The 230,686-nt window shown below is 40.9% G+C and carries 206 protein-coding genes, 2 tRNA genes, 3 pseudogenes and 1 riboswitch (1 of these 212 only partly in view); of the genes and pseudogenes, 136 read left to right on the plus strand and 75 right to left on the minus strand.

Annotated features, from left to right (window positions below):
* Nucleotides 1–52 carry the start of a serine/threonine-protein kinase gene (locus GSQ19_RS22380; RefSeq protein ID WP_011320035.1) on the minus strand. The gene continues 1,754 nt to the left of window position 1, outside the view, so the window shows 52 of its 1,806 coding nt (coding positions 1–52); its start codon is at nt 50–52; its stop codon lies off the left edge, out of view.
* Nucleotides 53–551: 499 nt separating this feature from the next.
* Between GSQ19_RS22380 and GSQ19_RS22385 the strand changes: the two genes are divergently transcribed.
* Nucleotides 552–1,091 (plus strand): DUF4097 family beta strand repeat-containing protein, encoded by a 540-nt coding sequence (locus GSQ19_RS22385; protein ID WP_236577842.1) that lies wholly within the window; start codon nt 552–554, stop codon nt 1,089–1,091.
* A gap of 142 nt (nt 1,092–1,233) precedes the next feature.
* Here GSQ19_RS22385 and GSQ19_RS22390 read toward each other — a convergent pair whose 3' ends face one another.
* Nucleotides 1,234–2,925, minus strand: coding sequence for a serine/threonine protein kinase (locus tag GSQ19_RS22390; RefSeq protein WP_011320037.1), 1,692 nt, complete (start codon nt 2,923–2,925; stop codon nt 1,234–1,236).
* 497 nt (nt 2,926–3,422) lie between these two features.
* Here GSQ19_RS22390 and GSQ19_RS22395 point away from each other — a divergent pair, with 497 nt between their 5' ends.
* The 12 genes and pseudogenes from GSQ19_RS22395 to GSQ19_RS22450 all read left to right on the plus strand — a co-directional run bounded on the left by GSQ19_RS22395 (nt 3,423) and on the right by GSQ19_RS22450 (nt 12,598).
* A complete protein-coding gene (locus GSQ19_RS22395) occupies nt 3,423–7,409 on the plus strand; it encodes a magnesium chelatase subunit H (protein ID WP_011320038.1) in 3,987 nt (1,328 codons plus the stop codon).
* 105 nt (nt 7,410–7,514) lie between these two features.
* A complete protein-coding gene (locus GSQ19_RS22400; protein WP_011320039.1) occupies nt 7,515–7,934 on the plus strand; it encodes an element excision factor XisH family protein in 420 nt (139 codons plus the stop codon).
* On the plus strand, nt 7,922–8,257 hold the full coding sequence (locus GSQ19_RS22405; RefSeq protein ID WP_011320040.1) for a XisI protein: 336 nt from the start codon (nt 7,922–7,924) through the stop codon (nt 8,255–8,257). Before GSQ19_RS22400 ends, GSQ19_RS22405 begins: the two co-directional genes overlap by 13 nt.
* 26 nt (nt 8,258–8,283) lie before the next feature.
* Nucleotides 8,284–8,439 (plus strand): hypothetical protein, encoded by a 156-nt coding sequence (locus GSQ19_RS22410; protein ID WP_153228514.1) that lies wholly within the window; start codon nt 8,284–8,286, stop codon nt 8,437–8,439.
* Nucleotides 8,440–8,745: 306 nt separating this feature from the next.
* Entirely contained in the window at nt 8,746–9,966 is a 1,221-nt protein-coding gene (locus GSQ19_RS22415; protein ID WP_011320041.1) for an AIPR family protein, read from the plus strand.
* A 182-nt stretch (nt 9,967–10,148) separates the two neighbouring features.
* Complete coding sequence (locus GSQ19_RS22420; protein ID WP_153228513.1) at nt 10,149–10,304, plus strand: hypothetical protein; 156 nt, start codon at nt 10,149–10,151, stop codon at nt 10,302–10,304.
* Nucleotides 10,305–10,337: 33 nt separating this feature from the next.
* Nucleotides 10,338–10,511: pseudogene (locus GSQ19_RS22425) on the plus strand (element excision factor XisH family protein); the annotation flags it as partial.
* Nucleotides 10,512–10,602: 91 nt separating this feature from the next.
* A protein-coding gene (locus tag GSQ19_RS22430) for an IS5-like element ISAva7 family transposase (protein ID WP_104009889.1) occupies nt 10,603–11,396 on the plus strand; the annotation gives its coding sequence in 2 pieces (ribosomal slippage) (nt 10,603–10,942 and nt 10,942–11,396; 795 coding nt in all).
* A 54-nt stretch (nt 11,397–11,450) separates the two neighbouring features.
* Entirely contained in the window at nt 11,451–11,666 is a 216-nt protein-coding gene (locus GSQ19_RS22435; RefSeq protein ID WP_011320043.1) for an element excision factor XisH family protein, read from the plus strand.
* On the plus strand, nt 11,654–11,995 hold the full coding sequence (locus GSQ19_RS22440) for a XisI protein (protein ID WP_011320044.1): 342 nt from the start codon (nt 11,654–11,656) through the stop codon (nt 11,993–11,995). The genes GSQ19_RS22435 and GSQ19_RS22440 overlap by 13 nt, the downstream gene beginning before the upstream one ends.
* Before the next feature lie 140 nt (nt 11,996–12,135).
* Entirely contained in the window at nt 12,136–12,402 is a 267-nt protein-coding gene (locus GSQ19_RS22445; protein ID WP_011320045.1) for a type II toxin-antitoxin system HicA family toxin, read from the plus strand.
* Nucleotides 12,386–12,598 carry a type II toxin-antitoxin system HicB family antitoxin gene (locus GSQ19_RS22450; protein WP_011320046.1) on the plus strand — a complete coding sequence of 71 codons (213 nt, stop codon included), beginning with the start codon at nt 12,386–12,388 and terminating at the stop codon, nt 12,596–12,598. Before GSQ19_RS22445 ends, GSQ19_RS22450 begins: the two co-directional genes overlap by 17 nt.
* 54 nt (nt 12,599–12,652) lie before the next feature.
* Here GSQ19_RS22450 and GSQ19_RS22455 read toward each other — a convergent pair whose 3' ends face one another.
* From GSQ19_RS22455 to GSQ19_RS30320, 4 genes are all read right to left on the minus strand, one after another.
* Complete coding sequence (locus tag GSQ19_RS22455; RefSeq protein ID WP_011320047.1) at nt 12,653–12,886, minus strand: hypothetical protein; 234 nt, start codon at nt 12,884–12,886, stop codon at nt 12,653–12,655.
* Nucleotides 12,887–13,092: 206 nt separating this feature from the next.
* Nucleotides 13,093–13,536 (minus strand): type II toxin-antitoxin system VapC family toxin, encoded by a 444-nt coding sequence (locus GSQ19_RS22460; protein ID WP_011320048.1) that lies wholly within the window; start codon nt 13,534–13,536, stop codon nt 13,093–13,095.
* A complete protein-coding gene (locus GSQ19_RS22465; RefSeq protein ID WP_011320049.1) occupies nt 13,524–13,745 on the minus strand; it encodes a hypothetical protein in 222 nt (73 codons plus the stop codon). Before GSQ19_RS22465 ends, GSQ19_RS22460 begins: the two co-directional genes overlap by 13 nt.
* 37 nt (nt 13,746–13,782) lie before the next feature.
* The gene (locus GSQ19_RS30320; protein ID WP_255449141.1) at nt 13,783–13,911 is read right to left on the minus strand and encodes a hypothetical protein; all 129 of its coding nucleotides are present in this window, start codon (nt 13,909–13,911) and stop codon (nt 13,783–13,785) included.
* 14 nt (nt 13,912–13,925) lie between these two features.
* Here GSQ19_RS30320 and GSQ19_RS22470 point away from each other — a divergent pair, with 14 nt between their 5' ends.
* Nucleotides 13,926–14,501: a Uma2 family endonuclease gene (locus GSQ19_RS22470; RefSeq protein ID WP_011320050.1), complete on the plus strand. Its 576-nt coding sequence runs from the start codon at nt 13,926–13,928 to the stop codon at nt 14,499–14,501.
* A 220-nt stretch (nt 14,502–14,721) separates the two neighbouring features.
* Here the strand turns inward: GSQ19_RS22470 and GSQ19_RS22475 are convergent, their stop codons facing one another.
* Nucleotides 14,722–15,210 (minus strand): GNAT family N-acetyltransferase, encoded by a 489-nt coding sequence (locus tag GSQ19_RS22475; RefSeq protein ID WP_011320051.1) that lies wholly within the window; start codon nt 15,208–15,210, stop codon nt 14,722–14,724.
* Between the two features lie 514 nt (nt 15,211–15,724).
* Here GSQ19_RS22475 and GSQ19_RS22480 point away from each other — a divergent pair.
* Nucleotides 15,725–16,648 carry a hypothetical protein gene (locus GSQ19_RS22480; RefSeq protein ID WP_011320052.1) on the plus strand — a complete coding sequence of 308 codons (924 nt, stop codon included), beginning with the start codon at nt 15,725–15,727 and terminating at the stop codon, nt 16,646–16,648.
* A gap of 21 nt (nt 16,649–16,669) precedes the next feature.
* Here GSQ19_RS22480 and GSQ19_RS22485 read toward each other — a convergent pair whose 3' ends face one another.
* Nucleotides 16,670–17,614 (minus strand): ATP adenylyltransferase family protein, encoded by a 945-nt coding sequence (locus GSQ19_RS22485; RefSeq protein ID WP_011320053.1) that lies wholly within the window; start codon nt 17,612–17,614, stop codon nt 16,670–16,672.
* A gap of 613 nt (nt 17,615–18,227) precedes the next feature.
* Here GSQ19_RS22485 and cysH point away from each other — a divergent pair.
* The 7 genes from cysH to GSQ19_RS22520 all read left to right on the plus strand — a co-directional run bounded on the left by cysH (nt 18,228) and on the right by GSQ19_RS22520 (nt 25,468).
* The gene (gene cysH / locus GSQ19_RS22490; RefSeq protein ID WP_011320054.1) at nt 18,228–18,953 is read left to right on the plus strand and encodes a phosphoadenosine phosphosulfate reductase; all 726 of its coding nucleotides are present in this window, start codon (nt 18,228–18,230) and stop codon (nt 18,951–18,953) included.
* 122 nt (nt 18,954–19,075) lie between these two features.
* Nucleotides 19,076–20,314, plus strand: coding sequence for an exonuclease subunit SbcD (gene sbcD, locus GSQ19_RS22495; RefSeq protein WP_011320055.1), 1,239 nt, complete (start codon nt 19,076–19,078; stop codon nt 20,312–20,314).
* Nucleotides 20,315–20,432: 118 nt separating this feature from the next.
* Nucleotides 20,433–21,878: a BCD family MFS transporter gene (locus GSQ19_RS22500; protein WP_011320056.1), complete on the plus strand. Its 1,446-nt coding sequence runs from the start codon at nt 20,433–20,435 to the stop codon at nt 21,876–21,878.
* A gap of 86 nt (nt 21,879–21,964) precedes the next feature.
* Nucleotides 21,965–22,771 carry an inositol monophosphatase family protein gene (locus GSQ19_RS22505; RefSeq protein WP_011320057.1) on the plus strand — a complete coding sequence of 269 codons (807 nt, stop codon included), beginning with the start codon at nt 21,965–21,967 and terminating at the stop codon, nt 22,769–22,771.
* A gap of 281 nt (nt 22,772–23,052) precedes the next feature.
* Nucleotides 23,053–23,604 (plus strand): hypothetical protein, encoded by a 552-nt coding sequence (locus GSQ19_RS22510; protein ID WP_011320058.1) that lies wholly within the window; start codon nt 23,053–23,055, stop codon nt 23,602–23,604.
* Between the two features lie 341 nt (nt 23,605–23,945).
* The gene (locus GSQ19_RS22515; protein WP_011320059.1) at nt 23,946–24,509 is read left to right on the plus strand and encodes a hypothetical protein; all 564 of its coding nucleotides are present in this window, start codon (nt 23,946–23,948) and stop codon (nt 24,507–24,509) included.
* A 2-nt stretch (nt 24,510–24,511) separates the two neighbouring features.
* Nucleotides 24,512–25,468: an MDR/zinc-dependent alcohol dehydrogenase-like family protein gene (locus GSQ19_RS22520; RefSeq protein ID WP_011320060.1), complete on the plus strand. Its 957-nt coding sequence runs from the start codon at nt 24,512–24,514 to the stop codon at nt 25,466–25,468.
* A gap of 18 nt (nt 25,469–25,486) precedes the next feature.
* On the opposite strand, the gene GSQ19_RS22525 is transcribed toward GSQ19_RS22520, so the two are convergent.
* From GSQ19_RS22525 to petP, 7 genes are all read right to left on the minus strand, one after another.
* Nucleotides 25,487–25,774 carry a hypothetical protein gene (locus GSQ19_RS22525; RefSeq protein WP_011320061.1) on the minus strand — a complete coding sequence of 96 codons (288 nt, stop codon included), beginning with the start codon at nt 25,772–25,774 and terminating at the stop codon, nt 25,487–25,489.
* 114 nt (nt 25,775–25,888) lie between these two features.
* Nucleotides 25,889–26,692: an SDR family oxidoreductase gene (locus GSQ19_RS22530; RefSeq protein ID WP_011320062.1), complete on the minus strand. Its 804-nt coding sequence runs from the start codon at nt 26,690–26,692 to the stop codon at nt 25,889–25,891.
* 273 nt (nt 26,693–26,965) lie between these two features.
* A complete protein-coding gene (locus tag GSQ19_RS22535) occupies nt 26,966–27,727 on the minus strand; it encodes an enoyl-CoA hydratase/isomerase family protein (RefSeq protein WP_011320063.1) in 762 nt (253 codons plus the stop codon).
* A 119-nt stretch (nt 27,728–27,846) separates the two neighbouring features.
* A complete protein-coding gene (locus tag GSQ19_RS22540; protein WP_224311738.1) occupies nt 27,847–28,458 on the minus strand; it encodes a Crp/Fnr family transcriptional regulator in 612 nt (203 codons plus the stop codon).
* 73 nt (nt 28,459–28,531) lie between these two features.
* Complete coding sequence (chlG, locus tag GSQ19_RS22545; protein ID WP_011320065.1) at nt 28,532–29,545, minus strand: chlorophyll synthase ChlG; 1,014 nt, start codon at nt 29,543–29,545, stop codon at nt 28,532–28,534.
* A 222-nt stretch (nt 29,546–29,767) separates the two neighbouring features.
* Nucleotides 29,768–30,868, minus strand: coding sequence for a Get3/ArsA fold putative tail anchor-mediating ATPase NosAFP (locus tag GSQ19_RS22550; protein WP_011320066.1), 1,101 nt, complete (start codon nt 30,866–30,868; stop codon nt 29,768–29,770).
* Between the two features lie 84 nt (nt 30,869–30,952).
* Nucleotides 30,953–31,147 carry a cytochrome b6f subunit PetP gene (gene petP, locus GSQ19_RS22555; protein WP_011320067.1) on the minus strand — a complete coding sequence of 65 codons (195 nt, stop codon included), beginning with the start codon at nt 31,145–31,147 and terminating at the stop codon, nt 30,953–30,955.
* Nucleotides 31,148–31,339: 192 nt separating this feature from the next.
* On the opposite strand from petP, the gene GSQ19_RS22560 reads away from it, so the two are divergent.
* From GSQ19_RS22560 to GSQ19_RS22640, 17 genes and pseudogenes are all read left to right on the plus strand, one after another.
* Nucleotides 31,340–32,110, plus strand: a complete 771-nt coding sequence (locus GSQ19_RS22560; protein ID WP_011320068.1) for a Uma2 family endonuclease — start codon at nt 31,340–31,342, stop codon at nt 32,108–32,110.
* A gap of 23 nt (nt 32,111–32,133) precedes the next feature.
* A pseudogene (locus GSQ19_RS22565) lies at nt 32,134–32,397 on the plus strand (hypothetical protein); the annotation flags it as partial.
* A gap of 248 nt (nt 32,398–32,645) precedes the next feature.
* Nucleotides 32,646–33,452: an ABC transporter permease gene (locus GSQ19_RS22570; protein WP_011320070.1), complete on the plus strand. Its 807-nt coding sequence runs from the start codon at nt 32,646–32,648 to the stop codon at nt 33,450–33,452.
* Nucleotides 33,453–34,193, plus strand: a complete 741-nt coding sequence (locus GSQ19_RS22575; protein ID WP_011320071.1) for an ABC transporter ATP-binding protein — start codon at nt 33,453–33,455, stop codon at nt 34,191–34,193.
* A 174-nt stretch (nt 34,194–34,367) separates the two neighbouring features.
* Nucleotides 34,368–37,592 (plus strand): glycosyltransferase, encoded by a 3,225-nt coding sequence (locus GSQ19_RS22580; protein WP_011320072.1) that lies wholly within the window; start codon nt 34,368–34,370, stop codon nt 37,590–37,592.
* Nucleotides 37,576–38,796, plus strand: a complete 1,221-nt coding sequence (locus GSQ19_RS22585) for a rhamnosyltransferase WsaF family glycosyltransferase (RefSeq protein WP_011320073.1) — start codon at nt 37,576–37,578, stop codon at nt 38,794–38,796. The genes GSQ19_RS22580 and GSQ19_RS22585 overlap by 17 nt, the downstream gene beginning before the upstream one ends.
* 109 nt (nt 38,797–38,905) lie before the next feature.
* Nucleotides 38,906–40,213, plus strand: coding sequence for a hypothetical protein (locus GSQ19_RS22590; RefSeq protein ID WP_011320074.1), 1,308 nt, complete (start codon nt 38,906–38,908; stop codon nt 40,211–40,213).
* 93 nt (nt 40,214–40,306) lie between these two features.
* Entirely contained in the window at nt 40,307–41,611 is a 1,305-nt protein-coding gene (locus tag GSQ19_RS22595) for a glycosyltransferase (protein WP_011320075.1), read from the plus strand.
* Nucleotides 41,604–42,671 carry an NAD-dependent epimerase/dehydratase family protein gene (locus GSQ19_RS22600; protein WP_011320076.1) on the plus strand — a complete coding sequence of 356 codons (1,068 nt, stop codon included), beginning with the start codon at nt 41,604–41,606 and terminating at the stop codon, nt 42,669–42,671. The genes GSQ19_RS22595 and GSQ19_RS22600 overlap by 8 nt, the downstream gene beginning before the upstream one ends.
* 35 nt (nt 42,672–42,706) lie before the next feature.
* Nucleotides 42,707–43,789 (plus strand): NAD-dependent epimerase/dehydratase family protein, encoded by a 1,083-nt coding sequence (locus GSQ19_RS22605; RefSeq protein WP_011320077.1) that lies wholly within the window; start codon nt 42,707–42,709, stop codon nt 43,787–43,789.
* 35 nt (nt 43,790–43,824) lie between these two features.
* Entirely contained in the window at nt 43,825–44,370 is a 546-nt protein-coding gene (rfbC, locus tag GSQ19_RS22610) for a dTDP-4-dehydrorhamnose 3,5-epimerase (RefSeq protein ID WP_011320078.1), read from the plus strand.
* Nucleotides 44,363–45,253: a dTDP-4-dehydrorhamnose reductase gene (gene rfbD / locus GSQ19_RS22615; RefSeq protein ID WP_011320079.1), complete on the plus strand. Its 891-nt coding sequence runs from the start codon at nt 44,363–44,365 to the stop codon at nt 45,251–45,253. The genes rfbC and rfbD overlap by 8 nt, the downstream gene beginning before the upstream one ends.
* Nucleotides 45,250–46,326 (plus strand): glucose-1-phosphate thymidylyltransferase, encoded by a 1,077-nt coding sequence (locus tag GSQ19_RS22620; protein WP_011320080.1) that lies wholly within the window; start codon nt 45,250–45,252, stop codon nt 46,324–46,326. Before rfbD ends, GSQ19_RS22620 begins: the two co-directional genes overlap by 4 nt.
* Before the next feature lie 171 nt (nt 46,327–46,497).
* Complete coding sequence (locus tag GSQ19_RS22625) at nt 46,498–47,526, plus strand: glycosyltransferase family 2 protein (RefSeq protein ID WP_011320081.1); 1,029 nt, start codon at nt 46,498–46,500, stop codon at nt 47,524–47,526.
* A 2-nt stretch (nt 47,527–47,528) separates the two neighbouring features.
* Nucleotides 47,529–48,413, plus strand: coding sequence for a glycosyltransferase family 2 protein (locus GSQ19_RS22630; protein ID WP_011320082.1), 885 nt, complete (start codon nt 47,529–47,531; stop codon nt 48,411–48,413).
* A gap of 64 nt (nt 48,414–48,477) precedes the next feature.
* Complete coding sequence (locus GSQ19_RS22635) at nt 48,478–49,173, plus strand: class I SAM-dependent methyltransferase (protein WP_041456882.1); 696 nt, start codon at nt 48,478–48,480, stop codon at nt 49,171–49,173.
* A gap of 203 nt (nt 49,174–49,376) precedes the next feature.
* Entirely contained in the window at nt 49,377–50,444 is a 1,068-nt protein-coding gene (locus GSQ19_RS22640; protein WP_011320084.1) for a glycosyltransferase family 4 protein, read from the plus strand.
* A gap of 136 nt (nt 50,445–50,580) precedes the next feature.
* On the opposite strand, the gene pcrA is transcribed toward GSQ19_RS22640, so the two are convergent.
* From pcrA to GSQ19_RS22655, 3 genes are all read right to left on the minus strand, one after another.
* On the minus strand, nt 50,581–52,899 hold the full coding sequence (gene pcrA, locus GSQ19_RS22645; RefSeq protein WP_011320085.1) for a DNA helicase PcrA: 2,319 nt from the start codon (nt 52,897–52,899) through the stop codon (nt 50,581–50,583).
* 90 nt (nt 52,900–52,989) lie between these two features.
* Nucleotides 52,990–54,717: a sensor histidine kinase gene (locus tag GSQ19_RS22650; protein WP_011320086.1), complete on the minus strand. Its 1,728-nt coding sequence runs from the start codon at nt 54,715–54,717 to the stop codon at nt 52,990–52,992.
* A 427-nt stretch (nt 54,718–55,144) separates the two neighbouring features.
* Entirely contained in the window at nt 55,145–55,747 is a 603-nt protein-coding gene (locus tag GSQ19_RS22655) for a DUF3318 domain-containing protein (protein ID WP_011320087.1), read from the minus strand.
* Nucleotides 55,748–55,985: 238 nt separating this feature from the next.
* Here GSQ19_RS22655 and GSQ19_RS22660 point away from each other — a divergent pair, with 238 nt between their 5' ends.
* Nucleotides 55,986–56,246: a hypothetical protein gene (locus tag GSQ19_RS22660; protein WP_011320088.1), complete on the plus strand. Its 261-nt coding sequence runs from the start codon at nt 55,986–55,988 to the stop codon at nt 56,244–56,246.
* A gap of 56 nt (nt 56,247–56,302) precedes the next feature.
* Here the strand turns inward: GSQ19_RS22660 and GSQ19_RS22665 are convergent, their stop codons facing one another.
* The 5 genes from GSQ19_RS22665 to GSQ19_RS22685 form a co-directional block, all read right to left on the minus strand.
* A complete protein-coding gene (locus GSQ19_RS22665) occupies nt 56,303–57,922 on the minus strand; it encodes an iron uptake porin (protein ID WP_011320089.1) in 1,620 nt (539 codons plus the stop codon).
* A gap of 130 nt (nt 57,923–58,052) precedes the next feature.
* A complete protein-coding gene (locus GSQ19_RS22670; RefSeq protein WP_011320090.1) occupies nt 58,053–58,679 on the minus strand; it encodes a Crp/Fnr family transcriptional regulator in 627 nt (208 codons plus the stop codon).
* A 742-nt stretch (nt 58,680–59,421) separates the two neighbouring features.
* Nucleotides 59,422–60,090: a phosphate signaling complex protein PhoU gene (gene phoU, locus GSQ19_RS22675; RefSeq protein ID WP_011320091.1), complete on the minus strand. Its 669-nt coding sequence runs from the start codon at nt 60,088–60,090 to the stop codon at nt 59,422–59,424.
* Nucleotides 60,091–60,139: 49 nt separating this feature from the next.
* Complete coding sequence (locus GSQ19_RS22680) at nt 60,140–61,444, minus strand: sensor histidine kinase (RefSeq protein WP_011320092.1); 1,305 nt, start codon at nt 61,442–61,444, stop codon at nt 60,140–60,142.
* 58 nt (nt 61,445–61,502) lie between these two features.
* Nucleotides 61,503–62,255 carry a winged helix-turn-helix domain-containing protein gene (locus GSQ19_RS22685; protein ID WP_011320093.1) on the minus strand — a complete coding sequence of 251 codons (753 nt, stop codon included), beginning with the start codon at nt 62,253–62,255 and terminating at the stop codon, nt 61,503–61,505.
* Between the two features lie 548 nt (nt 62,256–62,803).
* Here GSQ19_RS22685 and GSQ19_RS22690 point away from each other — a divergent pair.
* Both GSQ19_RS22690 and GSQ19_RS22695 read left to right on the plus strand, forming a co-directional pair.
* Complete coding sequence (locus GSQ19_RS22690; RefSeq protein ID WP_011320094.1) at nt 62,804–63,787, plus strand: coiled-coil domain-containing protein; 984 nt, start codon at nt 62,804–62,806, stop codon at nt 63,785–63,787.
* 52 nt (nt 63,788–63,839) lie between these two features.
* The gene (locus GSQ19_RS22695) at nt 63,840–64,919 is read left to right on the plus strand and encodes a hypothetical protein (protein WP_011320095.1); all 1,080 of its coding nucleotides are present in this window, start codon (nt 63,840–63,842) and stop codon (nt 64,917–64,919) included.
* A 622-nt stretch (nt 64,920–65,541) separates the two neighbouring features.
* On the opposite strand, the gene hisA is transcribed toward GSQ19_RS22695, so the two are convergent.
* From hisA to GSQ19_RS22710, 3 genes are all read right to left on the minus strand, one after another.
* Nucleotides 65,542–66,315 carry a 1-(5-phosphoribosyl)-5-[(5-phosphoribosylamino)methylideneamino]imidazole-4-carboxamide isomerase gene (hisA, locus tag GSQ19_RS22700; RefSeq protein WP_011320096.1) on the minus strand — a complete coding sequence of 258 codons (774 nt, stop codon included), beginning with the start codon at nt 66,313–66,315 and terminating at the stop codon, nt 65,542–65,544.
* Nucleotides 66,316–66,371: 56 nt separating this feature from the next.
* The gene (locus tag GSQ19_RS22705; RefSeq protein ID WP_011320097.1) at nt 66,372–66,662 is read right to left on the minus strand and encodes a DUF3593 domain-containing protein; all 291 of its coding nucleotides are present in this window, start codon (nt 66,660–66,662) and stop codon (nt 66,372–66,374) included.
* Between the two features lie 75 nt (nt 66,663–66,737).
* The gene (locus GSQ19_RS22710) at nt 66,738–67,046 is read right to left on the minus strand and encodes a DUF2499 domain-containing protein (RefSeq protein ID WP_011320098.1); all 309 of its coding nucleotides are present in this window, start codon (nt 67,044–67,046) and stop codon (nt 66,738–66,740) included.
* A 184-nt stretch (nt 67,047–67,230) separates the two neighbouring features.
* On the opposite strand from GSQ19_RS22710, the gene csaB reads away from it, so the two are divergent.
* Nucleotides 67,231–68,277: a polysaccharide pyruvyl transferase CsaB gene (csaB, locus tag GSQ19_RS22715; protein WP_011320099.1), complete on the plus strand. Its 1,047-nt coding sequence runs from the start codon at nt 67,231–67,233 to the stop codon at nt 68,275–68,277.
* Between the two features lie 118 nt (nt 68,278–68,395).
* On the opposite strand, the gene GSQ19_RS22720 is transcribed toward csaB, so the two are convergent.
* Together GSQ19_RS22720 and petC are read right to left on the minus strand one after the other, a co-directional pair.
* Nucleotides 68,396–69,394, minus strand: coding sequence for an NAD(P)/FAD-dependent oxidoreductase (locus GSQ19_RS22720; protein ID WP_011320100.1), 999 nt, complete (start codon nt 69,392–69,394; stop codon nt 68,396–68,398).
* An 86-nt stretch (nt 69,395–69,480) separates the two neighbouring features.
* Nucleotides 69,481–70,017: a cytochrome b6-f complex iron-sulfur subunit gene (gene petC, locus GSQ19_RS22725; RefSeq protein ID WP_011320101.1), complete on the minus strand. Its 537-nt coding sequence runs from the start codon at nt 70,015–70,017 to the stop codon at nt 69,481–69,483.
* Nucleotides 70,018–70,304: 287 nt separating this feature from the next.
* Here petC and GSQ19_RS22730 point away from each other — a divergent pair, with 287 nt between their 5' ends.
* The 6 genes from GSQ19_RS22730 (at nt 70,305) to GSQ19_RS22755 (ending at nt 75,833) form a co-directional block, all read left to right on the plus strand.
* Nucleotides 70,305–71,594 carry an NAD(P)/FAD-dependent oxidoreductase gene (locus GSQ19_RS22730; protein WP_011320102.1) on the plus strand — a complete coding sequence of 430 codons (1,290 nt, stop codon included), beginning with the start codon at nt 70,305–70,307 and terminating at the stop codon, nt 71,592–71,594.
* A gap of 23 nt (nt 71,595–71,617) precedes the next feature.
* Nucleotides 71,618–71,782 (plus strand): hypothetical protein, encoded by a 165-nt coding sequence (locus GSQ19_RS22735; protein WP_011320103.1) that lies wholly within the window; start codon nt 71,618–71,620, stop codon nt 71,780–71,782.
* 270 nt (nt 71,783–72,052) lie between these two features.
* Nucleotides 72,053–72,385 carry a DUF6825 family protein gene (locus tag GSQ19_RS22740; protein WP_011320104.1) on the plus strand — a complete coding sequence of 111 codons (333 nt, stop codon included), beginning with the start codon at nt 72,053–72,055 and terminating at the stop codon, nt 72,383–72,385.
* A gap of 261 nt (nt 72,386–72,646) precedes the next feature.
* Nucleotides 72,647–74,332 (plus strand): ABC1 kinase family protein, encoded by a 1,686-nt coding sequence (locus tag GSQ19_RS22745; protein WP_041456885.1) that lies wholly within the window; start codon nt 72,647–72,649, stop codon nt 74,330–74,332.
* Nucleotides 74,333–74,350: 18 nt separating this feature from the next.
* Entirely contained in the window at nt 74,351–75,073 is a 723-nt protein-coding gene (locus GSQ19_RS22750) for a Stp1/IreP family PP2C-type Ser/Thr phosphatase (protein WP_011320106.1), read from the plus strand.
* Nucleotides 75,074–75,635: 562 nt separating this feature from the next.
* The gene (locus GSQ19_RS22755) at nt 75,636–75,833 is read left to right on the plus strand and encodes an NblA/ycf18 family protein (protein ID WP_010998650.1); all 198 of its coding nucleotides are present in this window, start codon (nt 75,636–75,638) and stop codon (nt 75,831–75,833) included.
* Nucleotides 75,834–76,292: 459 nt separating this feature from the next.
* Here GSQ19_RS22755 and GSQ19_RS22760 read toward each other — a convergent pair whose 3' ends face one another.
* The 3 genes from GSQ19_RS22760 to GSQ19_RS22770 form a co-directional block, all read right to left on the minus strand.
* Nucleotides 76,293–77,855, minus strand: coding sequence for a serine/threonine-protein kinase (locus GSQ19_RS22760; protein ID WP_011320107.1), 1,563 nt, complete (start codon nt 77,853–77,855; stop codon nt 76,293–76,295).
* A gap of 439 nt (nt 77,856–78,294) precedes the next feature.
* A complete protein-coding gene (locus tag GSQ19_RS22765) occupies nt 78,295–78,738 on the minus strand; it encodes a hypothetical protein (protein WP_011320108.1) in 444 nt (147 codons plus the stop codon).
* A 157-nt stretch (nt 78,739–78,895) separates the two neighbouring features.
* Nucleotides 78,896–80,074: an anhydro-N-acetylmuramic acid kinase gene (locus GSQ19_RS22770; protein ID WP_011320109.1), complete on the minus strand. Its 1,179-nt coding sequence runs from the start codon at nt 80,072–80,074 to the stop codon at nt 78,896–78,898.
* Nucleotides 80,075–80,455: 381 nt separating this feature from the next.
* Between GSQ19_RS22770 and GSQ19_RS22775 the strand changes: the two genes are divergently transcribed.
* Nucleotides 80,456–81,217 carry an Npun_F0296 family exosortase-dependent surface protein gene (locus GSQ19_RS22775; RefSeq protein ID WP_011320110.1) on the plus strand — a complete coding sequence of 254 codons (762 nt, stop codon included), beginning with the start codon at nt 80,456–80,458 and terminating at the stop codon, nt 81,215–81,217.
* 247 nt (nt 81,218–81,464) lie between these two features.
* On the opposite strand, the gene GSQ19_RS22780 is transcribed toward GSQ19_RS22775, so the two are convergent.
* The gene (locus GSQ19_RS22780) at nt 81,465–83,792 is read right to left on the minus strand and encodes a putative PEP-binding protein (protein ID WP_011320111.1); all 2,328 of its coding nucleotides are present in this window, start codon (nt 83,790–83,792) and stop codon (nt 81,465–81,467) included.
* A gap of 687 nt (nt 83,793–84,479) precedes the next feature.
* On the opposite strand from GSQ19_RS22780, the gene GSQ19_RS22785 reads away from it, so the two are divergent.
* Nucleotides 84,480–84,935 (plus strand): MgtC/SapB family protein, encoded by a 456-nt coding sequence (locus GSQ19_RS22785; RefSeq protein ID WP_011320112.1) that lies wholly within the window; start codon nt 84,480–84,482, stop codon nt 84,933–84,935.
* Here the strand turns inward: GSQ19_RS22785 and GSQ19_RS22790 are convergent.
* The 3 genes from GSQ19_RS22790 to GSQ19_RS22800 all read right to left on the minus strand — a co-directional run bounded on the left by GSQ19_RS22790 (nt 84,932) and on the right by GSQ19_RS22800 (nt 89,578).
* Nucleotides 84,932–85,360 carry a hypothetical protein gene (locus GSQ19_RS22790; RefSeq protein ID WP_011320113.1) on the minus strand — a complete coding sequence of 143 codons (429 nt, stop codon included), beginning with the start codon at nt 85,358–85,360 and terminating at the stop codon, nt 84,932–84,934. The two genes, GSQ19_RS22785 and GSQ19_RS22790, sit on opposite strands and share 4 nt — an antisense overlap.
* 93 nt (nt 85,361–85,453) lie before the next feature.
* Nucleotides 85,454–86,584, minus strand: coding sequence for a DNA replication/repair protein RecF (gene recF, locus GSQ19_RS22795; protein ID WP_011320114.1), 1,131 nt, complete (start codon nt 86,582–86,584; stop codon nt 85,454–85,456).
* 132 nt (nt 86,585–86,716) lie between these two features.
* A complete protein-coding gene (locus GSQ19_RS22800) occupies nt 86,717–89,578 on the minus strand; it encodes a cation-translocating P-type ATPase (protein ID WP_011320115.1) in 2,862 nt (953 codons plus the stop codon).
* A 429-nt stretch (nt 89,579–90,007) separates the two neighbouring features.
* On the opposite strand from GSQ19_RS22800, the gene GSQ19_RS22805 reads away from it, so the two are divergent.
* Nucleotides 90,008–91,687 carry a transglutaminase domain-containing protein gene (locus tag GSQ19_RS22805; protein ID WP_011320116.1) on the plus strand — a complete coding sequence of 560 codons (1,680 nt, stop codon included), beginning with the start codon at nt 90,008–90,010 and terminating at the stop codon, nt 91,685–91,687.
* A 165-nt stretch (nt 91,688–91,852) separates the two neighbouring features.
* Nucleotides 91,853–92,500, plus strand: a complete 648-nt coding sequence (locus GSQ19_RS22810) for a PEP-CTERM sorting domain-containing protein (RefSeq protein ID WP_011320117.1) — start codon at nt 91,853–91,855, stop codon at nt 92,498–92,500.
* 125 nt (nt 92,501–92,625) lie between these two features.
* Here the strand turns inward: GSQ19_RS22810 and GSQ19_RS22815 are convergent, their stop codons facing one another.
* Entirely contained in the window at nt 92,626–93,564 is a 939-nt protein-coding gene (locus GSQ19_RS22815; protein ID WP_011320118.1) for a serine hydrolase, read from the minus strand.
* Between the two features lie 6 nt (nt 93,565–93,570).
* On the opposite strand from GSQ19_RS22815, the gene GSQ19_RS22820 reads away from it, so the two are divergent.
* The 3 genes from GSQ19_RS22820 (at nt 93,571) to GSQ19_RS22830 (ending at nt 96,618) form a co-directional block, all read left to right on the plus strand.
* Nucleotides 93,571–94,275: a C40 family peptidase gene (locus GSQ19_RS22820; protein ID WP_011320119.1), complete on the plus strand. Its 705-nt coding sequence runs from the start codon at nt 93,571–93,573 to the stop codon at nt 94,273–94,275.
* A gap of 14 nt (nt 94,276–94,289) precedes the next feature.
* Complete coding sequence (locus GSQ19_RS22825) at nt 94,290–95,303, plus strand: glycosyltransferase family 2 protein (protein WP_011320120.1); 1,014 nt, start codon at nt 94,290–94,292, stop codon at nt 95,301–95,303.
* Between the two features lie 79 nt (nt 95,304–95,382).
* Nucleotides 95,383–96,618, plus strand: coding sequence for an MFS transporter (locus GSQ19_RS22830; protein WP_011320121.1), 1,236 nt, complete (start codon nt 95,383–95,385; stop codon nt 96,616–96,618).
* Between the two features lie 51 nt (nt 96,619–96,669).
* Here the strand turns inward: GSQ19_RS22830 and GSQ19_RS22835 are convergent.
* Nucleotides 96,670–96,743, minus strand: a tRNA-Arg gene (locus tag GSQ19_RS22835).
* A 37-nt stretch (nt 96,744–96,780) separates the two neighbouring features.
* On the opposite strand from GSQ19_RS22835, the gene moaC reads away from it, so the two are divergent.
* A complete protein-coding gene (moaC, locus tag GSQ19_RS22840; RefSeq protein WP_011320122.1) occupies nt 96,781–97,287 on the plus strand; it encodes a cyclic pyranopterin monophosphate synthase MoaC in 507 nt (168 codons plus the stop codon).
* Nucleotide 97,288: 1 nt separating this feature from the next.
* On the opposite strand, the gene GSQ19_RS22845 is transcribed toward moaC, so the two are convergent.
* Nucleotides 97,289–97,486, minus strand: coding sequence for a DUF2795 domain-containing protein (locus tag GSQ19_RS22845; protein WP_011320123.1), 198 nt, complete (start codon nt 97,484–97,486; stop codon nt 97,289–97,291).
* Nucleotides 97,487–97,784: 298 nt separating this feature from the next.
* On the opposite strand from GSQ19_RS22845, the gene GSQ19_RS22850 reads away from it, so the two are divergent.
* The 5 genes from GSQ19_RS22850 (at nt 97,785) to GSQ19_RS22870 (ending at nt 100,902) form a co-directional block, all read left to right on the plus strand.
* The gene (locus GSQ19_RS22850; protein WP_011320124.1) at nt 97,785–98,972 is read left to right on the plus strand and encodes a GAF domain-containing protein; all 1,188 of its coding nucleotides are present in this window, start codon (nt 97,785–97,787) and stop codon (nt 98,970–98,972) included.
* A gap of 6 nt (nt 98,973–98,978) precedes the next feature.
* Nucleotides 98,979–99,362, plus strand: a complete 384-nt coding sequence (locus GSQ19_RS22855) for a response regulator (protein ID WP_011320125.1) — start codon at nt 98,979–98,981, stop codon at nt 99,360–99,362.
* 311 nt (nt 99,363–99,673) lie between these two features.
* Entirely contained in the window at nt 99,674–99,931 is a 258-nt protein-coding gene (locus GSQ19_RS22860) for a hypothetical protein (protein WP_011320126.1), read from the plus strand.
* A gap of 119 nt (nt 99,932–100,050) precedes the next feature.
* Nucleotides 100,051–100,359, plus strand: coding sequence for a DUF3181 family protein (locus GSQ19_RS22865; protein WP_011320127.1), 309 nt, complete (start codon nt 100,051–100,053; stop codon nt 100,357–100,359).
* A 324-nt stretch (nt 100,360–100,683) separates the two neighbouring features.
* A complete protein-coding gene (locus GSQ19_RS22870; RefSeq protein ID WP_011320128.1) occupies nt 100,684–100,902 on the plus strand; it encodes a hypothetical protein in 219 nt (72 codons plus the stop codon).
* A gap of 79 nt (nt 100,903–100,981) precedes the next feature.
* On the opposite strand, the gene GSQ19_RS22875 is transcribed toward GSQ19_RS22870, so the two are convergent.
* On the minus strand, nt 100,982–101,452 hold the full coding sequence (locus GSQ19_RS22875) for an ABA4-like family protein (RefSeq protein ID WP_011320129.1): 471 nt from the start codon (nt 101,450–101,452) through the stop codon (nt 100,982–100,984).
* 97 nt (nt 101,453–101,549) lie between these two features.
* Nucleotides 101,550–102,590: a cobalamin biosynthesis protein CobW gene (gene cobW / locus GSQ19_RS22880; RefSeq protein ID WP_011320130.1), complete on the minus strand. Its 1,041-nt coding sequence runs from the start codon at nt 102,588–102,590 to the stop codon at nt 101,550–101,552.
* A 222-nt stretch (nt 102,591–102,812) separates the two neighbouring features.
* Between cobW and GSQ19_RS22885 the strand changes: the two genes are divergently transcribed.
* The 3 genes from GSQ19_RS22885 to purB all read left to right on the plus strand — a co-directional run bounded on the left by GSQ19_RS22885 (nt 102,813) and on the right by purB (nt 105,682).
* Nucleotides 102,813–103,712: a YihY/virulence factor BrkB family protein gene (locus GSQ19_RS22885; protein WP_011320131.1), complete on the plus strand. Its 900-nt coding sequence runs from the start codon at nt 102,813–102,815 to the stop codon at nt 103,710–103,712.
* 53 nt (nt 103,713–103,765) lie between these two features.
* Nucleotides 103,766–104,284 carry a DUF421 domain-containing protein gene (locus tag GSQ19_RS22890; RefSeq protein WP_011320132.1) on the plus strand — a complete coding sequence of 173 codons (519 nt, stop codon included), beginning with the start codon at nt 103,766–103,768 and terminating at the stop codon, nt 104,282–104,284.
* Nucleotides 104,285–104,386: 102 nt separating this feature from the next.
* A complete protein-coding gene (gene purB, locus GSQ19_RS22895; protein WP_011320133.1) occupies nt 104,387–105,682 on the plus strand; it encodes an adenylosuccinate lyase in 1,296 nt (431 codons plus the stop codon).
* A 403-nt stretch (nt 105,683–106,085) separates the two neighbouring features.
* Here the strand turns inward: purB and GSQ19_RS22900 are convergent, their stop codons facing one another.
* Both GSQ19_RS22900 and GSQ19_RS22905 read right to left on the minus strand, forming a co-directional pair.
* The gene (locus GSQ19_RS22900) at nt 106,086–107,363 is read right to left on the minus strand and encodes a glycosyltransferase family 4 protein (protein ID WP_011320134.1); all 1,278 of its coding nucleotides are present in this window, start codon (nt 107,361–107,363) and stop codon (nt 106,086–106,088) included.
* A gap of 152 nt (nt 107,364–107,515) precedes the next feature.
* Nucleotides 107,516–107,664, minus strand: a riboswitch (cyclic di-AMP (ydaO/yuaA leader).
* 1,165 nt (nt 107,665–108,829) lie between these two features.
* Nucleotides 108,830–109,057, minus strand: coding sequence for a hypothetical protein (locus tag GSQ19_RS22905; RefSeq protein ID WP_011320135.1), 228 nt, complete (start codon nt 109,055–109,057; stop codon nt 108,830–108,832).
* A 391-nt stretch (nt 109,058–109,448) separates the two neighbouring features.
* Between GSQ19_RS22905 and GSQ19_RS22910 the strand changes: the two genes are divergently transcribed.
* Nucleotides 109,449–111,800 (plus strand): tetratricopeptide repeat protein, encoded by a 2,352-nt coding sequence (locus GSQ19_RS22910; RefSeq protein WP_011320136.1) that lies wholly within the window; start codon nt 109,449–109,451, stop codon nt 111,798–111,800.
* A 365-nt stretch (nt 111,801–112,165) separates the two neighbouring features.
* Here the strand turns inward: GSQ19_RS22910 and GSQ19_RS22915 are convergent, their stop codons facing one another.
* Both GSQ19_RS22915 and GSQ19_RS22920 read right to left on the minus strand, forming a co-directional pair.
* Entirely contained in the window at nt 112,166–112,558 is a 393-nt protein-coding gene (locus tag GSQ19_RS22915; protein ID WP_041456887.1) for a hypothetical protein, read from the minus strand.
* A gap of 182 nt (nt 112,559–112,740) precedes the next feature.
* Entirely contained in the window at nt 112,741–113,595 is an 855-nt protein-coding gene (locus GSQ19_RS22920; protein WP_011320138.1) for a hypothetical protein, read from the minus strand.
* Nucleotides 113,596–114,523: 928 nt separating this feature from the next.
* Here GSQ19_RS22920 and GSQ19_RS22925 point away from each other — a divergent pair.
* Together GSQ19_RS22925 and GSQ19_RS22930 are read left to right on the plus strand one after the other, a co-directional pair.
* Nucleotides 114,524–116,179: an IS5-like element ISAva5 family transposase gene (locus GSQ19_RS22925; RefSeq protein WP_041455935.1), complete on the plus strand. Its 1,656-nt coding sequence runs from the start codon at nt 114,524–114,526 to the stop codon at nt 116,177–116,179.
* A 722-nt stretch (nt 116,180–116,901) separates the two neighbouring features.
* Complete coding sequence (locus tag GSQ19_RS22930) at nt 116,902–117,330, plus strand: hypothetical protein (RefSeq protein WP_011320139.1); 429 nt, start codon at nt 116,902–116,904, stop codon at nt 117,328–117,330.
* Nucleotides 117,331–117,396: 66 nt separating this feature from the next.
* On the opposite strand, the gene GSQ19_RS22935 is transcribed toward GSQ19_RS22930, so the two are convergent.
* A complete protein-coding gene (locus GSQ19_RS22935) occupies nt 117,397–118,578 on the minus strand; it encodes an RtcB family protein (protein WP_011320140.1) in 1,182 nt (393 codons plus the stop codon).
* Between the two features lie 448 nt (nt 118,579–119,026).
* Here GSQ19_RS22935 and GSQ19_RS22940 point away from each other — a divergent pair, with 448 nt between their 5' ends.
* The 5 genes from GSQ19_RS22940 (at nt 119,027) to GSQ19_RS22960 (ending at nt 123,551) form a co-directional block, all read left to right on the plus strand.
* On the plus strand, nt 119,027–119,926 hold the full coding sequence (locus GSQ19_RS22940) for a class I SAM-dependent methyltransferase (RefSeq protein WP_011320141.1): 900 nt from the start codon (nt 119,027–119,029) through the stop codon (nt 119,924–119,926).
* Nucleotides 119,923–120,651: an HAD family hydrolase gene (locus tag GSQ19_RS22945; RefSeq protein WP_011320142.1), complete on the plus strand. Its 729-nt coding sequence runs from the start codon at nt 119,923–119,925 to the stop codon at nt 120,649–120,651. The genes GSQ19_RS22940 and GSQ19_RS22945 overlap by 4 nt, the downstream gene beginning before the upstream one ends.
* 67 nt (nt 120,652–120,718) lie before the next feature.
* Nucleotides 120,719–120,791 (plus strand) — tRNA-Ala (locus GSQ19_RS22950).
* 378 nt (nt 120,792–121,169) lie between these two features.
* A complete protein-coding gene (locus tag GSQ19_RS22955) occupies nt 121,170–121,994 on the plus strand; it encodes a segregation/condensation protein A (RefSeq protein ID WP_011320143.1) in 825 nt (274 codons plus the stop codon).
* 387 nt (nt 121,995–122,381) lie between these two features.
* Nucleotides 122,382–123,551 (plus strand): nucleotidyltransferase family protein, encoded by a 1,170-nt coding sequence (locus GSQ19_RS22960; RefSeq protein ID WP_011320144.1) that lies wholly within the window; start codon nt 122,382–122,384, stop codon nt 123,549–123,551.
* Between the two features lie 65 nt (nt 123,552–123,616).
* Here the strand turns inward: GSQ19_RS22960 and speA are convergent, their stop codons facing one another.
* Nucleotides 123,617–125,632: a biosynthetic arginine decarboxylase gene (gene speA, locus GSQ19_RS22965; protein WP_011320145.1), complete on the minus strand. Its 2,016-nt coding sequence runs from the start codon at nt 125,630–125,632 to the stop codon at nt 123,617–123,619.
* Nucleotides 125,633–125,863: 231 nt separating this feature from the next.
* Between speA and ndk the strand changes: the two genes are divergently transcribed.
* Nucleotides 125,864–126,313 (plus strand): nucleoside-diphosphate kinase, encoded by a 450-nt coding sequence (gene ndk, locus GSQ19_RS22970; RefSeq protein ID WP_011320146.1) that lies wholly within the window; start codon nt 125,864–125,866, stop codon nt 126,311–126,313.
* A 94-nt stretch (nt 126,314–126,407) separates the two neighbouring features.
* On the opposite strand, the gene GSQ19_RS22975 is transcribed toward ndk, so the two are convergent.
* Both GSQ19_RS22975 and GSQ19_RS22980 read right to left on the minus strand, forming a co-directional pair.
* Nucleotides 126,408–127,130, minus strand: coding sequence for a TerC family protein (locus GSQ19_RS22975; RefSeq protein ID WP_011320147.1), 723 nt, complete (start codon nt 127,128–127,130; stop codon nt 126,408–126,410).
* Nucleotides 127,131–127,531: 401 nt separating this feature from the next.
* A complete protein-coding gene (locus GSQ19_RS22980) occupies nt 127,532–128,467 on the minus strand; it encodes a DUF4351 domain-containing protein (RefSeq protein WP_011320148.1) in 936 nt (311 codons plus the stop codon).
* Nucleotides 128,468–128,704: 237 nt separating this feature from the next.
* Here GSQ19_RS22980 and GSQ19_RS22985 point away from each other — a divergent pair, with 237 nt between their 5' ends.
* Nucleotides 128,705–129,802, plus strand: coding sequence for a pentapeptide repeat-containing protein (locus GSQ19_RS22985; RefSeq protein ID WP_011320149.1), 1,098 nt, complete (start codon nt 128,705–128,707; stop codon nt 129,800–129,802).
* Nucleotides 129,803–129,884: 82 nt separating this feature from the next.
* Here the strand turns inward: GSQ19_RS22985 and GSQ19_RS22990 are convergent, their stop codons facing one another.
* The 3 genes from GSQ19_RS22990 to GSQ19_RS23000 all read right to left on the minus strand — a co-directional run bounded on the left by GSQ19_RS22990 (nt 129,885) and on the right by GSQ19_RS23000 (nt 132,817).
* Nucleotides 129,885–131,288: an NAD(P)(+) transhydrogenase (Re/Si-specific) subunit beta gene (locus GSQ19_RS22990; protein WP_011320150.1), complete on the minus strand. Its 1,404-nt coding sequence runs from the start codon at nt 131,286–131,288 to the stop codon at nt 129,885–129,887.
* Nucleotides 131,285–131,578: an NAD(P) transhydrogenase subunit alpha part 2 gene (locus tag GSQ19_RS22995; protein WP_011320151.1), complete on the minus strand. Its 294-nt coding sequence runs from the start codon at nt 131,576–131,578 to the stop codon at nt 131,285–131,287. The genes GSQ19_RS22990 and GSQ19_RS22995 overlap by 4 nt, the downstream gene beginning before the upstream one ends.
* 81 nt (nt 131,579–131,659) lie before the next feature.
* Nucleotides 131,660–132,817 carry a Re/Si-specific NAD(P)(+) transhydrogenase subunit alpha gene (locus GSQ19_RS23000; RefSeq protein ID WP_011320152.1) on the minus strand — a complete coding sequence of 386 codons (1,158 nt, stop codon included), beginning with the start codon at nt 132,815–132,817 and terminating at the stop codon, nt 131,660–131,662.
* Nucleotides 132,818–133,548: 731 nt separating this feature from the next.
* On the opposite strand from GSQ19_RS23000, the gene GSQ19_RS23005 reads away from it, so the two are divergent.
* From GSQ19_RS23005 to GSQ19_RS23035, 7 genes are all read left to right on the plus strand, one after another.
* Entirely contained in the window at nt 133,549–134,061 is a 513-nt protein-coding gene (locus GSQ19_RS23005; RefSeq protein ID WP_011320153.1) for a DUF2808 domain-containing protein, read from the plus strand.
* Nucleotides 134,062–134,206: 145 nt separating this feature from the next.
* Nucleotides 134,207–134,341 carry a 50S ribosomal protein L34 gene (gene rpmH / locus GSQ19_RS23010; protein WP_010997562.1) on the plus strand — a complete coding sequence of 45 codons (135 nt, stop codon included), beginning with the start codon at nt 134,207–134,209 and terminating at the stop codon, nt 134,339–134,341.
* Between the two features lie 25 nt (nt 134,342–134,366).
* A complete protein-coding gene (gene rnpA, locus GSQ19_RS23015; protein ID WP_011320154.1) occupies nt 134,367–134,789 on the plus strand; it encodes a ribonuclease P protein component in 423 nt (140 codons plus the stop codon).
* The gene (locus tag GSQ19_RS23020) at nt 134,776–135,159 is read left to right on the plus strand and encodes a PH domain-containing protein (RefSeq protein ID WP_011320155.1); all 384 of its coding nucleotides are present in this window, start codon (nt 134,776–134,778) and stop codon (nt 135,157–135,159) included. Before rnpA ends, GSQ19_RS23020 begins: the two co-directional genes overlap by 14 nt.
* A 206-nt stretch (nt 135,160–135,365) precedes the next feature.
* On the plus strand, nt 135,366–136,508 hold the full coding sequence (yidC, locus tag GSQ19_RS23025) for a membrane protein insertase YidC (protein ID WP_011320156.1): 1,143 nt from the start codon (nt 135,366–135,368) through the stop codon (nt 136,506–136,508).
* A gap of 3 nt (nt 136,509–136,511) precedes the next feature.
* Complete coding sequence (locus GSQ19_RS23030; RefSeq protein WP_011320157.1) at nt 136,512–137,030, plus strand: Jag family protein; 519 nt, start codon at nt 136,512–136,514, stop codon at nt 137,028–137,030.
* 163 nt (nt 137,031–137,193) lie between these two features.
* Complete coding sequence (locus tag GSQ19_RS23035) at nt 137,194–137,703, plus strand: YceD family protein (protein ID WP_011320158.1); 510 nt, start codon at nt 137,194–137,196, stop codon at nt 137,701–137,703.
* Nucleotides 137,704–137,949: 246 nt separating this feature from the next.
* Here GSQ19_RS23035 and GSQ19_RS23040 read toward each other — a convergent pair whose 3' ends face one another.
* Nucleotides 137,950–139,425: a site-2 protease family protein gene (locus GSQ19_RS23040; protein ID WP_011320159.1), complete on the minus strand. Its 1,476-nt coding sequence runs from the start codon at nt 139,423–139,425 to the stop codon at nt 137,950–137,952.
* 98 nt (nt 139,426–139,523) lie between these two features.
* Entirely contained in the window at nt 139,524–139,709 is a 186-nt protein-coding gene (locus GSQ19_RS23045; RefSeq protein ID WP_041456295.1) for a hypothetical protein, read from the minus strand.
* A gap of 86 nt (nt 139,710–139,795) precedes the next feature.
* Here GSQ19_RS23045 and GSQ19_RS23050 point away from each other — a divergent pair, with 86 nt between their 5' ends.
* Nucleotides 139,796–140,482 carry an MBL fold metallo-hydrolase gene (locus GSQ19_RS23050; RefSeq protein WP_011320160.1) on the plus strand — a complete coding sequence of 229 codons (687 nt, stop codon included), beginning with the start codon at nt 139,796–139,798 and terminating at the stop codon, nt 140,480–140,482.
* 42 nt (nt 140,483–140,524) lie between these two features.
* On the opposite strand, the gene ctpA is transcribed toward GSQ19_RS23050, so the two are convergent.
* A complete protein-coding gene (gene ctpA / locus GSQ19_RS23055; protein ID WP_011320161.1) occupies nt 140,525–141,778 on the minus strand; it encodes a carboxyl-terminal processing protease CtpA in 1,254 nt (417 codons plus the stop codon).
* A 368-nt stretch (nt 141,779–142,146) separates the two neighbouring features.
* Between ctpA and petB the strand changes: the two genes are divergently transcribed.
* The 11 genes from petB to GSQ19_RS23110 all read left to right on the plus strand — a co-directional run bounded on the left by petB (nt 142,147) and on the right by GSQ19_RS23110 (nt 151,584).
* A complete protein-coding gene (petB, locus tag GSQ19_RS23060; RefSeq protein WP_010997571.1) occupies nt 142,147–142,794 on the plus strand; it encodes a cytochrome b6 in 648 nt (215 codons plus the stop codon).
* 170 nt (nt 142,795–142,964) lie between these two features.
* A complete protein-coding gene (petD, locus tag GSQ19_RS23065; protein ID WP_011320162.1) occupies nt 142,965–143,447 on the plus strand; it encodes a cytochrome b6-f complex subunit IV in 483 nt (160 codons plus the stop codon).
* 323 nt (nt 143,448–143,770) lie between these two features.
* Entirely contained in the window at nt 143,771–144,214 is a 444-nt protein-coding gene (locus tag GSQ19_RS23070) for an ATP-binding protein (protein WP_011320163.1), read from the plus strand.
* A 443-nt stretch (nt 144,215–144,657) separates the two neighbouring features.
* Nucleotides 144,658–145,662, plus strand: coding sequence for a GDP-mannose 4,6-dehydratase (locus GSQ19_RS23075; RefSeq protein ID WP_011320164.1), 1,005 nt, complete (start codon nt 144,658–144,660; stop codon nt 145,660–145,662).
* Nucleotides 145,663–145,725: 63 nt separating this feature from the next.
* Complete coding sequence (locus GSQ19_RS23080) at nt 145,726–146,895, plus strand: glycosyltransferase family 4 protein (RefSeq protein ID WP_011320165.1); 1,170 nt, start codon at nt 145,726–145,728, stop codon at nt 146,893–146,895.
* 52 nt (nt 146,896–146,947) lie between these two features.
* On the plus strand, nt 146,948–147,319 hold the full coding sequence (locus GSQ19_RS23085) for a hypothetical protein (RefSeq protein WP_011320166.1): 372 nt from the start codon (nt 146,948–146,950) through the stop codon (nt 147,317–147,319).
* A gap of 83 nt (nt 147,320–147,402) precedes the next feature.
* The gene (gene rpmI, locus GSQ19_RS23090) at nt 147,403–147,600 is read left to right on the plus strand and encodes a 50S ribosomal protein L35 (protein ID WP_010997577.1); all 198 of its coding nucleotides are present in this window, start codon (nt 147,403–147,405) and stop codon (nt 147,598–147,600) included.
* Between the two features lie 26 nt (nt 147,601–147,626).
* Nucleotides 147,627–147,983, plus strand: a complete 357-nt coding sequence (rplT, locus tag GSQ19_RS23095) for a 50S ribosomal protein L20 (RefSeq protein WP_011320167.1) — start codon at nt 147,627–147,629, stop codon at nt 147,981–147,983.
* Between the two features lie 12 nt (nt 147,984–147,995).
* Complete coding sequence (locus GSQ19_RS23100; protein ID WP_011320168.1) at nt 147,996–148,811, plus strand: transporter substrate-binding domain-containing protein; 816 nt, start codon at nt 147,996–147,998, stop codon at nt 148,809–148,811.
* Between the two features lie 129 nt (nt 148,812–148,940).
* A complete protein-coding gene (locus GSQ19_RS23105) occupies nt 148,941–149,465 on the plus strand; it encodes a tetratricopeptide repeat protein (protein WP_011320169.1) in 525 nt (174 codons plus the stop codon).
* Between the two features lie 136 nt (nt 149,466–149,601).
* Nucleotides 149,602–151,584 (plus strand): primary-amine oxidase, encoded by a 1,983-nt coding sequence (locus GSQ19_RS23110; RefSeq protein WP_011320170.1) that lies wholly within the window; start codon nt 149,602–149,604, stop codon nt 151,582–151,584.
* A gap of 115 nt (nt 151,585–151,699) precedes the next feature.
* Here the strand turns inward: GSQ19_RS23110 and GSQ19_RS23115 are convergent, their stop codons facing one another.
* Both GSQ19_RS23115 and GSQ19_RS23120 read right to left on the minus strand, forming a co-directional pair.
* Entirely contained in the window at nt 151,700–153,172 is a 1,473-nt protein-coding gene (locus GSQ19_RS23115; RefSeq protein WP_011320171.1) for an ATP-binding protein, read from the minus strand.
* Nucleotides 153,169–153,843 carry a response regulator transcription factor gene (locus tag GSQ19_RS23120; RefSeq protein ID WP_011320172.1) on the minus strand — a complete coding sequence of 225 codons (675 nt, stop codon included), beginning with the start codon at nt 153,841–153,843 and terminating at the stop codon, nt 153,169–153,171. Before GSQ19_RS23120 ends, GSQ19_RS23115 begins: the two co-directional genes overlap by 4 nt.
* Before the next feature lie 146 nt (nt 153,844–153,989).
* On the opposite strand from GSQ19_RS23120, the gene GSQ19_RS23125 reads away from it, so the two are divergent.
* Complete coding sequence (locus GSQ19_RS23125; protein WP_011320173.1) at nt 153,990–154,568, plus strand: hypothetical protein; 579 nt, start codon at nt 153,990–153,992, stop codon at nt 154,566–154,568.
* Nucleotides 154,569–154,603: 35 nt separating this feature from the next.
* Here GSQ19_RS23125 and uppS read toward each other — a convergent pair whose 3' ends face one another.
* The 3 genes and pseudogenes from uppS to GSQ19_RS23140 form a co-directional block, all read right to left on the minus strand.
* Nucleotides 154,604–155,344: an undecaprenyl pyrophosphate synthase gene (gene uppS / locus GSQ19_RS23130; RefSeq protein ID WP_011320174.1), complete on the minus strand. Its 741-nt coding sequence runs from the start codon at nt 155,342–155,344 to the stop codon at nt 154,604–154,606.
* Nucleotides 155,345–155,464: 120 nt separating this feature from the next.
* Nucleotides 155,465–156,394, minus strand: a complete 930-nt coding sequence (locus GSQ19_RS23135; protein ID WP_011320175.1) for a hypothetical protein — start codon at nt 156,392–156,394, stop codon at nt 155,465–155,467.
* A gap of 319 nt (nt 156,395–156,713) precedes the next feature.
* Nucleotides 156,714–156,806: pseudogene (locus GSQ19_RS23140) on the minus strand (transposase); the annotation flags it as partial.
* Nucleotides 156,807–156,846: 40 nt separating this feature from the next.
* On the opposite strand from GSQ19_RS23140, the gene GSQ19_RS23145 reads away from it, so the two are divergent.
* The 4 genes from GSQ19_RS23145 (at nt 156,847) to GSQ19_RS23160 (ending at nt 160,865) form a co-directional block, all read left to right on the plus strand.
* Nucleotides 156,847–157,254: a hypothetical protein gene (locus GSQ19_RS23145; RefSeq protein ID WP_041456296.1), complete on the plus strand. Its 408-nt coding sequence runs from the start codon at nt 156,847–156,849 to the stop codon at nt 157,252–157,254.
* Between the two features lie 436 nt (nt 157,255–157,690).
* Complete coding sequence (locus GSQ19_RS23150) at nt 157,691–158,515, plus strand: alpha/beta fold hydrolase (protein ID WP_011320177.1); 825 nt, start codon at nt 157,691–157,693, stop codon at nt 158,513–158,515.
* A 115-nt stretch (nt 158,516–158,630) separates the two neighbouring features.
* Nucleotides 158,631–159,380 (plus strand): SDR family NAD(P)-dependent oxidoreductase, encoded by a 750-nt coding sequence (locus tag GSQ19_RS23155; protein WP_011320178.1) that lies wholly within the window; start codon nt 158,631–158,633, stop codon nt 159,378–159,380.
* A gap of 108 nt (nt 159,381–159,488) precedes the next feature.
* Nucleotides 159,489–160,865, plus strand: coding sequence for a dihydrolipoyl dehydrogenase family protein (locus tag GSQ19_RS23160; RefSeq protein WP_011320179.1), 1,377 nt, complete (start codon nt 159,489–159,491; stop codon nt 160,863–160,865).
* 244 nt (nt 160,866–161,109) lie between these two features.
* Here the strand turns inward: GSQ19_RS23160 and GSQ19_RS23165 are convergent, their stop codons facing one another.
* Complete coding sequence (locus tag GSQ19_RS23165) at nt 161,110–161,307, minus strand: hypothetical protein (RefSeq protein WP_041456297.1); 198 nt, start codon at nt 161,305–161,307, stop codon at nt 161,110–161,112.
* 113 nt (nt 161,308–161,420) lie between these two features.
* Entirely contained in the window at nt 161,421–161,750 is a 330-nt protein-coding gene (locus tag GSQ19_RS23170; protein WP_011320180.1) for a low molecular weight protein tyrosine phosphatase family protein, read from the minus strand.
* Between the two features lie 251 nt (nt 161,751–162,001).
* On the opposite strand from GSQ19_RS23170, the gene GSQ19_RS23175 reads away from it, so the two are divergent.
* Nucleotides 162,002–164,377 (plus strand): tetratricopeptide repeat protein, encoded by a 2,376-nt coding sequence (locus GSQ19_RS23175; protein WP_011320181.1) that lies wholly within the window; start codon nt 162,002–162,004, stop codon nt 164,375–164,377.
* Nucleotides 164,378–164,408: 31 nt separating this feature from the next.
* Here GSQ19_RS23175 and GSQ19_RS23180 read toward each other — a convergent pair whose 3' ends face one another.
* Together GSQ19_RS23180 and GSQ19_RS23185 are read right to left on the minus strand one after the other, a co-directional pair.
* Nucleotides 164,409–164,615, minus strand: coding sequence for a hypothetical protein (locus GSQ19_RS23180; RefSeq protein WP_011320182.1), 207 nt, complete (start codon nt 164,613–164,615; stop codon nt 164,409–164,411).
* Between the two features lie 4 nt (nt 164,616–164,619).
* Entirely contained in the window at nt 164,620–164,997 is a 378-nt protein-coding gene (locus tag GSQ19_RS23185) for a GIY-YIG nuclease family protein (RefSeq protein ID WP_011320183.1), read from the minus strand.
* Between the two features lie 335 nt (nt 164,998–165,332).
* On the opposite strand from GSQ19_RS23185, the gene bchB reads away from it, so the two are divergent.
* The 5 genes from bchB (at nt 165,333) to GSQ19_RS23210 (ending at nt 173,527) form a co-directional block, all read left to right on the plus strand.
* The gene (bchB, locus tag GSQ19_RS23190; RefSeq protein WP_011320185.1) at nt 165,333–166,859 is read left to right on the plus strand and encodes a ferredoxin:protochlorophyllide reductase (ATP-dependent) subunit B; all 1,527 of its coding nucleotides are present in this window, start codon (nt 165,333–165,335) and stop codon (nt 166,857–166,859) included.
* A 256-nt stretch (nt 166,860–167,115) separates the two neighbouring features.
* Nucleotides 167,116–169,713 (plus strand): PAS domain S-box protein, encoded by a 2,598-nt coding sequence (locus GSQ19_RS23195; protein WP_011320186.1) that lies wholly within the window; start codon nt 167,116–167,118, stop codon nt 169,711–169,713.
* A 36-nt stretch (nt 169,714–169,749) separates the two neighbouring features.
* Complete coding sequence (gene pabB / locus GSQ19_RS23200) at nt 169,750–171,894, plus strand: aminodeoxychorismate synthase component I (RefSeq protein WP_011320187.1); 2,145 nt, start codon at nt 169,750–169,752, stop codon at nt 171,892–171,894.
* Nucleotides 171,895–171,963: 69 nt separating this feature from the next.
* The gene (holA, locus tag GSQ19_RS23205) at nt 171,964–172,953 is read left to right on the plus strand and encodes a DNA polymerase III subunit delta (protein WP_011320188.1); all 990 of its coding nucleotides are present in this window, start codon (nt 171,964–171,966) and stop codon (nt 172,951–172,953) included.
* 100 nt (nt 172,954–173,053) lie between these two features.
* Complete coding sequence (locus GSQ19_RS23210) at nt 173,054–173,527, plus strand: DUF4168 domain-containing protein (protein ID WP_011320189.1); 474 nt, start codon at nt 173,054–173,056, stop codon at nt 173,525–173,527.
* Nucleotides 173,528–173,928: 401 nt separating this feature from the next.
* Here GSQ19_RS23210 and GSQ19_RS23215 read toward each other — a convergent pair whose 3' ends face one another.
* Nucleotides 173,929–174,516, minus strand: a complete 588-nt coding sequence (locus GSQ19_RS23215) for a helix-turn-helix transcriptional regulator (RefSeq protein WP_011320190.1) — start codon at nt 174,514–174,516, stop codon at nt 173,929–173,931.
* Nucleotides 174,517–175,083: 567 nt separating this feature from the next.
* Here GSQ19_RS23215 and GSQ19_RS23220 point away from each other — a divergent pair.
* The 8 genes from GSQ19_RS23220 to minE all read left to right on the plus strand — a co-directional run bounded on the left by GSQ19_RS23220 (nt 175,084) and on the right by minE (nt 182,720).
* On the plus strand, nt 175,084–176,040 hold the full coding sequence (locus GSQ19_RS23220; RefSeq protein ID WP_011320191.1) for a homogentisate phytyltransferase: 957 nt from the start codon (nt 175,084–175,086) through the stop codon (nt 176,038–176,040).
* Between the two features lie 4 nt (nt 176,041–176,044).
* Nucleotides 176,045–176,512 carry a tetratricopeptide repeat protein gene (locus GSQ19_RS23225; protein WP_011320192.1) on the plus strand — a complete coding sequence of 156 codons (468 nt, stop codon included), beginning with the start codon at nt 176,045–176,047 and terminating at the stop codon, nt 176,510–176,512.
* A 53-nt stretch (nt 176,513–176,565) separates the two neighbouring features.
* A complete protein-coding gene (gene cobA / locus GSQ19_RS23230; RefSeq protein ID WP_011320193.1) occupies nt 176,566–178,119 on the plus strand; it encodes a uroporphyrinogen-III C-methyltransferase in 1,554 nt (517 codons plus the stop codon).
* Nucleotides 178,120–178,260: 141 nt separating this feature from the next.
* The gene (locus GSQ19_RS23235; RefSeq protein WP_011320194.1) at nt 178,261–178,926 is read left to right on the plus strand and encodes a hypothetical protein; all 666 of its coding nucleotides are present in this window, start codon (nt 178,261–178,263) and stop codon (nt 178,924–178,926) included.
* A 108-nt stretch (nt 178,927–179,034) separates the two neighbouring features.
* Complete coding sequence (locus tag GSQ19_RS23240) at nt 179,035–180,360, plus strand: four-carbon acid sugar kinase family protein (protein WP_011320195.1); 1,326 nt, start codon at nt 179,035–179,037, stop codon at nt 180,358–180,360.
* A gap of 80 nt (nt 180,361–180,440) precedes the next feature.
* Nucleotides 180,441–181,541 (plus strand): septum site-determining protein MinC, encoded by a 1,101-nt coding sequence (gene minC, locus GSQ19_RS23245; RefSeq protein WP_185478767.1) that lies wholly within the window; start codon nt 180,441–180,443, stop codon nt 181,539–181,541.
* A gap of 45 nt (nt 181,542–181,586) precedes the next feature.
* Nucleotides 181,587–182,393 carry a septum site-determining protein MinD gene (minD, locus tag GSQ19_RS23250; protein WP_010997606.1) on the plus strand — a complete coding sequence of 269 codons (807 nt, stop codon included), beginning with the start codon at nt 181,587–181,589 and terminating at the stop codon, nt 182,391–182,393.
* Nucleotides 182,394–182,426: 33 nt separating this feature from the next.
* Nucleotides 182,427–182,720 (plus strand): cell division topological specificity factor MinE, encoded by a 294-nt coding sequence (gene minE / locus GSQ19_RS23255; protein ID WP_011320197.1) that lies wholly within the window; start codon nt 182,427–182,429, stop codon nt 182,718–182,720.
* Nucleotides 182,721–182,948: 228 nt separating this feature from the next.
* Here the strand turns inward: minE and GSQ19_RS23260 are convergent, their stop codons facing one another.
* A complete protein-coding gene (locus GSQ19_RS23260) occupies nt 182,949–184,223 on the minus strand; it encodes a hypothetical protein (RefSeq protein ID WP_011320198.1) in 1,275 nt (424 codons plus the stop codon).
* An 899-nt stretch (nt 184,224–185,122) separates the two neighbouring features.
* Between GSQ19_RS23260 and fmt the strand changes: the two genes are divergently transcribed.
* On the plus strand, nt 185,123–186,127 hold the full coding sequence (gene fmt / locus GSQ19_RS23265) for a methionyl-tRNA formyltransferase (protein WP_011320199.1): 1,005 nt from the start codon (nt 185,123–185,125) through the stop codon (nt 186,125–186,127).
* Here the strand turns inward: fmt and GSQ19_RS23270 are convergent.
* Nucleotides 186,110–186,478 carry a DUF6464 family protein gene (locus tag GSQ19_RS23270; RefSeq protein WP_011320200.1) on the minus strand — a complete coding sequence of 123 codons (369 nt, stop codon included), beginning with the start codon at nt 186,476–186,478 and terminating at the stop codon, nt 186,110–186,112. The genes fmt and GSQ19_RS23270 overlap by 18 nt on opposite strands.
* Before the next feature lie 188 nt (nt 186,479–186,666).
* Here GSQ19_RS23270 and GSQ19_RS23275 point away from each other — a divergent pair, with 188 nt between their 5' ends.
* The 12 genes from GSQ19_RS23275 to cas5 all read left to right on the plus strand — a co-directional run bounded on the left by GSQ19_RS23275 (nt 186,667) and on the right by cas5 (nt 203,295).
* Nucleotides 186,667–189,831 (plus strand): tetratricopeptide repeat protein, encoded by a 3,165-nt coding sequence (locus GSQ19_RS23275; RefSeq protein WP_011320201.1) that lies wholly within the window; start codon nt 186,667–186,669, stop codon nt 189,829–189,831.
* Nucleotides 189,832–190,388: 557 nt separating this feature from the next.
* Entirely contained in the window at nt 190,389–190,532 is a 144-nt protein-coding gene (locus GSQ19_RS23280; protein ID WP_153228390.1) for a hypothetical protein, read from the plus strand.
* 420 nt (nt 190,533–190,952) lie between these two features.
* Nucleotides 190,953–191,198 carry a photosystem I iron-sulfur center protein PsaC gene (gene psaC / locus GSQ19_RS23285; RefSeq protein WP_010997613.1) on the plus strand — a complete coding sequence of 82 codons (246 nt, stop codon included), beginning with the start codon at nt 190,953–190,955 and terminating at the stop codon, nt 191,196–191,198.
* Between the two features lie 302 nt (nt 191,199–191,500).
* Entirely contained in the window at nt 191,501–193,402 is a 1,902-nt protein-coding gene (gene glmS / locus GSQ19_RS23290; RefSeq protein WP_011320202.1) for a glutamine--fructose-6-phosphate transaminase (isomerizing), read from the plus strand.
* Between the two features lie 91 nt (nt 193,403–193,493).
* Complete coding sequence (locus GSQ19_RS23295) at nt 193,494–194,354, plus strand: TnsA endonuclease C-terminal domain-containing protein (protein WP_224311971.1); 861 nt, start codon at nt 193,494–193,496, stop codon at nt 194,352–194,354.
* 22 nt (nt 194,355–194,376) lie between these two features.
* The gene (locus GSQ19_RS23300; protein ID WP_011320204.1) at nt 194,377–196,605 is read left to right on the plus strand and encodes a DDE-type integrase/transposase/recombinase; all 2,229 of its coding nucleotides are present in this window, start codon (nt 194,377–194,379) and stop codon (nt 196,603–196,605) included.
* On the plus strand, nt 196,592–198,262 hold the full coding sequence (locus tag GSQ19_RS23305) for an ATP-binding protein (RefSeq protein WP_011320205.1): 1,671 nt from the start codon (nt 196,592–196,594) through the stop codon (nt 198,260–198,262). The genes GSQ19_RS23300 and GSQ19_RS23305 overlap by 14 nt, the downstream gene beginning before the upstream one ends.
* Nucleotides 198,263–198,269: 7 nt before the next feature.
* The gene (locus tag GSQ19_RS23310; RefSeq protein WP_011320206.1) at nt 198,270–199,220 is read left to right on the plus strand and encodes a TnsD family Tn7-like transposition protein; all 951 of its coding nucleotides are present in this window, start codon (nt 198,270–198,272) and stop codon (nt 199,218–199,220) included.
* A 237-nt stretch (nt 199,221–199,457) separates the two neighbouring features.
* Nucleotides 199,458–200,072: a type I-MYXAN CRISPR-associated protein Cas6/Cmx6 gene (cas6, locus tag GSQ19_RS23315; protein WP_104009955.1), complete on the plus strand. Its 615-nt coding sequence runs from the start codon at nt 199,458–199,460 to the stop codon at nt 200,070–200,072.
* Between the two features lie 71 nt (nt 200,073–200,143).
* A complete protein-coding gene (cas8a1, locus tag GSQ19_RS23320; RefSeq protein ID WP_158647771.1) occupies nt 200,144–201,628 on the plus strand; it encodes a type I-MYXAN CRISPR-associated Cas8a1/Cmx1 in 1,485 nt (494 codons plus the stop codon).
* 58 nt (nt 201,629–201,686) lie between these two features.
* Nucleotides 201,687–202,661: a DevR family CRISPR-associated autoregulator gene (locus GSQ19_RS23325; protein WP_011320209.1), complete on the plus strand. Its 975-nt coding sequence runs from the start codon at nt 201,687–201,689 to the stop codon at nt 202,659–202,661.
* A 1-nt stretch (nt 202,662) separates the two neighbouring features.
* Nucleotides 202,663–203,295, plus strand: coding sequence for a type I-MYXAN CRISPR-associated protein Cas5/Cmx5/DevS (gene cas5 / locus GSQ19_RS23330; RefSeq protein WP_011320210.1), 633 nt, complete (start codon nt 202,663–202,665; stop codon nt 203,293–203,295).
* A gap of 525 nt (nt 203,296–203,820) precedes the next feature.
* On the opposite strand, the gene GSQ19_RS23335 is transcribed toward cas5, so the two are convergent.
* Nucleotides 203,821–203,979 (minus strand): hypothetical protein, encoded by a 159-nt coding sequence (locus tag GSQ19_RS23335; RefSeq protein WP_011320211.1) that lies wholly within the window; start codon nt 203,977–203,979, stop codon nt 203,821–203,823.
* Between the two features lie 29 nt (nt 203,980–204,008).
* The gene (locus tag GSQ19_RS23340) at nt 204,009–204,239 is read right to left on the minus strand and encodes a hypothetical protein (RefSeq protein WP_041456300.1); all 231 of its coding nucleotides are present in this window, start codon (nt 204,237–204,239) and stop codon (nt 204,009–204,011) included.
* A gap of 187 nt (nt 204,240–204,426) precedes the next feature.
* Here GSQ19_RS23340 and GSQ19_RS23345 point away from each other — a divergent pair, with 187 nt between their 5' ends.
* Nucleotides 204,427–206,445, plus strand: a complete 2,019-nt coding sequence (locus GSQ19_RS23345; RefSeq protein ID WP_197992852.1) for a TnsD family Tn7-like transposition protein — start codon at nt 204,427–204,429, stop codon at nt 206,443–206,445.
* A gap of 42 nt (nt 206,446–206,487) precedes the next feature.
* Here the strand turns inward: GSQ19_RS23345 and GSQ19_RS23350 are convergent, their stop codons facing one another.
* Nucleotides 206,488–206,790 (minus strand): hypothetical protein, encoded by a 303-nt coding sequence (locus GSQ19_RS23350; protein ID WP_011320213.1) that lies wholly within the window; start codon nt 206,788–206,790, stop codon nt 206,488–206,490.
* Nucleotides 206,791–206,922: 132 nt separating this feature from the next.
* Nucleotides 206,923–207,216 carry a helix-turn-helix domain-containing protein gene (locus GSQ19_RS23355; RefSeq protein ID WP_011320214.1) on the minus strand — a complete coding sequence of 98 codons (294 nt, stop codon included), beginning with the start codon at nt 207,214–207,216 and terminating at the stop codon, nt 206,923–206,925.
* Between the two features lie 197 nt (nt 207,217–207,413).
* On the opposite strand from GSQ19_RS23355, the gene GSQ19_RS23360 reads away from it, so the two are divergent.
* From GSQ19_RS23360 to GSQ19_RS23395, 8 genes are all read left to right on the plus strand, one after another.
* Nucleotides 207,414–209,498, plus strand: a complete 2,085-nt coding sequence (locus GSQ19_RS23360) for a type I restriction-modification system subunit M (RefSeq protein ID WP_011320215.1) — start codon at nt 207,414–207,416, stop codon at nt 209,496–209,498.
* 6 nt (nt 209,499–209,504) lie between these two features.
* Entirely contained in the window at nt 209,505–210,722 is a 1,218-nt protein-coding gene (locus tag GSQ19_RS23365; protein WP_011320216.1) for a restriction endonuclease subunit S, read from the plus strand.
* Nucleotides 210,723–210,747: 25 nt separating this feature from the next.
* Nucleotides 210,748–210,993, plus strand: coding sequence for a UPF0175 family protein (locus tag GSQ19_RS23370; protein WP_011320217.1), 246 nt, complete (start codon nt 210,748–210,750; stop codon nt 210,991–210,993).
* Nucleotides 210,990–211,487 (plus strand): PIN domain-containing protein, encoded by a 498-nt coding sequence (locus GSQ19_RS23375; protein WP_011320218.1) that lies wholly within the window; start codon nt 210,990–210,992, stop codon nt 211,485–211,487. The genes GSQ19_RS23370 and GSQ19_RS23375 overlap by 4 nt, the downstream gene beginning before the upstream one ends.
* A 131-nt stretch (nt 211,488–211,618) precedes the next feature.
* Entirely contained in the window at nt 211,619–214,858 is a 3,240-nt protein-coding gene (locus GSQ19_RS23380) for a type I restriction endonuclease subunit R (RefSeq protein ID WP_011320219.1), read from the plus strand.
* Nucleotides 214,859–215,019: 161 nt separating this feature from the next.
* Nucleotides 215,020–215,160 carry a hypothetical protein gene (locus GSQ19_RS23385; RefSeq protein ID WP_153228339.1) on the plus strand — a complete coding sequence of 47 codons (141 nt, stop codon included), beginning with the start codon at nt 215,020–215,022 and terminating at the stop codon, nt 215,158–215,160.
* A 199-nt stretch (nt 215,161–215,359) separates the two neighbouring features.
* A complete protein-coding gene (locus tag GSQ19_RS23390) occupies nt 215,360–216,406 on the plus strand; it encodes an AAA family ATPase (protein WP_011320220.1) in 1,047 nt (348 codons plus the stop codon).
* Nucleotides 216,390–218,873 (plus strand): S8 family peptidase, encoded by a 2,484-nt coding sequence (locus GSQ19_RS23395; protein WP_011320221.1) that lies wholly within the window; start codon nt 216,390–216,392, stop codon nt 218,871–218,873. The genes GSQ19_RS23390 and GSQ19_RS23395 overlap by 17 nt, the downstream gene beginning before the upstream one ends.
* A gap of 665 nt (nt 218,874–219,538) precedes the next feature.
* Here GSQ19_RS23395 and GSQ19_RS23400 read toward each other — a convergent pair.
* The 4 genes from GSQ19_RS23400 to GSQ19_RS23415 form a co-directional block, all read right to left on the minus strand.
* Nucleotides 219,539–220,888 (minus strand): hypothetical protein, encoded by a 1,350-nt coding sequence (locus tag GSQ19_RS23400; RefSeq protein ID WP_011320222.1) that lies wholly within the window; start codon nt 220,886–220,888, stop codon nt 219,539–219,541.
* Nucleotides 220,889–220,955: 67 nt separating this feature from the next.
* On the minus strand, nt 220,956–221,378 hold the full coding sequence (locus GSQ19_RS23405; RefSeq protein ID WP_011320223.1) for a hypothetical protein: 423 nt from the start codon (nt 221,376–221,378) through the stop codon (nt 220,956–220,958).
* Entirely contained in the window at nt 221,375–224,398 is a 3,024-nt protein-coding gene (locus GSQ19_RS23410; protein WP_011320224.1) for a CHAT domain-containing protein, read from the minus strand. Before GSQ19_RS23410 ends, GSQ19_RS23405 begins: the two co-directional genes overlap by 4 nt.
* Before the next feature lie 507 nt (nt 224,399–224,905).
* The gene (locus GSQ19_RS23415) at nt 224,906–228,367 is read right to left on the minus strand and encodes a HEAT repeat domain-containing protein (RefSeq protein WP_104009957.1); all 3,462 of its coding nucleotides are present in this window, start codon (nt 228,365–228,367) and stop codon (nt 224,906–224,908) included.
* Nucleotides 228,368–228,753: 386 nt separating this feature from the next.
* Here GSQ19_RS23415 and GSQ19_RS23420 point away from each other — a divergent pair, with 386 nt between their 5' ends.
* Entirely contained in the window at nt 228,754–229,329 is a 576-nt protein-coding gene (locus tag GSQ19_RS23420; RefSeq protein WP_011320226.1) for a TIGR04376 family protein, read from the plus strand.
* Nucleotides 229,330–229,398: 69 nt separating this feature from the next.
* Here GSQ19_RS23420 and GSQ19_RS23425 read toward each other — a convergent pair whose 3' ends face one another.
* Nucleotides 229,399–230,658 (minus strand): GTPase family protein, encoded by a 1,260-nt coding sequence (locus GSQ19_RS23425; protein ID WP_011320227.1) that lies wholly within the window; start codon nt 230,656–230,658, stop codon nt 229,399–229,401.
* Nucleotides 230,659–230,686 lie beyond the last annotated feature (28 nt).

Raw genomic sequence — 230,686 nt, forward strand, 5'->3', positions numbered from 1 at the left:
CACCGAGTACTTGAATTACTTGATAGCGATTGTTCAGCAGAATAGATGTCATGGAAAGTTCAAAGTGTCCGCCCTTTCTCAATGTACATCACGATGTGGAGATAGGTTGTGTTCCCGCAAATATGCAAGATATCCCATTGCTATGGCAATTTTGTTGTAGCTATACCAATTCAATTAATGATTGCAACACATCATTGGGTGAAATGAAGACGCGATTAATCGCGTATCTACAGATGGTTTATTTGTCGCATTCTTTTTTCAGATTGGTATTACTTTGAGAATTCAAATAAGGTGATACGCACCTAGATCAAATATTCTTGCGTCAGGGCTGTCCATAGTCAAGAGTCCAGAGTTAGAGGCTAGCTTGGACTGTGGACTTTTGACAACCTGAGTGCGAAATATACGATTTAAATGCGTAACAGCTTAGCTGATTCATGAGTTTTTTCTCATCAATTATTTAAATATTTTTCATGCTTCTGTATGACATTAATAACTATCAACTTTTACCGCAACCTTAACCAGTTATGCTTAAATCAATTTCTAGTGTGGCAATGACATTGATCGGATTCAGCACTAGTCTAATGTTCCCTCACATTGCAGTTGCTGAAGAGATTTCCTGCCAAAGAAGTTTAGGTGCAATCACCGTTGATAATGTGAAAGTACCTCAAGGTAAAACCTGCACTCTCACTGGAACTACTGTCAAAGGAAATATAGTAGTCGAAGGCAGCGCAACTCTCAAGGCCATAGGTGCGAAAGTCAATGGTAGTATTCAGGCAGAGGGTGCAAGTCTAGTCGATGTAAATTCTAATACTACTGTTGGTGGAAGCATCCAAGTGAAACAGGGTCGTGCGGCTCGTGTGGTGAGTACACGCATCAATGGAGATGTGCAGTTAGAGTCGAACTCAAGACAAATAGTTGCTAATCAAAACCAAATTGGCGGCAATTTACAAGTCTTTCAAAATACTGGAGGGGTAATGATTCAGCGAAATCGCATTAACGGCAATTTGCAGTGTAAAGAAAATACTCCTCAGCCGATTGGTGGTGACAATATTGTCCAAGGTAGTAAAGAAGATCAGTGTGCAAGATTATAAGAAGTTAGTTACTGTAATTCCTGATTAGCAAACTTTGCTCCACTCTACTCTCATTCAAAAAAGGGAATAGATTCGTATGTAATACTCCATACCACGTATCCGTTCCCTTTCTTGGTCAAATATATCTAAGGAAACAATTAGCCTATCTAGCACCACTGACAACCCATCTAGTATTGTCTGCATCCCATACTAAAGAGAAGCGCACAGAACTGGATGATTGCCTGCCACTTTTCATAAAATATCTCAATTGAGCATTAACTGTGGCTGTGTCTGCATTCGCTTCTACCAAATTTACTTGTTGCACATCTACACTTTCCACTTGTCCACCCCACCAATCAAGATAGGAATCATAACCTCTGGGGTGTAATCGTCTATTATTTTGGAAGCTGGGAGCTAGCAGATTCCAAGCGGTACTATATTCACCCTCATTGATGGTTTCATAGTAATTTTGCACAGCTTCTTCTGGTGAAGGTCTATCTGTTTGTTCTGGCGGGGTTGTAATTTGGGGTTCTGGTGGTGTGGTTTCCTGTGGAACTGATGTATTAGGTTCTGTGTTATTTCTGGGTTGGGAATCTATAGGTGTGGTAAACGGTCTTGAGTTTGTGGGAAATCGGACAGATGCCTGTGGTGTGGTATTTTGAGTGACATTCTGATTGATCGGTGTTTCAGGGGTGGCTGTGGGTGATGGTTCCACTGTTGGGGTGGCATTGTTGCTGATGGTAGTTTCACTAGGTAAAGATGTTGTTTGTGTTACAGGTTGATTTGGTCTAGTGAGGGCAAAACCAATAACTACGGAAGCACCAATTAAACCGCCAGCAATTAAACTACCCATGAGGATACCTCTATTACTGTTGTTGTGATTTATCGGTTGTGGTGTGGGTGTAGTACCTGGACTAACGGCGACGGTGTTTGTTTGAGTTGCAAAAGGTGGTGTAGTTACTACTGGTGGTTGCTGATAAGGGATGGTGGGTGATGATTGTGGTTGTTGATAGGGAACTGTTGGAGGGGAAACTACACCTAATTGCAAAGCGTCGAGCATTTCTCTAGCGGTGATGAAACGTTCTCGTGGATGGTAGGCGATCGCTCGATCAATCACAGCTGCTAATGTAGGACTTATATTCAACGCGTATTTATGCCAAATAATTTCCCCACTGTGGGGGTCTGTTTCTAACTCCTGTGGCTGTTTCCCAGTGAGCAAATAAATCGCTGTTAGTCCTAAACTATATAAATCACTGGAATAAACTGGTCTTCCGGCTGCTTGCTCGCTGGGCATATATCCAGGTGTACCAATGACAATGGAACTGGTAGGATTACCTTGGGAATTGACTACTGTTCCCATTGATTCTCGCACTGCACCAAAATCAATCAATACGGGTTTACCGTCACGATGGCGCAAAATTATGTTGTCTGGTTTGATGTCGCGGTGAATGATGCGCTTAGAGTGGACATACTCCAGAACGGGTAATAAGTTGATTAAAATATCTCGAACAGCACTTTCACTCAATACGCCTTGCTGTTTAAGTTTGGCTGTGAGAGTATCTCCTTCTACCCATTCTTGGACTACGTAGAATTGGGTATTAGATTGAAAATAAGCATACAAGGTGGGTATTTGTCCTGAGTAGCTACCCAAATCTTCTAAAATCGCTGCTTCTCTTTGAAAACGTTCTTGTACTAGTTGATAAATCTGGGGATTATTGTGAATTGGTCTGAGCTGTTTTACTACACAACGGCGGTTCGAGGGCATTTGACTATCTTCAGCTAAGAATGTTTCCCCAAAGCCACCACTACCTAAGGTTTTAATCACCCGATAACGATTGTCAAGCAGCTGTTCCATAAGTTAATACCTAAGATTACGGTGATAATTGTTATATAATTTACATTTTTATTTTGTTGCGGGTGTAATTATTTAGAGACGCGATTAATCGCGTCTGTACATTTGTAAGAGACGTGATTAGTCGCGTCCTTACATTTGTCATTTGTTTTGGATCTGACCACTGACTAATGACCACTGACTGCTGACTACTGACCACTGACAAAAACTTAACCCACAAGGGGATGAGTCTGTCATTTTTTCCATTTTTTACCCATACTGTTACCAAAATATTAATTTTTCTTTACAAATACTGAGTGTTTACTCTTATTATTTATTAATGTTTGTTGATAAAGTTTGCGATTTTTATATCGATTTGTGTCAGATGAACGACAAAATGCCCATTGGGCAAGCTTTTTCTGATAAAAAACTGATATTGCCGAACAAAAAAATCTCTCTTGGGCGGCATGAGTCCCCAAGAAAATTTAGTAGAGAACACGCATCAAAGGAGCCGAGGAAGCATGTTCACCCACGTCAAGTCCACCATTAGACACATTGCGCCTGATAACCTGCGCGGACGTAATTTAATTAAGGTGGTCTATGTCGTGCTTGAGTCCCAGTACCAGAGCGCACTGTCGCAAGCGGTTCGCACGATTAACGCGAATAATCCCAACCTGGCGATTGAAATCAGTGGGTATTTGATTGAGGAACTGAGAGATCCAGAGAACTATGAAGAGTTCAAGCGGGAGATCGAGGGTGCCAATATTTTCATCGCTTCATTGATTTTCATCGAAGACTTAGCACAGAAAGTAGTTGCAGCAGTAGAACCACACCGCGATCGCTTAGACGTTGCCGTTGTCTTTCCCTCGATGCCAGAAGTTATGCGCCTGAACAAAATGGGCAGCTTTTCTCTGGCACAGTTGGGACAGTCGAAAAGTGCGATCGCCCAATTTATGCGGAAACGCAAAGAAAAATCCGGTGCGGGATTCCAAGATGGGATGCTGAAGTTATTGCGAACCTTGCCGCAAGTACTAAAGTATTTACCAGTGGAGAAGGCACAGGACGCTCGCAATTTTATGTTGAGCTTTCAATATTGGCTAGGAGGTTCCCCAGAAAATCTGGAAAACTTCTTGCTGATGCTAACTGATAAATACGTATTAAAAGCAGTAGAAAAACAGAATTCTGCATCCGTAGAATATGAAGCGCCAGTTGTCTATCCTGATTTAGGGATTTGGCATCCTTTAGCGCCGAGTATGTTTGAGGATGTCAGAGAATACCTCAACTGGTACACAGCCCGTAAGGATATATCCAGCGATTTAAAAGATCCCTTAGCGCCCTGTGTCGGTTTGGTATTACAACGCACTCACCTAGTGACCGGTGACGATGCCCATTATGTGGCGATGGTGCAGGAGTTGGAAGCCTTAGGGGCAAAGGTATTGCCAGTATTTGCTGGTGGTCTGGATTTCTCCAAGCCTGTGGATGCTTACTTTTACGAACCAACGACTAAAACCCCGTTAGTAGATGCAGTTATATCTCTGACTGGTTTTGCGTTGGTGGGTGGCCCGGCTAGACAAGACCATCCTAAAGCAATTGACGCACTTAAACGCCTGAATCGTCCTTACATGGTGGCGTTGCCTTTAGTCTTCCAAACGACTGAAGAGTGGTTAGATAGCGATTTAGGGTTACATCCGATTCAGGTGGCATTGCAGATTGCCATTCCCGAATTAGATGGGGCGATTGAACCGATTATATTATCGGGTAGAGATGGGGCAACAGGAAAAGCGATCGCCCTCCAAGACCGTATCGCTGCCGTCGCTCAACGTGCTTTAAAATGGGCTAACCTGCGCCGCAAACCCAAACTCAACAAAAAAGTTGCTATCACCGTTTTCAGCTTCCCACCGGATAAAGGGAACGTGGGAACTGCTGCTTACCTAGATGTATTTGGTTCCATCTACGAAGTGATGCAGGCGTTGAGAAACAATGGCTACGATGTGCAAGACTTGCCAGAAAACGCCAAAGAGTTGATGGAACAAGTCATCCACGACGCACAAGCACAGTACGCCAGCCCAGAACTCAACATTGCTTATAAGATGTCAGTCCCAGAATATGAGGAACTAACACCTTATTCCCAACGCCTGGAAGAAAACTGGGGGCCGCCACCAGGGAACCTCAACAGCGACGGACAAAACCTGTTGATTTATGGTAAGCAATTCGGTAACGTCTTCATTGGTGTACAACCCACCTTTGGTTACGAAGGCGACCCGATGCGGTTGTTATTCTCCCGTTCCGCCAGCCCGCACCACGGTTTTGCTGCTTACTACACTTACCTAGAAAGAATTTGGGGTGCTGATGCTGTACTACACTTCGGTACACACGGTTCCTTGGAATTTATGCCAGGTAAGCAAATGGGGATGTCTGGTGAATGTTACCCAGATAACTTAATTGGCACAATTCCCAACCTGTACTATTACGCAGCCAATAACCCCAGCGAAGCTACAATTGCGAAACGCCGCAGTTACGCCGAGACAATTTCTTACTTGACACCACCTGCGGAAAACGCTGGTTTATACAAAGGTTTGAAAGAACTCAGTGAGTTAATTGCTTCTTACCAAACCTTAAAAGATAGCGGTCGCGGTATCCCCATCGTCAACACGATCATGGATAAGTGCCGCATTGTCAACCTGGATAAAGATATTGACTTGCCCGAAACCGATGCCAAAGATATGACCCCCGAAGAACGGGATAATATAGTTGGTAGCGTCTACCGCAAGCTGATGGAAATCGAATCCCGGTTGTTACCTTGTGGTTTGCACGTCATTGGTAAACCCCCAACAGCAGAGGAAGCGATCGCCACCCTCGTAAATATCGCCAGCCTAGACCGTCAAGAAGAAGAAGTTCTCAGCTTACCCCGCATCATCGCCAACAGCATTGGGCGAGATATTGACGAAATTTACCAAAATAGCGACAGAGGTATCCTAGAAGATGTCCAACTACTACAAGACATCACCCTAGCCACTCGCGCCGCCGTCCGCGCCCTAGTAGAAGAACAAACCAACGCGGAAGGACGAGTTTCCCTCGTTTCCAAGTTGAATTTCTTCAACATGGGTAAAAAAGAACCTTGGGTAGAATCCCTGCATAAAGCCGGTTATCCCAAAGTTGACACCTCAGCCTTAAAACCCCTGTTCGAGTATTTAGAGTTCTGCTTACAACAAGTTTGTGCAGACAACGAACTCGGCGCATTACTCAAAGGCTTAGAAGGCGAATACATCCTCCCCGGCCCTGGTGGCGACCCCATCCGCAACCCAGATGTATTGCCCACAGGTAAGAACATCCACGCCCTAGACCCCCAATCCATCCCCACAGCAGCCGCCGTCCAATCAGCCAAAATCGTTGTAGATAGGCTATTGGCACGGAACAAAGCTGACAACAATGGTAATTGGCCAGAAACCATCGCCTGCGTCCTTTGGGGAACCGATAACATCAAAACCTACGGCGAATCCCTAGCCCAAATCATGTGGATGGTTGGTGTACGTCCGGTTCCCGATGCTTTGGGACGGGTGAACAAGTTGGAGTTAATACCCCTAGAAGAGTTGGGACGACCCAGAATTGACGTAGTCATCAACTGTTCTGGTGTATTCCGCGACTTGTTCATTAACCAGATGAACCTGTTAGACCAAGGGGTGAAGATGGCGGCGGAAGCAGATGAACCATTAGAAATGAACTTCGTCCGCAAACACGCACTGCAACAAGCCGAGGAAATGGGTATTAACCTCAGACAAGCAGCCACCCGCGTTTTCTCCAATGCTTCTGGTTCCTACTCCTCAAACATCAACTTGGCAGTAGAAAACAGCACATGGGACAGCGAAGCCGAGTTACAGGAAATGTACCTCAAGCGCAAATCCTTCTCCTTCAATTCCGATAACCCCGGAATCATGGACGAATCCCGCCAGCTTTTTGAAAGCACCTTAAAAACTGCTGACGCAACCTTCCAAAACCTGGATTCCTCGGAGATTAGCTTGACTGACGTTTCTCACTACTTCGACTCCGACCCCACCAAGTTGGTAGCAAGTCTGCGTGGTGATGGTAAGAAACCGTCATCCTACATTGCAGACACCACCACAGCTAACGCCCAAGTCCGCACATTATCCGAAACCGTCCGCCTAGATGCCCGTACCAAATTGTTAAATCCCAAGTGGTATGAAGGTATGCTATCTCACGGTTACGAAGGTGTCCGCGAACTTTCCAAGCGTTTGGTAAATACCACAGGTTGGAGTGCAACAGCCGGCGCTGTGGACAACTGGATTTACGAGGACACCAACGAAACCTTCATCAAAGATGAAGAAATGCAGAAACGGTTGATGAACCTCAACCCCCATTCTTTCCGCAAGATTGTCTCAACTTTGTTGGAAGTGAATGGTCGCGGTTATTGGGAAACTAGCGAGGAGAATTTAGACCGCCTCCGCGAGTTGTACCAAGAAGTTGAAGACCGTATTGAAGGTATAGAATAACCATCAAGATAGAGACGTTCTGTAGAACGTCTCTATTTTTTTATGCGTGTTTACGGATGGTAAATAATGTACCCGAATGAAAATTAGAAATATAATTATATATGTATGTCTGCTAGAGATGTTTTTCATGAAGTTGTCAAAACAGCTTTAAAGAAAGACGGTTGGCAAATTACTGATGATCCACTCACAATTAGCGTGGGAGGAGTTAATCTTTCTATTGACTTAGCCGCCCAAAAGCTGATTGCCGCAGAACGCCAAGGACAAAAAATTGCAGTTGAAGTCAAAAGTTTTTTAAAACAGTCGTCGGCGATTTCCGAATTTCATACAGCATTAGGACAATTTATTAATTATAGAGGTGCATTGAGAAAGGTAGAACCTGATCGTGTTTTATATTTAGCAGTACCTTTAACAACTTACAAAACATTTTTTCAACTTGATTTCCCCAAAGAGATCATAATAGAAAATCAAGTTAAGATGCTGGTTTATGATGTAGAGCAGGAGGTAATTTTCCAATGGATAAATTAACTCATTATCGGCAGCTTGTACAAAACATATTAAATGATTACGGTGAGCAAAAACCATCTCACTCAAATATAGAAGTTGAGACAATTTTCGATAAAGAACGCGACCATTATCAAATAGTTAATGTAGGCTGGGAAGGTCAAAATTGGGTACATAGTTGTATCATCCACATTGACATCAAATGCGAAAAGATTTGGCTGCAATGGAATAGTACAGAGGATGATATTGCTGCTAATTTGGTAGCTGCGGGAGTTCCCAAGAAAGATATTGTCTTAGGTTTTCAGTCTCCTTTTATGAGGCAGTTTACAGACTATGCAGTTAGTTAGCAGATATATTGAAAATCAACAAGTGCATGTTAATAAATCTTAACGCTTATTCTTTCCGCAAGATGGTATCTACTTTGTTGGAAGTGAATGGTCGCGGTTATTGGGAAACTAGCGAGGAGAATTTAGACCGCCTCCGCGAGTTATACCAAGAAGTTGAAGACCGCATTGAGGAGATTGAGTAAATATAAAACTTATAATATAGCCGTAGCTAGAAGCTATGGCTATATAAACAATGTGACCTAAAAATCAACTGAAGAAATTTAGCCTGCTTATGCAGGCTTTTTACGTGAAGTCTATGTCTGAAACTCAAATTTAATTACAAAACTCATTTATATCTATAAGTTTAGACTGCAAATTTTTACACAATTTTTGTTACAAATGATACCAAAATTTTTGAAATAAGCGGTTTACATTTACAAAATTTGTGATACCTTCTAATAAGGTTCCGTTGAACCTGTTGTGTTCTGTTGAACAAAAAAGATAAACTTATGCAAATTATAGAACTTTCCCTCAAGGCCAAGTCTGCTTGTCGTGCTTTAGTTGATGGTGAAGCACAGATTTGGAATCTAACCTTGCCAGTATCAGAGCTTCCGCAAGGGTTGCCATTTGGCCCAAATGCAAGAAATGCTAGTTTAGAATCGAAGCCTGCAAGGGCTATGTTAAAGACCCTCGCAAAAGAGCCAGAAAAGTTTGTTTTTTACAATAGCGGTATAATGCTTATCGCCGATAAAATAAAAGCTCCCAGAGGCGAAGGTGGAGATTTTATAGTTCAGTTGGATTTAAACATACCTAATACTGACGACGAGGGAGACTTCCTTGGTCATGGCGTAATCAACGGTGGCCATACTTATAAAGTTATAATGCACGCATTATATGGTCAGCATAAATTTAGGGAATCTTACCCAAATGCTTCAAATGCTAATGTGCAGGTTTGTGTAGCTGTTGGTATAGAAGAGGATGAAATATCAAAAATAAGTCATGCCCGTAATCTCAGCTTATCAGTACCTGTCTACGCTTTAAAAAATTTGGATCGGATTTGGAAGCCGATAGAAGAGGCTCTACCGAAAGAATATCGTCAAAATGTTGTTTTCAAACCTAATGAAGACGGCGAATTTGACGAAAGAGCCGACTATGATGTAACTGATTTAGTTCGTCGTCTTGCATTATTAAATAACAAATTGTTTGACTTTAGGGAAGACAAACACCCTATAAAAGCTTATCAATCTCGTGGTAGCCTCGTTCAAGAATGGGATGAACAAGACTACAAGCAGGTCATACCCTTACTGAAAGACATACTGTGGTTAGAAGAACAGATAATCAAACAGCATGAAGTTATCAATGGAAAAGCAACAATTAAAAAAGAAGCCGTAAATACGAAAGGAATAGGCAAAAAAATTGTCATATCTAAAGTTAGCGGTTGTAAACCGAAACCAATGAAGTTAATCACTGGTTATCAAACAACTCAGCTAACTGTTGGAGACATTTTTTATATGCCAGTTCTTGCAGCTTTCCGTGTATTTATTAAAGATGGAAAATGGATTAAACCTGTAGAGGAACTATGGGACGAGTGGGGAGTTAAGCTGGTTGACCGTCTCTGGGATACATACAGAAATGAAGGACGCAGTAGTGCTTCCACTTTTGCACGTTCAAAATCTACTTGGTCAACTCTAACAAGTATGGTTGCTTTACAATTTGTTCAGATAAAGTAGTAGAAAATTTAAGTTTCTACTGATACCATACATTAGACATCTCCAGAAATCAGGTCTTTATCTAGACCGCATAAGGGTTTGAGATTCTTTTTTCGGAGATGTCTATTTATTCTAATGAAATTGTTACCATATTGTTCATTTTAATGATACGGTCAATTTTTTCTATTCAGCGTAAATAACTGATGGCACTCTACACATTCATGAGTGTGGAGAGTGCGATCCCTTATCTCTCCATACAGGCGATCGCCTACTGTGGAATCATAGAATCAGCAATCGCTTATCTCTCCATACAAGCGATCGCCTTTGGCAATACGGAGTGCGATCGCTTGTACGATTAGTATAATCTATCTAGCCTATCTTACTATAACCAAATGCCAGCTAAGGACATTTACCATGATGCTGTTAAAAATGCCTTAATTAAAGATGGCTGGACAATTACGGCTGATCCTTATTTTTTGCAGTATGAAGATGCTGAACTTTATGCTGATTTATTTGTAGAAAAAGCTTTACTAGCTGAACAAGAAGGACGGAAAATAGTTGTTGAGAGGCTATTTATAAAGTAAATCTAAAAGTGAGTATAAAAGTAAGCTTGGAGGTATAGGATACATGAAATATAGTGTATTTACATAGCTACTCATGGGACGAAAGTCTTACCCCACAGACTTAACTGATATGGAGTGGGAAATTCTGGCTCCATTGATTCCACCAGCCAAAGAAGGAGGGCATCCACGCACAACGGATATGCGTGAGATATGCAATGCTATCTACTATCACTTGAAAACGGGATGCCAATGGAATATGCTTCCGGGGGACTTTCCACCCAGTTCAACTGTTTACAGTTACTACCGCAAATGGCAGCGCAAAGGAGTCTGGGAAAAATTAAACCATACACTGCGCGGACAAGTTCGCACAAAACTAGGCAAATCAACGCAACCCACAGCGATCGCCGCAGACAGTCAGTCGGTCAAAACTGACCAAAAAAAGGGGAAGTGTACGGTTTTGACGGGTGTAAAAAGGTAAAAGGAAGAAAGCGGCAGACTCTAGTTGATAGCCTGGGACTGTTGTTGAAAGTTGTTGTCAGTGAAGCCAATGCGCCGGAACGGGTACTTGCTGCCTACGCATTAATGGAACTTTTAGAGGAGCGTCCGGAATTACTGGAAAAAGTTCAAGTCATGTGGGTTGATTCCGGTTACGACGGCGATAAATTTGCTCTTTCAGTTTGGTTGATGATCCAAGCACATGTTGAAGTCATACGGCGTACTGAGCAAGAATTCCGGATTTTGCCCAAACGTTGGGTAGTCGAAAGAACATTTGGCTGGTTGAACCAATATCATCGTCTCAGTAAGGATTATGAGCATCTTCCAGAGATGAGCGAAGCAGCTATATATGCTGTAATGACTAGGATTATGCTACGTCGTCTTGTATCCTAAAGATTTACTTTATAAATAATCTCTGAAATCAAGAGCTTCATCAGCTCTTCTCTGATGAAAGATTTTCAAAATGCTTTGGGTCAATATATTTTGTACCGTGACATTTTACAATTAGCAGATAAAAACTATGAGATATATTTAGCAATTAGAGACACAATATTTGATACCTTCTTTCAAAGAAAATCTGTTCAAGCAGTTGTAGAACTTCATCAGATTAAACTTATTGTTTTTAACAATGAAAGAGAGGAAATAACTTTATGGACAACGTAGCAGAGTATCGGAAGTTAATTAAACAAGTGCTTACTGAATATGATAATTTATCTCGCCAATCACCTGAAACTAATTACGAAACTTGTTTAGTATTTGATGAAAATCATGATAATTATCTCTGGTTAGCCGTAGATTGGCAAGGCAGCAAACGAATTAAATATACTTATGTTCATATTCGGATTAAGAATGAAAAAATTTATATAGAGGAAGATTATACAGAGGAGGGAATAGCAACTGAATTAATGAGATTGGGTGTAACTAATAATGATATTGTGCTTGCTTTTCATCCTCCCGATGTAAGGAAATTTACAGATTTTGCCACAGCCTAATCAATTGCTCATCTTTCCATACAGACGATCGCCTATCTCTCCATACAGGCGTTAGCAAAGCTTACCAGACGTATAGCTAATCGTGCAATCATAGAATCAGCGTTAGCGCAGCTTACCGAAGGTATCGCTTATGGTAAATAATGAGTCAAACAGATAAACTACTGGCTAAGATATTATCAGGAACATCAGACAAAAATATTGCCTTTGAGCAGTTGTGTCAACTACTAATTAAACTGGGGTTTGACGAGCGCATTCGCGGTAGCTATCATATATATACAAAAGATGGTATGAAAGAAATCTTGAATCCTCAGCCCAAACAAGGAAAAGCTAAAGCTTATCAGGTCAAGCAAGTTCGTCAAGTAATCCTCAAATATGAACTAGGAGAAAAAGATGAATCTGCGTTATGAAATTAATCTCTACTGGAGTGAAGAAGACCAAGAATTTATAGCAGAAGTACCAGAATTACCTGGATGTGTTGCTGATGGTGAAACTTATCAAGAAGCACTACAAAATGTTGAAGTTATTATGCAGGAATGGATTGAAACTGCTCAAGAATTAGGTCGTCACATTCCTGAAACAAAACAGCGTTTGATGTCTGCTTAGGTGATTAAAAAAATAGCCCAAAGCATGAGTATCTATGACATATTTCATAACTACTCATGACCACTGTAAGCTATCATCTTTATCCCCACTAAATTCAGCAATCTGAAAATCTACTTCTGTTGATTGCTGGTTTCCAGAGAACATACCAAATTGCATTATTTGTTTTGAATGTTGAGTTTTTTTTGATTTTAAGAAAGTGACAATTACAAGACTTTCTGAAATATCAAGCGGCAATTCTGTAAGCTCTATATTACCGTTTTTGTAAACTCCTTCGATTGATTGCAACATAATTTTTACTTTGATAAAATTTGGCTGATATATTTTCTCACTTAAGTTAACTATACACAGATTATGATTCTGTGGTTTACTTGCCTAAAGAAATATATAGCGATCGCGCATCTTGAAAAACAGGCGTTAGCGCAGCTTACCGTAGGTATAGCCTACTGTGCAATCATAGAATCAGCGATCGCATTTGGGAATTTAGAGTGCGATCGCTACACTATCAATTGCTCTAACACTAACACTGGTAAGCCTGGTAAAGATGGTAAACGAGCATCATTCGTTAAGAAAAATGATGCTCCTCCACGAATAGCAGTAGCAATCTGAATTGCATCTGGGGTTCTTAAGTTATGATTTGCTCTTAATTGTGCAGCAGTTTCAGCTATATCTGGAAAAACTTCTATAGTTGTTAACCCTTGAGAGTTCAACAAAATATCACGATATTGTTGAGCTAATATTGTATTTCCTTGTCGCAAGGGATAGACTAACACTTCCGTAATAGTCAATACTGAAGTTACAACACTAAACTCACCACGAAACAGTGCTTCAAAGAAAGCATCTGCAACATTCAAATAATTAGGATTTTCTTCAATGAAATAAATTAAAGGTGCAGTATCCAATCCTACAATTTGACCCTGTAACTGGGCTAACCATTCCATGAATCACGTTCCTGATTAACATATTCTTGAGCATCAATCCCATTCCAGATTTCTTTACCTAACCCACGCAATTCTAAAATGCTACGTTTTGGCTGAGATATCATCGCCACTTGTTGACGAATTAAACTAGATAAGTCTGCAATTAAGCGTATTTGTTCTTCAGGGCTTAAACTTTTAGCTTGTTGTAAGACTTCTTGATAGCTAGACATAAAATTTACAGTTTTAATTTTCTGCTCTAAATTTAGCTTACCGTAGGCGATCGCCTTTGAGAATGTGGAGTGCGTTAGCGCAGCTTACCGCAGGTATCGCTGCCCAAGAGCTAATGGAATATAGAATAGTATCTAAGGTAGTTAAAGTTGCTGCTTTAATATTCAATCTGGAATATCACTATGAATGCTTTCACAGTCAATCTTAAACCAGTATTGGAACTCACAGATGAGCAATTTTTTAATCTATGTCAAGCAAATCGGGACTTGAAGTTTGAACGCAGCGCAAATGGAGAATTAATAATTATGCCACCTACGGGGGGAGAAACAGGGAATAAAAATGCAAGAATTACTCAACAATTAATGAATTGGGCTGATGCTGATGGTACTGGTATCGCTTTTGATTCTTCAACTTGCTTTAAGTTGCCTAATGGTGCAAACCGTTCTCCTGATGCTGCTTGGATAAAGTCAGAAAGATGGAATACTTTAACAGACGAACAAAAGGAAAAGTTCCCCCCTATTTGTCCTGATTTTGTCATTGAGTTACTTTCACCCAGTGATAGTTTGAAGGCTGCACAAGAAAAGATGAGGGAATATTTAGATAATGGTGTAAGTTTAGGTTTGTTAATTAATCGTAAATATCGTCAAGTTGAAATTCATCGACAAGAAAAAGAGGTTGAGGTTTTGGAATCTCCTGCGACTGTATCAGGCGAAGATATTTTAAAGGGTTTTGTATTGGACTTGGAAAGAATTTGGTAATTTATTTGGTCAGGTGTTAGTGCAGTTTACCAAAGGTATCGCCTGCCGTGTAATCCTGAACTAAGCGTTAGCGCAGCTTACCATATGAAGCTGCATAGAATAGTTGAACGCAGATGCACGCAGATATTGACGAAGTCTTCCCGCAGGGTACGCGGATAAATCAATGGATTTTATATTATCTTCAACCTCATATAAAGTTGGTATGAGAAGTTAAAGAATTTTAAATTCGCAACCCCATAATTACTAAATCGCGTTCCACGCCATCCAAGTCTGCAACTTGGGGTAAATATCCCCATTTTTGAAAGCCGAAAGTTTCAAACAGGTGTAAACTTGGCTGATTGTGAGCAAAAATAAACCCCAATAGGGTTTTTAAACCTAAATTGGGACTTTCCGCAATTGCTTTGGCTAACAATTGCTTACCTAAACCGCACCGATGAAAAGCTGGGGCGATGTAAATACTAAGTTCAGCCGTTGCAGAGTAGGCTGGCCGTCCGTAAAATGATTGGAAACTCAGCCACCCAGCAATTACTCCCTCTTGTTCGATTACCCATAGAGGACGAAAGTTAGGCGATCGCCCTTGGAACCAAGCAAGACGACTTTCTACTGAAACTGGTTCTAAATCAGCAGTTGCCATGCGGCTAGGAACAGCAGCATTATAAATGCCTATAATTGTAGGCAAATCAGTTGTAGTCGCATGACGGATGGTCATCACTACCAAATGGAAGATAATTTTTAGAAAATACTTACAAATAATACATCTTTAATAGTAATAATTCTATGGGATTATTACTTTATTTTTACAATGTCAGTAGGTCGGGTATTGTCTACAAAAATAATCATCCTGTAAGCGATTTCTAGCTTACTGATGCTGAGATTTTGTCAATAATCAAATCGGATTTCCGTAAAGATTCCTCAGCAATTGTCAGAGATCGCTTACAATATATTCATTGCTATTTAACTCTTAGAAATCAGGGATGATATTTTTTGAGAGCCAATGCTTTCAACTGTTGATTGTAAAACGACCTCATGAACTTGGTTAATCTTCTTGCAACTATCTGAAAAATTATCTTTAATAGCTCCTCTCTCTCTAGTTCTATTCTATTAAGACTATTTTGTCTAAAAATCAGAGTATTGAGACATCTATATTCCAGCTAGGGATAGAGTTCCACTTTGTTAAGTCTCATTAACATGAAGACAGTAGCTAATGTTTAATTTTAATCAGTATGGTTGATAATTTATCTAAAGAAACCCATCATATAGAAGATAAACAAGAGACTAGTAATTCTATTGAATTAGAACTTTATCAATTTATAAATAAACTGAAAACAGGAGTTTGGCTACTAGGGATTCCATCTTGGCTATTTGGACTAACAGATAGAAGTATGTCTGCCTTTGCCGATGGTTATATTTCCACAAGAGAAGTTTTTCAGCTTTTGACAACATCATTTTTCTTCATAAGTTGGTTGTATTTAAAGCCAGAAAATGGCTCTGATGAAGAGGTAGGCTTATTATGTCAAAATCCAGCAAGTCGATTTGCATTGAAAAAACGACACATGATTAGCCAGGAGTATATTCTCCCCTTTCCTTATCTTTGCCAAATTTATCATTTATTAAATCTTAAACATTTAGAGACTATTCACAAATTTAGTTTAAATAATTTAAGAATATTGAGTGTTAGCGACTTTCAACAAACCAATTTTGGAGGAATCATTAAATTCAATACACTTTTAGATTCGCCTATCAATGCTTTGAGAATTTGGAGACAACCAATAGTAGAAGTGGATTTAATTTTACATACTCCTTATACAATTGAACTGAGTATTCCAGTTTACGATGGCAAAAGAATAACGGTGATATTTTATGCTTTCCCTCTCACTGAGCGAGAACACCAGTTATTTATAGAAATCTATAGTGACCTAGATTGGCCAAAACCATTGTTACAAATATTATTACATTTTGCTTCTTGTTTAACTCTCTTTGAAGACTTACCTTATCTACGTAATTTGGCTGAAGTCAATATAGAACGTTTATTTAAATTAAGCAGATTTTCTAAACAAGCAAATATGCTGCTGTTTAAAAGATTTGTAGAATTATATGGCTCAAGTGGAGACAGAATTAAACTGCTGGAGGGAAGTAATGGAAATTAGGAACACTTGGAGCATAATTAACTAATAACTATTGATGGCGATGGGCTTTGTCTCTCCGTAGGCGATCGCTACTTCCTTGAGAATGTTCATTGGGCCGTGTTGCTTGAGGATTTGCATTTCCGACGCGTTTTTCACTAGCAAAGCACCCGCAAACCCCAAGGAATTTACCGAAATGGATTGGAAATGTTCTTGCGATCGCGGTACGATTAACATCCATTCTCTAGTTGCTAGTAAATTATAAGCACCCGATTGTCTATCATCACCAACCGCCCCTAAACCCACAGCACGCAATAATTTATGGTAGATTTCTAAAGTTGCGTCAGCCCCCATCAACGGGGAATCTACCCAAGCAGGCTGTAAACTAGCGAAAGCATGGACGAACGGTAGCCCTGGTATAGTTGCAATCGATTCCTCAAATTTTGCCGATGCTAATAGTGGCGCAATCGGTATCTGCGTTGCTGATGCTGTAAATGGTAACGGTACTAGTTGCAAGTGTTTATGTCGCTGGCTAGCACCTGCAAGTTTCCCTCCGTTGTAGAATGCTAAACCATCAATTCCCGCTAAACACGCCCACATTGCAGTAAAGTCCGCTAACGTTAGCAACTTTTCCTGCTCTTCAAAATCACGGGTGATAATCAATAAGTGATAGTCAACAACATTAAATTTATTAAATATACATACATGAGTGTCGGAAATATCCGCTACAAATAAATCCTGTTCGTAAGGAAGAAAGGGGTTAAACTCTTTACCAGCAGATTTCTTCTCTCGTTTTTTCTTGTCTGCATTTTTACGGTCAAGGTTAGATAAAATTCGTACCAAAAAATTAACCCCATCCTGCTCAACAAATTCAAATTCTGTGGGTATCGATAGCAACGCACCACAATTTAAAGCGTATTCCGTTTGTTTTTTTACCTGTTCCCACAATGTGTCTGGTTTTAACAAGATTTTTCCTTCAGTCCTAGTCACCTTGCTTTACTCCGAATTCAATTTATTGCTTTCTCCGAGGAATTAAACACAAAACTTAAAAACTCCACTCATAAACTGAGCGGAGTTTTGTAAATTTTATTTGCCTAAATTGTTAATGTTTTAATTTGAAAACCTTTAAAACACGCTCATGATCGTGATGATACTAGCACTGGTTAGAGCGATCAAACCACCCATCATTACATACTCACGTAATGGAGTCGGCAATTTGGTATTCTTCATTTTTGTAGAATCCCTTAATATAGCTGTTGTACTTAAAGATATCAGTTACCGTATAAATAACTATAAAAGCAGGTTAAAACTTAAAATAGCGTAAACCTTCTTAGTAAATGTGAGAGTAATTACTTAACAATTCATTGTTAAATAATTTTAGTTAGGCAAACTAAATGATTAGTAAATAATATTATTAATTTTTTATTAATAAAGTTTGGATATATAAAGGTGCAGCATTACACTGTTCTGGGAGCATATACCTTTAAAGTAGTGATTTCCGTACAATATAATTACTTATATTCCCTCATATCCGAGCGAGTTGTGTGCCTTTTTGGTCTAAAATTAAGTTTAATCAAGGTAACAACATTTAACGGAAACTCTCATGACAGCTTCTACGGCATTTAAAACCCAAACAAACGAATTTAATTTAGATGAATTAAATCAACAGTTTGAAACTGCCACTCCTAAAGAAATTCTGGCATGGTCTATAGAGCATATCCCCACAGGGTTGGTACAAACTAGCGCCTTTAATGTGGATGACTTAGTAATTACCCATATCCTTTATAGTGAACTCAAGCAACCAGTACCTGTAATCTTTCTCGATACTCTGTTCCACTTTCAACAAACTCTAGAACTCGTTGCAAAAGCGAAAGAAATATACAACCTAGATTTACAAACCTACAAAACTCCAGATGTAGACACCCGCGAAGCCTTTACTGCTAAATATGGCGAGGCGCTTTGGGATAAAGATATTACACAATTTCACCAAGTTACCAAAATTGAACCTCTACAACGGGGTTTAGATGAACTCAACACAGTTGCGTGGATTACTGGTCGTCGCCGTGATCAAGCAGTTACCCGCGCTAATATGCCTGTATTTGAATTAGATGGCAAAGGTCGTTTGAAAGTAAATCCCCTAGCTACTTGGACACGTCAAGATAGTTGGGCTTACGTAGCCGAACATGGTGTGATTTACAACCCACTCCACGACCAAGGTTATCCCAGCATTGGCGATGAACCCATCACCACCAAAGTGGGCGAAGGCGAAGACGAACGCGCCGGACGCTGGAGAGGAAGCAATAAAACTGAATGTGGGATTCACATTTAGTCAGTGGTCAGTAGTCCACAGTCCATAGTTCAACACAAAGATGTTAACTATTTAACAGTCAATGGTTCAACGCTGAAAACAACCATTAATATTGACTATTGACTATTGACTATTGACTAATCATGATTAAAATCCTCCATCTCTCCGACATCCACATGGGAAGCGGTTTTTCTCACGGACGCATTAATAGCGCCACGGGATTAAATACGCGATTGGAGGATTTTGTCAATACTTTATCTGTGTGTATTGATCGGGCATTGGGAGATGCTGTAGATTTGGTCATATTTGGTGGTGATGCGTTTCCTGATGCTACGCCGCCGCCCTATGTGCAAGAAGCTTTTGCTAGTCAATTTCGTCGTTTAGTCGATGCTGAAATTCCGACGGTGTTGTTAGTGGGGAACCATGACCAACATTCCCAAGGACAAGGAGGCGCTAGTTTAAATATTTACCGCACTTTGGGAGTGCCGGGGTTTGTGGTTGGTGATAGGTTAATGACTCATCATATCCAAACTCGTAACGGCAAAGTGCAGGTGATTACTTTACCTTGGCTAACTCGTTCGACACTGATGACGCGTCAAGAGACGGAAGGTTTGGGGTTGGCTGAAGTCAATCAACTATTAACAGAACGTCTGCAAGTGGTGATGGAAGGGGAAATTCGCCGTCTTGACCCTGATGTACCAACTGTGCTTTTAGCTCATTTGATGGCTGATAATGCGACGTTGGGGGCTGAACGCTATTTAGCTGTGGGTAAAGGTTTTACTCTACCTTTATCTTTGCTGACTCGTCCCTGTTTTGATTATGTGGCCTTGGGACACGTCCACCGTCATCAAAATTTGAATAAATCTAATAACCCGCCAGTGATTTATCCGGGGAGTATTGAACGGGTAGATTTTAGCGAGGAGAAAGAGGATAAGGGTTATGTAATGATTGAACTGGAACGGGGTAATGTGGAGTGGGAGTTTTGTTCCTTACCCGTCCGGACTTTTCGTACCATAGAAGTGGATGTGTCAAAGGCAGATGATCCACAAGCTGCTATTGTGAAGGCGATCGCTAAACATGATATTCAAGATGCTGTCGTACGCCTAATCTACAAACTCCGTTCCGAACAAATGGATGTAATTGATAGCGCCTCCCTACATAACGCCTTGAGTTCTGCTCATACTTACACCATTCAAGCAGAATTATTAAGTCAATTGGCTCGACCCCGCATCCCTGAATTGAGTGCGAGTAGCAGCATCGACCCAATGGAAGCATTAAAAACTTACTTGCAGAATCGTGAAGACCTAAAAGACATATCAGCATCCATGTTAGAAGCAGCTGAAAAGCTACTAACTGATGATTTGGTAATGGGTAATTGGTAATTGCTCAAAAGTTCTCTTTTTGTATTAAAGGGGTTGAAAAATAGCAGACTGGGGATGAGCAGGTTTATCTTTATTTAAAGAAAGGCTAAATCCTGTATTTTTTCTCATTCAAGTCATAATGGCGACTAGCAATTTTCTACCCGATCCCGAATCAGGTCAATCAATTAAGCCTGAGTCAGTTCAGAGAGTTAACTTGGTGACTGTGTTTCGACTCGGACTCTTTCAAATGGGTCTGAGTATGATGTCAATTTTGACTCTGGGTGTACTGAACAGAGTCATGATTCAAGAAATAGCGATTCCGGCGACGTTGGTGGCGTTGGTTTTAGCGTTACCGGCCTTTGTCTCTCCTTCTCGCATTTGGTTCGGTCAGATTTCTGATGCCAAACCTTTGTGGGGTTATCATCGCACAGCTTATGTTTGGGTGGGGGCGGCAATATTTGCGATCGCCTCTTTTTTAGCTGTGCAAGTAATTTGGCAGTTAAATAGTGTCGCCAATAGCTCTAGTGGTTGGGTGTGGACTACTGAAACTATCGGCTGGACATCACTTCTGGCTTTAATTTTTGCGGTATATGGTCTAGCGATTTGTGCTAGTGGTACGTCTTTTGCTGCTTTGTTGGTGGATATCTCCGAAGAAGATAACCGTTCTCAAGTGGTGGGGATTGTTTGGTCGATGTTGATGGTGGGAATTATTGTTGGGGCAATTATCAGTTCTAGTTTGCTCAAACAATTAACCCCAGAAGCAAATGCAGTAACTTTGCAAGCCGCAGTCAACAGGCTATTTATGATAGTCCCAGCAATTGTGTTTGGGTTGTCGATTGTGGCAACGGTGGGTGTAGAGAAAAAGTATTCTCTTTATAAGAGCCGTTCCACTTTAGTGAACCGAGAAGATAGTATTACTCTCGCCGCAGCCTGGAAAATTTTGACAGCTAGTCCTCAAACTGCTTTGTTCTTCACTTTTTTGGTGGTGATGAGCATCAGTTTATTTATGCAAGACCCAGTTGTCGAACCTTATGCAGGTCAAGTGTTTAAGATGCCTTTGGCAGAAAGTACTAGACTAAATGTATTTTATGGCATAGGTATTTTAATCGCCTATGGTGTGACCGGCTTTTTTGTTGTACCCCGTTTAGGTAAGCGGCGGACTGCCCGTTTGGGTTGTGTTCTGGTCGCATTCGCCGCCTTAATGTTGGGCGCATCAGGATTCTCAGCTAATCCCACCTTCTTGAAGTTTGGTTTGGTCATTTTTGGTTTAGCCACTGGTTTCTTAACAACGGCTGCAATTAGCTTGATGCTGGATTTAACAGTTGCAGAAACCGCCGGTACATTCATTGGGGCTTGGGGTTTGGCGCAATCCTTAGCTAGGGGATTAGCAGTAGTCATTGGTGGCGCAGTCCTGGACGTGAGTAAAAGACTGTTACCAACCTTAGAACTAGCCTACGCATCAGTATTTGTTTTGGAAGCGGTGGGTATGGTGCTGTCAATTTGGTTCCTGAACCGTGTGAATGTGACAGAATTTCAAACTACTACCAAGCAAGCGATCGCTTCTGTTTTAGAAAGTGATTTATAGCTGTTGTCAGTAGTGTTAAGACATCGATAGATTATACAACCCAATCCCCAATCCCCAGCCATAGATTAGAACGTGAGAATTTATTGATGAATGATTTTTGGACGACAATTCTCGATTTTGCCGAAACTACCACCACCAGAGTGGGCGCGCGATTAATGCAGGATTTTGGGCAAGTGCAGGCTTTACAAAAAGCTGACGGTAGCTTGGTAACCCAAGCTGATAAATGGGCAGATCAAGAAATTCGAGATGCGATCGCCTCTACTTTTTCTGGTTACGGAATTTTAACTGAAGAAAGCGAACGCACATTTCCTGGGACAGAGTGGTGCTGGGTCATCGATCCTTTAGATGGGACAACGAACTTTACACGGGGTATTCCCATCTGGTCGATTTCTCTGGCTTTGCTTTACCGAGGGACACCGATTTTTGGTTATGTTTATGCGCCACCCCTCAATCAAGCTTTTCATGGTTTCTGGCCAGGTACATCTGGTTTAAGCACACCCTCTGGGGCATTTCTCAATCATCACCCAATTCATACCAGTAGTGACGCTCCCAGCAGCAATCACTTTTTTAACCTTTGTTCCCGCAGTTTAGCTGTTGTTCAGAACGGATTTCCCTGCAAAATTCGGATGCTGGGTGTAGCTAGTTACAACTTCCTTACGGTGGCGGCTGGCGCAACATTAGGAGGAATAGAAGCAACACCAAAAGTTTGGGACATAGCAGGCGCTTGGGTAATTGTCCAAGCTGCTGGTGGTAGCTGGGTTTCCCTCGACTCAGAACCATTTCCCTTATCAAATGGGGAAGATTATAGCGATCGCTCTTTCCCTACTCTCGTTGTTAGTCGTTCAGACTTAGTTACATTTTTTACACCTCTAATTAAAGATGTAAAAATTTAACTCACTACATACTTTTTTATCAACCCAGGTTGCCTGTAATCACAAAAAATTTTACAGGCGACCTGGGTAATTTTTCTGGATATGAGATTTTTTCAACGTATATGTATTTATCAAGGTGATTGTATTTGACTAGTATCACAACTTAATCATGATGTTAATACACGATGCAGATACTTAAACTTTAAACAAATTAGGCACAGTCAAAGAAATATCAATCATCGACAGTGGTCATTGTTAAAGTCCTTGATACAAGTTTTTTCTAAATATTTTAATGAAGAGTTATGTTATCTAACTTAGCTTTAATCCGCGAATTTATTACTCAATCCATCGCCAAGAAAGAAGTTCTATTAGCTAATTCTGCTTTGCAGGCACAAATGGTTTACAAAAGTAACCAATTAATTGCGAAGAAAGAAGGCATAATTGCCACCACACAACTGAACAGTAACCCATCTGATTTTCTCATAGCTTCGCCTTCATCTTATTGGGATATTATGAACGAGACATTAGCTGATTACAGCTATATATATACAGGGGAAGTTGATAAACTAGGCTTTTATAAATATCAACAATGTTCTGTACCTCAAGGCTACCAACTTCGATGCACAACATCTGTTAATTTGTGGCAAAATTGGTGGAAGTATCGGAAAACAGCTTTCACTTCAGGAATCCCTTTAGATATTTTAATTCGGACAAGAGATTCCTGGTACGGCATCAAAGATTTATTTATTAGTGATGGTTTGATTTATATTAAAACCTTAGTCAGTGAAATGACAGTTCATTCTAATGACCTAGTAATTTGGTTGAGTAAAAATGAGCTAGAATCTCAAGCTTAAATCAATATATTTTTAGCTTTTTTGATGCAGATTAACACTGTAGACGCTTCGGCTTTACGCAGGGTGGTTAGCGCGGAGGTACGCAGAGATTTTCTCATAAGAATTCGCTATTTCTAAAATCATTCAGCGTATCTTCGTTTGGGATTTTAAATAGATTCATAGCTTAGATTAAAGCGTTGCGCGAATATATGTACAGCAGTCTATGAATATAGTTTAAGAAGTGATTGGAGTATCGTGAAAGTTTTACCAATTTTGTAATAACTCATGGTTTTTTGATAATTGCTCACTTACAATTAGGTTACATCTTACATAAAACATGGTGCATTCAATATAAATAAGCAATGTTATCTAATTTAGAGCTATTACAGCAGTTTGTTGCTCAATCTGTTCAAAAACAAGAAATTTTGTTAGCTAACAGCACTTTACAAGCTCAAACGGCTTATAAAATCAACCAAATTATAGCTAAAACCGAGGGGGTGATTGCTACCGCCCCACTCACTCATACACCCCTAGAATTCTCGGTTAAAGCAACTTCATCGTATTGGGAATTGATAAACGAGGTATTGGCTGAACATAACTACATTCTTACAGGAGAAATAGATAGTCGTAATTGTTATAGATATCAATATTGCCAAATCCCCAAAGGTTACCAGATGCACTGTATGAAATCAGTTCATCTGTGGCGTTCTTGGTGGAAATATCGCAAAAATACAATGCAATTAGGAATTCCCTTGGATTTGCTGATTCGTACCCGCAATTCTTGGTATCCTGTTAGGGATTTAACTATCAGTGACGGACTGCTATATATCAAAACTTTAGGAAGTGAGATTGCTGTTCACTCTGATGACTTAGTCATTTGGTTAAGCAAAATTGAGCAGAAGTTTCCCAGTACTACTGAGATATAAAGATGAAAGGACTCTGGCTAGAAAATAACCAGTTACAACTGCTTACAGATATTCCCATTCCAGAACCAGCGCCAGAAGAAGCGCTAGTTCGTGTTTTACGCGCAGGAATTTGTAACACTGACTTAGAATTGTTGAGAGGCTATTATCCCTACACAGGGATTCTAGGACATGAGTTTGTAGGAGTGGTAGAACAAGGGCCAGAAAACCTACTTAATCAAAGAGTAGTGGGGGAAATTAATGCTGTCTGCGGCTATTGTCGTTTTTGTCGGCGAGGACAACCAACTCACTGTGAAAATCGGACTGTTTTGGGTATTGTAAATCGTCATGGGGCTTTTGCTGAGTACCTCTGCTTACCAGTCAAAAATCTCCATCCTGTACCCGAAAACGTAGCAACAGAGGTTGCAACTTTTACCGAACCCTTGGCAGCAGCGCTAGAAATTCAACAACAGGTAATATTGAGTAAAGATGACCGTGTGCTAGTAGTCGGAGATGGCAAATTGGGACAATTAGTAGCCCAAACACTAGCTTTAACTGGTTGTGAATTATTGGTTGTTGGTCGTCACCAAGAAAAACTCGCTAATTTAAAGGTAAGGGGTATTCAAACGGGTTTAGTTGATGCTGTCCAAGATAGAGCTTTTGATATTGTAGTTGAGTGTACTGGTAATCCAGAAGGATTTGCGATCGCTCGTCGGGCTTTGCGTCCCCGTGGTACTCTAGTCCTAAAAAGTACCTATGCTGGTAATCTCAGTCTTGATGCTTCTTCTTTAGTTGTAGACGAAATTACTCTCATCGGTTCTCGTTGTGGCTCTTTTCCCCCTGCACTGGAACTATTAGCTACAGGAAAAGTTGACGTAGAACCTCTGATTCATGCTCACTACCCACTCAGCCAAGGGCTTTTGGCTTTTGAGGAAGCCCAACGCCGAGGCGTGCTAAAGGTATTATTAGAGATTGGTAATTAGTTGTTTCCCCTGCCTACACTAATATAAGTAAGGATTAGTCTTTGCTTGATAATCCATACAGTTGATGGCTTCTTCTGTGTTAGCACGGGATGGGTGTACAGTGCATTTCAGACGGTAGTCATCTGTAAAAAATTGGCAGCCAGAACAGGGTATTTGGTGCATTTGTTTGGCTGCGTGGATACTATCTCTGGTTGCAGACCAAAGACTCCAAGCGATGAGAATCATCAAACCCCATGCACCGACAAAACAAATTGGTACTAAAAACTTTTGAATCCCCAGAATGATCAATATAATTGCTTCCAACACGGCCAGTCCTGATAAAAGTGACGAGTTAGAAGTTATGTTATCGCAATACGGAGTGTAGAGTTCTGAGTCCTAAGTATTATTCAATCTATTTTAAGTTCTGGCAGTTAGCTCATTTTAAAAACCAAATGCCAGAAATCCTCCATCAACAGCAATACATTGTCCTGTAATATATGATGCGGTAGGCATACAGAGAAAAGCTGTAAGACTCGCTACTTCTTCGGGTTGACCCACGCGTTTCATTGGTGTACGTGAAAGAACTGCGCTTAAAGTTTCAGGATTGTTGAGTAGAGGCTCGGTCAGAGGAGTTTGGATAAACCAGGGTGCGATCGCATTAACGCGAATACCATCATCGGCCCATTCTACCGCCAGCGATCGCGTTAACTGCACGAGTGCGGCTTTAGTCATGCCATAGGGTGCGCCAGTCCGAACGGAAATTAACCCAGCAACAGAAGCGATGTTAACGATACTGCTGTTTTTACTTGTTTTGAGTAAGGGATAAAACAGTCGGGAAAGCTCAAATATAGAAGTTAGATTAATTTGAAATATCCCAGCAAATTCTTCTTCTGTGTAATCAGTCGCTTTCTTGCGAATATTTGTGCCAACGTTATTCACCAAAATGTCAAGTTCTCCAACGGTCTTGCTAACGTACTCATGTATTATCTGACGACCTTCAGAAGTGGAAACATCGGCGGTAACTCCGTGAACTTTCCCCGCAGAATCCCAAGCGTTGATCTGTTGCTCAATCGCTTCAGCATTGCGAGCAACAATGATGACTTCTGCACCTAAAGCCAAAAACTCTTGGGCGATGGCTAAACCAATTCCTTTGGTAGCTCCGGTAATCAAAGCTTTTCGTCCGGCTAATGTCCAGCGTTCCCGGACTTTTTCCCCAAAAGCTGGAGGGGTAACAAAATCTTCCATTGTCATATACCTCATTGTCTCTAGATGTTCCTTGACAGGTGAATTATCAATACCGTTCAGTTAAGGCTAAAAATAAAAACTAGTGTCGGTTGGGTAGAGGAACGTAGGCGCAGCCTTCTCGTAGAGTAACCCAACATCTACAGGCTTTTGTTGGGTTTCGCTATCGCTCCACCCAACCTACATTTCTTCTTAACTTCCATCGTCATATACCTCTGGATGTTTTTAGACAGGTGAATTATGACTGTTAAATTCACCTGTTAAGTATCAAAAATGTCAAGTATTGCGGAGATCGGTGGCGGTAATACCTTCTAATGCCAGACCATAGCCAATTCCTTCATTAACCAACCGCTTCAGCCTTTGGGTCAAGGCCACACGGGTGTATCGCAAGTTTAATGTGGGCTGTTTGGCCAGTGTCCTGGCAATTTCCCAAGCCCGTTCCATGAGTTTGCTTTGTGGTAATACTTCATGGACAACATTTAATTCATAAGCTTGTTGAGCCGTCAGCTTTTCTTGAGTAAGCAAGAAGTAGCGCCCGCGATAAAGACCAAGTGCTAATGGCCATAGTATATGCACTCCGTCACCTGGTACGATACCTGCATTGAAATGAGGCATATCTTGAAATACGGCGTTTTCAGATGCAAGAATAATGTCGGTCGTCAGAATGTATTCACTATGAAGTAATGCTGCACCATTGACAGCAGAGATGACTGGTACTTCAATATCCAAGAGGTTTTGCAGCACCTTTTTACCTTCCCAATAAGTTTTATCCCACTCACGAGGATTGGTGACATCTCCTAAACTAGCAAAATCGATTTCAGCCATCCAAGCATCACCAGTACCTGTGAGGATGACAACACGGTTATCTCTGTCTCGGCTAATGTCATAAAATGCGTCGGGAAACTCTCGATGAGTTTTACCGGTGAAAACGAGTGAACCATTGTTTGTGTGCATTCTCACTTCTAGAATGCCATTTTCATCTCGATGGAAATGCAAGTTCTCGTATTTAGTGAAATATTCAGGTTGATTCAAAGTCATGATTTTTTCTGTGTTGGCATAGCTTCAGATTTCCGTAGCTAAATCTATGCTTTCGGCACAGAGACTTCTTTGATTGAAATCAAGTTTGAGACTATTTTTAATATTCCGTAATTTTGCGATTAAGTCCGATATAGTTCTTGAACTAATATAATTTGTCGTTTTTTGCGGGTAATTGCCCCGTCTTTTTGCAGTTGGCTCAAAACGCGAGACAATGCTTCCTGGCTCAACCCCATATCTTCGGCTATTTCCTTCAGAGGTTTATCCAGATTGACGATATTTCCATGTGGATGGGCGGCAATTTCCAAATAACGCAGCACGCGATCGCGGGCAGAACGGATACTCCTCAGTTCTAGTAAAATTTTTACTTGATGAAATCTTCGCACCAGTTGTACTATGAGTGCTTCTGATAAATCTGGATGCTGGCGTAAAGTTGCCAGAAACGGCTGTTTAGGAAAAGTAGCGACACGGGAAGGAATATCAGCGATCGCCGTACAATCATAAAATTCATTGAACAATGCAGCTTCCGCAAAACTTTCTCCAGCTTTGACCTCATAGTGCTTGATAGATTGACCAGCATCGGTATAGTGCATGAGTCTGATCTGTCCAGATGTGACTACAAAAATGGCTCTGGTTAAATCACCTTGATGGAAAAGGGGCTGTCCAGCCGCTAAACTCTCATAGGTGATTGCCATCGCCATTTTGATATTTTCTGGCAGCTGGTCAATGTTCAAAAAATTGATCATGTACTTGACACAGAGGCTAATCTTTGCATACAAACGACTGACCTCACCTCACAAGCAATTTTTAAATTCCCGCATGACCCAATGCTAAACCAGCTACAAGCATCCCTAATACCAGGAATGGTTGGGCGCTGGCTTGGTATTTCACATCGTTTTTTAAGGGGTCGCGCAAGAAATACATATCTTGGAAGGTGATTTGCGGAATGATTAACAGTACCAAGATGGCGGCGTACAAATTCTCATGAATGGTCACAAGATAAGCCGCAATTAATCCTTGGAACACGTCAATCATGACAACACAAATCCAGGCCGCCGTGTTGATACCAAACATTACAGGTAGTGATTGTAATCCCAATTGGCGATCGCCTTCTACACTCTTAAAGTCGTTGACAATGGCAATTCCCAATCCTGCCAAACTATAAATCAAGGTGAGAATGGCAATTTTCCAGTTGAGTTCGCCAAATAAAGCATGACCAGCCCACCAAGGTAAGGCGATGTAACTAGCACCCAAAGCGTAGTTACCTAACCAGCCGTTCTGCTTTAACTTTAAGGGAGGCGCAGAGTAAATAAAAGCGATGAAGGAACCAAACAACGCCAATACTGTGACATTGGGAAACTCATGACCCGCCCATAAATCCAGGGTAAAGGCAACGGCAATCCCCGCGAGAAATAACGCCACAATTTGGGTCACAACCTGGGGTACAGAAATTGCGCCGGAAGGTATAGGACGATAAGGTTCGTTGATGGCATCAATTTCGCGATCGTAAAAATCGTTGAGGGTTTGAGTGTAACCCGTCAAAAGTGGCCCGGACAACAACATACAAGTTGCCGCCTTCAAAACATTTTCCAATGACCAAGTATAGTTACCAGAGGAAGCCGCACCACAAACCACACCCCAAATCAGAGGAATCCAAGTAATCGGCTTCATTAATTGCAGGCGGATTTTCCAAATGGAAGTTTCCCCTGGCGCTGCACCTTTCATACCTAACAACTGCCGGGTTTTGGCAGTGCGGTCAGCAGGATTCGCCACTGCTTCAGACTGATTAGGATCGGGGGTAATAGGAGATGATTCAGACATAATATTTATTTAATTAGGTATCGGTAATTGGTAATTGATAATTGGTTGGGACTTACGCATGAAAAAGAAATATCAAAGGTTTGGAGAAGGGTATAGGGGGTATAGGGGTTGCGAACATTTACACCCTTACACCCTTACACCCAGTCTGTGCATAAGTCCTGTTGGTAATTGGTAATCGTTACTGTACCCATTACCTATGAACCGTTACCCATTACCCATTACCTAAAAAGAAATGATCAAATAATTATTTTGGAACTTTGCCCCAGTGATAGGTTTACCACTGAGTGCGGGAGGTAAGAAAATATTCCTTCGTTGGTCACCAGCTTCTACTGTTACTTCCGGCCCGTACTGGGTGAGTTTGACTTGTTTTTTATCAAATCCCGGTAAGAAGAGGCGTACCTGACGATTATGGGTGTCGATAGTAATAGGATGGGGAGCTTTTACTGCTTGCTCAACAAAATTAGGGAGGGCATCTATCAAAGGTTGCCAGTCACCTTTGGCAACGTCGGGAACAACAGTCACAGGTAAGGGTGTAAATTCTGCTGATAGGTCGCCCTCTGTTTGTGAGGATAACTGGATCACACCACCAATCGTTAACCCGATTTGTTGAGCGCTACCCCATAGATAACGTACACTGACAACTTCTAGAGGGTCTGCTGTAGTGACCAAAAAAGCCGCAACTCGCTTGGGGTCAGCCAGTGCCTCTTTTCCCTTATCTAGGAAATTATTGACTTGATTGGTAGGTTGAGCAAAGTTATCTGCTGTCCAATTGACGTTGAAAAAGCTGCTAATTAACGGTTGAATCAAGGGTGATTCGGCAATAGTTTTACCTAAATCGGAGTTGACAAACAATTGCCGAAAGCGCCGTACGTACCAGCTTAGAGATTCCGGTAACCCCAACATCCGCAAAGTGAAAGCGTCACCTGTGCCATCGTAGACGATCGCATCATATTTACCACTGGCATCATATTCACGAATCGCATTTAAGGCTAAGGCGCTGTCCATCCCTGGTAATACTACCAGTTCTTGACCGTACACCTCTTTGATAATGGGCGTGCGGAGATATTGCGCCTCAAGTTTTTTCACTTCTTCCCAATTGCGTTCCAGCAACACAGAAGATTGAAACTGTACAATTTCTAGATTGGGGGCAATTTGCTGGGGGTCAGGGGTGAGGGTTTGCTCTAACAGGAGGGGCAATACTGGTTCTGCCAGTCCTGCTAGAAGTACCCGCTTGCCTTGACTTGCCAATGACTTGGCTGCGGCGATCGCTATTTTTGTTCGCGCTACGCCACTTTTGCCCAAAAATGTCAATATCAGGGCCATTATCTTGATTTCCAATTACCGCAGGTCTGTTCAATTCCAACTTAACACTAGGCAAATACTCTTAGCTTCTACCTAGAGTTTCTTCTATGACACTGGCTTGATTTCGTCCTCAAAAAACCAAGTGGAAGTATTGTCGTTAAACTTCACCACTACACCGATACCACGACCATCGGTAACCTTGTAACCCTCGATGATACCGACTTCTCCGAGCTTTTTGGCGATTGGGGCAGAAACGCGATCGCGCAAACGAAACACCTTAACCTTTTGTCCGATTTCCATGCCTACATAAAACGCAATAAACCAAGTTTCAGTTTAGCTGAATCCGGTACTCATCTGTGATCCGATTTGGGAAGAAGAAACCAGGGACAGAACTTTTGACTGTTGACCAATGACTAATGACTAATGACTAATGACCAATGACTATTGACCAAAAGCTTAAAATTAAAATAATCCGCAATCAGGTATAAAACCATGTTTGTCACAGCGCAACAGCTAGAACAACAAATGCCCGATGCAACTCGGTTGTTAAGTGATGAGCCGGAAATGGAAACTTCGTTGCATTATATGCAGCTATTACTGCTAGTAACTTGCCTAGAATGGCTGTGGCGTGATAGAAATGACTATTTTATTGGTGCCAATCTGACAATATACTTTAGCCGTCAGCAGTTGCGAAATCGAGATTTCCGCGGCCCGGACTTTTTTCTGGTGAAAGACACTGAAAAGCGCCCCCGCAATTCTTGGGTAGTTTGGGAAGAAGACGGTCGTTATCCAGATTTGATTATTGAGTTACTTTCTGACAGTACGGCTGATGTTGACCGAAATTTAAAGAAAAGCTTGTATGAGAATCGATTTCATACACCTGAGTATTTTTGGTTTTCCCCAGAAACTTTAGAATTTGTCGGTTTTGAATTGATAGGTAATAGATATCAAGAAATCCTACCTGATAGTCGTGGCTGGCGTTGGAGTGAGGTACTTGGTCTGTATCTAGGTATACAAGAAGGTAAACTTCGCTATTTTAATGCCGAGGGTAATTTAGTACCAACGCCAGAAGAAGCTGCTATGGCGATACAACAAGAGGCCATATCAGCCCAACAAAAGTTATCTGAGTCACAACAACAGTTATCTGAATCACAACAACAGTTATCTGAGGCTGAAATAAGATTGCAACAGGAACAGGAGCGATCGCAACTGTTGGCAGAATATTTACGTTCTCTAGGCGTTGACCCAGATAGTTTGAGTTAAGCCAGTTCACTGAGGTAAAAGTCATGTATCAAACTGATCCACCCCGCTCACCACAAGAAACGATGCCGACAATGTATGATTTACCGAGTGAATTAGTAGGGGAATCAGGCTTACCAGACGAATTTCATTGCATCCAGGCAGATTTACTCAGTGAAACTTGTCAGCTTCCCAATTATCCACCGGAGGAAATTTTGCTGGCCAGCGACTTAAACCTTTACTACGACCCTCGTCATACTTTATGGTACAAGCGCCCAGATTGGTACATGGTTTTGGGGGTAACTGGTGCTAAATTTTGGCGTAGCTTTACAAAGAAACGGTATGACAGAAAACTTTAGGAACTAACTGACAAATAAACTAGTCGTCAGGATGCAATATGTGTTGATTGCTTAGGCTGCACGCAAGCTTATAAATTTTACGGATGTTCAACAAATAATGAACAATATAAAATCTCAATACTCACCCTATGCAGAAAAATGCACTCTGATAGTATAAAATGCGCGAATAACTCGCTTGTGGTCTGTGGTGGTGTTTGAAGATGGCTCTTGTAATTAAAAATAATTCAAACTGGCTGCAAGTGCAGCGCTACTGGGAACTGCTGCGTGTTTTAGTGATGAGGAATCTCAAAGTACGCTACCGAGGTTCCTTGTTAGGCGTATATTGGTCGTTACTAAACCCGTTGATTATGACGGGACTGTACAGCGCCATTTTTGGCACAACATTCGCTTCTTATTATGGCAATTCCATCCTGAACTATATATTGGCAGCATTTACAGGGCTGGTGGTCATCAATTTTTTCTCTTCCTCCACATCCCAAGCCTTGTCCAGTGTAGTAGGCAACGGAGCATTGTTGAATAAAATTCGCTTGCCTGTTAGTGTGTTTCCTGTATCAATGGTTGCGGCAAATATATTTCAGTTCACAGTCGGAGCCTTCCCTTTGCTGGCAATAATTACATTCGTTAATTCTAAAAGTGTAATAAACGTTCTAGCACTATTGTTTCCCTGTCTGGCTTTAGCTTTAGTTTCTACCGGGGTGGGATTTTTAGTTAGCGCCTTGTATGTCTTTTTTAGAGATTTACCTTACTTCTACGAGTTAGTTGTATTTGTACTCTGGATTAGTAGCCCAGTATTTTACCCGGCCGCCATTGTGCCACCCCAAGTAAAACCATTTTTACTCTTAAATCCACTATCGCCTATTATTGAAAGTTTACGTCAAATTACACTATCAGGAAATTTACCGGATTTAAGTTTAATTTGGGGTGGTTTACTCGGTGGCATAATTATTTTGTCATTGGGATGGTTTTGTTTTCAGTTGTGGCGACATCAATTTATGGATCTGCTGTAGATGGAAGTAATTCGTCTGGATAAAGTTTCGCTATGGCGGCGAACCCAAGAAGAGTTTTCTTATGACCTCAAGAAAACTCTCCTGTCTTTGATAGAAGGTAAATATCGCAAGCCAGCGAAAAAATTGGTTTTAGACAACGTCGATTTAGTTGTTGAAAAAGGCGACAAAATTGGTATTATTGGCGCAAATGGATCTGGTAAATCAACTTTATTGAAGATCATTTCTGGTATACTTCAACCAACGACTGGCACAGTCAGAGTCCGAGGGCAAGTTGCACCTTTGATTGAACTGGGTGCTGGTTTTGATGCAGAAATATCTGTAATGGATAATATTCTGCTCTATGGTGTATTACTGGGATTTTCGAGGGCTGAAATGAAAGAAAGGGCGAACTCAATATTGGAGTTTGCAGAATTGCAGGACTATGCTTTAGTTCCTGTAAAAGGTCTTTCTTCTGGTATGGTTGCTCGTTTAGGGTTTTCCATTGCCACAGATGTACAACCAAATATCTTAATTTTAGATGAGGTTTTATCGGTAGGAGATGAAAATTTTAAAAACAAATGCAAGCAAAGAATTGATAATTTTTGGAATGGGGATGCAACAGTTCTAGTAGTTTCCCATGATTTACAGTTTGTTAAACAATATTGTAATCAATTGGTTTGGTTATCTCATGGAAAGATAGAGTTTATAGGCGATGCAGGAGAAGCAATTCAAAATTATTTAAGTACATTAACATCCACATGAATATAAATATTAGGAATAGTAAGTTTCCTTTTATTAAATGTAATTGAACAATGAATATGTCAAGCCTAATAATTATAACCAATAATTATAATCCTTTAATTTAGGAGGGATTGCTGAACAACCTGTATTATGATTTTTTAAATAGTTAAGAATTTTAATTAATTTAATGAATTCATGGGTATATCTAAAGTTTTATTAACAAATCATCACCTAAAAAGCTACGCAGGTTCAGAACTTGTCACTCTCGATTTAGCAATTGAATTTCAACAAAAAGGCTGGTCAGTAACTGTTGCAACTTTCTTGTTTGGTGGTGATCTAGCAAGGCATTTTTATGCACGGGGTATAGATGTAGTTAATGTTTTAGAGAAACCTTTGACAGAAAATGAATTTGATTTAGTATGGGGTCATCATTTCCCCGTTTTAATTAAATGCTTAATAGAAGACTCTGTTAAAACAAAATATTTAGTTTTAAGTAGTTTATCTCCATATGAACCTTTGGAAGCAATTCCTTTTTTCTATTCTAAGTCTGATTTAATACTGTGTAATTCAGAAGAGACTAAGAAAGAAATCATAGAACAGAATCATTTACAAGAAATTGATAAGAATAAATTGTTCGTATTTAATAATTCTGTTCCTGCAAATTGGTTTAATCTACCAGTAGATATCAAGGAGACAGAGTTAAGAAAGGTAGGAGTGATTTCTAACCATCCACCAACAGAAGTTTTAACTGCTATAGATATATTAAAATCTAAAAATATAGATGTTGATTTAATAGGGATATTAGAAAGCCCTCAACTAGTAAATATTGATATTCTTAATTCATACGATGCAATCATAACTATTGGGCGTACTGTCCAGCATTGTATGGCTTTAGGAAAACCCGTGTTCTGCTACGATCATTTTGGTGGGCCTGGTTGGTTAACTCCAGATAACTTCAAACTTGCTGAGTGGTTTAACTATTCAGGAAGATGCTGTTACCAAAAAATGTCGGGTGAACAAATAGTAGAAAACTTAATTAATGGTTTTCTTGCAAATAATCAACACATACATTTTTTTAAAAACTACTCTTTGGAGAATTATTCACTAACAAGAAATGTTGAGAATGTTTTAAGTTGCATCAATAACATTAATAAAGATTACGTTGACTTTAATTCTGAGCAAGTAATTGGAAAGGTAGGAGAAGCTTACCGACGTGTATTTACTGAAAATGGTTTCTTAAAGCTTGAACGGGAGCGATCGCAGTCTCAACTGCAACAAACCCAGACAGAATTGGAGCGATCGCAGTCGCAACTACAACAAACTCAGACAGAATTGGAGCGATCGCAGTCGCAACTACAACAAACTCAGACAGAATTGGAGCGATCGCAGTCGCAACTACAACAAACCCAGACAGAACTGGAGCGATCGCAGTCGCAACTGCAACAAACCCAGACTGAGTTGACTTTGTCTCAGTCCCAGCTATATATAACTCAGACAAAGTTAGAACATTGGAAAAACCTCGTCTCTTGGATGGAAGGGAGTAAGTTTTGGAAGTTACGAGCCTTATCTTTGAGTATAAAGAAAGGAATAATAAATTTACCTATCCTTAAGCTTGCCTTTAACAGGTTGCCTGTTTTTCAGAAAAAAAACTATCCCATATTTATCAAACGTATAGGTAAGTGGCTCAAGCATCAGATCATGAACTTTCGTACTAGAAATGAATTCGCTGATGCACTATTAGCAAAAGTTTTACAAAATTTCTCTGGCTTTCCCGAATATAGTCAATGGATTAAAGATTATGAAGCAAAAGATGAAGAACTGACGCAACAAAAAAAGAATTCTTTATTATTCCATTATCAACCTGTATTAAGTATAGTTTTTCCCGTTTATAAACTACCACTAACCGTCTTACAAGAGACAATCAATAGTGTTATTCAACAAACTTACTCCAATTGGGAGCTATGTATTGCTTTTGCAGATATAGATAATTATCAAACCATTGATTATTTAAAAACCTTGAGTTTACAGGAAAAACGCATAAAACTTAAGGTAATGGCGGAAAATAAGGGAATTTCTGGTAACTCTAATGTATCTCTAGATATGGCTTCGGGCGAATTTGTAGCTTTGCTAGATCATGATGACTTGTTGGCACCTTTTGCATTTTATGAAGTCATCAGTGAATTGAACAAGCAACCCGATTTAGACTTTATTTACTCTGATAAAGACTGTATTAGTGCCAACAGCATGGTAAGGTCAAGGCTCTTACTCAAACCAGAGTGGAGTCCAGAAATCCTATATTCTGCTAATTATTTAACCCATCTGTGTATTGCTCGTCGCACACTTTTGGAAAAGATTGGTGGCTTTCGTCCAGAAACAGATGGCGCGCAAGACTGGGATTTATTTTTACGTATCACAGAAAATACATCACGTATCGCTCGAATTAATTCTGTGCTTTACCATTGGCGGATTATACAAGGTTCAACCTCCTTGGGAATAGATTCTAAGCCATATGCACTTGAAGGACAACTGCGATCTATCCAAGATCATCTTACTAGAACAAAATTGCCGGCCACAGTTTCACCACACCCTGAATCTGGTTTTCGCTTAGAATGGCAAGCCTCGCCTGCAACAGTATCAATTTATATTGATGGTGATGTACCTTGGGATTCTCTATTAGCTTGCATTAATGCTGTTGCCCAATTTTCTGACCCCAAATTACACAAAGCAAAAATTACTTTACCCGAACACACATATACTTCCAAAGCTACTGAAAGAGAAAATCTGATAAAAGCAATCAGTTTACCTATTGATTGGCTACCAATTAAAGAAGGAAATTCTAAATTAGTTACTTTAGCTAACAATATAAAACAAGATAAGACTGATGTAGTTGTGTTTGTATCAGGTCTTGTTAAGAGGTTTACCGAAGGATGGATACAAGAACTAAGCGGATGGGTGCTTAACCATCCAGATATTGGATTTGTGTCCTCACTTATTTTAACCGATAACAATTTAGTCGTAGAAGCTGGATTAGTTGTTGACAAATATGATAACGGCTCTCCCTTAATGCGAGGAAATTTCTTATATTCCTGGGATATATTTGGTGGGGCTTTATGGTACAGAAATTGTAGCGCTAGTTCTCCTTGGGCTATAGCTTTTAGTTATAAAAATTACTTAGAAGTCGGAGGATTATCTTCTAACTCTCCTTCTTTATCACACGCCATGATTAAGCTTTGTCAAGCTATTCGCGCAAATAATAAAAGAGGCTTAGTTAACCCTCATGCTCGCGCATTTTTGCAGGATTTACCAAAAAATGATATTCCGGAATTTGACGATTCTCTAGGAAATGATCCTTATTTTCATCCCGCCTTTGCTTCAGTTGTTCCTTTAAAATTAAGAGTTAAAAATGGTAAAAAAAATTAAATTACCCAAATTTCTCAAAGACATAATTAAGAAAAACATTATCGTAGATAGATATATAAGAGATGCTACCGCACTTGCGGGTATCATGGATTTCTCCTGTGCAGATATTTCTGAAATTCAGCAGCATCCAGAGCGAGTCAATCAATCAGGCAGTCAAACGATAAATTGGTATGTACCACCGTTTGAAAATGCCTTTTATGGTGGTGTTATGACCATACTCCGCACTGCTGACTATTTACATCAGCATGGAAAAATCAAACAAAGATTTTTAATTTGTGGAGATAGTAATGCTGAAGTGATGCTTACTAAGATTACTAACGCTTTTCCTAATTTGAATAGTGCTGAAGTAATCATTCTCAACTCCATAGAAGCTATTCAGAACATACCAGCATCAGACTTCTCAATAGCTACTCTTTGGACAACAGCTTATGTCTTATTAAAAGTAAAAAATACTGGCTTAAAATTCTATTTTATACAAGACTTTGAACCACTATTTTATCCTGCTGGATCAACTTACGCTCAAGCTGAGGCAACTTACCGTTTTGGGTTCTATGGAATTGCTAACACTATCAGTTTAAGAAAAATATATGAAACTGAATATACTGGCATAGCGACTCATTTCACACCATGCGTAGATACAAAAGTCTTTTATCCTGACAGTAGCCTTAAGAAAAATTCTACTCCCAAGCGCGTATTCTTTTATGGAAGACCAGGACATCCGCGTAATGGATTTGAGTTAGCAGTTGAAGCAATGCGTAAGCTGAAAACCCGTTATGGTTCTCAGATAGAAATCTTATCTGCTGGTGCTGATTGGAAGCCTAAAGAATATGGTTTAGAAGGAGTTATAGAAAACCTGGGACTCTTAAGTTATGAAGAAACAGGCAATCTATATCGTTCTTGCCATGTTGGACTTTCAATGATGATGACCAAACACCCATCTTATTTACCTTTTGAGATGATGGCTTGTGGTGTATTGGTTGTATCGAATATTAATTCAAGTACTCAGTGGTTATTGAAAGACAGGGAAAATTGTTTATTATCCCATCCTAGCGCTAGTTGTATCGCTGAAACAATATCAGAAGCTATTGATAAGTATGATGAGTTTGATGTAATTAGAAACAATGCAATTAATTGTATTAAAGATAACCATGCTGACTGGTCTGTTGAGATTAAAAAAATCCACGATTTTATTCAAAGTCAATAAATCACCATCTGTGAGTAAAGATCAAATCTATCTAAATTAATTTAATTCCGTACTTGAAAAGTATGATAGTACTTAAATACGAATTAATAAACTAATTGATGTTTTTTTAATGGCAACCCATATTATAAAAAATCAAAGTAATCTGAACTGGCTATATCTTCATATAGCAATGTTTATCATTGGATTCATATTAATTATAACTAGGCGACCAGATGCAATTTTAAATCCTCAATTTTGGGCAGAAGACGGAACTATATTTTATGCCCAAGCTTACAATGATGGTATTTTGAAATCATTGTTTTCTCCCTATGCAGGATATCTACATACTGTTCCCAGGTTAACTGCTGCTTTCAGTATGTTTTTCTCTTTAAAAGCAGCACCCCTTGTGTTCAATGTAATTGCGATTACAATTCAAATTCTGCCAGTTAATTTTCTAATCTCATCGAGATTTTCTAAGTTAATCCCCAAGCTCAATCATAGAATCGCCTTATCATTACTTTATTTAGCTTTACCTGGATGCTATGAGATTAATGCAAATCTTACTAATGCACAATGGCATCTAGCACTTTTAGTATTTATGGCAATGATTGCTCAATCTTTGCAATTATTACTTAATTTATTCGATGTTATCCTAATTTTTGTTGGCGGATTAACAGGGCCATTTGCAATTATAATGATACCTGCTATTTTATTTTTTGGCATTTATAAAAAAAAGAACAATATTAGAATTAATAAATTATTTTACACAAAATTTTGGGTTTTAACAGCCACAGCAATAATTCAAATATTAATTATTTTTACTGATAAAAGAGGGCAAGAGAGGATCAACGGATTAGATGCAAGCTTTCTATCTTTAGATTCTGTATCTACAATTGCAAAAATTTTGATAAATCATCTGTTTTTAATATCAATTTTGGGAACTAAAATGACAGATCATCTAGTCAAGAATTTCCCATTATACCTATATATAATCGTCGGTATATTAGCATTAATTGTAGGGACTACTATTATAGTTTATGTATTAATGAGATCACCTCTAGAACTAAGATCATTTTTTGTATTTGCTGCTCTAATTCCTTTTACTGTTCTACTTTCAGAGTTTCCAAACATCAATGATTTTGCGCTGGTTGGTTTTGGTGGACGCTACTGGTTTAATTTAACACTGGCTTTTTGTGTAGGAATTTTATGGTTTTACTGCCACATAAGTAATAAAAATAAAAGTAATTATATTTTACAGATAGGCACACTAATTGTCTTGTTACTGATGTTACTTGGCATAGTGAGTGATTGGCAGCATCCTCCTTTTACTGATTTTAAGTTTGCTGAATATGCTGACAAATTTACGGAATTAGCACCTAGAGAAAAAATAACAATTCCCATAAATCCAAGTTGGTCTATGGAACTAATAAAACATTAGTTAATATTGAATGTTGATTAAGTTCATTGCAGAATATTATCCTTGATTAATTTTTGGGGAGTTTGAGTAAATTTAATATGCAAAAAAACTGATATGAAAATATTTAAATTTCTGCTTGGTGGTAGTTTAGCAGCAGCACTAAATCTATTACTGATTTTTTTACTGGTTGAAAAGCTCAACTTCAACACTCCCTTATTACGAAATATTGCCAATGTAATATCAATTGAAATTTCCTTAATATTTAGTTTTTTTGTATACAGAACTTGGGTATGGACTGGTGGTGTTTGGAATCTTAGAGAAGTATTCTTACGTCAACTACCTCTTTATCATGTTTCTGCTGGACTAGCAGTTTTTACGCGTGTTTTCTTGATTTTTCCGATTTTAGATTGGTTGCAGGTTAACTATGCAGTTAATACTGTAATAGGCGCACTTTTGAGCGCATCTATTAATTATTTTATTAGTGATAGTTTTGTATTTAAAACACCAAGAAAACAAAATCGAGATGATTTACAAGGAGAAATCCCTTTAGATACATATTATCCAGAAGCATTAGCTCCAGCTATATCAATCGGATCAAAATCAAAGCAATCTGAATCGAAAGTTGTAGATGTTTCTAAAACTATTACTACTTTATCAATAGTCATTCCAGCCTACAATGAAGAAGATTGCATAGTGCAAACAATACAAACTATTAGCAAAACCTTAGAAATTGAACAAATAGATTATGAAATTTTAGTTGTTAACGATAATAGTAGGGATAGAACTGAAGAATTATTGCAGCAAATTACTTCACATAATAGTAAACTACGTTATGTGAATAATTATTATCCTAATGGCTTTGGCTTTGCGGTTCGCTGTGGTTTGGAGAACTTCACAGGGGATGCTGTAGCTGTGGTTATGGCAGATAGTTCAGATGCACCAGAGGATATAGTATCCTACTTCCATAAGCTACAAGAGGGTTATGATTGCGTTTTTGGTTCTCGCTTTATTAAAGGTGGTAAAGTAATTGATTATCCTGGTCACAAACTAGTTGTGAATCGTTTAGCAAACTTATTTATTCAAATCTTATTTAGTTTGAAATTTAATGATATTACTAATGCCTTTAAAGTTTATCGAAAGGAAGTAATTGAAGGTATTTCTCCCTTAATATCTCATCACTTTAACTTAACGGTAGAATTGCCTCTTAAAGCTATAGTTAGAGGTTACTCCTTTACAACTATTCCTATAATTTGGAGAAATAGAACCACAGGTGTTTCTAAGCTCAAACTAAAAGAAATGGGTAGTCGATATTTGTTTATAGTTCTCTACATTTGGTTAGAAAAACACCTGTCCCGTGGAGATTACCATCTCAGTAAAAAAAGAACTGTCGTTAAATCAAAGGCTGAATCGAATGGCTGAACGTGTTTTAATTTTAGGAGGGGCTGGTTTTATTGGCAGTTCTTTAGCAATCAGTCTCAAACAACAGCATCCTTCATGGAAAATCAGTTGTTTTGATAATTTACGGAGACGAGGTTCAGAATTAAATCTGACTAGATTCAAAAAATCAGGAATTGAGTTTATTCACGGTGATATTCGCTCTTCTAGCGATTTAGAACCCGGAATGTTCAATATCGATACTATTATTGACTGTTCTGCTGAACCTTCTGTTCTTGCAGGATTTTCCTCTCCACAATACGTCCTGCAAACAAATTTATTAGGAACTATTAATGTTCTGGAACTAGCTAGACAAATCGATGCTCGTTTGCTTTTTCTCTCTACTAGTCGTGTTTATCCGATTGAAACACTGAAGTCCATTAATCTGATAGAATCACCAACCCGATTGACTATTGCTCCTGAGCAAACAATTTCCGGAGTATCTAATCTTGGTATTGCCGAAGACTTTCCTCTTCAAAGCTACCGTTCTCTATATGGTACTACTAAACTTGCATCAGAGATGCTAATTGAAGAGTATCGACAAGCTTACGGTATTCAAGCAATAGTTAATCGTTGTGGCGTAATTACAGGGCCTTGGCAAATGGGTAAAGTTGACCAAGGTGTTTTTGTTTTATGGTTAGCTGCACACTATTTTGAGAAATCTTTAAGTTATATCGGCTACGGTGGTACAGGTAAACAAGTGAGAGATTTATTACATATTGAAGATTTATTAAGACTAATTAGCTACCAATTAGAACATTTTTCGGAACTAGGTGGGGATGTATTAAATGTTGGTGGAGGTGCTGATAATAGTCTATCTCTATTAGAAACTACTAAGCTCTGTGAAGCAATTACGGGTAAGTCTATTCCTATTAAATCAGAAGTCACAGCTAGACAGGGTGATATACCCATTTACATTACAGATTCTTCCAAAATTATCTCTAAGACTGGATGGAAACCAACCATGAATCCAGAACAAACTCTGCGAGATATTTATAGTTGGATTCTTGAATATGAGGAATTTCTTCAGCCCATTTTATCCTAACCTGTTTACTATACTTTGATGTGAGAAATAATATCATGCCCACTGTTCTAATTACTGGTTCATCTGGTCTGATAGGTTCAGAATCCGTTCATTTTTTCGCCCAGAAAGGTTTTCGGATTTTGGGCATTGATAATAATATGCGTGCGGTGTTTTTTGGTGAATCTGCTTCGACAGACTGGAATCGTCAAATTTTAGAAGATAAATATGGTGAGAGGTATCGCCACTATGATATCGATATCCGCGATCGCACTGCTATAGAAAACCTCTTTCAAGAATATTCTACTGATATTTCTCTCATTATCCATACAGCAGCGCAACCATCCCATGATTGGGCTGCAAAAGACCCCCACACAGATTTTACAGTCAATGCCAACGGCACTTTAGTTCTATTAGAAGCAACTCGACAATACTGTCCGCAAGCAGTTTTTATATTTACTTCCACTAACAAAGTCTATGGCGATACCCCTAACTATCTACCTTTACAGGAGTTAGAGACTCGCTGGGAAATTGCGCCCAATCATCAATACAAAGAAGGTATTGATGAGTCAATGACAATTGACAACTCTAAGCATTCCCTCTTTGGGGCTTCCAAAGTTGCCGCAGATGTACTAGTTCAAGAATATGGCAGATATTTCGGCATGAAAACTGCCAGTTTTAGAGGTGGTTGTTTGACTGGGCCTAATCATTCTGGCGCTCAATTGCATGGCTTTCTCGCTTACTTAATGAAATGTACTATTTCGGGTGATACGTACACTATCTTTGGCTACAAAGGCAAACAGGTTAGAGATAATATCCACAGTTACGACTTAGTGAACGCCTTTTATCACTTCTATCAAAACCCCAGATGTGGAGAGATTTATAACATCGGTGGTTCTCGGCATAGTAATTGTTCTATGTTAGAAGCGATCGCAATTTGCGAAAATATCGTCGGTAAAAAGCTGCAATATACCTATACAGATGATAATCGATCTGGCGATCACATCTGGTATATTTCAGATGTGGGTAAGTTTCGCTCTCACTATCCCACATGGGAGTATAAATATAATCTTCAACAAATACTAGAGGAGATTTATTATGCTCAAACATCTAGACAAACTAATTACGCGAAAAGTCATTAAGTAATCCTGCCAAAATACCAGTTAAGTTAAAATCTGTGAAAGTTGTTACCACTGAAATCTCTGATATTTTACTCCTCGAACCGCAAGTATTTACTGACTCACGCGGCTTTTTCTTTGAATCTTATAATCAGCAAAATTTTACAGATAAACTTGGTATCACCGTAAACTTCGTTCAAGATAACCACTCATTTTCCCAACATAACGTCCTGCGTGGTCTGCACTATCAAATTATTCAACCCCAAGGTAAACTAGTTCGTGCTATTGTGGGGACTATTTTTGATGTTGCTGTAGATATCAGAAAAAGCTCTCCCACCTTCGGACAATGGGTAGGTTACGAACTCAGCGCCGAGAACAAACGCCAATTGTGGATACCTCCAGGCTTCGCTCATGGCTTTGTTGTACTTTCTGAAGTTGCCGAAGTTGTTTACAAAACTACAGATTACTATGCGCCTGGTGGCGATCGCACTATTCTATGGAATGATCCTGATTTAGCGATAAATTGGCCTCTCAAAGAACCACCAATTTTATCAGCTAAAGATAGCCAGGGTCAGCCATTGAAAAGCGCGGAAGTATATGAATGAATCGATCCTACTAATAGGTGGTAACGGTCAAGTAGGTCAAGAAATCCACCAAATCCTTGCACCTAAATACAAAGTTATCTCAGCCGCACGACCCAGGATAGACCTAACTCAAGCTGATAGTCTGCGTCAAATCATCCAAGAAGTCCAACCGCAGATAATCATTAACGCTGCCGCTTACACTGCTGTAGACAAAGCCGAAACTGAACCCGAAATAGCCACAGCTATCAACGCTACAGCACCCCAAATTATCGCCGAAGAAAGCCAAAAACTCGGCTCATTCTTAATTCATATCTCCACAGATTACGTTTTTGATGGACAGCAAAGTCACCCTTACCAAGAAACAGACCCTACTAATCCCTTAAGTGTTTACGGTAAAACCAAACTAGCCGGAGAAATAGCCATTCAACAAACCCACCCCCAGCACCTCATTCTCCGTACAGCTTGGGTTTATGGCAGTTTTGGTAAAAGTAACTTTGTCAAAACCATGCTACGGTTGGGTGCAGAACGCCAAGAAATTCGGGTAGTTAAAGATCAAATTGGCTCCCCTACTTGGGCGCAAGATATCGCTGACACCATAGCCCAGGTGATACCCCAAATACCGGAAATTTCTGGGACTTACCACTACACAAACACTGGGGTAATTAGCTGGTATGACTTTGCCGTGGCTATTTTTGCCGAATCCCAAAAGCTAGGCTTTCCGCTCACAGTCCAACAAATTATTCCTATCACCACCGCCGAATATCCGACTTTAGCTCCCCGCCCTGCCTATTCTGTCCTAGCTTGTGAGAAAATGTCACAAGTTTTGGGAACTGCTCCCCCCCATTGGCAAGAAAGACTGCGGTTGATGCTTCAAGACTGGCTCTCCAAATATTCTTCATTATGAAAGCACTAATTCTCTCTGGCGGTAGAGGTACACGTCTACGTCCACTCACCTATACTGGAGCAAAGCAACTTGTCCCAGTTGCGAACAAACCTATTCTATGGTATGGGATTGAAGAAATGGTTGCGGCTGGTATTACTGATATCGGTATAATTATCAGCCCAGAAACAGGGGCAGAAGTACAAAGTAAAACTGGAGATGGAAAACTTTTTGGAGCGAACATCACCTATATTTTACAAGAACAACCGGCCGGTCTAGCTCATGCCGTTACTGTTGCTCGTCCCTTCTTAAAAGATTCACCTTTTGTCATGTATCTGGGGGATAACCTAATTCAACAAGGAGACTTAAGCAACTTTTTACAACAGTTTATCCAAGAACAACCTGATGCTTTAATTCTCTTGCGTGAGGTTATCAACCCTAGCGCCTTTGGTGTAGCTAAGGTGGATGATACCGGGCGAGTACTACAATTAATCGAAAAACCCAAAGTTCCTCCATCCAATCTAGCTCTAGTAGGGGTTTATTTCTTTTCCCCGATTATTCATGATTCTATTGCTCGTATCCAGCCTTCAAACCGAGGAGAACTGGAAATTACTGATGCTATTCAACGCTTAATAGACGATAAAAGACAAGTATTAGCTTGTAATTTATATGGTTGGTGGTTAGACACTGGTAAAAAAGATGATTTATTAGAAGCTAACCGCTTAATTCTTGATACCTGTTTAACAACGTCTAACTTAGGGGAAGTGGATGCTAAAAGTCAAATCATTGGACGAGTTCAAATTGGAGTCAATTCCCAAATCATCAATTGTACAATACGTGGCCCCGTGGTTATTGGCGATAATTGTTATTTAGAAAATTGCTTTATTGGCCCTTATAGCAGCATCGCCAACAATACAACACTCATCGACTCAGATTTAGAACACAGCGTAATTTTAGAAGGTGCTAAAATATCCGGAATCGATCAGCGAATCATTGATAGTGTAATTGGACAACGCGCGCAACTAACAATTGCTCCCCGTCGCCCAAAAGCATTACGCTTTTTGATTGGTGATGATTGTCAAATAGAACTGACATAACCCCTAAAAACTTAGGGCAAAGATAAAGCTATGTTAAGCAAGACAAGGTTTTTACATCGGCTTGTAGTAGGGTTCAGCCTGCGATATTCTCCTACGCGACTGTAAACCCGATCCTGTTTATGTAGCAGATGATACCAACCCTCAATTATCTAGGTTGTCTTACTTAAGATAATGCAGTTTATAGAAAAAATCGGTATTGTTTTAGCCACATATAATCCCAATCTAGAATATTTTGAGAAACAAATACAGTCTATTAAGCAACAAAGTTGGCAAAACTGGGTTTGTCACATTGTAGATGACTGTTCTCACTCAGAATATCAGGTGGGTATCAAGAAGATTATTGATAACGATCCACGTTTTATTTGCCATTTTCACAGTCATAATCTCAACCACTATTATAACTTTGAACGCGGTCTAAAATATTGCGCCCAAGATAAATCTATTACTGCTATATCTCTTGCTGATCAAGATGATATTTGGCATGAAGACAAGTTGAAAATTTTATTAAAAAAACTACGTTCACAAAAAGCAGTCTTAATACATTCTGATTTAGAGTTAATTAATAGTTACGACCAGACTATTCACCCATCTGCTTGGGATTTTGAAGGACGTAAACCACACAAATTATCCCACGATTTATTGTTACTTCGCAACGTGGTAACAGGATGTTCCGTATTATTTTGTACTTCTCTGCTCACGGATGTACTGCCATTTCCACCACAAAATAAAATTAGCTGGTATCACGATTGGTGGATAGCATTAGTTGCATCACATAGAGGCAAAATTGTACATATCCATCAACCTTTAGTTTGGTATAGAATTCATAATGCTAATAATGTCGGTGTTCTCAAAGACTCAGGCAAAATACATTGTGAATTATTGATTTTATGCCGCAAGAAATTTAAAATCAATGGCAATAGTTATTTAGTTCACCGAGACTTTAGTAAAGCATTTTATCGTCGATTTAAACGGGAACTTAATGAGATAGGTTATACCAATCCTTTTGATGATAGAAAATTGGATTTTGGTTGGAATATTCTTAAATTATTGTATAAAAGTTTGCTCGTAGGCTATAATTCAGAAGGTGCGGCGTTAAGAATTGGGATATTGAAACTAATTTTTGATGTCCAAAGAAGTTATAGAATCATACTTTATCATTGTTTAAAAACCTTTAGAAGTTATTATAAAAACAGTCAATAAGTATGTCCGAAGCGTCAAATCTTCTAGTATCAATTATTTTAGTTAACTACAATGGTGCTGATGTTATACCAAATTGCTTGAATTCCATAGATAAATTTATTCCTAAGGATAACTGTGAGATTATTCTAGTTGATAATGCTTCTCAAGATAATAGTTATGAGTTGGTTGCCAAAGATTTTCCTGATGTCAAAATAGTTAAATTGCCGAAAAACTATGGTTTTGGATCAGGAAATAATGCTGGTGCAAAAATCGCTAAAGGTGAATTTTTACTATTATTAAATACTGATACTATCCTAACTACCAATATTTTACCACACCTGATTGATTTGATGAGAGAAAATCCAGAGGTGGGTGTTATTGGTACTAAATTACTTTTTCCAGATGAGACATTTCAGGTTTCTTTTGCATACACAATTAGTCTTAAAGGTGAATATAAATCTAGAAAACTCCATAAATACGCCGAGGATAAATCTAAGTTAAATAGTTTAGAGCAGGAATTTAACACGATTAAAGAGGTGGATATTGTTGTCGGAGCAGCCTTATTTATTCGTGCAGATTTATTTCATAGTTTAGGTGGTTTTGACGAAAAGTTTTTTATCTATTTTGAAGATGCAGACTTATGTAAACGAGTGCAAAACCAAGGATATAAAATTTTATATACGCCTCAAGTGTCTTTAATACACATAAGAGGCCACTCTATGAAAAAAAATGCCAACGCTACGGCGATGGAATATAGACGTAGCCAAATTTATTATTACAAAAAACATTGTCCTTTATGGGAAAGAATTATTTTAAGAATATATCTATTGGCTAAATTTGTACCTGAGTTTTTGGCAACAAGAAATCCTTACAGTTTAGAAATAATAAAATTATTAAGAAAATTTTGAGTCAGCAGAACTTTTATCTGTAAAATTTATCTGAAAGTTGATGAGAGTAGATGATAAACTGGCAATGAGCAATCAAATTCTGCAACAACAAATTGCCTACTATCGTGCTAGAGCCAACGAATACGATCAGTGGTTTTATCGCATTGGTCGTTACGATCGCGGTAATGAACTAAATCGGCGTTGGTTTAAAGAAGTTGGTATTGTCAAGCAGGGTCTGCAACAAATCGGCCAAGCTGATAAAATCTTAGAATTAGCCTGTGGAACCGGAATTTGGACACAAGAGCTTTTAAAAATTGGACAGAAAATTACTGCAATTGATGCCTCCGAAGAAGTAATTGAAATTAATCGCCGCAAATTAAATTCCCCCAAAGTAGAATATCACCAAATTGATTTATTTGCCTGGGAACCTCAAGCTGAATATGATTTAGTATTTTTCTCTTTCTGGTTATCTCATGTGCCACCAGAATTACTGAAACCGTTTCTGCTAAAAGTTTATAAATCTGTGCGTGTCGGTGGACGATTATTTATCGTTGACTCACGCTTTGAGCCAACATCTACAGCTAATAATCATATTTTGAATGATGATGGCAGTATATATAAAAACCGGAAGTTAAATGATGGGCAAGAATTTCAAATAGTGAAAGTTTTTTATCAGCAAGATGAACTGCAAAAGCATCTGACACAAGTTGGTTTTAAATCCGATGTAAAAGTGACAGACCATTATTTTATCTATGCAAATAATACGAAGTTTTATAATTGATTGATAATATTGGATGCTCATCTAATACCTGCTTAAGGGATAATACTTAAGCATCAAATATTAATCAATTTTATTTGTTCTAATGACTATATCTCTATCTTAAAAACGGCTTGTAGATCCTGGTTTATCGTTGTTTGTTATTAGACAGATAGAATATTCAAGATGATGTCGTAGTTTTTTCAAAAATCAAACATGATTTCTATATGTCTTTATTAATAAACTTATCTTTTGCCCCTCTTCAACCAACAGGCTGGTTAACTTATAGCCTGAATTTGTTGCCGCATATTAAATATTTAGGTGTTAATGTTCTCAGTCCCAGGGAAATTCCTGAAGTAAAAGTTTATCAATCTCCAACTAACATTACAACAGAATGTGGAATTAAAGGACATTTTCAACGTTTGATGTGGGTGCAGTTTAAATTACCCAGTTTTTATAAAAAACTAAAGTCTCAATTATTATTTTCACCTATTCCCGAAGTTCCTCTATTTTCCAGATGTCGCAGTATTGTTACTATTCATGATTTAATCCCTTTAAGATTTCCCCAGGAATTTTCTGCGGCGCAACTTTTTTATTGCCGTAATTATCTACCTGCTGTTATTAAGCAATCAGAACACATTATTTGTAATTCCTTGAGTACTGCCCATGATATCCAGAATTTTCTAGGTGTTCCAGAAAAGAAGATAACTATAACTTCCTTAGCCATTGACACAGAAAATTTTAAGTTTTTGGATTTACCGAAGAAGAATTATTTTTTATATTATGGGCGACATAATATTTATAAAAATTTAAATCGAATTATTGCCGCTTTTGCTGCGTTACCGAACAAGGATTATGAACTGTGGTTAGCAGGCCCAAATGATGCACGTTATACCCCGACGTTGCAAGCACAAGTTGAGGAACTAGGGATAACTCATCGTGTGAAGTTCCTTGATTATGTTTCTTATAGTGAATTACCTGTCATTATTAATCAAGCGATCGCACTTGTTTTCCCCAGTCTTTGGGAAGGCTTTGGTTTCCCAGTCTTAGAAGCCTTGGCCTGCGGTACTCCTGTCATTACCTCTAACCTCTCTTCCTTACCGGAAGTGGCGGGAGATGCAGCTATCCTCATCAACCCCTACAACACAGCAGAAATCACAGATGCGATGCAGAACATAGCGAATGATGTTAAATTGCAATCCCATTTGTCTACCCAAGGAATCGCCAGAGCCAATCAATTTAGTTGGGAAAGAACAGGTAAAGCAACGAGTGAAGTTTTATCTCGTTATCTTTGAATTAATTAATTAATTCTGGGTTTCAAGCCCCGCTAAATTTTAAATTTAGCAGTCTTCAATGAGTGGCGCTTTCTTACCCCCATTCATTGTCTTGAATTTTGAATTTTGAATTTTGAATTGGAGCAAAGCGACTTGACTAATCCACCTTTTGTAATTGCGCTACTCTGGGGTCAATAATTTTCTGACCCAAGCTCGTAAATTTAACCGCGACAGAAAGCTTGCTACCAGAACCAAAAACGTGGGTTATTTCCCCAATCCCAAAACTTTTGTGTAAAACTCTGTCCCCTACTTGCCAATCTTGATTTGCTGTTTGCTTACCATTGGTAGTTGATGGGGGTTTAGTATAGGTTTGTCGGACTTGGTATTGGGTGGTGATTAATTCGGCTGGTAGTTCGTCGAGAAATTGCGATCGCATGGCGGGTTCCCGTGAGCCATATAAGCGGCGTTCACGGGCGAAGGATAAATACAACCGTTCTTGGGCGCGAGTAATCCCTACATAACAGAGGCGGCGTTCTTCTTCTAAGGCTGCGGGGTCATTTAGTGAACGGTAGCCGGGGAATAATCCCTGTTCCAAACCTACCAAGAAGACTACAGGAAATTCCAAACCTTTGGAAGCGTGCAGAGTCATTAGAGAAACGGCTGTTTGACCTTCCTTGAGGTTATCTAAATCGGAACTAAGGGCTGTACTTTGTAGAAACGCTGTTAAAGAAACATCTTCATTCTCTTCTTGGAATTGTAAGACGGCGTTGTAAAGTTCCTGTACGTTTTGGATGCGGTCTTCAGATTCGTCTGTTCCTTGGTTTTGTAAATCTTGTACGTAACCAGAATCTTCTAAAATCCCCATAACTATTTCTGTAACTGGGGCTGTGGTTATTTGCTCTTGCCAACGGTTAATCATTTGGGCAAAGTGATTTACCCCTTTAGCCGATCGCCCAGCTAACGTGTTGACTGATGTTTCATCACTTAAAATTTCCCAGAGAGTTGTACCTAATTGCTGGGAAGCATTGATTAAGTTATCAATAGTCGCCTTACCGATACCACGCCGAGGGGTGTTAATCACTCGTAATAGACTAACTGTATCCGAGGGATTAGCGATCGCCCTTAAATAAGCTATGACATCTTTAATTTCTTTGCGGTCATAGAACTTCATTCCACCCACAACTGTGTAAGGAATCTGATTCCTGACTAACAATTCTTCAAAGGGACGAGATTGGGCATTTGTCCGATACAAAATCGCAAAGCTACCCCAATCTAACTCCGGGTTTTGATGCTCTAATGTGCGGATTTGACGAATTACAAAATCAGCTTCTTCTAATTCATTATCTGCCTTGTGGCAGTAAATTTCCTCACCTGCTCCCCGCGTCGCCTTCAGGACTTTATCAATTCTTTGAGTATTATTTTCAATCAGTTCGTTAGCAACTTGGAGAATGTTTTCACATGAGCGATAGTTCTCTTCTAACTTCACCATTGTGCGGGTATCTTCATCTGGCAAACCATCACCAAATTGATTCTGAAACTCCAGCAGGATGGTGAAATCTGCCATTCTAAAGCTGTAAATAGATTGGTCTGCATCACCGACAACAAAAACCGAGCGATTTTGCCATTCCCATGCACTTTTTCTCTCTTCGCCATTGGTTGTCAACAGGCGAATTAAATCGTATTGTGTGCGGTTAGTATCTTGATATTCGTCTACAAGAATGTGACAAAACTTGCGATGCCAGTAACCTAAAACTTGTTCATTCTGTTGAAATAATCTCGTAGGAATTAAGATTAAATCATCAAAATCAAGAGCGTTGTTTTCTGCTAGTTTATCTTGATAACGATTATAGACATCAGCAATTACTCTCCCACGATAATTTGGCTGGTCTTTTTCAAATTCCTGGGGTGAAAGTCCTTGATTTTTGGCATTACTAATGGCGTAGCGGACAGAACGCGGCTCAAACTTCTTATCATCTAGATTTAATTGTTTCGTGACGATTTCTTTGATGAGACCTTGTACATCAGATTCATCAAAAATGGAAAAATTACGATTCCATTGTCGCCCTTTTTCATCTTGGTATTTTTCGATATCAAAGCGGAGAATACGGGAAAATAAACTGTGGAAAGTACCACACCACAGTTCTTTAATAGTAGTTTTATAAACGCGCGATCGCAATTTAGTTTGTTCGTGTTCTGGTAATAAATCTAAACGCTTTCCGTGTTCTGTCAAGGCTAATTGTTCCGCAAACAGCCGTTGAATCCGTTCTTTCATCTCCCTGGCGGCTTTGTTGGTGAAAGTCACCGCCAAAATATTTTCGGGAGCAACGCGGTGCTTTAGTATTAAATTAGCAATCCGATAAGTTAGCGCTCGTGTTTTACCGGAACCAGCACCAGCAACAACTAACAAGGGGCCGCAATAGTGTTCCACGGCTTGACGTTGGCTGGGATTCAGATGACTGAGAAAGTCGGTAGTCATTAGTTATTAGTCAGTGGTCAGTAGTCAGTAGTCAGTAGTCAACAATTAATGTGAATTGTTCTCCTGACCTCCCCATCTATTACTCTACCTTCAACTTTGCTCCTGAAGTGGCAGATAGACGGTAAAAGTCGAACCCAGACCTGGTTGACTTTTGACGATAATTTCCCCTCCCATCATCTGGCAAAAGTGGCGGCTAATTGCTAAACCTAGTCCAGTACCGCCATATTTTTTCGTGGTTGAGGTGTCGCCTTGAGTAAAGGGTTGAAATAACTGTAGCTGCTGACTAGGGGACATCCCAATACCTGTATCACTCACCGTGAAGGATATCGCACCAAAGGGCATTTCTGCTAAAAAATCTTCTTTTTCTCGCCTAACTGTAAGTTTGATACTGCCGTTGGTGGTGAATTTAGCAGCATTACTGAGTAGATTTAATAATACTTGCCGCATCCTGGTTTGATCAGCATACATTGTACCCAGGTGTTCATCACAATATATTTCTAAAATGTTGTTATTTTTTTCTATAGTCGGTTTGACGGTTAAAACAACATTATTTATGAGTGTAACAACATCAAATATCTCTGGATAAAGGGTCATTTTACCCGCTTCAATTTTCGACAAATCCAGAATATCGTTAATTAGTTCCAGTAGGTGTCTACCCGCAGAATTGATGGTTTCTAGATCACTGGTGAATTCTCCCGACAAACTCAGGTCAGCCGCATCGTCTTTGAGGAGTTGGCTTAAGCCAATTACAGCGTTTAAAGGTGTACGCAACTCATGACTAACATTGGCAAGAAATATACTTTTTGCTTTGCTGGCTGCTTCAGCTAGTTCTTTAGCTTGTTCTAGTTCTTTGGTACGCTCAGATACACGCTCAATTAGACGATTGAGGGATTTAGCCAGTAAGCCGATTTCATCTTCTGTCGTGACAGGAGCGCGTAAATCAAAATTCGGTTTACGGGCTACTTGTTCTGCTACTTGGGTGACGGTAATGACTGGTTCAGCGATCGCTCGACTAGTCCGCCATGCTACGATGGCAGCGATCGCCACTGACACCAGCATACTCACCATCACAATTAATCTCTCAACGCTTTTGGCTTCTTCAACATCTCTTTGTCTCTGACGCTCTTTTGATTCAGCAGTTTGTAAGATATTGGATAACTTCCGTGAGAGTTGCTCTAGCTGCATGGCTGTTTCGCCGCGCATAATCTCCAATAACTTCGCTCTGACTTGAGCCGCCTGTTTTGGTGGTACAGGCTGCTGAATCTCTGCTACGACAGCATCTATTTGCTGCACATAAGCATCTAAATAAAACGCATAGTCTTGTAATAGAGCTTTTAAGTTGACACTAGTTGCAGCCAAGTCTTTAGGTCTACCCTCTATAAACTTGGCAATTTTTTGTTCACCAGCTTCGGCTTTTTTGACATCCCTCAAGAAATCGGCTTTTTTCATGGGTAAGCGCTGGGGATCTTCCAAAAATGCCACAATATTAGAGCTATGTAGTTGCGCTCCAATAACAGCATTCTTATAATCGGTTAATAATTGTCTTTGTTCTTGAGCTTGATTAAATTCCCTGATTTCTTTGCCTCGGTAGTAATTGGCAATTACCAATCCAGTGAGTGAGCCGAAAAAGCCAATTCCAATTGCCACAAAGTATCCATACCCAATTTTCTGATGGATACGCCAGGAACTTGCTTTGAGTTTCCCTCGTGAAGGAAATTCTATAGTTGGGAGTTCGTCTGTCGATGTTGATGGCTCTTCTAATGACACTTCTTTGCTGTCTGAACTGCTGTCAACAGGGATCGGCTGTTGAGTTTGCATCCCTCAAATCTCCTTACCCTCCCGCCAAAACCACTAAACCACCGTCATTTGTATAACTATTACAAATGTTGATAACCACCTGTATTATCTTGGCTGATAAAAAATATAAGTAATTCACCTTTTAGATAATTCGCATGACTTCACGGTGTTTGAGTAGTTTTGATATGAATGTTTACATGGTGACTTGTTAGTACAAAATACTTGTTATTTTGTCGATTTTTTAGTAGTTTCCCTGATTATTTGTCAGAATCTTGTTAGTCTAGCCGGTTCCTTCGTCGGTTCTGGATAAAAACACTAGTTAATAGCTTCTAACCTAATAATCCCTTTTTCATCGGGAATGTTGGAAGAGATAATCTTTAGCAATCGGTTTCTATTTTAGATGACAAACCAGCTTCATAACCAACAAGAAACTAAATATTGTAGTAAATTATAGAAATTTTGCTGGTATACCCACTGGTGAAAGACCGGCGATCGCTCGTAAATTTTGGCAACGAATCAAAGCGATAAAATCTAAGCTAGAACGCCCTTCTATCTTAGCTACTGACTCAATTGCTGATAGTAAATTTTGTGCTGCTTCGGCTTCGGAATAACCACGGCGTTGAGCAACTTTGATCGCTGCTGTGTCAGCATTTAACTCAGACTCTTGAGATTTGTTGCTACGCCAGATCCGCAACAAAGCGATCGCACTCAATCCCCCAGCGATCGCCACCCCCACCACATCAGATTGTGCAGATTCCACTAATCCGCCCAAAAGCCCTGCTAACACCACACCCTGATAAATATTTGGTGTAAACCACCTCACCCCTGTCAACCAAGCGACCTTTTGTAATATGAGCAAATCTCGTTGTGGTTTTGTCAAGCGCTCCCATAAACCAAAGTTTATATATATTAGCCTCTCTTGATTCCAGGGCAAAGGAAAAATCGGGTCAATTACCTGATTTTGTTCTGGTTTGCTGACAATTTTAATCGTCATCCTACCAGAAGCCGGCATTACCTCAAATAAACGACGTATTTCAACTTTTGGCTCCATAGAAATAATTCGTAATCCATGATTTGTAATTAAGATACAAACTTTTCTGTACCCCTGTAGCTGTTTCAAAAGTTATTTTTTCACCACAGAGCCACGGAGATCAGTCCATAGCTACTTCCCCAAGTAAAAATCTATTGCTAATCCCAACACAAAGCTTAACTCTATTATGATGAAATAGAGTGTATGAAAAAACACCGTAAAAGTTCTAAATTACGAATTACGAACTACGAATTATCACATGGATGCGTTTGCTCCCACCCCCCCCGAATGGACACAAAAGGCAGTTCATGCTTACGAGTTTTGCTGTCCAACCTGCCGCGCCAGTAGTTTAGAAGCTTCACAAGTTTGGATTAATCGGCGATCGCCCGTGCTAACAACAGACCATCGGCGTAAATGGCAGGAGTTCTACAATTGCCAATGTGGTTGTGTTTGGTGGGCATGGAGTAGCGATCGGCCTCCATCCAATTTGTCTAAACCACAAGATTCTGATTTGCAATAAAAAAAGCCCTCTTGTATAGAGAGCTTTGGTTAACATTAAGTAGTTAAATACTTAACTTAGAAAGTGAATGTAGTACGGAGTGTACCTACATAAATAGTATCGTTGTTGTTGTTGTTTTCTGGGTTGAAAATCACCAATAAACCGGGGGTCACGAGAATATTATCAGTTAGTTTCAGCTTGTAAAGACCTTCTAAATGATAAGAAGTGCCGCTTTCTGATGCAATATTGTTACCGCCAGTGATTTTAGGTGGCTGACCAAATATCAAACCCAATGTATTCCCTTCTCTACCAAAGTCTTTGATACCAAGGCTAGCAGCCCAGTAAAACGCATCTGCATCTCTGTTAGCACCAGTTACAGCCTCAGCAGTGGTGTAGCCCACCCAACCACCAAGGGTTAGGGTAGAACTGGGTTGGAATGTAGCTTGGAAACCGTAGTGGTTAGCTTCGGTTCTAGCACCAGCAAAGGGATTATTCGCAAAAGAACTTCCTGTGCTACCGAAGAGGTTGGGAGTTTGTTGATAAGTACGAGCGTAGGCGAAACCAAGGTTAAGAGCTTGGTTTGGTTTAAAAGAAACCTGACCAAAAATGGCATTGTTGCCATCAAATAAACCATTTCCATCAGCAGGGTTAGCAGCATTATTTCTGCCTGTTGCCACGTAAGCTGCTGTAAAAGTTAAAGGCCCGTTGGGATTAACATTTACTGTGATACCAGCACCGTCGTTGGCTTGACGATAAATAGGGCTAAAACGTCCGTAGCGGGAGAGAGCGCCAGAACCACTGCTTCTAAAGTCAGGATTAAACACATTGGCGTTTTCGTTCAACTCAGCGCCAGTTGCATCAATCTTGACCCGGATAGAATCGCTCAGATTGAACGCATAGTTGAGTTTATCGATGGTAACACTGTTATCAGTACCGCCGTCATAACCCAAGCGAGTCATGTTAGTGCCGGTGGAAGCATTACCTATGTTATTGGCATTATTAGCAATAATGTTTCCAGCATTTAACCGAGTTTGCAACTGGTCTGTGCCGGTGAAACTGCTGTTTAAGGTTAAACGTACCCGGTTAGCAAAAGCCAGGTTAGAATCTAAATCGCTTCGAGCAGCTTGAGAACCAGAAGGTAGCGCTCTAGTGTCACCAAAAGCTTGGGACACACTGAAGATTGCTTCTCCAGAAAGCTTGGTAGTAGTAGAGAATTGATTAGCTTCTAACTCCGCAGTACGAGCTTCTAAAGCATCGACACGACCGCGTAAAGTTGCTAATTCAGCAGAAAATTCCTCTTGTAAACGCTGTAAAGTAGCTAAATCTTGCTTGCTAACTAAATCAGCTGTTGCTGTAGCAATCAGTTCGTTAACTCTGTCTAAACAAGCATTCAAACCAGCAGCAAACTCATAACGGGTCAAAGCACGATTACCACGGTATGTGCCGTTGGGATAACCTGCAATACAACCATAACGCTCAACCAGAGATTGTAATGCTTGGAATGCCCAATCGGTAGGTTGCACATCTGAGAATTGTGATACAGATGTTACCTGACCAATATTTTGAGCTTTAGAAGCTTGTGTTAATTGGGAAACACTGGTTACTGCCTCACCAGCTAAGGCGCTATTACTAGCGAAAAATGTCGCAGCAAAAACAACTGGACTAAATTTTAAAGCGTTCCAGAACAGTTTTGTCATGGTTTATAACTTCACTCACACCAATTAGTTCATACTCACGGTGATATATTTAACCCTCTTTTACTTAAGGGTATATACACATGATTTATATAATGACTATACATCTTTAGCAGTACTAAAGACAAGATAGTTACCTATTTTTTAAGTTCATATTCATAATTGTTTTATTTGGTGAACATAGAATAATGCGACGTTTATAACGTACTAGCACGCCTTCATTTTCAAACTGCTGTAGTAACCTTGTTACAGTCACTCTTGTTGTGTTCAAGACCTCGGCAATTTCCTGATGGGTAATATATATCTCAATGAGTTGGCCGTTTTCTAAGTTACGCCCAAACTTTTGACTTAGCCAAATAAGAAATTGCCATAAACGTAGGGAAAGAGGCTTACGGTGAACGATGCTTAAAAGCTCCTCTGACCGTTGAATATGCGTCAGCAGATTATTAGTGTATTGATGCCAAAGATGCTGAGGTATAATAATAGCCTCTACACTTGTCAAGCATTCAATTTGATATGGGTTTACCTTGGATAAAGGATAACCAATCACATCTCCTACTCCCCAATAACCCAAAGTAATAAATGAGCCATCTTCACTCCAGGTGAGAGTCCGAACAGCCCCACTCTCAATGCGCCAGAGTATGTCTTTACCAGGTGGGATGACTTCTTTACGCGTAAATAGTCTTTGTGTTAAATGCTCATTTATCGTAGAGTCATTCAAGATAACAGCAGAAGTTTGAGGAAAAATTGTAGAAGACATTATATGAGCATTTTCTAAAGGAGAAATAATGAATCTTCAAATAATTTGGGGTCTTGGCAATTGTATCGATATCTAATAAGTATTGCGATTTATAAAAATTTAATAGGTTTAGTCTATTAAAATACAGCAGCAAATTTTTAAAGTTAAGATTTGAATTTTTGATTATCTTGTGATGGCTATCTTAAAACATGAGTATATCTTGCATTTTTCCCTGAAAAATAAACAATAAATAAAGTATTTTTAGTAAACATACTTTATTTTAATAGTCCATCTTTATAGTTTGTAAGTAATTTTTGAATTGCTATTTCAGAGTTAAATCATAGGGTCTTTATATATTGATATTTATCAAATAGCTGTATTTTAAACACCTAATGCCAGGACAGATATAATTACTGCTCATGAGTAACATAAGATTACTTAATGTTGTTTTTTCTTCCTTTCGCCTTAAACGCTCATATGACGAATCACGCAACAAGAGAGTGAAAATTTCTTTTCTCTCTACCTAAATAATCTCTAATTCCTACGTTGAGGTCAGAGTCTGGTGATGATAATCAACCAAAGCTTTACTTAAGACTCTTTGGTTAAATGTAATACTTTTTACTATGTGTTTTAGCTGTCGTTATAAGCTAATCTAGTTTTGTAAGTTTAAGAAAAGATAAACGATTGGTAAAATATCACCTTTAATAAAAAAAATCCCGCTCCTGGGAGGGATGGGATTCGCTAAAAAATACTCCAGCTACAATTAGGCACGTTGACCAGTTACGATATATGCCACTCGTTGACCGATGTTAGTTGCATGATCAGCCATACGTTCTAAACAACGAATTGCCAGTGCTAGCAGTATGATTGGCTCAACAACGCCTTGCACATCTCGTTGCTGGGATAAAGTTTGATAGAGGTGATCATAGGCATTATCTACAGCATCATCTAAATGCTTGATACTACGTCCACCGGCTTCATCTAAATCTGCCAAAGCCACTAAGCTAGTAGCTAGCATAGCTTGGGCGTGATGGGCCATGACAGCAATTTCCGGTAGAGATGGGTGAGTCGGATAAGGAAAGATTTTGACTGCTATTTGAGCTAAATCTTTGGCATAATCACCAATACGCTCTAAATCTCTGACTAATTGCATAAAAGCACTCAAACAGCGCAAATCTTGGGCTGTAGGTGCTTGTAATGTCATTATGGATGTACAATCTGATTCTATTTGTCTATAAAAACGGTCTATTTTTTTATCTAATCGGGGAAGTTCCTCAGCCGCTTTTAAGTCGCGGGAGAATAAGGCTTGGTGGCTGAGGCGGAATGATTGTTCTACCAAAGCTCCCATGCGTAATACATCCCGTTCTAAACGCCTAATGGCTCGTGCTAACTGGGGATTTTCAGGGTTGGGACTATAAACGACAGCTTTCACACTTGTAGTCTCAAACGTGAAGATATCTTTAACTATAGTCTTGGCGTTGTCAGTTTGCCACTACTTCAGGTATGTGAAGTTGTATCCATGCGCCACCGATTTCTGAATGGTTCATGGCTTTGATAGAGCCACCGTGAGCTAAAATAATTTGTCTGACGATCGCTAAACCTAACCCATTACCGACAATATTAGTATCCTGCAAAGCTGAGTGTGTCCGGGCTTTATCTCCTCGATAAAATCGCTCAAAAACATGGGGTAAATCTTCTTCTGCAAAACCTTTACCAGCATCAATTAAATTTATTTCGAGGATGGGAGGAGCAGAATTAGCTTCATGATTCTTCTTAAAAGATAAGATTTCGGCTTGAATTTGAATACTGGTATTGGGTGAGCTGTACTTAATACTGTTATCTAGCAAGTTGAGAAATACTTGATAAATCCGGGCTGAGTCGGCTTTAATCAAGAGTTTTTCTGGGCCAGAGTAGGAGAGAGAGAGATTTTGACGCTGTGCTAGAGGTTCTAGGGTTTCCCACACTGAAGTGATGAGCGATCGCAATTCTACCGTTTCCATCTGCAACTGCATGGTAGGATTTGCTTCCATTTGGGTCAGTTCTAGCCAACTTTGGACTAAGTTAACCAGTCTGTCCACTTCCTGCATCAAACGGTCAACCCAACGATTTAAGGGCGGTTCCAGGCGATTTTGCAGGGTTTCTGCAACCAAGCGAATGGAGGTTAGGGGTGTGCGTAATTCATGGGCTAAATCAGAAAAAGACCTTTCCCTTAGCTGATTCATGTCTAGGAGGGGCTGGCGATTTTCCAGAAAAACTCCTACTTGTTCATCGTGTAGTGGTAAGCTAAACGCCCTTAACATCATAGATTTGATGGTGGGCATTTCTGCGGCGTTATCACAAGAGGGATGAAATACCCACTCTTTCGTTTGGGGTTTTTGGCGATCGCGTGTTTGCTCGATTAACTGATCAAGTTCATAAGAACGCACCAATTCTAGCAACAAACGCACCTGTCCCGGTTGCCATCTTTGTAAATATAAGATTTCTCTGGCTTGCTGATTACACCACAGCAATTGATTTTCTTCATCTACCTGCAAATAGCCCACTGGCGCAAATTCCAGTAGGTCTTGGTAAGTTTGCAGCGACTGTTGCAAATCTAGTCGATGCTGTTTGAGAGTAGCGATTTCTCGTTGCAGACGAGGAAGCAACGGCAACGCCACTTTCAGCTTAGAAGTATGGGAGTGCAGAGGTTGGGTAACTCGCGTCAGGTAGCGGTTTAGTTGAATCTGTTGCCAAATCCATAACCCAATACCTACCGCCAAACCCAGAAAAAATCCCAATAAGAGCATTTGAGTTTAAGTTGTTAGTTGCGGGTGATTAATAAAAACTAACAACTATCTCAATAGCTTATCCGAATCGATATCCAAATCCTCTTACAGTCACAATATATTCTGGGTGACTGGGGTCTTGTTCCAATTTTTCTCGCAACCAACGAATGTGGACATCTACAGTTTTGCTATCGCCGACAAAATCCGGCCCCCAAACCTGGTCTAGCAATTGTTCCCGTGACCATACTCGACGAGCGTAACTCATGAACAGTTCCAACAAGCGGAACTCTTTGGGTGAAAGATTTACTTCTTGTCCTCGTACCAATACGCGACACTCTTGAGGATTTAAAGTCACATCTTTAAATTTCAGTACAGGTAGTTGGGGTAAAGTGATGAGGCGCTGACGACGGAGTAAAGCGCGACAACGTGCCACCAACTCCCGCATACTAAAGGGCTTAGTTAAATAGTCATCTGCCCCTACTTCTAAACCTAACACGCGATCGGTTTCACTACCTTTGGCACTGAGCATCAAAATTGGTACTGGGTTGCCTTGATGACGCAACAAACGGCAGATATCTAAGCCATTTATTTGGGGTAACATCAAATCGAGAATCACCAAATCAAAGGGAAAATCACCTCCGTTTGGTTCAAAACTTTTGAGATACTCCACAGCTGACCTACCATCAGCAGCAGTTACTACCCCATAACCTTCCTCTTCCAGTGCTACTGCTAGCATTTCTTGGATGAGTTCTTCGTCTTCCACTACCAGAATCCGACTGGTTTGTCCAATCTCTGTTCTAGCCGAATACTTAATCGATTCACTGGTGTACATTGATATCACAAAAGTTCAGGCCCTGTGGTTGTATCAATATGGTGGTTAGAGTTGATTATCTATTTTTCACTACATTCACACTTTGGCGATCGTGAATGATTCTGCAAGTAATATATGTAACACTGCCAAATATACCATAAATCGCTCTAGCTACACGCTCAGAGCAATTTCTGGAGTGCAATAGCTCTATACAAAATTTAAAATACACCACAGATAGCCCCAAGAGATCCAAAATTCCAAAATTCTACAGGATTTTAGATTGAGCCTGAATATAGATATTGATTGTCAACTAAAACCACAAACTGCTTGACAGGGGTCTATTGATTTAAGTATATTCTTTTTAGTACTTTTGTACTAAGAGCATACCAAACAACAATAAAACTCACGGCATAAATTTGATTTTATGCCAAGTAATATTTATTGCTTTATTACAGTATTTGCACTGCACCTTAAATGTATATTTAGGGGCTACCATCATGTGTGCATGGAGTAGTTACTGGTATTGCTGACTACTCAATTAATCATCATCTAATCAAGGGAGTTGAAATATGACGACAGTTGCCCTCAAAGATAGCAAGCAGCAACTAATGCAAGCATTTCAACAAATTTTAGCAGAACAGAAAAAACTAGAATCCAAAATAGCCACTAAACAAGAAGAAGCAGACAAGGCAAAAAATCAAGAAATTTTGGCAATTGCTTCTCAATATACAGTTGATAGTATTGTCAAATCTTTAGCAGATTTACAATTAGAATTTGGTAGTACTGTTAATGCACTCTCTACAAAATTGGCTAAAGAAAACTCTAAATTAGATGAATTGAACCAATCTATAGAAATTGAAACAAAGCATTTACAAGATTTACAAAAAATTAGAGTTGTTGCAGATGCTTTAGATATCTTGACCCAAGAACACCAGGAAAAATTAAAGACTCTAGAGCAAGATACAGCTAGTAAAAGAGAAGCTTTAGAAAAAGAAATATCAACTAGACGTAAAGAATGGCAAAAAGAGCAAGCTGAATATGTAGAATCTCTACAAGCTTACAATGATATTTTAGCCAAAGAACGTCAGCAAGAAGCAGAGGAATATCAATATAAATTAGAAACAACTCGTAAACTCAACACAGATGTATACGAGTCTAAAAAACGGAATCTAGAAAGAGATATTCAAGAAAGAACTCAACAGAAAGAGAAAGATTGGTCAGAAAGAGAAAAAATTAACACCGAACGTCAAACCATCTTTGCAGAATATCAACAAAAAGTAGCTGCATTCCCAGCAGAATTAGAAGAAGCAGTGAAAAAAGCTAGAGAAGAAGCAATTAAAGATACAAGTCAAAAAGCTAAAATTGAAGCAGATTTATTTGAAAAAGAGTGGGAAGCCAGTAAGCAGAGTTACGAATTAAAAATTAAATCACTGGAAGAAACTATTCAAAAACAAACAGAACAAATAGAAAGTATTTCGGCTCAATTGCAAACAACACTAAAACAATCACAAGATTTAGCAATGAGAGCTTTTGATAGTTCCACAACTAAATAAATATCAGTTTTTGGAAATTCGCAACCAATAGTGGCAGTAAATAGAGGTTTTTATGGCAGTCAAAAAGTTAACTGATAAGAACACCAAAGCAGAAATTTTACAGGCTTATGAAGATTTAACTAAAGAAACAGCATCTCTTAAGTCTCAACTTAGCCAAGCGCCTAAAGAAACACCAACTATCAAGAAAGAACAACCAAAATCAGAACAAACTCAGATAATGAATCAGCCTTATACCATCCAACAAAAAATGAATCATACAATTGAGAGTCTAGCAAAAATTCAGTTGGGATTTGGTAGTGCAGTAAATGAATTATCGGAAAAGCTGACTACACAAGCTTCAACACTATCTGGAATTAGCGAAGCGGTGGCAACAGAAGTTGAGCAATTAAAAACCCTACATAGCTTAGAAGTTTCTGAAAATACATTAGATACACTTATTACTACTTATGAAGAAAATGCAAAAGCCTATCAAGATGAATTTAATCAGCGCTATGAAGTACTTTCGCAAGAAATTCTTGAACAAAGAATAAATTGGCAAAAAGAACAAGAAGAATACCAAAGAAATATCAAAGAACGAAATGAAAATCAAAATAAAACTCGACAACGAGATAATGCAGAGTACAAATATGATTTAGAACTTGCTCGTCAATTGGCAACGGATGACTACGAACAACAGCAAAAAGCTTTGTATAACCAATTAGAAGCATTACAACAAGATGCAGAAAAACAGTGGAACGATCGGGAAAAAGTAATTGCCGAAAGAGAAAAGCAATTTGAAGATTTTAAAACGAAAGTAGAAGTATTTCCTAAAGAGAAAGAAGCTGCCGTTAAGAAAGCTACAGAAGAAGGTAAAGGGATTGCTTACTACCAAGCTAAGGTTAAAGCTGATTTATATGCTAAAGAAGTAGAAGGACAGAAACGCTTCTATGAACAGAGACTTCAGTCTTTGGAACAAACAATTAACAATCAAGAGACGCGACTACAAAACTTATCTAAACAGCTTGATTCTGCACTCAAGCAAGTTCAAGATTTAGCGGTAAAAGCTATTGAAGGTACTGCTAATGTCAATTCTTATCAAGCAATCAAGGAAATAGCTTTAGAACAGGCAAAAAGTCAAGTGAAAAATAAATAAAATACAAATAATAAAAATAAATAAAAAGACGTAATTTTCGTTACGTCTTTTTAAAATGTAAACACATTTAATTAAAAATATTATTGGTCTGTTTTATCTGGTTTTCCATTATTGAGTGGTTTTTTTCTATTCTTGTTGCTTGCCTTTAAATTTTTATTGGATGGTTGATTGGGATTAGGTTGTTGGCTAGCCATAGAATGCAATCTGCTAATGAGTAATAATTGTATCTTCATTTAGCATATTACTATTTCCAGAAATCAGTCAATAAATTTACATAGTAAAATAAAATAGAGACGTTATAATATTTACGTCTCTATGTCCAAGGAAACCCATTATTTGTAGTTGTTTTAAGAACTGAAAGATTTGTCAGAATAAATTATTCAGTATTTTAAGCTACTTTCTATAGATAGTTGCTCGGCAGGTTAATTTGATTACAACCAAATGTTTTAAACGAGTCAAAGGGAAACGCTAACTGCCGATGAACTTATATACCTAACTACAATCTGGTATTGAGGATTCCGGAAATTAAAAAATACTATGGCAGTTTACAGGTGATCTTTGTGTTCACATAGTATCTTGTAAAGACCCTACGCAAACACCACCAGCCTCAAGTTGAATTATCTTAAGCAAAGGAAGAGAAGTCTAAATTCGGTGGTATGTCTTGAATACGTCCTGGCCCGATCGCCTGCAATGCCTCTTTTAAGTTAATATCACCTGTATACAATGCACGTCCCACAATCACACCAGTCACGCCTTGGGGTTCCAACGCCAACAAACTCAACAAATCGGTGACAGAACTCACTCCACCAGATGCAATCACAGGGATGGAAATGGCGGCTGCTAGTTCTCGCAATGCGTCTAAATTTGGGCCTGCGAGAGTCCCGTCACGGTGGATATCTGTGTAAATGATGGCGGCTGCACCCATTTCCTGCATCTGTACAGCCAATTGAGTTGCTAAAACTTCAGATGTCTCTAACCAACCACGAGTAGCTACTAGTCCGTTACGAGCATCTATACCGATAATAATTTGTCCGGGGTATTGTTGACAGAGTTCTTGTACAAGCTGGGGTTGTTCTACGGCGACAGTACCGAGAATTGCCCACTGTACACCTAAATTAAATACTTGTTCCACACTGGAACGATCGCGCAATCCGCCACCAATTTCAATAGGTATAGAAATAGCTTGAGCGATCGCTTCAATTGCTCCTAGATTTACTACTTTACCTGCTTTCGCACCATCTAAATCTACTATGTGCAGACGTGTTGCACCCTCATCTACCCACTGTTTAGCAACATCAACCGGATTTTCACTAAACACTTGTGAGCGATCGTAGTCTCCTTGATAGAGTCGCACACAACGACCTTCTAGTAAATCAATTGCTGGAATAACATCCATCTCCATCCCCCTGTATTTAATGCCATGAAGAGTACTAATTTTGTGCAAATCCCGATTTAGTTTTTCACTTTTAGTTGTCTGACAGCTTGTGCGAAACCCACTACAATCAAGATATTAGAAAGAGTCAAAAATACTTCCGCACCACCGTGTAACCAGTCTACGTTTGCTAAGGCTTCACCATAATGAACTTTGGCATAAATGCCGGCGGGAATAGTCACACCTACAAAAACAAGAGTACCGTAAAATCCATATAGGGCTAAACGAGGCATCAGCTGACTGCGGTGGATAAACCACAAGAAACCCAAATAGGGAAATAGGGATAGGGCAAATAGGGTTTCTTTAGACATAATCACAATTTGGTAACTGGTAATTGGTAATTGGGGGGAGAGATTTGCACTCGTTTACCTTCTCTCCCTTATTCTCTAATCCCTAACCTCTATTTTCGCAGAACGCCAAATCAACCATGCTGCTGCCAACAGGGTAAAATTCCCTACTAAAGTCATGGTTGCTTGCAGTGTCACTATCCATTCTAGAGATTCGGAGTTATCGAAATAATGCCATGTACAAGCACACATAGCACTAACCAAGGCTGGTAACATTGCTAGGGACAATCCCCACCAACTGCGGTTAGCAGTGAGTTCGCCATAAGTCCAGATTAACCAAATAGCGGCAATCCACTCGATAACGCTAGAAACATGAATAATCCAGGTGGGAATTGAGAGAACGTTCATAAGATGGTCAATAGTCAGTAGTCAATTGTCAATAGTCAGTAGTCATTAGGCTTTGACTCAGCACTCGGCACTATGTTCATCTTCCCATAGGTAAATTCATATTTTTGGCGATATGACTGACATCTCGTCAACAATGAAGAAAATATTGATAATCTAAAATCCAACATCCACAATTTTAAATGGAATGCGGGCATTATTATCTGGGTATTACGGTAAGGGAAATGGTGGTGACGAAGCTTTATTGGCAACGCTTCTGCAAATGTTACCATCTCATGTTACGCCTGTGGTGCTGTCTGGAAATCCAGAAGAAACTAGCGATCGCTATGGTGTAGAATCTCACAATCGGATGTCTCTAACATCTGTGTTGCCAGCTTTACGTTCTTGTGATGCTTTTATTTGGGGTGGCGGGAGTCTAATTCAGGATGTCACCAGCAGTATCAGTCCTTTTTACTATGGGGGACTGATGGCGTTAGCGCAGAAAATGGGTTTAAAGACTGTAGCTTGGGCGCAAGGGATTGGCCCCCTAGTGCGTCCCCAGACTCGCTGGTTAGCACAACATAATTTTTCTGGTTGCACAACAGTTAGTGTACGCGATCGCGTGAGTGCTGCATTATTAGCTGATTGGCAGATTCCTTATATACTTGCACCAGACCCAGTTTGGGCGTTACAGGCAAAACCATTCCCAGAACTTGCCAATTTACCTACCCCTAGAATTGCCGTCACCTTAAGAAACCATCCCCAATTAACAGCGCCACGGTTAGCTAACTTAACTCAAGCCTTGGTGAGTCTGCAAAAATCTACCCAAGCTTTTATTTTATTACTGCCATTTCAAAAAAGCGAAGATTTAGCGATCGCTCAAGCAATACAACCTCAATTAAAAGATGTTAGCGAAATTGTGTGTATAGAAGACCCACAGATTTTAAAAGGTGTATTTCGTGGTGTTGAAATGGCGATCGGTATGAGGCTACACAGTCTAATTATGGCAGCAAGTGAAGGTTGTCGCTGTTTTGCCTTGAGTTATGACCCCAAAATCAATCGTTTAATGGAAGATTTGGCAATACCTGGATGGGATTTAGCCAATCTACCAGATAACGCCAATGTCATTAGTAAAACATGGATAGATTTCTACACTAACGCTCAACCTTTAGCATCTGAGAAAATCACAACCCTAGTAGAAGGTGCTTTTATGCACAGAGAATTATTGAGGAAAGCACTAGGGCGCATCAATTAGGCAAGCTGAGATTAAAACTGCGAAATCTAAGATAAACAACAGGAAAAAGATGACGGGTAGATACGCACTAAGAGATAAGCAGTGGGCAAGAGGGGTATGTGCAGGAGATTCGGTGTATCTAAATATTTGATATCAGATTCTCTTGCCAGCAACGTACACCAAAGGAACGACGGATATCACGCCAAATCTGTGTAGCAGCTAAAGCACCATCGCCAGCAGCAATCACGACTTGATTTAAACCAACTTTCAGATCACCAATGGCAAAAATACGTGGGTGGGAGGTGCGACACATCTTATCTGTGACGAGATTACCCCCTTTTAACTCTAAGTCGATTCTTTGCAAATAGGTATTGTGATAGCGAGAACCCATTGAGATTAAACCAGTTTCTAACTCAACTACCGTACCATCTACCAATTCCACACCTGACATATGATGATTCTGACCTAAAAACCGCTTAATTGGTGTTTCCACTAAGCGATAACCATACTGCTGTAATTTAGAACGCAATTCTGTACTTACAGTAAACAATCCATGAGTAAAGATAGTAATGTAAGGTGTAAACCAACTCAGATTAAACACCATTTCCTCAATACTAGCTTCACTACCTGCAAAAAAGCCGCACTGTTTATCTATCATTTCATAACCGTCACAAACCATACAAACGTGCAAATTATAGCCAGCGTATTCAAAAACATTCTGCATATTTTCTAAAGATGGTAGATGGTCAATAATGCCACTAGCCGCAATCAAATACTTAGAATGCAACACAAAGTAAGTACTATTTTGACGACCAACTTTCACTCGCACAGCAAAAGTATCACCTTCGTCCACAACCTCTTCAACGTAAGCAGTTAAAAAATCTCCAGCCAATGATTCATAATGTTTTTTCCCTTGTTGTAGCAACACACGACCGGGAGTGTCTGGAGGCAATCCTAGATAGTTATGTAATTCCTGCATCCAGAAAGAACGAGCCTTACCTTTATCAATAATTAGGCTAGAAAGACGGTATCTTTGTAAGTAGATTCCAGCAGATAAACCACCAGCACCACCACCAACAATAATTGCATCATAAACATGGTCAAGACGTTCCGAAATATTAATCTTTGATATTTGCATATTCTGGCTTTTTTCTATTTTTGTGGGGAATTAATGCAGTAAGCCATGTTTTCAAAAATTATCTTCTAGCAGCTTGCTTTTAAAAATTAAACCCACCAAGGTTTTTCACCAGTACGGGGGTCTGTTTCTTGCCAAGATGAAATCCAAATGTAATCATCTTTAACCTGGACGTGAACCAACTTCAGAGGACGGTTAGCAGGTCCACGTTCTACGGAACCTTGGGCATCATAGCGTGAACCGTGACAAGGACATTGAAACTGTTGATCAACAGGATTCCAAGGGAAGGTACAACCCAAATGAGTACAGTTATTAACAATACCCATCGGATCAAGAGTGCCATCTTCCCTAACAGTTAAATAGGTAGGCTCACCAGCTAGTCCAGCAATTAAAGCCCGTGTTCCTGATGCTTGGACTAAAATTTGGCTGGCTGGGATGGGATGACCGATTTTGTCTTTAGCGAGAACACCACCTTCTGCGTCCGTACTTTCGGCTGGAGGCATAAAAAACTTAGTCGCTGGATATATGGCCGCACTAGCCGTAGCTGCCACAATAGCCCCAGTGAAGAAATTCAGGAGTTGCCGCCTGGACATGGAAGGATTGAGCTGATTTAAGGTATCGTCCATAAACTTTCTCACCTTTTCATTAAATTATACTCATACTATACTACTATATAGTTATATGATGAGAGGTTCCAAAAGGATCTTATTTTCCTTACTTCGTGTTTTACAGTCTGTAGCTTTATTAAAAGTCATACAAGAGTTCTGATAGCTGACAAATAATAATTATCAGAATCAATCTATGCTATTGAATTTGAAAATTGAGTATAAAAAACACACACAACATCACAAACCCCAGTCTCTAAACCTTCATTTTTGCTAATCAACAATCAAATATTCGGAGATTTCCGGCAATGGCTCACATTGTTATCGTCGGTGCAGGGTTGGGTGGTTTACCCACCGCTTATGAATTACGGCATATCCTCCCCAAACAGCATCAAGTTACCGTCATTTCAGAAACCCCTGACTTTACATTTATTCCTTCATTGCCTTGGGTAGCAATGGGTTTAACTTCCCTAGAGTCCATTCAGGTGAGTCTGCAACCACGGCTAAAGCAAAAGGGTATTAATTGGATACTAGGGCGAGTAGATTACTTGAATCCTCAAGACCAAAAAATATCGTTTGGAGAGCAAAGTATTACTTATGATTACTTAATTATCGCCACAGGTGCGGAACTGGCATTAGATGCAGTAGCTGGTTTAGGCCCCGATGGATATACTCAATCAGTATGCAATCCGCATCATGCAATCAAGGCGTTTCAGGCTTGGCAAAACTTTCTCTTAGCACCAGGGCCATTAGTAGTAGGGGCATTACCAAAAACGAGTTGTTTAGGCCCTGCCTACGAGTTTACGCTATTAGCCGACTACGTACTGAGGAAAAAGGGATTAAGAGAGCAAGTATCGATTACTTTTGTAACTCCAGAACCTTATGCGGGACATTTGGGTATCGGTGGGATGGCTAATTCTGCCGAGTTAGTGACAAAATTCATGGCAGAACGAGGGGTAGAAGTTATTGAAAACGCAGCAGTTACAGCAATTGAGCCAAATCAGATTCATCTGGGGAATGGCAGAGTATTGCCATTTGCTTACTCAATGTTACTACCACCCTTCCGAGGGCCGCGCTTTGTCCGGCAAGTACCGGGATTAAGTAATCAGGATGGTTTTATTCCAGTATTGCCTACATACAGACATCCTGAATATGCCTCAATTTATGCGGTGGGAGTTGTAGTAGAGATTAAACCACCAGAGGTAACACATATCCCCTTGGGAGTACCCAAAACTGGACAAATGACAGAAGCAATGGGCATGGCAGTAGCCCATAATATCGCCATTGAATTGGGAGTATTTTCTGCCCCGCCTGTGACTCCAACACTTGATGCGATTTGCTTCGCTGATTTTGGTAATTCGGGAATTTTATTTCTCGCTAACCCTGTATTACCTGATGTAGCCACAGGAAAACGTCGGCGGGCTGTAGCGTTGAGCGGTACTTGGGTAACTTGGGCTAAAGCCTTATTTGAAAGGTATTTTCTAGCTAAAATGCGCTTTGGGACTGCTGTACCTTGGTTTGAAAAACTGGCGTTGAAATTATTGGGACTGTCTTTAGTTGCGCCTCTGGCAGTAAAGAGAATTATTAAAGAAGAGTAGAGATTAAGAATGAGGAATCAATTATGAATTGTCAAGGAAACCGCCGCCGACATCATCAAATATCTAGGTTAAATCATAGGGGTAAAAGTGGTATGTGTGGTGTAGCGATCGCCAATACTACCACTAGCCCAACTTCTGCTTCTAATCCTCATCTTCCTGCTTTCCAACGTTGCGTAGGTCGTTATTAGAGAGGCGATCGCCTACAATAAGCTACGCGATTCTCTTATTAGGTGAGCCAGAAAAAAAAGAGCAGCATCTATTTTCTCAGCAGTAAAAATTTTAGATTTTCTTAATATCTAATCTAGTATTCATCATTAGCTGATTACATATCTATATAGTTACAATTGCTAGATAGCAAAACGGCAAACTAAATAAACCTAACAGCACACTGTCAGAAGGAAGCCGCAAAGCATACGGGCAAGTTATAATTCTCTTGCGGATGAGCGTAACAAAAATTTATGAGTAACCCCCTTGTACAGGCCTTTTTTGTCGGTAGAGCTGTAGCCGAAGTCATTAATGAACGTCTAGAAGTCGCTTTTACTGATGCTTTGAGTGAAATCGGTAAATTTGATGCGGAAGCTAGAGAACAGCTACGCCAATTCACTGACGAAGTGATAGAACGAGCAAACCGAGCCTCGGCGGCGGCTGATGCAGGTCAAACAACTACAGGTAGTGGACGACAAACTGGGGCGGCTGACTCAGTTGACTTACAAGCCACCATTGATGAGTTACGGGCAGAAATTGCCCTGTTGCGTAACGAATTACAACGTTATCGCAGTAGTTCTGTATAGATTTAGTTAGTGGTCAGTTGTCAGTTGTGAAGCAGTGTGTTGGGGAGACAGCGCTGTGGGCGGCTTTGCCGACTTGAAGCGACTGTCGTCGAGTTCCCCGACTTGTAGCAACTGCTGTTAGCGTAGCGGTAGCGACATTAGGAGCGTCACCCCTAAGGGTCAGTCGTTCATTGGCAAATGGCAATTTAGGAAAACAATTTAGGGATCAGAGTGTCTTTTCTTCCAGGTGATTCAGTAATAACCCAACGGTACGCGCAAGATATGGAAACCAATTATTCAGATAAGGCTTACCGTTGGAATCGGGAAAACTACTCTAGCAAGCGGCGCTTTGTGGACATTTGGTCTTTTGTCTTGACCTTAATGTTCAAGCTTTGGCGCTACAACAAATCTTGGAGTTATCCTGGCGGTGTCACGGAAGCAAAACAGGCTGCAAGACGTAAAGCTCAAGCAGTCTGGATTCGTAATACTCTGCTGGATTTGGGGCCAACCTTCATTAAAGTCGGGCAGCTATTTTCTACCCGTGCAGATATATTCCCTGGCGAATATGTAGAAGAGTTGGCAAAGCTACAAGACAAAGTGCCAGCATTTGGCTATGAGCAAGTTGAAAAAATAGTTGAGCAAGAATTAGGTAAAAAAATTCCCGAACTCTTTCACAGTTTTGAGCCAATCCCTCTAGCCGCAGCTAGTTTGGGACAAGTACACAAGGCTGTATTGCATAGTGGGGAATCTGTCGTTGTTAAAGTACAGCGACCAGGATTAAAAAAGTTATTTGAGATAGATTTACGAATTCTTAAAGGCATTGCCCGTTACTTTCAAAGCCATCCCAAATGGGGACGAGGACGGGATTGGATGGGGATTTACGAAGAATGTTGCCGGATTCTTTGGGAAGAGATTGACTATCTCAACGAAGGTCGCAACGCCGACACTTTTCGGCGGAACTTTCGCGGCTATGAATGGGTAAAAGTCCCCAAGGTTTATTGGCGTTATGCTTCGCCACGGGTATTAACTTTGGAGTACCTACCAGGGATCAAAATCAGCCAATATGAAGCCATAGAAGCCGCAGGATTAGACCGGAAGGTCTTGGCTCGTCAAGGCGCTCAAGCCTACCTATTGCAACTGCTCAATAACGGATTTTTCCATGCCGATCCCCATCCAGGTAATATTGCGGTTAGTGCCGATGGAGCCTTAATCTTCTATGACTTCGGTATGATGGGGCAGATTAAATCAAATATCCGCGAAGGGCTAATGCAAACGTTGTTTGGTATCGCTCAAAAAGATGGCGATCGCGTAGTCCAGTCTCTCATAGATTTGGGAGCGATCGCACCCGTAGATGATATGGGGCCAGTGCGGCGTTCGGTGCAGTATATGCTCGACAACTTCATGGATAAACCCTTTGAAAATCAATCTGTAGCCGCGATTAGTGATGATTTATACGAAATAGCTTATAATCAACCATTTAGATTTCCTGCAACTTTCACTTTTGTGATGCGTGCTTTTTCCACCCTTGAAGGGGTAGGCAAAGGGTTAGATCCAGAGTTTAACTTTATGGAAGTTGCCCAACCATACGCAATGCAGCTTATGACCGATATGAATGGTTCAGATAGCAACAGCTTCCTCAACGAATTGAGCCGACAAGCAGTCCAAGTCAGTACCACGGCTTTTGGATTACCACGGAGATTGGAAGATACACTAGAAAAATTAGAGCGGGGAGATATGCGCTTGCGGGTACGTTCTATAGAATCAGAACGACTCCTCCGGCGACAAGGCAATATTCAGATAGGCATAGGTTATGCACTGATAATCAGTGGATTTACCCTTTCAGCAACTATTTTGTTAGTTAATCATTATGTATGGTTAGCACTGCTGGCTGGTTTAATTGCCGCAGCAGTGTCAGTAATGCTGATTCGACTGCTTCTCCGCCTAGATCGTTATGACCGTATGTATTAATTGTTGTGATAAAAAGTTATGAAACTCAACTTCACGGGTCACACTGATCCGGGGCTTATTCGTTCTAATAATCAGGATGATTACTATATCGACCCTGAGGGGCGATTTTTCATCGTCGCTGATGGTATGGGTGGTCATGCAGGAGGTGAAGAAGCAAGTCGCATCGCCACAAGGGAAATCAAGGCGTATTTGACCTCTAATTGGGATGTTTCTAAACCCTCGCCCGAATTACTAGAACAAGCTTTATGGCAGGCAAACGAAGCCATTCTACAGGATCAGCAGAATCATCCTGAACGGGCTGATATGGGTACAACAGCCGTAGTCGTGATTTTCCGTAATGAAGAGCAGTGGTGCGCTCATGTTGGTGACTCTCGTCTGTATCGTTTGCGAGAAACACAACTAGAACAGGTTACGGAAGATCACACCTGGGTAGCTAGAGCAATTAAAATTGGCGACATTACCGCCGAAGAAGCACGAGTTCATCCATTTCGCCACGTTTTATCCAGGTGTTTAGGTAGAGAAGACCTACACCAAGTAGATGTGCAACCACTGGATACGAAGATAGGCGATCGCCTATTGTTATGTAGTGATGGTCTAACAGAAGAACTTCCCGATCAGAAAATCGCTCATAACTTACAAATTAACTCTTTGTTGGATCAATCTGCTCTTTCCTTAGTGGAAGACGCGAAAGACCAAGGCGGACATGATAACATCACCGTCGTTATCATCGCTTTAGAATAATGTCCCCAACATAGCTAATTTCTAACTAGCAACTCACAACCAAAAACCGCATTTTTAGTAAATATACTCAGCAATTTGTTCAACCTGAGCATTTTTCCTATTTGCAACTTGATACAAATATTTTTAGCAGCAAATTTCCCCACTGCCAGCTTAGTTTACATAAATTTTGTCTGTTGACATCTTGCACATAATAAGGTATGACGCATATAATGCGATATTACTACCATTAATTTACTACCCAGTCATGAACATCTCCCGCCAGAGAAAAGTTTCGACTAGGTAGTCAATTTTAGGTATTGAACCTGCTGTAAATTTATTAAACCGATAAATTTGCCCGAAATCTGCTCTAGCAGACTTGGGTTATATACCAGTAGGCTCAGGTGCAAAACAACAAAGCACAAATTTTACCCATTAAGGATATGGGCAACCTGTCCAATAGTTGTTATCTTTCTTAATACAGAGGAATAATCAACAATATGGGGCAGGTACTAACTAAAGTCCTATGCCTGTGGGGCTTCTGTAACCGACATAACCTTTACGCATTGTCCTTTAGGAGTCTGTTATGAACCAACCAATCGAATTGTCATTGGAACAACAATTCAGCATTCGTTCATTTGCCACCCAAGTACAGAACATGAGTCATGATCAAGCCAAAGATTTTTTAGTCAAACTTTACGAGCAAATGGTTGTCCGTGAAGCCACATATCAAGAGCTACTCAAGCATCAGTGGGGCTTAGATTCTGGTTCCACTCCGGCATAGAGTCGCTATGTGTCGCAGTGGGCGACCTCCTTCTCTTGCTCAGTTCCAGGGAGGAAAAGAGCTGGGGATGCTGGGGCGTCAACTTTCGACCAGAACAAGTTTACATTGACTAAAAGTAAATAACTCAAAACTAAACATGGCATCTACTTCTGCTGTTAAGTACTGTCTTCCTTTAACTTGTTTAGCTTCTTGTTTACCAAGCTGATAGTATTAGTAAACTTTAACCTTCAAATGACTACTGGTTACATTACTCTGTACCATTGGCCTTTAAATCCCGTAAGTACTCTTAGACACCCTATTTTTGTAATTAACCAGGAGCGTATTTTTCACTAACACTGATGATCATTATATTTATTGCCAATAATAGTTACAACTACGTTATATATTTTATTTATAAAAATTTACATATTTAGACAAGGTGTTTCACGAATACAGATGTTACAGATAATCCAAACAGTCCTAACCAGATAGATCAATGGGAGAATCCGTATCAATAGCTGCCAATTTAGCGAGAATTTGGGGCTTAAGTTTTTCATATTCTCCTTTGAGGAGGTTTTTACTCATTTGGGGATCAACACAAGAGACAAAGGTTTTCGCGGTCATAATCCACTGTTGTAGGCGTTGACGTTGAGCTGAGGCCACACTAGCACTTAAGACATGAGAACAGCGATTTGGTGATTCTCGTGCGAAGAATAGTAAACGATAGCCACCTGTTTTTACTAACAAGCTGGCTATCTCTTGACCGATACCAGTTTTGAGATCGAGATAGTAAGGTAACCATTTAGCTCCATACTTACGGTTATGGATAACCGTAATCCATAGCAGCATGGGATGAGGTGCTGCGATGAACAGAAATTGATTGTAACGACTGCAAATGATACGTTTGAAAATTTCTTTTTCCGGCAGCATTACCCATAGTGCAGGTAAGACTTCTCCACTGACATTGATAGGCTGAGGAAAAACAATATCAGCAATAGGTTTATTTTGTGGCCAGGAAGTATTGTAAATAGTGTTATCCTGAGGTGCGGATAACAGCACATCGGGTTTTATCTTTTGTTCGGAGACAACATTAATTGTTAAAGTAGCGGTAGATTGACGGCTGTCATAATTTTCCTGCTTCAATAAACGTTTAGTACGTTGTTGTTCGACAGACTCTAAAACTTGCAGTATTACACTGATGCTGGATGGACGATCTTTTGCTGCCTTAGCTAAACAGTTCATTACTAAACTTTCTATTTCCTGAGGAATTGCTAAATCAGGCGCAACCTCAGAAAAAGTTCTTGGCGGTTGGTGGTGATGAGTTTTGTACCATGAGCCAAAAGAATGGGTAGGTGCAACTAATGGCATCTTACCGGTGAGCATTTCAAACATCATCACACCCAAACTATAAATATCGGAGCGATTATTTAATTCTTTACCCTCCATTTGTTCAGGAGATGAATAAGCCAGCGTCCCCAAATAAAATTTCGTCTGGTCACTATTTGACTGTAGTAATTTAGCAATACCAAAATCTAAGACCTTAACTAATTCTCCAAAACTGGGATCTTGAATCACTAGGATATTGCTAGGTTTAATGTCACGGTGAATAATGGGGTAGACTGTCCCATCGACGGGAATACCGTTGTGAGCGCACTGTAAACCCAAGCAAATTTGACGTGCCATACTCACAAAGCGAGGCAAAGATATATTTTGCTGGCGAATTATTTGGTTGAGGCTGTGTCCTTGCAGATATTCCATGACATAGAAGGGGATTTTATTTTCATCTACGCCGTAATCCATCACGCGCACAATATGAATACTTTTTTGCCCCAATAAAGCGCAGGTTTTTGCTTCTCGCTCAAAGCGTTCTTGCAAACGCATCTTTTCATTTTGCATTGATAAAGCCAGAAATTTCACCGCAACAGGTACACCTCCCAACAAAACATCCTTGGCACGGTAAACTCTACCCATTGCCCCAGTGCCAATTAATTCCTGAAGCTGGTAGCGTTTGCCAAGTAAACGACCTATGTTGGGGTCTGACATAGAAAATTGGACTCCAATATTCAACAATGGTGAATGACACCTGTACTGAAAAAGTGCAGAGTAGTATTAGCAGAACGATAAGCTGCTTGCTATTAGCGGGGTGTTTAGCCCGTAAAATTCGCCAGCCTCTCACCTTTAAACCTCTAGTCCCCTTTTCATTGATCGTGATGTACACAGTTCATTATGGATACTCAGGATATGAGTAATAAGTCTGTGGTTGAGGAGCGCAAACAAAAAACAATAGGTAGATATATCCTAATGTTCTGCACTGGGATTTTGATGTATTTTTAGTTTGCCCAATTTTTCTGTAGTAGATAACTTAGGGGATATCAAAAATTATGGGGATTGGGGATTTGGAAGAGGTAGGAAATAGGGAGTAGGGGAAAAGATCACTACTGACCACTGATAGCTAACACCTGACTATTGACTAATTACTTGATCAAGACTGACGCTCTAAGCTTGCTTCCATTGTGCTTGTTAAAAAATGACCTGACATAACACCGCTACTTAAATAATAGGCATCGTCAGAAATGCGGTGCATGGTTTCAAATCCACTACGACGTTGCCGATCGCTCATTGCCCAGTAACGTTGCACAATTGTATCTAGACCAATCCAACCCTCGCCTTCAACTTGTCCTAAAAGACTATGTTGGAGTAAAAAAGTATATTGGCGTTCTTCTTGATGTAAGCGCCCCTTATACTGTAGTGAAATTTCTGGGCGATCGCTACCTGGAAATATCAGCTTTGCTGCCATAGTAAACCAGTTATCTCGATTCCAAGCTACCAAGGTCATACCCTTGACGCTGATTGGCATACCATTGCGTTCTAGCCAACTGCCTTGTATTTTCCAGCGTCCTGGTTCCAACAGAAAAGTGTGAGCCACTTTGTATCTTCCTTGCCTTGATCGAGTAGTCCTCAGACTATAAACATATATTCTGCAAAGTCAAAATGTCATTAGTCGGTGGTCAGTGGTCAATAGAGACAATAGAGACGTTGCACTGCAACGTCTCTATATTGTCCCCAAATCCCAATTTCTATCTTCACCCTTGATGAATTTCTCCCAACAAAACTTCTTGTGGTGCGCCTGTGGCTGTTGGTAAGTTGCCTGGGATGCCTAATTGTCGCCAGTGAGCTAAAACAGCAAAAGCGATCGCTTCTTTAAAGTCGGCACTCACACCTGCTTCATCAGTGGTCAAGACGGGGATTGTTTCTAACGCTAACTGTAATCTTTGTTTTAAATACAAATTACGGCTACCACCGCCACATAAAAATACACGTTGTGGCATTTGTGGTAAAAAAGTACGGTAACTGTGAACAATGGAAGCTACAGTTAGTTCTGTGAGTGTTGCTAGCATATCAGCTGGACTAAGTTGGTATGGTTCCGCATCTTGGAAACATTGATTTAAGTAAGCTACGCCAAACAATTCTCGACCAGTCGATTTAGGGGGTGAGAGATGGAAATATTCATGGGTGAGCCATTTTTCTACTAAAGGATAGCAAGGAGTTCCACTGGCTGCCCATTGACCATCTTCATCATAGGTTTTGGCACCAGCCGTCAGACGTTCTACTGCTAAATCTAGTAAGCTATTACTTGGGCCTGTATCCCAACCACGAATTTGTGAAAGCCAGCCATCAGTACGCGCTGGGATATAAGCGAGGTTACCAATACCACCTAAATTTTGAATACAACGACTCTCATGGGGATGACTCAGTAAAAAGGCATCGACTCTGGGAACTAGGGGTGCGCCATGACCACCAACGGCGATATCAGCAACACGAAAATTACTGACAGTTGTAATTCCCGTTAAATAGGCAATCATCTCACCACGACCAAGCTGGAGAGTATAGCCAAGGGTTTTCTTCCCTACTCCTGCTTCTTTTGGTGGTCGATGATATACAGTTTGACCATGAGAACCTATTAAATTTACTGGCTGATAACCTATTTGAATATTTTGAGCAGCTTGGGCGAAAGCTAAGGCGATCGCATCATCCATATCTGCAAGTTCCAACATGGAAATAGCTTCGCCTGCACAAACTGCCAATATGCGTTCTCTTAACTCCGCAGGATAAGGATATGTTTTTCCTGCTAATAATTCAACTTTCAGATCCAATTCTGTGCCAGTAATCTCTACTAAGGCGGCATCTATACCATCTACAGATGTGCCACTGATTAAACCGATAACACGGCTAGGAAGGGCAGATGCTTGAGAAGAATACATGATTAAGTGTTGCTAATTGCCAGGGGTAGTCTAATTGATACTTGCCTTTTTGTCAAAAACTTAAATTTTCATATTGTCTTTATGAAAACAATATCGGTTCTGACCTATTTATTAACTGTCAAATTCATATTACCTTCAAGATTCCTCATCTTTAGACAGAATTTTATCTAATTACAATTTTATTTCACATTTCTTTTAAATTGCTGGGTAAAATTCTTCAAAATAGTCAATATTTTTACTTATTGATGTTATGCAGTAAAGTACTAATTTGTGCATATATGCTTTTCACGAAAGTCTAGTATTTATATCCTGTTTTTCAATCTTAATTACTCACAGAATTAAGTAGTGTTTACTAATGAGACAAAAGCAGAGTTCAAAATTATGATTCTTAAAAAACTTGTTTGTGCCACATTACTCTCGACATCAGCAATCACTTCATTCATCTATGCTGGCTCTGCTCATGCTATTGGCTTCAAGGTAGAAACAGGTGTTGCTGGTCCTAATGGTGTTACCAATCAAGGTGCTTATTCTCAGTTTTGGCAAGATTCAGGTGTAACAACTATTGATTTCAACAATGGTGTAGCACCAACCACAGGTTTTGCTAAATATTCATTTGAAAATGGCGGAAGTAGTAGTGTAAGAAAAGACCAATGGGCCCCAGCAGGGCCAAACGGAGAAGTAAATGATACAAGCTACTTGGCTGTTTTCAATGGTGATAAAGTGACCATTAACTTAGATAGCTATCTAAATTATTTTGGTATTGACTGGGGTGCGATCAGTAACAATAATACCTTCTCTTTTTATAATGGTGACACTCTGATAAAGTCTTTTACTACTCAAGATGTTAATACCGTAGCTCCTATTAGTGCTGCACAGCACGGTGGAGAACGTAATGGCTACCTTCATTTCTATGCTGAAAGCCGTAATGATCTTTTCAACAAGATTGTCATCTCTCAAGCTAGTACTGATGGTGGTGGGTTTGAAAGTGACAACCACTCTTTTAAGATTGGAAATGGCAGATTTAAAGGTTTTGATCCCCAATCTGTTCCTGAACCTGGTATGACTTTAGGGATGCTAGCTGTTGGTGGTTTGTTCTTACGTCAACACAAAAAGCAAAAATTGCAAAGTGCTAGCAAATCTTAATCTGATTTGAGTCCGAGAATTGGTAATTTTGAAGTAACTAAATAGAGATTATTTTTTCTCCATGATGCTTTTACAGTGTCTGGAGATAATTTTTATTTATAGTTAGTAGGGTGCGTCAGTATGAGTAATTTCCTGGTACAACTAGGTTTTCTCGCAAGTAGCGCGCCCTACGTTTTGGATATTTTTTATCTGGAAGTCCCTTACACCCTAAAACCAGTGTTTGAGAAAGCATAACTGTCTACACCTTTCAACCATGCTCTCTCATCTTTCGGCGTGCTGCTTCTAATAATAAGCGGTGTTCGGCACGAGCGATCGCCTGATATGTCCTCTCTACTGCTTCTGGTTCTACGGAAATCGATGTGATACCCCATTGCACCAATTGATCGATGATTTCTGGATATATTGCTGGCGCTTGTCCGCAGATAGAACAAGGGATGCCGGCTGTGTGGGACATTTGGATTAGTTGGGCAATAGCAGCCATCACGGCCGGGTGGCGTTCATTTAAAGCTTTGGTGATGCCGCTTTGTTCCCTGTCTGCGCCTAATAGCAGTTGTGTCAAGTCGTTTGTGCCAATGGATATACCTGCTACGCCAGCTTTGACATATTCTGGTAGCAAAAATAAGACACTGGGAACTTCTGCCATCATCCAGAGTTGAAACTGGGGAATTTGGGTAAGTCCGAATTGTTCTGCTTTTTGGCGACAGAAGGTAAATTCTGCTACGCTGCGAACGAAGGGTAATAAAAGGTGAATGTTATCGTAACCAGCTTTTTGAGCATTAGCGATCGCTGTGAGTTCTAATTCAAAAACACCAGAATTACGAACATAACTCAATGTACCGCGATCGCCCAAAATTGACTGAGGTGCAGATTGAGAATTATTTGCTGATAACTCATGCGATCGCCAATCCAAAGAGCGATAAAAAACGGGGCGTGGGGCAAAGGCACGGGCAAACTGGATAATCTGCTTAGATAATTGCTCTAATAATTCTGATTTTCGCCCATCCAAAAGCCAAAAATTTGGATGCTGACCTTTAAGTAAAGGTAGTAACATCAATTCTGAGCGCAATAATCCCACCCCATCTACAGGCAAGTTCTGCACCTGTTCAATTAGACTAGGTTGACTAAGGTTAACCAGCAGTTGGGTAGCAATCATTGGCATTTGCCTGCTAACAACAGGGTGAAATGGTGGAGTCGGAGGTTGCTGGTGTAGATTTTCTACCGTAGTGGCTTCGTCTGCTTTTAGTAAATATACCTCTCCACGATCGCCATCTATTAGCAATCGTTCACCATTGGGAATTACTAAGGTGGCATCTGCTACATTCACAACGGCTGGAATGCCCAATTCCCTGGACAAAATCGCTGCATGACTGGTTACTCCTCCTTGGGCTGTGACGATACCAACGGCTTGTTCTAGTAACGGCAACCAATCAGGTGTAATTGCTGGTACTACTAAAATTACGCCTTTAGGTAGTTGTTCTGGTTTCCGTTGGGAGTCGGTGACAACATAAGCATTGGCGGTGACACGTCCTCTAGCCGCCCCAGTACCCTTGATAAAACGTATACTGGGTATTGCAGATTGGGGAGTACTCACTTGCGTCATGTAGAGACAGGGGGTGGAGTTTTCCTCGGTAATTGTCCATTCGATAGTAAAACTGTTACCTAGTTCGCTTTTTAGTTGATGCCCCAAGGTAATTACTTGTTGTAGGTATTCTTCAGTTAAAGCATATTGTTGCTGGTGTGACTCTTCCACTGAATACGCGCCTACACGAAGGTTATCTAATTTGAATACCTCTTTTTTGGATAGTTCAGCACCATTCAATTCTGAACTACCTAGACGATAAGCGAACATTTTATTTCCCAGATGTCTTTCCAAAACAATACCTGTTTCCTGCTGAACGTGGTATGTATCTGGTATAACTTCGCCCTGAGACAAGGCTAATCCTAATCCCCATGTAGCTTGGATTTTATAGCCTGAAGAGTTAGCGATTAATAAACCACTGGCGATCGCATTTTCTACTGGCTGTACTAAGATGGCTAGATTAACTTCTTGGAGGTTAACTCCCATACGCTGCCAATATAGCAAGCTTCTGGCGCGAAAAAGTTGACTCCAGGTATGCTTGAGAGTGTGAGCTATCGCATCTTCATTACAGTAACAGAAAGCAGCATCCAATAATCCAGATGTGTTTCCTAACCTGTGGGTTTTCGTTGCTAGTGTTAAACTGGGACGAAAAATTAAAAAGTTAGTTTGCCATTCCCTCGCGGTAGTAAGAATTGTATTCACCCACTGTGATGGTACAGTTGCATGAATAATTTCCTGGCGTAAACGCCCAGCCACCTGCTGGAGTTGTCGCCAGTTGGCTACATCTAAATGCAAGGAAGAATTGGGTAAGTTAGCGACCAATGATTCTGAACTGTTGAGAGTTTCTAGAAATAATCGCAAAACTTCTTCAGACACTACAAACCCAGGAACAACGGGGTAGCCGCGCTGCTTGATTCTACTTAAATAGAACGCTTTGTCACCTACTTTAGCGCGGTCTTGTAATTTAATTTGGTCAAGCCAGTAGAGTTTATCCACTCAATTTTTTTGATTGTCAGTTTGCCAGGAGAAGCTTTTATATTTATGGTTAGTAGTTGCACTATCCCCTTTGTTAATTCCCTCCTTCATAAGTATTTTTTGATGATTAAGGGACTTGGAGATAAGAAAATATCCAAAGTGTGAGGTGCGTCAGTGGGATAGAACCTAACTATACTCAGAAATGATTCATACTGAAGCACCCTACCAAACCATCAATTTCGGATAATTTATTTTCTGGTGTTCCCTAACTTCAAATTATCTATAAAAAATCACTCAATAATCAAGTGTCGCCATAGGTTAGCTGAGATCATCAATATTGCCATAAATTATTACTAAAATTCTATAGGACTAGTATTTGATTTCTGAAATATACGTAGGGTGGGCATCGCCCACCAAAACCATGATACGGTGGGCGATGCCCACCCTACAGATACTTAAATATTTTCAAAAATCAAATATGATTCCTATATCTATCCCTCTAATAATTAGATTATCTAGAGATTAATAATAGCAAAATCACTATTTTTCACTATTGAGAAATTAATCTGGAGTGCCGTTATTATTGGATTAATGTAGAAATATAAACTTTTAAATAAAAAATATACAATATAAATAGAATGTTTTTCAAAATTTGCGGATATAAGTTATACATGACATAGAGTATGTTTTCTTATATCAGAGATAAAATTGCTAGATAACTACTACCTGGAACCAGACGATTTTTTCAAGCTGATCTTTCGGCTTTTCTTAGCTTTACTTATTGGAGCTATTATCGGCATAGAAAGAGAACGACGGCGTAAACCAGCAGGCTTAAGAACTCATATGTTGGTTAGCTTTGGGTCTGCCATATTTGTTGTTATACCTTTACAAATTATCTCCATACAATCACACCCAGAAGTGGTTAGCCGAGTAATTCAAGGTATTGCGGCTGGTGTGGGATTTCTCGGTGCTGGTGAAATTGTCCGCGAATCTTCACAAGTATCACAACGTCTGGAAGTTCATGGACTTACCTCAGCAGCAGCTATCTGGGTTTCCTCTGGGTTGGGAATTGCTGCTGGTTGTGGTTTATGGCAATTAAGTTTAGTTGGAGCTATCATAACTTTTGCGATTTTAAATATTTTTAAGAGATTAGAAAATAGTTAATCATTTAAGTTTTTATCAAATAAATTTAATGCCTTGGCAAATGCAGGTTCTTCTGCTTGAATTTGCATAATCGATTTAACTAAATAAATAAAATTCCAATCGAGTTGATTATCGTTTTCAATTGTTTTACTAGCCGCATAAAAGCTCGCATCATCAATGCTTAATTCATTTGTAGTGCCAGTTTGAAATCCTGAGAATTTTTTATCCCAAGATAGTGATTGACCACGCAAAGTCAATTGAAACCAGGAAATTTCGTCATCTTCAAACTCAAAAAAAACATCAAAATATGGTTCTTCACCTTGAAACCAAATTCTAATTTTCCCTTCATTTTGACTTTTCTTGAGTAGTTTATTTTCAATTTTTATTAATGATTTACCCAGTGATATAATTTCATTTTCACTTAATAGATTATCGGTATTTTTCATACTTAAAGATGAGAATTATTTTAATAATTCAAGATAATGAATGCCATATTTATGGGAATCCTGATGAGGCTTAAAGAAGCTGATTATTTAATTTTATCTAATAGAATTTGATGTAGATATTTTACCTTGCTCGACAAAAAGAATTTGCGATGAATTTAACCACTGGGCATCAAAAGAACTGAGGTGAGTAGTAGTAATTAATGTTTGAAATCTGTCTTGAATCGTATCCAGTAATTGATTTTGGCGGGATGGATCTAATTCAGCCAAAACATCATCAAGTAATAGTAAAGGTGGCTCTTTAACAACTTCCTCAATTAATTGCAGCTCTGCGAGTTTGAGAGCTAATACCAGCGTGCGTTGCTGACCCTGAGAACCGTATTGACGGGCTGGAGTTTGATTGATGGTTAATTCTACTTCGTCCCGATGGGGGCCGACAAGGGTGGTACCTCGGTACATTTCGGGAACGGCTCTTTGCTGTAACTGGCTTAAAAAAGCTTGCTGCACCTGTTCTGGTTGATTTTGCATCAACTGCACATTAGGCGTATAGCTGATTTGCAGAACCTCTGTACTGCCGCTAATACTGGTGTGCCAAGCGGTAGCTAGGGGGGCAAGTCGAGCTAATGCGCGATCACGTCTTCTAATTACCTTTGTTCCGGTAGTAACTAATTGCGCGTCCCAAATAGCTAGGGCTGAGTCCTGAGTAGTGAGTGCTGAGTCTTGCAACTTCTTTAGATAGGCATTGCGTTGCCGTAACACCTGATTATATTGCTGCAAAATATGAGCATAAACTGGCTCAAGTTGAATCAGGAGAGTATCCAGCCAGTTGCGCCGGACTTCAGGGCTACCACGCACCAGTTCTAAATCCAAGCTGGAGAACTGCACCGCATTTAACACACCTAAAAAATCCATTTGTCGCCGCAGTGATTCACCATTGAGGGCGACAGTGCGGCGACCATTACGCCGCAGAATCAGACTGAGGTCACTAACCCCCGTGTCTCGCTCTAACGTGGCGTTTATTTGGGCTAGTGGTTCTTCCTCCTGGACTAAATCGCGATCGCGTGCCATCCGGTGCGATCGCAATGTTGCCAATAACTCCACCGCCTCCAACAAATTCGACTTTCCCTGAGCGTTATTACCCACCAAAATAGTTTTGGCGGCCGTAAACTCAACCTTTTGGTCATAGTAGTTGCGAAAATGTCGGAGGTGCAGAGTCTTTAGGTACATAAAGGGGATTGAGGATTAGGGATTGGGGATTGGAGACTAGGGATTGGGGATTGGGGATTGGGGATGAAAATTTACCCCTGCTTCCCCTGCCTCCCCTGCCTCCCCTGCCTCCCCTGCCTTCTTCCTGCCTTCTCACACACTCCTTTTGCCCATAAAGCGGAAGAATAACTTCTCCATCTCCACCCAAACAAACATCAAGGCACTGAAGCCGACGCAAATCGCTAATTCGTCAAGTGGTAGCCAGTGAGTACCAAAGAAATCTCGTAGGGGTGGAACATAGACAAGCATGAGTTGCAAAATTGTTGTGACAACTACAGCCCCTAATACGTAAGGATTGGAGACAGGATTCATCTCTATTGTGAGTTGGTTATTGGAGCGAATGGCGATCGCATGACCCATTTGAGCAATACACAGAGATGTAAAGACCATTGTTTTCCAACGTTCAGGATCGAGTCCTGGCCCTGTCACTGCGTGGGAATGATCATAAGCCCATTTCATCAGAATAATGGTGATGATGGCAAAGATAATCCCGATACGCACCATGTAGGAACCCAAGCCTCTAGCAAAGATGCTTTCACGGGGGCTAAAGGGTGGGCGCTTCATCACATCAGGTTCGGGAGGTTCCACAGCTAAAGCTAAGGCTGGTAAACCGTCTGTCACCAAGTTCATCCAAAGGATTTGTAGGGGTGTTAAGGGTACTCCTCCCAAACCCAGGAGAGGCGCTGCGGCAATGGTGAGGACTTCACCGATGTTGCTGCCCAGGATGTATTTGATAAAGCGGCGGATGTTGGTGTAAACTACCCTACCTTCCTTCGTGGCGGTGACAATAGTAGCGAAGTTGTCATCGAGTAGCACCATATCACTGGCTTCTTTACTCACATCTGTGCCGGTAATACCCATAGCGATGCCAATATCAGCTTGTTTGAGGGCTGGGGCATCGTTCACACCGTCCCCTGTCATGGCGACGAATCTACCGCGACGTTGCAGGGCTTGGACAATCCGCAATTTGTGTTCTGGAGATACCCGTGCATAAATGCTTACTAGGTCTACTTGCTGTTCTAATTCCTGGTCATTCATCCGTTGTAATTCTTGACCAGTGAGAACTCTGTCACCTTCTTGGGCAATACCCAGGTCTGTGGCGATCGCTCGTGCTGTAAGTTGATGGTCGCCTGTAATCATAATGGGGCGAATACCAGCTTCTCGACACTCTTGGACTGCTGCCCGGACTTCGGGACGCGGGGCATCTAGCATCCCCACCAAGCCCAGCCAAACCATTCCTTGTTCTGATGTCTCATCCGACCCTTCCGGCGGCACTTCTGCCAGGGGTTTGTAGGCAAAACCTAATACCCGCAGACCTTTACTCGCCATTTGGTCATTTGCTGCCAAAATTTGTTGGCGTTGTTCGTCATTGAGGTGGTCTGAGTTTGCACCCAAGTGAATGGCTGTGCAGCGTGCCAAAATCAACTCTGGGGAACCCTTGGTAAACATGATGTAAGGTTCGCTGTTGACCAAACCCGCCAAGGTGGGGTCAACTGCTGTCATTGTCGGTTCACCTGTGGCTACTTTCTCCACCTGAGAAATGACACTCATGCGTTTACGTTCCGAGGAGAAGGGAAACTCGCTCACACGGGGTAACTTATAGTTCCACTGGTCTTTTTCAATGCCTGCTTTGCCTGCCAATGTTACTAATGCCCCTTCTGTGGGGTCACCTAAGATCATCCATTCCCCTGCTTCTTTTTGTAGTACTGAGTCGTTACAGACAGCACAAGCAACTAACAAAGCGGGAATTTCGGGATAATCTTCCGCCTGCACGTTTTGACCATCTAGGTGAAACTCACCCACTGGGGCATAACCTTCACCTGTAACGCGAAAAGTTTGATGGTTTGTGTAGATTGACTGCACTACCATTTTGTTTTGGGTGAGTGTCCCGGTTTTATCAGAACAAATGGTAGTGACAGAACCCAAAGTTTCTACGGCTGGTAGTTTACGAATTAAGGCATTGCGCCGCACCATGCGCTGGGTTCCCAATGCCAAGGTAACTGTAATTACGGCGGGTAAACCTTCGGGAACTACGGCTACTGCCATACTCAAGGAAACTTCTAATAAGTCTCTCAGGGGGCTAAAATTCCCTGCTTGAATGACACCACCCACAACGACAATCGCCACCAACACCAAGGAACCGCTTACTAGAACATTCCCTAGCTGAGTCATCCGTTGTTGTAAGGGGGTAGGTTCACTTTCCACCGACTGCAACATGGTGGCGATTTTGCCTAGTTCCGTGGTCATGCCAGTATTAGTTACTAGCACCTTGCCACGCCCTTGGACTACTTCCGTACCTTGGTAAACTACATTAATGCGATCGCCTAAAGATGTATCTTCTGGTAGTTGTAAAGATGCTTGTTTATTTACGGCTTCCGCTTCACCTGTTAAAGCCGATTCCCGCACCTGTAAATTAGCTTGTTCAATCAAGCGACCATCGGCGGAGATTTGCACCCCAGCCTCTAACAGCATCACATCTCCTGGGACTATATCTTTGGCTGCTACATCCACCAACTTGCTACCACGAATGACCCGCACAGAAGGAGAGGCAAGTTTTTTCAGTGCCGCTAGAGCTTGTTCAGCACGGCTTTCTTGAACATAACCGAGAATACCATTGAGGATGACAATCGCTAAGATGGCGATCGTATCTTTGAACGGTATTTCCCCAGGCTTGAGTTCACCTGCTTGCCAAGAGATAAAATCTAAAGACCCAGAAATAAAAGCAACTGCAATCAGCATCAACAACATAATGTTCTTGAACTGATCAAACAGAATCTCCCAAGCGCTACGGCCTCCATGTTCTTCTAGTTCGTTGGGGCCATATTTTTGCAACCGTTGTTCAACTTCTTCGGTTGTCAAGCCACTGTCTGCATTACTATTGAGCAGTCCTAGTGCTTTATCAACTTCCAAGCTGTGCCAAGTAGTGGAACTTTCAGGCAGAGAATTAGCAGACATTGTGTAAGTCACAGAAAATGGTTACAAAATTCGATCATAATTTAGTGATGGACGGAAAACCATCCACCAAAGTTACATTACATCTATTGTCTAGATGTAGGAGTAATAACGTAAGTCACTACTGATCTAGGGAAGAGATGGTATTTGGTTATGGATAATAGGTCATAGTTTTTTCCTAAGTTACCAATTACCCTCCGGTTTCGCCAGTCCCCTACGGCGGGAAACCCGCCTACAGGGCTGGACTCACCAATTACCAGTTACCCTCTAGACAAAAGTTAATCTATTTCCTTGTGGTGCATATGTATTATTTCTTCAGCCAGAGTTTTCTGGAAGACATTTTACTGATAATTGAGAATAACACCCAGTCTGATTTTGGATTACAAATGCCATGCCACAATTAATTTTAGGCGTGCTAACCGTTAAATAAATATGCTTAATATGAGTTTTGCACCCACCAGTTTGACAGTTAGCCAAATGTCAGGGACAAGGACAATTAGACCATTGACTGCTGCTACTTTATGTGGCATTGCTTTTATCCAAGATAGACTGATCGCCATTGACAGTATCAAGGGACATTTACTAGAAATTGACCCCAAAACCGATAACAGCAAGATTCTCAATCCTCACCAAGCCAAAGAGTTTACGGACGTAACCGGGTTAGCTGTTTGGGAGGACGAGCTGTGGGTAACTCGCGGTAACAGTGTGTATGTATCTAAGCTCTCATCTTTAGGCTTGGAACATTTTGTCACGTTACCTTATAGCGCGGACGGTGTTGCCGTTTGGCAATCAACAGTTTACGTTAGTTGCCATAGATTAGGCTACATCCTGATTTTTGACCGCGATACCCGTAAAGAGATTACCAGATTTTATGCTCCTGGGGTTGGGATCGAAAATTTAGCGGTGAATGGCAATACCCTGTGGGTATGCGATCGCACCGAACAAACAGTCTACTCTATGGATAGGGCAACTGGGGAGGTAAAATTCAGTGTTTTAACCCCCTTTGAATCACCTACAGGCATAGCATTAAACGTAGATGCCGAAACGGGTAAAGAAAATCTTTATGTTGCCTATGCCTCGGAGGAACCCTATATCCGGGATAATCCTAATGCTGATCCTAATCATGAATTAACGTACCGCGATCGCACTTTTATTCACCCCCTCTACTATCATCACGAGCCAGATAAACACTACGCCCTTTCTAACGGTTATCTCATCGAAATGTCCTATGCTGAGGAAATTTCGCCTTTAGAAGAGGTGTATATACCAGAAGTAGAATGGCGGATTGCTCTCCCCTCAGAAACTGAACGCCAAAAAATTCGACACATTGAACCCATCGGTATACCTTTCACAGAAGAAGTCATTGACGGACAACGTGTCGCCGTATTTAAATTTGATGCCCTAGTTCCTGGTGAACGCCATATCTTTGGCTGGAAAGCATTATTAGAAGTGCGAGGCATTAAGTATCGCATTACACCCAAAGAAGTAGAGAATATTCCTGAACTATCACCGGAATTTCAAGAGCGCTACTTAGTGGATGACGACGATTTAGCAATGGACACCAGTATAGTCCGCCGTGCGGCTGAAGAAGCTGTTGGCTCAGAAACGAATCTGTTGCGGAAAATGTACAGCATTCGTAATTATGTTTATGATGAGTTGTCCTATGGTATCAAGCCATACATAGACACGCCAGATATCGTTTTAGAGCGAGGCGTTGGTTCCTGTGGCGAATATGTGGGAGTGTTACTCGCTCTTTGCCGTTTGAATGGTATTCCTTGCCGCACAGTGGGTAGGTACAAATGCCCCCCACACGCCGAACAGCAAGGAGTTCCCCTGCAACCAGATTTTAATCATGTGTGGTTAGAATTTTACATTCCTGGCTTTGGCTGGTTGCCAATGGAATCAAACCCTGATGACTTGGGCCGTGGTAGTCAATATCCTACCCGCTTTTTTATGGGCTTATGCTGGTATCACATTGAAATCGGTAAAGGTGTTTCCTTTGAAACTATCAGTAGTCAAGGTAAGAGATTAACCAAGGATGATATCCCCATAGGTGATTTGGCAATTAATCACATTCGGTTTACGATTGTCAAGGAATTACCAGATTTTTGAAGCAGATTCTCAAACAATGAAAAATGAACAGAGGGAATGATGATATTTCCCCTCTGTCAAGAAATCTGTTAAGTAAATCGGGCATACACTGTCAGATAATTAAGGGTAATCGATTGTCGAAGTCTGCATCGATAACCTGATTTCCCTTAAAACAAAGTCAAATTTATGAAAAGCTTATTGTTAGGGTTAATAGCTGCATTGGCATTTGCTCCCAACGCATACGCAGCAAACATTGTATATAGCGAAAGCTCCCAGGGTGACTTCTCTGGCAATAACTTGAACCCGACAAAACTCAACCTCTCCCAGGGTTCCAATATCATCATTGGCTCTACAACAGGTAACCCCAATCTTGACCAAGATTTCTTTTCCATCACGATTCCCTCTGGTTATGCAATCAAAAAAATTATTTTGGCTGGCTATAAGGGACTAGATGACGACCTGATCAATCAAGGATTTTTAGCGGTACAAGCAGGTTCCCTGATTGAAAATGGCACCATTACTGGTAACAATCCTCAATTACTTGGTGCAGCCACGATTGGTGCAGAACCAGGAAAACAAGTTGGTGATAATATCTTAGACGATTTGGCTAAAGCGGATTCCATCCGGGGTTTTTCATTTGTCGGTTTCCCTAGTGGTGTACTCACACAGGGAAATTACACCTTTTGGATTCAGGAAACTAGGAACGGTATAGAAGAATATCAGTTAGATTTTGTACTTACCCAAACTCCCGAACCTTCCACTATGTTAGGTCTAGGTATGGTAATGGGTATTGGTATGTTGTTGAACCGGAAGCGACTACTCCACTACAGGTAACCCAGACAACGCCATTATGAATACCTGATGGAGAGGCTAACGCCAAAAAAATTCCTAATCAAGAAATCTAGATTATGTTCTGGTTTCTAGTTTTGCATCTGTTGTCCTTTTTTGGCGCATTGGTCTTATAGACTACTCACGGCTTGAGCCATTAGTTGGGATACAAAAGGCAAAATCTCCCGGCTGTTGGCTTGGGCTTTACCTTCTGTGAAGACTACTAATAAATAGGGGCGATGTTCCGGTAACTCAATATAGGCTGCGTCATGACGGACTTGACTTGTCCAACCGGCTTTTGACCAAATTTGTGCGTTTTGGGGTAACCCGCCACCTAAAAAACCTGTGATTTGGTCTTCTTCCACATCTTGAGGTAAATCATTGGGGTTGAGACTGCGTTTGAGTAAAGCCATCATGGCTTGCGATCGCCCACTAGAAACAGCCACACCACCCACGATACTATGTAGCAAACGCGCGATCGCATTTGTGGTCAGCATATTGCGATTTTCAAACATTTCCCCATAAAATGCCCTCTCCCGTCCATAGGGACCATCACCCCAGGTTTTTTGACAGACGTTAATTGTCTGCATATCTTCCCAACCCAAAGACTGGTAATAGCGATTAATAATATGACGCTGATATTTCCAAGTATCATAGGGGCCTGGTGGTAGTTCTGGCCCGGAAGTTGTGCCGGTCAAAATATCTACTACTAAGCTGGTAGCATCATTGCTAGAATCAACAATCATATCGCGCAAAGCCCTCTCCAACTCCTTAGCGGGTTGGGTCATGCCTTTCTCTAGCCATTCGTTGGCTGCTACCAAGTAGAACAATTTAACTACACTCGCTGGATAAATCCGTTCCACGCCACGATAGCTAAAACCCCGGACTGGATGATTCCAAAAAGCATCGGGAGTTAACGCGCCACCAGTATTTACTGGTACTGGCGGATCATAGACAATCCAAGTTACAGCAATTTGGTTACGGGCTAAAGTCGGAAATGCCGTCCAAGTAGCTTCTAAAATACCGTTACCCAGATTTTCTAGTTGTTCGTCTTTTTGAAAAAAAACCATTGCAGAATGCTCTCTAATTTAGAATCGTCCATCCAAAGCCCCAAATCGGGAGAATACCAATGTCTTGCTGCGTTGAATTTATATGATTCTCCTGAATGTACCAGCTTGGCAACTCAGGCCGCAGTTGGGCGACATTTGCAGGTAACATCAAATCAGCAAGGTGCGGCAGTTGAGGTGTGTTTATGTGAGGATGACTACCCAGGGTGGCTATCCCTTGGAGACTTGGGTTTATTAAAACCTGCTACTGTACTTTATCAGGCTAAATCATTTTCGGAATCGGAAATTAAAAAACTGCTACCAGGGGCGATCGCTTTTACCCAAAAAGCCATGCAGCAATCGAATTACTATCTTTGGGGCGGTACGGTCGGGCCGAATTATGATTGTTCTGGTTTAATGCAGGCGGCGTTTGTATCTGTGGGGATTTGGCTACCCAGAGACGCTTATCAACAAGAGGCTTTTACCCAAGCAATTACTATTGATGAATTAGCACCGGGTGACCTAGTATTTTTTGGCACTCCTGTAAAAGCTACTCATGTAGGGCTGTATTTAGGAGATGGTTGTTATATCCATAGTTCTGGTAAAGCACAAGGACGCGATGGTATTGGCATTGATATCCTCTCGGAACAGGGAGATGTGGTAAGTCGGTCATATTACCAGCAACTACGGGGTGCCGGCAGAGTTGTTAAGAGTTACAAACCACAAAGACACTAAGGAAACTGAGGAATATGAGGAATGGAGTAATTTTGGCCAGGGTGAACGAAGGAAATGAAAGTATTTCCGCCATTATTCCTAATGTTTCCGTGGTGGTTCCAGTGCATGACGAAGTGGAAAGTCTGCCTTTATTATTGGAAGCGATCGGATCTACTTTATCTACTAGTGGGTTAAGTTATGAAATTATTTGTGTGGATGATGGCTCAACCGATGGTTCAGACGCATTTCTCAAAGAACAAGCGCGCCTCCGTCCCGACTTAAAAGCAGTGATTTTGCGGCGCAATTACGGTCAAACTGCGGCAATGGCAGCTGGATTTAACTATGCTTTAGGTGAGGCGATCGTCACCTTAGATGCTGATTTGCAAAACGATCCAGAAGATATCCCGATTTTGTTGGCAAAGTTAGGGGAAGGTTATGACTTGGTTAGTGGTTGGCGACATCAACGCCAGGATGCAGCTATCTCCCGGTTACTTCCTTCTAAAATTGCTAACTGGTTGATTGGCAAAATCACCGGCGTAAAACTGCACGATTATGGCTGTTCTCTGAAAGCTTATCGCTCCGAAGTAGTGGCAGATATGAATCTGTATGGGGAACTGCACCGCTTCTTACCAGCTTTGGCTTACATCGAAGGGGCAAGAATTACAGAAATTCCTGTACGACATCATGCCCGACGCTTTGGCCGCAGTAAATACGGCATTTGGCGGACGTTTCGCGTCCTCATGGATTTGTTAACTATCTCTTTCATGAAGAAGTTCCTCACGCGCCCAATGCACGTTTTTGGCCTGTTAGGATTAATCTCCATGATTTTAGGTACAGGTATAGGCATCTACTTAACTTTCGTCAAGTTGGCTTTAGGTGAAATGATTGGCAATCGCCCTTTGTTGATTTTGGCGGTACTATTACTGGTAACGGGGGTACAGTTATTCTGCTTTGGTCTTTTGGCGGAGTTACTGATGCGTACATACCACGAATCCCAAGGCCGGCCAATTTATCGTGTGAGAGAAGTTGTAGCAAAAAATGGCAACTAAGGTAAAAATATTAATCAAGAAGAAATCAGAATTCTGATTTTTTTGTTAACAAAACATTTAGCATTAAATTGCATCTGCCTTGAAAGCTTTTAATACATTTGACGCAAGCTTGCGGCTTAACCTGCTGATTCTATTTACGGCAGGTTTATTGTTCTGGTCGAGTACTGCTACTTTCTTGCCCACTCTGCCCTTATATATTGAGGATGTGGGAGGAAGCAAGCAAGAAATTGGCATTGTGATGGGTGGTTTTGCTATTGGGTTGTTAGTATTTCGCCCAATGCTGGGACGAATGGCGGATCAAAACGGTCGGAAGTTACTGTTATTAATTGGGACAATAGTGGCAACAATTGCCCCCTTTGGCTATTTGGCATTTAAATCAATTCCTTTATTGATGCTGGTGCGCGTCTTTCATGGCATTAGCATTGCTGCTTTTACCACTGGTTACAGTGCTTTAATAGCAGATTTAGCCCCTATAGCCATTCGTGGTGAAATCATCAGTTACATGAGTCTCACTGCTCCCATTGGCTTGGCAATTGGCCCGGCTTTAGGGGGTTATCTACAAGCTTCAATTGGTTATCCAATTTTATTTTTAATAGCATCCGAATTGGCTTTTGTGGGGTTATTGGGAACGATTCAAGTTTCTAATCCACCTGTACCACAAGGTCGCCAAGCAACAGAAAAGGATAGTAATTTCTGGCAACTTTTAAGTAGCCCACGGGTGAGAGTGCCAACTTTGGTGATGTTGCTCATTGGTATAGCTATCGGTGCTGTGCATATTTTTTTACCACTGTTTATTAAATCAACAGGGGTGGAATTTAACGCCGGACTATTTTTTACGATCGCGGCCATTGGTAGTTTCAGTTTACGGGTATTTGCAGGGAAAGCTAGCGATCGCTTCGGTCGGGGTTTGTTTATTACTTTCGGTATCATGGCTTATATGTTGTCATCTTTCTTGTTATGGCAAGCCAACAGTGCCATTAGTTTCGCTATTGCAGCGATCGCTGAAGGTTGTGGCGGCGGAACAATGATTTCGATGATTACGACGATGATGGCAGACCGCTCGCTACCACAAGAGCGAGGACGAATTTTCTCTATTTGTATCGCTGGATTGGATTTAGGAATTGCGATCGCTGCCCCTATTTTAGGTTTTATTGCTGAAGCGACTGGCTATCGCAGTATGTTTGCCTATACAACTGCTTTAACTTTCCTAGCCTTACTAATTTTCCTGACCAGATCGAGTAAAAATTTGAGCAATTCCCTGCGGTTTGCTCTGGGTCGCGGTCAAGATGTCTATTCTCTGCATAATAGTAACTAGTCAGGCAAAAATAAAAGCAGAGAAAATGTTTCTCTGCTTTTATCTCTAAAACGGGCGAGGAGGGATTCGAACCCCCGACACCGTGGTCCGTAGCCACGTGCTCTAGTCCACTGAGCTACACGCCCTTACAAGAAATATATACTAGCACCCTTTTTCATAATTATGCAAGACCCTTTTCCCAAAAATTCTGCAAATCTGACTCATCTCGATGGCCAGGGACAAGCACAGATGGTAGATGTGTCTGATAAAGTACAAACGATTCGGCAAGCAGTGGCTGAGGCTCAAGTGCGGATGCTACCAGCGACTTTAGCCGCCATCCAAGCTGGTAACACACCTAAAGGTGATGTTTTAGCCACTGCTAGACTAGCCGGGATTATGGCTGCTAAACAAACAGCAAATTTGATTCCCCTGTGTCATCCTTTGCCATTACAAAAAGTTGCGGTCGAGATTACGCCAGACCCCCAACTTCCTGGTTATCAAATACGAGCCACAGTCAAAACTAAAGCCGAAACTGGTGTGGAAATGGAAGCTTTAACTGCCGTTTCTATTGCTGCTTTAACTTTGTATGATATGGCAAAAGCTCTAGAAAAATCGATGCAAATTGAATCAATTAGATTAGTTAGTAAAACTGGTGGAAAATCAGGAGATTATTTTCCACCAGCACCATAATTTAATCTATTTCACCTATAGCTTTGTTTACATCTGTGGGATTTTCATATTCCTCATCTTCTGGTAATTGATCTAACAGGGAAATTATTTTTTGATCGGCTCCCTGCTGTTGAGCGTGCTGAATTAGCTCTTGCTTACTAGCAGGATAGTCAATACCTTTTAAGTGTTTTTGAATTTGCACTGGGTTAGCTTTAGCCATCTTTATCCACCTCTAAAGATTATTACCATCTTCACCAGTGGTTTTGTTAGCTCCCTCTATCAAAAAGCTGAATCATTTTTCATCTACAATATCTTAAATGTCACTCAATTGGTTGATGTATAGTTAATTATATTTAGATATTTGCATTGATTTCTTTAACGAAAGATAACTCCTGCTTTCTCAAGAGAAATCATCTTTGTTACTTTATTTAATAAACTTTTTAGATCAGTAATATTTTATTTGTCAACTATAAAATAAAACGAGATTAACATAGGAATGCTCTAAAAATTTCAAAATCATGTTCATTTTAGAGAATGATCCACTAGAAGCAGGGCGTGTATATAAAAGTACAGGAGCGCTACCCAAGAATATATTACGCTCAACAGTTTATCGAGCGTGGGAAAGATCCCATCTGCAAGGAGCTAATCCTCACTCGTTACAAGCGGAAAAACTTTCAAGTTTGGAGACAGAACGTTTAGTAGAGCAGCAGAGTTATTTGCTCAATGTTGTGCGTCCTTATTTCCAAATTTTATCCCAGGCAGCTGGTAAAGAACCTCATGCAGTTATGTTAGGCGATCGCCAAGCTATTTTGCTGGGTTTAACAGGTGATGAACAAACTATCAACTCAGAATCTTTTCCTGCTGCTGGTTCTTTATTATCTGAAAGTGTAGCTGGCGCTAATGGCATCGGTACACCCCTAGCAGAAGAAGATTATGTAGAAATTATCGCCAGCGAGCATTTTATTGAAGGCTTCCATCCTTTTACCTGTCAGGGTATCCCTTTGCGTAATGAAAAACAGGAAATTGTCGGAGTATTGAGTATCTCCTCACAACGTCAGGATGCAGGACAACGACTCAAAGAAATTTTATTGTGTGCGTCTCGTGCTGTCGAGGCAGAATTCCTAATAGCAAACCTAAAAAAAGATATTCATCATGTACTAACCTCTAATCCTGAGGAATATCAACCATTAGAAGAATTGCGTCAAGATATTATCCAAGCACATCATGCTGCACGCTTAAAATTGGAAGTTAGCTCTCGGATGGTGGCGGTGAATCGTCTAGATTATGCCAAACATCTGCTGCAACAAGCAGAAAAATCGATTCGGATATTTCAACGCCATGCCGCAATTTGGCGTAGTTTAGCTTCTAGTGATGTTGGTTCAGTGGAAACTATCTCCTTAACTGACACCATCCAAGATTTTGTGGAGTTATTATCCACAGAAGCTAACATCCGCAAGATAGAGGTTGTGACGAACTGGCAAGAGCCAATTATAGTTATTACCGAACCAGCAACTCTGTTACGCCGTTTGTTACGTTATTTTTTGCAATCTTTCGAGAAAGCAGGTAAAGGGGGAACACTAGAGGTGGCTGCTCAGAGGGCGGCAAATTCCCAAGTTGTCCTAGTGAGTTTTCTGCCTATTGCAACCTTAAATACATATCCATTAGAACCAACTCCATTAATTTTTTCCATACCAATAAAAAATTAACAATTTATGAACAATCAAAGTTTAGCAAGAGGCAAAGTTTTAATAGCTGATGACGATGAAGATAGCCGAATGATGCTCTCTTTTGTATTACAGGAAGAAGGCTGGGAAGTTTACGAGGCTTGTAACGGCAAAGAAGCTCTAGAAAAAGTAATTGAAGAGAAACCGGATTTGTTGATCTTAGATAATAGAATGCCAGAGTTAAGTGGTGTTGAAGTGTATCAATATCTACAAGCAGAAGGTATTCACATAGCAGTTGTCTTAGCTACAGCATACGGTTATTTGGACGAATTAGCTTCATCCTTGGGGGTGGAGCATTTTATTCATAAACCCTATGAGATTCCCGCGTTACTGAAAATGGTGGAGTCTGCTTACGCTCACTCTCGTAACTAATACCAATTCAATTAATGATTGCAACACATTCTTGGGTGAAGACGCGATGAATCTACAGATGGTTTATTTGTCGGAGGGTGAAGACGCGATTCATCGCGTCTCTACAGATGGTTTATTTGTCGCATTCTTTTTTTAAATTGGTATAACTCAGTTACTTTCAGCTTTATGGGAGATTGTCGGGGTCAACGAGACTACGCAAATAAGCTGCTAACTGTTCTGCACATTGGCGTTGTTGTTCTCACAGTAATTCGGCTTGTTCTGTCCGTTGATTTAGTATAATCAGGTTGTGTTGAAATTTGTAACAAATATTTATGCCTCCTCGTTGGCCTCGCAAACCCGATCGCAAAGACCCAGAATTCCGCAAGCTAGATGACAGAATGAACTTTGCTGTCCATGTAGCTGTGGCGGCGACGATTAACTCTGGTTTATGGTTTTTTCAAAACATCACCTTAGCTAAATGGGAATGGCTACCGTTGTTAACGGCTGGTTGGGTGATTGTATTGTTAGCTCATCTAATTTATATTGCGGCGATCGCTAACTATTCACCTACACCGCCTAAATCCACCTGAAGACGGACTGCTAAAGCTAGGGCAATTGTAACCTGTGGCTGTACATTCACCCGTTAAATTGCGCGATAATGATTATTAGCCTGAGAGTTCGCGCTCTTTTTTTATATGGGGTGATTTTTATGGCTAAGACTAATACGACAGAATTGCTAGAAGCCCTAGCGGCGGAAATTGGCGAAAGTGTTTATATAGATATTGCCAAATGGCATCTATATTTAGGTGATGCCAAACTGCATACTGTTGTCGCTGAACAGTTATATCCCTTAATTACTTCTAACTCAGTCAATGAAGACAGAGTTATCAAAGTACTAGAATCTATTCCTGTAAAAATTGGTGGTGGTAGGCGAGAATTACCTTTATTTGATTTATTACCACTGCAATGTCAGGTAAGTCTGGTGGATATTTTAGAAAAATATCAACGCGAAATATAATTCTTTAATTCAGATTATCGCAGCATTTCATTTTTTACACCCCTTTATTGAGGAGGTGAAGATTATGGCTGCTGATAAATTTCACCATGAATATACTCTGGCAAAAACAGCAGAGAAATTGATTAAAAAAGCTTCATAGCTAAATTTAATACCCAGCTTTGTTGCGCGTTATTTTGTCGATATTAGACAATATTATATTCCTGATGAAATAAAATCTGAATCCCTAACACCAGAAGAAATGTATATGTTTTTTAGGAAATTATTAGAAGATTCTGGTAATTTAAGCTTTTCCCCCATTAAATAGTTAATAGTGAGGATACTTGTATGCTTTTACAAACGAAAGACACTAGCGATTTAGTGAAAGTTGTTGATATTCAAGAGTTAATCGATCCAAACATCGACATTGTTCATGGGCGGGATCAGGAAGGTCAAGAAGAACAAGATACGGATTCTTTCAAAAAAGAAAATCTCGTGTTTCCTTCCGGCGAAAGTCTTCCCCGTTGTTGGTTAGATGCCAATTACCGGACAGCTAAAGCTTCTTAGTTCTTTTGATAAAAAATATCCCCGATTTTTTAGAAAAATCGGGGATATTTGGCTATTAACAGGGTAATTAACGCTCTATTTAAGAAGCAGCTTGTTCTGGTGATTTAGCTATATCACTACTTGATAATTTGGGAGAAATTGCTTTAGTAATCCAGTAAGTAAAAATATGGGATAAAACGCCTAAGGGGCCTGCAAATAAACAAAGTGTTAAGGAATGAATTGTCCAAATCCCTGTTTTCTGCCCTTCCCAATATATCCAGCGACCGACAAATAAATCCATCACCAGAAAATGAATCCAACCAGTTGCGGCTGCTGTTTCGTCGGCAAAGAAACGAGCGATGTCTGCTAATTGGGGATTAGATAAAGCTTGGGCATTTTCTGGAGTAATGCTGGTGATAAATAAATACAGGTATGCTCCAGCTAAGGGCAAAAAGATTAGATATGATTCCATTACCCGCCGTGTGACTTTCCAGTTGGGGAGAAGAATCATTAATGCCCAAAATGGCAAGACGAAAACATTAGCGATGTTAAATAGTTGTGTGATGTTCATTAGGGGAATGGGGAATAGGTAATGGGGAATAGGTAATGAGTAATACTCGATCACCAATGACCAATGACCAGTTACCCATTACCAATTTGTTACTAAATTACAAAGCTACCAGTTGCGATTCTATTTCTGTTGAATTTAAATCACGACCGATAAAAACTAAACGAGTTTGTCTGGCTTCTTGTGGTTGCCAAGGGCGGTCGTAAAATTTGTCAAATCTGTTACCTACGCCTTGCATAACTAGGCGCATGGGTTTGTTGGGAACGGCGACAAAGCCTTTGATGCGGTAAATTTCTTGTTGGTTGGTCAGTGTTTGCAGTTGTTGTTGCAACTTTTCCGGGTCAAAATCCCGGTCTAAAATGAGGTGAGTTGAGGTGATATCGTCGTCGTGGTCGTGGTCTTCTTCGGTGTCGTGATGACTGGGGCGACTATCTAGGTTGTCTTCCACGGCAGCTTGGAATCCTAATAGTATAGATGGGTCGAGTTGACCGCGATCGCTCTCCACCATTTTCACCACTCTGGGGAGTTCTTGCTTGACTAATTCCTCGACTTGTGATTTTGTTTCGGCATCAACTAAATCAGTTTTGCTTAAAACTACCAAATCTGCACAAGCTAGCTGGTCTTCAAACAATTCTTGCAATGGTGTTTCATGTTCTAGACTATCATCGGCTTGGCGTTGGATGGCGATCGCTTCTAAATCACTGGCAAAGGTTCCTGATGCAACGGCCGCACAATCTACCACTGTTACCACTGCATCCACAGTTGCAGCGTTGCGGATTTCTTGCCAGCGAAAAGCTTTTACCAATGGTTTGGGTAAGGCTAAACCAGAGGTTTCAATCACAATACAGTCTATGCTATCTCTTCGTTTGAGTAATTCCTGCATCGTCGGTAAAAACTCTTCTTGGACGGTGCAGCATAAACAGCCATTAGTTAATTCAAAAATATTACTCCCGCCATCCTCATCTTCGGGACAAACTTGGCAGGATTTTAACAAGTCGCCATCTATACCAAGTTCGCCAAACTCGTTGACTAAAACTGCTATGCGTCGGCCTGCGTTATTTTGCAGTAGGTGGCGAATGAGGCTGGTTTTACCACTACCTAAAAAGCCTGTAATTACGGTGACTGGAATTTTTTGAGCCATTATTTCAGTAAATCAACAAAATTAAGAGAGTAATTCGTAATTAAGAAGTCTAGGTTGTATCTGTATTATCTGCCATTCGGGCAAGGCTTCTGAGTTAAATTTGTCAAATTCCTCCTGAAGATAAACTCATAAGTACCCAGGGAAAGATGTCATTACTAAGGAAATCAGTATCAAATATATCAGGAGATGAATCGGCATCTTCCTAGAAGGGAGAATGAGGAAATGAACTTAAAAGCGATTTGGCAACTTTTTCAAGAGGCGTTGCAAGAGTGGAATGATGATAAAGCCTCACGTTTGGCAGCTGCATTAGCTTACTATACGGTGTTTTCTATCGCACCTTTGTTGATTATTGTCATTGCGATCGCCGGTGCAGTATTTGGAGAAGAAGCTGCTAGGGGCGAAATTGTGCAGCAAATTCAAGGTTTAGTAGGTAGAGATGGGGCAGAGTTTATTGAAACTGCTATTCAAAACGTAGATAGGCCAAAGACGGGTACGATAGCTTCTCTTATTAGTATTGCTCTTTTATTATTGGGTGCGACTGGTGTTTTTATCGAGTTACAAGACTCCCTCAACACCATTTGGGAAGTACAACCAAAACCAGGACGCGGTGTCAAGGGTATTTTTCGCCAGCGTTTTTTATCTTTTGGCATGGTTTTAGGTATTGGCTTCTTGCTGTTAGTTTCTCTGGTAATTAGTACTGTATTATCAACGCTAGTTAATTATTTTGGTGGTTTACTACCGGGTGTAGATTTTCTTTGGCAATTGGTTAACTTTATTATTTCTTTTGCCATCACTACGTTGCTGTTTGCATTAATTTTCAAGGTTTTACCAGATGTCAGAATTACTTGGAATGATGTTTTAGTTGGTGCAATTCTTACCTCAATTTTATTTTCTATCGGTAGATTTTTATTAGGACAATATTTAGGTAATGCTGGTTTTGGTTCAGCCTATGGCGCAGCTGGTTCAGTCGTGTTGATTTTAGCTTGGGTTTACTATACTGCCCAAATTCTCTTTTTCGGTGCTGAGTTTACCCAGGTTTATGCCAGAAAATACGGCAGACGTATTGTTCCAACTCGTCACGCTATGCCTTTAAATGATACAAATTCGGGAAATCGGCATTAGAGACGGTAAGGCATAGAGAAGATAGGGGAATCAACAATTAAAAATTACGAATTATGATGAATTGGTTTTCTATAAATTGGCACGCTATTTTTGTGCCTAGTATCAGTATTTTAGAGCTTGTAATCCGGGGATCATTGGTTTATTTGGCTCTTTTTTCTGTGCTGCGCTTGCTGCCTAGTAGACAGATGGGAACTTTAGGAATTACGGATTTGCTCGTAGTTGTGCTATTTGCTGAAGCTGCTCAAAATGCGATGGCAAGTAACTATACATCGATTACTGAAGGAGCAATTCTTGTCGGAACTGTCATTTTTTGGAGCTATTTTCTTAACTGGTTAGGTTATAAACTTCCGATAGTTCAACGTTTCTTAAATCCACCACCATTACTGTTAGTAAAAAATGGTAAGACGATTGAACGGCATTTGCAACGAGAATTAATTACAGAAGATGAGTTGAAAAGCAAGTTACGTCAGCAAGGTGTAGAATTTTTAGCCGATGTCAAGTTGGCGTATATGGAAGCTGACGGTAGCATCAGTATTATTACATCGGAGTCAAAACTGGTGGCTAGGGAATAGGGAGTAACAATTGTTAACTGATGACTGTCAACTGACAACTATCAACTGACAACTATCAACCAAAGCGGGGTAAAATATGACAGTTGTATTCTGCCGCGAACGTTGATAGAGCGTTATACTCTGCCCGAAATGGGCAACCTGTGGACTGACTTTTATAAACTAAAAACCTGGCTTCAGGTGGAAATTGCAGTCTGTGAAGCCCAAGCGGAATTGGGTTATATTCCATCTGCTGCTGTTGAGGAAATCAAAGCTAAGGCAAATTTTGATCCGCAACGGGTACTGGAAATAGAGGCGGAAGTCCGTCACGATGTCATCGCCTTTTTGACTAATGTCAATGAGTATGTGGGTGATGCTGGACGTTACATTCACTTGGGCTTAACTAGCTCTGATGTATTAGATACAGCTTTAGCTTTACAACTGGTTGCTAGTTTGGATGTGTTGGCGCAACGCCTGGAAGGCTTGATTGGGGTGATTCGCCAAAAGGCACGGGAACACCGTTACACGGTAATGGCTGGCCGATCGCATGGTATTCACGCTGAACCAATTACTTTTGGGTTTAAATTGGCTGGTTGGTTGGCGGAAGTGTTACGCCACCAACAACGGCTGACAATTTTGCGGGAAACGATCGCCGTGGGTAAGATTTCTGGCGCGGTGGGAACCTACGCTAATATTGAACCACGGGTGGAGGCGATCGCTTGTCAAAAACTCGGACTCAAACCCGATACAGCTTCTACACAAGTCATTTCCCGCGATATTCATGCTGATTTTGTGCAGCAGTTAGCCTTGATTGCTGCCTCTATTGAACGCTTTGCTGTAGAAATTCGCAATCTACAAAAAACAGACGTTCTGGAAGTAGAGGAATTTTTCTCGAAGGGACAAAAAGGCTCTAGTGCGATGCCACATAAACGCAACCCCATCCGTTCGGAACGGCTGACGGGGATGGCGCGGCTAGTGAGGAGTCATGCCGGCGCAGTGTTAGAGGATGTTGCCCTGTGGCACGAACGGGACATTTCCCATAGTTCAGTGGAACGAGTAGTTCTGCCAGATGCCTGCATTTTGACCCACTTTATGCTGATAGAAATCACCAATTTGGTGGAAAATCTGTTAGTCTACCCAGAAAATATGGCGCGGAATCTCAACTGCTATGGTGGCGTTGTGTTCAGCCAAAAAGTTTTGCTGGCATTGGTAGATAAAGGACTCAGCCGAGAAGAAGCTTATGCGATCGTTCAGCAAAATGCTCATACTGCCTGGAATAAGCCGGAAGGCAATTTCCATGACTTGATCATTAACGACTCCCGTGTCACTCAACATTTGTCTCCAGCAGAAATTGCTGTGTGTTTTGACCCACAGCAACATCTCAAGCATTTGGATGAGGTTTATCGCCGGTTGGATATTTAGGAATGGGGATTGGGTACAGGGAAAAAGGGGAAGAAATCTTTCTCTAAGTTCCTCTCCCTGCTCCCTACTTCTTAAATACGCGCGAGTTTGATGGATTCGGAATAACCCCTCTCCACTAGACACCTACGGTGTACACACATCTTTGTGCTGGGTGCAAAATGTGGTTTGATCCCCCTAAATTCCCCTTCAAAAGGGGGACTTTAATTCTAATTCCCCCCTTTTTTAAGGGGGGTTAGGGGGGATCAAAACGTTATGGGACAAGATTGAGCAGACTTGTGTGTACACCGTAGCGGCAAGGAGAGACGCTTTAAAACCTGATTTTTCGTAGATGGTTCAGGCTATTTATATTTAAGCCCCTTCCCTTGTAGGGAAGGGGTTGGGGTTAGGTTCAACCAAACTCTAACTACGCTGCGACAGCCTCTTTTTCCTTCCTTGCTGGCGCATTTTGAGTTAATAAATGAGTGTATAGCTGACTCAATTGAGATGCTACACCGTCCCAGCTGAAAGTAGTTTCCACTCGCTGACGGGCGGCTGCACCTAGCTGATCTCGCCAAGTTGGGTTGGCTAAGATGCGGTCTATGGCTGTAGCAAAAGCTGATTCGTCTCGCGGTGGTGCAAGTAAACCTGTGACTTCTGGTACTACTGTAAATTGCAATCCACCTACATCACTGGCTACTACAGGAGTTTTGCTAGCCATCGCTTCAATAGCAACTAAACCGAAAGGTTCATAGTGGCTGGGGACAACGCAAACATCAGCCGCAGCGTAATAGAAGGGAAGGATTTCGTGGTCTAGGCGACCAGCAAAGGTGGTGCAATCGTTTAGTCCTAGTTCAGCCACAATATTAGCAATGCGATCGCGTTCTCTGCCATCGCTTTGACCAGGACGGCTACCACCACCAATTACTAACTGGAGATTAGCTTCACCTCTCAAGCTAGACTGAGCAACGGCTCTGACTAGGGTTTCTATGCCTTTACGGGGATCAAAACGTCCTACATAAAATACCATCTTGGCATCAGGCGCAATTCCCAGTTTTTCCCGTGCTGCTGACTTGTCAATGTTTCCAAAATTATTAATGTCAGTCCCGCAAGGAATCATCTCTATGCGTCCCTTCTTAGAAACTAGGGCGCGCATATGTTGCCGTTCTTGGGGGCTGGTGGCAACTACTGTGTCTACAGTCTCTAAACAAGCTTTTTCTATAGCTAATCGCTGATTAGCTACTGCGGGTATATCTGCGATTGTTTGATATTTAATTGCCCCTAATGAGTGATATGTATGCACCAACACCAACGGTTGTTGCTTTTTCAGTTGCATTCCTACCCAAGACGACAACCAGTAGTTTGTGTGAATGAGTTGATAATTATAACCTTGGCGTTTTTGGAAGCGTTGGAATTCAGCCACGAATTCCGGTAAATAATCAAATACGTAATCACGTCCGATAAACTCAACTGGCCCCGCTTGTAAGCGGATAGTACGGCAGTTAGGACTATGTTGGACAATCTCAGCCTGGTCGGGACTGATACGGCGAGTGAACATATCTACTTGCCAACCTTGTTCGGCTAGTGCATAGCCTACTTCTCGAACATATACATTCTGACCACCAGCTTCTTCTTGACCTATTTCAACGGCTGGGTCTCCAGAAACAGAAATAAGTGCAATCCGATGTTTTTTAGTTTGGAACATAGTGAGCTTCACCTCAAGGTAACTACTTCTTCCTCAGACACCAGAATTTAGGACATAAGTATCCATACCTCTGGTCGAGGGCGGGTAAAACGAAGCGTAAAGCTACCAGCCAAGGACACTGACGACAGACATTATAGAAAAATCTGTACGTTCAATCTCCTCTCAATGCCGACGAAGTTAGCTGACGGGCTAGGACTGAGAGATATCCTTTTTGGATAATCCAAAATACGCCCCAATTTTGGTTCCTCCGCTCTTTAATTGCCTCAATGTTTGGGGCAATTAAGATTAGGCTGACTGATTTACATTTGCTTAACACTTTACTGGCGATCGCCATTATAGTCAATAGCTTTTACGAAAAAAATGTCTTGAATTGCTTCCAGTTTGTTTACTCACGCCTCTAAAAAAGCGTTGTAACCTAGCTGGGAGAGGGCAATATTTTGTAAGAACAAGTATTTTCTATACTGAGAATATTAACTGCGATATATTTGATTATTCAACTTTCTAAAGAGATATTTCTTAGACTATATTTTTGAAAATTTTGGCTTATGCCTGCTGAAAACGACCTCAATCTTAGGATAGTTATACCGTTTCTTAATTGAAGATGTGCTTGATTCTGGACTGTAGAGACGTTGCATGCAACGTCTCTACATCATTTATTTGGTGCAACTTCATAGAGAATTGGTATTATGCCCGGAAAGTCTTGGCAATGCTCTGTTATGTCTACAATACTCATGAGCGCAAGCATTAACGGTATGAGCCTATGTTCTGACTGGCGTTTATCTGAAATCAGTAGATATCTCATAACAATAATTCGGGCAATATTGAGACAATTTTTCTAGTTAGTGTTATAAAAAGTATAATATTAAATAATTCACCAGTATAAATACTCCTTGCGGGTATTGACAAAAATCAAGAAGTATTTACTCAATGATCTGATCTGTGCAGAAAGTATATATCAAAAGACATAATTGCAGGATTTATGTCTAAAGTATTGTACTGCAATGCTTGATTTTCTAGACTAAATTGCTAACAATAAAGAAGGGATTTAAAAATCTCATAGTCAATTTCGATCATTTGACCCTTCTACGCTAGTCCGCTCAGGCGGACTTTTTTGTTGTCAATAGGATTCTTAGTTGATTTGTGAAATATATATGATGGGCAAGACAATTAAAATATGCAGTTTCTTCTAAAATAAAGCTGGAAAATATCGCAACTTATTCTATGGATCACGAATTATTAACTTTTTTTGCTGGTGTGGGCTTTCTTATCATCTATCTTATTTTTTCTGCATGGACGGAAATGGGTACTAAATTACCTTGGAAGAAATGAACAGTGATGAGTATTTCTTGAGGTTGTTTTAACCAATTTTGGGGGTTCAATTCTCCAGTTTTTATCAAGCGACGGGTTTTGTGACGGGGTCTCAATCCCGGTCACAAAACTTAATGGCCGATTGTTTTAATGGATCACTAACGAACAGATTCAAAAATTACCATGATCGTGATTAAACATAAGAGGATTACTCCCAGAGGAAAGAACACGGTTTGCAATACTGCAATCAGTATATCGATGATGTGTAAGGCACCTAAAGCTGTGGAAAGCACATAAGCGATCGCCACTCCAAACAGCATCAATAAAAAGTATTTCAAGAACTTAGCAACTAAACGAACTAGTATGGTGTCTTCATGCTTCAACATAATGGAACTCCTGTAGGGTGGAGAGGAACATAAATATTTACACGCTCTACAGAATCTAGTTAGTTAATGCTTACCGCTTATCTATAGGAATCTACTGAGATAAATCTTCTCTGGGAATGAAGACTTATTTAGTTATCTGTGTTAATGAGTACGCCAAAAATATCAGCTTGATCACTAACATCTATCCTCAACCGTGTATCTCCTGAGAATTAACTTAACTTTGCCTGTATTGATTACAAGAGTAATACAGTCTCCAAGAATTTGCAGTTGGATAAAGTAAGACATCTTATTTCCTACTGGGTAGGAAAAAGTAGTTTGTAGTATTGCGAGCAAAAGTGAAATCGTAAAAATATGGTTATAATTAAGCACAAATGATACATTCAGGCGATCGATGGGTGCAGAAGAAGCTCTAGAGCTTTTGGATAGCTTGGTTTATAGGAAAACAGGGGAACGTTTAGGCACTACTCAAAGAATAATTCTACGTAATTTATGGGAGGATAGAAAACAAACTTATCAAAATATTGCGGATATTTGTGGTTATACGGAAGCCCATTTAAAAGCAGTTGGCGCGGAATTGTGGCAAATACTGACGAACGTCTTAGGGGAAAAAGTCTCAAAGTCAAACTTTTCTTCAGTGGTGCAGAGACTTTGGCAATCTCAACGGCTACAAAAGATGTCGCCTATTGTAAATTCAGTCCTCAATAATGGCAAGTCACAAGAACTGGATTATAACTTTGTGGGGCGCGATCGCGAAATAGGCGAACTTGATAGCTATGTTGTCCGAGGTGCAAAAATTATCCTCATCCAAGGTGAAGGCGGTGTTGGCAAAACTACCTTAGCGCGGCGATATTTTAAGGCGCAAGGTTTTGATTTCCTAGAGTTGTGGATGGCTAAGGAAAGCCAACATATCGTTTCTGTGGAGAGTGTGGTTGAGGAATGGCTAAGGGTTGATTTTAATGAGGAACCAGGTAAAGAGTTTGGTATTAATCTAGATAGGCTACGGCGCAAGCTACGGGATGAAACGCGCAAGATAGGGGTTTTAATTGATAATCTTGAGTCTGCGTTGGATAGAAATGGTCAAATTATTGCTTCTCGTCGTTCCTATGTGGAACTGTTACGGGTATTAGCAGACCCTAGCATTCAATCTATCACTTTGATTACTAGTCGTGAGCGTCTGTATGAATCAGATGTAGATTTGACTTTCTATCCCCTGGGGGGTTTGGATGAGTGTACTTGGCAAAAGTTTTTTACTAGTTGTCAAATCAAATCTAATTCATCCGCACTGAGTGAAATGTATAAAGCTTTCGGTGGAAATGCCAAAGCCATGCAAATTATTAGTGGCGCAATTACTACAGATTTTGAAGGAAATGCAGATATTTATTGGCGAGAAAATAAGCATGATTTATTAATTGAACCAGAGTTAAAAAATTTAGTTGCTAGTCAATTTGACCGTTTAGAACAAATGGATAGCGAAGCATATCGGCTGCTTTGTCGTTTGGGATGCTATCGCTATCAAGATGTTACTCATGTGAGTGTTCAGGGATTACAATGTTTACTTTGGGATGTGCCGGAACAACAAGCTAGGCGAGTCGTTAGATATCTAACAGATCGTTTATTGATAGAGTTTCGTAAAGGAAAATATTGGTTACATCCGGTGATTTGTACAGAGGCGATCGCCAGATTAAAACAAAGCGGTGAATGGCAAATTGCTAATCAACAAGCGGCGGAATTTTGGAATCAAAGCGTTACTCAAGTAGAAAACCCTCAAGATGCTTTGATGGCGTTAGAAGCTTATCATCACTATATGGAAATTGGGGATTATGAACAAGCTGCTGATGTGATTATTCGTAGTAGACCCAAAAAGTGTGATCACAGTATATCTTTAGGAGTTTTATTTAATCGACTGGGTTTATTGGAAACCTTAATTTCTGTGATTAATCCCCTCATTTATAATTTACATTCCGACTATCATTTGAATATACTGTATAACCTATTGGGACGAGCTTATCACCAAATAGGTAATATCAACTTAGCTCTGGAATGCCACTACAAGTCTAATAAAATTGCTGAAAAAAATAACTTTCTGCAAGAGAGAATTTCCAGTAGTTTCAATTTGGGTCTTTGTTACACAGATTTATGGGAAATTGACAAAGCAAGTGAAATTTTTTACTACGTCAAGAATCTAGCAGCAACAGACAGAAATTATTATCAATATGTTGTTTATTCTCTGTGTTGTTTAGCTTATTTAGATTCTTCTGTCGGCAATAATGAAAACGTAACGTTGATGTTACGAGAAGCAGAAGCCGGATTATCTCACGACAGATTAACTTCCTGGGGTATAGGCACTAGTTTACTATTTCTCAGCTTGACTTATAAAAATTTAGGTTTAATAGATAAGGCTTTGTTAATGTGCCATCAAGCTATTAACCATTGTCGTCAAAATCAGTTTAGTTTTTTGGAAGCAAGGGCTACATCTTGTTTAGCATCATTATATCGAGAACAGGGACAGTTTACAGTGGCGATAGATAAACATTTAGAAGCGATCGCCAACATGAACAAGGTGTCTGATAAATGCAATCTCGCCAAAGCCTACTACCAATTAGGGTTGACCTATCAGAGAATGGGCGAAGTTAACCAAAGTAGAGAGACATTTCATCAGGCGATCGTTATTTTCAATGATCTACCTGCACCAAAGCAAGTAGAAAAAGTGCAAATAACAATGATGCGTTTAGAAAATAGTTAGTAGGAAAACAATGTAAGTTGGGTGGAGACTTTGCGTTAGTTAAGAGAATAGTAGGTTGGGTGTAGCGATAGCGGAACCCAACAAAGTCTTGAAAATGTTGGGTTCCGTTCCTCCACCCAACCTACATTAGTCTTTTTCGTGATAAATAATATCGAAATATAGGGGTTTGCAATTAAGTTAAATACAGACCTAACCCCCGACCCCTTCCCTACAAGGGAAGGGGAGTAGGAATTAAAGCCCCTCTCCGCGTCGGAGCGAAAAGTCTGTAGCTTGCTTCCCGCAGGGTGCGGAGGTTTCCTCCGAACAGAACTTTTCAAGAGAGAGGGGTTGGGGAGAGGTCATGAAACTTATGTTAAATCACTCGATTATCTAAATAACTTTTGCACCAAGCGCAGTGAAGAAACAATTAACTTTATCTTTTTTTGCGTTTTAGAAGCAGCTTTCACTTCATCTAATATCTTCCGCATCTCAGTTAAATTTTCTTGATTAATCCCAATTATCGTAGATTTAATAATTGCAGCCCTAACGCGATCAAGTGCATTGTTACACTCTTCGTATGCTTCCCTTAACTCATTAGCTTCTTCCCAATTACCATCCATTCTCGCGGCTGTCAGTTCAAACTGAAGTTGCGGTAAAATACTGTCTAAATCTGTTTCTATTTGTTTTAGCTGGGGTACATCTATTTGATTACTAGGGACAACCTGTAGTTGCAAAACTATGGTTTGTAGTTTATCGAGAATTTCATCATTGTCAGACATAGAAATCATTAGATTATTATTTATATCGTTATATATAGTATATTTCCTCACACAAACTAGATGAGAATTGTAATACCAATTAAAAAAATAATCCAACAAATAAACCATTTGTAGAGACGCGATGAATCGCGTCTTCTTCTTCACCCAAGGATGCGTTGCAATTATTAATTGAATTGGTATAATTAAAACCGTTGACATAAGGACGATGTTGAAATTTGTGACTGTGGTCTTTTGAAAGATACCTCTGTCATAAATTCTCTTAAGGTTTTGTCTTCTGTGATTAATCTTTCTATATTTTTTAGCTTAGTTCGTGTAGAGCTATAATTACGCTTGGTAATATCGGTTGTTAAACCCATAATTTGGGTAACTCTAGCAGCAATTACTTCAAAATTTACACGAGAATAATCATCAATTAATTTTGATAGTTGTCTTCCAGTATCCGCAGCGATTAAAAGTTTAGTTGTCGTGTCTTCAATAGCTGCTTGTTCAAACGCATTCACTTTTAGCCATTCATCTATTTGTTCCGCGACTTGGCGCTTAATCTCTTCTGCGGATAAAGATGAATTAGGATTCTTATATAACTTACGAAGTTGTTGTAGTCGAACGCTAATTAGTACCCGTTGGGGATTGTTTGGTTTTGGCGGTCTTTCTTGAATTTGCTTAGCTAACAGTAACATTTTTACTGTTAAACATCTTGCAGGTTGAGCCGATTGAGAAACTATTCGGGAACTGCCATAATCTATGTTTTCCAGATTTTGAAATATCTCTAAGGCTGTGTCATATTCAACCGTTAAATTATCTAACTCTCTGTCAAAATTTGATGGTTGTTTGTTTGTCTCTTCATCTTGGGTGATAATTTTATCTATTTCTGGAATATCTCTAAAGTTAATACTAGGGTCTGTCAGCAGTTGTTGAGTGATTAACTCACGAGATAGTTTTGGGTCTAATGGCACATTTTTTAGTGTATAGATTTCCTTAACTGAGGTAATGGCTTCAACTACCTGGTCGTGAAATCTCTCGGTAGTTATCCGCAACATCGTTCGTCTCTCAGGTGTGCAACTACTGAGAGTCAAGCTGATGGTTAAGGTGAATAGGCAGAGTTTTAACCTAGTCAATTTCGGGTTGATGGAGTATGGGTATTAAGTTGTCTTATTTATACATTTATACCTAAGTCTCGCCATCAAAATTACTTAATTCTTAACTTTTTTAGAGGTAATTTTTAAATTTAGGTCGTTTTTAATCTTTTTAAAAATCTTCAAGGCGCACAGTTATCTGTGTTTACTACTTTTGTTTTTTGTTTTAGCACAAACACTTTGCTTTCAGATGGCAGAATTCTGTTTATTGTTTCCATCCCCGTGAGGGGTAAAGGAATTAAAACCAGCATTCACGGTGTATATACACCAATGGACATTGTTTCCATCCCCGTGAGGGGTAAAGGAATTAAAACCCTACCCTTCCAGAAACCTTATCTAGAGAGGGTTAGAGATAGCCATTTTAGCGGGGGGTACATTTTACCTGTCAACAAGCGCAAATTATTGACAATAGAGGACTATTAGACCCTATTGAAACCCTTGTACAGTAAGCGATTAGCGGGGGTCAACGAAATAATAAGGGTTTCAGGGATCGGTCTACCCCCGCTAAAAACTTACGTATCGATAGTTAAAAGAAACACTTTTAGGTTTAATTGGAAACACAATATTAAGTTTTCAAGGTTCTGTGATTATAGGCAGTAGTATAACAAACTACTTCAAGCTGTAAAAGTCAGAAGTATTAATTTTTTTATCATGCAGTTACTAAGTAATTTGTATATATAGCGATTTGCAGTTGAATCAAATACAGACCTAACCCCCAACCCCTTCCCTACAAGGATACTGTTGGCGAATTATTGAAGGGTTAAGCCCCTCAAGAGTTTGGAACAGTGGAAAAAAGAGAATAAGTATATTGAGCGTAGCATCTACAAAGATTATGACCCTGCACCCGCGTGATATGTCGCAGATTCCTGAAACAACAGCGCAAGTAGCCCGGAATTCATTTCCCAAAGGGAACATATATATGAAGATGCGGGATGAAATAGGAGTGTTATATAAGGATGAGGATTTTGTCAAACTTTACCGCGCAGATTGTGGTCAAAGTGGAATATCAGCAGGACAACTGGCATTAGTGACAGTAATGCAATTTATCGAAGGTTTAACGGATAGACAAGCGGCGGATGCAGTGAGGGGTCATATTGATTGGAAATACGCACTATCGTTGGAATTAAATGACCCAGGGTTTGATTATTCAGTACTTTCAGAATTTCGTCAGCGATTAATCAAAGCAGGACGAGAGCGAGAGTTACTCAACCAAATGCTAGCTCGTTTCCAAGAACTAGGTTGGCTCAAAAATCGCGGCCGTGTCAGAACTGATTCAACTCACGTATTAGCCGCAGTACGACAGTTAAATCGTTTGGAATTAGTGGGAGAAACTTTACGTCATACCTTAAATGACTTGGCTTATTTTGCCCCTGATTGGCTCAAATCGAGAGTTGACGTTGATTGGTTTGAACGTTACTCCCTGAGATTTGAGCAATACCGCTTGCCCAAATCAAAAGCCGAACGTGAGAAATTGAGGCGAAAAATTGGTGAGGATGGTCATCATTTGCTATCCGCTTTGTATGCAGACTCAACTTGTAATTGGCTGTGGCAGATTCCATCAGTGGAAACATTACGTATAGTTTGGGTGCAACAATACTATATTCAATTGCAACAAGTCTATTGGCGAGAACAAGATAACTTACCACCAAATAGACTACAGATTGAATCTCCTTACGATGTTGATGCACGCAATTCCAGCAAGCGAGAAATCAACTGGACTGGTTATAATCTGCATCTGACAGAAATTTGTCACCCCATACTGCCAAACTTAATTATCAATGTGGAAACGTCCGTGGCCACAAGTGCGGATGTTGAGATGACACCAGTAATTCATTCTCGTTTAAACCAGAACAATCTTTTGCCACAAGAACATGTTGTCGATACTGGCTATGTCAATGCTCAAAACTTAGTCGATAGTCAATCCCATTTTCATGTTGATTTAGTAGGAAAAGTTCCCCCCGGAACTAGTTGGCAAGCAACAGCACAATCCGGCTTTGAGCAAAATTGCTTCACTATTCATTGGGATTTGATGCGTGTTGATTGCCCAATGGGTAAACAAAGTAAGTCCTGGCGTACAACTGTCGATAGCCATGACAATCCAGTAGTCAAAATACAATTTGACAAATCCGATTGTTCGCTTTGTTCAAGTCGCTCAAAATGCACTCGCTCCAAAAAACTACCGCGTCTTCTGACCCTCAAACCACAGGAACTACATCTTGCATTACATGATGCTCGCATTCGCCAAAAAACTGAATCTTTTCAACAAATTTATCACCAACGTGCTGGCGTTGAAGGCTTGATTTCCCAAGCTACTGGTCGCTACCAATTACGCCGTTGTCGCTACATTGGTCTTGCCAAAACTCTCTTGCAGCATGTCATTACTGCTGCTGCTATCAACTTCAGTCGGATGTGGGATTGGTGGCAACATGTCCCACGCAGTCAGACTCGCGTTTCTCACTTTGCTCGAATTGCTCCCACTGCCTCATAGTATTCCTGATTTTCTATTTTGTGATGATTGGTTTTGCCCTCTATCAATTCGCCAACAGTATCCTACAAGGGAAGGGGAGTAAGAATCAAAGCCTCTCTCCTTGTAGGCTGCGGTGTACACACATCTTTGTGCTGGGTGCAAAATGTTGTTTGATCCCCCTAAATCCCCCTTCAAAAGGGGGACTTTGATTCTTGTTCCCACTTTTTTAAGGGGGGTTAGGGGGGATCAAAACTTTATGGGGCTAGGTTATCAGACTTGTGTGTACACCGTAGAGAATAGTAGGTTAGGTGTAGCGATAGCGTAACCCAACAAAGTCTTGAGAATGTTGGGTTCCGTTCCTCCACCCAACCTACACTAAATTCAAAAGCGTAATAGCTTAATTTATTTACTGTGATCTTTCAAATGAGAAAGCATTTAAACCAAATGCTTTCTCATTTCAGTGTTTTCCGCAAACAATTACAGATATTGTTTTCTCATTTGCTGTAAATGCTTTCTCATTTCATTAGATTGCGTATTCATTTTGGTGTTTTCCGCAAGCAATTACAGATATTGCTTTCTCATTTGTTGTAAATGCTTTCTGTTTTCGGCAATTACGCATTTATGACAAACATTATCTTTGTAGCAAAAGCAATTATATATTTGCTGAAATTCTCTCAGGCTGATCTATACAGAAGTTTTTTAAGGTAAATAATATTACTACGCTACCTAACAAGGTGTATTTTATGGCTCGTAGAAAAAGAAGCTCTCAGGCGTTACAAAAAGCAGTGCGGCGTGCGGCTAGTGTTAACTCTATTGATCCAAACTTAGATTTAGGTAATGGACTCAGTTTACCAGCTTTCTTAAATCTTATTGAGACTATGCGAAATAAGGAAAATACATACAATAGCGCCCTTTCCAATCTTGATAAGCTATACAGAGAAATGCTGGAAACAGAACGCCAGTTAGCAGATATGACAGAACATATATTGTTAGGTGTGGCTACTCGATACGGCAAAAGCAGCGTAGAGTATGGTATGGCGGGAGGTGTGCCAAAAAACCAGCGCCGCAAAGGGTTACGAGGTGAATCATCAAATTATACTGACGATCGCTCATCATTTGTTGTTAGTGTCAATAACAATGGAAATGGAACAAAAGCCGCAGGGAAAATTTAGCTAGAAATTGGGGGGGGGTAGGAAGTGTTAGCACTTATTGATCCCCCCCAACTCCTTTAAAAAAGCTCACCCTTTCACACAAACAACTTGCTTGAGAGTAGCGACAACTTCAACCAAGTCTGCTTGATTTTCCATCACTTGATCAATGGGTTTATAAGCACCAGGAATTTCATCTAAAACACCAGTATCTTTACGGCATTCTACGCCCTTGGTTTGCTCAATCAAATCATCAAGAGTATAGACATTTTTGGCTTTACTTCTTGACAATAAACGACCAGCACCGTGAGAGCAAGAACAAAAACTATGGGCATTACCTTTACCTTTAACAATGAAAGATTTTGCTCCCATTGAACCAGGAATAATGCCATAATCTTCTGTTTGAGCGCGGACTGCACCTTTACGAGTTACGTACACATCTTCATCAAAATGTACTTCTTTTTCAGCATAGTTATGATGACAATTTACCTGTAACAAAGGTTTAGTTAATTTGCCACCAGCAAGATGTTTTTCAACAATGCGTTTAAAACGCGCCATCATCACATCACGGTTAACACGGGCATAATCTTGCGCCCATTGTAAATCGTTCCAGTATGCTTTAAATTCTGGTGTACCAGCGATGAAATAAGCCAAATCAGGATCAGGTAATCTATTACCTGCTAGTTTTGCTAATTCTTTCGCGGTACTAATATGACATTGAGCAAGTTGATTGCCAATATTCCGTGAACCAGAGTGCAACATTAACCAAACTTGGTTTTCTGTATCCAAACAAACTTCTAAAAAGTGATTCCCGCCGCCTAGAGAACCCATTTGTCTCATGGCTTTAGTTTGTAAGTCTTGGACACCAGAATGTAAGTCTGAAAAATCGCGCCAACGTTGCCAGTTAGCCACCGATTTTTCTACTTCTTTATTTTCATTAAACCCTGTGGGAATTGCGGCTTCAATATCTAGGCGAATTTTCTTGAGTTTTCCTTCTAAATGTTCACCTGTAAATGGTGTTTTAATTGCACTCATACCGCAACCAATATCTACCCCCACCGCCGCAGGAATGATTGCTTCTTTAGTGGCAATTACAGAACCAACTAAAGCACCTTTTCCTAAATGAACATCGGGCATTAATGCTATGTGTTTAAATACAAATGGTAGCGATGCCACGTTTTTTGCCATCTTGGTTTCTTCGGAACCTAGTTCATGATTTGCCCAAGATAATACAGGTGCTTGTGTTTTAATTTCTAACTTTTCGTAGGGCATAGTTTTTAATGGGTAATTGGTAATAGGAAGGAAAATTAAAAATTAGGATCTACTACATTTTTTTATTTGTAAAATACATATGTTACATTTGTAATACAATCGAATTTGAGTGTCAAGGGATGTTTGATAAAAAACCGCAATTTTTCTGCTATCAAAAGTTTGCTTCCCTAAAGGGGTACATCCAATAGGGAAAAACAGCTACAGTAACGCCGTTTGCGACTTTCTCTCAAACCTAACCCCCAACCCCTTCCCTGCAAGGGAATGGGGGTAAGATTCAAAGTAGAGACATTGTATGCAACATCTCTACAGTTTCAGGGGAGAGGTACCCTGCGGGTACTCCTGCGGAGAACTCGTAGAGTAGCAAGCTATGGAGAGGGGTTTCAAAAATAAGTCGCACATTGCGTACAGTAGAATTTAAAAGAATAATGACCGAGCCTAACTCAACTTTATGGCAACACGTCCAAAAACAATTTGGGAAAGCTTCTTATCGCCTGTAGTCCGGTTTTTGATTGATGAAGACAAGTGGCGGCGTTATGCTCAAAGTATCGATTGGGAAAAAGAAAGCGATCGCTTCCGCAGAACAGATGTGATAATCCCCTCGTACTACACTAGCCATAATTTTCACGGCATTGAGGGGGGATATCTCAATTCTAGTGCAGCCGTCACCTACGACCCAATTACGGAATACGTCCTACCACCAAATGAAACGCTGGTACGTCAAGCCTTAATTGATGCGGTAAAAGTCCAACCACGACGCATACTTGATTTAGGTTGTGGTACGGGTTCCACCACATTAATGTTAAAGCAGGCTTTTTCCCAAGCAGATGTGATCGGTTTGGATTTATCACCTTATATGTTGGTGAGGGCGGAAGATAAAGCCAGAATTGGGGGTTTAGATATTAGCTGGCGACATGGGAACGCCGAAAAAACTAGCTTTCCCGATGCTTCCTTTGATTTGGTGACGGCTGCTTTGTTATTCCATGAGACACCAGTTGAGGTATCCCAAGCAATATTACAAGAATGTTTCCGGCTGTTGGTAGCTGGTGGACAAGTTATAATTCTCGACGGAAATCAAAAAAGCCTACGTCAGTTAAATTGGCTCAATGATATTTTTGAGGAGCCTTACATCCGTGAGTATGCGGCTGATAGTGTAGATGCGCGGATGGGTGCGGCTGGGTTTGCCAAAGTGCGGACAGAAGATTTATGGCTGATACATCAAGTAACTAGCGGTATCAAACCCATCTTGGCAACAGATACTAACCAAGCAAAAGAAAGACAATATATGGCAGCAATAGATAATAATAATTTGGAGGGTCTAGAATCTCCAGCTTTTGGCATAGTGGCATGAGTTTAAAGGCAATTCTGTTTGATTTCAATGGCGTAATCATCAATGATGAGCGCATCCACCTACAATTGATCGATGAAATTCTCATTCAAGAAAATCTCCAACCCCAAAAAGTGCAAGAGCGTCAAGCTTCATTAGGAAGGAGCGATCGCGCTTGTTTTCAAGAATTGCTAGCAAATCGTGGTAGAGTCGTCAGCGATGATTCTTTAACTCAGTTACTCAACAGTAAAGCTCAAGCTTACGTGCTGGAAGTGGAGAAATTAGAAAAACTCCCCATATATCCAGGTCTAGAAGACTTGATATATCAAGCGCGTTCCCGTAATCTCCATTTAGGCATTGTTAGCGGTGCAGTTCGTCAAGAAATAGAGCTAGTACTTAACCGCGCTAAACTAGCCGAGTACTTCACAGTTATTGTTGCAGGCGACGACATCACCACCAGCAAACCCAAACCAGATGGTTATTTACTAGCAGTGGAACGCCTAAATCAAGAATATCCCGAATTAAATCTCTTACCCCAGGAATGCTTGGCTATTGAAGATACCCCAGCAGGTATCGCAGCCGCTAAACGAGCGCAAATGCAGGTGGTAGGCGTAGCGAATACATACCCCTTCCATATGTTACAACGCTGCTGTAACTGGACTGTCGATTACCTGAGTGACTTGGAACTAGAACGAGTCCAAAAAATATTTTCTGGCGGAGAATTTCAGGCGATCGTGAGTGAGTGTTAAAATATTGTCTAATAGCATGAAGTTAGTCTAGGTAAGCATAATTTTATCAACTTACCAAGCTCTCTAAGGGGAATTAGCTCAGTTGGTAGAGCGCTGCGATCGCACCGCAGAGGTCAGGGATTCGAGTTCCCTATTCTCCATTTGTATATTAAATAATTATTGTCAGTTTTAAAGAATTATTTAATGGACAGCATATAAAGAGATAAGCATGGTGTTTGAGAATTTTCAATTAGAGTTCTTAACTCATCAATAGATAGTAGAGTCATATAGTGAAATTCCTATCGTCGGTAATTAAAGCTCAACAATGTATATTTATTTCCAAGCCTTAAACCCAAAAATTCATCTTTCTTTTGATGAAAAATTAGCTATTATATACACCATTCTGTAGGCGTAGAAAAAACTTCTTCTCTGTACTTATATTTAAAAAGTACTTTTCACTACAGATACCCAGATGTACAAACAGGGAAATTTTCTTCTCTGTACACCTGAGAGCAAAAATTACACCATCGGAAATCAGAATGGATGCTTCCGAGCTATTAGAAACGATCACTCTCTTAATTGAGCAAGCAGAACAAGGAGAAATAGATCCTTGGGATGTCAAAGTTATTGAGGTGATTGACCGTTATTTAGAACTAATGACACCAAAGACCACTGCCAGAGGTTATGAATCTGACTTGTCTCAATCTGGACAGGCTTTTTTATCAGCCTCTATGCTGGTATTATTCAAGGCCAATACCTTGATGCAATTATCAACAGCAGAAGATTTAGAAGATATTGAGGATAGTCTATTAGCAGAGAATGGAGATAGCTTATTCCATCAAACCCATCGTTTACCCTTAGAGCGAGTTTTACGACGGCGACCCGCCGCCATGCCCCCACCAAAACGCCGTGTCACTTTGCAAGAGTTGATCGCCCAATTGCAAATCATGGCGAACCAACTCAAACTAGTACAAAAAGTTAGTAAACCGGAACGTCCCAAACGTCAACCTACTGTCAAAGCTATGCGGGAAGCGCTAGAGTTAGCGCACCAAGAAAATTTGACGGAGGTAGCTGGTGAATTGGAACAAGTATTGCATTTTTCGGCCCAAGAACTGTTGTTAGAACAAAATTATTTAAATTTAGAACAACTCGTACAATTGTGGACTCAGACAAAGCAATCACACCAATTATCAGCCCATGAATCGGTAAACAGTGACCTAGTTAGCGTGTTCTGGGCTTTATTGCTATTATCGGCACAATCTAAGGTAGAGCTAGTTCAGGAGGAATTTTATCAAGAGGTGAGAATCCGCTTGCTTTCAGATTCAGTAAACACCTACCAATCATTGGAGCAACCAATAAACTGAACCAATTGAGAACAGTTATATAGAAGCTTCTGTGAATTTACAGACTGTTGCATCAGTAAACCCAAAAATCCGATTAAATTAAAAAGATAACTGATTGCTTGTCATCTAACCGTACTAGGACTTACGTATGGAGAAGAAAAATCAAAGCTTTGGGCAAGAGGTGCAGGGGTTCAGGGGTTCAAAACCCTCACACCCTCACACCCCTACACCCTCACACCCTTCCAAGGTGAAAAGTCTAATTGCCTAAGTCCTAATATCTCTGGTTGCGATCACCAACAAATTCCTGTTATCCCTGTTGTCAGGGGTTACTTAGAGCAGAAATAAAAAACTGATGATTAAGTATCACACAATGAAAGTAAACTGGCTTGTGGTTGAGGAATAAACTTTATGAAAGCGATGATTCTCGCAGCAGGTAAGGGTACTCGCGTTCGTCCGATTACCTATACGATTCCCAAACCGATGATTCCCATCCTGCAAAAGCCAGTGATGGAATTTTTACTGGAACTTTTACGTCAACATGGTTTCGACCAGATTATGGTCAACGTCAGCCATTTGGCTGAGGAAATTGAAAACTATTTTCGTGATGGTCAACGGTTTGGTGTGCAGATTGCCTATTCTTTTGAAGGCAAAATTGATGATGAAGGTAAGTTGGTAGGGGAAGCAATAGGTTCTGCTGGAGGGATGCGTCGCATCCAAGATTTTTCACCATTTTTTGATGATACCTTTGTGGTGTTGTGTGGCGACGCTTTGATTGACTTAGATTTGACGGCAGCAGTAAAGTGGCATAAATCCAAAGGTTCCATCGCCACTATCATTACCAAAACTGTCCCCGAAGAAGAAGTTTCTAGTTATGGTGTGGTCGTCACTGATGAGAATAGTCGGGTTAAAGCCTTCCAAGAAAAACCATCGATAGAAGAAGCACTCAGTACTAATATCAACACAGGTATCTACATTTTTGAGCCAGAGGTGTTTAATTACATACCTTCTGGTGTGGAGTATGACATCGGTGGTCAACTATTCCCCAAACTGGTAGAAATTGGTGCGCCCTTCTATGCGATCGCAATGGATTTTGAATGGGTGGATATTGGTAAAGTACCAGACTACTGGCGGGCAATTCGCGGCGTGTTACAAGGGGAAATCAAGAATGTGCAGATTCCCGGTCATGAGGTTGCCCCTGGCATCTACACTGGCTTAAATGTGGCGGTGAATTGGGACAAAGTAGATATCACTGGCCCCGTTTACATTGGTGGCATGACTCGCATCGAAGATGGCGCGAAAATTGTCGGCCCGGCGATGATTGGCCCCAATTGCTGGATATGTGGTGAAGCTACTGTTGATAACAGTGTCATCTTTGAATGGTCACGATTAGGGCATGGAGCCAGGCTAGTAGATAAACTGGTGTTCGGGCGTTACTGTGTTGATAAAACAGGAGCTGCCATTGATGTGCAAGCTGCTGCCTTAGATTGGCTGATTACCGATGCGCGGCAAACACCGCCAGAACATACCCCAGTGGAACGGCAAGCGATCGCCGAATTGTTGGGAACAAACGCAATTTAGTCAATAGTCATTAGTCAGTTGTCAGTTGCAATTTCTACTGACAACTGACAACTAACCACTGACCACTAACTATTTAAGTATGTGTATCTTCTGAGACTTTGTTCGTAAGTCTGGAGTAAGCGTTGGGATTCGGCTAAGGTAATGCGTTTTTCTTCTAACGCCCGCTCGCAACGTTGGCGGATGTTTTCTACCATGTCCTCGGAGTCATATTGGACGTAGCTCACCACTTCACTCATGGTATCGCCTTTGACTACGTGTTCAATTTGGTAGCCTTTGGGTGTTAATTGGATATGAACGGCGTTGGTATCGCCGAATAAGTTGTGTAAGTTCCCCATAATTTCCTGATAAGCACCATTGAGGAACATTCCCATATAATAGGGTTCTCCCGGTTGGAAGGGGTGCAGTTCTAGCACAGATTTGACATCCCGTAAGTCGATAAAGCGATCAATTTTGCCATCACTATCGCAGGTGAGGTCTGCTAAAATTCCTCGCTGCGTTGGTTCTTCATCTAGGCGATGGATGGGCATAATTGGGAACAGTTGATCGATCGCCCAGCAATCTGGTGCTGATTGAAACACCGAAAGATTGATGTAGTAGATAGAAGCCATGATTTTTTCTAGGTCTTCCAACTCATCAGGTACGTAATCGTGCTGACGAATAATGTCTAAAATTTTCTGACAACAAGCCCAGTAAAGACGTTCAGCTTTGGCTCGTTCACGCAGGCGTAAAATGCCCAAGTTGAAGCGGCTAATGGCTTCTTCCTTGAATTGGGTAGCGTCGTGGTAGAACTCTTGATAGTTTTCTTTGTTGATGGATTGATAGGTTTCCCACAGGTAATTAATAACTGGGGATTCACCTTCTTTTGGTGGTTCTGGGTTATCGCGGGGGACATCACTGGTACTGAGAACATCGAAAATGAGTACCGATTGATGGGAGGCGATCGCTCTACCGCTTTCACTAATCAGTGTGGGTACGGGAATTTGTTTCTCTGCACAGGTATCTTTTAACTCTGCCACGATGTCGTTGGCATAGTTCTGCATATTGTAGTTCTTGGAGGCGTAGAAGTTCGTCTGGGAACCGTCATAATCCACACCCAAGCCGCCGCCAACATCCAGATATTTCATATTAGCCCCCAAGGATGCTAACTCCACGTAAATCCGGCTAGCTTCTTGGATGGCATCTTTAATGACATTGATGGCGGAGATTTGCGAACCAATATGGAAGTGCATTAATTGCAAAGAATCCAGCAAGTCAGCATCACGTAACTTATCAACTGCTTGGATGATTTCGGGAATTGTCAGGCCAAATTTAGCGCGATCGCCTGTGGATGTACCCCAGCGTCCCATCCCTTGGGTGCTTAATTTTGCCCGTACCCCCAAAATCGGCTTAATGCCTAATTGGTGACTAGCCGCAATCACTAAATCGACCTCTTCCACCTGTTCTAGGACGATGATTGGTGTTTGGCCTAGTCTTTGGGATAACATGGCCGTTTCCACATACTCCCGGTCTTTGTAGCCGTTGCAAACTAGCAAAGATCCAGGGGTATCCAATAACGCCAAAGCAATCATTAACTCCGGCTTGGAACCAGCTTCTAAACCAAACTGATGTGGCTTGCCAAATCTCACTAAATCTTCAATCAAATGCCGTTGCTGGTTGCACTTGACAGGAAACACGCCACGATATACACCAGGGTAATTGTAGCGAGCGATCGCCTTGGCAAAACAAGCGTTTAAGCGTTCAATGCGGTCTTCTAAAATATCCGAAAAGCGAATCAGTAAGGGTAAACCCAAACTGCGTTGTTTCAAAGCATTGACCAATTCAAACAAGTCCAAAGAACCGCCGCGATCGCCTTTGGGAGAAACAGTAACGTGACCAGCCGCATTAATCGAGAAATAAGGCTGTCCCCAACCTTCAATCCGGTATAAAGCTTCGCTGTCCTCAATCTTCCAAGCGCGAGATACATCTCCTGGCGCATTCGTTGGTAGCAGCTTTTTCTGCTTGTGATTTTTCCCCTCCAACTTGTTCCCGTTGGCTGGTACTTTTACCACCTCGTCAGATGTAGCAGTTGACTCAACACCCATTTCTTCCTGACCTCTGTGTTTCACCCACGAATAAACAATTTAACGCATTCGTATAAGAACTGATATGCACTCAGAGATAATTTCTGAGATAAACTCTGATTGGTCAGTATTTACTTAGTCATTAGTCATTGGTCATTGGTCATTAGCAGAAACGCTTAAACTGTGGACTATGGACTTTTGACTATGGACTCTTGACCAAATAAAAATTTTATTAAGCTTTGGGAGATAGTAATGGAACGCACATTCTTAGCAATTAAGCCTGATGGCGTACAGCGTGGACTGGTTGGAGAAATTATCCGTCGCTTTGAAACAAAAGGTTTTACCCTTGTGGGTTTGAAGTTCCTCCAAGTCAGTAAAGAATTGGCTGAACAACATTATGGCGTACACCGCGAAAGACCATTCTTTCCTAGCTTAGTGGAATTTATCACCTCTGGCCCGGTGGTAGCGATGGTTTGGGAAGGTGATGGCGTGATTGCTTCTGCGAGAAAAATTATTGGTGCGACCAATCCTCTGACAGCAGAACCCGGAACAATTCGGGGCGATTTTGGCATTAACATCGGTCGCAATCTCATCCACGGTTCTGATGCGCCAGAAACCGCACAAAAAGAAGTAAGCCTATGGTTTACAGATGCAGAATTAGTCAATTGGCAACCCCATTTAACACCTTGGTTGCACGAGTAATTAGTTAGGGAGTGGGGAGTTAGGGAGTACTGAATGAAATATTCTAGTCACTAGTTTTCATTTCCCAGTCCCCAATCCCCAATCACCAATCCCTTTACTTCGATACTTCACTTTTTTCCACTTCTACTTGTGGTGATTCAATGACAGTTCGCTTGGAAAAGCCCCAGGTAAATATTAGGGCGATCGCCGCAATCATTAACCATTCTGGTGGGACAAAATCATCGTTGACGACCTTCAATAACAGACGCAAACCTACTAACGCTACAGTGATATAACCTGCGTCTTCTAGATTTTCAAATTCATCTAACCAACGAATAAATAATCCTGCCATAAATCGCAGGGTGAAAATACCAATAGTTGTCCCAGTGATTACTAGCCAAGTTTCTTGAGATACGGCGATCGCTGTTGTCACGCTATCCAATGAAAAGGCTAAGTCGGTAAATGCAATCACGGGTATCGCTTGCCACAGGTTAGCAAAACGCGGGCCGTGGTGATGGTCGTCTTCAGTTTCTTCTGAGGTAAAGTGTTGAAATACCAGCCATAGTAGGTAAGCCGCACCCAGAAGTTCAAATTGCCAGAACTTTTGTACCTCAGTGGCAGTCAACAATAAGGTTATTCGCAGCACATAGGCAACAACCAAACCAATATTGAGGGCTTGGCGTTCCAACTTCTTGTCTTCTAACCCTTGGGCGATCGCAGCGAGGGCGATCGCGTTATCTGCTGATAGTACCGCCTCTAGAAATACTAATATCAGCAGGACTATAGGCGCTTCAACGCTGATATGAAAGTGCAGGTAGTCAAAAATTCGGTCTAGCATTCCAGATTTCTCAAGCAGTGAAAATTAAAAATTAGCAGTAATAGCCAATCTCATATAAGAAAGTGCAACAAATTGCTACTTTTATCCAGCTTAACCTGTAGGGGGTGAGTTCTGGTAAGTCCAGAATCTACGGGTTTGTGTGGTTTACCGCAAGTGTCACTTTTTTAGTTTACCCAGAGGCGCGGAAAACACGGAGAAATCATGAATCAATTCAAAATTCAAAATGAATTAAAATAAATTAAAAAAGCGTTATCAAAAATTAAATATTTTAAAAATTTTCTTTCTTAAACATTAGCAATTATTTTAAATCTGACTCACTCGTCAAATTAGCGATCACTTTTTCCACAAACTACAGAGGGTGCGAATGAACAAAGAGAGCGATCGCATGGTGAAATACAATCTTACTGCTGCTGTTGCAACCAAGTCACTAAATCAGCTTCAGTAGAAAAATCTAGTAAGGCTTCAGCTAAATCCTCTAACTGAGTTAACGATAATCCCCGTACACGCTCTTGTAATTCAGGGGTAATTGTACCAATTCGTCTTGTCAATAGACGTTGAATGACTTTCAATTCTCCTTGTTGCAGCCCTTGTTGCAGTCCTTGTTGCAGCCCTTGTTGTATTCCTTCCTCCATCCAACTAGTAACGATTTGCATAACTACCTCTTGTTGAGTTGGTTCAAATTGTGCAATTTCAGACTGAAAAATTTCTGTTTCTTGGGCATTTAGGCGTAAGTATGTATCAATAAACCCGGAAATTAACTGCATTCGCGCTGGATCTAACTGCAACGTAGCTAAAAGACGTAGGCACTCAGATTTTACCCTGGGGCGGTCTTGTGGTGCTATGTTCATTTTAGCCATCAGCGCACTAGCGACGGGATTTTGCTGTTGCAGGTATTCTCGCCAATTCAGCCGATTTAATTGAATAACATCATAGTTGAACTGCAAGACAACTTTATTGGGAAATGCTACCTGATGAAAATTTGGTTCGGCTTTTTTGGGGCGAGCGTAAGAAAATAGAGCAATAGGATAAACTGGCAGGGCGTATTTTTCGTACAATCTGGCAAAGTAGCGATACATCCGCAAATCAAAAGCCTCTTGATAATACGCTTGATGTTCTAGATGTACTAGGAAAAACGATTCTTGCTCTCTAAATCTGGCTTTTACTATTAAATCAGTTTCATATTTTTCGCCAGCAGTAACATCGGTAAATATTTCTTTATCAATGAAGGTGATTGTGTCACGTTCCAAATAAGCGGTTATTTCTGGGAAGAATAAATCGATGAACTCCCAGAAGAAGGTAGTTAATAGTTCTTTAAATAGGCGATCGTGGTCTATCATGATTAAATTTATATCATGTTACTGGTGGGACTAAGCACATCCCAAATAGCTGTTTAGGTTAAGTGTGATCTTTTTTTAGTGAACCTCATAGGAACAGAGAAAAAGGTAATATTAAAAGAAATAACTGCTGTAACTTTACTTACTTGAGTTTTCCCGCACAAAAAATCTTTCAAGCTGGAATTATGCCAAGATAGATAATACGTATTTCATTTCATATAAATAATTTTGCATATTTCTATGAATAAAACAAAAGGTAGTAATAAATTTCTATTTTTTCTGAAGCTAGAACTCATATTACCTCTATTAGGACTTTCTGGTCTTTTAACAGCGATATTTCTTCCTCGTTGGACAGTTGACAATGCAAAGCTTACCGGTACAAAGCGTCTTGAAGTCGCTAATGCTTATCGTGTCACCATAATCCAGGGTTTCGGAGGATTATTTTTCCTGAGTACAGCTTATTTTACGTGGCGGAACTTAAAAGTTGCCGAGGGTAACTTAACAACCGCACAAAATAAACAAATAGCAGATGCAAAAGTTGCTGAATTAAACCTAAAAGCTATACAAGATAAACAACTTACAGAACGTTTTGCCAAAGCCGTTGATATGTTGGGGCATCAAGATATTCATGTTCGCTTAGGTGCAATTTATTTACTAGAAAGAATTTCAAAAGATTCTGAGCAAGATTACTTGCAGATAATGGAAATTCTCACGGCTTATGTGCGAGAAAAGTCTCCTTATCAATACCCTCACAATACAGTAAACAACTTAGAAGACGAATCTTTTGTTCCACTACCAATAGATATTCAAGCAGTTCTGACTGTTATTGGTAGACGCAAAGATCCTGAAACAGAAGAATTAAATTCTTTAGATTTGAGTGGCAGTAATCTTAGGGGAGCTAAACTTGGTTCAGCTAACCTAAAAAAAGTGGATTTTAGCAGAGCTAACCTCAGCTATGCTTACCTTGTAGAAGCAGAACTTGAGAACTCTATCTTTGATAAAGCTGTTATTAAAAAAGCTGACTTAACAGAAGCCAAATTAAGCAATGCTAATCTTAAAGATGCCAACTTATTTGACAGTATCCTTAATGGAGCAAATCTCACGAGCGCTAAGTTAGGTCATACTAACCTCAGTTACACCAGTCTTGATGGAGTTAATTTCAAAGATGCTTACTTAGTAGTAGCAAACCTTTTAGAGGCTCACTTATACAAAGCAGAAAACCTTGATCCAAATCAAATTGTCAAAGCAATTAATTGCGAGAAAGCCCACTACGACCCTGAATTTCGCAAACAAATAGGTTTAAGAAACACAACTATAACTAGTACAAATAATTTATAGGCTCGAAATAGTCTCTGAAAAAACTTGCCTCAGAAGCATCACACCCCCAAGGCAAGTAAACCTAGAAATTATTTTTAATTCCCTAAAGTTGCTTCACTTCTGAAACTAACTTCGCCACCATATCTTTCGCACTACCAAACAGCATTGTGGTTTTATCTTTGTAGAACAACTCATTATCTACACCGGCAAAACCTGCGCTCATCCCGCGCTTAATTACAATAGTGTGCTTTGCCCTATCAACTTCCAAAATGGGCATCCCATAAATTGGGCTAGCGGTATCACTCCGCGCCGCCGGATTGACTACATCATTCGCCCCAATCACTAAAGCCACATCTGCTTGCTCAAATTGGGGGTTAATATCTTCCATGTCATACAACTGGGTGTATGGCACATTCGCCTCAGCTAACAACACATTCATGTGTCCGGGCATTCTGCCAGCAACGGGGTGGATGGCATACTTAACATCAACACCCATCCGTTCTAGTTGGTCTGCCAATTCTCTCACACTGTGCTGTGCTTGAGCTACAGCCATGCCATAACCAGGGACAATTACCACAGAACGGGCATAACCCAACATCATCGCCCCTTCTTCGGGATCGATGCTGTGGACCGTTTGATCTGTTGCACCAGTAGCCCCAACACCACCAGTAGCGCTTCCTGAACCAAAGGCGCTGAACAGCACGCTAAATAGGGAACGGTTCATGGCTTTACACATGATTTCCGTCAAGATTAAACCGGAAGCCCCCACCAATGCACCGGCGATGATTAACATATTGTTCATCACCACGAAACCAGCCGCCGCCGCCGCGATACCTGATAAGGAGTTCAATAGCGAAATTACCACCGGCATATCTCCCCCACCAATGGGGATGACGAACATCACGCCCAAAACTAGGGAGACTGCAACGACTGCTAAAAAGACGGGTAAGCTATCTGGTGTGACGATTAAATAGGCACTTCCTGCTAGATAAGCACCCAAAAGCAAGAGGTTAAATGGTTGTTGTAAAGGAAAGGTAATTGGCGAACCGCTAATTAATCCTTGCAATTTGGCGAAGGCGAGGAAACTACCTGTGAAGGTGACACCACCAATCAACACATCCAATAACATGGAAATGTTGACATCTAAGGGTACGGGTGCGCCAGCATCCAATAACCGCCAGAACTCAGCCACCGCTACTAATGCGGAAGCCGCACCGCCCAAACCGTTGAGTAAACCCACCATTTGGGGCATTTCTGTCATCTGGACTTTGTAGGCAGCGATCGCACCAATACCTGAACCAATCGCTAAACCTAACAAAATCATTTCATAATTGAGGACGTGCTGATCTAACATTGTGGCGACAATTGCCAACAACATCCCCACAGCCGCAATTACATTCCCGTTACGCGCTGTCGCCGGAGAACCTAATTTTTTCAAACCCAGAATAAATAAGGATGCAGCGACTAAGTACGTCAGCTGTATTCCAGTTGGTAAAAAGTCGCTCACGCCTTAATCTCCTTCTTCTTGAACATTTGCAACATTCTGTCGGTAACGAGAAACCCACCGACTACGTTGACTGTCGCCAAAATAACGGCAATCAAACCCAGAATTACGGATAAATTGGTGTTTCTTTCTCCGGCTGCTACTATCGCCCCAATCACAGCAATGCCAGAAATTGCATTTGAGCCTGACATTAAGGGTGTATGTAGAGTGGGTGGTATTTTGTTGATGACTTCAAAGCCGATAAAAGATGCCAACACAAATACAAACAAAGCTGCAATTAATGCCTCTGTCATTTAAAACTCCTTTTTGTAATTGGTAATTGGTAATTGGTAATTGGGTATTAGGGATTTATCTTTCCTATTACCTATTACCTATTAGCGAACTACCACAGCTTGCAACGCATCTTTGACACGTTGATTGCGAATTTCCCCAGCGTGAGTAATGCAAGCAGCATCAATGATGTCGTCGGTAAAATCTACTTGTAATGCTTTATCTTTAATGAGCAATTGCAGCAAAGATGTGAGGTTCTTGGAATACAATTGGCTGGCGTGGACTGGCATTGATGAAGGGAGATTAATCGGGCCGATGATTGTCACCCCATTCCAGACAATATCTTTACCGGGTTCGGTACAAGCACAGTTACCACCTTGTTCAGCCGCTAAATCTACAATCACTGAACCAGGTTTCATTTGTGCAACCATTTCGGCTGTAACTAGCACTGGTGCTTTTCTACCTGGTACTTGAGCAGTTGTAATGACTACATCAGAATTTTTAACGTGTTCGGCGACGACTTCTTGGGTGCGCTGTTTGCTGGCTTCAGAAATTTCTTTAGCATAGCCACCTTGGGCTGTGGTTTCTTCTTCGAGTTTGACTTCGACGAACTTTGCCCCTAAGCTTTGCACTTCTTCTTTCACCGCCGGACGAATATCAAAGGCTTCTACCACTGCGCCCAAACGTCTAGCTGTGGCGATCGCTTGCAATCCTGCAACACCAGCACCCATAATAAATACTTTAGCTGGGGCAATTGTCCCTGCGGCAGTTGTCAACATCGGGAAATATTTTGGTAACGCCGCCGCCGCAATTAATACCGCTTTATAACCCGCCAGTGACGCTTGTGAAGATAAAGCATCCATCGATTGCGCCCTGGTAGTTCTGGGGATCAGTTCCATACTCAAGGCTGTGACTTTACGATTCACTAGTTGCTGCGCCACTACCGGATTACCCAAGGGATTCAGAAAACTAATTAAAACAGCACCTTCCCGTAATAAATCAATCTCTAAGCGCCCATCTTCCCGTTCTTGTGGTGGGCTAACTTTCAACAAAACATCTGTTTCGCCCCATAATTTACCAGCATCACCAACAATTGTTGCTCCTGCTGCTACATAGGCAGCATCATCAAAAAATGATCGCTCTCCTGCGCCTGCTTCTACCCAAACCTCTAAACCTTGTTTTACCAATCGGGCAACCGTGTCAGGATTTAAGGCTACACGTCGTTCACAAACTTCAATTTCTTTAGCAACGGCTATTCTCATGAAATCTCCTGAAGATAAATACCTAATCTCTGCAAAATCTGCAACTTTGCTTATGAGGAATGTCATTTACTCATGGCTCTTTCTTTGAGCTATGAAAAATTGATTTTCCTTTTTGATTGAAACTTGAGCGTTCCCCTTGACTCTGGTGATGCAACAGACAAAGCTTTTCTGAGCATCTGGCAAAATTTCCAATTTGCTGATAGTTGCCAATCGCTTACATATTGCAAATTCTATTTTGATACCCCAAGTTTTATCCTTCTCTTTAGCTTATTTTCGGGATTGCAAAATTTTTATGTTTCTTTTCTATTACATACCGCAATATTCAGCAAACTTATATTTTTTTAGCTTGATTGTTTTCTAACAAATGTTTAGTTATTTTTTGAATGGTTATTGATATGATTTAAGCTGATTTTTACTAATCTATCTCAACTTAACAGGCGATCGCTAATTAGATAGCTCAATTTTTATAACAAACAACCTAAATTAAGATACACTTGTACATATTTAGAAACAAAATCACTTATTAAGTGTGTTTCTATTTACTTTAAGTACTAGTGTTTTTACCAACAGTTGTGATTCCAGAAAAAATGGCACTTTTTGCCTCCACTGAACGTCTAAAGTGTATCACATGAAGCAAAACTAACAGAAACCTTACGTAAAACCTGGATTGAGTGCTTTTATACGTAAGTCTCGTGATATCTATAAAATTACCTTGGTGGAGGAGCCTAACTATGAAACGTTTACTTTCAGCTTTAGCCGTTACTAGTTGTGTAATAGCCGGTTTACCAACTATTACCTCGGCACAAAGTCTACCTGGATTTACATTATTTAGTGGTGTTAAAAGCGAAAATCAGCTACCCTTTCGTTTAGATTTTGGTGGACAGAGCAATAGCTGGGATAGATATATATTAAGGATTCCTGCCCAGAAAATGAAATTGGCAGCTGCTCAATTTGCCATTACCTACCCGGATTACTATAAAGGAAGCTTTGATACCAAAGATATTGAAATCAGAGTTGGAGACAAAAAAGTTCCTGTCTCCGAAGTGAAATGGGATAAAGAAGGTCGTCTGTTGGAGATTTTCCCAGAAGAGCCAGTACCAGCAGGTAGCAGAGTAGAGTTAGTCCTTTCCAATGTACGTAACCCAGCATTTGGTGGAACTTTTTACTTCAACTGTCAAATTCTCTCACCGGGAGATGTCCCCTTACTACGATACTTGGGAACCTGGATTTTAAGTATCAATTAATTGAGAAGATAAAGGTAATTTAGGGAGAAATGCTGACTCAGCACCTACTACTCCCTAATTACCTCTTTATAGACTATTAACTATCCACAGTGATAAGATAATAGATTGTGATTTTTTATAAAAAATCGTCTAAGAGGACAAAAGTATGCAGAGAACGCTTGGTGGGACAAACCGTAAGAGAAAAAGAACTTCTGGGTTCCGTGCCAGAATGCGGACTCCCGATGGCAGAAACGTCATCAGAGCCAGAAGAAAGAGAGGTCGTCATCGTTTGAGCGTGTAGGGTATTTTAGGCGCAAAGAATAGCTGTGGCATTGCCCAAAGCAAACCGATTAAAATCCCGGCATGATTTTCAGGCAGTTTTCCGAGAAGGGCTGAGACGAAACAGCTCTCATTTCACATTGCGAGCATTAAAACCGTCATCTGCCAAAAAGTCTTCTTTGGATACTGCCGCCAAAACCCAACCAGCAGATGACGTACAAGATATACCTAGTACGCTTATTGGTGTTTCGATTAGTACCAAAGTTAGTAAGAGAGCGGTGGTGCGTAACCGCATAAAACGGCAAATTACGGCTGCCATGCAGCAATTATTGCCGAGATTAGCACCAGGGTGGAAATTAGTAGTAATTGTGAAGCCAACAGCCGCAGAAAGTAAGTGCGGAAGCCAGCAATTTCTGCAAGAATTAGAGCAGTTGTTGGCACAAACTGAGGTATTACATGGGCATTCGTGAAGAAGTTTATTATGAAGGCGGCCCCCACATTGGGGATCTAATTTTGAATATACTAGTTGGACTAACTGTTGTAGGTATTCCCTTAGCAGTTGGAGCAATTGTGAGAGCATTATGGTTACGCTACCGCATCACCGATCGCAGAATATCTGTAATGGGTGGTTGGATGGGACGCGATCGCTCAGACGTAATTTATTCAGAAATTACCAAGATAGTCAAAGTTCCCCGTGGTCTTGGGATTTGGGGAGATATGGTAGTTACTTTAAGAAACGGTAGTCGTTTAGAACTGCGGGCTGTTCCCAATTTCCGCGAAGTTTATGACTACATTAATGACAAAATTGCTGCCAGAAATCCTCAATATACTGCGAAGTAGGGAATAGGGAGTGGGGAGTAGGGAATAGAAGATTTGCTTATAAAAAATAAAAAATTCAGAAAATTCCCCATTACCAAACACTACTCACTACTCCCCATTTATCATCTTGTGCGGCTATCCGTAGCAGAAGATAGTCCCACAGTCATCCCGATTTAGATAAATTAGATTCAGTTCAGTTTACAGTACCTCAGGTTGAATTCAGAATAATGGATTTTGGTATCGGGTTTCTCTCGAACAACGTCATGTTGCCGATCATAGACTTTTTCTATAGCGTTGTGCCGAGCTATGGATTGGCGATCGTTGCCTTAACATTGATAATCCGCTTCGCGCTCTATCCCCTGAGTGCTGGTCAAATTCGCAATATGCGGAAAATGCGAATTGTGCAACCCCTCATGCAAAAGCGGATGGCAGAAATTAAAGAGCGCTATAAGGATGATCCGCAAAAGCAGCAAGAAGAAATGATGAACGTCCAAAAGGAGTTTGGCAACCCCTTAGCCGGATGTTTGCCGTTACTGCTGCAAATGCCAGTCCTGTTGGCTCTGTTTGCCACTTTGCGGGGTTCACCATTTGCTGGAGTTAATTACTCTGTTAACCTGCAAATCTTCCCCTCTGAGCAAATCGAACGTATCCAACCTCAAGCATTCGCCACTCCCCCCCAAAATATTTACATTGCCGATGGGGAGCATACCAAAGTTACAGCCATCCTCCCTGGTGGTAATAAGTTAGCGGTAGGCGAAAAAACTAAAATTCAATATCAGACCCTAGAGGGTAAACCATTCCCAGTTCTACTGGCCGAACACCCAGAGAGTAAACTGTCGCCTGAATGGAAAATTACCAAGGGTGAAGACCGAATTAAAATCGATGCCGAGGGCAATATAGAAGCCTTACAGCCAGGAGATGTCACCATTCAAGGTACAATTCCCGGACTAGCGGCAGATAAAGGATTTTTATTCATTGATGCTTTAGGTAGAGTAGGCGCAATCGACCCAGATAACACCATCCACTGGGATATCGTGGGAATGATCGTCTTCTTTGGTATCAGCCTGTACTTTAGCCAAATGCTTTCTGGGCAAAATTCTAGCGGTGGGAATCCTCAACAGGATACGGTCAACAAAATCACTCCCGTGATCTTTTCTGGGATGTTTTTGTTCTTCCCTCTGCCGGCTGGTGTACTCATGTACATGGTGATTGGTAACGTTTTCCAAACCTTACAAACCTATATCCTCTCCCGCGAACCTTTACCAGAGGAAATACAAAAAATTGTAGAAACTCAGGAAAAACAAGCGCAGGCTGAACAAAAGACATTACCTTTTGAGCCAAAAAGTTCCAAGAAAAAGACCACAGGTTAATAAATGAGCAATAATCCCATGCAGAGAGGTCAGCAGTGGTTACAATCACTGCTGGAACTCACTGGGGTATCAGCTGAGATTCACGGTAGTGTAGAAACTGCTCAATCTCACAATGAAGATTCCCAAGAAACAGATGGTTACTGGTTGACAATTGACGCAACTAATTTAAACCCACAGCAAATTCAAACTTTAATTGGTGCTGATGGCTCTGTATTAGATGCAATTCAGTATTTAGTTAATTCCACTCTCAATATCAATCAACCCCAGGAAGGACAAGCTTCCTACACCGTGGAATTGAACGGTTATAGGGTTAAACGACAAGCCGAAATTCAACAAATCGCAGAAACAGCCGCCGAGCAGGTACGTTCTACAGGTCAAGAAGTAGAGATTAAATCCCTCAGTTCTGCGGAACGGCGTTTAGTACACACTTTCCTAAAAGACTTTGGCGATTTAGAAACCTTTAGCCGTGGTAAAGAACCCCATCGTCATTTAGTTGTGCGTCCGGCTGTGAATGAATTATGAGAGGCTAGAATTTAGAGGCTAGAGGTTAGAAAACACATATTTTACCTAGTCCCCAATCCCCAGTCTGCATATTTATTCTTCCTAAAAGCTAAACTAAAAATGGATTATCAGCAGAATTGCTGATAATTGACATAAATTCTTGTAATGATGTTTTACAAATCCTATGGACGCAATCTTTATTCCGCAGCTAACTAAAGCCCCGGAGCGGACAGAGGAAGTTCAAGTTAAAGAGTTTCTGCCAGGGTTGGAGACTTTGACACCTGTACGTGGCCTTGTCCGCGTGCAGCATTATGGTAATTACCTGCAAGTCTCGGCTAAGGCAGAAGCAATTATTACTTGCACCTGCAATCGCTGCTTACAGCAGTACAATCAGCGTTTAGCTGTAGATACTCAAGAAGTTATTTGGTTGGATGAGGCTGTCGAGCAAGAGCAAAACTTACCCTTAGAACGGGAAGTAGCGATGGAAGATTTGCTAGAAACCTTATCGCCTAATGGTTATTTTTATCCCAGCGAATGGTTGTATGAACAAATGTGTTTAGCGTTGCCACAACGTCAATTATGTGACATTAATTGTCCGGGCATTTTAACTGATAATAGCGCTGAAAGTTCAGATCAAGGAATTGATAATCGTTGGTCTGGTTTGAAGGCACTGAAAAAACATTTACCTGGATAATAATATTTTGCCAATGTAATGGATAAGTGTTTGTAGTAAAGACTTTAGTACTGAAGAAAATTATAATTAAAGTTTTTACTACTAATACCAAATTAAGATGAAGCTGCGCCAAATAAATGATGTAGAGAAGTTGATGCAACGTCTCTACAGTACAGAATAAAGTGCATCTATGGCTACGCCAGGCAAGCTACATCAAGAAACGGTATAACCTGCTTTATATGCAAAATAAATTGTTCCTTGTGATATTTAGATTTGCAATAAATTAGCGATCGCCTCTGGCATGGGTAGCACAATGATCACCAGTAAAGCCATTGCCAACAAACCTAAAATATCGCGTTTGGTGTCCAATTCAGTCACATCATTTAAAGCTGGTTCATCGACTAAGGGAATAAACAATAAGATAATTGCCCATACGAAAAATTCAGATTGAACTAAAGACAGTAACAACAGCAACAGACGGGCAATTTGACCAATAAACATAGCAGTTCTTTGCCCAAACATCGCATGGACAATATGACCACCATCTAATTGCCCCACGGGCATAAGATTTAATGCTGTGACAATTAATCCCAAAAAACCAGCTACTGCGACTGGATGTAAATCAATCGCTAATTTTGCTGTTAAGGCGCTTCCTAAAGCTAATTTAGCCAGTAACGCCACAAGGATTGAATATTTAGGATTCAGTGCATCAGGGTTTAACAAACTAGTATTTTCAGTCAGGGGAACCAAATCTGAATGAGCCAAACCCCAAATAACTAGCGGTAATGTAGCGATAAACCCAGCTAGAGGTCCAGCAATACCAACATCAAATAAAGCCTTACGGTTGGGAATTGGACTCCGCATTTGAATAAATGCACCAAAAGTTCCCAAGAAAAAAGGTATGGGGATAAAGTAGGGCAGGGTCGAGCGAATTTTATAGAATCTAGCGGTGAAGTAATGACCCATCTCATGGATACCCAAGATAGTCATTAAAGCTAAAGCATAGGGTAATCCCTGTAAAAGTAATTTCGGGTCAGATTGCAGCCTTGTAGGGTCAATCCCGGCGATTTTTACACCTACCAGAGTGGTAGTTACCAAAGTAGCCACTAACAGTAATAAAGCCAATCCTGGGCGTGTTAATGGCTCGGATTGTCTAGCATTAGCTTTAGCAGCTTGGCTGTTGGGAACCAATACAAAGAACGGCTTACCATTAAATCCTTCTTGAAAGATGAGCAAGAAGCGATCGCCAAATTGAGCTTCAATGTTAGCTCTAATCTGCTGGTAAGCTTGAGTTGGTGTAGTTCGCAACTGCCCTCGGCAAATCACCGCCTGGGGTCTATACTCAATGTTTTGGACGTAGTAAATAGACCAGGGAAAACAGTTTCGCAGCTGGGTTTCTTCCGTGGGTTCAATGGGACGTACAGGCACTGGTTCTGCGGTAGGATGATTAGCCGATTGTGATTCTGTGGTTTGGGGTGCAGTTTGTGTATCCCTCGGCAATTGCCGTCCCCACTGAAACAAAAGCCAGTATAACAAAAGGCAGATAATTGACGGCCAAAATATCAGTGCTGGCGGTGGCGGTTGTTTTACCCCATAAACTAGTGTCCATCCAGTTAAAACCAACGCAGGTGTCATCAACACCAGCCATAACAGCCAGATGGGTGTTTTGGTGATGTTAGCAACACTGCGCTGCACCATCAGATAAGTAGCTATTCCCAATAGGAGGAGAAACCAGAATGTCATGTTTTCTACAGTAATTTTGAAAAATGCCGTGCAAGTAGTGTTAGCACCACAGCCACCGCTACAAAGCCGACCCGCGACCCCAGATTTTTAGATAAAGTTCAACAAGGTTGATTAACTCTTTGCGCCTCAGTTATTAGTTGTGAGCCAGTACGGTCTTGGGGGTTTCCCCCATGAGTAACTGGCGTTAGCGTAGCGGTAGCGACGTAAGGAGCGTCACCCGGAGGGTCAGTCGTTTTTGGATCTGGTTTAATACCTCGTCCCCTGATTGAATAGTCTTCACCCATCGAAAACTACTGACCACTGACCACTGACCACAACCAATTCAACTCTGTAACTATATTTTCACAACTCCTCAGGTTTGGTTTTTCTTATGTGTCCCTTACCTCAACAGCCTAGTCATATAACTAAGTCACCACGGGATGTCTTGGACGGTATTTTTGCTTTTCCACCAAATCGGGACACATTGGGGGGAACCTCTTATCTCATTGTAGGAAATGAAGGGAATATCCTCATAGATTGTCCCGCCTTAGACCAAACAAATTTAGATTTTTTGCGATCGCATGGTGGCGTAAAATGGCTATTCCTCACCCATCGTGGCGCTATTGGGAGAACAGCAGAAATTCAACAAAATTATGGCTGTGAAGTTATGATTCAAGAACAAGAAGCCTATTTGCTACCAGGCTTAACTGTTACTACCTTCACTCAAGAATTTGACCTCACCCCCACAGCCAAAGCTATCTGGACACCCGGACACTCTCCAGGCTCCTCTTGCTTGTACTATAACTACCAGGGTGGTGTACTATTTTCCGGTCGCCATTTACTTCCCAACCAACAAGGCGAACCCGTTCCGTTACGCACCGCTAAAACTTTTCATTGGCCCCGACAAATTAAGAGCTTACAAACAATCTTAGAAGCCTTTACCCCAGAAACCCTGCAATACATCTGTCCCGGTGCTAACACTGGTTTCCTCAGAGGTAAACGCTCCATAGACACAGCCTACCAACGCCTAGCCTCTTTGGATTTAAAAGCTTTACTCCAAACACAACCGCTAATTTAAGAGAGCGGGGAGTTACTGAGAACTTATGACTCCCCCAGCCTCCTAGCCTTTATTCCCAATCCCGGCTACTACAGAATTTTTACTCAACAGATCCAACGCTGCTTGATATTGCAAATCTGTTTCTGTGGCAATTTCATCGCGGGTGAGTATTTGCTGGGTAACAACTGTATCCGGTTTAATGCCTAACTTGTTAATATCTCTGTGATTAGGAGTTTCATACTTAGCAATTGTCACCGCCAAGCCAGAACCATCGGATAATTCAAATAAAGACTGGATTAAACCCTTGCCAAAGGTAGTTTCACCCACCAACTGAGCGCGACCGTTATCTTGGAGTGCGCCGGCGAGAATTTCGCTAGCACTGGCGGTTCCTTGGTTAACTAAAATTATTAATGGATCATCTGTCAAGGCAGGGCCAAAGGCTTCAAAGCTACCCTGAATACCTTGGCGATTGACAGTGTAGACAATTGTGCCGGAATCTAACCACTGACGGGCAATCTCAATGCCGGCTTGCAGTAAACCGCCTGGATTATTTCGCAAATCCAAAATGTAGGCAGCAGCACCTTTTTTCTCTAGACTAGAGATAGCGTGTGCTAATTCCATTGAGGCATTGGCATTGAATTGAGTGAGGCGAAGATAACCGAAAGACTTACCTTCGGGGGATGAGCGTAATTCTGCCACAACAGGATTAAGAGCAATGCGATCGCGCACTATTCTGATTTCTTTTTCCCCTTCTCCGTCACGTTCAATTACAAGGGTGACTAAACTACCTATGGGGCCGCGCATCCTGGTGGCTGCTTCGTCAAGAGTCAAATCTGTCGTGGAAATGCCTTCAATTTTCACAATGCGATCGCGCGGTTTAATACCCGCTTGATCTGCTGGCGAACCCGCAATCGGAGAAACCACCTCCAACTTTCCACTCTGTGGATTTAAGGCGATTTGTAAACCCACTCCGGTCAGTTCTCCAGAAGTACTAACCTGTAAGCTGCGGTATTGCTCAGGGTCTAAAAATCTCGTAAAAGGATCACCTAAAGTCTTGAGCATATTCTGAATCGCCCCATAAGCAGCTTTATGGTCTGTAAGGGGCTTTTCCAATGCCTTCTGTCTCACATTCGCCCAATTTTGATGGTTAAACGTCTCATCCAAATAAGAGCGATTGACAATTCGCCACACTTCCGAAACTAGTTTCTGTTCCTCCGTCAATGCTGTGGCTGGTTGAACTACTACTCCTACAGCCAAACTCAAAGCCACCAATAGCGAAAATCCTAGCCGAAAAAACTGTTTTTGCATGAACCCCATTTGCAGTTTTACCTCAACCGAAATTGCCTAGAATTGCCCAGTTGCATGATCAATAATGAAATCTATCTCTCGACTATGTTACTTTTTTTATAGAAGTGGTGCATTATTCTCATCAAGTTGTTAAGGCAGCTGATATTAGTGCATCCCCTTTACCAAAAGGATTATGATCTACTTTGTACCCACCAATCGGGTTGGCTTGCAAAGAGAACGCAATATATTCCATATTTACAGAGTGTTAAGTTTGTGAAAACTCTTGACATTCTGCAAGAGTGAAAAACAGACGAAAAACTCCTCTTAAAAGAAAATCCCAAAATTGCCAATTGGGAGATTGAATCAACCGCAACCGATTTTTAGGAACTTGAGATTGTATGGCCAACGTTTACGACTGGTTTGAGGAACGCTTAGAGATCCAAGCAATTGCTGAAGATGTCACAAGCAAATACGTCCCTCCCCACGTCAACATCTTCTACTGCTTGGGTGGTATTACCCTAGTTTGCTTTCTAATCCAGTTTGCCACTGGATTCGCTATGACGTTCTATTACAAGCCAACAGTTGCTGAAGCTTACTCCTCCGTTCAATACATTATGAACGAGGTGAACTTCGGTTGGTTAATTCGCTCCATTCATCGCTGGTCTGCCAGCATGATGGTGTTGATGATGATTCTGCACGTCTTCCGCGTCTACCTAACTGGTGGTTTCAAAAAGCCCCGTGAATTAACCTGGGTAAGTGGTGTGATCCTCGCTGTCATCACCGTTTCTTTCGGTGTTACAGGCTATTCTCTACCTTGGGATCAAGTAGGTTACTGGGCTGTGAAAATCGTTAGTGGTGTACCAGAAGCGATTCCTGTAGTCGGTGTACTCATCTCCGACCTACTGCGTGGTGGTTCCAGTGTTGGTCAAGCAACCCTGACCCGCTACTACAGCGCCCACACATTTGTACTACCTTGGTTGATTGCAGTATTTATGCTGTTCCACTTCTTGATGATCCGCAAGCAAGGTATTTCCGGGCCTTTGTAATCCAGCAACCAGTTCTCAGAGCCAGTAGTTTGTTTTAAACTGATGAAAAATCAGCAATTAAGACTCATAAGTCAAAAACACTAGTATCTGAAACTCAAAGCTGTTAAAAACCTCAATAAAGGTTTGACCAAGGCTTTAACTGAATTTTAAGCAGGAGAGCGCATTCAAAAATGGCTACACAAAAAAAACCCGATCTGAGCGATCCTACGTTAAGAGCTAAACTCGCCAAAGGCATGGGTCACAACTACTATGGTGAACCAGCTTGGCCCAACGACTTGCTGTATGTATTCCCAATTGTAATCATGGGTTCATTCGCTTGTATCGTGGCTCTAGCCGTACTAGACCCCGCTATGACAGGCGAACCAGCAAATCCTTTCGCTACACCACTGGAAATTTTACCAGAGTGGTATTTGTACCCAGTATTCCAAATTTTGCGATCGCTTCCTAACAAATTGTTGGGAGTATTAGCAATGGCTTCTGTACCTTTGGGACTAATCCTCGTTCCCTTCATTGAGAACGTCAACAAGTTCCAAAACCCCTTCCGTCGTCCAGTTGCAACCACAGTGTTCTTGTTTGGAACCTTGGTAACTCTGTGGTTGGGTATTGGTGCTGCCTTACCATTGGACAAATCTTTGACCTTAGGATTGTTCTAAGCTAGTCACCTAGAAGCTTCTTGACACCTGTAGGTTTCAGGAGCGTATATCTGGAAGTTATGATGTCTAATGACAAATCACCCTGAAGGTGTGTGTAGTCGAAAATGCCATTCATATCAAGGATATGCGCTCTTGAAAACACCACACAGGTGTCAATTTTAGTGATAGGGGTTGCTGAGATAAAGTTCCTAGTGTTGACCAATGACTAATGACCAAATTAAATTTTTAGCTTTGGATACAAAAAATCATCCAAAAACTAAAATAGACTGAAGACGATAGATTACATAAAATTCTTACTCATAATTACATGAAAGCTACGGTCAATGCTTGGCATAATGCAGCACGACCATTTAACAATTAAGAGCGAACTGAAGCTCCTTAACCAAGTACAACAATGGTTTGAGGACTTTTCCCTAAAATATCTGTCTCAACTCGGCTGGACAGAAGGTCAACTTTATCGCCTCAACTTAGCACTAGCGGAGGGTTTTACAAATGCAGTTCGTCATGCACATCGTACTTTACCGCCAGAAACGACCATAGAAATTGAGGTCAGTCTATGGATTAACAAAATAGAAATTAGAATTTGGGATCATGGCAATCCGTTTGATCCTGATGCGATCGCTGAACCAGCACCAGGTACTCTACAAGTGGGAGGCTATGGCTGGTTTCTCCTCCGGCGCTTGGCTGACCGTGTGGTCTACGAACGTAGCGAGGATGGTAGAAATTGTTTGGTCATAGTTAAGTATGCCAAGGAAGGGCAATATTAGGGGAGTGAGGGAAGATGAGTAAGAATTTTTACTTAGGCACTTCCAGATAAAAAATATGAAAAATATACAAGGGTGCGCTACCTGCGATAGAACCTAAATACACTCAGAAATTATTCCTACTGACGCACCCTACCAAACCATCAATTTCGGATGATTTATTTTTTGGTGTTCCCTTACCTTGTCTACCTGATCCTCTTTATCTCCTGACTTCTTCACTTATATCTAGTGAACGGCTTCCAGTAAAGAGAAATTTTGTATAAAAAATTATACCTATAGTAGTAGAGTTAGCATACGAGGTGCTGTTAATACTTTGTTAAAATTAGGCAAAATTATTGTGGGCGGGAAATTAAACTGAGATGTTTATCGAGAGAATAAACCCTCACTAATTCTTCCCTAGCCTGCTGTAGCTCTTTATTGGTCAAAGAGGAGATAGGGAAGAGAATATGACTAAAACAGCCCTAGTTACAGGTATTACTGGTCAAGATGGCTACTATCTCAGTCATTTGCTCCTCAATCAAGGTTATCGAGTAGTGGGATTAGTTTCACCACATCGCCAACCGAATTTGGCAAAGTTAGGGGATTTGGCAACCAAGGTAGAAATATATAATGTTGATTTGAGAGACCCTGTAGCATTGTTAAATGCGGTCGAGCAATTGCGTCCCCAAGAAATTTATAATTTAGCTGCACCTAGTTTTGTGCCTGATTCGTGGAAAGACCCACTAGGAACTTTAGATTTAATTACTGGGACTGCTACCAGACTGTTAGATGCAGTGCGACAAGTTGGTTTATCTACAAGATTCTATCAAGCTAGTAGTTCCGAAATGTTTGGGGATGTTTTGTCTTCTCCTCAAGATGAAGAAACTAGCTTTCGCCCCAAAAATCCCTACGCAGCGGCAAAGCTACACGCCCACTGGACAATGGTGCATCACCGACAGCGCTATGGTCTGTTTGCTTGTAGTGGCATTTTATACAACCATGAGTCACCTTTACGCCCGCCTCAATTTGTTACGCGTAAAGTATCTTTGGCTGCTGCATCTATTAAGTTGGGTTTAGCCCAGACTTTAGAAATGGGGAATTTAGATGCTAAACGCGATTGGGGATTTGCTGGCGATTACGTCAAAGCTATGTGGCTGATGTTGCAAGCAGAGGAACCGGAAGAGTACGTAATAGGTACGGGAAAACTGCACAGTGTCAAAGAATTAGTGTCTATCGCTTTTGATTCGGTTGGCTTAAACTGGCAAAATCATGTAGTGATTAATACAGATTTGCTCAGGCAAGATGAACATTTTCAGCTAGTAGCTAACCCTATCAAAGCGAAAAGGAACCTCGGTTGGGAAACGGAAGTTAGCTTTGAGGGACTTTTAGAGAAAATGGTGCAAACGGATGTAGAAAGATTACAAAGCGGTAATATAGCCCAAGCACCAGAAGGAAAATTACTGGTAGATTAGGATACCGTAGCGCATTTGCACTCATCACCGTACTATCTCTAAAAATCAATAAAAAGAATCTCAATGCCAATTGATACAGTGGGAGAACAAATAAGTTTAGGCAAAACTTCCAATGAACAAGCCAACCATATCTTCTTGTTCTTAGAGGTTTTTAAACAGGAAGGGGGAATTCAATCTTATGTCAAGGATATTTTTCGGGCATATTCAGGACTGAGTCAAGGTTATCAAGCAGAAGTATTGCTATTAAGGGATAGCCCTGAATGCTCAAACCCTTTTACATCTAATAATTTAAAATTTCATTACTTCCAAAATCCATCACCCCAAATAGGCAGAATCAAAATGGCTGGGGTGCTACTAAAATTTTTATTGCAGAGAAGACCACAGATGGTCTTTTGTGGACATATTAAGCTAGCAGTTTTAGTACAGACACTTTGCCAACCGTTAGGTATTCCCTACACTATCCTCACCTATGGCAAAGAATTTTGGGAACCGTTAAAAAATCAAGAACGCCGTGCTTTAGCAGCTGCCAAGGAAATTTGGACGATTAGTCGTTATAGCCGCGATCGCGCCTGTGCTGTTAATGGTATAGATCCTCATAAGGTGAAAATGTTGCCTTGTGCCATAGATGGTAATAAATTTACTCCCGGAGCAAAACAGCCAGAATTAATCGATAAATATGGCTTAACCGATGCCAAAGTATTAATGACCGTAGCACGATTGTGGTCAGGGGATATATACAAAGGCGTGGATGTCACAATCAGGGCATTGCCAAAAATTATCCAGTCCTTCCCAGAAGTAAAATATTTAGTGATTGGTCGTGGTGATGACCAACCGCGATTGGCACAATTAGCCCAAGATTTAGGTGTAAGCGATCGCGTGATTTTTGCAGGTTTTGTCCCTACTGAACAATTAATGGCACATTACCGCCTAGCCGATGCCTATATTATGCCTTCACAAGAAGGTTTTGGGATTGTTTATCTAGAAGCAATGGCTTGTGGTGTCCCGGTGCTGTCCGGTGATGATGACGGTTCTGCTGACCCCTTGCAGGATGGTAAACTAGGTTGGCGAGTTCCTCACCGCAACCCGGAAGCCGTAGCCGCAGCTTGTTTAGAAATTCTTCAAGGAGATGATCAACGTTGTGATGGAGAGTGGTTGCGCGAACAGGCGATCGCACTTTTCGGAATGGATGCTTTACAAAAGCAGCTTTTGTCTTTAGTCCACACTCAGAACTAATGACTAATGACCAAACTCGCTATCCTAGAAGGAGAGCCAGATAGTATTTAAAATGAGCCTTAACAATTCTCAATTGAATCTTTTAAACTTCCGCCCTTGGCTAACGCTGTTAGCAATTGCTTGGTTACTAGCTTCCTTGGGTTTGGGCTGGTTAGTAAATTCCTTACTGATTATAGTGGGATTGTTGTTTTTAGCGCCTGTTGTCGCGTTTTTTGGATTTCGCTGGTGGCTGGAACGCAATTTAGTATCTGATCAATGTCCCGTCTGTAGTTACGAATTTACAGGTTTAAATAATAGCCAGTTGCAATGTCCTAATTGCGGAGAAAACTTAACTGTACAAAAGGGACATTTTCAACGTTTTGCCCCAGAAGGCACAATTGATGTCACAGCAATTGAAGTTCCATCCCAACGATTGGAAGATTGAACAGTTGATATATTTGCTCGCCTCTCTAGCCATAGGGACTTAATAGTATATAATGAGGGATTGTGTCGAATTAGAGCCAATCCATGCCTAAACTAAAAACACGCAAAGCCGCAGCCAAAAGATTCCGTGCCACTGGTACTGGTAAAATCGTGCGCCGCAAAGCTTTCAAAAACCACCTTTTAGAACACAAAACCACCAACAAAAAGCGCCAATTCTCCAAGATGGCAATTGTTAACGAGCGCGACGAAGAAAACGTGCGTTTAATGCTGCCTTATTTGTAAATTTGTAATTTTTCCAGGAATAAAATATGACTCGCGTAAAACGCGGTAACGTTGCTCGTAAACGCCGCAATAAAATTCTCAAACTAGCTAAAGGTTTCCGTGGTTCTCACTCGACTTTGTTTAGAACCGCCAATCAACAGGTAATGAAGGCACTCCGCAGTGCTTACCGCGATCGCAAAAAGAAAAAGCGCGACTTCCGCCGCCTGTGGATTACCCGCATTAACGCTGCTGCCAGACAACATGGATTAAGCTACAGTCAGCTAATCGGTAACTTGAAAAAAGCTGACATTCAACTTAATCGGAAAATGTTGGCACAATTGGCAGTCCTCGATCCTGCTAGCTTCGGCAAAGTGGCAGAGTTGGCAATTCAAGCTAAAGGTTAAGGATGGTAACGGATGAATAACGGATGTAACAGATGGCAAATAATTAGTCGGTTACATCTGATATTATCCGCCATCATTATTTGCTGGATGATTTCGGCTACAGGACTCGCTGCATCTGCCGCCGAACTGCCAGAAATTCAGCGCCGAGGCTACATAACTGTAGCCGTGAAGGATAATTTGCCTTTGTTGGGTTTTAAAGACGCTCAGGGCAATTTACAAGGCTTAGAAATTGATTTAGCAAAGCGTTTAGCGGCTGATTTGTTAGGTAAAGCCGACGCTGTAAAATTGCAACCCGTAAATAATCGCGATCGCCTACCTGTAGTATTTAATCATCAAGTTGATTTAGCGATCGCCAGAGTCACCGCCACAGAATCACGCTCACGCTTGGTAAGTTTCAGTGTTCCTTACTACATGGATGGCACTTATTTAATTACCAAAGATGTGTCTGTACAGCAAATAAATGATTTAGCCACGCGCAAAATTGCTGTCCTGAATAATTCCAGCACCATCGCCGAAGTCCGTTACTACATCCCCAGCGCCGAGTTAGTGGGAGTGAATTCTTACCAAGAAGCGCAAGCAGCAATAGAAAATAATAGCGTCGCCGCTTTCGCCGCCGATGGTAGCCTCTTGAGTGGTTGGGTGCGAGACAATCCTCAATATCGCCTATTACCCACAAAACTATCCACAGCACCCTTATCTGTAGTCATGCCCAAAGGATTGCAGTACGATGAATTGAGAAGAGAAGTTAACGAAGCGATCGCCAGTTACATCGCTCAAGGTTGGTTAAAAGAACGGATTAGTCATTGGTCAATAGTCAATAGTCAATAGTCAGTTGTCATTAGTCCATAGTCATTACTTCCCCTGCTTCCGCTGCTCCCCTGCTCCCCCTCCTCTTAAGAGTCCCTCAAAGACCCATAATAGAGATAGAAGACACTTTAATAATTTGATTTGAAGACAATGGATAACAGTCTAGCGGTTGTTTATCTCTCCGTGTTGGTGGGTATACTAGGATTTGCGGTTGTGAGTGTTTTCCGCCAGCTGTTCAAAACTCGTAAGCGTGAAAGTGCTTTATCTCGATTGCGTAGTAAATTGAGTAAAGACAAGGGTACGGCTCAAGAATATTTTGAGTTAGCGTGTATTTATTCAGAGAAAAAAGTGTATACACAGGCTATACCTTTGTTTCAAAAGGCTCTGAAAGCAGCCGAAGAAGAAGGAGAAGAAAATACTGCACCTATTTATAATGGTTTGGGTTACACCTATTTTGCTCAAGAGCAGTATGATTTAGCGATTCGTCAGTATAAGGAAGCGCTAAAATTTAAACCCGATTATGTAGTAGCTTTGAATAATTTGGGTCATGCTTATGAGCGGAAAAAATTGACTGCTCAGGCTTTGCAAATGTATGAAGAAGCACTTAAATGTGACCCCAATAACGCTACTGCTAAACGTCGTGCGGAATCTTTGCGGCGTTTAGTAACTGCTTGATGCTTCTATATCCTAGATCCCCTAGATTCTAGATCCCCGACTTCTCAAAGAAGTCGGGGATCTGTCTTAACTATTCGGTTTTATATCTGAATTCTGGGAAATAACTAACTATAGATTTGTTTTTATATTCTCCAGAATGATGAAGCGGCTAAGACTATTTTTCTTGTTAGCTATTACTATTATTATCTGCTGTGGTACGTCACTTATATTAATAGAAACAGTGACCTCACAACAGCCAGTAATTTCCCATCCTTTGACAGCTTTAACCGAGGCAGAAATTAAAACGGCGGTTGCGGTGATTAGAAAGGAAAAGTCTTTAACTGACATGGCTGCTTTTCCCTTAATTACCTTGGCAGAACCAGATAAACAAGCAGTTAGAAATTTTACACAAGGTCAATCTTTTGAGCGCAAGGCTTTTCTGGTAGTATATGAACGCGAGCAAAACAAAACCTATGAGGGTATTGTTGACCTGAAAACGCAAAAAATAGCGTCCTGGCAAGAGAAACCCCATGTCCAACCGGCAATTTTGAACTCAGAATATGAACTAGCACGAAATGTAGTGAAATCTGATTCCCGATGGCAAGAAGCGATGAAAAAGCGGGGAATTACAGATTTTGACCAAGTTCAGGTTAGTTGCTGGGCGGCGGGAATTTTAAGTCAAGAGGAAGCAGAAAAAGGTAGCCGTTTGTGCCGGACTTTATTATTTTATCGGGGGGAACGCTGGAATTATTACGGCACTCCTATTGAGGGTGTAATAGCCACGGTTGATTTAAATAAAGGTACAGTCACCAATTTTATCGACCAGGGGATAGTTCCCATTTCCAAAGAAAACTGGAATTATGACTTAGAGTCTTTAGGTAAATTACTCCCACCGCCGAAACTCTTACAAATACTGCAACCAAAAGGAAAGAGTTTCCAAATACAGGGTAATGAAATTAGTTGGCAAGGTTGGAAGTTTCGGTATGTTATGCACCCCCGTGATGGGTTGGTACTGTATCAAGTAACTTACAAAGATGGTGAGAATATCCGACCAGTATTATATCGTGCCAGCTTGTCGGAGATGGTTGTACCTTATGGCGATCCTGATCCTACTTGGTCATTTAGAAACGCTTTTGATGTTGGTGAATATAACTTAGGGTTACTAGCCAGCACAATGGAGTTAGGGAAGGAAATTCCCCAAAATGGCGTTTTACTTGACGCTGTGTTTGCGAATGAAGAAGGGGAACCCTATATTATGCCTGGGGTTGTGGGTATCTACGAACGGGATAACGGCATACTTTGGAAGCATTATGAGTATAATACTCAACGCAACGATGTGCGACGCGATCGCCAATTAGTCATTACCATCACGGCGGCGGTTGATAACTATGATTACGGTATTAACTGGATTTTTCACCAAGACGGCACTTTAGAAGTAGAGAATGATTTAACCGGTATTGTTTTGGTGCAGGGAACAGAAGCGGAAACCCAGTCTAGAGATAATTCCTATGGAAGATTGCTGGCTAAAAATATTTTTGGTGTCAATCACCAGCACTTTTTTAACTATCGCTTAGATATGGATGTGGATGGTCAAGCTAATAATGTCATGGAAATGAACGTGGCAAACTTGCCGATAGGTAAGAACAATCCTTTAGGAAATGCCATCACAGTAGAAGACACGCCACTGACAACAGAAAAGGCTGCTGTCCGTGATTTAGATATCAAACACAGTCGAGAATGGATGATTGCCAGTGCAGAGAAAAAGAATGCTTTAGGGGTTGCCCCTGCATATATGTTAATGCCGGGAGGTAACACAGTGTTTTTCCCGGTGGAGGGGGCGAAAATTCGTCAGAAAGCTGAGTTTGCCACTCATCATGTTTGGGTGACTAAATATAAACCCCATGAGTTATATGCAGGTGGTGATTATCCTAATCAAGCGTCACCAGGAAAAGGTTTGCCTGAATACATTGCCGATGATGAATCTTTGATGAGTCAAGATATTGTTTTGTGGTACACAATGGGTATTACTCATGTACCTAAGCCAGAAGATTGGCCTGTGATGCCGGTTCACAAGCTTGGGTTTAAACTCTCTCCCAGAGCCTTTTTTAACCGTAATCCGGCGATTAATTTAGCGGAGTAGGGGACTTTTAAATCAAAAAATCTCCAAATGTAGGGTGCGTCAGTATGAATAATTTCTTGGTACGGTTAGGTTTTTTTGCACTGACGCACCCTACTAACTGAGGTGTGGGAGTATGTCACCGGAGTAAAGTCAGAGTCAACCTTGTTTGACCAGAATTTTCCGCATCTAAGGTTAAGTTACCACGATGGGCGCGGGCAATTTCACGGGACAGGCTGAGTCCTAGCCCGATGCCTTCTACTTTGCGTGTGCGGGCGGGATCACCACGATAGAAACGCTCAAATAAGCGATCGCGATCGCTTGGGGGAATGTCTGGGGATGAGTTGCTAATAGTGATGTGGATAGTGGTTGGGGTTTGATGAGCGTGAATTTTGATCCAACCTTGGGGGAGATTGTATTTGATGGCATTACTCAACAGGTTTTGCAACACTTGGATGAGGAGATCGCGATCGCCTTTAACCCGCAATTTCTCAGGAATTTCGATGTGTACACTCAAATGGGGCGCGAGTAATTCCACATCCTCAACCATCTCCATTAATAACTCAGACATATCTACTTCCACTAGATACAAACTCATTTGTCCTGCATCGGCTAAGGACAACAGCAAGAGTTTACGCATAATTCCACTCAAGCGGCGCACTTCATCTAATAAATTGCTTAAACGCTGTTGTACTTCCGAGCCTGGTTCCACCTGTTGCAGGGTGCGTTCCAGTTCACCTTGGAGAATTGTTAGGGGGGTTTTCAGTTCGTGGGCTGCATCTGCACTGAAGCGAGAGGCTTGGGTAAAACTGCTTTCCAGGCGTTCCAACATTTGATTAAACACCTGAATTAGTTCTACAAATTCAACATCCGTCGTACCGATGGGAATGCGCTGATCTAAACCTTTGGCGCTCACCTGTTGAATTACAGCCGTTAATTGCCGAATCGGACGCAATGCACTACCAGAAACTAACCAAGCTCCAGAGGTAACTAGTAGCAAGGCGATGGGAATGGAAACAAGATATATATTGCGAATGGCTGCCATCTCTTGATTGACGGTTTGCAGACTGACAGCGATCGCAACCTGAGAACGGGGAAATTTAGTTGCACCAATTCGCCAACTGCCGCTTGTTGTCTTTTGGGTGACAAATTGCGGTGGACGTGGGGGGCGCAAGGGAAGATTGGGTAAAGGCCGGGGGGGTTGTGGTTGAGGCGCTAACTGGAGATTCTGAAGCAACAGGCGACGTAAGTCAGAGTCAGGAGAAGTTTGTGGGGATTCATAAAGTTGGTTGCCTTCTGCATCCAGTACCAACAGTACAATAGGTGTTTTTGCATTTCCACCAAAGGCGGAAGATAATAATTCTTCGTAACGCTGCCAAGGCTCTGGCATAGGTGGACGAAAATTTTCCCTAGTGAAAAATGTAGGGGGTTCTCTGGGTGGAAGTAAGTTTGGTGCTGCCCGCATCAGTTGATTTAACAGTTCTGCATCCAGGCGACTGAGTTTAGCATCGTAAATTTGCAACCAAGAGACTGCACTAAATCCTACTAGTGTAGTGCCAGCCAAAGCGGCAGATAACAGAGCAATTCGCAGCCGAAAGGAAGGGAGTTTCATATTGGATGGCGGAAACGATAACCCACGCCGCGAATACTTTCAATCCAGCCTGCTTCATCAACAGGGTCAATTTTTTTGCGAATTCGCTGAATACAAACATCTACGACGTTGGTATTAGGGTTAAAGTCGTAGCCCCAAACGTGTTCTAGGATTTGGGTACGGGTAAAAACACGCCCAGGCGATCGCATTAAATACTCTAAAAGATTAAATTCCCGGCTGGTGAGTTCGATGACTCGTTGATTGCAAGTAACTTCTCTGGTGATGCGATCAAGCTTGAGTGTCCCTATCACCAACAAATTTTGGCGATCGCCTATACTCCGGCGCACCACAGCATGAATCCGCGCCACCAGTTCCTCGACAAAAAAAGGTTTGGCAATGTAGTCATCAGCACCCAAATTCAACCCCGCCAGGCGATCGTCTAACTCATTCCGAGCCGTCAACAAAATCACCGGTGCATTCCGTCCCTTCTGCCGCAGTTGTTTGAGAATCGATAGTCCATCTTTCCCCGGAACCATGATATCCAGGATGATGGCATCATATTCGTTGTCTAATGCCCGCAAATATCCTTCATCACCGTTGTCGCAATAGTCTACGACAAACCCCTGTTCCTTCAGTCCAGCTTGGACGAAGTTAGCAATTTTCGCTTCATCTTCGACAAAGAGAACGTTCACAAGCCTGCATCACTTACTTATTAGTTCATTCTAAATTCGTTATCGTGTCATGAAAATTACAAAACTGTAATTTAAAACCAGAGTGATCTGTAATTTTGGGTGGTTTAAATCAGAAATATCAACAGCCCATCATTTGGATATCAGTTATGAAAGTTCGTAATATCTTGGTTGCTACAACAATTCCTGTTTTAGTTGGTTTTATTTCCTTGCATCAAGTAAACGCTGCCCATCAAGTCCAACAAATCGCCCAAGCTTCAGAACCACCATCAGGACAACGCCCACCCCGCCCTGATTTCAAAGCGGCGGCGGCAAAGTTGGGGGTGACAGAACAACAGTTAAAAGATGCCTTGGGTGTACCTGCCAAGCCTCCTGGCGAAGGCCAGCGTCCACCCCGTCCTGACTTCAAAGCGGCGGCGGCGAAGTTGGGGGTGACAGAACAACAGTTAAAAGATGCCTTGGGTGTACCTGCCAAGCCTCCTGGCGAAGGCCAGCGTCCACCCCGTCCTGACTTCAAAGCGGCGGCGGCGAAGTTGGGGGTGACAGAACAGCAGTTAAAAGATGCTTTGGGTGTGCCTGCCAAGCCTCCTGGCGAAGGCCAGCGTCCACCCCGTCCTGACTTCAAAGCGGCGGCGGCGAAGTTGGGGGTGACAGAACAGCAGTTAAAAGATGCTTTGGGTGTGCCTGCTCATCCACCAGAAGGAAATCGTCCTGATACAACAAGATAGATCCAGTGGGTCTATGCCCTGCTGTGGGTGGTATATTAGGCTGGGATTAAAGCTTTAACTTGACCGAAACGGCGATCGCGTTTTTGATAACTCAACAAAGCCTGATGAAATGCTGCTCTGTCAAAATCAGGCCACAGAATATCTGTGAAATACATCTCTGTATATGCCATTTGCCATAACAGAAAGTTACTTAATCGCATTTCGCCGCTAGTCCGAATCAATAAATCTGGTGGTTGAGTATCTACAGTGTAGAGGTGTTGTTCTACAATGTCTTCATTAACTGCATCTGCGCTGAGTTTGCCTTGTTGCACCAGTTCCGCCACTTGACGACAGGCTCTAGTAATTTCGTTGCGACTGCCATAGTTAACTGCAACCGTAAAGTGAATTGCTTGATTATTTAATGTCTCTGTCATGGAGCGTTCCATTTCTGTTTGCAGAGACTTGGGTAATGCTGACAAATCGCCAATGAAGGATATTCTTACACCTTCTCGGTGCATCTGGGATAATTCCCGGCGCAGTAATCGCTCAAACAACAGCATCAGAAAATCTACTTCTTCGATGGGACGCTGCCAATTTTCCGTAGAGAAGGCGTAGGCGGTGAGGGCTTTGATTCCCCAATCTTTACAGCAGCGCAAGAGTTCTTTGAGAGTTCTTGCGCCTTGGCGATGTCCGGCTATGCGCGGTAATCCTTGGCTGGTTGCCCATCTGCCGTTACCATCCATGATGACGGCTATGTGTTGGGGGATTTTTTGGGGGTCTAAGTCTGGGGGGATCATGTTGGTTTTGATGAGGGGATTTGGGGGAAGTTCACGCAGAGGCGCAGCGAAAAGTCGGAGCGCCGGCTTCCGGCGATCTGAACTTTTCAAGACAGAGACGCGGAGGAGAGGGGAAGAGGTTTATTCAAAGAGATTTTGTAAGTATTTTGGGGTAAGGGTGTTGTGCCATGTCCACAGGCGGCGCATGGTTTGGGTGGATGTGTAGATGAGGGTGGCTTTGTTGGTGAGTGTCCAGGCGTTCCAGTTGAGTGTAGCCATCATGCGGCGTAGGGTACGCATGAGGTTGTTACGTTGATAGGTTTGGGAACGGGTTTTGATGAGGGTGCGCCCTACTCGGATTAGTCCTGTGTCGGGGAAAGCCCAGGCTCCAAAGCCCCAGAATTTGGTCATGTGGTTGATTTCGTCTTTTGTGAGTTCTTCGAGAACGTCTTGGAGTGCGCCTGTTGTGTGCGCCATCAGCCACAGGTAAAGGCAGGTTGCACCGTATTCTGTGGCTACGCGGTGTAAGCCGTGGCGATAGAGGTCTTCTTGGGGGTCATTTGTGGGGAGATAGCCTCTGACTATGCGATGTTTGGGGGTGATTTTCTCCCCTGTTAATTGGGTGTAAATTTTGATTAGTGCGGGTGTGTGTTGACGTTCTTCTTTTTCCCATAAACCAAGTTCTTGGAGTTCGCCACCTCCATCGACTGTTCCACCGACAAACCGCGCCATCTGGGGATGTAACTTCTCTAAATATTGCCGACTGGTTTGGGTGTAGCCTCGAATGGGAGATTCTGTGTCCATTGCACCTATCAATATAGATAAAAATACTTCTGGTTCTATGCCGATAATTTGTTTGCGGTTAATGGCTTGCCAGTCAATTGGTTTCCAAGGACGCGCTTGGGGATTGGCAAATTGTATCGGTAAATCTTGTAGGCGATCGTGTAGTATTTCGACTGCAATATATTTATCTATCAGGGAGCGAATACGGCGCTGTGTTTGCCAGTAGTGAGGATGAGCATAGCTTTGTGCCGCCGATGCTTCTAGCTGTGGGCTGGTGGTATCAAGCATAATTTTTATACTATGACTTCTATGCCCAATAGCCTAAGCGATCGCACTTTCTTTTGTCAGTCGGCTGAAGTCGGCAGTTTTATGACGAGATAGTAGGAATGGTCAGGAAAAAGCCGGATTTTGATTGTACTGATTTGATACTGAGAATAGGCTAGCCAAAAAAAACTCTTGACGAGTTGCGCTCTGCACTCTACTTTCAGATTGGTAATTTAACCACATCTATCATTGCATTCATTGCTAGGCGAAAGTATATTCTTGAGGCTTTATCTGTTGCCGGATTTTAGAGAATTGGTATTATGGCTTACGCCACGCTGCGCTATCGGAAATATGTGTACACTGTTTGCCAAGGAGGAAAATCCCCAGGTAGCGATCTCCATCTCACTCCTTCTAGCAGCAGGACATAGAAGATCGCTATATGCCATCCAAATCTACCAGAAAGGCTATTTATGTTCATGACATTGATTTCTGCATTTTTCCTTGGGTTAGTTGCGGGACTGCGAGCGTTGACAGCCCCTGCTGCTTTATTTCTGGCACGCGGCGGCATTATCGGGATCGTTCTGGCTGTACTGGCAGTGGCTGAGTTGATTGGCGATATGCTGCCGCAAATTCCCTCTCGCACCAGTCCCCCTGCGTTGATTGCTCGGATTCTCAGTGGTGGCATTGTGGGATGGCTAGTCACCGGAGCAAACAGCAGTTTTGCACCTGTTGGAGCACTCTTTGGCGTTGTAGGTGCAGTGGTCGGTGCGTATGGGGGTCGGGCGGTGCGGATAGCCGCTATTGAACGGATTGGTGCAGTTCCTGCTGCCCTTGCTGAGGATGTTGTCGCGATCGCTCTGGCTGCCTTTATCGTTACCCGTTGATATCACGAAGTTTGTAAGCTCTAAGTTAAATTGAAGAATGAACACAACTGATTAATATCAAGTCCGGCTAATTAGTTATAATTCCCGAATCTATACAGAAAGCCCGAAAAACCCTCCCCTCTGCACCTCTGCCCCTCGGTCACTGAGCGACTTGCCTTGAGCTTGTCCTGAGCGTAGTCGAAGGGCGAAGGCGAAAGAAGCCGAAGTGCTGCCCCTCTGCGCTCTCAATGATAAGTCTTTAACCGAACACGATATAAAAGGTAGATAAGCTACCTGAGCGAGCAATCAGGTCATCAAAAGAAAACTGCTGAAATCAGTTATGTATCAACTAATCTAGTAGCAATTGATCGATCAGTTACCGATCGCGGATACAGTTATCTTGACAGTCCAAACCAGATACAGATTGGGAAACTCTCACAATTTACTCAGAAGCCACATGAGCACAATCACGACTAAGGATGGTACGCAAATCTATTACAAGGACTGGGGCATAGGACAGCCCATTGTCTTCAGCCACGGCTGGCCACTGAGCGCGGATGCTTGGGAATCGCAGATGTTTTTTCTCGCCTCACACGGCTACCGCTGCATCGCCCACGATCGCCGAGGTCATGGCCGGTCGAGCCAACCGTGGCACGGCAATGACATGGATACCTACGCCGACGATCTGGCGGAGCTTTTTGAGGCGCTGGATATTCAGGATGCGGTCATGATCGGACACTCTACAGGCGGTGGTGAAGTGGCGCGCTTCATTGGACGGCATGGCACCAAGCGTGTTTCCAAAGCTGTGCTGATAGGTGCGGTGCCGCCGCTCATGCTCAAGACAGAGGTAAATCCAGGTGGGCTACCCATTGAGGTCTTTGACGGCTTTCGTGCGGCATTTTTGGCTGACCGCTCGCAATTCTTCCTAGATGTAGCCAGTGGCCCGTTCTTTGGCTTCAATCGACCCGATGCCAAAGTCTCCCAAGGGCTAATCTATTCATGGTGGATGCAGGGAATGATGGCTGGCCATAAAAACGCTTATGACTGTATTAAGGCGTTTTCAGAAACAGATTTCACCGAGGATTTGAAGAAGTTCGATGTGCCGACGTTGATCATTCATGGTGATGACGATCAGATCGTGCCAATTGGTGCTTCTGCCCTTTTGTCTGCGAAGCTCATCAAGAATTCGACTTTGAAGATATATCCCGGCGGATCGCATAGTCTGGGCGACACGAGTAAGGAACAGCTCAACGCCGACCTGCTGGAATTCGTCAAATCCTGATGCGGATACACGGATGTGAGATATCACTGTTAAAAATCTGAATGGGTACATTCTTGCAGGCTTGCACCTGTTTCGGATAGATATTTGAAACCCAACAACCACAAGAATCACAGCCATGACAAAACTAGATGGAAAAATCGCAGTCGTTACAGGTGCTTCTAAAGGCATCGGTGCCTCGATCGCCAAACATCTTGCAGCTGAAGGTGCAAGCGTTGTTGTCAACTACGCATCCAGCCAAGAAGGAGCCAATCGTGTGGTTGACGAGATTGTTAGCACGGGCGGCCAAGCGATCGCAGTCCAGGCAAATGTAGCCAAAAAGGCAGAGATCGAACATTTGTTTGCACAGACGCAGCAAGCATTCGGCAAGCTTGATATTTTGGTCAACAATGCGGGAATTTATGAATTTTCCCCACTTGAAGACATCACGGAAGAACACTTCCACAAGCAATTCGATCTGAATGTGCTGGGATTAATCCTCACTTCACAACAAGCCGTCAAGCACTTCGGCTCGGCGGGCGGCAGCATTATCAATATCAGTTCCATCGTTAGCACCCTCGCGCCCGCGAATGCCTCAATCTATAGCGCTACCAAAGCGGCTGTTGATGCCGTCACGAAGTCGCTAGCCAAAGAGTTGGGTTCACGTAACATCCGTGTTAACTCCATCAATCCTGGTATGGTGGACACGGAGGGGACACATACAGCAGGAATTACCGAGAGCGAAGGTCGCCAGCAGACTGAAGCGCAAACACCATTGGGTCGCATTGGACAGCCACAGGACATCGCCCCTGCCGTTGTCTTCCTTGCTTCCTCCGATTCGGGCTGGATCACTGGCGAAACGCTCTACATCACGGGTGGGCTTCGCTAGCTTTAGATGTCATAACTCAATCCAAACCCTACCTCAATGGCAGAGAATTTTTGACTTTGAGTGTGAGAGTTTTATGAAAGCAAACTATCCCCAAGGAGTTTAGCACTGATGGAAACAGCAGATGTCATTGTCATCGGCAGTGGTCAAGGAGGCATTCCACTGGCGGCTGATTTTGCCAATGAGGGACGTAAGGTTGTTTTGTTTGAGCGCGATGCTTTAGGCGGCAGTTGCATCAACTATGGCTGCACTCCCTCTAAAGCATTCTTAGCAGCAGCTCATACAGCAGGTCGAGCAAACCAGGGCAAGAAGTTAGGCATCCACACGGAGGTAGAAGTGGATTTTCCCGCCGTCATGGAACGAGTTCGGGAAATCCGCAGCAGCTTTAATCAGGGGATTCGCCAGCGATTGGAGAGTGCGGGTGTCAAAGTCATTTGTGCCGAAGCTTCTTTTGTGGGTGAACGGACGGTCAAAGGTGGGGATGTTACTCTTCAGGCTCCTCTGGTAATCATTAACACGGGCACATCATCGCTGATTCCTGACATTCCTGGACTTGCAGGAACTCCCTACCTGACCAACCGTAACTTCTTTGACTTGAACACCTTACCAGCCCGTTTATTGGTGATTGGAGGCGGCTATATTGGCTTGGAATTGGGGCAAGGACTAGCGCGTTTGGGCAGTCAGACCCACTTAATTGTCCGGGGCGATCGCGTTCTTGGACAGGAAGAGGCTGATGTTAGTGAGGTGTTAGCAGAAGCATTAAAGCAGGATGGAATTGGACTTCACTTTGGAGTCAATGTGAATCACGTCGCCCACGAGAATAATGTGTTTAAGCTGACCCTGAGCAGTGGCGAACAACTCCAGGGAGAAGCGTTGCTGGTTGTGATTGGACGGAAACCCAATACAGGTGCATTAAATGCAGCGAACAGTGGAATTGAGCTAGATGATAAGGGGTTTGTCAAAATTGATGACCAGTTCCATACCACCTGTTCTGGAGTCTATGCGATCGGGGATGCTGCCAAACAACCTGCCTTTACCCATGTGTCGTGGGAGGACTATCGCCGCTTAAAAGCAATTTTGTGTGGAGAAAACCGGACACGGAGCGATCGCGTCCTTGGGTATGCGGTTTACACAGAACCCCAGGTTGGGCGAGTGGGTATGACCTTAGAACAGGCTCAAAAACAAGGCATCAACGCATGTGCTGTGACGTTACCCATGAGCCAAATTGCGCGTGCGATCGAGTGGGGGCATGACCTCGGATTTTATCGTATGGTAATCGACAGCGACACAGACAAAATCCTGGGAGCAACCCTAGTGGGGTACGAAACTGCTGAACTGGTGCATGTATTTTTATCCCTGATAGAAGCAGGAGCAACCTGGCAGTTATTAGAGCGATCAGTTCACATCCATCCCACCTATGGGGAAGCTTTACCCAGTCTGGCACGGTTGCTGCTTGGAGATAATATGCCAGGGTGTCCGAATATGTGAGGAGGTTTTATTGATGCACAACGTCAGTTGGCATTGATAAGTAGGGTCTGCTCCCTGACTGTCTAATTGGTGTTGTTTACAGGTAAGCTGAAAAAACATCGGTGGTGCATCAGCAAAGTGTAGGATAGCTAATCAAGTTATGCCAACTCCAGGGAGCGATCGCTAACTGGATGCCTAAGCCAGAAAGTCACCTCCCTGACTCGGCTACAAAACCGTGCATGAAACGTTAATTTCACACGGCTCCTCAGTGATTTAGTGGGGTGGCCGCCGAGATATTGAACAAGTTTGGCAACCAGTCTTTACGGTTTGCCCAAATATATTCCAGTAAGAATAAGAGCAAGTTAGGAATAAAATTTTGGTCTTCGTTATCCACAGAAGTATCGTCTGAACAAGGAAGTTCAGCACTGCTAGGTAAAGAGAGGCGAGGGTCGGATTTCACCATAGATAATGATGGTGTTGAGATGACCTAATGATTTTTATTGTATTCGACAATAAGGCTTTATTGTTTGCACTTGTCAGTCAAGTGCAGAAAAGTCTAGGAGAAAATCGGATGTCTTAATATGTACCTAACAACGGCAGCACTTTTTTCTTTAATATCTCAATTAAAGCTGGTTCCATATACTCAAATTCATCTGGTATATCTAAACATATAACTCTTTTATTTTTGAGAAAAGGCTGGAAATTTTTGGCTAATTTCTGTTTATGTAGCTGCTCCATAACAAAAATAATATCAGCCCATTCGATAGCTTCTGAGGAAACTGGAACCTCTGCATAATGGTCTAAACCCGCCGAATCCGTTTCCAATCCTTTATATTCAGCAAATACAACCTCAGCAGTGGGACTACGCAATCTATTTTGACTACAAATAAATAAAATTTTTTTCATGATTATAAAGTCAGAAAAGTCTGGTAAAAAGTCGGATTCATCGAATCTTATCCGAAAGATGGGGCAGAAGAATTGTAGATTAACCTATAGTTCTCAAATTTAGAGGACTTACGGATGAAAACGAAAAATCAAGGGTTTGGACAAGGGTGTAGGGGTGTAAGGGTTTTATACCCCTATATCCTTACACCCAGTCTCAACAGACAACCTTGGTGCGTAAGTTCTAATTTAACTACCCTCGTCGTTGCATAATAATGGACGCTGAAGCAGCATTAGCATGGTTAGACACCATAATTCCTGCTCAGACCGGGGAACGGTTGAGCGATTTGCAAAAAGTTATTGTTGTGCAGGTTTGGTTGGGTAGGAAATATTTGGATATTGCCCGTGCTTATGGTTGTACGGAAGGACACGCTAAGGATGCTGGCTCACATTTATGGAAACTGCTTTCTCAAGTACTGCGGCAGAGGATTACCAAGAGTAATTGTCGCGCTACCTTGGAACGGGTGCTGAGAAAAACTACGGCTATATCTGGTCTAATTGATTACCCAAAAGTAACCCAACAACCTACACCTAAGTTAGAGGATAGCAATTTTTTGGGTAGGGAGGGAGCGATCGCTCACCTGAATACTCTGGTAAATCAAGGCTCGAAGGTGATTGTTATCCAAGGTGAGGGGGGTTTAGGGAAAACTACTCTCGCTCAACAATATCTGCAAACTCAGGGTTTTGAGTTGGTTTTAGAACTGCTGATGGCGAAGGAAACCCAAAATATCACGCCGGCGGAACGGGTAGTGGAGGAATGGCTAAAACAAGATTTTGGGGAAGAACCAGGGGTGGAGTTTGGGGTGACTTTAGGACGACTCAAGCGCCAACTGCACAATCGACGGATTGGGGTGTTAATTGATAATCTGGAACCTGCATTAGATCAACAAGGTGGGTTGATTCCCCTTCACGGCAATTATGTAGAATTGTTGCGGGTTTTGGCTGATGTTCGGGTGCAGTCGGTAACGTTGATTACTAGCCGCGATCGCCTGTGCGAACCTGGGTTAAATGTCCATCATTATCGGCTTCCTGGTTTGGATCAAAGCGCATGGCAAAAGTTTTTTAGTAGCTGTGGATTAACTATCAACTTGCCTACATTGCAACAGATACATCGTACATATGGCGGTAATGCCAAAGCAATGGGGATTCTCTGCGGGGCGATCCTGGAGGATTTCGGCGGTGATATGGCACTTTATTGGCAAGAACATCATGGTGATCCTTTAGCCGCAACTGACTTAAAGAATTTAGCGGTGAGTCAAATTAATCGTTTGCAAGCCCTTGATCCCCAAGCCTACCGCCTGCTTTGCCGTTTGGGATGTTATCGTTACCAAGATATACCCAGTATCCCCTCTCCAGGAGTATTTTGTTTACTTTGGGATGTCCCTGCATCTGAACATCGTCAACTTATTGCTTCCCTGAGAAATCGCTCTTTAGTGGAGTGTCATCAAGGAAAATATTGGCTACATCCAGTAATTCGTGCCGAGGCGATCGCTCGTTTACGCACTAGTGATGAGTGGGAAATAACCAATCACAAAGTTGCTGAATTTTGGACGGCTAGTGTTTCCAGAATCACCATATTTCAAGATGCTTTGCAAGCTCTAGAAGCATATTATCACTATATAGAAATTAATGAATTTGAGTCGGCAGGCAAGGTAATTCTCAAGAGTCGTAATAATCAATGGCAACAGTTTTTACCTTTGGGAAGTACGCTGTATCGGATGGGATTAATTCAGCCGATCATGACTGCTATTAATCAAGTCGTCAAGAATATTGGACATGACCAAGACTTAAGTGAACTATATAATATCTTGGGTGATTTATATTGGATTACAGGTGATATTATTCAGGCGATCGCCTGTCAAGAAAAAACTATCGATTTGACAACACAAGCGCTGAAATCACTCGTACCGCAACCAGGGAATAAACATAAAGTCTATTATTTGAGGATGTTAGAGGTAGATTCTCTCTTAAGTATTGGTCTTTATAAAATAGATTTGTGGGAACTAGAAGAGGCTGCCAAATTATTTCAACAAGTAATTTACCTAGCCCAAAATACAGACCATCATCGCTGGGCAGAAAAAGCGTCTGTATGTTTAGCCTTAGTCAATTCATACTTAGGCTTATATGATGCCGCTTATTTATTAGCAGATGTAGCTTACCAAAATATTAAAAACGAAGAAATTCTAGAAACAGGAAGATTCGCTTACTTCATGCAAATCTTGGGTCAAACTTATGTGAACTTAGGAGAATTTACCAAAGCAAAGGAAATGTTTCATCAAGCATTGACCTTTGCGGAAGAAAGCCATTATATGCAGGTAAAAGCAAAAACCCTGAATGGATTAGCAGAAATTCATCGCCAACAAGCAGATTATCCATTAGCCCTTGCATATCATACAGAAGCAATTGAACTTTTAGAGAAAATTGGTGCTAAATGTGACCTAGCCGAAACCTATTTTCAATTAGGTTTAACTTATCAAAAAATGGCAAAATCCGATGCCAGCCAAAAGTATTTTGCTCAAGCAACACATTTATTTACAGAAATCAAAGCCCCCAATCAAGTTGCCAAAATTTCCATAACTGCCAGTTTTTAGACCACCACTTCCCCTAAACCCGCCTTGCAAGCTAAAGTCCACGTCCTGGCTGGCAATCTGCGAAACCTAATGCTTCTGTGTCCAGAAAACTAGCGATCGCCATCTCAATGACTGCTTCAATAGGATACTCAATTTCCGTGGCACGAGCAATCAGAGCATCTCGAATTCGCTCAGGTAGACGCTCTAAAATGACTTCGGCATCAACGGCAGAAAGTTGCTCGTGAAGTTTGGTTGCCATAGCTTCACCTTTCGGTGGGAATTTGGACATTATAAGGCGGTTCAGTAGCTCTCAGGATGATGGCTTCTAACTCTAATAGTAACCCAGGGTTCTCCCAGTAAGAAATTTCTTGCCAGGCAATCCGCACATCTTTATCTTGATACTGATCAAGCCACGCCCAGAGAAAAGCCTTGTGTCCACCACTGAAACGTCCCCGCAAACTCTTTGTTTTACCGATGTAAAGCAACCCATCATTTTTGTGTCTGATTGCATAGATACCGGGACGAGGAGGAATATCGTTAAATTCACGGTTCAATGGCTGGCATTGTTCAAACGGAGTAAAGGCGATTACATCTAGGATTCTCCGAGCTTGAGCTTGCAGTTCAGAGTCTTTCGTTGCCATGAAAACAAAGAGGCTAATTACACAGGATTTATGTTCCCACAAATTTTGTCCCAGCCTAAATATTGAGCGCCATCATTTAATTGAACATGAACAAATATTGATAACAAAATTTGCTGAACTTTAAGATTCATGTAATTTGCCAAGCCTGGAGTTGTTTCCTTGACAACCTGAATCATAATCAGGAAGTAGTTTTGAGCGAATCGCCACATCTAAAGACCCGAAACACCCCACTTCATGGCGGCTACAAGTTTTGGGACAATCAGCATCAACAAACTAATCAAGCACTTATAGTCCCGTTTTCACTGTTATTTAACTTTACAAGGGAGTAAAACATAATGAAATTGGCTTACTGGATGTATGCAGGCCCAGCCCACATTGGCACTTTGCGAGTCGCAACTTCATTTAAAAACGTCCATGCTATTATGCACGCGCCTCTAGGCGATGACTACTTTAACGTTATGCGCTCAATGCTGTCGCGGGAGCGGGACTTCACACCAGTAACAACCAGCGTGGTTGACCGCCATGTTTTAGCCCGTGGTTCTCAAGAAAAGGTGGTAGAAAACATCACCCGCAAAGATGCAGAGGAACACCCAGATTTAATTGTCTTAACTCCCACCTGTACCTCCAGTATTTTGCAAGAAGACTTGGAAAACTTTGTCGAACGCGCCCAATTGGATGCGAAAGGGGACGTATTACTGGCGGATGTGAACCACTATCGGGTGAACGAACTGCAAGCAGGCGATCGCACTCTCCACCAAATTGTTCAATACTATATTGAAAAAGCCCGCAAAAAAGGCGAACTCCCAGAAGGGAAAACAGCCAAGCCCTCAGTTAACATTATCGGCATTTCTACCCTGGGGTTCCACAATAACCACGACTGCACCGAACTCAAAAGGCTAATGGCTGATTTGGGAATTGAGGTCAACGCGGTCATTCCTGAAGGCGCTTCCGTCCACGAGTTGAAGAATTTACCCAGAGCTTGGTTTAACCTCGTTCCTTACCGGGAATTGGGTTTAATGACAGCTAGTTACCTGGAAAAAGAATTTGGCACACCTTGTATAGATATTGTGCCAATGGGTGTAGTAGAAACTGCCCGATGTATCCGTAAAATTCAGGAAGTGATTAACGCTCAAGGTGCTGATGTTAATTACGAAGAGTATATCAACGAGCAAACCTTGTATGTATCCCAAGCTGCCTGGTTCTCCCGTTCCATCGACTGTCAAAACCTGACTGGGAAAAAAGCAGTGGTTTTTGGCGACAACACCCACGCCGCCGCCTTGACAAAGATTTTGTCCCGCGAAATGGGGATTCACGTTGTTTGGGCGGGAACCTACTGCAAGTATGATGCTGATTGGTTCCGCGAACAAGTAAGCGAGTATTGCGATGAAGTACTGATTACGGAAGATCATGGGGAAATTGGGGATGCGATCGCCCGTGTTGAACCCTCCGCCATCTTCGGTACACAAATGGAACGCCACGTTGGTAAGCGTTTAGATATTCCTTGTGGTGTGATTGCTGCACCCATTCACGTACAAAACTTCCCCATCGGTTACAAACCATTCTTGGGTTATGAAGGAACCAATCAAATCACAGATTTAATCTACAATTCCTTTACTTTAGGTATGGAAGACCACCTATTAGAAATATTTGGTGGACATGATACCAAGGAAGTAATTACTAAAGGTATTTCTGCTGAATCTGACCTGAGTTGGACAAAAGACGGCTTGGCAGAACTGAACAAAATCCCTGGTTTCGTGCGGGGAAAAGTCAAGCGGAATACAGAAAAATTTGCACGCGATCGCGGTTTTAAAGATATCTCAGCAGAGGTGTTATACGCAGCCAAGGAAGCAGTAGGAGCATAGTAGAAACTGGGTAATGGGTAATGGGTAATGGGTAATGCCGAATCAGAATTTCTTCTCCTGCCTCCTTCCTTTTACCTACTGCCCCTACCCATAGCTAGATGCAAACAACTAATATTTATCGTTAGTTATATTTTGTAGGTTAATATTTTCTGTATCTTGAGAGATATTGCATTGTTATTTGAGAAAACCCATACTCAATAAGACTTATGGAGTGCATACTACAAGATATATATATTAATTGTGAGTTGTTTGCCCGATGTCAAATGTGGATCAAGTCAACTATGAACTTGCTGATGAAGTAACAGCTTTACGACAACGTATAGCTGAATTAGAACAACTAGAAAAACAGTATCAGTATAAGCAAGTAGAACTTGAACGGCGTATAGAAGATTTGCAAGCAAAACTAAGAACACCAAATATAGCCAACGTTGACATCGAAAGGCATCCAGAACCTGTTACTTTGCAGCGACTCCAGCAAGAAATTTCTCAAAGACAACAGGTAGACGCAGCTTTAACAGAAAGTGAAGAAAGGTGGAGGCTGGCTTTAGATGCTGCTAATTTGGGTTTTTGGGATTGGAATGTCCTGACTGAAAAAGTGGTCTGGTCGGAAAATCACGAGCTGCTGTTTGGTCTAGTTCCGGGTAGTTTTGATGGCGCTTATGAGACTTTTTTATGCTGTGTTCATCCCGAAGATAGGGAATCTGTCATGCAGGTTATTAGTGCTTGCTTAAACAACAAGACTGATTACTATGATGAATTTCGTATTGTTTGGCCGGAAAAAAGCATACATTGGATTGCAGCTAAAGGTAGATTTTTCTATAACGAGCAAGGACAGCCAGTACGGATGATTGGGGTTTGCATGGATATTACCGAAAGCAAACGCTCAGAAGAAAATACTCGACAACTAGCAACCCAAGTTCAAGAACAAGCAAATATCTTAAATGCCATCCTCGCTACATCCGTTGATCATATTTATATCCTCAATCGCACCGGACACTATCAGTATGTAAGTTATGGTGGTGCTGCTGTTTTGGGTCTTCATCCACAGCAGATGATTGGTAAAACTGTACAAGAAATTGATTTACCTCAAGAATTAATAGACAAGATGAATGGTCAATTCCTAACGGTCATGAAAGTTGGGGAACCAATCAAAGACGAATGTGAATATGTAGCGGAAGATGGTAAACATTATTATGAATATATTTTGACACCGTTACGCAACGTTAACCACAGTATTGAAGGTGTGATTACAGTCTCGCGCGATATGACCGAACACAAACGCGCTGAACAATCTATCCGCAATAGTGAAGCCAGATTCCGCCGTTTGTTTGAGTCTAACTTGATTGGGGTAGCTTTTTGGAATGTGGATGGTTTTATTACCGATGCTAATGATGCTTATTTACAAATAGTTGGCTACACCCGTGAAGAATTTGACACCTTAGGCAAAATTAATTGGCGAGAACTCACCCCTCCAGATTGTGAACATTTGGACACTCGCGCGATCGCTGAAGTCAAAGCCAATGGAATTTCTCGCATTTACGAAAAGCAATACATTCAACGCAACGGTAGGCGGGTGTCCATTGTGCTGGGAATAGCTTTACTTGATGACTCTGATGAGCAAGGTGTGGCTTTTGTCCTAGATATTAGCGAACGCAAGTTGGCAGAACAACAACGCGATCGCCTATTATGTGCTGAGAGAATAGCCCGTAAAGATGCAGAAATCGCTAACCGTATCAAAGATGAGTTTTTGGCGGTTCTCTCCCATGAACTACGTACCCCCCTCAACCCCATTTTAGGCTGGTCAAAATTACTGCGCTCTCGTCAGTTTGATGCTGCAACTACAGACCGCGCTTTAGAAACTATTGAACGCAACGCTACACTACAAACGCAGTTAATTGAAGATTTATTAGATGTTTCCCGTATCCTTCAAGGAAAATTAAGCCTCAATGTTTGTCCTGTAAGTTTGCCAATTGTCATTGGAGCAGCAATTGATACTGTGCGGCTAGCAGCAGAAGCAAAAGAAATTAAAATTCAAAATGTCTTTGACCCTGAATTGGGTCAAGTTATGGGTGATGCCAATCGTCTACAACAAGTAGTCTGGAATCTTCTTTCTAACGCAGTTAAATTTACATCCCCTGGTGGTACAGTAGAAATCCATCTCAAAGCCGTTAATGATCAAGCACAAATTCAAGTAATTGATACGGGTAAAGGAATTACACCAGAGTTTTTACCTTATGTGTTCGATTACTTCCGTCAGGCTGATGGCACGACGACACGCAAATTTGGTGGCTTAGGTTTAGGACTAGCAATTGTGCGTCAAGTCGTAGAACTGCATGGTGGTACAGTTCAGGCCACAAGTCCAGGGGAAGGATTAGGGGCTACTTTTACGGTTAATTTACCACTCTCACCCAAACATGAAGCAATGAACCATGAGGATAAAAATCCTGTATCAGCTAACTTTCAACCCGCCACTCTTTCAGGCGTGAGAGTTTTGATTGTAGATGATGAACCAGACATCCGCGACTTAGTTACCTTTATTCTGGAAGATTATGATGTAGAAGTTATCGCTGTCTCATCGGCACAAGAAGCCCTAGAAGCCCTATCCCAATCTCTACCAGATATTATAGTTAGTGATATTGGAATGCCAGATGTAGACGGTTATATGCTGATGCGTCAACTCAGACAACGATCGCCTCAAGAGGGAGGGAATCTGCCGGCGATCGCCCTGACAGCTTACGCCGGAGAAATGAATCAGCAGCAAGCCCTAGCTGCCGGATTCCAACTACATATATCTAAGCCCGTAGATCCAGATGCTTTAATTGAGGCGATCGGTAATTTGGTCAATAATCAATAAGTGCGTGAATGCAACTTCTGGTTATCTATTATTCAAATGGGCGATATCAAAACACTAATTATTGACAACTACGACTCTTATACTTTTAATCTCTACCAGATGATTGCTGAAGTCAACGGAGAGTTGCCCCTTGTTATTCATAATGACAAATTAGACTGGTACGAATTAAAACAACTTGTTTTTGATAATATAGTTATTTCTCCTGGGCCTGGTCGTCCTGAAAACCTAAAAGATTTTGGTATTTGTCAACAGATACTACAAAACTATTTAGATGTTCCCTTACTTGGTGTTTGCCTTGGTCATCAAGGAATTGGTCATTATTATGGTGGTAAGGTAATCCACGCACCAGAACCTCAACATGGTCGATTGAGCGATGTTTATCACAGTGGTGGTGATTTATTCCAAGAAATTCCTACACCTTTCTCTGTTGTTCGTTATCATTCTTTGCTAGTTGCTGAAGAATTGCCCAGTTGTTTAGAAAAAGTAGCATGGACTGAAGACGGGTTGGTGATGGGGTTGCGTCATCGTCATTTGCCATTGTGGGGGGTGCAGTTTCATCCAGAATCTATCTGTAGCGAGTATGGATATAAACTTCTGGAAAACTTCCAAGGTATTACTGAAGAATTCATCCGCCAAAATGGTAGACATCGCCCCAAATTAGAAGGCAAAATTTTCTCTATTTCTCCTAACTCACCTACTCCAGCGCCACCCCAAGAATTTACTGTTTGTAGTCGAAAATTAGATTATTACCCCGATACAGAACAAGCATTTGTCCACCTTTTTGGTGAAGATCCTCATGCTTTTTGGCTTGATAGTAGCTTTGTAGAACCAGGATTATCCCGTTTCTCTTTTATGGGGGGAAGCGGGGGGAAAAACAGTTTACTCGTTTCTTACTGCACCCAATCTCAAGAACTGACGATTACACAATCGGGTGAGGTGACACGCACTCAAGAGAGTATTTTTGACTATCTCAAACGAGAAATTAATCGTCGCCGTTGCCCATCTGATGAGCTACCCTTTGATTTCAATTGTGGTTTTGTGGGCTACTTTGGTTATGAACTTAAGGCAGAATCCGGGTCTGGGTTAGAACATCCCTCATCATGTCCCGATGCTATCTTGCTTTTAAGCGATCGCCTGATTGCTTTTGACCACCAAGAGCAAACCACTTACTTAGTTTACCTCGCCCCTGTGGGTGAAACTGCACCAGCTAAAGATTGGTTTGAGATAACTGAGAAACGTCTGCGGACACTCCCACCTCTTCCTCCCCTCGTCCCTAGTACTACATCTCACCCCGTTACTTTCCGTTTAAGTCGGTCATACCAGACATACAAAGATGATATTTCCAGGTGTCTCAAAGAAATTCGTGAGGGGGAAACTTACCAAGTCTGCCTGACTAATCAATTACGCACAGACACAACTACTGATCCACTGACATTTTATCGCCGATTACGCCAAGTTAATCCGGCTCCCTACTCTGCTTTTCTACGCTTTGGGGAGATGGCGATCGCCTGTTCTTCCCCGGAGCGATTTCTGCAAATTGACCGTCAAGGCTGGGTAGAAACCAAGCCGATCAAAGGTACTGTACGCCGGGGAGAGACTCCCGAAGAAGATTTTTTACTCCGGGAGAGTTTGCGTAGCAGCGAAAAAGAACAAGCTGAAAACTTGATGATTGTTGATTTATTACGCAACGATTTAGGGCGAGTTTGTCAAGTCGGGAGTATCCATGTTCCCAAATTAATGGATGTAGAAAGTTACGCGACGGTGCATCAACTTGTCAGTACTATCCGTGGTTTCTTATCCCCCGACATGGACGCAACCGACTGCATCCGGATGGCATTTCCCGGCGGCTCTATGACAGGTGCGCCTAAACTGAGAACTATGGAGATTATTGATCAACTTGAGCAAGAGGCGCGGGGAGTTTATTCTGGGGCGATCGGTTTTTTGGGTGTAAACGGTGCAGCCGACTTGAATATTGTCATTCGTACCGCCGTGCTGACACCAAATCAAACTTCTATAGGGATTGGGGGTGGGATTGTCGCACTCTCTGAGGTGGAAATGGAATTTCAGGAAACTATCCTCAAAGCTGATGCTTTAATTCAGGCGATGCTCTTAACTGTTCACGGAGAATATCATCCCAGTCTCTACCGCATTTTAGGAATGCCAACAGAGGTTTTCTGTTGAGACTAGATATAAGGGTTTTCACTGATTTAAATTTCCAGACTTGCTGCTAAATTTCTTTGAGGTTTTCCTATGCCAATTTATGTTTACTGGGGTGAGGATGACTTTGCGATCGCCAAAGCAGTGACAACTTTACGCGATCGCGTCCTTGATCCTCTGTGGACTAGTTTTAATTACACTAGTTTTCCCCCAGAAGACAGCGAAGCACCTATCCAGGCGTTAAACCAAGTTATGACACCGGTTTTTGGCGCTGGGGGAAGGTTAGTGTGGCTGATGAATACTAACCTCTTACAAAATTGTCCTGAGAATGTATTGGCGGAACTGACGCGCACTTTATCAGTAATTCCCGAAAATTCTTTTTTATTGCTTACCTGTCGTAATAAACCAGATGAACGCTTAAAATCCACAAAATTACTGAAGCAATCCGCCACTGAATTTCGAGAATTTCCCCTCATTCCACCGTGGAAGACGGAGTTACTGATCCAAGCTGTGAATCAAGCTGCTCAAACTGTAGGAGTAAAACTTACACCAAAATCAGCCGAACTTTTAGCAGAAGCTGTAGGTAATGATACACGGCTGCTTTACAATGAGATGGAGAAATTACGCCTGTACGCTGAGGATAACAATCGGCCTATTGAAGAAAATACTGTTACTCGGTTAGTCAGAAATACAACCCAAAATAGCTTACAACTAGCCGCAGCAATTAGAGTGGGCGACACAGCTAAAGCTTTGACTATTTTGGCTGATCTCATCAATGCTGCTGAACCAGAATTGCGGATAATAGCCACCTTAATTGGTCAATTTCGCACTTGGTTATGGGTGAAACTGATGGTAGAAAGTGGAGAACGCAATCCCCAGGCGATCGCCCAAGCTGCTGAAATCGGTAACCCTAAACGTATCTACTTTCTCCAGCAAGAAGTCCAATCACTTTCTCTCAGGCAATTAATTTCTTGTCTACCATTATTACTAGAGTTGGAGGTTACTGTTAAACAAGGCCGGGCTGAGATATCAATACTTCAAATTAAAATCATAGAACTCTGTCAACTATGCCAACGCATCTAAAAAAATATTTTCATAGATGCTATGAGTTGCCGGAACTTATCACTCACAAAATAAATCAAAGTTACTAATATATCCTTGCTGTCTTTCTGTGTCAGACCTGATGAAGATGATAAATCAACCTTTTTACCGACGAACTAGTATGCAAAATTTACTTGTCAAAACTTTGTTTTTTGGCATTTTCACTAGTACTAGTTTGTTTATCAGTACTGTGAGCTTAAAAGCTAATGCTCAAAATCAATCCTTTAATAATACGGAAATTACTGGTTATGCTCAAGCTGTATTAGCAATGGAGCCAGCACGTCAACAAGCCTTTGGAGAAATTAAAAGAATTGTCGGTGATAGAGATGTTCCCAAGATTGTTTGTAATGAGCCAAATAGTATGAATGCTCTACCAGGTAAGGCTAGAGATATTGCTGTAAATTACTGTAATCATTCTCAAAAAATTGTTAGCGATTACGGTCTGACTATAGACCAATTTAATAGAATAACCCTGGAAATCCAAAGTAATAACAACTTAAAACGGCAGGTTTACAATACATTAATCCGCCTACAAAAAAATACTAACTCTCAATAGTTAAAACTATCATTTCACTTTGTCCTATTATCTTGGCGTAAATATTCTAAGTTACTATAAGGACGACAGTAAAACAATTTTATTCTAGTAGATGTTTTTGGCGGAAAATAAATTTTAAATTATAGTGGCATGACCGAGTTGAAATATTGCATTATAATTTGATTTGCTCATAGGCATCTTACTTCTTCTCGGCGGGCAAGATGCTCATCTCATAACAGTTTTATTGATGTACGTGATTTGTACTATATCAATATGCTGGAAGATATCTAACAAAAACATGATACTACTAAAATTTATTACTGAAATGAAGATTACTTGAATATTGACACTGCAAAAACCTTAATTCATAAGTAAAAAATTGGATAAAATAATTTTACTTATGAATTAAGATTTTCATTGATTCATTGGTGAACTGCTAGGAATGCCTGGCGTTTAGCGTGAATATTCTTCATGTGTTTCTTGACAGTATTGATAGTAATGTAAAGCTGGGTAGCAATTTCTTTATAGCTATTATGAGAGCGATAAAGTCGCCAGATTTCAGCTTCTCTAGGGGTGAGATCGTATTTCCTGATTTCGGCTAATGCTGCGCTTTTTAAAGATTCATACTGATTTTCAATAGTTACTAATAAACAAGATGTGATGAACTGTTCTAGCTTAATTAATCTGACGCGAACTCTCAATGTATTTGATTTGTCGAGCATAATCTCATCAGATAAAATAATATTTTTTTCAGGATATAAATTATGAGTATTGAGCAAGAGTTGGCACAATTTCCAAATCATCGGCGGAATAAGGTTAGAATCAAGACTACCTTGACTTAGCTGGCAACATAAATCATAAGCTGAAGCATTGGCATGAACTATTTCTCCGGCATTAGTGACAATAAGAATGCCATCTTCTAGTCTTTCCATGACTTCTTGTAAAAAGTTGGCTTTCGTTTCTTTTGATGAAACTTCTATTTGCTCCGATGTCTTTGCGAAAGTCATCATAGATTTTTCTCAATTTTCGTAAAGGAAAAGAGTTGATAGAGTCGGCAAGAATAAATTGAAAAGTGTGAACTAATGTAAAATTATTGTAATTAGGTTGATAGTAAGAATCTGCATCCTCAAATAAGGACTTATCACTCAGTTTTTCCATAGATTAACTTTGCTATAAACCTTTATTTTTCTATGCAGTCCTAGCTAAATTTGACAATGTTGTTAATAGTAAGTAGAACGACTTGAAAAACCAACCTATATTAGGTGATGTAAAAATACTAGACTTCAGTGCGTAGTAAGGACTTTATTCCTTGTTTGAGAACTAAATCCCTCACTACAAACATTTAATTATTTACCCTGTTCTACTTATCAATAAAATACAACTGTTCAATTCTCTATTTCGGATATATCTGCCAAAATCGGGTAGTAGGAACCGAGTAAAATTCTTCCTTATCTCCCCATTGTCATAGGGAAGCGACGATTTGTGTCTGTAAGTAACTGCTAAATGTTTGGATAATGGCAAAATTCTGTGACAATAGATGAACAGTAAGCCGGAATATCTACCTATCCAAGCTACTTATGAACCAAAGTTCCCAAAACAGACCATTGCGCCCTAAACCATTGCAATCATCTTTCCAGTGGCTTTATGCTTTTTGGAAATTTTCCCGCCCACACACAATTATTGGCACGAGTCTCAGTGTTTTGGGCTTATATTTAATTTCTATCGCTGTTAGTTCCACAGGTTTTGCCCTAACTCAGATAAACTCCGTTTTAGGAGCATGGCTGGCCTGTGTATGTGGCAATGTTTATATTGTGGGGTTAAATCAATTAGAAGATATTGAAATTGATAAAGTTAATAAACCTCATTTACCTCTAGCGTCAGGGGAATTTAGCCGTAAACAAGGACAGATAATTGTAATTCTGACGGGAATTCTCGCCCTAGCATTAGCTTGGTTAAATGGCCCTTATTTATTTGGTATGGTGGCGGTGAGTTTAGCTATTGGTACAGCCTATTCTTTACCACCAATTCGTTTAAAACAGTTTCCCTTTTGGGCGGCCCTGTGTATTTTTTCAGTACGGGGAACGATTGTCAATTTAGGATTATATCTGCACTTTAGTTGGCTACTACAAAATAAACAGTCAATTCCTCTACCTGTATGGATATTGACGGTTTTTATTTTAATATTTACCTTTGCGATCGCCATCTTTAAAGACATCCCTGATATGGAAGGCGATCGCCTCTACAATATTACCACTCTCACCATCCAACTAGGGCCGCAAGCCGTCTTTAATTTGGCAATGTGGGTATTAACAGTTTGTTACTTGGGTATGGTCATAGTTGGTGTGCTACGGCTAGGTACAATTAACTCAGTGTTTCTGGTCATAACTCATCTCATAATCCTCTGTTGGATGTGGATGCAGAGTTTAGCCGTAGATATACATGATAAAACGGCGATCGCTCAATTCTATCAATTCATTTGGAAGCTATTTTTCTTAGAATATTTAATGTTTCCCATTGCCTGTCTTTTAGCTTAAAACTATGCTCGAACACCTTCAATTAACTGACATTTTGGCAACTGTTGCCGTCCTTGTTAGTATCACATTCCTAATTTATTTCGCCGGGAAAACCTTAGTTACTTCCAACTTCTTTCAGAAAGGAGTTAATCTCTATCAACAAAAAGATTATCCAGGTGCAGAAGCAGCATTCCGCAAAGTTATAGCTATCAACTCTACTAATGATGTAGTCCGCTTGTTTTTGGGAGACGTTTTAAGGGAACAAGGTAAAGTCGCAGAAGCAACAGAATTATTTCAAGAAGTTATTAACCGTAGCCCAAAAAATCCTCAAGGTTACTTACGTTTAGCAACTATTCTTATGCAGCAAGAAAAACAAGCAGAAGCTAAAACCAACTTACAAAAAGCTCAAGAATTATTGCAAAAACAACGTCAACCAGAAACAGCTAAACGGGTTGCTAAATTATTAGAGCAAATGAATACTAAGACAATCTGATGAATGTGACTGATGTCTACGACGATGCTACACCTATGCACTAATCTAAAATCATGACTCAACAAAATGGCAAAGTCTACCTTGTGGGTGCGGGGCCGGGAGATGTGGCATACCTCACAGTGAAAGCTTATAATCTACTGGCTACGGCTCAAGTGTTGGTTTATGATGCCCTAGTTGATGAGCAATTGTTGCAGTGTGTATCACCCGATTGTCTTAAACTAGATGTAGGTAAGCGTGGCGGTAAACCCAGCACACCACAAGCCGATATCAATCATTTACTAGTCAAATACTGCCAAGAAGGTGCATTAGTCGTTAGGTTGAAATCAGGCGACCCGTTTATTTTTGGACGCTGTACCTCTGAAATTGAGGCTTTGAAAGCAGCAGGCTGTAAATTTGAGGTAGTACCAGGAATTTCCTCATCCATAGCCGCGCCTTTATTAGCAGGAATCCCTCTCACTGACCCGGTGATGAGTCGTTGCTTTGCAGTGTTGACAGCCCACGAACCAGAAGTTTTAGACTGGGAGGCGCTGTCAAGGTTAGACACCCTGGTCATACTAATGGGTGGGAAAAACTTAGCAGATATAATTAATGAACTTTTAAGAAGAGGCCAATCGCATCTCACACCCATAGCTATTATTCGCTGGGCAGGAACCCCCAGTCAACAAATCTGGACTGGTCAACTGGGCGATATCCTTGAACAAACAAGGGGTTTATCTCTTTCCCCAGCAGTCATCGTCATTGGTGAAGTTGTCGGACTACGCAAGTACCTACAACCTGAGAAAATATTTCCAGAGAACTCAACTACACCTATGTCCAGCAACCAACCTCTCACTGGAAAAACCATCCTCGTCACCCGTTCATCTGGTCAATCGAGTCAATTTAGCGATCGCCTAACTACACTTGGCGCTACAGTAATAGAAATGCCAGCATTAGAAATAGGCTCCCCTTCTAGTTGGGAGGAATTAGATCAGGCGATCGCTAATTTATCTCAATTCGAGTGGTTAATTCTCACTTCTACCAACGGTGTAGATTATTTCTTTGAAAGACTCAACCTCCAAGGTAAAGATACTCGTGCTTTAGCTGGGGTAAAAATTGCCGTTGTTGGGGAAAAAACCTCCCAAAGCCTCAAACAAAGAGGAATCCAAGCAGATTTTATCCCCCCTAACTTTGTAGCTGATTCTTTAGTAGAGCATTTCCCTGAATCACTACTAAATAAAAAGATTTTATTTCCCAGAGTTGAAAGCGGTGGTAGAGAAATTTTAGTCAAAGAACTATCAGCAAAAGGCGCAGAAGTAATTGAAGTAGCTGCTTATCAATCTTGTTGTCCTAGTAGTATTCCCCCAGCAGCAGAACTAGCCTTAAAAAATCACACAATAGATATCATCACCTTTGCCAGTTCTAAAACTGTGCAATTTTTCCATCAACTTGTAGACAACATATTTCCTCACAATATCCCCAACACTTTAGCAGGAATATGTATTGCTTCCATCGGCCCCCAAACCTCGAAAACTTGTCATACCCTATTAGGTCGAGTAGATGTAGAAGCTGAAGAATATACTTTAGATGGATTAACCCAATCCATCATAAATTGGGCATTAAAAGTTTAAAATCCTCACCAATGACCTAAATATCCTCCGCGTTACTCCGCGCCTACCTCCCATCCCTCCGCGTTTAAAAAAGTTACGAATTGTCACTCCAAACCACATTAAAATAATGGCACAACGCTCACCCCACAGGAGTATCCAGTTGTGCAACCGGACTTAATGGGTTTAGAAATTAGTAAAGGAGAACTGAGACGCTTAACTGGGGTGTCACCAGATAGAGTTCTTCGTCCTGGTATAATCGCTAACCATCAACAGCGCTTAAAATTTTGGCAGAATGAAATCTCGTTAGTATTTGTAATATCTGTAGTCATTGTTGGCTTAATTTACAGCTTGATTATTTTGCCAACAGTTGGTTCAGCAATTTCGTTAGGTATAATTTTATTCATTATAGTTGCAGTAGTGCTGTTACTTGGGCGATCGCTCTGGCAACGTCTCCAAACCCCAAAGGTACTTATAAAGTTTTTAGATGCAGTTGACCAATATCACGCCTTAATCGTAGCGGTGGATGTAAACGACCAGTTGGCAGTGTCTGGAGATTTAGATAATAGCCTGGATGATAGAGAACAAGTTATCACCACCCTGCAACTGTTACGAGAAGATTTAGTCCAAGCTTTGAAAACAGCGCGGCTTTTGCGGGATAATAAAAAACTGCTTGCTAATCAACAAGAGCTATTTGTCAATAATGTCACCAATATTCAAGCCATTAAAGAAAATACTCAGGCTAGCGAATATGGTCAAATTATCAATCAATTATTGCAGATTGATCTTGAGGTACAAGCAGAATTGAGAAAACTACAATCTCAGTGCTGAGTAATGAGCAAGTCAACAGTCATTCATTACTGATGTATTTGCTACAAGACCCTTATCACCTTGCTTTTAACTTAGCACTCTTAACTCCGCATCCACCCACTCTTCATTATGAGCAACAAACCAAAAATAATTGTCTTGGATGATGACCCTACAGGTTCTCAAACAGTCCATAGCTGTTTGCTGTTGATGCGTTGGGATGTGGAGACTTTACGCACAGGCTTGCGGGATGATGCACCGATTTTTTTTATCCTCACCAATACTAGAGCCTTACCGCCAGAATCAGCCGCATCGGTGACAAGAGAAGTTTGTCAAAACTTGAAGGTAGCGCTGGCTGCTGAAGCCGTGAATGACTTTCTCATTGTCAGCCGTTCTGATTCTACCTTGCGCGGACATTATCCCATTGAAACCGATGCGATCGCTCAAGAACTAGGATCATTTGATGCTCATTTTCTTGTCCCTGCTTTTTTTGAAGGGGGACGCATTACCCGTGACAGCATACATTACCTAACTATTGATGGTGTACCTACCCCAGTTCACGAAACTGAATTTGCTCGTGATTCTGTATTCGCCTACCATCACAGCTACTTACCTAAGTATGTGGAAGAAAAAACTCAAGGCGGTATTAATGCGGAGTCCGTAGAACGATTCTTACTAAGTGACATTCGTACTGGAAGCTTAGAACGCTTACTCAAGCTTACAGATAATCAGTGCGCTGTGGTGGATGGAGAAACTCAAGCGGATCTCAACCGTTTTGCTGTAGATGTATTAGCAGCAGCTAGTCAGGGGAAACGTTTTTTATTCCGCAGTGCTGCCAGTATTTTAACCGCCTTGGCTGCCTTACCACCCCAACCCATCGCTGCCGAAAATATGGCTGAGTATGTGCGAAAAGGTAAACCAGGAGCCGTAATAGTCGGTTCTCATGTCAAAAAGACAACGCAACAGCTAGAAGCGCTGTTACAAGTTGCGGGAACAGTGGGAATTGAAGTCAATGTGTCACGATTACTTGATGATCAGGTAGATGCAGCTGATATACTGTTATCTCAAATTAAAACAAGTGTCGAGGAAGTACACGAATCTGGTAAAACACCGGTAGTTTATACGAGTCGTCAAGAACTCACATTTAAGGATGTTAAAACCCGGTTGGATTTTGGCATCAAAGTATCAAGTTTATTAATGGATATTGTCCGCAATTTACCCCCTGACATTGGATTTCTCATCAGTAAGGGGGGAATTACTTCTAATGATGTATTAAGTACTGGATTAGCTTTAACTTCTGCTCGCTTACTTGGTCAAATTTTACCTGGTTGTTCGATGGTGCTAACATCGTCTAACCATCCTCAATTTCCCGATTTACCAGTAGTGTTATTTCCAGGGAACGTTGGTGATACTAACGCCTTGGGAAAAATTTATCAAAGATTAACTAAAAATACTTAAGTGAGGATGTTGTTGTAATTAGCAACTAGTTTAATATTGGTAATTACCGGGTCTGTCCCTCGTCTTTTGGCTGGTACTGCATGACTTCTGATTCTGCCATCCCCAATTTAGGGTCAAATTCTGCATTTTCGGATGCAGAGTCTAATTCTACCGTTGTCAATCCCAAGTCAAATTCTGTGTCTCCTGATGCAGAATCTAACTCGGTAATTCCTGATGCGGAACTAAATTCTGTTCTTCAGTACTTAAAGTTAAATGCTGAAGTTACTAATGTCGAGTCCGATGCGCCAATGGTGGATGAGCAGGTCAATTCTGCACCTGCTGAGATAAACTTACCCGACCTCGACTTAGATTTAGAACCAACTTCTCAGGCGACAGATGTAAACTCTGACTCTGGTTGGTTGAGTCTGAATGCTCCTGAGTCAGTGGTGGATAATACAGTTAAAAATAACATCCAAGTACAATTAAAAACAGAGGCTGGACGACTATTAGTAGTTTTACCTACTGAATTACAAGTACCTGCAACCGAATTTACTTGGTCTGATATTTGGCAACAATTAAAGTTCCGTTTAAATGCAGGCGATCGCCTCCGTACCCGGAACACAACGGTACATTTAGTAGCATACGATCGCCTATTAGATGGTAGGCAACTGCAACAACTCGCGGAAACCTTCAACGAAGTGCAACTGCAACTCAAATCTGTGGCTACCAGTAGGCGACAAACAGCGATCGCTGCGGTCACATCCGGTTATTCTGTAGAACAATTACAACCAGAAACCGTCCTCAGTTCGGAACCAAAAGCAACTTCCACACCCCAAGCCGACGCTCTGTATCTGGAAATGACCATCCGTTCTGGTGTGGAAATTCGTCACCCAGGTACAGTAATTTTATTGGGAGATATCAATCCAGGTGGTATCGTAGTGGCAGATGGCGACATTCTGGTGTGGGGTCGTCTGCGGGGAATCGCTCATGCTGGGGCTGCGGGTAATCGTGATTGTCTCATCATGTCCTTGCAAATGGAACCAACCCAATTGCGTATCGCTGATGCTGTAGCTAGAGCGCCAGAAAAATCACCGACGCAATTTTTCCCTGAAGTAGCACATATTACTTCTCAAGGAATACGCATCGTCAGAGCTACTGATTTTTCCAGAAACCAAATAAGTAAGATCAATCAGACACCATAAATATTTAAGATATTTGTCTAACCATAAATCCAGCACATAGTTATCATGACTCGCATTATTGTAATTACCTCCGGTAAAGGAGGGGTGGGTAAAACTACAGTTTCGGCAAACTTGGGGATGGCCTTAGCCAAAATGGGTCGTCAAGTCGCCCTAGTAGATGCGGATTTTGGTCTAAGGAATTTGGATTTGCTACTAGGGCTAGAAAATCGCATTGTCTATACGGCAGTGGAAGTTCTTTCTAGAGAATGTCGCTTAGAACAAGCATTAGTCAAAGATAAGCGCCAGCCTAACCTCGTCCTCTTACCAGCAGCCCAAAACCGGACAAAAGATGCAGTAACGCCCGAACAGATGAAGTTATTGGTGAACGCCCTGGCGCAAAAGTACCAGTATGTGATCATCGATAGCCCAGCTGGTATTGAAAACGGCTTTAAAAATGCGATCGCCCCAGCAAAAGAAGCTCTCATTGTCACCACCCCAGAAATTTCCGCCGTGCGTGATGCTGATAGGGTCGTTGGCTTACTCGAAGCCCAAGGCGTTAAGCGCGTTCACTTGATTATTAACCGGATCAGACCAGCAATGGTTCGGGCAAATGATATGATGTCTGTTCAAGATGTTCAGGAACTTCTGGCAATACCCTTGATTGGGGTACTTCCTGATGATGAGCGTGTTATTGTCTCCACCAATCGCGGCGAACCTCTGGTATTAGGAGATACTCCTTCCCTAGCCGCCGTAGCCGTTGAAAATATTGCTCGCAGATTGGAAGGAGATACAGTTGAATTTCTCGACCTTGACGCACCCCACGATAGCATCTTCGCTCGTTTGCGGAGGTTGTTATGGACTAAGATTGTGTAACCTACTTTCCAATCTCTGCATACTTAATTGGCAATGATCCTCGAATTATTAGACAAACTTTTTTTACGTACTCCCGACACCAGTCGTTCTCACGTCAAACGTCGTCTACAATTGGTGATCGCTCATGACCGCGCCGGCTTAGATCCCGAAACTCTAGAAAAAATGCGGAAAGAGATTTTAGATATCGTCTGCCGCTATGTAGAAGTAGAATCAGACGGTCTAGAGTTTGCCTTAGAAAGCAATCAAAGAACAACCGCCTTAATTGCTAATTTACCTATTCGTCGGGTGAAACCAGAGTTACCCGCCTTCGACGAAACATCACAGTAGATGTACTGTTTCTATGATTGATGAACGAGTTTGTCAATTGACAATATATCGTTAGATTATGCTGCTCAATAATTTATACCCAACAATGGTTTTAGGTGATTCCCCGAAAACCATAATATATACCTAAACTACATTTGGCATCACTAGGATTATTAACCATGCCCCTTGGCAAAAAAATTCCCGTCATCAACAGTAGTGACAACGGGAATTCGTTATATTTGCTGCCTACTAGCGAGAAGCCACTTGTGGCCCCGCCCAGACTTGTGTCAGCTTATCACCATAAGTAATTGGTTGGTCTGCATCCGTTGTAGCTGCTGTTTTACCATCAATAGCAACTTTTACTAAAGGCCATTCTTCCTCGCCCATTTCGCCAGCACGGAAGATTACATGATCTGGGTCGTTTTTACTCCAACCTAATAACACAGCGATTTTTTCATGGTCATTTACCTCTTGAGCAGGAGCAACTGTATTAGTTTGATTCTTTTGACGATCCCAAATTACAGCTTGATCTGTTGAATCCCCAGTGTTGAATATACCTTCAAACTTGCGCGCTAAAAAGCGATCGCTTTTTTCTGACCAACTCACAGGTACTAAAACCCCTATTTTGCCATCGCTGTCAGCTGGTTCTGCTGATACTTGCTGTGTGTCTAATAAAGGATCATTGGTAATAGTAGTGGCAGCCATCACCCGTAATTTCTTTGTTTGTCTATCTTCGACAAACAAAACACTATTCACTTTAGTGTTGTGCATTTCGGGTTTAACTTCAATTTGTACCCGGCTGTAAACAGCATACTTACCATCAGGAGAAACTACAGGCACACTACGGTAGTAACGCACTCCCGAACCACCTCTAGAACCTATGGCTTCTTGAGTTGACAAAATCCATTGCCAAGGAATTGGATGAGGGCTACCAATGGGATCTGCTTGTGCCTCTGCTCCCTCTTGGGGTTCATCTATTGATATATCTGGAGTGGAGGTTGGTGTTGATGGTTTCAGGCTGGATGCAACTTGACTCGCCACTAATGAATGAGCTTCCGACACTGCGTTCAAAATTGCTTGGTCTTGTTGTTTGAGGGATTGAACAGCTGATTTTTCACCCACAGGTAACTCTGTCGTTGGTGCGAGTTCAACTGCTGCTAGGAGTTTGTTTGTATGGGAGTATTTTTTCGCTACTAGAGACTCTAGGTTGTCGGCTGGTAATATTTGTGGTTTCTCGTCAACCACTATTTCCTGTGGAAAACCTGCAAGTCCTTCCATTCTGGAGTTGACTGGACTTGCTGTTAAGACTTCCGCCAAATTTTGTTCACTAATAACAGCCGCTTCCTGTGGTACCGCATCAGGTGTCTCTGTTTCCGTAGTGGTTTTAGCGATCGCCTTCGATGGCTTTGCTGAACTAGAATGACCTGATGCTACCACCAAGGGAGCAATCAACATGATAACAACAACATAATTAAGAAATGGTTGCACGCGGAACCATCCTGACAGCAAGAGGGGTTTAAGCATGGGTGGGACTCTCCAGAGGGGCGGTTGCTGTATGAGGCGCAAGTTTATTCGACTAAGGAAGCAGGCTGTTGATTACAGGTATAACAACAAACTCAAGGATTTAACTAGATTAAATGAAATTATTTTTTTAAATTTGCAGATTTTTACAAAAGTACAGTTTCATTCTTTACACCTTGTAATTCTAAACTATCGGTTATTACTGAAAATTGCCAACAAAAAACATCAGCAGATTTACTGCCGATTTATGACTTAGAATAGGGATTTTCTACTCCTCAGACGAAGAGCATTGAAGGGATAGTCTGAGCCACAGATTTCTGATAGCTCAAAATATAAACGATAGCTGGACTGTCCGGTTAGCGTGGTTAACAGCGAGGCATGAAAAATTGCTCTGTTGATATTCCGCTACAACAGTACAGACCCTGATAATGGTTTAAGTGAGGCGTTACTTTGAAAATTGGGAAAGCTGACGCACAAGATATATTACCCGAAAAACCACATTATCATCTACCCTTAGATAGAAATTAATCTGGGATTTTTGAGTAACTCCGCTACAATCTTAGCTAAATAGCTGAGAAAATAGCCACAGAAATTTGCTTGGTAGACGTAGCTAAATAGTTAAAGTTACTAACTGCATAGACAGTTATTAGCTGCCTAGATGCTGGTCAACTTAGTCACAAGTTTACCAAGAAAATCTTAGTTTTGCCACCGTATATTCAATTATTCATTGCCAATCAAAAGTGCTTAGTTGGGTTATGGGAAGTGTTGAGGACAAAAAGTAGGCGAGAAGGGGGAGAAGATATACTGACAACTGTACGGGAGGGTTTACAGATATCCTCGCTCTCGGACGATGATCTTTATAAACCCGCCCCTACTGACAACTGACTATTGACTAATAACTAATGAAAATTGTATTTTTTGGTACACCTGAATTTGCTGTTCCTACTTTAGAAAAACTGTTACTGAATCAAGAATTTGAGGTTTTAGCCGTAGTTACGCAACCGGATAAACGTCGAGAGAGAGGGAATAAATTAACGCCTTCGCCTGTCAAAAATATGGCGATCGCTCATGATTTACCAGTATGGCAACCGGAAAGGATAAAAAAAGATACTGAAACTCTCAACAAACTTAAGCAATTAGACGCAGATGCGTTTGTTGTAGTTGCCTATGGGCAAATTTTGTCACAAAAAATCCTCGATATGCCCAAATTAGGTTGCGTGAACGTACATGGCTCAATTTTGCCCCAGTACCGAGGTGCTGCACCTATTCAATGGTGTTTATATAACGGCGAAACAGAAACGGGGATCACGACAATGTTAATGGATGCCGGTATGGATACTGGGGCAATGCTACTGAAAGCAACCACACCCATAGGCTTGCTTGATAATGCTGATGATGTAGCCCAGAGGCTATCTGTGATTGGTGGAGATTTATTAATAGAAACCTTGTACAAGCTACAGCAACAGGAAATTCAACCAATCCCGCAAGATAATGCTGCTGCCACTTACGCCTCTTTAATTCAAAAACAAGATTATGGTTTAGATTGGTCAAGGAGCGCCTTGCAACTGCACAATCAAATTAGGGGATTTTACCCAAATTGTACAACTACCTTCCGGAACCAACCTCTGAAGATTACAGCCTCCTTTCCCCTTGGTGCTGCATACAATGACGAGCTACCACCAGAATTACAAAAAATGTTGCAAAAACTACCTGATTTATCACAGATATCGGGTAGCCCAGGAGAAGTAGTCAGCATAACCAAGGGAGTTGGTGCGATCGCTCAAACTGGTGAGGGACTTTTACTTTTACGGGAGGTTCAGCTACCTGGCAAACGCCCCCAGTCGGGCTGGGATTTTGTGAATGGTACGCGGCTGACGGTGGGAGAAGTGTTAGGAAATGGCAGCTAGTGAGGTTTCATAAGAACGGCAGGACTCACAAGGGCCGTGGGGATTGACTGCACAGCGAATGATTTCTGAGTGGGCATTAAATCTACAGGTGGCATCACCTACTACCCAACGCCCTGCTACTAAAGTTTTTTCTGATGGTCTTTGGGCAGACTGGACGTAAAGAGCTATATTATGCAAACGATAACGCCCTGATTTAAGTTGATATCTATGGCGGCGTTCTAGAACTGCGTAGGTGTTGCCTTCAAAATCGAGATAGTTTCCGGGTTGGGGTGTCCAGTCAAGTTGGACTTTACCGAGGGAGCGACGTGGATGCGTCAGAATCACCTCGGTTGGTAAAGAATCTGGCTCCATGAGTTTATGTGATGTGGTTTACATTATAAAAATAGTATCGCAGCAGCCTAACTTTGCTGATCTGACTTCGACTATAATTAATCATTCACTCTATTATTGAAAAATCTGTCCGTAGCGATCGCCTCACGCTTACAATCGCCGCAAAGCAAGCTAAATCGTTTAAATTAATACCATAAGCATATTCTCTGATGTCTGCTGGCATGGGTATTAATTCCAGAAAGCGATCGCTCGTTGATGGCAATCGGGCGTTAAATTTATTTACAGACCGTCATGAATTAACTCGTGTCTTTGCTGCGTATTTACATGACGAGCCAGCAGAGAAAATATTATCTTTTTCTGGCGATGGTGGTAACGGTAAATCTTTACTATTGAAGTTTTTACGCACCAAGTGTTGTAAGCGGTTTGGTGCTGATGCTTGGCAGAAATTAAAGACGAAAACGGCGGCGGAAATCGCAGATTATATAGAGTCTGCGGATAATGATCAGTGTGACCTAGTACCAGCGATTTTACAGGACTTTGGGCTACAACCGAATGGCGATGACCAACCCCAAGACCCATTTTATGGGTTGTTGATGCTTAGGCGATCGCTTTCACGGGCGGCGACAGAATTAGGATATCGACTGCGGTTTCCTTTGTATGACTTTGCCTGTGTTTGGTATCTCAAACAAAAAAATCGCCTCACACGGGAGAAATTAGCAGAACTGTTTCCCTCCGAAGAAATGGACTTGCTGATTGAAATCGTCAATGCAGTCAGCGACACCTCTTGGGGAACTATCGGTAAAGCTGTTTTCGGAATTTTTAATAAGCATTTGGGAGAAAACCTGCTTTTACATTGGCAGAAGCGAGGACTTAAGAAAGAGGATATAGAGGAAATTCGGGGGATGGATGCGGAAACCGAATTGATGAACGAACTACCGCGCTATCTGGCTCAAGATTTGAGTGCGGCGATGTCCCAAGAGAAAGCACCACCAAGAATTGTTTTGTTTTTTGATACTCATGAAGCTTTTTGGGGTGGGCAACGCCAACAAACGGGCATACTATACTTTCAACGGGATGAATGGCTGCGGTATTTTTTAGCAGAGTTGGACTTGAAAGCGGGGATAGTCGCCGTCATTGCGGGAAGAGAAACACCTCGTTGGGCGCAAGCTGATAATTTTCAGATTCCGCAAAAATATATTGATATTCAGTTAGTCAATCATCTTTCATCGGCTGATGCAGATGTGTATTTGCAACGTGCTGAAATTGGGGATCAGGCTTTGCGGCAAAGTGCGATCGCCTACTCTAGCGTCACAGCCAATCAAGTACATCCCTTGCTGTTGGGTTTGTCTGCGGATGTGATATTACAGGCGCAAGAACACCTCACACCAGAAGATTTTCCCAAGCAAGAGGCGACATTAAATAAAGCCAAATACCTCATGAACCTGCTGCTGAAATATACAGATAGAGAATTTGGTTATGCTGTTCATGCTTTAAGTGCTTGTCGCTCATTTAACTTTGAAATTTACCGTCTACTAGCAGAGGAATTGCATTTTTCTACCACCAAACCAGCCTTCGACATCCTCACAGAATTTTCCTTTGTTTGGGATGTGGAAAAGTTGGGTGAAAATTGGTATCGCATCCACGACTTGCTACGGCGCTTAAACTATGAAAACAGTAATGAAATTACTCAACAGGCTCATGTTGTTTTAGAAAAACACTACCGCCAACAGGGACAAGTCGCAGAAGCAATTTATCACGCTAACCGCTTAGACTGGCGGCGGGGTGTGGATGAATGGGAAGAAGTGTTTGAGCAAGCCTTGGAGTTGAGTCGTTATGCACAATGTCGTTCACTGTTGGAAGTTAGGAGTGAGTTGGTAATTAACAGCGATTTTCAAATCGGTAGAGTGTCCCAATCTGAAGGTGATTACTTTGCTCAATTAGCTAAATATCAAGAAGCGCAAACAGAATATTTAGAGGCTGTAGCTGCATACAACCGAGAATTAAGCATTACCCCCGATGATACCGCCACTCTCAACAACAAAGGGTTAGCGTTAGAAAGTTTAGGGAATTTGCAAACACAACTAGCCCAGCATACTCAAGCCATACAATCCTACACTAGTGCGATCGCTGCCTATGACCAAGCCCTCAATCTCGCTCCTAACTACACCCAAACTATCAACAACAAAGGGTTAGTCTTAAAAAATTTAGGGGATTTGCAAACAAAACTCGCCCAGCATCCCCAAGCCATACAATCCTACACTAGTGTGATCGCTGCCTACGACCAAGCCCTTAATCTCGCTCCTGACTATATCAATGCTCTCAATAACAAAGGGGTAGCGTTACAAAGTTTAGGGAATTTGCAAACAAAACTCGCCCAGCATCCCCAAGCCATACAATCCTACACTAGTGCGATCGCTGCCTATGACCAAGCCCTCAATCTCGCTCCTGACTATATCAATGCTCTCAATAACAAAGGGGTAGCGTTACAAAGTTTAGGGAATTTGCAAACAAAACTCACCCAGCATACCCAAGCCATACAATCCTACACTAGTGCGATCACCACCTACGACCAAGCTCTTAATCTCGCTCCTGACGACACTTATGCTCTCAACAACAAAGGGAATGCGTTACAAAGTTTAGGGAATTTGCAAACAAAACTCGCCCAGCATCCCCAAGCCATACAATCCTACACTAGTGCGATCGCCACCTACGATCAAGCTCTCAATCTCGCTCCTGACGACACTTATGCTCTCAACAACAAAGGGTCAGTCTTAAAAAATTTAGGGGATTTGCAAATAAAACTAACCCAGCATAGTGAAGCCATAGAATCTTACACTAGTGCGATCGCCGCCTACGACCAAGCCCTCAATCTTGCTCCTAATTACACCTATGCTCTCAACAACAAAGGGTTCGCGTTACAAAGTTTAGGGAATTTGCAAACAAAACTCGCCCAGCATAGTGAAGCCATAGAATCTTACACTAGTGCGATCGCCGCCTACGATCAAGCCCTCAATCTTGCTCCTAATTACACCTATGCTCTCAACAACAAAGGGAATGCGTTAGCAAAATTAGGGGATTTGCAAACAAAACTCGCCCAGCATACCCAAGCCATACAATCCTACACTAGTGCGATCGCTGCCTATGACCAAGCCCTCAATCTCGCTCCTCGCTACATCAATGCTCTCAACAACAAAGGGTTAGCGTTACAAGGTTGGGGTAAATTACTTTTACAGTTATCCCAAAAACCAGAAGCAGTCAATCATTTACAAGCAGCATTAGCCGTCTTTAATAGCTCCTTAGCAATAGTTTCCGGTGATGAGAGTGTTCGCAACTTAAGAGATGAACTACAAGAATTTCTGGATAATTTAACGTGACGTGAGTTCGATAAATTCGGAAGAACCCCTCTCCAAACCTCTCCCCGACGCGGGGAGAGGCTTAAAACCCTGATTATTTGGTACTCAGTTATAGATTTTCAGCCCCTTCCCTTGTAGGGAAGGGGTTGGGGTTAGGTTCCGTCGAACTCACGTTAATTTAGACTAAATTCACACGATGTCCGACTTAGTTCTTAGAAACCCTCTCCCTAGTGCGCCGCATAGTGTGTGCTTTGCAATCTTGCCCCCCTTCCCTGGTCTAGGTGTATACACAAGTCTAATAACCCTAGCCCTACCTACAACGTTTTTATCCCCCCTAACCCCCCTAAAAAAAGCGGGGAAGTAGAATCAAAGTCCACCTTATTAAGGGGAGACACTGCGTTGGACGAGTTTCCCGGCTTAAAGCAAGTGTTGTGGATTTAGGGGGATAAAACCACATTTTGCACCCAGCACAAAGATGTGTGTACGCCGTAGATGTAAATCTTAGTGAGCGAGTCTTTGATACTGGTGAACGAGTCTTTGATACTGGTGAACGAGTCTTTGATACTCGTGAATGAGTCTTGAATACTGGTGAACGAGTCTTTGATACTGGCGAGCGAGTCTTTGATACTGGCGAGCGAGTCTTGAATACTGGTGAACGAGTTTTTGATACTGGTGAGCGAGTCTTTGATACTGGCGAGCGAGTCTTGAATACTGGTGAGTGAGTCTTTGATACTGGCGAGCGAGTCTTTGAGACTACCTAAATAAACAATGAACAGAAAACAGTTATCACTGAATATTTAAAAATTCATTACAAATTTATATTTTTGTCCCAGTCATAGTAATTAAGTAATAAATACCATAGACAACTAACTCAAATCGCTTTTTTTAGTCTGACTTACACTTCATATATCTTTACACCAAGTATTGAGCATAGTTTAGTGAATGAGGTAAACACGCTGCTGTCATGTAGCTGATTTATAAGGAAAGAGAGAAATTCCGCAAATCGTAGTTTTTAAAAGTGTCTATTACATTGTTTAAAGTTATGTAGCCTTTTACTTACGGTGGATAAGCGACTGCGGTAAACTATGCCTTGATTATGATTCTTTCACAGAAAAGAACACTGGAAAGGAGCCGTTTTTTCAATGTCTCATACCGTAAAAATCTACGATACCTGCATTGGCTGCACTCAATGTGTCCGCGCCTGCCCTACTGACGTTCTGGAGATGGTTCCTTGGGATGGCTGTAAGGCTGCTCAAGTCGCTTCTTCACCCCGTACAGAAGACTGCGTAGGCTGCAAGCGTTGTGAAACAGCTTGCCCGACTGACTTCTTGAGCATTCGGGTTTATCTGGGTGCAGAAACAACTCGCAGCATGGGTCTAGCTTACTAAGGAATTCACTACCGATTCCTTTTTTGCTCACAATTAAGTGTCTCGATAGCAAGCCTCTTTAGCTTTGTAGGGTGGGTAGCAATGGCGTTCCGCTCGCCGTAAGCCATCGCCCATCCTACAACATCATGAGAAATTTATAAAAATACCTAGTGGTTAAAGGAGCAATCTGCTCCTTTTTTCTTGGGTGTGAAGTTATTAGTTAATTGTTGACTCTTGACTGCTGACAACCGACCACTGACAACTAACAACTGACAAATGACTATACTGGATTTAATTATCCTGAAAAAAGGGTGGTGTGAGCAATGTGTGGCATCGTTGGGTATATCGGAACTCAAGCAGCAACCGAGATTTTGTTGGCTGGGCTAGAAAAACTAGAGTATCGCGGTTACGATTCCGCAGGTATAGCTACGGTTTGGGAAGGAGATGTGAATTGTGTCAGGGCAAAGGGAAAACTCCATAACCTGCGTTCTAAACTAGAACAGTTGGCTACTCCATCTCAAATTGGTATTGGTCATACACGCTGGGCAACTCATGGTAAACCAGAGGAGTATAATGCCCATCCCCATTTAGATACAGCCATGCGAATCGCTGTTGTGCAGAATGGGATTATTGAAAATTACCGCGAGTTACGCGACGAACTGAAACAGAAAGGACATGAGTTTCGTTCGGAAACTGATACAGAAGTTATTCCTCACCTTATAGCCGAATTTTTAAAAAACCTCCCTTCCCCAGCGCTTCCTACCTCCTCCTCTTCCTTATTGGAAGCGATACGCCAAGCTGTTAACCACCTGCAAGGGGCATTTGCGATCGCTGTTATCTCTGCTGACTATCCTGACGAATTGATTGTTGTCCGCCAGCAAGCGCCCCTGGTGATAGGATTCGGGCAAGGGGAGTTCTTTTGCGCCTCCGACACGCCGGCGATCGTTTCCCATACTCGCGCAGTCTTACCCCTGGAGAATGGCGAAATTGCCCGTCTGACACCCCTGGGAGTGGAGATTTATAACTTTGCTGGGGACAGACTGAAAAAACAACCCCGCCTGCTCAACTTGAATCCCACAATGGTAGAGAAGCAGGGATTCAAACACTTCATGCTCAAGGAAATTTATGAGCAACCAGGAGTAGTCAGAGCGAGTTTAGAAGCATACTTTAATCCCGATACTAATACTGATGAATCCTTTACATCACCAGTTAATTTGGGTTTATCTGAAGAAATCTATGCAGATTTAGAACAAATTCATATTGTTGCCTGTGGTACGAGTTGGCACGCCGCCTTAGTAGGAAAGTATTTACTTGAACAATTAGCAGGAATTTCCACTCAAGTACATTATGCTTCTGAGTATCGCTATGCCCCATCACCATTAACAGCGAATACATTGATTATCGGTGTTACTCAGTCAGGGGAAACGGCTGATACCCTAGCCGCCTTAGCGATGGAAAAAGAACGCCGCCAAGGCAAAGAAGCCAAATATCAGGCGCGACTCTTGGGTATTACCAATCGTCCAGAAAGTAGCCTTGGTCATCTTGTACCCCATATTATTAATACCCTGGCAGGGATTGAAATTGGTGTAGCAGCGACTAAAACCTTTGTTGCTCAACTTATGGCGTTTTATGCCCTAGCCTTGGATTTAGCCTATCATCGCCAAACAGTAGCACCAGATAAACTCGCAGATATTATTCAAGGTTTACGTCAGATACCTAAGGAAATCGAAGCTACCTTAGAACGTCAGGAAAAATTAACAGAACATCTAGCCCATGAATTTGCAGAAACCCAAGACTTCATCTTTTTGGGCAGAGGAATTAACTTCCCTATTGCTTTAGAAGGAGCATTGAAATTAAAAGAAATCAGCTACATTCACGCAGAAGGTTATCCGGCTGGGGAAATGAAACACGGCCCCATTGCATTATTAGATGCCAAAGTGCCGGTAGTGGCGATCGCCTATCCTGGTAGTGTGTATGAAAAAGTGATTTCCAATTCTCAAGAAGCCAAAGCCAGAGATTCCCGGTTAATTGGTGTAACACCAGTCAATGATGGCGAAGCGGCGGAAATCTTTAACGATTTGCTTCCTGTATCATCAGTAGATGAATTACTATCGCCCATCCTCACAGTAGTGCCATTGCAACTATTGGCTTACCACATCGCCGCCCGTCGCGGTTTGGATGTCGATCAGCCTCGGAATTTAGCAAAATCAGTGACTGTGGAATAAATAAATGTGGAGGAATAATTCGGTTCAACAATATATAATTCGGTTCAACAATTAATAAAACGATTGAACAATAACCTCTAAAGGAGTACGATTGTACCAAGTAAAAGTGCGATCGCTTCCAGAGGTTATTTTTATGGTTAGGGGTAGAAGGGAATGGACTCAAGCTAAATATGAGCGATATATAAAAGAAGGTCGTGGCCGAGGAAGTGGTAAGCACTATAAACCTTGGCTTACAATCCAAGATGTTCCCTCTAAAGGACGTTCTTCTAGAACTCCTGGTTGGAAAACAAATCGAGTACATCATTTCTTCTCAGACCATGAAAAACGGCTATTTTATTTGTTTGAGTGGTCAGATATAGTCACAGATATAAGAGAGCAATTTCCTTTAGACAATCTCGATCTAGCCATGAGTATTGCTACAGACATAGGTATAAAGTACCCTGTAGATACACAAAGTGGCACTCCTCACGTTTTAACAAGCGACTTTATGCTTACAGTCAACCGCGATGGGAAGCAGATGCAGATTGCCCGGACTGTTAAGCCGTCAACAGAACTGGAGAAAAAGCAAGTTAATGAGAAATTCGAGATAGAAAGACAATATTACTTAGCAAAGGGTATTGACTGGGGAATTATCACAGAAAAAGAAATTCCCAGGCTTTTAGCTGAAAATGTTGAGTGGGTTCATTCTGCTTATAGGCTAGAAGCAAATTCTGAAATGGACACTGCACAACTGAGTGAATTGTCAACAATTTTAAAATCTAAGCTTCAGGAAGAAGATACAACTATAAATAGAGTAACTACTGCTTTAGACAAAGAAATGAATATAAATTCCGGTACATCACTTTATGTATTTAAACATTTAATTGCTAGGAAAGAAATCCTTGTGGATCTAGTAGCAATAAAATTATCTGCTTGTCCGTCAACTAAAGTTATTGAAAAAATAATATTTTAGACCCACATGATAGGTAAATAATATGGTTAAAGATTTATTTGTCAATGATTTAATAGAGTGGATTGTATACCAAAACACTCATATAGTCGAAAGAATTATTTGGATAGATGAAGGTTACATTATTGCATTTGTTATAGATATTAATGCTAAGAAAGGTCTACCTGAACCAAGGAAAATATCAGATATTTTAGAAGCTATAACTGAAGGTATTGCTTTTAAGCAGCAACAAGATCCTTGGGCAAGAATTATTCGGGATGAAAATTTGACAGATAAGGAAAAGGAATACAGAGATAAAGCTTGGGAGATAATTTCATCATTAATTATAGAAGAACCATCAATATATTATAGAAATTTTAGAGGATCGATGGTTAAAGAAGCGGTTGAAAAGTACAACGAAGAAAGGGATAAAGATAAATTAGTAGAAAAAACCGTCTATGGTTATTTGAGAAGATTTTGGCAGAGAGGAAAAACTATAAATGCTCTCATACCTGATTTTATCAATTCATCAGGTAAGGGCAAGATTCGAGGACAATCGGGCAAGAAGAGAGGAAGACCAAGAAAATATGCACATGACCCAGATATTGGTGAAGGTGTAAATGTTACAGAAGAAGATAGAAAGATTTTTAGAGTATCTATAAGCAAATTTTACAATAATCCAAAAGAAAACTACTTAACAACAGCCTATGAATTAATGGTGAAAGAATATTACAAGGAAGGAATTAGATATGACGAGAATGGTGTTCAAAAATCTATATTAACCCCAACTGATAAAATACCTACAATTACTCAATTCAAATACTGGTATCAACTTGAACAGGATGATGTTACCAAAACTTTAACATCTCGAAAAGGAGCCAAGCGAGTAGCTTTAGAGAATAGAGCAATTTTGGGAAACTCTAAGATGGAAACTATTGGCCCTGGTTCTAGATATCAAATTGATGCCACAGTTGCTGATGTATATTTAGTTTCAAAATATAACCGTGACTGGATAATTGGTAGACCAGTTATCTATGTAATTATTGATGTTTTTAGTAGAATGATTACAGGTGTTTATGTCGGTTTAGAAGGCCCATCTTGGATAGGAGCAATGATGGCACTAGCCAATGTAGCTACAGATAAAACCCTGTTTTGCCAGGAATATAACATTAATATTACTGAAAATGAATGGCCTTGCAATCAAATGCCAGATGCAATTTTAGGAGATAGGGGAGAATTAGCAGGTATGACAGTAGAAACATTAATCCCTAATCTTTATGTTCGTATTGAAAATGCAGCTTCCTATAGAGCAGATTGGAAAGGGTTAGTAGAAAGACACTTTCGTATAATTCATGAATATGTAAAACCTTTTTTACCTGGTTATGTGGATACGGATTTTAGGCAAAGAGGTGCAAGGGATTATAGGCTTGATGGCAAACTTGATATAGATCAATTTACTGAGATTATTATTCGTTTAATTGTTCACCATAACAATAAACCTCTTACTGAATATGAAAGAGATGAAGCAATGATTGCTGATGATACCCCTCCTATACCTAGAGAGTTGTGGAAGTGGGGTATCGCCAATCGTTCTGGCAGACTCAGAACTTTTTCTGAAGATATTGTCAAATTGAACTTGATGCCTACTGAGAAAGCAACTATTACTGCTAAAGGCATCAAAATGAGAGGTAAGGAGATGTACTATACCTGTGATAGTGCTAAAAATGAGCAATGGTTTGAAAAAGCTAGAAGTAATCTCCTTTCTAAGTCAGAAAAATCATTGATTGTATCTTATGACATCAGAAAGCCAAACTTCATTTATCTTCCATCTAGTGATGGTAGAGATTTTGAAAAATGTTTTCTTATTGACTTAGAAGGGCGGTATGCTAATAAAAACTTTCATGATATTGAATATCTGCTTGCTTATGAAGAATTGCAAAGACAGAAAAGCCAAGGTAAACAGCTACAAGAAAAGGTAGATTTAATAGCTGATATTGAAAGCATAGTAGATAGAGCAGAAAAAATGACTGATGCTTCTCAATATCATAATTTAAGTAAGAGCAAGAAAGTTTCTGGAATAAGAGATAATAGGGCTTTTGAAAAGGCTAAACGACGAGAGAATGAAGGATTTGAATTAGCAATTACAGATAATCAGAGCAGTTTTCAGGTTGCAGAGAGTACAGCAGAAACCTCCGAACAGCCAGAATCACTACAGCCAAACCATCTGAATCTTCTTAAGAAAAAGCGACAGGAGCGAAAACGTGGACAGAATTGAGAGTGAACTGGTTAAAATTCCTAATGGAGAACTAGCAGTTATTGCCAGATATATAGATCAAAAACTGCCAGAATACAACACTAATCCATTAATTCAGGCATTACCTCCTATCCTATCAGCAGCAGAATTTATAGATAAAGTAGCCAGAGAACCAAATTTTGATGAACAAGAGAGAGAGCTAGAACCACATTATAGATTTCATTGTATTGAGAGGTTATCTAGATATTTTGACCCTCAAAATAAAACTCTTGAATTACAAAAAGTTATTTGTACGCTTATCATGACAGGCTATCTGTCAAGGAACCTTTTAAAACCTGAATATGCAAATCGCTCTAGGCAAATTTATAATGCAATAGGTAATGGAGGAGGTAAAAATTTAGAAAACTATGTTAATCTTCCTACATCTGCGTCCGGCTTAACTCTAATTGGCCCATCAGGTATTGGAAAGACTACAAATTTCAAAAATATTCTTGAGCTTTATCCCCAAATAATTTTTCATCCTGATTATAGTGTTTACCAAATAGTTTGGCTGCGGGTAGATTGCCCTAAAACTTTAAAGGGGTTATGTATAGATACTTTTGCAGGTATCGATAAATTGTTAGGAACTAATTTATTAAAGAAATTTAACCCAGCACGCACATCTGAAGATTATCTATTGGCTCAACTTGCACAAACAGCACACACTCATCATCTAGGAGTTTTGGTGATTGATGAAATACAAAATTTAGCAACTGCAAAAAGAAATAGAGACGAAATATTAAATTTTTTAGTAAAGCTCGATAATACTATTGGAATTCCAGTTATTCGTGTAGGTACGAATGAAGCCATTAGTTTTCTTCAAGGTAATCTTAGAAATGCTAGAAGAAATACTGGAGAAGGAAGTAGAATGTGGGATAGAATGGTAAATAATGATGAATGGTGTTACTTTTTAGAAGGAATATGGGAATACCAATGGACAAAAACACCTGTTCATTTCTCGGATGAAATAAAAGAAGTTTTTTATGATGAAAGCCAGGGAATTATTGATATTGCTATAAAACTTTACAAAATGGTTCAATGGAGAGCGATTTCAATAGGTGACCAAGAAATTATTACGGTTGATCTGATTCGTCAAGTAGCTAAAGAAGGATTGTATTTAGTAAAGCCAATGCTAGATGCAATTAGGTTAGGGGACAGAGAGTGGATGATTAAATATAAGGATATTGCTCCTCTCGATATTACGGAATATCACAATAGATGTGTATCTGAGATTGATGCTAAAGATTTGACAGAGATTAAGAGATTAGCTAAAAAGCAGCAGAATCAGCAGAAAGTATCTCCGAAGCTCAATTATGTAATTAGTGAGCTGTTGAAATTGGAAGTAGAATCTGGTAAAGCAAAGGAATGTGCAGAACAAATTGTTTATAGTCATGAAGATCCAGACATTCCAATTCCATCTTTAGTTAATAAGGCATATGCTCTTGCTTTGCAAGGATGTCAAGTAAATGAGAGTCTTGCTAAAACAAGTACCAGGAAAGCTAAATTAAAGACAAAGTACCAAGAGAATGATATTCGGCGAATTGTCGAGAATGCCAAGAAAGACAAAAAATCTGCATACGAGGATTTGAAATTAGCAGGTATAATCAAAAATCCAGTTGAAGATTTTATCAATATTTAGCTTCTAAATGCTTAGTTTTTTCCCAACTCTGTATCCCGATGAACTTTTATATAGCACTTTAGCTAGATACCATATTCGGAGTGGAAATAAAAGTTTCAAGCAAACTGACTTAGAGCTATTCGGTTACAGTTCCCAACAAATATGCAAAATTACCTTAACTAATAATTTAAATTATTTAGTGAAAAACTTACCTTTACGCTCCCAGCAAAAAGTTGAGAATTTACTACAAAATCATACTTTATATTCCTTTTATGCAACTTTATTAATGCCGCAGGAGGCTTGGCTGCTGAAAAACTCAATGAGTAATAAATTCAGTGGGTCTATACTAGATTTTGCTAAAGTGGCTAATAATTCTAGTGATGATTCAAAAAAATTTTTAAAATTTTGCCCTGAATGTTTAGAGAAAGATACCCAAAAGTATGGTGAACCTTACTGGCATAGAATACATCAAGTCCCTGGCATTTTAGTTTGTCCAATTCATCGTGTTGTTTTACACAATAGCTGTATAGAAGTTGAATCGAAAGGCATACATTATCATGCTGCCAGCATAGATAATTGTTTATTAGCAAATAATGTGAAAAAATTGACAAATAAAACTGTAGAAACACTTTCAATACTGGCACATGATATTAATTGGCTAATTCATAGCAGTTTTGCCTTTCAAGGTTTGGCTTGGCTTCGCGCTCAGTACCAGCGTTACTTATTGGATAAAGGACTGCTAAAAACCTTTGCTGGTGGCAAGTTTAAGTTTAATGATTGTGGTTTTGCCCAGCTTATATTTGAGTTTTATGGTCAAGAATCCTTAGAAGCCCTCAATCCAAAGCTGACCCAAAATCAAGGTAAATATTTTTCTCACTGCTTGTTTGGATGCGACTTAAACCCAGCAATTGACCGCATAACTCATATCTTAATGATAAAATTTTTAGCAAATTCTATAGAAGAGTTCTTTCAGTCATAATCTTCATATACAAAATTTAACTAAATTAATAAAAAGCAATAATAACTAATCAAAATTATTTTTATTGATTATTATTTTAAGTATTTTCAGATTAGTGAATCAGGTAATCTAAGTAATAAGGTAGTTATTTCATACCTGGTTGTATCTGCTTAAATCTGCTATATAAAAATGATTATTGATAGTAACTTAGTTACGCAGCTTCCCTCAGAATCATCTTCAAAGCCAAGAGAGCTTTTAATGTCTCAGTTTCCATATATGGATTTAACTTTTAGCCTTACGGGTGAGACATTACCTTTCGACCACGGCTATGAATTATTTTCTGCGATCGCCCACTTTGAACCCAAACTACATACATTAGACACGTTGGGAATTCAGACCATTGCAGGTATTCCCAAGGATGGTGTAATTAATCTGACCCAAAATTCTAGGCTTCGTATTCGGATACCAGTAAATCAGGTACGTTTGGTTTATCCATTGGCGGGTAAGTCACTGAGAATTGGCAAGCATACAATTCGTTTGGGTATTCCTGACATCTGTTTGCTTCAACCTGCGGAGAAACTGCGATCGCGCATTGTGGTAATAAGAGGCTATGAAGAACCTGAAAGTTTTTTAGTCGTAGCGCAGCGTCAGCTAGAACAACTGGGTATCCAAGCAATTGCTAGCATTCCCACCAAAGCCAATGGCAAACCAATACGTAGGACTATCAAAATTAAGCGATTTACAGTCGTGGGTTTTGGATTAGAAGTTATAAATTTAAGCGATGAAGACTCACTGAGGTTGCAAATACATGGTGTAGGAGGAAAGCAAAAGATGGGTTGTGGACTCTTCATGCCTATTAAGGAAAGGCAATAGCAATTACTCGAAAGCAGATGATGAAGAGAGCAGATAACCCCAAAATTCAGCTTAATCTCGGCGATCCTAGTATGACTTTATTGCATCGTGCTGGGGTTGCAGGACTTTGGATGACGCTCAAAAAACTGGAAAAAATCTATCCAACACCTGCTGAACGTATTGGTAATTTAACTTGGTTGCTAACCCCTCACTATATCAATCTTGATTGGGAAGGACAGGATTTCACAGTTTTAGACTGGTTGCTGAAGCAATCATTTCAAATCAGCGATGAGGGTTTAATTTCCCTGACAGGGTTAGATTCTCAAAACATGGATATTCAAAATCAAATAATTATCCATCAAGGTATCACAGCCACTTTTACACAACATAATAAATTTTTTAAGTCTGCGGGTCAACAATCTAAGCAACTAATTATTGATGGTATTCAGGTTAGGGTTGATTATAAGAAAGCTGCTTCCTATGCTCATCAACATTTTGCTAAACATTTATGTGACCAGTACGGACAATTGCTAAAAGAGCCAATTGGTATCAGGGGATGGCTCTATCCAGGAGCAGTAGTTCGCCATTATGCTTTTAAAGAACAAACAGCATTTGAAGAAAAAGCAGAATATGCTCTAGCGTTGTTGTTCGCTCCTATGGCTTGTCAATATTTTGTGCTGCGATCGCACACCGAACCATCACATACAAACTATGTTTTGGTTATTCCTGAAGTAATTGATTTAGAACTTTATGCACATTTTTTGTGGTGTTTGGGTAACTTAGATTATAAACATTTTCACGTATCTAGCTTAGGAGATGCTGGATTAAAATTTCTTAATTATAAAACAACACAAATGCCTACTTCCAATTTTTTAAAACGATGTCAAATAATCTTTTTTAGTACAAAAGCTTGGTCAGAACAGCAAAAAACTCGTGCAGAAATAGCAATCATAGAATTAAATTCTTCAGTTAATTATCTTTATAAGCTTAGTTGTATTTGTTTTCCAGAATGTCAAATTGTTTTATATAAAAATCAACATTATTTGCTTCCAAGTTTAATAAAAGGAATAATCGCCAATAATCTAGCAATGGGTCGGTCTTGGTGGGCTAATTGGATTTCATTTATTAAAAATAAAAAATCATTTAAACAATTTACTGATGAGTATAAAGGAATTAATAAGATGATTCAGGACTCAGAATGGGATATAGAAGCTCAAAAGCTATTTATTCAAGCTTGTCATGAAGCATTAAGAAAAATATATGCCAAAATTTATAGCAGAACAAAAGAAGGTGAATACGCTCAAATAGAACGAGAAAATACACGCATTTTATCTCAGTTAAAACGCTGCACCAATACTGACAATTTCCGAAAATTTATTGCAGAGTTTTGGGGAAGGGCAGGGCAAATAGCAATTCTGGAAGAACATTGGATGGAATTACTTCCATTGACTACAGGGATAGGCAATTGGAAAGTGGCCAGGGACTTAACTTTTATTGCAATGGCTAGCTACCCAAAGAATAAAATAACAGAGGTAGAGGTAAAACCATCACAAATATCGGAGCTAAATACTGAATAAACTTCATATTTTTTGATTTGATTAAGAACAAAATATTAATTGTTTAGGTAATGGTGGAATGTTTCATCTGTTTGGTAATATTTTGACTAGTTATGGAACCGCCGCTAATAATCGTGGTGAAAATGAAGGTAATACCACTACGTTACAAAAATTAATTTGGAAAGGTGAAGTTCACTCTACTGTTTCATCTGAGGCAATTCGTTGGGCATTGCGATATTATTGGCAAAATGCTGGCTATCCTGTGAATAGACGTTGGGATGAAAATGCTCAACCAGTACCCGATCACATCTTGCAAGATCCTAATTTTGATGATATTCGCTTCATTGATGATGATGTCTTGGGATTTATGCAAGCGGAAGCAGCAAAAGTTGAAGCAGCAGTTGAATCCGAAGTTGAAATCCAGAACTCAACTCAAGATGAGGACAAAAAACTTTCTCAAGGTAAGGAGAAAGAAACTGCAAAACGTAAGCGTAAGGAAAAACCTAAAGGGAAAATAACTACTAGACGAGGTGTATTAGAAGTCACTCGTGCAGTTTCAACAATTCCTTATGCTGGTGATCTTACTTTCAATGCTATGAGTGGAAAGAAAGGACGAACATCTCTTTATTCTACAGAAGTTCATGCTACTCGATATCAATATGGCTTCGCATTAACACCCAATAGCCTCAAAGATAAATCTCGCATTAATGCTGTCCTCGATAGCTTAATTTCTATTGGAGAAGTGGCAGGAAATCACGCTCGTTTTCTCTATGATTTTTCTCCTGATAGCATCATATTACGGTGGACACACGATTTCTCACCTCGGTTACTTTACTGTTTTGAAGAAGATGAACTTAGAAATATATCAACACCGGATTTAGTAAGGCGGGTAGAATCTGGAGATATAGACCCTAAAGAATTATGGATAGGAGGGGCAATTTCTAGCACTCTGGAAGATTTAGGGGCAAATGTGTTTCCCGGAGTGAAGACAACAGTTGAAGCATTAAAACAGGTGATTATTGAAGATTTGCAGTTGTCGTTAAGGAGTTCATGATATGACGACAATTGCCTTAAAAGTAGAAGTTCCCATAGCTTGTTTTCGGCAGTCTCGTGCTAGGGAATATGGCGAAACTTACCCTGTACCACCACCATCGACAGTATATGGAATGTTACTATCTCTTGTTGGAGAAGTGGATAGATACAAACACTGCGGTGTGAAGCTGGCGATCGCACTTCTATCTGAACCAGAAAAGTCAACTGTTATTCGCACCTTTCACCGATTTAAGACGAAGAATATCCATGACTCTAAAAATAATAAACCTGATTATCAGGAGTTATTAACTAATATAGAATTTATAGTTTGGGTGGATGCTGGAGTAGATAAAGCTAAACCAAATTTAGTGGAACGTTTAGCAGAGGCATTGACTAACCCGGCTTCTATTAATAGGTTTGGTGGATTATGTTTAGGTGAAAGTCGGGATTTAGTGAATGATGTTACCCTTTTACCTAAAAATTACTATGCAGAATCAATGCGATGGTTAATTCGAGATGAATATGGGTTACTAACTTTACCTTACTGGGTAGACCATGTAGGTTCGCGGGGAACGCGATGGCTACGTTACGAGATTCAGAAATGTCCAGTCTTTCAACCACCTGAATTATCTTGGACTTCAGTTCAAAGTAATTAGAGGATATCTTTACTTTTGCAAGCACCTCTGCTTGGGAAATTTAAAAACTATAGAAAGTAGCCTTAATTCGTTATTCTACAAGCCTTTTAAGGATTTTATATGCTTCTAGAGTGCTTGCAATTTCCTGGAATGCTCTAAATACAAGAGTTAGGAGTGTTAAAAACTTTACTTTTGCTATGAATAGCTATTAATTTTTGCAACTTGGCTAACCTTAAAGAGTAGGTGCTTGTAAAATTGATGTAGAGCTTAGGCAAGTCAGCAAATGTGGCTATCGCTGTGCTTTAACATTAGATGTCGTTAGGCGTTGAGCAGGGGGCTGGGTCATCATATTGATCTCGCTCAGTCCGGGTGCTTTAACATTAGATGTCGTTAGGCGTTGAGCAACGATCGCAACCCTTGATTCATGAAATGCTTGGTAGCGTGCTTTAACATTAGATGTCGTTAGGCGTTGAGCAGGATTCCCAGAGGCGAATGTATTTACGGGTTATTGTCTTTGCTAGAAATATGTTGTCAGTGAAGCCAAGATTAGCCCTCTTGATTACCATCATTCCGAGAAATTTTACTGAGAATTTTTTCCCACTGCTGAATCTGGTTCTGTATTTGTAATTGGGGATGGGCTTCCCCCCGCCGTAGGCGATCGCTCAAATCTTGACTATCATCAACAGACAAATCCTGACCGCTCAATCGCTCACGGTAAAGAGCAATCAGTTCGGTTAGGGCTTTTTTATTGCTTGATTATCCTCCTGGGTCAGAGAACTCACATTGACTGGGATCAGCTTTCTGCCAATTCTCTCGACAAACTCAGACCGACTTAAATCCATGCTGTCAGCGATCGCATCTAATCCATCAATCCCGGTAGGAGTTAGGGCTAGGTTAACTCTCTTCTTTACCTCATCGTACAGTTCTGGTACGTCTTTTTGACCTTTTTGCCCTTTCTTACCCATTGCCGTCTACTTTTTACATTCCTCCCAATCATAGTAAACACATTCAGCACTTTAAGTTATACATTAAAACTTTTTCCAACAGGTTAGGTATTGTGTAATGCCTGAGTTGGTTGGATAATATAGGTATTGCGTAATGCCTAAATAGTCATTTTTTTAGGGATATGAGTAACTAATACCACCGTTTGGCTTGCCAACATCTAAACGGCTTACTTTTCATGGGCAATCATTAATTGCTGGTTATGTAATTCAAATTAATAAAAATCTGCTAAATGATTTGGTCATTTTTAACAACTATATGGTGAGTTTTTTCCCTCAACCTTATCCAGATGAAATTTTATATAGTGTTATTGCTCGTTATCACATTAGAAGTGGCAATACGAGTCCAAAAATTACATTACAAGATTTATTTAAGTCACAGACTACTGTGGCGACAGTAGATTTACCATCGAACCTTAGTAATTTAATTAAAAACCTACAATTTATCTCAAATTACCAAGTTGAAGAGTTGATATATAAACATACTCTCTACCCTTTATATAGCCCTTTTTTGCCAGCAAACAGGTCTAGTCAGGTACTGGAATCTATGAAAGGAGATTATGGGGGAGATATTCATACAAGAGCCGGAATTATGGCAAGCTCAATTACTATGCCGAAATATTTGCGGTTTTGTCCAACTTGCTGGGAAGAAGACTTAAAAAATTATGGCGAACCTTACTGGCATCGCATCCATCAAATACCAGGGATTTTAGTTTGTCCATTTCATGGTGAAGTTTTGCAAGATAGCCTAGCTCCTTTACATGGTTTTAATAAGCATGAATATTATGCAGCTAGTACAGACAACTGTTCTATTACTAAAGAACCCAGTATTCTTAGCCCTGACACACTGAAAAAATTACTAATATTAGCCAAAGATTTTTGGTGGTTACTCAATAGTGAAATACCTTGCCAAGAGCCACAGTGGTTTCGCAAACAGTACACAAATCTGATGATTGAGCAGGGTTTTGCAACTCCAACTGGTCGAATTTACCAGAACAAACTACTAGATAATTTTTTGTTCTTTTATGGTCAAGAAATGCTCAGTGCTGTTGATTCAATGGTAAATCATAATGATTCAAACAACTGGGTTACTAGCATCGTCAGGAAATATAGGAAATCTTTCCATCCTCTTAGACATCTGCTAATGATGCGTTTTTTGAAAACATCAGTAGAGGAATTTTTTCAAAAAGATACTGAATACAAGCCTTTTGGCGAACCCCCCTGGTTGTGTCTCAATGCTGCCGCAGAACATTATCTACAACCAGTGATTACCAATTTAGTCATTACTTTATGCTGCGATACAAAAAAGCCTGTCGGTACTTTTTCTTGTGCTTGCGGAATGGTTTATTGCCGGACTGGGCCTGATGAAACGGATGAAGACAAAGTTCGCATTGGTAAAGTCAAGGCATTCGGTCAAATATGGGAGCAAAAGCTGAAAGAATTGGTGGAAGTTGAAAAGTTGGGTTTGCGGGAGACAGCCAGAAGATTAAATGTTGATGCCAGAACTATCAAACGTTATGTATCTCGTCTAAAATTGACAACTTATTGGCAGACTAGAACAGAAAATGACTCTGTAGGCTTACAGGGAGTCCCAGAAATAGATCCCAATTTTGCAACTGAACTCAAATTAAAACACAGGCAAAATTGGATGGCTTTACAAGTACAGAACCCTGAAGCTTCAAAGACAACTCTGAGAAAACTAGTACCAGCCACCTATATTTGGCTATACAGGAATGACAGAGAATGGCTCAATCAAAACTCACCCACTTTACAAGTTGCCGTTCCTTCCGTTGTGAGAGTTGATTGGCATGAGCGAGATCAGCAAATTCTCGCTCAGGTTCAAGATGCAGTGCGATCGCTACTTAAGGCTGATATACCAGAGAAAATTTCTATTAGTAGGGTAGGGAAAACTATCGGCTTACTTGCATTACTCGAAAAACATCTCGACCAGATGCCTTTAACAAAGGCTTATTTGGAATCAGTCGTTGAAACTGTAGAAGAATTTCAGATGCGCCGGATCAAGTGGGCAATCAAGCTGCTTGATGAATGTGGAGAAGAAATTATGCGCTGGAAGGTAGTCAGAGTTGCTGCTTTGCGAGAGGATTGCTCCCAAAGAGTCAGTGCATTTCTGGAAAGTGAACTGGAGAAAGCATACAAGAAAGAGAGGTGATTCAATTCACCTCTCCAAGTGATGGGATAAATGCTTTGTGTGTTAGGCCGCGTCGGCTACCAGTAAGCCATTTATAGCGATGATGATGATTTGCGCTGCTAAAGGAGTATCACAACGTGGTCTATCGTCGCTATTACAGGGTTGTGCTACCCATTTACCCTCCAGATTTTGGTAGAAAGTGCCGAGAAGTTGAGAACCATTCCAAACACGGTAAAGCTCCCCAAATACTTCGGATACCGAATCAATCTCAATTTCTGGTGCTTCTGGGTCGGCAAGGTGTTCAATATACTCCTCAAACTCTGAGTCAGTCGAGGCTGAGTTTCTAAACTCATCTTGTACAATCATCTGAGTAACCTCATTGATGGGGTTTAACAAAAGGCGATCGCATTTCTCTTCCCGGAGGGGCGATCGCCTTTTTGATTTCAGATTTTGTTTTAGCTACTATAGTAACCAATATCAATATATGTATGAAAAACTTTATTCAGTCACTTCCACCGTGCTAAGAAAATCCTTTAAAGAAATACCCAAAGCCAAGCAAACAGCCTCTAAGACTTTTATGGAGACGCTTTCAGATTCGCCATACTCTAATTTTTTCAGGTTTTGATGAGAGCATTCCCCACCCTTAGCCGAAATTTCATCTACCAATTTCTGCCGGGACTTTTTACCACGTAGACGCTTTAAAACTTCTGCTCTGTCTTTATTCCAGGTTACAGAAACAACGTCTGCAACATAAATATACATTTTAGTTTCTTTATTCCTTTCATTGGTCATATAATAGCTACAGCAGTAAACAAAGCTTATTGATTTCGGCTACTACAGTTTACAAATTATGGGAATAGAGGTAAGCGATCGCATGAAATCAAATTTTTCAAGTTGTGGATCAGGGGAGTGGCTGTTTTTGTCACAGAACCCAATGCGTGCATATAATTTCATAACAGATAAATTACCGACCTACAGCATCTAAAGCCTTGACCCCAGAAGAACTAAAACAACTTGAAGCGAACCTTTGGCAAAGTGCTGATACCCTACGGGCAAACTCAGACCTGAAATCTAGTGAGTATTCTACGCCCGTGATGGGGTTAATATTTCTCAAGTTTGCTGATAACAAATATCGCCAGTATGCGGCAGAGATTCAGCAAGAATATGAAGCACTCAAAGGAACTCGCAGAGAAAAGGCGATCGCCGAAATTGCCATTGAGAAGTGTGGGTTTTATCTGCCAGACCATGCTCGTTATAACTATTTGCTCAACCTACCAGAAGAGGAAGATATCGCCAAGGCTATCAAAGCGGCGATGGTGTCCATTGAATCATATAAGCCAGAACTTAAGGACACCTTACCCCAAGATGAGTATTTTCGGCTGACGCGCACAGACAAAGGTATTCCGAAGCAACTGTTAAAAAACTTCTCGAATATTCCTGAAAATGCTACTGGGGATATGTTCGGGCAGATTTATGAGTATTTTCTGGGTAATTTTGCTCTCTCAGAAGGGCAGGGTGGAGGTGAGTTTTTCACACCGCGTTCTGTGGTGCGGTTGATGGTAGAAATCATTGAACCTCATCAGGGGACTGTGTTTGACCCCGCTTGTGGTTCTGGGGGAATGTTTGTCCAGTCTGCTCAATTTATTGAAGAACAGCGCAAAAAGTTAAATCAGTCTGCTGCTGACGATCTGTTTGTCTATGGGCAAGAGAAGACCCTGGAGACGGTGAAGTTGGCAAAAATGAACATTGCAGTCAATGGGTTACGGGGCGATGTGCGTCAGACAAATACGTACTATGAAGACCCGTTTGGCAGTTTTGGCAAGTTTGATTATGTCCTAGCTAATCCGCCATTTAATGTGGATGATGTTAATCTTAGCCGAGTGGAAATCGATGCTAGATTTAACACCTACGGTATCCCGCGCAATAAGACTAAGGGGAAGAAGCAGGAACAGGGTAATGAGACTGTACCTAATGCCAATTATCTTTGGATTAATTTATTTGCTACATCGCTAAAACCCAAGGGTAGGGCGGCGTTAGTAATGGCTAATTCGGCATCAGATGCGCGTCACTCTGAAGCAGATATTCGCCAAAAGCTAATTGAAGAAAATTTGATTTATGGGATGCTGACGCTGCCATCAAATATGTTTTATACGGTGACGCTACCTGCAACTCTGTGGTTTTTTGATCGGGGCAAGACGGATGATAAAATTCTGTTTATTGATGCGCGAAATATTTTTACTCAGGTTGACCGCTCACATCGGGAGTTTTCCACAGAACAAATTAGTAATATTGCTATTATCAGCCATTTGCGCCGGGGTAGGAGCCATCGGTTTATTGAACTGATTAATAATTATTTTCAGCAAGGGATGGTGAAGCTAAGAGAGAATCAAGCACAGGTGCAGCAAGTTTCCCAGCAGTTAATCACTGTGTTGAATGATGGAATGGATGATATTAAAGCTAGGGAAGCGGCTGTTGATTTTCTCAATTTGTGGGATGATTTGCCAGATTTAGAAATTCAGTATCAAGGTTATTTAGATAAATATAATTTTCCAGAAATAAATATAGAAATACAAAATCAAGCACAGCAAGAACTCAGTGCGGCATTTAAACCATTTTTTGATGACATCCATCTGGGATTGAAGCAGCTTGATAAAACTATCCGCGCCCATGAAACGGCTTTGGCAGAAAAAGCAAAGGAAGAGGGGAAACGGGGACAGATTGACAAGCAAGTTAAGACTCTCAAAGCCACGCTGGAAACGCTGCATACAGATGTAAAATCGGCAGAATCATTTTTTATCCACATTCGCTGGTTACAGGAACGTTTCCCGAAGGCAGAATATGAGGATGTGACGGGGTTGTGTAAGTTGGCGACTCCCGCAGATGTGAAGGAACAGGATTATTCCCTAAATCCTGGGCGGTATGTGGGGGTAGTGATTGAGGAAGATGGGAAGACGGAGGAGGAGTTTATTGAGGAGATTTTAGGGTGGAATACAGAGTTAGAAAAGCTGAATCAGGAAGCAATAAAACTAGGAGACGTAATACGTCACAATATTCAGCAGTTAGTAGGGGAATAACAATTTATGAATTGTATAGAATTGAGTCTTGCTGATACTTGTGAATTTATAAATGGAGGTGCATGGTCTGATAAAGAGTATGTAGAAGCCGGAATTCCTGTTGTAAAAGTCACTAACATGGTTGATGGCACAATTGAAACTAATAATCTTAGCTATCTACCATTATCAAGTTCTGATAAATACAAAAAACATTTATTATTTGTTAACGATTTAGTAGTTACCACTGTTGGCTCTCATCCAACACAACCGGGGTCAGTAGTTGGTAGAACGTCAGTTGTACCACAACATTTTGATGGAGCTTTTCTAAATCAAAATGCGGTATGTATTAGAGTCAAATGTAAAAATTTAATATCTCCAAAATTTCTGATATATATATCTAAAACTATATTATTCAAGCATCATATTGAATCACGAGCTAGAGGTAGTGCAAACCAGGTAAGGATGGCACTTGGAGAGTTGAAAAAATTTACATTCAAATTTCCCCCTCTTCCGGTTCAGAAAAAGATTGCGGCGATACTTTCTGCTTATGATGACCTGATTGAAAACAATAATCGCCGTATTGCCATATTAGAAAAAATGGCTGAGGAAATCTACCGCGAGTGGTTTGTGCGTCTGCGCTTTCCGGGTCATGAACAGGTTAAGTTTAATAAAGGCATCCCGGAGAGTTGGGAGAGAAAAAGGTTCGATGAATTTTGTCTACTCCAGCGTGGGTATGATCTACCAGATACTCAAGTAATTCCTGGTCAATATCCTGTTATCGCGTCAACTTCAATTAAAACTTACCATAATCAATTTAAAGTTAACCCTCCAGTAATTACAACTGGTCGTTCAGGCTCTTTAGGCATAATTTTATTCATCAATAGTCAAGCATGGCCTTTAAACACGACATTATTTGTAAAAAACTTTTATGGTAATTCACCCTATTTGATTTACTACACACTAAAATTCTTAAAACTTGAGAATTTTAATTCTGGTGCTGGTGTACCCACACTAAACAGAAATCATTTAGGTGGACTATATATGTCCGTTCCTCCTAAAAGCCTGCAAAATAATTTCAATGACAAAATTGCAATTCTCTTTAAGCAAAAAGAGCTTTTATCAAAGTCAAAGAATGCACTTATTGAAATACGCGATCGCCTACTAACTCGTCTTATCTCAGGTAAGCTTTCCGTCGAAGACTTAGACATCCAATTCCCGCCCAGCATGACAGAAGAATTAAAATAAATAGTAAGATTTGGAATTTCCCTAGATGAGCGTCACAATTCCCGATGATATCCTCAGAGCATCAAACATGACAGAGGATGAACTGAAATTAGAAATTGCTATCTTGCTTTACCAGCAAGGTAAAATTAGCAGTGGCAAAGTCCGAGCATGGACAGGAATCACAGTCCTGGAATTTCAGCATGAATTAGCCAAACGAGGTTTACACATTAACTATGATGTTGAAGATTTCCAATCTGATATAAAGACACTGCAATCAATGGGTTTGCTGTGATTATAGTTAGCGATACATCACCAATCACAAACTTAGCCGCGATTGGTCAGTTAGATTTATTGCGACAGCTGTATGGTAGCGTTATCATCCCTGAAGCTGTATATAACGAGATGGCTAGTGTCAATAAGATTGTCCCTGGTGCAGTAGAGGTACAAACTTTATCTTGGATTCAGACACAGACAGTTATGAATTCTCTACAAGTCACAGAAATTCAAGAGAATAACGAAAGTATTCACTTGGGAGAAGCCGAAGCAATTATTTTGTCCTTAGAAATGAAAGCTGACCTGCTCTTAATGGATGAACGCAGAGGACGAATAGTAGCTACCAATTATGGAATTAATGTAACAGGTCTGTTGGGAGTCTTGCTACAAGCCAAAAAACAGGGGCTAATTCCAGTTATTAAACCATTGATTGATCAGTTAATTACCCAGGCAGACTTTAGAGTTAGTCCTCAGTTGTATACCGTCGTCTTGCAAGCATCTAACGAGGTTTAAACCTTGGATCAAACCACTGCCGACAAAGCGGTGTGAAATCACTACACATTTATACAGCCAAAGGTTAAAATTTGTACATCGGGAGAGTATAAATATCTAAAACGGTCATTACCGTGTAGTTTTCCTAAACTATGCCTAACTTTATTTCTGAAGATGACATCGAACAAGCGGTACTTGCCAAATTAAAGCAGCAAGGCTTTAAATTACTCAACTGCTTCACAACCAACCCCGACGATCTCAACGACAGATCCAACCGCACAGATAAAAGCGAGGTCATTTTTAGCGATCGCCTGAAAGCAGCAGCAATTCGCCTCAACCCCAACTTACCAGCAGAAGCGATCGCCCAAGGTTTAGAAACTCTTACCAATAAACGCCAGTTGATGTCTCCCATCGCCGCAAATCGGGAAATAGACAGGCTAATTCGTGATGGTATCCCCATTGAATATGAAAACGCCCAAGGTAGAAGCGAACACGGGAAAGTGCGCTTAATAGATTTTAATGACTTGAGTCACAACGGAAATAATGAATATTTAGCCGTTTCCCAACTTTGGATTAAAGGAGAAAGAAACTATCGCCGTCCTGATATCTTGCTATATATCAACGGTTTACCCCTGGTTTTCATCGAACTAAAAAACTCCAACGTCAAACTGCAAACAGCCTTTGACGACAACCTCAGCAACTACAAAAAAGATATTCCTCAACTCTTTCTCACCAACGCCTTCTGCATTCTCTCCAACGCCCTAGAAACCAAAATTGGCAGTTTTACCGCAGAGTGGGAACACTTTTTTAACTGGTTACGGGTGGAAGATGAAAAGGAAAAAATAGATCGTCAGCAGATTCAAGAATCTGGTACTAGCCTAGAACTAGCTATAGATGGGCTTTGTCACCCTTCTAAACTACTCGACTACATCGAAAACTTTATTCTCTATCACAAAGAAACTCAGAAAATCATCGCCCAAAACCACCAGTTCATCGGTGTGAATCGCGCTATTGATGCTTTTGACCACCGGGAAGTAAAACAGGGCAAATTAGGAGTTTTCTGGCACACACAAGGCTCTGGTAAAAGCTTTTCGATGATTTTTTATGCCCGAAAGATTTTCCGCAAGCTCACGGGCAATTTTACCTTTGTGATTATTACCGACCGCGATGATTTAGATGGGCAGATTTACCGCAATTTCTTAAACACCGAAACAGTCAAAGAGAAAGAAGCAGCTCGACCCAAAAACAGTAAACAACTCCGGGAGTTTCTTTCCCTCAACAAGCGAATAGTTTTTACCCTGATTCAAAAGTTCCGCTACGAGAAGGGGGAGGAGTATCCCATATTGAGCGATCGCAATGACATTATTGTAATTGTCGATGAAGCACACCGCACCCAGTATAAAACCTTAGCGGAAAATATGCGGGCAGGTTTACCCAATGCCAATTATCTCGCCTTCACAGGTACTCCCCTATTAGGTAAAAAGCGCAAGACTAACGAATGGTTTGGGGATTATGTCAGCGAGTATAATTTTTCTCAGTCAGTAGATGATGGCGCAACCGTCCCCCTGTTTTACCAGAAGCGAGTACCAGAGGTACTGATTCAAAACGAGGATTTAAGCGAGGAATTTTACCAAATCCTTGAAGATGAAAACCTTGATGACACCCAGCAAGCCAAGCTAGAAAGGAAATTTGCCCGCGAAACCGAAGTTATTAAACGTGATGATAGGTTAGAGACAATAGCAAAAGATATTGTTTACCACTTTCCTCGTCGTGGCTATCTTGGTAAAGGCTTGGTGGTTTCTCTTGATAAATTCACTGCGGTGAAAATGTACGACAAAGTACAGTACCACTGGAAAGCAGAAATTAAAAATCTGGTGGGACGAATTAAGAAATCTAGTAATGATATTGAGAAAATTCGCCTGAAAAAGATTCTCGACTTTATGCGAGAAACAGAAATGGCTGTGGTGATTAGTCTGGAAGGAAGCGACAGCGAAGTTGAAAAATTTGCGAAACAAGGACTTGATATCAAACCCCACCGCGAAAGAATGAATACCGTTGATGCACAGGGACATGATATCGAGTATCAATTTAAAGATGAGGAAAATTCCCTGCGGTTGGTGTTTGTCTGCGCCATGTGGCTGACGGGTTTCGATGCGCCCACTCTCTCGACGCTTTACCTTGACAAGCCCATGAAAGACCACACGCTGATGCAAACTATCGCCCGTGCGAACCGCATCACCTCATATCAGATTCACAACGTCACCAAAACCAACGGCGAAATTATTGATTATTACAACGTCTTCCGCAACATGAAGCAAGCCTTGGCAGATTACGCTTTGGGCGATGATGGAGACAAAGAAGACTCACCCATTCAAGAAAAGTCTAACCTGTTTGAGTTACTTGATGATGCGATCGCCCAAGGACTGAATTTTTGTCGGGAACTGGGGATTGATTTAGAAAGCATCCTCAAAATTCAGGAAACTTTCGAGAAATTAGGACAATTTAACCAGTTTGCTGACACTCTACTGCAAAAAGATGAATGGCGTAAAGGATTTTTTGTCTATCAAAATACTATTACCTCACTCTATGAAGCCTGTAAACCAGAGATAATCAAGAAACCACGTCCATTGGTTTTCATCTTCCAATATCTGCGAGGGGTGATTGATAGCATCATTGAACGCAAAGATATTGACCATGCAAGTTTAAAAATTGCGGAACTGCTAGATGAAAGCGTAGTTGCTGATAATCAAGGAATTACCACTAAAGAATATAGTGCAGAATACAACATTATCCAGACAGGTCAAGTCTGGGATTTAAGCAAAATTAACTTCGAGCAACTCAAAGCCGAATTTAGCTACAAACCCTATAAAAATATTGAAATTACCGATTTACGCAGTTTTATTGAAGACAAGCTGAACAAAATGATTCAGCAAAACACCACCCGCACCGACTTCGCCCAAAGGCTACAAGCCATCATTGACAAATACAACGCTGGTGGTTCATCAATTGATAACTACTACGAAGCTCTGGTTAATTTTACAGAAAACCTGAAAGCAGAAGCAGAAAGACATATTCGGGAAGGCTTAACAGAAGACGAATTGGAACTATTTGATTTACTCAAGAAAGACAAAATGACTGCGGAGGAAACTCAAAAAGTCAAATTAGCTGCACAGTCTCTCTTGCATCGACTCATAGCAGAACAACCAAAAGTCTTAGTGCAAGATTGGTATAAAGATATGCAGAGCCAGCGCAGAGTGCAATCCGTAGTTGAAGCAGTTTTAGATCAAAACCTGCCTGAAAGCTATGATAGAGCGTTATTTAAGTTTAAATGCGATACAGTATTTGATTTGATGTATGACCACGCTAGCAAAGGTTCAAAGTGGGCGGGATAAAAGGTATTAATTTTAACAAGCTTTCTAGCTTATAAACTAACGCACAAAAAAACAACCTCTTTCAATATGTCCTTTTAGCTGTCAGCAATTATTGAGGAAAGTAGGTTGGGATACGTCACTGGATCTAAGCGTAAAAACAATCACTGATTAAGAAATAAGTAGTGTTAGCTAAGAAGAAAAATAGCAACCCAGAAATCAAATATAGTGTGTTTAAAAATTTGGGATGGGTGCGGTTAGAGCAAGGTAAGAATAAAGAAGCACAACAACGTCTGCAAGCTTCAAAAATGTTTCGATTCCTTTAATGGGATAAATTTAAGTCACTAGATATACTACGGTATCCTCTTGAAGCTTTACTATAAAGTAGTTCACAACTTTATACTGAATTGGTTTTTGGAGACAAATATAATATCTTAGTGCTAAAATATCTAGTTTTGGTCTTTAATAGTACAATTGATCTACATCAATGAGGATAGACCAGTTATCCAATAGCAGTTCTAAAGTATGGCTCGCGGTGAAATTCTCAGAAAACTCTTTAAAAGCTTCTCTCGCAACGAGAGAGAAGAGTTTTTGGCTGCGGCTCAAGAACTGATTGAAGAAGAAAGAAATAAAAATCACATCCTGCTGGCTAGAGATTTGGAAAAACTGCTTCAAAATGGCAATGGCTACACTAAACCCCTAGCATCTAACCTAGCTCCCTGGCATCAGTTTCCTGAACCACCTAAAGATAAAGACACTGGACTAGCTTTACTGGATGTCAAGCGATTTGACCTGACATGGGATAATATCGTCCTCAGTGAAAAAATTTTTGATATCCTGCAAGAAATTGTTCTGGAAAACCGTAAGCAAGACATCCTTGCAGCTTATAACCTCAAACCCAAAAACAAACTACTCTTTTGTGGGCCACCAGGTTGTGGCAAAACCCAAACCGCAAAAGTTCTTTCTAGTGTCTTGAGTTTACCCCTTGTTTATGTCAACCTGACAGCAGTATTTTCTTCTTACTTAGGTGAAACAGCAACCAATCTTCAGAAAATTTTTACATACATAGAAAAAGGCGAATGGCTGGTTTTATTCGATGAGTTTGATGCGATCGCTCGTGATCGAGATAACTTAAATGAACATGGTGAAGTCAAACGTCTAGTCAATAGCTTGTTACAACTCATTGATAATGCAACTAATCAAAGTATATTTGTTGCTGCTACTAATCACGAAAAACTATTAGACAGTGCAGTTTGGCGACGATTTGATGAGGTGATTTTCTTTGACAACCCAACACTAGAATTACGCACGGCTCTTTTAAGCCGTTATCTGTCTGGTATCCGTTATACTGCTATTAATCTATCTACTTTTGCAGAACGGCTAGAAAATGCTACTGGAGCAGATATAGAACGTATTTGTTCTGATGCAATTAAAGCCGTAATTCTACGTGGGGAGCGTACCTTGAGAGCTGATGATTTAGAAGTTGCGATAGGACGTTTTTTAGAAAGGCAAAGTATAATATCAAACTCAAAATTATCATCTAAGTCAAATCCTAATGGTAAGTCAGTTTGAACACCTTAAATTACCGAGAATAATCAATATCGAATTACCACGACGATCTCATGGTGGAGGTGGTGGTGGAAAACGCGCTGATTTTATTGAACATGGTAAGCATTTATTAGATCAACTTTCTGGACTGACGGAACGTACCAAGCAAAAGAGCAACCCTTTCCGCCTTGATCCAAAATTAATTTTTAAGATTAAAGTTACTAAAAAACTTTCAGACGATCTAGTTAATCAGACAGGATTAGATATCCTAGCATTTGAGCCTGATAAAGCCATAGTTGTCTTCTCGTCTGATCTGGAGTTAAAAGAATTTAGGAGACGTTTAGAAAATTACAGTCATATTACAGAAGGACACGAATATTCATATTTAGGAGCGATTGATGAGTTAGTCCCCCTCGAACGTGAAGATCGCATTGGTCGTTTGTTAGAGTTAAAGCCTGTACAACTAGGTGAACTTGCAGCTTTAGATTTAGAATTATGGCACACAGGCGATCGCCAAGAAATGAAAGTTTCTCTAGAACATATTGCTGAAACAATAGAGTACTTTTCCAGCGATACTGCTCCTATGAGAATGAGTGATAGTTACGTTGGTGAATATCTGTGTATAGCTAGAATTAAAGTCACTCACGAAGTTTTAGAGTTTTTACTGGAACTCGAAACTGTCAAAGAAATTGATCGTCCTCCCCAACCTGCATTTGAGAGAACTGCCGATTATAATTTACCAATTTCCCGTATACCCGAAGTTATTTCTCCACCTGAAGATAATTGCGGCATTCTTGTTATTGACTCAGGTGTACAAAGAGGTCATCCCTTAATTGCTCGTGTACTCGGTGAAGCTGATGTATTTCCAGATCCAGCACAGCAATTAATAAGAGGTGGTGCAGATGATGTACATGGACATGGTACAAATGTTGCTGGCATTGCTATATATGGAGATGTCGAAAATTGTATTAAAAAACTGTCATTTGATCCAACAGTTTGGTTATTTTCTGCTCGTGTAACAGATGAAAACTGCGAATATTATGAGGATCTTCTCGTAGAAACTCAACTAGATCAAGCCATTCGTGCTTTTGTAGATCAGTACCCTAACTGCAAAGTCATAAATATTTCATTAGGTAATGCTAAACAAATCTATAGAGATGGAATGAAGCAGTTTCGATTAGCAGCAAAAATAGATGAAATTGCTTATCAATACCAAAACCAAAACAAAAATATTATTTTTGTGATTTCAGCAGGAAATTCTTATCATGAAGAGTTAGGGTATGAACAATTACGAACTGAATACCCAAATTATTTACTGAATAAGAAGGCCCGAATTATTGATCCAGCAACTTCTGCGATCGCACTAACTGTAGGTTCTTTATCTTATGGACGTGGTAGTATGACAGAACCTGGTGATGTGCGTCGTCAGGCGATCGCAAAATTACGAGGATACCCTTCTCCCTTTACCAGAACTGGTTTTGGAGTAGATGGTATGATTAAGCCTGATGTTGTAGATTTTGGTGGAGATTTAGCATTAGACCTTAGTTATCGAGAAGCGTTAGGTTTGCCTAAAGTTAGTCAATTAGAAGATAATGTAGCTGGGATTTCTGTTGTTACTTTCTCCAAAAATTTCCAAAGTTCTTTATTTAATATCTGTAGCGGTACAAGTTTTGCTGCACCTCGTGTAGCTAACATTGCTGCTCAACTCTTCACAAAATATCCAAATGCCAGTTCTAACCTCATTCGAGCATTAATTGTCAATTCTGCGGTGCTTCCCAAAGAAATTCCAGATGAATTTAGTAAGGGTACAGAATCTAAAAAAATTAAAAAGCAGCTACAAATCTATGGCTATGGACAGACTGATTTAGAACGTGCAATGTATTCTGCTGAAAACTATGTTGTTCTATCTGAAGATAATATTTTTATTCCAGTGGGCAAGTTCCATATTTATGAAATCCCCCAACTACCAGAGGAATTTTTTGATATAGAAGGTACCCGCACATTATCAGTTACCTTGGCCTTTGATCCTCCAACTCGTCCAACTCGTGGCGACTCATATTTAGGGGTAACTATGGAATTTAATATTTTTAAAGGTATTGACAAGGAAAGTGTCGTAAATGCCTATGTAGATGCAAGTAGAACAGATAAGCCTGGTGAATTTGCAGAAATACCAATAAAAAATTTGAAGAAAAAATATCCAAAACGTAGTATTACTATTGATTTATCCCCAGGTTCCAATCTTCGTAAGAAAGGAACTGTACAAAGAGGTCAAACACAACTAAAGTCAGGAGCTAAGAAATACAATAATTTACCGATGACTTTGGTGGTGAGTTGTAATCGTAAATGGGCAAATCCAGATGAAATTGAAATCCAACGTTATGCTTTAGTTGTTAGCGTCAGTCATTCCGATCCGCAAGTTAATTTATATAATCGTCTAAAACTAAAGGTTGATGAGATTGATCTAAGAGAAAGAAGCCGAGCAAGGATTTAAATAATAAAAACCTAATATTTACCGTAATGAGAATTATATATTTTTTTGTCTAAGTACCGATAATTCAGGAGAGTCATAGCTGACTATGGATGTCGAGTGCAAGATTATATGTGATCGCACAAGTTTCGACAATGTGTGGTGACAAGATGGCGATCACAGAAAGTGCGATCTCATTGATACATCCCATTGATACTAAGAGCAATTAGCTTTGCAGATGGAAATTAATTACTGCTAATACAATGATTTGGCTGTTACTGGGGAGCAATCATAATTGAATCTAAACACTAATAGTGATAAATCTTTACTGAGCTTGATTTTTAAGAATTATACAACTTTTTTATTTATAAATAATAGCTGCGCTCAACAAATTATACAACTTTATTTTCTGAGACTTAGATGAACTAGAATGTAAATGTAGGGCTTATAGGCTTATAAATTATATAATTTTTCTATATTTTTACAAGATATTTTGGATTAAAATAGCGTAATTAATTTTTAAGCTGAAGTTATTATATAACAATTCGTTGTTGATGCTTCAGCTTCTTTTTTAACTGGCAATCGCTTGACTTTAAACATTACAACAAAGAGCATATTAAAATTTTTATTCTTCCGTAAGCTTTAATTGGAAGGCGAGAGCGCGGTTAAGAGCGCACAATAAAGAGTTGTTAGCGGCGAATTTTTTTAAATAATATCCAGGCTATTATACTGGTAAGCACTCCAGCAACAACGCTTCCACCAAAGACTGCTGTCAGGAAAAAAGGTGTTTCTTTTTGTGGTGGATATTGGCTTACTAATATTGAAGATGCGATTTGGCTGATTGCTAACCCGATACCAACACTACCGATAATATTTTCTAAATTGCGATCGCTTTTAGTTCGCTCAATATCGATAATACCTTGTATGGTCTTAATGTAATTTTCCATTAATGTTAAACCAGGGCTAAAGTTAGCTTGGTCAGTTTCGATTTGTACTAAAAACTTTTCGTTAGCATAGTTGCTGAATATTTGCAAAAATTCCCAATCGCTATTACTATCTAACTTTATTAGTTCTTGGTAACGTTTTTGATAATTGTTGATGTTTACTTCTATGGTGCGTTTTTGGTCATCTAAATACGCTAAGTTATTAGTATATTTTAATAAGATTTCTGGGGTGTTTTTCAGAAAAGTTTCTAATTCATTAATTTTAATATCTGGTTTTTTCAAGTTAGCATTCAAATTATTCACAATAGCTTGTGCTAGGTTAGCTGCTTGTTTTAAATTATCTTTAATTTCCTGACTTTGAGAATTAGCCCAATAAATTTTATGGCGGTATCTTAAAAGTCGGAGCAATTGAGGAGATAACTTGCTATTAATTTCCCTAATTGCATCTGTTTTAATTTGATCAGGAAACAAACAAATTAATAGATGATAACTATCATGCAAGTTTTGTGCTTTTGCTGGAAGTCGTTGCAGTTCAAATATAGTTCCACCAAAAAACTTACCTTGACCGATAAAATCATTTTGCCAATTTTGCTGCGGATGTAATTTTAATTGGGCAAAACATTCTTGTGCTGTGGCTTGGGGGTCTTGATTATCTGTAGATAACTGGCCCCAAATTAACCAACTTTGACCAAGGTTGCCATGTTGGTTATTTATTTTATTCAGAATTTCTGTTTGTAAATTATGCAAACAATCAATAGATTGCGGAGAGTATTTGTAATCGGATATATAGTTAGCAGTACAGTCTACTTGCAGTGCATAAGTATCTCCCATTTGGACGGGATAGTAATAACCATTTAAAGGACTGGGAAAAATTTCATATTTTTTATGACCTAGTAATTCAACATAATCTAAACTATCTGTTTCTGCTTGGGCTAGTTCTGCAAGCTGTTTACTATCTAACTGATTACCATAAACTTTTTGCCAAAAAAGTTGCCGATTTTGTTTGAGTTTTTCTTCATCTTGTCCCAAACCAGCTTTAAGGTCATAAAGAAACAAATCGAGGGTGGGATAAATTAATTGATAATTTTGATTCATAATGTTTTTGTTTCGCGTAAAGACGCAAAGAAAGACGCTATAATTATGACTTTGGCAAGAAGTCTATTCATAAGGAAAAAATGGTGTTGATGACTTCTTTCGCTGTTTTTATAGGATTTAACGCCTGAAAAACTTGCTGTGCTATTACTGCTAATTTATTTTGATCAACTTTTCGATCAAATTTGACTAGCTGCTCTTCAATTTCTCTCGAAGCATTGTCAATTTCTGTATTTGTGGAATCTGGTTTATATTGAGGTAAACTTTCCACACCTTTACTGCGGAGTTGAGCGATCGCATCTATATTGTCATATATTTGATCGTAGGCGGCTTTGAGGGGAGGGTGACTGATGGCGATCGCATATAGTTGCTCGATATCGCCAGGAATATTAATTGTCTGTAGTTGTGCCTGAATATGACTTGGTAATGGTGAGTCAAGCTGGTAGAGTGCGAAAATAAAGGCTTTTAGTTCTGATACTTCTAATGGTTTCATTGTGAAAAGTTGCCAGTAATAGTAAAAGCTGCCCAGAAGTAAGGGTGATTATAGGGTTGTTTACTAGGTTCTGGGTTATTCTTAAGTTTATTTAAATGGCGTGACCAGCAATTGTAAAGGAGTCCTTGATTTTCAGGAACTTTGGCAAGTTGCGCTGCATACCATTGTGCTAGTTCTGCATTGGTGACATTTCGCAACCATTGGGTAGCTTCAGCTAAAGCTATAGTTTCTGGTTTACCTTGTTGCAGCAGTTGGTAAAACTGAATCATCACCAAAGCACTAGCGGCTGATTCTACAGTCCACAGGGTACTGACGACATGAGCCACACCGCAACCCATAAAGCCACTGACAAGCCCTACATATTCTGTAGTGATGGTGTGATTTCCGGTGATTGCAGTTTCGCAAGCTGCTAAGGTGACGAGTTGATAGCTTTGCAATTTAAAGCCGTGGATATCCGCTAGAGTTAACTTGTCTTCATCTGCTAATGCTAAAAAAGATAACGCCGGATTTTGGAAGTTATATACACCATGTCCTGTAAAGTGAAAAATATTGTAGCTTTGGGGCAAAGCATTTATCAGTGCTTTTTGTGTGGCTTGTTCAGAATGCAGACGTGTAGGGTTGGCAAACATTTGGCTGATGGCTTCTGATTCGATTTCGGCGAAATCTAATGAGGGATAACCCGTACTGTTGGGATGTTCGATGCTAAGTAAATTTTTTTGGTTATAATTGTCTTTCTTAACAGAGATAGAGCCAATTTTTGCACTGGGTAAATAGCTGATGGTAAATTCAGGTGGAAACAGTGCATGAAGAGGGAAGCGGTGCAAATCGCGGTGAGGAATGAGAATTAATTGAGTAATATCTGGAATTGTGGAGACGACAGCATTTATATCGAGAATATGACTCAGATTCCGCAGCATTTCGGGTAAATTGTCGCGCCATGTTCTATCTTTTTCGCCTTGCTTGTCTTTATCCTTGGGATAATTGGCGTATTGTTCGTTCCATTTTTTCACCCAGGCTTCAAAATCGCGTAAACGTTGCGCCTGAGTTAGACACTCGGTATTGCCTAAAACAATTGGTGACGGGGCGTTATGTTTAAGAATGAAAGTATGTAAGGCGTAAGAACTGAGATGCCAATAAACAATGGCAGTTGAAGGATTAAGCAGTTGTTGTATTTCTGAATAATTAGGAGAAGAAATTTCATCGCTCCATCCATCCAAAAGCCAACGCAAGCAAGTATTTTTGCCTTCTTCTGCCAATTCAATCGCTTGCAGCAAATCTCCAGACTGCACGGCTAAATCAACAGTTAACTGCTGAATCCAAGCAAATTTTAAAGCTAGTTGTTTTTTACTTCGCTCAGAGCGATTTGGTTCATTTAATAAGCGCCGCAACAACTCAGTACCTTGGCGCTGGAGTTCTGTAGCTTCGGCTATTTCTCCCAAATCTAACAGCACGCGAATTAAATCTTGCAAAACTTCCAGATGCAACTCAGGAAAATTTGTTGCTGTGAGAGTTTGCAGTGCCGTTTTGTAACTGTTAATAGCTTTGCGCCAAAAATAGCGAGTGTTATAATTACCTCGCCCTTGGTAATAATGAGAATCACCTATCGCCCGATGCAATTTTCCCCAACCTTCTGGGTGAGTTTCTTGCTGACAATGTTTTAATCCTTCCTCATAGCTGGCTAATCTTCCCTCATAGCCACGCTTATTTAAATCTGGATTGTTAAATTTTAAAGCTAGGTTATGTGCTGCCGCATGAGGTAAAGGAAATGTAGAGAAATCTATCCTCTCTACTATTACGTTTCCAGCTACAATTCCTCGGTTCATCCAAGCTATGTAAAAGTCAGCTTTGAATTCTATGGCTTTGTCATAAGATGTGATCGCTTCTTGAAATCGCCCTAAATTACTCAGCGCCACACCTCGGTTGTACCAAGCTGAGTAGTCGTCAGCTTTGAATTCTATGGCTTTGTCATAAGATGCGATCGCTTCTTCAAATCGCCCCAAATTAGCCAGCGCCACACCTCGGTAATTCCAAGCTGAGTAGTCGTCAGCTTTGAATTCTATAGCTTTGTCATAAGATGCGATCGCTTCTTCAAATTGCCCTAAATTATCCAGCGCCACACCTCGGTTGTACCAAGCTGAGTAGTCGTCAGCTTTGAATTCTATGGCTTTGTCATAAGATGCGATCGCTTCTTCAAATTTCTCTAAATTGAATAGTGTGTTACCCCTACCATACCAAGCATTGAATACTTCTGGAAAGTTGGGATTGATTTGCAAAGCAGTTTCAAACGAGGTCAGTGCTTCTTGATATAATTTGAGGCTATTTAAGATTACCCCACGATTAGTCCAAGCTTCAGGAAAATTATGTTTGAATTCTATAGCCCTATTATAAGAAGCGATCGCTTGTTCAAATCGCCCCAAATTACACAGCGCCACACCCCGGCTGTACCAAGCTGAGTCATCGTCAGGCTTGAATTCTATAGCTTTGTCAAAAGATGTGATTGCTTGTTCTAATTGCCCTAAATTAGCCAGTGCCACACCTTGATTTAACCAAGCCTCTGCTTCGTCACTCGTCAATTCAATAGCATCATTGAATTGATTACTTGTTTCTTCTTCCTCCGCGTCCTCTGCGCCTCTGCGGTTCGTTTCTCCTCCCCCCAACCGCCTCCCAATATCACCCGCAACATCACTAACTTCCCCAATACTCAACTCACCCAGCCGCACCATCCGACTTACCAATTCATCATTTGGCTTAGCTGAAGCGAACAATCTTTCGCCAAAACCCCGCAACCACTCCACCAAATCACCTTCATTGATGTGCTTTGCAGCCAAGAAACCTTTTGCTTCTCCTCTAGTCAAGCCATCATTGACTTCTGCTAACAACTGGAGAAACAACGATTCATACTCCGCATCCGTTAACCGTTGCGGTGGTTCTACTTTGTTCTGTTCCCTGACTGGGGAATGCTTTCTGCCAAATAAACGCCCAAAAGACCTCTTGAGCCACTGCCAAAGTTGCTTGAGCATCTGCCGCAATCATGTATCGCTTTTATGATACATTCTAGCAATTTTACGGTTGGTCATTGGTCATTGGTTATTGGTAAGCGTTTCCGGGATATTTACGTTTTGTAATCACGAATAGATTCTTGATTGCAAGATGAATTGCGATCGCATCTTTGTCGCACAGCAGAACTTTCTCAAATAATTTTGAACTTATGGAATTACTCAAAACCTTTATCAGTAATGGATTCAAACAATTGTTTAACCGTTTTATTTGAGATTTTTACTAAAAATCAAGTTTACCATAGAGGTTAAGCTGAAATTGTTCAATCGTTTTATTTTATCGACAACGGCAGATTAAATATTCGAACTGTAATAATTGTTTAACCGAATTCTTTGTCTACAAATATTTGTAGAGTAGATAAGATAATTTCTAGATGTGACTACTATATCACATCTAGAAATATTTTTTTTGGCATTGCCTAAAGCAATACTGTGTCTATCTCGCCAAAACTGATTTGTTAGATGGTAATGTCAGGTTGTCTCGCCACATATCAATTCCCATAGCAAATCTATCCCATCTCCAATATATTCAGAATCTTGGTTTTCATTAATCCATCGAGAAAGATTAATGACTACGCTATGAGTTTTTTCATCGATTTTCTTCAGCACAAATGCGCCAATAAGACGCACATTAAATTCTGAGTCTTTGAGGAGTTCTAGTAAGCCAGGAATTGCTGCTTCTTTACCTATATTACCCAACGCAAATGCGGCACTAGACCGCACATTCAATTCTGAGCCTTTGAGAAGTTCTAGTAAGCTAGGAATTGCTGCTTCTGTACCTATGTTACCCAACGCATTTGCGGCACTAGACCGCACATTAGATTCTGAGTCTTTGAGGAGTTCTAGTAAGCTAGGAATTGCTGCTTCTGTACCTATGTTACCTAACGCAAATGCGGCACTAGACCGCACATTAGATTCTGAGTCTTTGAGGAGTTCTAGTAAGCCAGGAATTGCTGCTTCTGTACCTATGTTACCTAACGCAAATGCGGCACTAGACCGCACATTAGATTCTGAGTCTTTGAGGAGTTCTAGTAAGCCAGGAATTGCTGCTTCTGTACCTATTCTAACTAACGCATTTACGGCACTAGACCGCACATTAGATTCTGAGTCTTTGAGAAGTTCTAGTAAGCCAGGAATTGCTACTTCTGTACCTATATTACCTAACGCATCTGCGGCACTAGACCGCACATTAGATTCTGAGTCTTTGAGGAGTTCTAGTAAGCCAGGAATTGCTGCTTCTGTACCTATTCTACCTAACGCAAATGCGGCACTAGACCGCACATTAGATTCTGAGTCTTTGAGGAGTTCTAGTAAGCCAGGAATTGCTGCTTCTGTACCTATTATGCCTAACGCAAATGCGGCACTAGACCGCACATTAGATTCTGAGTCTTTGAGGAGTTCTAGTAAGCCAGGAATTGCTGCCTCTGTACCTATTCTAACTAACGCAAATGCGGCACTAGACCGCACATTAGATTCTGAGTCTTTGAGGAGTTCTAGTAAGCCAGGAATTGCTGTTTCTGTACCTATGTTACCTAACGCATTTGCGGCACTAGACCGCACATTAGATTCTGAGTCTTTGAGGAGTTCTAGTAAGCCAGGAATTGCTGTTTCTGTACCTATTCTACCTAACGCATTTGCGGCACTAGACCGCACATTAGATTCTGAGTCTTTGAGGAGTTCTAGTAATCTATCAACTGCCGCCTTTTTCTCTCCTAATGCAGCACGATATTTTTGAAATCGTACTTGTTCTATTTGTTGTTCTTTCTCTTTTAACAATTGCAAAGCTTGAGTTTGAAAAGCCGTTTCATTCAGGCTACATAAAATTTGAAATACTTGTGATTTAATTTGAGAACTAACTTGCAAAGAATCGCTGACTTCAAGATTTACTAAATTTTGTAAAATTTCTATGGCTGGAGAATCTTTGGCAGTTTTTAAATTTTTGATATCTTCAGCAAGGCAATTCCCAGCAAATAATAAGTCACGATGCAACCACTGTTCATATTCGCTATTCTTGCTGAGAACTTTTCTAATAGCTGTAGCCGCTTTATTTGGTGCTTGCTGAGTAATTAATAGCAGTAATACCTCTCGCCAATGAGGGTCATGGAGATGCTGATCAATATACTGTAAAACAATATCAAAATCGTCTTGATCGTCTGCTTGATAATTAATTTCTCTAGCACACAGATATTCCTGAAAGGTTTTATGCACAAAAGCATAGCAATCTTGACCTTGTTCATTAAGCAGTCCAGTACGTTCCTGAATCAAACTTAAAAACCGTTTCGCTTTCTCCTCTGCTTTATAAAGTTCAATTTCCTTCAAAGATTTGATTTCTCTTTTTAATTTGTCAAGCAAATCTTCACAAGCAATTAGTGTTCCCCCTTCTTTATCTGCTGTACTGCCTTGTCCATGAATCCAAAAGGCTAATTTTCGCATCAAAAATAGTAAATCTTCAATATCAATATCTTGTAAAAAATGGTTGACGTTAATTTCCTTATTCGCATCCCAAGAAGTTAAGAGAGTTTCTACGGCTTTCTCATAAAGTTTGTGACGACCTTTAGGCAAAACTGCCTGGTAGCGGTGAATCAGAGCAATAATAGTCAACAGCAAAGGGTTACGCGCTAGTAATTTGAGACGCTCATTTTTATTTAATGCTTCTCGTAAAGTTGTTTTACGTCGCTCTGCCTCTGATTTATCCTGAATACGGCTGTTATACCAACAGTTAATAAACTTTTCTATCTTCTCATCATCAAAAGATAAAAGCTCGTAATGGGCAAACTCTTGAGTATTGAAAAAATCACGTTTATAACCAGCAGGACGAGAAGTAATAACTGCACAATTTGTCGGAAATTGTCCTAAAAAATTCTCAATTTTCCGCACTACATCATATCGTTTATTTTCCTGAGCAATTTCATCCAATCCATCAAAAAAGATAAAAGTGTGTCCATCTTCTAACCAATATTCAAAAAAACCTACAGGTAAGGTTTTAACACATAGATTTTTTTCAACAAATTGCTTAACATATTCAATAACGCTAATATTTGCTTGCCTAGCAAAATCTCGTATAGGAATTATAATAGGTAAATAGTCTGCTGCTGTTATATTCAGTTGTTCAATCTGCTTCTGAGCTAACATCACCACAAAATAACTCAGTAAAGTAGTTTTTCCAGAGCCGGGCGCACCTAAAAGAACAAACTTTTGGCAGTTGGTTTGACTTAAAATTTGGGAAGCTAAAAATTTTCTCCCGGAAGATTTTCTTAAAGCACGCTGTCTCTGTTCCCAAAGTAATTGTTGCTGACTTTGGCTCAAATTGGATGACAATAACTCTGTTTCGATGCTGGAGTTGAGATTATTTATATCCTTGTGGTTATCCTCCTGCACTTCTGGTAATACAAAAATATTTACTAGCTTCTCCGATTTTTCTACTTCTTGTCCTGGTACAGCAATCCCAGCAAACTTAACATCATCAAACCAATTTACTAATTGCTGAAGATAGTTTTCCTTGGCAATCTGAAACCTTATGCAATTATCTGTATTTTGAAAATAAGTTGTAACAAAAACCTCCATCCATGAATAAACATAATCAATTTTAATTTCTTTCATTTTTGAGTCAGCTAAAGCTGCTTTTTGGAAAACAACAGCTAAATAATCTACATCAGGCTTTCCCTCATTTTCTAAAGGTTTCTGTAGCTCTGACAATCCTTGTTCTTTAAAAAAATTACATAAAAATTTTGGTATAAAGTCTGGTGGACAAGAATAAAATAATCGGGTTTCTTGCTTACAAGCTTCTATCGTTGCAGTTTTAATCGCCTTATCTAAATCACTAGGGTTAAGTTTGCTCGTAACACCACTCAGTAAAGCTTTAGAAACTTCTACTGTGACTAATTCTCCTACCCATGCACCAACCATTGCACCAATCATTATGATGGTCTCCACATAATTGATTTAAATGAATAAGTATAGATTATATATTGATACTAATGATACCAGTATATTTACTATATTAATTAAACTTACGCAATTTTTTTCTGATTTTTCGCTGTTTGAAGTCTTTTATCATCTAATTTTGGGCTGCTTATACTTGCTACCAGAGTTTACTTAGCGAAAACCAGCAACTGAATAAAAAAGACTACAGAAAGATTTGCGAATAGCAGCAATTGCCCTTTCCATAAATGCAGTGATGGTTACTCGTAACCAAAAGGATTTCTCTCAAATTCCCAGTTTAGTGCTGGAGAATGGAACAAATTAAAACAGAGGAATTTTCACTACGATGAAAATACTACAATAAAGTAGTAACGCATCTAACCTCTGGAGTTCTAACAGTGGGCTTATTTGATGATTTGAGTCGGTTTCTGGAAAACCGTTTAGAGGAATTCTTGCGGAATAATCCACATTTGGAGTTGGAGGCGCTGTTAGAACAGCTGCGTCAGCAAGAGGAAGATACTTTAAAGTTGATAGCAGATTTACAGTTACAAGAGAAGCGATCGCAAGAAGATATTCTCGCCACAGCGCAAGAAATCCAGCGTTGGCATATCCGAGTTCAAAAAGCCAAAAATGCTAATAGACAAGATTTGGTGGGGCCAGCAGAAGAGAGAGAAGCAGCTTTATTGCGCGAGGGTAATCAGCTTTGGGGACATATGCAGGGGCTAAAAGAACGCTTAGAGCAATCCAAAGAATTACTTAGTAAGATACAAGCTAGGCGGCAAGAAGTACAAACCAAAGCAGCACAAGCACAAACAGCACGGGCTAAAGCCCAAACCCAACAACGTATAGAAACTAATGGTTGGTGGAATTCTACTACCAGTTCTAGTGGCGGATTTGATGATTTAGAAGAAAAGTTCCGCCGTTGGGAAACCCAAGATGAACTAGAGCAAATGAAGCGTAATTTGGGAAAATAAGTAAAAAATGTCTACATAGGAGATAGTCTGGGGAGATATCCCATTATTCAATGGAGAAAGAAAATATTTTCAGGATTTAATTCCTTTAAATTGTTCTTTCGCTTTGGCAAAAGCTTCCTGCATGACAGATTGGATTTTTTGCGGGTCTGGTTTATTACCACCCATTAAATCGCCAAAGTAGACGCAGGCTGTCTCCCCTAAAGACCAGGTGTAAGCGGCTGCCCAAGATGCGGCGATCGCACTCCCAAATCCTGGGATAAACTTAACTAACTCTCTTCCTATGGCTTGGGCTAAAAAACCACCGGCGATCGCACTCACAATACCACCTGCTTGGGATGGTGTGAGTGTTTGACCATATAATTTACCTAAAAGCGTCACCATCGATACTTGCAATGCAGTGAGTACTGGCATCGTGGCAAAGGGTAAGGGTACGGCTGCGAGTGCAGCAGCCATCACCGCAAATGATAAGGTGTAACGTCTGCCTGCATCCCGGTAAATATTGCCCAGTTTCTCGCTTGTTGGCTTATCTAATAACTGGTAAATAGCTTGGGCTTCCGCTTCTGGGAGGAGTTCTGCCAAATTATCTCTGAGGGCATCTAAGCCGTAAAATACAGGATTGTAGCCATCTTCTTCTAGGGTAAAGTCGATGAGGAGTGAACGGTCATAAAGTCCTGTAAAAGCTGCTTGAATCGCCGCAAAAGCCCTGTTTATTTCCTCATAGTTTGGTGGATAATCTGGATGATCCTCAACACCAGGGGGGTAAACTTCATGTAAACAAGTAACTGCGAGTAAACAGGGAATTTCTGGATATTTGCGCCGCAATTCTTGGGCAATTTGTCGCAAGGTATCAGTAGCGAAATCATTGATTTTCACTGTCAAAATCAAGACTCTGGCGCGGCTACTTTTTTCTTGTAAGTCTCCTATCAACTCTTGAATTACTGCCTGAGTTTCCTGGTTGATATCGCCTAGCCCTACGGTATCAGTAAAAACTAGTAAAGGCAAGTCGTTAGATGGATAGGCGTAGCGTTGGGTGTGTTGGGTGTGGGGACAAAAGCCTTGTCCGACAATCTCCGCAGAAACGCCTGTTAGACCCCGCACAATGGAACTTTTACCTGCTTGTGGCTTGCCAATTAGCACAGCCTCTGTAGTTGGCAGTTCTTGGCGTACCTTTTCCAAAATCTCGGCAACTTCGGCTTCACTCACACTAAACCACTGGACAAACTTCTGAGAAACCTGTTCCACTGGTAATCGCTGCACCACACTATCTGCTGCCTTTTTCCAGACACCAGTCACACGATTTGCCCAAGAATTATCGCCTCGCCTAGTCATTGCACTTGCTGGTTAAGTTACACCCTTT

This window comes from Trichormus variabilis 0441 (assembly GCF_009856605.1).
GTDB classification, from domain to species: domain Bacteria; phylum Cyanobacteriota; class Cyanobacteriia; order Cyanobacteriales; family Nostocaceae; genus Trichormus; species Trichormus variabilis.

Excerpts from the sequence above, each read along its gene's own strand:
- GSQ19_RS22385 (WP_236577842.1), top strand. The coding sequence starts at position 552 with ATGACATTGATCGGATTCAGCACTAGTCTAATGTTCCCTCACATTGCA.
- GSQ19_RS22390 (WP_011320037.1), bottom strand. The coding sequence starts at position 2,925 with ATGGAACAGCTGCTTGACAATCGTTATCGGGTGATTAAAACCTTAGGT.
- GSQ19_RS22395 (WP_011320038.1), top strand. The coding sequence starts at position 3,423 with ATGTTCACCCACGTCAAGTCCACCATTAGACACATTGCGCCTGATAAC.
- GSQ19_RS22400 (WP_011320039.1), top strand. The coding sequence starts at position 7,515 with ATGTCTGCTAGAGATGTTTTTCATGAAGTTGTCAAAACAGCTTTAAAG.
- GSQ19_RS22405 (WP_011320040.1), top strand. The coding sequence starts at position 7,922 with ATGGATAAATTAACTCATTATCGGCAGCTTGTACAAAACATATTAAAT.
- GSQ19_RS22410 (WP_153228514.1), top strand. The coding sequence starts at position 8,284 with ATGTTAATAAATCTTAACGCTTATTCTTTCCGCAAGATGGTATCTACT.
- GSQ19_RS22415 (WP_011320041.1), top strand. The coding sequence starts at position 8,746 with ATGCAAATTATAGAACTTTCCCTCAAGGCCAAGTCTGCTTGTCGTGCT.
- GSQ19_RS22420 (WP_153228513.1), top strand. The coding sequence starts at position 10,149 with ATGGCACTCTACACATTCATGAGTGTGGAGAGTGCGATCCCTTATCTC.
- GSQ19_RS22435 (WP_011320043.1), top strand. The coding sequence starts at position 11,451 with ATGAAAGATTTTCAAAATGCTTTGGGTCAATATATTTTGTACCGTGAC.
- GSQ19_RS22440 (WP_011320044.1), top strand. The coding sequence starts at position 11,654 with ATGGACAACGTAGCAGAGTATCGGAAGTTAATTAAACAAGTGCTTACT.
- GSQ19_RS22445 (WP_011320045.1), top strand. The coding sequence starts at position 12,136 with ATGAGTCAAACAGATAAACTACTGGCTAAGATATTATCAGGAACATCA.
- GSQ19_RS22450 (WP_011320046.1), top strand. The coding sequence starts at position 12,386 with ATGAATCTGCGTTATGAAATTAATCTCTACTGGAGTGAAGAAGACCAA.
- GSQ19_RS22455 (WP_011320047.1), bottom strand. The coding sequence starts at position 12,886 with ATGTTGCAATCAATCGAAGGAGTTTACAAAAACGGTAATATAGAGCTT.
- GSQ19_RS22460 (WP_011320048.1), bottom strand. The coding sequence starts at position 13,536 with ATGGAATGGTTAGCCCAGTTACAGGGTCAAATTGTAGGATTGGATACT.
- GSQ19_RS22465 (WP_011320049.1), bottom strand. The coding sequence starts at position 13,745 with ATGTCTAGCTATCAAGAAGTCTTACAACAAGCTAAAAGTTTAAGCCCT.
- GSQ19_RS22470 (WP_011320050.1), top strand. The coding sequence starts at position 13,926 with ATGAATGCTTTCACAGTCAATCTTAAACCAGTATTGGAACTCACAGAT.
- GSQ19_RS22475 (WP_011320051.1), bottom strand. The coding sequence starts at position 15,210 with ATGACCATCCGTCATGCGACTACAACTGATTTGCCTACAATTATAGGC.
- GSQ19_RS22480 (WP_011320052.1), top strand. The coding sequence starts at position 15,725 with ATGGTTGATAATTTATCTAAAGAAACCCATCATATAGAAGATAAACAA.
- cysH (WP_011320054.1), top strand. The coding sequence starts at position 18,228 with ATGACAGCTTCTACGGCATTTAAAACCCAAACAAACGAATTTAATTTA.
- sbcD (WP_011320055.1), top strand. The coding sequence starts at position 19,076 with ATGATTAAAATCCTCCATCTCTCCGACATCCACATGGGAAGCGGTTTT.
- GSQ19_RS22500 (WP_011320056.1), top strand. The coding sequence starts at position 20,433 with ATGGCGACTAGCAATTTTCTACCCGATCCCGAATCAGGTCAATCAATT.
- GSQ19_RS22505 (WP_011320057.1), top strand. The coding sequence starts at position 21,965 with ATGAATGATTTTTGGACGACAATTCTCGATTTTGCCGAAACTACCACC.
- GSQ19_RS22510 (WP_011320058.1), top strand. The coding sequence starts at position 23,053 with ATGTTATCTAACTTAGCTTTAATCCGCGAATTTATTACTCAATCCATC.
- GSQ19_RS22515 (WP_011320059.1), top strand. The coding sequence starts at position 23,946 with ATGTTATCTAATTTAGAGCTATTACAGCAGTTTGTTGCTCAATCTGTT.
- GSQ19_RS22520 (WP_011320060.1), top strand. The coding sequence starts at position 24,512 with ATGAAAGGACTCTGGCTAGAAAATAACCAGTTACAACTGCTTACAGAT.
- GSQ19_RS22530 (WP_011320062.1), bottom strand. The coding sequence starts at position 26,692 with ATGGAAGATTTTGTTACCCCTCCAGCTTTTGGGGAAAAAGTCCGGGAA.
- GSQ19_RS22535 (WP_011320063.1), bottom strand. The coding sequence starts at position 27,727 with ATGACTTTGAATCAACCTGAATATTTCACTAAATACGAGAACTTGCAT.
- chlG (WP_011320065.1), bottom strand. The coding sequence starts at position 29,545 with ATGTCTGAATCATCTCCTATTACCCCCGATCCTAATCAGTCTGAAGCA.
- GSQ19_RS22550 (WP_011320066.1), bottom strand. The coding sequence starts at position 30,868 with ATGGCCCTGATATTGACATTTTTGGGCAAAAGTGGCGTAGCGCGAACA.
- petP (WP_011320067.1), bottom strand. The coding sequence starts at position 31,147 with ATGGAAATCGGACAAAAGGTTAAGGTGTTTCGTTTGCGCGATCGCGTT.
- GSQ19_RS22560 (WP_011320068.1), top strand. The coding sequence starts at position 31,340 with ATGTTTGTCACAGCGCAACAGCTAGAACAACAAATGCCCGATGCAACT.
- GSQ19_RS22570 (WP_011320070.1), top strand. The coding sequence starts at position 32,646 with ATGGCTCTTGTAATTAAAAATAATTCAAACTGGCTGCAAGTGCAGCGC.
- GSQ19_RS22575 (WP_011320071.1), top strand. The coding sequence starts at position 33,453 with ATGGAAGTAATTCGTCTGGATAAAGTTTCGCTATGGCGGCGAACCCAA.
- GSQ19_RS22580 (WP_011320072.1), top strand. The coding sequence starts at position 34,368 with ATGGGTATATCTAAAGTTTTATTAACAAATCATCACCTAAAAAGCTAC.
- GSQ19_RS22585 (WP_011320073.1), top strand. The coding sequence starts at position 37,576 with ATGGTAAAAAAAATTAAATTACCCAAATTTCTCAAAGACATAATTAAG.
- GSQ19_RS22590 (WP_011320074.1), top strand. The coding sequence starts at position 38,906 with ATGGCAACCCATATTATAAAAAATCAAAGTAATCTGAACTGGCTATAT.
- GSQ19_RS22595 (WP_011320075.1), top strand. The coding sequence starts at position 40,307 with ATGAAAATATTTAAATTTCTGCTTGGTGGTAGTTTAGCAGCAGCACTA.
- GSQ19_RS22600 (WP_011320076.1), top strand. The coding sequence starts at position 41,604 with ATGGCTGAACGTGTTTTAATTTTAGGAGGGGCTGGTTTTATTGGCAGT.
- GSQ19_RS22605 (WP_011320077.1), top strand. The coding sequence starts at position 42,707 with ATGCCCACTGTTCTAATTACTGGTTCATCTGGTCTGATAGGTTCAGAA.
- rfbD (WP_011320079.1), top strand. The coding sequence starts at position 44,363 with ATGAATGAATCGATCCTACTAATAGGTGGTAACGGTCAAGTAGGTCAA.
- GSQ19_RS22620 (WP_011320080.1), top strand. The coding sequence starts at position 45,250 with ATGAAAGCACTAATTCTCTCTGGCGGTAGAGGTACACGTCTACGTCCA.
- GSQ19_RS22625 (WP_011320081.1), top strand. The coding sequence starts at position 46,498 with ATGCAGTTTATAGAAAAAATCGGTATTGTTTTAGCCACATATAATCCC.
- GSQ19_RS22630 (WP_011320082.1), top strand. The coding sequence starts at position 47,529 with ATGTCCGAAGCGTCAAATCTTCTAGTATCAATTATTTTAGTTAACTAC.
- GSQ19_RS22635 (WP_041456882.1), top strand. The coding sequence starts at position 48,478 with ATGAGCAATCAAATTCTGCAACAACAAATTGCCTACTATCGTGCTAGA.
- GSQ19_RS22640 (WP_011320084.1), top strand. The coding sequence starts at position 49,377 with ATGTCTTTATTAATAAACTTATCTTTTGCCCCTCTTCAACCAACAGGC.
- pcrA (WP_011320085.1), bottom strand. The coding sequence starts at position 52,899 with ATGACTACCGACTTTCTCAGTCATCTGAATCCCAGCCAACGTCAAGCC.
- GSQ19_RS22650 (WP_011320086.1), bottom strand. The coding sequence starts at position 54,717 with ATGCAAACTCAACAGCCGATCCCTGTTGACAGCAGTTCAGACAGCAAA.
- GSQ19_RS22655 (WP_011320087.1), bottom strand. The coding sequence starts at position 55,747 with ATGGAGCCAAAAGTTGAAATACGTCGTTTATTTGAGGTAATGCCGGCT.
- GSQ19_RS22660 (WP_011320088.1), top strand. The coding sequence starts at position 55,986 with ATGGATGCGTTTGCTCCCACCCCCCCCGAATGGACACAAAAGGCAGTT.
- GSQ19_RS22665 (WP_011320089.1), bottom strand. The coding sequence starts at position 57,922 with ATGACAAAACTGTTCTGGAACGCTTTAAAATTTAGTCCAGTTGTTTTT.
- GSQ19_RS22670 (WP_011320090.1), bottom strand. The coding sequence starts at position 58,679 with ATGTCTTCTACAATTTTTCCTCAAACTTCTGCTGTTATCTTGAATGAC.
- GSQ19_RS22680 (WP_011320092.1), bottom strand. The coding sequence starts at position 61,444 with ATGCTCTTATTGGGATTTTTTCTGGGTTTGGCGGTAGGTATTGGGTTA.
- GSQ19_RS22685 (WP_011320093.1), bottom strand. The coding sequence starts at position 62,255 with ATGTACACCAGTGAATCGATTAAGTATTCGGCTAGAACAGAGATTGGA.
- GSQ19_RS22690 (WP_011320094.1), top strand. The coding sequence starts at position 62,804 with ATGACGACAGTTGCCCTCAAAGATAGCAAGCAGCAACTAATGCAAGCA.
- GSQ19_RS22695 (WP_011320095.1), top strand. The coding sequence starts at position 63,840 with ATGGCAGTCAAAAAGTTAACTGATAAGAACACCAAAGCAGAAATTTTA.
- hisA (WP_011320096.1), bottom strand. The coding sequence starts at position 66,315 with ATGGATGTTATTCCAGCAATTGATTTACTAGAAGGTCGTTGTGTGCGA.
- GSQ19_RS22705 (WP_011320097.1), bottom strand. The coding sequence starts at position 66,662 with ATGTCTAAAGAAACCCTATTTGCCCTATCCCTATTTCCCTATTTGGGT.
- GSQ19_RS22710 (WP_011320098.1), bottom strand. The coding sequence starts at position 67,046 with ATGAACGTTCTCTCAATTCCCACCTGGATTATTCATGTTTCTAGCGTT.
- csaB (WP_011320099.1), top strand. The coding sequence starts at position 67,231 with ATGCGGGCATTATTATCTGGGTATTACGGTAAGGGAAATGGTGGTGAC.
- GSQ19_RS22720 (WP_011320100.1), bottom strand. The coding sequence starts at position 69,394 with ATGCAAATATCAAAGATTAATATTTCGGAACGTCTTGACCATGTTTAT.
- petC (WP_011320101.1), bottom strand. The coding sequence starts at position 70,017 with ATGGACGATACCTTAAATCAGCTCAATCCTTCCATGTCCAGGCGGCAA.
- GSQ19_RS22730 (WP_011320102.1), top strand. The coding sequence starts at position 70,305 with ATGGCTCACATTGTTATCGTCGGTGCAGGGTTGGGTGGTTTACCCACC.
- GSQ19_RS22735 (WP_011320103.1), top strand. The coding sequence starts at position 71,618 with ATGAATTGTCAAGGAAACCGCCGCCGACATCATCAAATATCTAGGTTA.
- GSQ19_RS22740 (WP_011320104.1), top strand. The coding sequence starts at position 72,053 with ATGAGTAACCCCCTTGTACAGGCCTTTTTTGTCGGTAGAGCTGTAGCC.
- GSQ19_RS22745 (WP_041456885.1), top strand. The coding sequence starts at position 72,647 with ATGGAAACCAATTATTCAGATAAGGCTTACCGTTGGAATCGGGAAAAC.
- GSQ19_RS22750 (WP_011320106.1), top strand. The coding sequence starts at position 74,351 with ATGAAACTCAACTTCACGGGTCACACTGATCCGGGGCTTATTCGTTCT.
- GSQ19_RS22755 (WP_010998650.1), top strand. The coding sequence starts at position 75,636 with ATGAACCAACCAATCGAATTGTCATTGGAACAACAATTCAGCATTCGT.
- GSQ19_RS22760 (WP_011320107.1), bottom strand. The coding sequence starts at position 77,855 with ATGTCAGACCCCAACATAGGTCGTTTACTTGGCAAACGCTACCAGCTT.
- GSQ19_RS22770 (WP_011320109.1), bottom strand. The coding sequence starts at position 80,074 with ATGTATTCTTCTCAAGCATCTGCCCTTCCTAGCCGTGTTATCGGTTTA.
- GSQ19_RS22775 (WP_011320110.1), top strand. The coding sequence starts at position 80,456 with ATGATTCTTAAAAAACTTGTTTGTGCCACATTACTCTCGACATCAGCA.
- GSQ19_RS22790 (WP_011320113.1), bottom strand. The coding sequence starts at position 85,360 with ATGAAAAATACCGATAATCTATTAAGTGAAAATGAAATTATATCACTG.
- recF (WP_011320114.1), bottom strand. The coding sequence starts at position 86,584 with ATGTACCTAAAGACTCTGCACCTCCGACATTTTCGCAACTACTATGAC.
- GSQ19_RS22800 (WP_011320115.1), bottom strand. The coding sequence starts at position 89,578 with ATGTCTGCTAATTCTCTGCCTGAAAGTTCCACTACTTGGCACAGCTTG.
- GSQ19_RS22805 (WP_011320116.1), top strand. The coding sequence starts at position 90,008 with ATGCTTAATATGAGTTTTGCACCCACCAGTTTGACAGTTAGCCAAATG.
- GSQ19_RS22810 (WP_011320117.1), top strand. The coding sequence starts at position 91,853 with ATGAAAAGCTTATTGTTAGGGTTAATAGCTGCATTGGCATTTGCTCCC.
- GSQ19_RS22815 (WP_011320118.1), bottom strand. The coding sequence starts at position 93,564 with ATGGTTTTTTTTCAAAAAGACGAACAACTAGAAAATCTGGGTAACGGT.
- GSQ19_RS22820 (WP_011320119.1), top strand. The coding sequence starts at position 93,571 with ATGCTCTCTAATTTAGAATCGTCCATCCAAAGCCCCAAATCGGGAGAA.
- GSQ19_RS22825 (WP_011320120.1), top strand. The coding sequence starts at position 94,290 with ATGAGGAATGGAGTAATTTTGGCCAGGGTGAACGAAGGAAATGAAAGT.
- moaC (WP_011320122.1), top strand. The coding sequence starts at position 96,781 with ATGCAAGACCCTTTTCCCAAAAATTCTGCAAATCTGACTCATCTCGAT.
- GSQ19_RS22845 (WP_011320123.1), bottom strand. The coding sequence starts at position 97,486 with ATGGCTAAAGCTAACCCAGTGCAAATTCAAAAACACTTAAAAGGTATT.
- GSQ19_RS22850 (WP_011320124.1), top strand. The coding sequence starts at position 97,785 with ATGTTCATTTTAGAGAATGATCCACTAGAAGCAGGGCGTGTATATAAA.
- GSQ19_RS22855 (WP_011320125.1), top strand. The coding sequence starts at position 98,979 with ATGAACAATCAAAGTTTAGCAAGAGGCAAAGTTTTAATAGCTGATGAC.
- GSQ19_RS22860 (WP_011320126.1), top strand. The coding sequence starts at position 99,674 with ATGCCTCCTCGTTGGCCTCGCAAACCCGATCGCAAAGACCCAGAATTC.
- GSQ19_RS22865 (WP_011320127.1), top strand. The coding sequence starts at position 100,051 with ATGGCTAAGACTAATACGACAGAATTGCTAGAAGCCCTAGCGGCGGAA.
- GSQ19_RS22870 (WP_011320128.1), top strand. The coding sequence starts at position 100,684 with ATGCTTTTACAAACGAAAGACACTAGCGATTTAGTGAAAGTTGTTGAT.
- GSQ19_RS22875 (WP_011320129.1), bottom strand. The coding sequence starts at position 101,452 with ATGAACATCACACAACTATTTAACATCGCTAATGTTTTCGTCTTGCCA.
- cobW (WP_011320130.1), bottom strand. The coding sequence starts at position 102,590 with ATGGCTCAAAAAATTCCAGTCACCGTAATTACAGGCTTTTTAGGTAGT.
- GSQ19_RS22885 (WP_011320131.1), top strand. The coding sequence starts at position 102,813 with ATGAACTTAAAAGCGATTTGGCAACTTTTTCAAGAGGCGTTGCAAGAG.
- GSQ19_RS22890 (WP_011320132.1), top strand. The coding sequence starts at position 103,766 with ATGATGAATTGGTTTTCTATAAATTGGCACGCTATTTTTGTGCCTAGT.
- GSQ19_RS22900 (WP_011320134.1), bottom strand. The coding sequence starts at position 107,363 with ATGTTCCAAACTAAAAAACATCGGATTGCACTTATTTCTGTTTCTGGA.
- GSQ19_RS22905 (WP_011320135.1), bottom strand. The coding sequence starts at position 109,057 with ATGTTGAAGCATGAAGACACCATACTAGTTCGTTTAGTTGCTAAGTTC.
- GSQ19_RS22910 (WP_011320136.1), top strand. The coding sequence starts at position 109,449 with ATGGGTGCAGAAGAAGCTCTAGAGCTTTTGGATAGCTTGGTTTATAGG.
- GSQ19_RS22915 (WP_041456887.1), bottom strand. The coding sequence starts at position 112,558 with ATGTCTGACAATGATGAAATTCTCGATAAACTACAAACCATAGTTTTG.
- GSQ19_RS22920 (WP_011320138.1), bottom strand. The coding sequence starts at position 113,595 with ATGTTGCGGATAACTACCGAGAGATTTCACGACCAGGTAGTTGAAGCC.
- GSQ19_RS22925 (WP_041455935.1), top strand. The coding sequence starts at position 114,524 with ATGACCCTGCACCCGCGTGATATGTCGCAGATTCCTGAAACAACAGCG.
- GSQ19_RS22930 (WP_011320139.1), top strand. The coding sequence starts at position 116,902 with ATGGCTCGTAGAAAAAGAAGCTCTCAGGCGTTACAAAAAGCAGTGCGG.
- GSQ19_RS22935 (WP_011320140.1), bottom strand. The coding sequence starts at position 118,578 with ATGCCCTACGAAAAGTTAGAAATTAAAACACAAGCACCTGTATTATCT.
- GSQ19_RS22940 (WP_011320141.1), top strand. The coding sequence starts at position 119,027 with ATGGCAACACGTCCAAAAACAATTTGGGAAAGCTTCTTATCGCCTGTA.
- GSQ19_RS22945 (WP_011320142.1), top strand. The coding sequence starts at position 119,923 with ATGAGTTTAAAGGCAATTCTGTTTGATTTCAATGGCGTAATCATCAAT.
- GSQ19_RS22955 (WP_011320143.1), top strand. The coding sequence starts at position 121,170 with ATGGATGCTTCCGAGCTATTAGAAACGATCACTCTCTTAATTGAGCAA.
- GSQ19_RS22960 (WP_011320144.1), top strand. The coding sequence starts at position 122,382 with ATGAAAGCGATGATTCTCGCAGCAGGTAAGGGTACTCGCGTTCGTCCG.
- speA (WP_011320145.1), bottom strand. The coding sequence starts at position 125,632 with ATGGGTGTTGAGTCAACTGCTACATCTGACGAGGTGGTAAAAGTACCA.
- ndk (WP_011320146.1), top strand. The coding sequence starts at position 125,864 with ATGGAACGCACATTCTTAGCAATTAAGCCTGATGGCGTACAGCGTGGA.
- GSQ19_RS22975 (WP_011320147.1), bottom strand. The coding sequence starts at position 127,130 with ATGCTAGACCGAATTTTTGACTACCTGCACTTTCATATCAGCGTTGAA.
- GSQ19_RS22980 (WP_011320148.1), bottom strand. The coding sequence starts at position 128,467 with ATGATAGACCACGATCGCCTATTTAAAGAACTATTAACTACCTTCTTC.
- GSQ19_RS22985 (WP_011320149.1), top strand. The coding sequence starts at position 128,705 with ATGAATAAAACAAAAGGTAGTAATAAATTTCTATTTTTTCTGAAGCTA.
- GSQ19_RS22995 (WP_011320151.1), bottom strand. The coding sequence starts at position 131,578 with ATGACAGAGGCATTAATTGCAGCTTTGTTTGTATTTGTGTTGGCATCT.
- GSQ19_RS23000 (WP_011320152.1), bottom strand. The coding sequence starts at position 132,817 with ATGAGAATAGCCGTTGCTAAAGAAATTGAAGTTTGTGAACGACGTGTA.
- GSQ19_RS23005 (WP_011320153.1), top strand. The coding sequence starts at position 133,549 with ATGAAACGTTTACTTTCAGCTTTAGCCGTTACTAGTTGTGTAATAGCC.
- rpmH (WP_010997562.1), top strand. The coding sequence starts at position 134,207 with ATGCAGAGAACGCTTGGTGGGACAAACCGTAAGAGAAAAAGAACTTCT.
- GSQ19_RS23020 (WP_011320155.1), top strand. The coding sequence starts at position 134,776 with ATGGGCATTCGTGAAGAAGTTTATTATGAAGGCGGCCCCCACATTGGG.
- yidC (WP_011320156.1), top strand. The coding sequence starts at position 135,366 with ATGGATTTTGGTATCGGGTTTCTCTCGAACAACGTCATGTTGCCGATC.
- GSQ19_RS23030 (WP_011320157.1), top strand. The coding sequence starts at position 136,512 with ATGAGCAATAATCCCATGCAGAGAGGTCAGCAGTGGTTACAATCACTG.
- GSQ19_RS23035 (WP_011320158.1), top strand. The coding sequence starts at position 137,194 with ATGGACGCAATCTTTATTCCGCAGCTAACTAAAGCCCCGGAGCGGACA.
- GSQ19_RS23040 (WP_011320159.1), bottom strand. The coding sequence starts at position 139,425 with ATGACATTCTGGTTTCTCCTCCTATTGGGAATAGCTACTTATCTGATG.
- GSQ19_RS23045 (WP_041456295.1), bottom strand. The coding sequence starts at position 139,709 with ATGGGTGAAGACTATTCAATCAGGGGACGAGGTATTAAACCAGATCCA.
- GSQ19_RS23050 (WP_011320160.1), top strand. The coding sequence starts at position 139,796 with ATGTGTCCCTTACCTCAACAGCCTAGTCATATAACTAAGTCACCACGG.
- ctpA (WP_011320161.1), bottom strand. The coding sequence starts at position 141,778 with ATGGGGTTCATGCAAAAACAGTTTTTTCGGCTAGGATTTTCGCTATTG.
- petB (WP_010997571.1), top strand. The coding sequence starts at position 142,147 with ATGGCCAACGTTTACGACTGGTTTGAGGAACGCTTAGAGATCCAAGCA.
- petD (WP_011320162.1), top strand. The coding sequence starts at position 142,965 with ATGGCTACACAAAAAAAACCCGATCTGAGCGATCCTACGTTAAGAGCT.
- GSQ19_RS23070 (WP_011320163.1), top strand. The coding sequence starts at position 143,771 with ATGCTTGGCATAATGCAGCACGACCATTTAACAATTAAGAGCGAACTG.
- GSQ19_RS23075 (WP_011320164.1), top strand. The coding sequence starts at position 144,658 with ATGACTAAAACAGCCCTAGTTACAGGTATTACTGGTCAAGATGGCTAC.
- GSQ19_RS23080 (WP_011320165.1), top strand. The coding sequence starts at position 145,726 with ATGCCAATTGATACAGTGGGAGAACAAATAAGTTTAGGCAAAACTTCC.
- GSQ19_RS23085 (WP_011320166.1), top strand. The coding sequence starts at position 146,948 with ATGAGCCTTAACAATTCTCAATTGAATCTTTTAAACTTCCGCCCTTGG.
- rpmI (WP_010997577.1), top strand. The coding sequence starts at position 147,403 with ATGCCTAAACTAAAAACACGCAAAGCCGCAGCCAAAAGATTCCGTGCC.
- rplT (WP_011320167.1), top strand. The coding sequence starts at position 147,627 with ATGACTCGCGTAAAACGCGGTAACGTTGCTCGTAAACGCCGCAATAAA.
- GSQ19_RS23100 (WP_011320168.1), top strand. The coding sequence starts at position 147,996 with ATGAATAACGGATGTAACAGATGGCAAATAATTAGTCGGTTACATCTG.
- GSQ19_RS23105 (WP_011320169.1), top strand. The coding sequence starts at position 148,941 with ATGGATAACAGTCTAGCGGTTGTTTATCTCTCCGTGTTGGTGGGTATA.
- GSQ19_RS23110 (WP_011320170.1), top strand. The coding sequence starts at position 149,602 with ATGATGAAGCGGCTAAGACTATTTTTCTTGTTAGCTATTACTATTATT.
- GSQ19_RS23115 (WP_011320171.1), bottom strand. The coding sequence starts at position 153,172 with ATGAAACTCCCTTCCTTTCGGCTGCGAATTGCTCTGTTATCTGCCGCT.
- GSQ19_RS23125 (WP_011320173.1), top strand. The coding sequence starts at position 153,990 with ATGAAAGTTCGTAATATCTTGGTTGCTACAACAATTCCTGTTTTAGTT.
- uppS (WP_011320174.1), bottom strand. The coding sequence starts at position 155,344 with ATGATCCCCCCAGACTTAGACCCCCAAAAAATCCCCCAACACATAGCC.
- GSQ19_RS23135 (WP_011320175.1), bottom strand. The coding sequence starts at position 156,394 with ATGCTTGATACCACCAGCCCACAGCTAGAAGCATCGGCGGCACAAAGC.
- GSQ19_RS23145 (WP_041456296.1), top strand. The coding sequence starts at position 156,847 with ATGACATTGATTTCTGCATTTTTCCTTGGGTTAGTTGCGGGACTGCGA.
- GSQ19_RS23150 (WP_011320177.1), top strand. The coding sequence starts at position 157,691 with ATGAGCACAATCACGACTAAGGATGGTACGCAAATCTATTACAAGGAC.
- GSQ19_RS23155 (WP_011320178.1), top strand. The coding sequence starts at position 158,631 with ATGACAAAACTAGATGGAAAAATCGCAGTCGTTACAGGTGCTTCTAAA.
- GSQ19_RS23160 (WP_011320179.1), top strand. The coding sequence starts at position 159,489 with ATGGAAACAGCAGATGTCATTGTCATCGGCAGTGGTCAAGGAGGCATT.
- GSQ19_RS23165 (WP_041456297.1), bottom strand. The coding sequence starts at position 161,307 with ATGGTGAAATCCGACCCTCGCCTCTCTTTACCTAGCAGTGCTGAACTT.
- GSQ19_RS23170 (WP_011320180.1), bottom strand. The coding sequence starts at position 161,750 with ATGAAAAAAATTTTATTTATTTGTAGTCAAAATAGATTGCGTAGTCCC.
- GSQ19_RS23175 (WP_011320181.1), top strand. The coding sequence starts at position 162,002 with ATGGACGCTGAAGCAGCATTAGCATGGTTAGACACCATAATTCCTGCT.
- GSQ19_RS23180 (WP_011320182.1), bottom strand. The coding sequence starts at position 164,615 with ATGGCAACCAAACTTCACGAGCAACTTTCTGCCGTTGATGCCGAAGTC.
- GSQ19_RS23185 (WP_011320183.1), bottom strand. The coding sequence starts at position 164,997 with ATGGCAACGAAAGACTCTGAACTGCAAGCTCAAGCTCGGAGAATCCTA.
- bchB (WP_011320185.1), top strand. The coding sequence starts at position 165,333 with ATGAAATTGGCTTACTGGATGTATGCAGGCCCAGCCCACATTGGCACT.
- GSQ19_RS23195 (WP_011320186.1), top strand. The coding sequence starts at position 167,116 with ATGTCAAATGTGGATCAAGTCAACTATGAACTTGCTGATGAAGTAACA.
- pabB (WP_011320187.1), top strand. The coding sequence starts at position 169,750 with ATGGGCGATATCAAAACACTAATTATTGACAACTACGACTCTTATACT.
- holA (WP_011320188.1), top strand. The coding sequence starts at position 171,964 with ATGCCAATTTATGTTTACTGGGGTGAGGATGACTTTGCGATCGCCAAA.
- GSQ19_RS23210 (WP_011320189.1), top strand. The coding sequence starts at position 173,054 with ATGAAGATGATAAATCAACCTTTTTACCGACGAACTAGTATGCAAAAT.
- GSQ19_RS23215 (WP_011320190.1), bottom strand. The coding sequence starts at position 174,516 with ATGATGACTTTCGCAAAGACATCGGAGCAAATAGAAGTTTCATCAAAA.
- GSQ19_RS23220 (WP_011320191.1), top strand. The coding sequence starts at position 175,084 with ATGAACCAAAGTTCCCAAAACAGACCATTGCGCCCTAAACCATTGCAA.
- GSQ19_RS23225 (WP_011320192.1), top strand. The coding sequence starts at position 176,045 with ATGCTCGAACACCTTCAATTAACTGACATTTTGGCAACTGTTGCCGTC.
- cobA (WP_011320193.1), top strand. The coding sequence starts at position 176,566 with ATGACTCAACAAAATGGCAAAGTCTACCTTGTGGGTGCGGGGCCGGGA.
- GSQ19_RS23240 (WP_011320195.1), top strand. The coding sequence starts at position 179,035 with ATGAGCAACAAACCAAAAATAATTGTCTTGGATGATGACCCTACAGGT.
- minC (WP_185478767.1), top strand. The coding sequence starts at position 180,441 with ATGACTTCTGATTCTGCCATCCCCAATTTAGGGTCAAATTCTGCATTT.
- minD (WP_010997606.1), top strand. The coding sequence starts at position 181,587 with ATGACTCGCATTATTGTAATTACCTCCGGTAAAGGAGGGGTGGGTAAA.
- minE (WP_011320197.1), top strand. The coding sequence starts at position 182,427 with ATGATCCTCGAATTATTAGACAAACTTTTTTTACGTACTCCCGACACC.
- GSQ19_RS23260 (WP_011320198.1), bottom strand. The coding sequence starts at position 184,223 with ATGCTTAAACCCCTCTTGCTGTCAGGATGGTTCCGCGTGCAACCATTT.
- fmt (WP_011320199.1), top strand. The coding sequence starts at position 185,123 with ATGAAAATTGTATTTTTTGGTACACCTGAATTTGCTGTTCCTACTTTA.
- GSQ19_RS23270 (WP_011320200.1), bottom strand. The coding sequence starts at position 186,478 with ATGGAGCCAGATTCTTTACCAACCGAGGTGATTCTGACGCATCCACGT.
- GSQ19_RS23275 (WP_011320201.1), top strand. The coding sequence starts at position 186,667 with ATGTCTGCTGGCATGGGTATTAATTCCAGAAAGCGATCGCTCGTTGAT.
- psaC (WP_010997613.1), top strand. The coding sequence starts at position 190,953 with ATGTCTCATACCGTAAAAATCTACGATACCTGCATTGGCTGCACTCAA.
- glmS (WP_011320202.1), top strand. The coding sequence starts at position 191,501 with ATGTGTGGCATCGTTGGGTATATCGGAACTCAAGCAGCAACCGAGATT.
- GSQ19_RS23300 (WP_011320204.1), top strand. The coding sequence starts at position 194,377 with ATGGTTAAAGATTTATTTGTCAATGATTTAATAGAGTGGATTGTATAC.
- GSQ19_RS23310 (WP_011320206.1), top strand. The coding sequence starts at position 198,270 with ATGCTTAGTTTTTTCCCAACTCTGTATCCCGATGAACTTTTATATAGC.
- cas6 (WP_104009955.1), top strand. The coding sequence starts at position 199,458 with ATGTCTCAGTTTCCATATATGGATTTAACTTTTAGCCTTACGGGTGAG.
- cas8a1 (WP_158647771.1), top strand. The coding sequence starts at position 200,144 with ATGACTTTATTGCATCGTGCTGGGGTTGCAGGACTTTGGATGACGCTC.
- GSQ19_RS23325 (WP_011320209.1), top strand. The coding sequence starts at position 201,687 with ATGTTTCATCTGTTTGGTAATATTTTGACTAGTTATGGAACCGCCGCT.
- cas5 (WP_011320210.1), top strand. The coding sequence starts at position 202,663 with ATGACGACAATTGCCTTAAAAGTAGAAGTTCCCATAGCTTGTTTTCGG.
- GSQ19_RS23340 (WP_041456300.1), bottom strand. The coding sequence starts at position 204,239 with ATGGGTAAGAAAGGGCAAAAAGGTCAAAAAGACGTACCAGAACTGTAC.
- GSQ19_RS23350 (WP_011320213.1), bottom strand. The coding sequence starts at position 206,790 with ATGATTGTACAAGATGAGTTTAGAAACTCAGCCTCGACTGACTCAGAG.
- GSQ19_RS23355 (WP_011320214.1), bottom strand. The coding sequence starts at position 207,216 with ATGACCAATGAAAGGAATAAAGAAACTAAAATGTATATTTATGTTGCA.
- GSQ19_RS23365 (WP_011320216.1), top strand. The coding sequence starts at position 209,505 with ATGAATTGTATAGAATTGAGTCTTGCTGATACTTGTGAATTTATAAAT.
- GSQ19_RS23370 (WP_011320217.1), top strand. The coding sequence starts at position 210,748 with ATGAGCGTCACAATTCCCGATGATATCCTCAGAGCATCAAACATGACA.
- GSQ19_RS23380 (WP_011320219.1), top strand. The coding sequence starts at position 211,619 with ATGCCTAACTTTATTTCTGAAGATGACATCGAACAAGCGGTACTTGCC.
- GSQ19_RS23390 (WP_011320220.1), top strand. The coding sequence starts at position 215,360 with ATGGCTCGCGGTGAAATTCTCAGAAAACTCTTTAAAAGCTTCTCTCGC.
- GSQ19_RS23395 (WP_011320221.1), top strand. The coding sequence starts at position 216,390 with ATGGTAAGTCAGTTTGAACACCTTAAATTACCGAGAATAATCAATATC.
- GSQ19_RS23400 (WP_011320222.1), bottom strand. The coding sequence starts at position 220,888 with ATGAATCAAAATTATCAATTAATTTATCCCACCCTCGATTTGTTTCTT.
- GSQ19_RS23405 (WP_011320223.1), bottom strand. The coding sequence starts at position 221,378 with ATGAAACCATTAGAAGTATCAGAACTAAAAGCCTTTATTTTCGCACTC.
- GSQ19_RS23410 (WP_011320224.1), bottom strand. The coding sequence starts at position 224,398 with ATGCTCAAGCAACTTTGGCAGTGGCTCAAGAGGTCTTTTGGGCGTTTA.
- GSQ19_RS23425 (WP_011320227.1), bottom strand. The coding sequence starts at position 230,658 with ATGACTAGGCGAGGCGATAATTCTTGGGCAAATCGTGTGACTGGTGTC.